This window comes from Bacillus sp. 1735sda2 (assembly GCF_024159245.1).
Taxonomy (GTDB): domain Bacteria; phylum Bacillota; class Bacilli; order Bacillales; family Bacillaceae; genus Bacillus; species Bacillus pumilus_O.
This window is the reverse complement of sequence record NZ_JAMYWZ010000001.1, coordinates 115344-346029: the sequence shown is the minus strand read 5'-3', so window position 1 is coordinate 346029 and position 230686 is coordinate 115344. Positions and strand designations below refer to the sequence as shown.

236 protein-coding genes, 7 tRNA genes, 3 rRNA genes, 6 pseudogenes, 1 riboswitch and 3 other annotated features (2 of these 256 only partly in view) are annotated in these 230686 nt (G+C 42.1%); of the genes and pseudogenes, 58 read left to right on the top strand and 194 right to left on the bottom strand.

The features are described from left to right. Positions 1-1187: the 5' portion of a hydantoinase/oxoprolinase family protein gene (locus NKR21_RS01860; RefSeq protein WP_144457991.1), read on the bottom strand. Its footprint begins 883 nt before the window's first position; 1187 of the gene's 2070 nt are visible here — the first part of the coding sequence; the start codon lies at positions 1185-1187; the stop codon falls past the left edge of the window. A gap of 367 nt (positions 1188-1554) precedes the next feature. Here NKR21_RS01860 and NKR21_RS01855 point away from each other — a divergent pair, with 367 nt between their 5' ends. From NKR21_RS01855 to NKR21_RS01845, 3 genes are all read left to right on the top strand, one after another. Then, on the top strand, positions 1555-1983 hold the full coding sequence (locus NKR21_RS01855) for a NucA/NucB deoxyribonuclease domain-containing protein (RefSeq protein WP_119124397.1): 429 nt from the start codon (positions 1555-1557) through the stop codon (positions 1981-1983). A gap of 127 nt (positions 1984-2110) precedes the next feature. Next, the gene (locus NKR21_RS01850) at positions 2111-3808 is read left to right on the top strand and encodes a methyl-accepting chemotaxis protein (RefSeq protein WP_144457989.1); all 1698 of its coding nucleotides are present in this window, start codon (positions 2111-2113) and stop codon (positions 3806-3808) included. A gap of 120 nt (positions 3809-3928) precedes the next feature. Next, the gene (locus NKR21_RS01845; RefSeq protein ID WP_119124395.1) at positions 3929-4315 is read left to right on the top strand and encodes a competence protein ComJ; all 387 of its coding nucleotides are present in this window, start codon (positions 3929-3931) and stop codon (positions 4313-4315) included. 1 nt (position 4316) lies between these two features. Here the strand turns inward: NKR21_RS01845 and NKR21_RS01840 are convergent, their stop codons facing one another. Together NKR21_RS01840 and NKR21_RS01835 are read right to left on the bottom strand one after the other, a co-directional pair. Continuing rightward, entirely contained in the window at positions 4317-5123 is an 807-nt protein-coding gene (locus tag NKR21_RS01840) for an AAC(3) family N-acetyltransferase (RefSeq protein ID WP_144457987.1), read from the bottom strand. A gap of 29 nt (positions 5124-5152) precedes the next feature. Next, positions 5153-5569, bottom strand: coding sequence for an Lrp/AsnC family transcriptional regulator (locus tag NKR21_RS01835; RefSeq protein WP_186299672.1), 417 nt, complete (start codon positions 5567-5569; stop codon positions 5153-5155). A 115-nt stretch (positions 5570-5684) separates the two neighbouring features. On the opposite strand from NKR21_RS01835, the gene NKR21_RS01830 reads away from it, so the two are divergent. Beyond that, positions 5685-6449, top strand: coding sequence for an MBL fold metallo-hydrolase (locus NKR21_RS01830; protein ID WP_144457983.1), 765 nt, complete (start codon positions 5685-5687; stop codon positions 6447-6449). Between the two features lie 46 nt (positions 6450-6495). Here NKR21_RS01830 and NKR21_RS01825 read toward each other — a convergent pair whose 3' ends face one another. Then, the gene (locus NKR21_RS01825; protein ID WP_119125670.1) at positions 6496-6825 is read right to left on the bottom strand and encodes a YckD family protein; all 330 of its coding nucleotides are present in this window, start codon (positions 6823-6825) and stop codon (positions 6496-6498) included. A 180-nt stretch (positions 6826-7005) separates the two neighbouring features. Here NKR21_RS01825 and NKR21_RS01820 point away from each other — a divergent pair, with 180 nt between their 5' ends. Together NKR21_RS01820 and NKR21_RS01815 are read left to right on the top strand one after the other, a co-directional pair. Further along, positions 7006-7878, top strand: coding sequence for a transporter substrate-binding domain-containing protein (locus NKR21_RS01820; protein WP_012008872.1), 873 nt, complete (start codon positions 7006-7008; stop codon positions 7876-7878). Positions 7879-7890: 12 nt separating this feature from the next. Continuing rightward, the gene (locus tag NKR21_RS01815) at positions 7891-8568 is read left to right on the top strand and encodes an amino acid ABC transporter permease (RefSeq protein WP_088000543.1); all 678 of its coding nucleotides are present in this window, start codon (positions 7891-7893) and stop codon (positions 8566-8568) included. A 47-nt stretch (positions 8569-8615) separates the two neighbouring features. Here the strand turns inward: NKR21_RS01815 and NKR21_RS01810 are convergent, their stop codons facing one another. From NKR21_RS01810 to NKR21_RS01790, 5 genes are all read right to left on the bottom strand, one after another. Continuing rightward, positions 8616-9914: an arsenic transporter gene (locus tag NKR21_RS01810; RefSeq protein WP_119124392.1), complete on the bottom strand. Its 1299-nt coding sequence runs from the start codon at positions 9912-9914 to the stop codon at positions 8616-8618. Between the two features lie 121 nt (positions 9915-10035). Then, positions 10036-11268 (bottom strand): PucR family transcriptional regulator, encoded by a 1233-nt coding sequence (locus NKR21_RS01805; protein ID WP_144457981.1) that lies wholly within the window; start codon positions 11266-11268, stop codon positions 10036-10038. Between the two features lie 126 nt (positions 11269-11394). Next, entirely contained in the window at positions 11395-12942 is a 1548-nt protein-coding gene (gene pruA, locus NKR21_RS01800; RefSeq protein WP_144457979.1) for an L-glutamate gamma-semialdehyde dehydrogenase, read from the bottom strand. Between the two features lie 23 nt (positions 12943-12965). Next, positions 12966-13883 carry a proline dehydrogenase family protein gene (locus NKR21_RS01795; RefSeq protein WP_012008867.1) on the bottom strand — a complete coding sequence of 306 codons (918 nt, stop codon included), beginning with the start codon at positions 13881-13883 and terminating at the stop codon, positions 12966-12968. A 160-nt stretch (positions 13884-14043) separates the two neighbouring features. Then, positions 14044-14847, bottom strand: coding sequence for a nucleotidyltransferase domain-containing protein (locus tag NKR21_RS01790; RefSeq protein ID WP_081112295.1), 804 nt, complete (start codon positions 14845-14847; stop codon positions 14044-14046). Between the two features lie 60 nt (positions 14848-14907). Between NKR21_RS01790 and NKR21_RS01785 the strand changes: the two genes are divergently transcribed. Further along, the gene (locus tag NKR21_RS01785; RefSeq protein WP_012008865.1) at positions 14908-15222 is read left to right on the top strand and encodes a hypothetical protein; all 315 of its coding nucleotides are present in this window, start codon (positions 14908-14910) and stop codon (positions 15220-15222) included. 238 nt (positions 15223-15460) lie between these two features. On the opposite strand, the gene NKR21_RS01780 is transcribed toward NKR21_RS01785, so the two are convergent. Beyond that, complete coding sequence (locus NKR21_RS01780) at positions 15461-16417, bottom strand: acetylxylan esterase (protein ID WP_144457977.1); 957 nt, start codon at positions 16415-16417, stop codon at positions 15461-15463. A gap of 236 nt (positions 16418-16653) precedes the next feature. Here NKR21_RS01780 and NKR21_RS01775 point away from each other — a divergent pair, with 236 nt between their 5' ends. Further along, positions 16654-17439 carry a carbon-nitrogen family hydrolase gene (locus NKR21_RS01775; RefSeq protein WP_144457975.1) on the top strand — a complete coding sequence of 262 codons (786 nt, stop codon included), beginning with the start codon at positions 16654-16656 and terminating at the stop codon, positions 17437-17439. 45 nt (positions 17440-17484) lie between these two features. Here NKR21_RS01775 and NKR21_RS01770 read toward each other — a convergent pair whose 3' ends face one another. Beyond that, positions 17485-18390, bottom strand: coding sequence for a LysR family transcriptional regulator (locus tag NKR21_RS01770; protein ID WP_144457973.1), 906 nt, complete (start codon positions 18388-18390; stop codon positions 17485-17487). A gap of 118 nt (positions 18391-18508) precedes the next feature. Here NKR21_RS01770 and NKR21_RS01765 point away from each other — a divergent pair, with 118 nt between their 5' ends. Next, complete coding sequence (locus NKR21_RS01765; protein ID WP_144457971.1) at positions 18509-19282, top strand: class I SAM-dependent methyltransferase; 774 nt, start codon at positions 18509-18511, stop codon at positions 19280-19282. 128 nt (positions 19283-19410) lie between these two features. Here the strand turns inward: NKR21_RS01765 and NKR21_RS01760 are convergent, their stop codons facing one another. The 3 genes and pseudogenes from NKR21_RS01760 to NKR21_RS01750 form a co-directional block, all read right to left on the bottom strand. After that, positions 19411-20763 (bottom strand): IS1182 family transposase, encoded by a 1353-nt coding sequence (locus NKR21_RS01760; protein ID WP_253602410.1) that lies wholly within the window; start codon positions 20761-20763, stop codon positions 19411-19413. Between the two features lie 126 nt (positions 20764-20889). Next, positions 20890-21447, bottom strand: a complete 558-nt coding sequence (locus NKR21_RS01755) for a shikimate kinase (protein WP_003214270.1) — start codon at positions 21445-21447, stop codon at positions 20890-20892. An 85-nt stretch (positions 21448-21532) separates the two neighbouring features. Then, positions 21533-21724 (bottom strand): annotated as a pseudogene (locus tag NKR21_RS01750) (IclR family transcriptional regulator domain-containing protein); the annotation flags it as partial. Here NKR21_RS01750 and NKR21_RS01745 point away from each other — a divergent pair. Further along, positions 21722-22002, top strand: a pseudogene (locus NKR21_RS01745) (NucA/NucB deoxyribonuclease domain-containing protein); the annotation flags it as partial. The pseudogenes NKR21_RS01750 and NKR21_RS01745 overlap by 3 nt on opposite strands. Positions 22003-22230: 228 nt before the next feature. Here the strand turns inward: NKR21_RS01745 and NKR21_RS01740 are convergent. Further along, the gene (locus NKR21_RS01740; RefSeq protein ID WP_253602409.1) at positions 22231-22902 is read right to left on the bottom strand and encodes a tetratricopeptide repeat protein; all 672 of its coding nucleotides are present in this window, start codon (positions 22900-22902) and stop codon (positions 22231-22233) included. Positions 22903-22977: 75 nt separating this feature from the next. Beyond that, on the bottom strand, positions 22978-23343 hold the full coding sequence (locus tag NKR21_RS01735) for a response regulator aspartate phosphatase (RefSeq protein ID WP_253602408.1): 366 nt from the start codon (positions 23341-23343) through the stop codon (positions 22978-22980). Between the two features lie 1230 nt (positions 23344-24573). Between NKR21_RS01735 and NKR21_RS01730 the strand changes: the two genes are divergently transcribed. Continuing rightward, positions 24574-25152 carry a hypothetical protein gene (locus NKR21_RS01730; protein ID WP_003217212.1) on the top strand — a complete coding sequence of 193 codons (579 nt, stop codon included), beginning with the start codon at positions 24574-24576 and terminating at the stop codon, positions 25150-25152. A gap of 45 nt (positions 25153-25197) precedes the next feature. Here the strand turns inward: NKR21_RS01730 and NKR21_RS01725 are convergent. From NKR21_RS01725 to NKR21_RS01715, 4 genes and pseudogenes are all read right to left on the bottom strand, one after another. Continuing rightward, positions 25198-25768, bottom strand: a pseudogene (locus NKR21_RS01725) (transposase); the annotation flags it as partial. After that, positions 25758-25928, bottom strand: a pseudogene (locus NKR21_RS21325) (transposase); the annotation flags it as partial. The pseudogenes NKR21_RS21325 and NKR21_RS01725, both read right to left, overlap by 11 nt. A 190-nt stretch (positions 25929-26118) precedes the next feature. After that, positions 26119-26940 carry an ammonia-dependent NAD(+) synthetase gene (gene nadE, locus NKR21_RS01720; RefSeq protein ID WP_012008859.1) on the bottom strand — a complete coding sequence of 274 codons (822 nt, stop codon included), beginning with the start codon at positions 26938-26940 and terminating at the stop codon, positions 26119-26121. Positions 26941-27138: 198 nt separating this feature from the next. Continuing rightward, complete coding sequence (locus NKR21_RS01715; RefSeq protein WP_012008858.1) at positions 27139-27735, bottom strand: DUF1989 domain-containing protein; 597 nt, start codon at positions 27733-27735, stop codon at positions 27139-27141. 79 nt (positions 27736-27814) lie between these two features. On the opposite strand from NKR21_RS01715, the gene NKR21_RS01710 reads away from it, so the two are divergent. Beyond that, entirely contained in the window at positions 27815-29167 is a 1353-nt protein-coding gene (locus NKR21_RS01710) for an amino acid permease (protein ID WP_012008857.1), read from the top strand. Here the strand turns inward: NKR21_RS01710 and NKR21_RS01705 are convergent. Next, on the bottom strand, positions 29162-29920 hold the full coding sequence (locus NKR21_RS01705) for a YqcI/YcgG family protein (protein ID WP_144458553.1): 759 nt from the start codon (positions 29918-29920) through the stop codon (positions 29162-29164). The two genes, NKR21_RS01710 and NKR21_RS01705, sit on opposite strands and share 6 nt — an antisense overlap. 180 nt (positions 29921-30100) lie before the next feature. Further along, complete coding sequence (locus NKR21_RS01700; protein WP_144458552.1) at positions 30101-30484, bottom strand: UPF0715 family protein; 384 nt, start codon at positions 30482-30484, stop codon at positions 30101-30103. A 172-nt stretch (positions 30485-30656) separates the two neighbouring features. Between NKR21_RS01700 and NKR21_RS01695 the strand changes: the two genes are divergently transcribed. Beyond that, on the top strand, positions 30657-32012 hold the full coding sequence (locus NKR21_RS01695; RefSeq protein ID WP_012008915.1) for an IS1182-like element ISBpu1 family transposase: 1356 nt from the start codon (positions 30657-30659) through the stop codon (positions 32010-32012). 105 nt (positions 32013-32117) lie between these two features. On the opposite strand, the gene NKR21_RS01690 is transcribed toward NKR21_RS01695, so the two are convergent. From NKR21_RS01690 to NKR21_RS01670, 5 genes are all read right to left on the bottom strand, one after another. Beyond that, the gene (locus NKR21_RS01690) at positions 32118-32747 is read right to left on the bottom strand and encodes a LysE family translocator (protein ID WP_012008854.1); all 630 of its coding nucleotides are present in this window, start codon (positions 32745-32747) and stop codon (positions 32118-32120) included. Positions 32748-32859: 112 nt separating this feature from the next. After that, entirely contained in the window at positions 32860-34047 is a 1188-nt protein-coding gene (locus NKR21_RS01685; RefSeq protein WP_144457163.1) for an MFS transporter, read from the bottom strand. A gap of 54 nt (positions 34048-34101) precedes the next feature. After that, complete coding sequence (locus tag NKR21_RS01680; RefSeq protein WP_012008852.1) at positions 34102-35148, bottom strand: Gfo/Idh/MocA family protein; 1047 nt, start codon at positions 35146-35148, stop codon at positions 34102-34104. Next, positions 35145-36011 (bottom strand): HAD-IIB family hydrolase, encoded by an 867-nt coding sequence (locus tag NKR21_RS01675; RefSeq protein WP_144457165.1) that lies wholly within the window; start codon positions 36009-36011, stop codon positions 35145-35147. The genes NKR21_RS01680 and NKR21_RS01675 overlap by 4 nt, the downstream gene beginning before the upstream one ends. Next, on the bottom strand, positions 35986-37311 hold the full coding sequence (locus tag NKR21_RS01670; RefSeq protein ID WP_144457168.1) for a DegT/DnrJ/EryC1/StrS family aminotransferase: 1326 nt from the start codon (positions 37309-37311) through the stop codon (positions 35986-35988). Before NKR21_RS01670 ends, NKR21_RS01675 begins: the two co-directional genes overlap by 26 nt. A 109-nt stretch (positions 37312-37420) precedes the next feature. Here NKR21_RS01670 and NKR21_RS01665 point away from each other — a divergent pair, with 109 nt between their 5' ends. After that, positions 37421-38410 (top strand): LacI family DNA-binding transcriptional regulator, encoded by a 990-nt coding sequence (locus NKR21_RS01665; RefSeq protein ID WP_119124378.1) that lies wholly within the window; start codon positions 37421-37423, stop codon positions 38408-38410. A 246-nt stretch (positions 38411-38656) separates the two neighbouring features. On the opposite strand, the gene NKR21_RS01660 is transcribed toward NKR21_RS01665, so the two are convergent. The 3 genes from NKR21_RS01660 to NKR21_RS01650 form a co-directional block, all read right to left on the bottom strand. Beyond that, positions 38657-40279 (bottom strand): L-lactate permease, encoded by a 1623-nt coding sequence (locus NKR21_RS01660; protein WP_144457170.1) that lies wholly within the window; start codon positions 40277-40279, stop codon positions 38657-38659. A gap of 39 nt (positions 40280-40318) precedes the next feature. Beyond that, positions 40319-41266: an L-lactate dehydrogenase gene (locus NKR21_RS01655; protein ID WP_012008847.1), complete on the bottom strand. Its 948-nt coding sequence runs from the start codon at positions 41264-41266 to the stop codon at positions 40319-40321. A 216-nt stretch (positions 41267-41482) separates the two neighbouring features. Further along, positions 41483-42913, bottom strand: coding sequence for a YfcC family protein (locus NKR21_RS01650; RefSeq protein WP_012008846.1), 1431 nt, complete (start codon positions 42911-42913; stop codon positions 41483-41485). Positions 42914-43066: 153 nt separating this feature from the next. On the opposite strand from NKR21_RS01650, the gene NKR21_RS01645 reads away from it, so the two are divergent. After that, positions 43067-44194: a M20 peptidase aminoacylase family protein gene (locus tag NKR21_RS01645; protein ID WP_144457172.1), complete on the top strand. Its 1128-nt coding sequence runs from the start codon at positions 43067-43069 to the stop codon at positions 44192-44194. A 244-nt stretch (positions 44195-44438) separates the two neighbouring features. On the opposite strand, the gene NKR21_RS01640 is transcribed toward NKR21_RS01645, so the two are convergent. From NKR21_RS01640 to NKR21_RS01570, 15 genes are all read right to left on the bottom strand, one after another. Continuing rightward, positions 44439-45161 (bottom strand): SDR family NAD(P)-dependent oxidoreductase, encoded by a 723-nt coding sequence (locus tag NKR21_RS01640; RefSeq protein WP_144457174.1) that lies wholly within the window; start codon positions 45159-45161, stop codon positions 44439-44441. 124 nt (positions 45162-45285) lie between these two features. Beyond that, on the bottom strand, positions 45286-46110 hold the full coding sequence (locus tag NKR21_RS01635; protein ID WP_144457176.1) for an alpha/beta fold hydrolase: 825 nt from the start codon (positions 46108-46110) through the stop codon (positions 45286-45288). Positions 46111-46149: 39 nt separating this feature from the next. Further along, the gene (locus NKR21_RS01630; RefSeq protein WP_144457178.1) at positions 46150-47031 is read right to left on the bottom strand and encodes a glycine betaine ABC transporter substrate-binding protein; all 882 of its coding nucleotides are present in this window, start codon (positions 47029-47031) and stop codon (positions 46150-46152) included. Beyond that, positions 47031-47876 (bottom strand): glycine/proline betaine ABC transporter permease subunit OpuAB, encoded by an 846-nt coding sequence (gene opuAB, locus NKR21_RS01625; protein ID WP_119125669.1) that lies wholly within the window; start codon positions 47874-47876, stop codon positions 47031-47033. The genes NKR21_RS01630 and opuAB overlap by 1 nt, the downstream gene beginning before the upstream one ends. Positions 47877-47886: 10 nt before the next feature. Next, positions 47887-49155: a glycine/proline betaine ABC transporter ATP-binding protein OpuAA gene (gene opuAA, locus NKR21_RS01620; RefSeq protein WP_144457180.1), complete on the bottom strand. Its 1269-nt coding sequence runs from the start codon at positions 49153-49155 to the stop codon at positions 47887-47889. 401 nt (positions 49156-49556) lie between these two features. Beyond that, positions 49557-50651: a toxic anion resistance protein gene (locus NKR21_RS01615; protein ID WP_003217200.1), complete on the bottom strand. Its 1095-nt coding sequence runs from the start codon at positions 50649-50651 to the stop codon at positions 49557-49559. Positions 50652-50665: 14 nt separating this feature from the next. Beyond that, positions 50666-52282, bottom strand: coding sequence for a YceG family protein (locus NKR21_RS01610; protein WP_144457182.1), 1617 nt, complete (start codon positions 52280-52282; stop codon positions 50666-50668). Positions 52283-52352: 70 nt separating this feature from the next. After that, complete coding sequence (locus NKR21_RS01605) at positions 52353-53168, bottom strand: HAD family hydrolase (RefSeq protein WP_144457184.1); 816 nt, start codon at positions 53166-53168, stop codon at positions 52353-52355. Next, the gene (locus NKR21_RS01600; RefSeq protein ID WP_144457186.1) at positions 53165-54274 is read right to left on the bottom strand and encodes a cysteine protease StiP family protein; all 1110 of its coding nucleotides are present in this window, start codon (positions 54272-54274) and stop codon (positions 53165-53167) included. The genes NKR21_RS01605 and NKR21_RS01600 overlap by 4 nt, the downstream gene beginning before the upstream one ends. Then, on the bottom strand, positions 54267-55598 hold the full coding sequence (locus NKR21_RS01595; protein ID WP_144457263.1) for a phosphoribosyltransferase family protein: 1332 nt from the start codon (positions 55596-55598) through the stop codon (positions 54267-54269). The genes NKR21_RS01600 and NKR21_RS01595 overlap by 8 nt, the downstream gene beginning before the upstream one ends. Next, a complete protein-coding gene (locus tag NKR21_RS01590) occupies positions 55588-56778 on the bottom strand; it encodes an HpcH/HpaI aldolase/citrate lyase family protein (protein ID WP_144457188.1) in 1191 nt (396 codons plus the stop codon). Before NKR21_RS01590 ends, NKR21_RS01595 begins: the two co-directional genes overlap by 11 nt. Before the next feature lie 94 nt (positions 56779-56872). Next, positions 56873-57652 (bottom strand): TerC family protein, encoded by a 780-nt coding sequence (locus NKR21_RS01585; RefSeq protein WP_012008834.1) that lies wholly within the window; start codon positions 57650-57652, stop codon positions 56873-56875. A 141-nt stretch (positions 57653-57793) separates the two neighbouring features. Further along, positions 57794-58372, bottom strand: coding sequence for a TerD family protein (locus NKR21_RS01580; protein WP_007498343.1), 579 nt, complete (start codon positions 58370-58372; stop codon positions 57794-57796). Positions 58373-58413: 41 nt separating this feature from the next. Then, the gene (locus NKR21_RS01575; protein WP_008342133.1) at positions 58414-58995 is read right to left on the bottom strand and encodes a TerD family protein; all 582 of its coding nucleotides are present in this window, start codon (positions 58993-58995) and stop codon (positions 58414-58416) included. A gap of 20 nt (positions 58996-59015) precedes the next feature. After that, positions 59016-59618, bottom strand: a complete 603-nt coding sequence (locus NKR21_RS01570) for a TerD family protein (RefSeq protein WP_008342134.1) — start codon at positions 59616-59618, stop codon at positions 59016-59018. Positions 59619-60030: 412 nt separating this feature from the next. Here NKR21_RS01570 and NKR21_RS01565 point away from each other — a divergent pair, with 412 nt between their 5' ends. Both NKR21_RS01565 and NKR21_RS01560 read left to right on the top strand, forming a co-directional pair. Continuing rightward, positions 60031-61023 (top strand): LLM class flavin-dependent oxidoreductase, encoded by a 993-nt coding sequence (locus NKR21_RS01565; protein WP_119124370.1) that lies wholly within the window; start codon positions 60031-60033, stop codon positions 61021-61023. Positions 61024-61232: 209 nt separating this feature from the next. After that, positions 61233-62273: an acyltransferase family protein gene (locus tag NKR21_RS01560; protein WP_144457190.1), complete on the top strand. Its 1041-nt coding sequence runs from the start codon at positions 61233-61235 to the stop codon at positions 62271-62273. A gap of 20 nt (positions 62274-62293) precedes the next feature. Here the strand turns inward: NKR21_RS01560 and NKR21_RS01555 are convergent, their stop codons facing one another. Together NKR21_RS01555 and NKR21_RS01550 are read right to left on the bottom strand one after the other, a co-directional pair. Further along, positions 62294-63073 carry a glucose 1-dehydrogenase gene (locus NKR21_RS01555; protein WP_144457192.1) on the bottom strand — a complete coding sequence of 260 codons (780 nt, stop codon included), beginning with the start codon at positions 63071-63073 and terminating at the stop codon, positions 62294-62296. Between the two features lie 119 nt (positions 63074-63192). Continuing rightward, positions 63193-63621, bottom strand: a complete 429-nt coding sequence (locus NKR21_RS01550) for a cell wall hydrolase (RefSeq protein ID WP_003217242.1) — start codon at positions 63619-63621, stop codon at positions 63193-63195. Between the two features lie 538 nt (positions 63622-64159). Between NKR21_RS01550 and NKR21_RS01545 the strand changes: the two genes are divergently transcribed. Continuing rightward, complete coding sequence (locus NKR21_RS01545) at positions 64160-65218, top strand: DUF4352 domain-containing protein (protein ID WP_012008829.1); 1059 nt, start codon at positions 64160-64162, stop codon at positions 65216-65218. A 45-nt stretch (positions 65219-65263) separates the two neighbouring features. Here the strand turns inward: NKR21_RS01545 and NKR21_RS01540 are convergent, their stop codons facing one another. From NKR21_RS01540 to NKR21_RS01530, 3 genes are all read right to left on the bottom strand, one after another. Beyond that, positions 65264-65602 (bottom strand): hypothetical protein, encoded by a 339-nt coding sequence (locus NKR21_RS01540; RefSeq protein ID WP_088000799.1) that lies wholly within the window; start codon positions 65600-65602, stop codon positions 65264-65266. Between the two features lie 147 nt (positions 65603-65749). Continuing rightward, complete coding sequence (locus NKR21_RS01535) at positions 65750-66925, bottom strand: ABC transporter permease (RefSeq protein WP_144457194.1); 1176 nt, start codon at positions 66923-66925, stop codon at positions 65750-65752. After that, entirely contained in the window at positions 66925-67665 is a 741-nt protein-coding gene (locus NKR21_RS01530) for an ATP-binding cassette domain-containing protein (protein ID WP_044139233.1), read from the bottom strand. Before NKR21_RS01530 ends, NKR21_RS01535 begins: the two co-directional genes overlap by 1 nt. 161 nt (positions 67666-67826) lie before the next feature. Between NKR21_RS01530 and NKR21_RS01525 the strand changes: the two genes are divergently transcribed. Both NKR21_RS01525 and NKR21_RS01520 read left to right on the top strand, forming a co-directional pair. After that, the gene (locus NKR21_RS01525) at positions 67827-68528 is read left to right on the top strand and encodes a LytR/AlgR family response regulator transcription factor (protein ID WP_012008825.1); all 702 of its coding nucleotides are present in this window, start codon (positions 67827-67829) and stop codon (positions 68526-68528) included. An 11-nt stretch (positions 68529-68539) separates the two neighbouring features. Then, positions 68540-69502, top strand: coding sequence for a sensor histidine kinase (locus NKR21_RS01520; protein WP_144457196.1), 963 nt, complete (start codon positions 68540-68542; stop codon positions 69500-69502). Positions 69503-69530: 28 nt separating this feature from the next. Here NKR21_RS01520 and NKR21_RS01515 read toward each other — a convergent pair whose 3' ends face one another. Next, the gene (locus tag NKR21_RS01515; protein WP_144457198.1) at positions 69531-70460 is read right to left on the bottom strand and encodes an aldo/keto reductase; all 930 of its coding nucleotides are present in this window, start codon (positions 70458-70460) and stop codon (positions 69531-69533) included. A 396-nt stretch (positions 70461-70856) separates the two neighbouring features. Between NKR21_RS01515 and NKR21_RS01510 the strand changes: the two genes are divergently transcribed. After that, a complete protein-coding gene (locus tag NKR21_RS01510) occupies positions 70857-71897 on the top strand; it encodes a DUF4352 domain-containing protein (protein WP_144457200.1) in 1041 nt (346 codons plus the stop codon). 54 nt (positions 71898-71951) lie between these two features. Here the strand turns inward: NKR21_RS01510 and NKR21_RS01505 are convergent, their stop codons facing one another. From NKR21_RS01505 to NKR21_RS01495, 3 genes are all read right to left on the bottom strand, one after another. Beyond that, complete coding sequence (locus NKR21_RS01505) at positions 71952-73037, bottom strand: SEC-C metal-binding domain-containing protein (RefSeq protein WP_119124362.1); 1086 nt, start codon at positions 73035-73037, stop codon at positions 71952-71954. 191 nt (positions 73038-73228) lie between these two features. Further along, complete coding sequence (locus NKR21_RS01500; RefSeq protein WP_119124361.1) at positions 73229-74170, bottom strand: response regulator; 942 nt, start codon at positions 74168-74170, stop codon at positions 73229-73231. 4 nt (positions 74171-74174) lie between these two features. Next, positions 74175-75461 carry an ATP-binding protein gene (locus tag NKR21_RS01495; RefSeq protein WP_012008819.1) on the bottom strand — a complete coding sequence of 429 codons (1287 nt, stop codon included), beginning with the start codon at positions 75459-75461 and terminating at the stop codon, positions 74175-74177. A 516-nt stretch (positions 75462-75977) separates the two neighbouring features. Between NKR21_RS01495 and NKR21_RS01490 the strand changes: the two genes are divergently transcribed. Both NKR21_RS01490 and NKR21_RS01485 read left to right on the top strand, forming a co-directional pair. Further along, a complete protein-coding gene (locus NKR21_RS01490) occupies positions 75978-76958 on the top strand; it encodes a glutaminase (protein WP_012008818.1) in 981 nt (326 codons plus the stop codon). Between the two features lie 30 nt (positions 76959-76988). Beyond that, on the top strand, positions 76989-78404 hold the full coding sequence (locus NKR21_RS01485) for an alanine/glycine:cation symporter family protein (RefSeq protein WP_088000781.1): 1416 nt from the start codon (positions 76989-76991) through the stop codon (positions 78402-78404). Between the two features lie 39 nt (positions 78405-78443). Here NKR21_RS01485 and NKR21_RS01480 read toward each other — a convergent pair whose 3' ends face one another. The 4 genes from NKR21_RS01480 to NKR21_RS01465 all read right to left on the bottom strand — a co-directional run bounded on the left by NKR21_RS01480 (position 78444) and on the right by NKR21_RS01465 (position 82840). Beyond that, entirely contained in the window at positions 78444-79304 is an 861-nt protein-coding gene (locus NKR21_RS01480; RefSeq protein ID WP_144457202.1) for an alpha/beta fold hydrolase, read from the bottom strand. 112 nt (positions 79305-79416) lie between these two features. Then, positions 79417-79782: a VOC family protein gene (locus NKR21_RS01475; RefSeq protein ID WP_058015219.1), complete on the bottom strand. Its 366-nt coding sequence runs from the start codon at positions 79780-79782 to the stop codon at positions 79417-79419. Positions 79783-79882: 100 nt separating this feature from the next. After that, a complete protein-coding gene (locus tag NKR21_RS01470; protein WP_012008814.1) occupies positions 79883-81265 on the bottom strand; it encodes an amino acid permease in 1383 nt (460 codons plus the stop codon). Between the two features lie 66 nt (positions 81266-81331). Then, on the bottom strand, positions 81332-82840 hold the full coding sequence (locus NKR21_RS01465; RefSeq protein ID WP_119124359.1) for a class I adenylate-forming enzyme family protein: 1509 nt from the start codon (positions 82838-82840) through the stop codon (positions 81332-81334). A gap of 255 nt (positions 82841-83095) precedes the next feature. On the opposite strand from NKR21_RS01465, the gene NKR21_RS01460 reads away from it, so the two are divergent. Then, positions 83096-83533, top strand: coding sequence for a MarR family winged helix-turn-helix transcriptional regulator (locus tag NKR21_RS01460; RefSeq protein WP_012008812.1), 438 nt, complete (start codon positions 83096-83098; stop codon positions 83531-83533). A 22-nt stretch (positions 83534-83555) separates the two neighbouring features. Here NKR21_RS01460 and NKR21_RS01455 read toward each other — a convergent pair whose 3' ends face one another. From NKR21_RS01455 to NKR21_RS01440, 4 genes are all read right to left on the bottom strand, one after another. Then, positions 83556-84689: a zinc-dependent alcohol dehydrogenase gene (locus NKR21_RS01455; protein WP_012008811.1), complete on the bottom strand. Its 1134-nt coding sequence runs from the start codon at positions 84687-84689 to the stop codon at positions 83556-83558. 149 nt (positions 84690-84838) lie between these two features. After that, the gene (locus NKR21_RS01450; RefSeq protein ID WP_012008810.1) at positions 84839-85861 is read right to left on the bottom strand and encodes a quercetin 2,3-dioxygenase; all 1023 of its coding nucleotides are present in this window, start codon (positions 85859-85861) and stop codon (positions 84839-84841) included. An 80-nt stretch (positions 85862-85941) separates the two neighbouring features. Further along, on the bottom strand, positions 85942-86505 hold the full coding sequence (locus NKR21_RS01445; protein WP_119125668.1) for a TetR/AcrR family transcriptional regulator: 564 nt from the start codon (positions 86503-86505) through the stop codon (positions 85942-85944). Between the two features lie 37 nt (positions 86506-86542). After that, complete coding sequence (locus tag NKR21_RS01440; protein ID WP_186299653.1) at positions 86543-88024, bottom strand: amidase; 1482 nt, start codon at positions 88022-88024, stop codon at positions 86543-86545. A 186-nt stretch (positions 88025-88210) separates the two neighbouring features. Here NKR21_RS01440 and NKR21_RS01435 point away from each other — a divergent pair, with 186 nt between their 5' ends. Further along, positions 88211-89824, top strand: coding sequence for a S8 family peptidase (locus NKR21_RS01435; RefSeq protein WP_224925924.1), 1614 nt, complete (start codon positions 88211-88213; stop codon positions 89822-89824). 39 nt (positions 89825-89863) lie between these two features. On the opposite strand, the gene NKR21_RS01430 is transcribed toward NKR21_RS01435, so the two are convergent. After that, positions 89864-90403: a ribonuclease FAU-1 family protein gene (locus NKR21_RS01430; protein WP_186299654.1), complete on the bottom strand. Its 540-nt coding sequence runs from the start codon at positions 90401-90403 to the stop codon at positions 89864-89866. 114 nt (positions 90404-90517) lie between these two features. On the opposite strand from NKR21_RS01430, the gene NKR21_RS01425 reads away from it, so the two are divergent. Continuing rightward, positions 90518-90721 (top strand): hypothetical protein, encoded by a 204-nt coding sequence (locus NKR21_RS01425; RefSeq protein ID WP_012008805.1) that lies wholly within the window; start codon positions 90518-90520, stop codon positions 90719-90721. A gap of 46 nt (positions 90722-90767) precedes the next feature. On the opposite strand, the gene NKR21_RS01420 is transcribed toward NKR21_RS01425, so the two are convergent. Next, positions 90768-91316, bottom strand: coding sequence for a GNAT family N-acetyltransferase (locus tag NKR21_RS01420; protein WP_012008804.1), 549 nt, complete (start codon positions 91314-91316; stop codon positions 90768-90770). A gap of 212 nt (positions 91317-91528) precedes the next feature. Between NKR21_RS01420 and NKR21_RS01415 the strand changes: the two genes are divergently transcribed. After that, the gene (locus NKR21_RS01415) at positions 91529-92746 is read left to right on the top strand and encodes a multidrug effflux MFS transporter (protein ID WP_144457204.1); all 1218 of its coding nucleotides are present in this window, start codon (positions 91529-91531) and stop codon (positions 92744-92746) included. A gap of 209 nt (positions 92747-92955) precedes the next feature. On the opposite strand, the gene NKR21_RS01410 is transcribed toward NKR21_RS01415, so the two are convergent. The 4 genes from NKR21_RS01410 to NKR21_RS01395 all read right to left on the bottom strand — a co-directional run bounded on the left by NKR21_RS01410 (position 92956) and on the right by NKR21_RS01395 (position 94948). Continuing rightward, positions 92956-93126, bottom strand: a complete 171-nt coding sequence (locus tag NKR21_RS01410; RefSeq protein ID WP_012008802.1) for a hypothetical protein — start codon at positions 93124-93126, stop codon at positions 92956-92958. Continuing rightward, positions 93123-93710, bottom strand: a complete 588-nt coding sequence (locus tag NKR21_RS01405) for a DUF1700 domain-containing protein (protein WP_012008801.1) — start codon at positions 93708-93710, stop codon at positions 93123-93125. Before NKR21_RS01405 ends, NKR21_RS01410 begins: the two co-directional genes overlap by 4 nt. Further along, entirely contained in the window at positions 93703-94020 is a 318-nt protein-coding gene (locus NKR21_RS01400) for a PadR family transcriptional regulator (protein ID WP_012008800.1), read from the bottom strand. Before NKR21_RS01400 ends, NKR21_RS01405 begins: the two co-directional genes overlap by 8 nt. Before the next feature lie 97 nt (positions 94021-94117). Next, entirely contained in the window at positions 94118-94948 is an 831-nt protein-coding gene (locus NKR21_RS01395) for a YitT family protein (RefSeq protein WP_034320763.1), read from the bottom strand. A gap of 334 nt (positions 94949-95282) precedes the next feature. Here NKR21_RS01395 and mmuM point away from each other — a divergent pair, with 334 nt between their 5' ends. From mmuM to NKR21_RS01380, 3 genes are all read left to right on the top strand, one after another. After that, positions 95283-96221, top strand: coding sequence for a homocysteine S-methyltransferase (gene mmuM, locus NKR21_RS01390; protein WP_012008799.1), 939 nt, complete (start codon positions 95283-95285; stop codon positions 96219-96221). Positions 96222-96267: 46 nt separating this feature from the next. Continuing rightward, positions 96268-97671 (top strand): S-methylmethionine permease, encoded by a 1404-nt coding sequence (mmuP, locus tag NKR21_RS01385; RefSeq protein ID WP_012008798.1) that lies wholly within the window; start codon positions 96268-96270, stop codon positions 97669-97671. A gap of 121 nt (positions 97672-97792) precedes the next feature. Beyond that, positions 97793-98413, top strand: a complete 621-nt coding sequence (locus tag NKR21_RS01380) for a hypothetical protein (protein ID WP_012008797.1) — start codon at positions 97793-97795, stop codon at positions 98411-98413. Between the two features lie 343 nt (positions 98414-98756). Here NKR21_RS01380 and NKR21_RS01375 read toward each other — a convergent pair whose 3' ends face one another. After that, entirely contained in the window at positions 98757-99239 is a 483-nt protein-coding gene (locus NKR21_RS01375) for an Ig-like domain-containing protein (RefSeq protein WP_012008796.1), read from the bottom strand. 106 nt (positions 99240-99345) lie between these two features. After that, positions 99346-102015: a S8 family peptidase gene (locus NKR21_RS01370; RefSeq protein ID WP_144457206.1), complete on the bottom strand. Its 2670-nt coding sequence runs from the start codon at positions 102013-102015 to the stop codon at positions 99346-99348. A 240-nt stretch (positions 102016-102255) separates the two neighbouring features. On the opposite strand from NKR21_RS01370, the gene NKR21_RS01365 reads away from it, so the two are divergent. From NKR21_RS01365 to NKR21_RS01340, 6 genes are read left to right on the top strand one after another with little or no spacing between them, the layout of a single operon-like run. Next, complete coding sequence (locus NKR21_RS01365; protein WP_012008794.1) at positions 102256-102714, top strand: PTS sugar transporter subunit IIA; 459 nt, start codon at positions 102256-102258, stop codon at positions 102712-102714. After that, on the top strand, positions 102711-103037 hold the full coding sequence (locus NKR21_RS01360) for a PTS fructose transporter subunit IIB (RefSeq protein ID WP_012008793.1): 327 nt from the start codon (positions 102711-102713) through the stop codon (positions 103035-103037). Before NKR21_RS01365 ends, NKR21_RS01360 begins: the two co-directional genes overlap by 4 nt. Positions 103038-103076: 39 nt before the next feature. Beyond that, a complete protein-coding gene (locus tag NKR21_RS01355) occupies positions 103077-104195 on the top strand; it encodes a PTS fructose transporter subunit IIC (protein WP_012008792.1) in 1119 nt (372 codons plus the stop codon). A gap of 28 nt (positions 104196-104223) precedes the next feature. Then, on the top strand, positions 104224-106887 hold the full coding sequence (gene mngB / locus NKR21_RS01350; RefSeq protein WP_144457208.1) for a mannosylglycerate hydrolase: 2664 nt from the start codon (positions 104224-104226) through the stop codon (positions 106885-106887). A gap of 57 nt (positions 106888-106944) precedes the next feature. After that, complete coding sequence (locus NKR21_RS01345; protein WP_012008790.1) at positions 106945-107829, top strand: ROK family protein; 885 nt, start codon at positions 106945-106947, stop codon at positions 107827-107829. Beyond that, complete coding sequence (locus NKR21_RS01340) at positions 107826-109745, top strand: BglG family transcription antiterminator (protein ID WP_119124353.1); 1920 nt, start codon at positions 107826-107828, stop codon at positions 109743-109745. The genes NKR21_RS01345 and NKR21_RS01340 overlap by 4 nt, the downstream gene beginning before the upstream one ends. A 58-nt stretch (positions 109746-109803) precedes the next feature. On the opposite strand, the gene arr is transcribed toward NKR21_RS01340, so the two are convergent. Continuing rightward, positions 109804-110220 carry an NAD(+)--rifampin ADP-ribosyltransferase gene (gene arr, locus NKR21_RS01335; RefSeq protein WP_144457211.1) on the bottom strand — a complete coding sequence of 139 codons (417 nt, stop codon included), beginning with the start codon at positions 110218-110220 and terminating at the stop codon, positions 109804-109806. Positions 110221-110378: 158 nt separating this feature from the next. Here arr and NKR21_RS21245 point away from each other — a divergent pair, with 158 nt between their 5' ends. Beyond that, on the top strand, positions 110379-110486 hold the full coding sequence (locus NKR21_RS21245; RefSeq protein ID WP_119125666.1) for a DUF3967 domain-containing protein: 108 nt from the start codon (positions 110379-110381) through the stop codon (positions 110484-110486). 32 nt (positions 110487-110518) lie between these two features. Further along, a complete protein-coding gene (locus tag NKR21_RS01330; protein WP_225970043.1) occupies positions 110519-110839 on the top strand; it encodes a hypothetical protein in 321 nt (106 codons plus the stop codon). 7 nt (positions 110840-110846) lie between these two features. On the opposite strand, the gene NKR21_RS01325 is transcribed toward NKR21_RS01330, so the two are convergent. The 4 genes from NKR21_RS01325 to licT all read right to left on the bottom strand — a co-directional run bounded on the left by NKR21_RS01325 (position 110847) and on the right by licT (position 116426). Beyond that, positions 110847-111584: a hypothetical protein gene (locus NKR21_RS01325; protein WP_119124351.1), complete on the bottom strand. Its 738-nt coding sequence runs from the start codon at positions 111582-111584 to the stop codon at positions 110847-110849. 470 nt (positions 111585-112054) lie between these two features. Beyond that, positions 112055-113476 carry a glycoside hydrolase family 1 protein gene (locus NKR21_RS01320; RefSeq protein WP_012008785.1) on the bottom strand — a complete coding sequence of 474 codons (1422 nt, stop codon included), beginning with the start codon at positions 113474-113476 and terminating at the stop codon, positions 112055-112057. Positions 113477-113494: 18 nt separating this feature from the next. Continuing rightward, on the bottom strand, positions 113495-115354 hold the full coding sequence (locus tag NKR21_RS01315) for a beta-glucoside-specific PTS transporter subunit IIABC (protein ID WP_144457213.1): 1860 nt from the start codon (positions 115352-115354) through the stop codon (positions 113495-113497). Positions 115355-115589: 235 nt separating this feature from the next. Then, a complete protein-coding gene (gene licT / locus NKR21_RS01310) occupies positions 115590-116426 on the bottom strand; it encodes a BglG family transcription antiterminator LicT (protein WP_088003787.1) in 837 nt (278 codons plus the stop codon). Between the two features lie 185 nt (positions 116427-116611). On the opposite strand from licT, the gene NKR21_RS01305 reads away from it, so the two are divergent. Beyond that, positions 116612-116812, top strand: a complete 201-nt coding sequence (locus NKR21_RS01305) for a hypothetical protein (RefSeq protein ID WP_012008782.1) — start codon at positions 116612-116614, stop codon at positions 116810-116812. A 34-nt stretch (positions 116813-116846) separates the two neighbouring features. On the opposite strand, the gene NKR21_RS01300 is transcribed toward NKR21_RS01305, so the two are convergent. Beyond that, complete coding sequence (locus NKR21_RS01300; RefSeq protein WP_119124350.1) at positions 116847-118466, bottom strand: glutamate/serine transporter AimA; 1620 nt, start codon at positions 118464-118466, stop codon at positions 116847-116849. 326 nt (positions 118467-118792) lie between these two features. Next, entirely contained in the window at positions 118793-119761 is a 969-nt protein-coding gene (trhO, locus tag NKR21_RS01295) for an oxygen-dependent tRNA uridine(34) hydroxylase TrhO (RefSeq protein WP_012008780.1), read from the bottom strand. A 189-nt stretch (positions 119762-119950) separates the two neighbouring features. Here trhO and NKR21_RS01290 point away from each other — a divergent pair, with 189 nt between their 5' ends. Beyond that, positions 119951-121033 (top strand): iron-containing alcohol dehydrogenase family protein, encoded by a 1083-nt coding sequence (locus NKR21_RS01290; protein WP_144457267.1) that lies wholly within the window; start codon positions 119951-119953, stop codon positions 121031-121033. A gap of 39 nt (positions 121034-121072) precedes the next feature. Here the strand turns inward: NKR21_RS01290 and NKR21_RS01285 are convergent, their stop codons facing one another. The 5 genes from NKR21_RS01285 to NKR21_RS01265 form a co-directional block, all read right to left on the bottom strand. Further along, positions 121073-121900 carry an aldo/keto reductase gene (locus NKR21_RS01285; protein WP_012008778.1) on the bottom strand — a complete coding sequence of 276 codons (828 nt, stop codon included), beginning with the start codon at positions 121898-121900 and terminating at the stop codon, positions 121073-121075. Positions 121901-121981: 81 nt separating this feature from the next. Then, positions 121982-122329 (bottom strand): DUF5301 domain-containing protein, encoded by a 348-nt coding sequence (locus NKR21_RS01280; RefSeq protein ID WP_238389135.1) that lies wholly within the window; start codon positions 122327-122329, stop codon positions 121982-121984. A gap of 16 nt (positions 122330-122345) precedes the next feature. Next, positions 122346-122807: a 2-thiouracil desulfurase family protein gene (locus NKR21_RS01275; protein ID WP_012008777.1), complete on the bottom strand. Its 462-nt coding sequence runs from the start codon at positions 122805-122807 to the stop codon at positions 122346-122348. Beyond that, positions 122804-123049, bottom strand: coding sequence for a hypothetical protein (locus NKR21_RS01270; RefSeq protein ID WP_041815128.1), 246 nt, complete (start codon positions 123047-123049; stop codon positions 122804-122806). Before NKR21_RS01270 ends, NKR21_RS01275 begins: the two co-directional genes overlap by 4 nt. Positions 123050-123159: 110 nt before the next feature. Further along, the gene (locus tag NKR21_RS01265; RefSeq protein ID WP_003216997.1) at positions 123160-123618 is read right to left on the bottom strand and encodes a MarR family transcriptional regulator; all 459 of its coding nucleotides are present in this window, start codon (positions 123616-123618) and stop codon (positions 123160-123162) included. Positions 123619-123833: 215 nt separating this feature from the next. Here NKR21_RS01265 and NKR21_RS01260 point away from each other — a divergent pair, with 215 nt between their 5' ends. Then, positions 123834-124601: a GNAT family N-acetyltransferase gene (locus NKR21_RS01260; RefSeq protein ID WP_144457215.1), complete on the top strand. Its 768-nt coding sequence runs from the start codon at positions 123834-123836 to the stop codon at positions 124599-124601. Between the two features lie 41 nt (positions 124602-124642). Here the strand turns inward: NKR21_RS01260 and NKR21_RS01255 are convergent, their stop codons facing one another. Further along, positions 124643-125815 (bottom strand): MFS transporter, encoded by a 1173-nt coding sequence (locus tag NKR21_RS01255; RefSeq protein WP_060595432.1) that lies wholly within the window; start codon positions 125813-125815, stop codon positions 124643-124645. Positions 125816-125893: 78 nt separating this feature from the next. After that, positions 125894-125993: riboswitch (purine riboswitch) on the bottom strand. Positions 125994-126149: 156 nt separating this feature from the next. Next, positions 126150-126345, top strand: a binding site (T-box leader). Between the two features lie 42 nt (positions 126346-126387). Between NKR21_RS01255 and proS the strand changes: the two genes are divergently transcribed. Next, entirely contained in the window at positions 126388-127821 is a 1434-nt protein-coding gene (gene proS, locus NKR21_RS01250) for a proline--tRNA ligase (RefSeq protein ID WP_144457217.1), read from the top strand. Between the two features lie 134 nt (positions 127822-127955). Further along, on the top strand, positions 127956-128132 hold the full coding sequence (locus NKR21_RS01245; protein ID WP_012008772.1) for a hypothetical protein: 177 nt from the start codon (positions 127956-127958) through the stop codon (positions 128130-128132). 35 nt (positions 128133-128167) lie between these two features. Here the strand turns inward: NKR21_RS01245 and NKR21_RS01240 are convergent, their stop codons facing one another. From NKR21_RS01240 to NKR21_RS01210, 7 genes are all read right to left on the bottom strand, one after another. Continuing rightward, the gene (locus NKR21_RS01240; protein ID WP_012008771.1) at positions 128168-128944 is read right to left on the bottom strand and encodes a sulfite exporter TauE/SafE family protein; all 777 of its coding nucleotides are present in this window, start codon (positions 128942-128944) and stop codon (positions 128168-128170) included. Between the two features lie 58 nt (positions 128945-129002). Next, a complete protein-coding gene (locus NKR21_RS01235) occupies positions 129003-129233 on the bottom strand; it encodes a sulfurtransferase TusA family protein (RefSeq protein ID WP_119124346.1) in 231 nt (76 codons plus the stop codon). Between the two features lie 33 nt (positions 129234-129266). Further along, positions 129267-130394, bottom strand: coding sequence for an MBL fold metallo-hydrolase (locus NKR21_RS01230; protein WP_012008769.1), 1128 nt, complete (start codon positions 130392-130394; stop codon positions 129267-129269). A 14-nt stretch (positions 130395-130408) separates the two neighbouring features. Then, positions 130409-130969 (bottom strand): sulfurtransferase TusA family protein, encoded by a 561-nt coding sequence (locus tag NKR21_RS01225; protein ID WP_119124345.1) that lies wholly within the window; start codon positions 130967-130969, stop codon positions 130409-130411. A 47-nt stretch (positions 130970-131016) separates the two neighbouring features. Next, entirely contained in the window at positions 131017-131370 is a 354-nt protein-coding gene (locus tag NKR21_RS01220) for a rhodanese-like domain-containing protein (protein ID WP_012008767.1), read from the bottom strand. A gap of 14 nt (positions 131371-131384) precedes the next feature. Then, complete coding sequence (locus tag NKR21_RS01215; protein ID WP_012008766.1) at positions 131385-131867, bottom strand: DsrE/DsrF/DrsH-like family protein; 483 nt, start codon at positions 131865-131867, stop codon at positions 131385-131387. Positions 131868-131991: 124 nt separating this feature from the next. Further along, on the bottom strand, positions 131992-132252 hold the full coding sequence (locus tag NKR21_RS01210) for a metal-sensitive transcriptional regulator (protein ID WP_003217059.1): 261 nt from the start codon (positions 132250-132252) through the stop codon (positions 131992-131994). A 173-nt stretch (positions 132253-132425) separates the two neighbouring features. Here NKR21_RS01210 and NKR21_RS01205 point away from each other — a divergent pair, with 173 nt between their 5' ends. The 6 genes and pseudogenes from NKR21_RS01205 (at position 132426) to NKR21_RS01180 (ending at position 138501) form a co-directional block, all read left to right on the top strand. Next, entirely contained in the window at positions 132426-132932 is a 507-nt protein-coding gene (locus NKR21_RS01205) for a hypothetical protein (RefSeq protein ID WP_144457219.1), read from the top strand. 58 nt (positions 132933-132990) lie between these two features. Then, positions 132991-133482, top strand: a pseudogene (locus NKR21_RS01200) (thioredoxin domain-containing protein); the annotation flags it as partial. Positions 133483-133566: 84 nt separating this feature from the next. After that, the gene (locus NKR21_RS21240) at positions 133567-135054 is read left to right on the top strand and encodes a thioredoxin domain-containing protein (RefSeq protein WP_313955726.1); all 1488 of its coding nucleotides are present in this window, start codon (positions 133567-133569) and stop codon (positions 135052-135054) included. A gap of 141 nt (positions 135055-135195) precedes the next feature. After that, positions 135196-135966, top strand: coding sequence for a SurA N-terminal domain-containing protein (locus tag NKR21_RS01190; protein ID WP_144457223.1), 771 nt, complete (start codon positions 135196-135198; stop codon positions 135964-135966). Between the two features lie 226 nt (positions 135967-136192). Next, positions 136193-137527 (top strand): glycerol-3-phosphate transporter, encoded by a 1335-nt coding sequence (gene glpT, locus NKR21_RS01185; protein ID WP_012008759.1) that lies wholly within the window; start codon positions 136193-136195, stop codon positions 137525-137527. A 92-nt stretch (positions 137528-137619) separates the two neighbouring features. Further along, a complete protein-coding gene (locus NKR21_RS01180; protein WP_144457227.1) occupies positions 137620-138501 on the top strand; it encodes a glycerophosphodiester phosphodiesterase in 882 nt (293 codons plus the stop codon). Positions 138502-138539: 38 nt separating this feature from the next. Here the strand turns inward: NKR21_RS01180 and NKR21_RS01175 are convergent, their stop codons facing one another. From NKR21_RS01175 to NKR21_RS01045, 27 genes are all read right to left on the bottom strand, one after another. Continuing rightward, positions 138540-139928: an amino acid permease gene (locus tag NKR21_RS01175; protein ID WP_144457229.1), complete on the bottom strand. Its 1389-nt coding sequence runs from the start codon at positions 139926-139928 to the stop codon at positions 138540-138542. Positions 139929-140157: 229 nt separating this feature from the next. Continuing rightward, positions 140158-141105, bottom strand: coding sequence for an alpha/beta fold hydrolase (locus NKR21_RS01170; RefSeq protein WP_144457231.1), 948 nt, complete (start codon positions 141103-141105; stop codon positions 140158-140160). Between the two features lie 55 nt (positions 141106-141160). Then, a complete protein-coding gene (locus tag NKR21_RS01165; protein WP_012008755.1) occupies positions 141161-141460 on the bottom strand; it encodes a hypothetical protein in 300 nt (99 codons plus the stop codon). Continuing rightward, positions 141457-141672, bottom strand: a complete 216-nt coding sequence (locus NKR21_RS01160) for a helix-turn-helix transcriptional regulator (protein ID WP_012008754.1) — start codon at positions 141670-141672, stop codon at positions 141457-141459. The genes NKR21_RS01165 and NKR21_RS01160 overlap by 4 nt, the downstream gene beginning before the upstream one ends. 187 nt (positions 141673-141859) lie before the next feature. Continuing rightward, positions 141860-142465, bottom strand: coding sequence for an ABC-2 transporter permease (locus NKR21_RS01155; RefSeq protein ID WP_012008753.1), 606 nt, complete (start codon positions 142463-142465; stop codon positions 141860-141862). Continuing rightward, on the bottom strand, positions 142449-143324 hold the full coding sequence (locus tag NKR21_RS01150; RefSeq protein WP_012008752.1) for an ABC transporter ATP-binding protein: 876 nt from the start codon (positions 143322-143324) through the stop codon (positions 142449-142451). Before NKR21_RS01150 ends, NKR21_RS01155 begins: the two co-directional genes overlap by 17 nt. A gap of 5 nt (positions 143325-143329) precedes the next feature. Beyond that, on the bottom strand, positions 143330-143701 hold the full coding sequence (locus tag NKR21_RS01145) for a GntR family transcriptional regulator (RefSeq protein WP_012008751.1): 372 nt from the start codon (positions 143699-143701) through the stop codon (positions 143330-143332). 161 nt (positions 143702-143862) lie between these two features. Then, a complete protein-coding gene (locus tag NKR21_RS01140; RefSeq protein ID WP_144457233.1) occupies positions 143863-144990 on the bottom strand; it encodes a DUF418 domain-containing protein in 1128 nt (375 codons plus the stop codon). A gap of 148 nt (positions 144991-145138) precedes the next feature. Further along, on the bottom strand, positions 145139-145339 hold the full coding sequence (locus NKR21_RS01135; protein ID WP_253602406.1) for a hypothetical protein: 201 nt from the start codon (positions 145337-145339) through the stop codon (positions 145139-145141). Positions 145340-145537: 198 nt separating this feature from the next. Further along, entirely contained in the window at positions 145538-145927 is a 390-nt protein-coding gene (locus tag NKR21_RS01130) for a RidA family protein (protein ID WP_012008748.1), read from the bottom strand. A gap of 116 nt (positions 145928-146043) precedes the next feature. Next, positions 146044-146808, bottom strand: a complete 765-nt coding sequence (locus NKR21_RS01125; protein WP_012008747.1) for an ABC transporter permease — start codon at positions 146806-146808, stop codon at positions 146044-146046. Continuing rightward, a complete protein-coding gene (locus tag NKR21_RS01120) occupies positions 146805-147722 on the bottom strand; it encodes an ABC transporter ATP-binding protein (protein WP_144457237.1) in 918 nt (305 codons plus the stop codon). Before NKR21_RS01120 ends, NKR21_RS01125 begins: the two co-directional genes overlap by 4 nt. 18 nt (positions 147723-147740) lie before the next feature. Continuing rightward, positions 147741-147932 carry a PLD nuclease N-terminal domain-containing protein gene (locus NKR21_RS01115; protein WP_003217265.1) on the bottom strand — a complete coding sequence of 64 codons (192 nt, stop codon included), beginning with the start codon at positions 147930-147932 and terminating at the stop codon, positions 147741-147743. A gap of 223 nt (positions 147933-148155) precedes the next feature. Next, positions 148156-149007: a DNA adenine methylase gene (locus tag NKR21_RS01110; RefSeq protein WP_144457239.1), complete on the bottom strand. Its 852-nt coding sequence runs from the start codon at positions 149005-149007 to the stop codon at positions 148156-148158. A gap of 36 nt (positions 149008-149043) precedes the next feature. Then, positions 149044-150768: an ATP-dependent nuclease gene (locus NKR21_RS01105; protein ID WP_144457241.1), complete on the bottom strand. Its 1725-nt coding sequence runs from the start codon at positions 150766-150768 to the stop codon at positions 149044-149046. A gap of 112 nt (positions 150769-150880) precedes the next feature. Continuing rightward, positions 150881-152683, bottom strand: a complete 1803-nt coding sequence (glmS, locus tag NKR21_RS01100; protein WP_144457243.1) for a glutamine--fructose-6-phosphate transaminase (isomerizing) — start codon at positions 152681-152683, stop codon at positions 150881-150883. Between the two features lie 575 nt (positions 152684-153258). Continuing rightward, a complete protein-coding gene (glmM, locus tag NKR21_RS01095) occupies positions 153259-154605 on the bottom strand; it encodes a phosphoglucosamine mutase (protein ID WP_012008743.1) in 1347 nt (448 codons plus the stop codon). 25 nt (positions 154606-154630) lie between these two features. After that, entirely contained in the window at positions 154631-156040 is a 1410-nt protein-coding gene (locus tag NKR21_RS01090) for a CdaR family protein (RefSeq protein ID WP_012008742.1), read from the bottom strand. Next, positions 156033-156854 carry a diadenylate cyclase CdaA gene (gene cdaA, locus NKR21_RS01085; RefSeq protein ID WP_012008741.1) on the bottom strand — a complete coding sequence of 274 codons (822 nt, stop codon included), beginning with the start codon at positions 156852-156854 and terminating at the stop codon, positions 156033-156035. The genes NKR21_RS01090 and cdaA overlap by 8 nt, the downstream gene beginning before the upstream one ends. Before the next feature lie 218 nt (positions 156855-157072). Then, on the bottom strand, positions 157073-157699 hold the full coding sequence (gene rsiW / locus NKR21_RS01080) for an anti-sigma-W factor RsiW (protein WP_044139276.1): 627 nt from the start codon (positions 157697-157699) through the stop codon (positions 157073-157075). A 14-nt stretch (positions 157700-157713) separates the two neighbouring features. Continuing rightward, positions 157714-158277 (bottom strand): RNA polymerase sigma factor SigW, encoded by a 564-nt coding sequence (sigW, locus tag NKR21_RS01075; protein WP_003217112.1) that lies wholly within the window; start codon positions 158275-158277, stop codon positions 157714-157716. 183 nt (positions 158278-158460) lie between these two features. Then, positions 158461-159372, bottom strand: a complete 912-nt coding sequence (gene rocF / locus NKR21_RS01070; protein WP_144457245.1) for an arginase — start codon at positions 159370-159372, stop codon at positions 158461-158463. Positions 159373-159507: 135 nt separating this feature from the next. Beyond that, positions 159508-159579 (bottom strand) — tRNA-Gln (locus NKR21_RS01065). A 4-nt stretch (positions 159580-159583) separates the two neighbouring features. Beyond that, positions 159584-159668 (bottom strand) — tRNA-Tyr (locus NKR21_RS01060). A 27-nt stretch (positions 159669-159695) separates the two neighbouring features. Further along, a tRNA-Thr gene (locus NKR21_RS01055) sits at positions 159696-159768 on the bottom strand. Positions 159769-159771: 3 nt separating this feature from the next. After that, positions 159772-159847: transfer RNA gene (locus NKR21_RS01050), tRNA-Val, on the bottom strand. A gap of 7 nt (positions 159848-159854) precedes the next feature. Then, positions 159855-159929: transfer RNA gene (locus tag NKR21_RS01045), tRNA-Glu, on the bottom strand. A 221-nt stretch (positions 159930-160150) separates the two neighbouring features. Here NKR21_RS01045 and murQ point away from each other — a divergent pair. Genes murQ through NKR21_RS01015 form a run of 6 tightly spaced genes read left to right on the top strand, consistent with a single transcriptional unit; the run spans position 160151 to position 167883 of the window. Beyond that, positions 160151-161062 carry an N-acetylmuramic acid 6-phosphate etherase gene (murQ, locus tag NKR21_RS01040; RefSeq protein ID WP_144457247.1) on the top strand — a complete coding sequence of 304 codons (912 nt, stop codon included), beginning with the start codon at positions 160151-160153 and terminating at the stop codon, positions 161060-161062. 14 nt (positions 161063-161076) lie between these two features. Further along, positions 161077-161946, top strand: a complete 870-nt coding sequence (locus NKR21_RS01035; RefSeq protein ID WP_144457249.1) for a MurR/RpiR family transcriptional regulator — start codon at positions 161077-161079, stop codon at positions 161944-161946. Beyond that, a complete protein-coding gene (locus NKR21_RS01030) occupies positions 161943-163316 on the top strand; it encodes a PTS transporter subunit EIIC (RefSeq protein ID WP_144457251.1) in 1374 nt (457 codons plus the stop codon). Before NKR21_RS01035 ends, NKR21_RS01030 begins: the two co-directional genes overlap by 4 nt. Positions 163317-163335: 19 nt before the next feature. Then, positions 163336-164691: a penicillin binding protein PBP4B gene (gene pbp4b, locus NKR21_RS01025; protein ID WP_144457253.1), complete on the top strand. Its 1356-nt coding sequence runs from the start codon at positions 163336-163338 to the stop codon at positions 164689-164691. Positions 164692-164704: 13 nt separating this feature from the next. Then, on the top strand, positions 164705-166624 hold the full coding sequence (locus NKR21_RS01020) for a glycoside hydrolase family 3 protein (RefSeq protein ID WP_144457255.1): 1920 nt from the start codon (positions 164705-164707) through the stop codon (positions 166622-166624). 11 nt (positions 166625-166635) lie between these two features. Continuing rightward, positions 166636-167883, top strand: a complete 1248-nt coding sequence (locus tag NKR21_RS01015) for an exo-beta-N-acetylmuramidase NamZ family protein (RefSeq protein ID WP_144457257.1) — start codon at positions 166636-166638, stop codon at positions 167881-167883. Between the two features lie 39 nt (positions 167884-167922). On the opposite strand, the gene NKR21_RS01010 is transcribed toward NKR21_RS01015, so the two are convergent. The 8 genes from NKR21_RS01010 to NKR21_RS00975 form a co-directional block, all read right to left on the bottom strand. Next, positions 167923-168888 carry a bile acid:sodium symporter family protein gene (locus NKR21_RS01010; protein ID WP_224926011.1) on the bottom strand — a complete coding sequence of 322 codons (966 nt, stop codon included), beginning with the start codon at positions 168886-168888 and terminating at the stop codon, positions 167923-167925. 58 nt (positions 168889-168946) lie between these two features. Next, a complete protein-coding gene (locus tag NKR21_RS01005) occupies positions 168947-170389 on the bottom strand; it encodes a SulP family inorganic anion transporter (protein WP_144457259.1) in 1443 nt (480 codons plus the stop codon). Positions 170390-170719: 330 nt separating this feature from the next. After that, positions 170720-171706, bottom strand: a complete 987-nt coding sequence (gene hag / locus NKR21_RS01000; RefSeq protein ID WP_144457261.1) for a flagellin Hag — start codon at positions 171704-171706, stop codon at positions 170720-170722. 952 nt (positions 171707-172658) lie between these two features. Then, positions 172659-172731: transfer RNA gene (locus NKR21_RS00995), tRNA-Thr, on the bottom strand. Between the two features lies 1 nt (position 172732). Further along, positions 172733-172807, bottom strand: a tRNA-Asn gene (locus tag NKR21_RS00990). Between the two features lie 42 nt (positions 172808-172849). Further along, positions 172850-172965, bottom strand: a 5S ribosomal RNA gene (gene rrf, locus NKR21_RS00985). Positions 172966-173026: 61 nt separating this feature from the next. Further along, positions 173027-175957: ribosomal RNA gene (locus tag NKR21_RS00980) — 23S ribosomal RNA — on the bottom strand. A gap of 182 nt (positions 175958-176139) precedes the next feature. Continuing rightward, positions 176140-177688 (bottom strand): 16S ribosomal RNA (locus NKR21_RS00975). The 16S, 23S and 5S rRNA genes sit together here with 2 tRNA genes alongside, the layout of an rRNA operon. A 423-nt stretch (positions 177689-178111) precedes the next feature. On the opposite strand from NKR21_RS00975, the gene pdaB reads away from it, so the two are divergent. Next, the gene (gene pdaB / locus NKR21_RS00970) at positions 178112-178876 is read left to right on the top strand and encodes a polysaccharide deacetylase family sporulation protein PdaB (protein ID WP_012008727.1); all 765 of its coding nucleotides are present in this window, start codon (positions 178112-178114) and stop codon (positions 178874-178876) included. Here the strand turns inward: pdaB and kbaA are convergent. Beyond that, entirely contained in the window at positions 178869-179471 is a 603-nt protein-coding gene (gene kbaA, locus NKR21_RS00965; RefSeq protein WP_012008726.1) for a KinB-signaling pathway activation protein, read from the bottom strand. The genes pdaB and kbaA overlap by 8 nt on opposite strands. Before the next feature lie 90 nt (positions 179472-179561). Here kbaA and gerD point away from each other — a divergent pair, with 90 nt between their 5' ends. Beyond that, positions 179562-180137 (top strand): spore germination lipoprotein GerD, encoded by a 576-nt coding sequence (gene gerD / locus NKR21_RS00960; protein ID WP_012008725.1) that lies wholly within the window; start codon positions 179562-179564, stop codon positions 180135-180137. 38 nt (positions 180138-180175) lie between these two features. Here the strand turns inward: gerD and NKR21_RS00955 are convergent, their stop codons facing one another. The 3 genes from NKR21_RS00955 to NKR21_RS00945 form a co-directional block, all read right to left on the bottom strand. Further along, positions 180176-181234, bottom strand: coding sequence for an Mrp/NBP35 family ATP-binding protein (locus NKR21_RS00955; RefSeq protein ID WP_012008724.1), 1059 nt, complete (start codon positions 181232-181234; stop codon positions 180176-180178). A gap of 103 nt (positions 181235-181337) precedes the next feature. Then, positions 181338-182051 carry an N-acetylmuramoyl-L-alanine amidase CwlD gene (gene cwlD, locus NKR21_RS00950; RefSeq protein WP_012008723.1) on the bottom strand — a complete coding sequence of 238 codons (714 nt, stop codon included), beginning with the start codon at positions 182049-182051 and terminating at the stop codon, positions 181338-181340. Positions 182052-182109: 58 nt separating this feature from the next. Beyond that, positions 182110-182553 (bottom strand): YbaK family protein, encoded by a 444-nt coding sequence (locus tag NKR21_RS00945; RefSeq protein WP_012008722.1) that lies wholly within the window; start codon positions 182551-182553, stop codon positions 182110-182112. A 146-nt stretch (positions 182554-182699) separates the two neighbouring features. Here NKR21_RS00945 and NKR21_RS00940 point away from each other — a divergent pair, with 146 nt between their 5' ends. Continuing rightward, positions 182700-183269: a DUF4825 domain-containing protein gene (locus tag NKR21_RS00940; RefSeq protein ID WP_144458015.1), complete on the top strand. Its 570-nt coding sequence runs from the start codon at positions 182700-182702 to the stop codon at positions 183267-183269. 37 nt (positions 183270-183306) lie between these two features. On the opposite strand, the gene NKR21_RS00935 is transcribed toward NKR21_RS00940, so the two are convergent. The 65 genes and pseudogenes from NKR21_RS00935 to ispF all read right to left on the bottom strand — a co-directional run. Beyond that, entirely contained in the window at positions 183307-184305 is a 999-nt protein-coding gene (locus NKR21_RS00935; RefSeq protein WP_144458017.1) for a serine hydrolase, read from the bottom strand. Between the two features lie 108 nt (positions 184306-184413). Then, positions 184414-184887, bottom strand: a complete 474-nt coding sequence (locus NKR21_RS00930) for a GNAT family N-acetyltransferase (RefSeq protein WP_144458019.1) — start codon at positions 184885-184887, stop codon at positions 184414-184416. Positions 184888-184906: 19 nt separating this feature from the next. Beyond that, complete coding sequence (locus NKR21_RS00925; protein WP_144458021.1) at positions 184907-185653, bottom strand: amidohydrolase family protein; 747 nt, start codon at positions 185651-185653, stop codon at positions 184907-184909. 97 nt (positions 185654-185750) lie between these two features. Then, positions 185751-186266: a GNAT family N-acetyltransferase gene (locus NKR21_RS00920; RefSeq protein WP_088002425.1), complete on the bottom strand. Its 516-nt coding sequence runs from the start codon at positions 186264-186266 to the stop codon at positions 185751-185753. 191 nt (positions 186267-186457) lie between these two features. Continuing rightward, a complete protein-coding gene (gene rpsI, locus NKR21_RS00915; protein ID WP_003217273.1) occupies positions 186458-186850 on the bottom strand; it encodes a 30S ribosomal protein S9 in 393 nt (130 codons plus the stop codon). 20 nt (positions 186851-186870) lie between these two features. Then, the gene (rplM, locus tag NKR21_RS00910) at positions 186871-187308 is read right to left on the bottom strand and encodes a 50S ribosomal protein L13 (protein ID WP_003217042.1); all 438 of its coding nucleotides are present in this window, start codon (positions 187306-187308) and stop codon (positions 186871-186873) included. A gap of 166 nt (positions 187309-187474) precedes the next feature. Then, a complete protein-coding gene (gene truA, locus NKR21_RS00905) occupies positions 187475-188218 on the bottom strand; it encodes a tRNA pseudouridine(38-40) synthase TruA (protein WP_144458024.1) in 744 nt (247 codons plus the stop codon). A gap of 11 nt (positions 188219-188229) precedes the next feature. Further along, a complete protein-coding gene (locus NKR21_RS00900; protein WP_144458025.1) occupies positions 188230-189027 on the bottom strand; it encodes an energy-coupling factor transporter transmembrane component T family protein in 798 nt (265 codons plus the stop codon). Next, positions 189024-189893 carry an energy-coupling factor ABC transporter ATP-binding protein gene (locus tag NKR21_RS00895; protein ID WP_119124328.1) on the bottom strand — a complete coding sequence of 290 codons (870 nt, stop codon included), beginning with the start codon at positions 189891-189893 and terminating at the stop codon, positions 189024-189026. Before NKR21_RS00895 ends, NKR21_RS00900 begins: the two co-directional genes overlap by 4 nt. Continuing rightward, positions 189869-190711, bottom strand: a complete 843-nt coding sequence (locus NKR21_RS00890; RefSeq protein WP_012008713.1) for an energy-coupling factor ABC transporter ATP-binding protein — start codon at positions 190709-190711, stop codon at positions 189869-189871. The genes NKR21_RS00895 and NKR21_RS00890 overlap by 25 nt, the downstream gene beginning before the upstream one ends. 124 nt (positions 190712-190835) lie before the next feature. Next, on the bottom strand, positions 190836-191198 hold the full coding sequence (gene rplQ / locus NKR21_RS00885; protein WP_003216944.1) for a 50S ribosomal protein L17: 363 nt from the start codon (positions 191196-191198) through the stop codon (positions 190836-190838). A gap of 76 nt (positions 191199-191274) precedes the next feature. Then, positions 191275-192219, bottom strand: a complete 945-nt coding sequence (locus NKR21_RS00880) for a DNA-directed RNA polymerase subunit alpha (protein ID WP_003217009.1) — start codon at positions 192217-192219, stop codon at positions 191275-191277. A gap of 175 nt (positions 192220-192394) precedes the next feature. After that, positions 192395-192790, bottom strand: coding sequence for a 30S ribosomal protein S11 (rpsK, locus tag NKR21_RS00875; RefSeq protein ID WP_003217231.1), 396 nt, complete (start codon positions 192788-192790; stop codon positions 192395-192397). 20 nt (positions 192791-192810) lie between these two features. After that, positions 192811-193176 (bottom strand): 30S ribosomal protein S13, encoded by a 366-nt coding sequence (rpsM, locus tag NKR21_RS00870; RefSeq protein ID WP_003217023.1) that lies wholly within the window; start codon positions 193174-193176, stop codon positions 192811-192813. 21 nt (positions 193177-193197) lie between these two features. Continuing rightward, entirely contained in the window at positions 193198-193311 is a 114-nt protein-coding gene (gene rpmJ, locus NKR21_RS00865) for a 50S ribosomal protein L36 (RefSeq protein ID WP_003156543.1), read from the bottom strand. A 31-nt stretch (positions 193312-193342) separates the two neighbouring features. Next, positions 193343-193561 (bottom strand): translation initiation factor IF-1, encoded by a 219-nt coding sequence (infA, locus tag NKR21_RS00860; protein WP_003217190.1) that lies wholly within the window; start codon positions 193559-193561, stop codon positions 193343-193345. Further along, positions 193539-193846, bottom strand: a pseudogene (locus NKR21_RS00855) (KOW domain-containing RNA-binding protein). The gene infA and the pseudogene NKR21_RS00855 overlap by 23 nt, the downstream one beginning before the upstream one ends. Positions 193847-193873: 27 nt before the next feature. After that, positions 193874-194620: a type I methionyl aminopeptidase gene (gene map, locus NKR21_RS00850; RefSeq protein ID WP_144458027.1), complete on the bottom strand. Its 747-nt coding sequence runs from the start codon at positions 194618-194620 to the stop codon at positions 193874-193876. After that, positions 194617-195270 (bottom strand): adenylate kinase, encoded by a 654-nt coding sequence (locus tag NKR21_RS00845; protein WP_076839358.1) that lies wholly within the window; start codon positions 195268-195270, stop codon positions 194617-194619. Before NKR21_RS00845 ends, map begins: the two co-directional genes overlap by 4 nt. A 55-nt stretch (positions 195271-195325) precedes the next feature. Then, positions 195326-196618 carry a preprotein translocase subunit SecY gene (gene secY / locus NKR21_RS00840; RefSeq protein WP_012008710.1) on the bottom strand — a complete coding sequence of 431 codons (1293 nt, stop codon included), beginning with the start codon at positions 196616-196618 and terminating at the stop codon, positions 195326-195328. A 1-nt stretch (position 196619) separates the two neighbouring features. Next, entirely contained in the window at positions 196620-197060 is a 441-nt protein-coding gene (rplO, locus tag NKR21_RS00835) for a 50S ribosomal protein L15 (RefSeq protein ID WP_012008709.1), read from the bottom strand. A 30-nt stretch (positions 197061-197090) separates the two neighbouring features. Beyond that, positions 197091-197273, bottom strand: coding sequence for a 50S ribosomal protein L30 (rpmD, locus tag NKR21_RS00830; RefSeq protein ID WP_003217067.1), 183 nt, complete (start codon positions 197271-197273; stop codon positions 197091-197093). A 13-nt stretch (positions 197274-197286) separates the two neighbouring features. Further along, a complete protein-coding gene (gene rpsE, locus NKR21_RS00825; RefSeq protein WP_003217179.1) occupies positions 197287-197787 on the bottom strand; it encodes a 30S ribosomal protein S5 in 501 nt (166 codons plus the stop codon). A gap of 24 nt (positions 197788-197811) precedes the next feature. Continuing rightward, positions 197812-198174 (bottom strand): 50S ribosomal protein L18, encoded by a 363-nt coding sequence (gene rplR, locus NKR21_RS00820; protein ID WP_012008708.1) that lies wholly within the window; start codon positions 198172-198174, stop codon positions 197812-197814. Positions 198175-198206: 32 nt separating this feature from the next. Further along, entirely contained in the window at positions 198207-198743 is a 537-nt protein-coding gene (gene rplF, locus NKR21_RS00815) for a 50S ribosomal protein L6 (protein ID WP_003217186.1), read from the bottom strand. A gap of 31 nt (positions 198744-198774) precedes the next feature. Next, positions 198775-199173: a 30S ribosomal protein S8 gene (gene rpsH, locus NKR21_RS00810; protein ID WP_003217040.1), complete on the bottom strand. Its 399-nt coding sequence runs from the start codon at positions 199171-199173 to the stop codon at positions 198775-198777. Positions 199174-199204: 31 nt separating this feature from the next. Then, positions 199205-199390 (bottom strand): 30S ribosomal protein S14, encoded by a 186-nt coding sequence (gene rpsN / locus NKR21_RS00805; protein WP_008356542.1) that lies wholly within the window; start codon positions 199388-199390, stop codon positions 199205-199207. A gap of 22 nt (positions 199391-199412) precedes the next feature. Further along, positions 199413-199952: a 50S ribosomal protein L5 gene (rplE, locus tag NKR21_RS00800; protein WP_003217159.1), complete on the bottom strand. Its 540-nt coding sequence runs from the start codon at positions 199950-199952 to the stop codon at positions 199413-199415. Positions 199953-199977: 25 nt separating this feature from the next. Then, positions 199978-200289, bottom strand: coding sequence for a 50S ribosomal protein L24 (gene rplX, locus NKR21_RS00795; protein WP_003217151.1), 312 nt, complete (start codon positions 200287-200289; stop codon positions 199978-199980). A gap of 35 nt (positions 200290-200324) precedes the next feature. Then, the gene (rplN, locus tag NKR21_RS00790) at positions 200325-200693 is read right to left on the bottom strand and encodes a 50S ribosomal protein L14 (protein WP_012008706.1); all 369 of its coding nucleotides are present in this window, start codon (positions 200691-200693) and stop codon (positions 200325-200327) included. A gap of 39 nt (positions 200694-200732) precedes the next feature. Next, the gene (gene rpsQ, locus NKR21_RS00785; protein WP_012008705.1) at positions 200733-200996 is read right to left on the bottom strand and encodes a 30S ribosomal protein S17; all 264 of its coding nucleotides are present in this window, start codon (positions 200994-200996) and stop codon (positions 200733-200735) included. Positions 200997-201021: 25 nt separating this feature from the next. Next, on the bottom strand, positions 201022-201222 hold the full coding sequence (gene rpmC, locus NKR21_RS00780) for a 50S ribosomal protein L29 (RefSeq protein WP_003217155.1): 201 nt from the start codon (positions 201220-201222) through the stop codon (positions 201022-201024). Further along, positions 201212-201646, bottom strand: coding sequence for a 50S ribosomal protein L16 (gene rplP, locus NKR21_RS00775; RefSeq protein ID WP_003156478.1), 435 nt, complete (start codon positions 201644-201646; stop codon positions 201212-201214). Before rplP ends, rpmC begins: the two co-directional genes overlap by 11 nt. A gap of 1 nt (position 201647) precedes the next feature. Next, positions 201648-202304 (bottom strand): 30S ribosomal protein S3, encoded by a 657-nt coding sequence (gene rpsC / locus NKR21_RS00770; RefSeq protein WP_003217241.1) that lies wholly within the window; start codon positions 202302-202304, stop codon positions 201648-201650. A gap of 3 nt (positions 202305-202307) precedes the next feature. Continuing rightward, positions 202308-202649, bottom strand: coding sequence for a 50S ribosomal protein L22 (gene rplV / locus NKR21_RS00765; protein WP_007496316.1), 342 nt, complete (start codon positions 202647-202649; stop codon positions 202308-202310). Positions 202650-202666: 17 nt separating this feature from the next. After that, entirely contained in the window at positions 202667-202945 is a 279-nt protein-coding gene (gene rpsS / locus NKR21_RS00760; RefSeq protein ID WP_003216920.1) for a 30S ribosomal protein S19, read from the bottom strand. A gap of 57 nt (positions 202946-203002) precedes the next feature. After that, positions 203003-203836 (bottom strand): 50S ribosomal protein L2, encoded by an 834-nt coding sequence (rplB, locus tag NKR21_RS00755; RefSeq protein ID WP_007496314.1) that lies wholly within the window; start codon positions 203834-203836, stop codon positions 203003-203005. Between the two features lie 28 nt (positions 203837-203864). Next, positions 203865-204152, bottom strand: a complete 288-nt coding sequence (gene rplW / locus NKR21_RS00750) for a 50S ribosomal protein L23 (RefSeq protein WP_003217016.1) — start codon at positions 204150-204152, stop codon at positions 203865-203867. Continuing rightward, positions 204152-204775, bottom strand: a complete 624-nt coding sequence (gene rplD / locus NKR21_RS00745; protein WP_003217216.1) for a 50S ribosomal protein L4 — start codon at positions 204773-204775, stop codon at positions 204152-204154. The genes rplW and rplD overlap by 1 nt, the downstream gene beginning before the upstream one ends. A gap of 27 nt (positions 204776-204802) precedes the next feature. After that, complete coding sequence (rplC, locus tag NKR21_RS00740; RefSeq protein WP_012008703.1) at positions 204803-205432, bottom strand: 50S ribosomal protein L3; 630 nt, start codon at positions 205430-205432, stop codon at positions 204803-204805. Positions 205433-205469: 37 nt separating this feature from the next. Then, positions 205470-205778 carry a 30S ribosomal protein S10 gene (rpsJ, locus tag NKR21_RS00735; protein WP_003156464.1) on the bottom strand — a complete coding sequence of 103 codons (309 nt, stop codon included), beginning with the start codon at positions 205776-205778 and terminating at the stop codon, positions 205470-205472. Positions 205779-205996: 218 nt separating this feature from the next. Continuing rightward, entirely contained in the window at positions 205997-206956 is a 960-nt protein-coding gene (locus NKR21_RS00730; protein ID WP_144458029.1) for an alpha/beta fold hydrolase, read from the bottom strand. A 110-nt stretch (positions 206957-207066) separates the two neighbouring features. After that, complete coding sequence (tuf, locus tag NKR21_RS00725) at positions 207067-208257, bottom strand: elongation factor Tu (protein WP_012008701.1); 1191 nt, start codon at positions 208255-208257, stop codon at positions 207067-207069. Positions 208258-208375: 118 nt separating this feature from the next. Beyond that, complete coding sequence (fusA, locus tag NKR21_RS00720) at positions 208376-210454, bottom strand: elongation factor G (protein WP_012008700.1); 2079 nt, start codon at positions 210452-210454, stop codon at positions 208376-208378. A 54-nt stretch (positions 210455-210508) separates the two neighbouring features. Beyond that, positions 210509-210979, bottom strand: a complete 471-nt coding sequence (gene rpsG / locus NKR21_RS00715) for a 30S ribosomal protein S7 (RefSeq protein ID WP_003216884.1) — start codon at positions 210977-210979, stop codon at positions 210509-210511. Positions 210980-211099: 120 nt separating this feature from the next. Beyond that, positions 211100-211519: a 30S ribosomal protein S12 gene (gene rpsL, locus NKR21_RS00710; protein ID WP_003216962.1), complete on the bottom strand. Its 420-nt coding sequence runs from the start codon at positions 211517-211519 to the stop codon at positions 211100-211102. 112 nt (positions 211520-211631) lie between these two features. Next, on the bottom strand, positions 211632-211880 hold the full coding sequence (locus NKR21_RS00705) for a 50S ribosomal protein L7ae-like protein (protein ID WP_003216985.1): 249 nt from the start codon (positions 211878-211880) through the stop codon (positions 211632-211634). A 145-nt stretch (positions 211881-212025) separates the two neighbouring features. Continuing rightward, on the bottom strand, positions 212026-215625 hold the full coding sequence (rpoC, locus tag NKR21_RS00700) for a DNA-directed RNA polymerase subunit beta' (protein ID WP_012008699.1): 3600 nt from the start codon (positions 215623-215625) through the stop codon (positions 212026-212028). Positions 215626-215686: 61 nt separating this feature from the next. Then, complete coding sequence (gene rpoB / locus NKR21_RS00695; protein WP_144458031.1) at positions 215687-219268, bottom strand: DNA-directed RNA polymerase subunit beta; 3582 nt, start codon at positions 219266-219268, stop codon at positions 215687-215689. Between the two features lie 255 nt (positions 219269-219523). Next, entirely contained in the window at positions 219524-220129 is a 606-nt protein-coding gene (locus tag NKR21_RS00690; RefSeq protein ID WP_044139657.1) for a class I SAM-dependent methyltransferase, read from the bottom strand. A gap of 97 nt (positions 220130-220226) precedes the next feature. Next, positions 220227-220592, bottom strand: a complete 366-nt coding sequence (gene rplL, locus NKR21_RS00685) for a 50S ribosomal protein L7/L12 (protein WP_003216952.1) — start codon at positions 220590-220592, stop codon at positions 220227-220229. Between the two features lie 42 nt (positions 220593-220634). Beyond that, entirely contained in the window at positions 220635-221135 is a 501-nt protein-coding gene (gene rplJ, locus NKR21_RS00680; protein ID WP_003217048.1) for a 50S ribosomal protein L10, read from the bottom strand. A 69-nt stretch (positions 221136-221204) separates the two neighbouring features. Next, positions 221205-221345 (bottom strand) — a sequence feature (ribosomal protein L10 leader region). 48 nt (positions 221346-221393) lie between these two features. After that, the gene (gene rplA, locus NKR21_RS00675; RefSeq protein ID WP_007496292.1) at positions 221394-222092 is read right to left on the bottom strand and encodes a 50S ribosomal protein L1; all 699 of its coding nucleotides are present in this window, start codon (positions 222090-222092) and stop codon (positions 221394-221396) included. Between the two features lie 99 nt (positions 222093-222191). After that, positions 222192-222617 (bottom strand): 50S ribosomal protein L11, encoded by a 426-nt coding sequence (gene rplK / locus NKR21_RS00670; protein WP_003216956.1) that lies wholly within the window; start codon positions 222615-222617, stop codon positions 222192-222194. 171 nt (positions 222618-222788) lie between these two features. Continuing rightward, positions 222789-223322 (bottom strand): transcription termination/antitermination protein NusG, encoded by a 534-nt coding sequence (gene nusG, locus NKR21_RS00665; RefSeq protein ID WP_003217197.1) that lies wholly within the window; start codon positions 223320-223322, stop codon positions 222789-222791. Positions 223323-223492: 170 nt separating this feature from the next. Next, positions 223493-223669 carry a preprotein translocase subunit SecE gene (gene secE / locus NKR21_RS00660; RefSeq protein ID WP_003216942.1) on the bottom strand — a complete coding sequence of 59 codons (177 nt, stop codon included), beginning with the start codon at positions 223667-223669 and terminating at the stop codon, positions 223493-223495. A 35-nt stretch (positions 223670-223704) separates the two neighbouring features. Then, positions 223705-223854 carry a 50S ribosomal protein L33 gene (gene rpmG / locus NKR21_RS00655; RefSeq protein WP_012008694.1) on the bottom strand — a complete coding sequence of 50 codons (150 nt, stop codon included), beginning with the start codon at positions 223852-223854 and terminating at the stop codon, positions 223705-223707. Between the two features lie 76 nt (positions 223855-223930). Then, the gene (sigH, locus tag NKR21_RS00650; RefSeq protein WP_003217132.1) at positions 223931-224587 is read right to left on the bottom strand and encodes an RNA polymerase sporulation sigma factor SigH; all 657 of its coding nucleotides are present in this window, start codon (positions 224585-224587) and stop codon (positions 223931-223933) included. 63 nt (positions 224588-224650) lie between these two features. Next, on the bottom strand, positions 224651-225163 hold the full coding sequence (rae1, locus tag NKR21_RS00645) for a ribosome-dependent mRNA decay endonuclease Rae1/YacP (protein ID WP_003216949.1): 513 nt from the start codon (positions 225161-225163) through the stop codon (positions 224651-224653). Between the two features lie 2 nt (positions 225164-225165). Beyond that, complete coding sequence (rlmB, locus tag NKR21_RS00640; RefSeq protein WP_003217141.1) at positions 225166-225915, bottom strand: 23S rRNA (guanosine(2251)-2'-O)-methyltransferase RlmB; 750 nt, start codon at positions 225913-225915, stop codon at positions 225166-225168. Continuing rightward, positions 225899-226330, bottom strand: a complete 432-nt coding sequence (locus tag NKR21_RS00635) for a Mini-ribonuclease 3 (RefSeq protein ID WP_012008693.1) — start codon at positions 226328-226330, stop codon at positions 225899-225901. The genes rlmB and NKR21_RS00635 overlap by 17 nt, the downstream gene beginning before the upstream one ends. A 3-nt stretch (positions 226331-226333) precedes the next feature. After that, positions 226334-227734, bottom strand: coding sequence for a cysteine--tRNA ligase (cysS, locus tag NKR21_RS00630; RefSeq protein WP_144458033.1), 1401 nt, complete (start codon positions 227732-227734; stop codon positions 226334-226336). Beyond that, positions 227731-228384: a serine O-acetyltransferase gene (gene cysE / locus NKR21_RS00625; RefSeq protein ID WP_012008691.1), complete on the bottom strand. Its 654-nt coding sequence runs from the start codon at positions 228382-228384 to the stop codon at positions 227731-227733. Before cysE ends, cysS begins: the two co-directional genes overlap by 4 nt. Positions 228385-228464: 80 nt before the next feature. Then, positions 228465-228696, bottom strand: a binding site (T-box leader). Continuing rightward, positions 228696-230147, bottom strand: a complete 1452-nt coding sequence (gene gltX / locus NKR21_RS00620; protein WP_012008690.1) for a glutamate--tRNA ligase — start codon at positions 230145-230147, stop codon at positions 228696-228698. It overlaps the preceding feature by 1 nt. Positions 230148-230241: 94 nt before the next feature. Continuing rightward, positions 230242-230686: the 3' portion of a 2-C-methyl-D-erythritol 2,4-cyclodiphosphate synthase gene (gene ispF, locus NKR21_RS00615; RefSeq protein ID WP_012008689.1), read on the bottom strand. It continues 32 nt past the right edge of the window; the window shows 445 of its 477 coding nt (coding positions 33-477); its start codon lies off the right edge, out of view; it ends in the stop codon at positions 230242-230244.

The window sequence follows — 230686 nt, the reverse complement described above, 5'->3', positions numbered from 1 at the left end:
TCCGCCGCGGACAGCTGTAGTTGTAAATGTCCTCCGGCAAAACGCTCTTGATTAAGATAACCACATATGAGGAACGCGTCAGTTAAGGCGGCTTTCGTCCCCTTACCATACGAAGCTGGTCCCGGCTGTGAGCCAACTGATTCTGGTCCTGCTTTGAGAAGCCCGCCCTGATCAATCCATGCAACAGAACCCCCACCTGCCCCTATTGAATACATTGCAACAGATGGAAGAATGATAGGAAAACCTGAAAGCTGATTTGACTGAGCCATCGTCGGCTGTCCATTTTGAATAATGGATATATCTGCACTCGTCCCCCCAACATCAAACGTGATCAGATTGGATTCGTTTGCAGAAGCCGCAATTCTTGCGGCACCAATGACACCAGCTGCTGGACCAGAAAAAAGTGTTTTAACAGGTGAATCTGCTGCACTTTCTGCATCCATTAAACCACCATTTGATTGTGTAATGTATGGAGAAATTGGTACACCTTCTTCTTTCAATCGGCTTTTCAATGTTTGTAAATACTGTTTCACCTTTGGTTGGATGTACAAATTGACAACAGACATCACGGTACGCTCGTATTCTCTCATTTGGGGCCATAATTCAGATGAAGTAAGGACTTCTAATTGTGGATAATGGTGTTTGATATAGGCTTTTGCCTGTAATTCATGAACTGGATTTTGATAGCTATGTAAAAAAGAAATGGCAATACCTGCTAGCCCTTTAGATATGACCTGCTGAACAGCATGATCTAATTGCTGCAGATGGAGAGGTTTTTTGATCGTACCATCGTGTATCAACCTTTCAGAGATTGGATATACATGCTTTCGTGGTATCAATGGTTCTGGCAAACGAGAATTGAAGTCATAAGGAATGGGTAATCTTAAACGTTGAAGTGACAATATGTCTTGAAAGCCTTCCGTCACAAAAAGAGCCAAATCTGCTCCTTTCCTCTGCAACAATGTATTAAGACCGATTGTCATTCCATGTACGAGATATTGGATTTTAGATAAATCAACACCTCTGTCTTTTAGAAGTTTTAGCCCATTGATAATTCCCTGAGCTGGGTCATCAGTCACTGTGGGTGTTTTGAGTTCAGTCAGCGCCCCTGTTGCTTCATTCATCAACGATAAGTCAGTAAATGTTCCGCCTATATCTATGCCGAGCCGATAAGAGACATCCGCCATTTGTACTTCCCTCCTACAATGTAAATAGAATGATATTTTGATAAATTACGACATTTTTTGATATTTGACTCCATATTATTAAAGCATATCGGTCTAGTCAATTTTATTTTTTTGAAATTTCTGCGTGTTAAATTCTTGAAATTAGCCCAAAAAGCAGTGATAAAGCCATTTTGATAAAGGATAATCTTTTTATGAACTGAAAAATTAAAATTTTTATGAATTTTTACACATGTGAAGAGCATGAAAATGGATAAAAAACGTTTTTCGAACTTTAAAAGGCGTTTTTTCAAAACCAGGAGAAATTGGTAAGTAATTCTGCTATACTTCTGTTTACAAAATACGCAAACAAGAAAGAGAGCTAGCATCTATGAAACTTCTTAAAATTATTCTCTTGCTTTTACTGATCGTCATTGGTGTAGCAACAGGTTATATTCAACTGGAGCAAAGTAAACAAGAGACGACGAATTCATCTTATGACAAAACGATTCACTTCCCATCAGATCGTTATCCCGAAACCGCGAAGCACATAGAGGAGGCAATTGATGAAGGCCATTCATCCGTATGTACGATTGACCGTATACATAGCGATGAACAAAGAGAACAATCACTTCATGGCATTCCAACAAAGCGCGGATATGATCGGGATGAATGGCCTATGGCGATGTGTAAGGAAGGAGGAACAGGGGCTTCAGTCAAGTATATTAGTCCTTCAGATAATAGAGGAGCAGGCTCATGGGTCGGTCATCAATTATCTGATGATCCCGATGGCACAAGAATACAATTTATCATCGATTAACGCCATTTCCCTTTTCTATCTTAAAAAAATTTCCTCGTAACTGCATACAGGTATTTCAAACATTTTTTTCATGCCGATAATCCTTAAGGAGGTTTATCCTACCTTATACCTAAAGGAGTCAAAAAGCATGAAGAAAAAAGGAAAACTGAGGCTTGGTGCCAAAATTTTGCTGATCTTTTTAAGTGTCATCATCATCTTTTCCGCAATTGTTGGTTATGTGGTGAATCGTGAGATGACAGAAAACATCAAGCACATGGCCACTGAAAAAGCAAAAGGGGATTTAAAGCTAGGCTATGCCTACCTAGATGAAAAAGTAGCAGGCTCGTGGCAGATAAAAGATGGAAAGCTTTACAAAGGGAATACCCAAATCAATGATCATGATACATTGGTCGACCATTTAGCAGAATACACCGATGATACGATCACAATTTTCCAAGGAAATACCCGTGTCGCAACGAATGTCATGTTAAACGGCAAACGAGCTGTCGGTACACAAGTTTCACCAGAAGTGAAGGCCACTGTATTAGATAAAGGCGAAAACTATTATGGCACAGCAAATGTAGCCGGGAAAGATTATCAAACGGCTTATATGCCAATCAAAAATGATGCAGGTGAAACGATCGGCATTTTTTATACGGGCGCCAACCAAAGCATGATTTCACAAATGCTTCAGTCATTCTACATTCAATTTTTCTTTGTTCTGTTATTAAGCTTAATTGTTGCTGTAATCATTATTTCTATTTTCACGAAGCGGATTCAAACCCGTCTCAAGCGCATGGCTTCTGCCATTAAGAGTGCAGGAGAAGGCAATTTAACCATCAATGTGACAGATACAACAGGCGATGAACTGTCTGATTTGGCTGATCATTTCAATAAGATGCGGGAAAAATTAAATCACACCATTCTTAATGTGATGAACACGTCTGAATTAGTGGCAACCTCATCTGAACAGCTGTCAGCTAGTGCAGAAGAAACAAGTGCAGCATCAGAAAAAATCACCCATAGTATTCAAGAAGTCGCTCATTCATCAGAAGAACAGTCTGCTCAAATGACAACAAGTGAGCACACAATGATTCAAGTATCTAACGAATTGGCAAAAATCACGGAAAATGCAGGGCAAATGGCTTCAAGAAGTCAATATGCACAAGAAATGGCCCTAAAAGGTGTACAGAATATTGGGGAAGTAAACTCACAAATGACATCTATTGCAAAATCAATAGAGGAAAATGGGACAGCCATTCAAGCTTTAGAGACACGTTCGGCTGAAATTGATCATATTTCTCACGTTATTACAGACATCGCTAACCAGACCAACCTACTTGCTCTTAACGCAGCAATTGAAGCAGCACGAGCCGGTGAGCATGGGAAAGGATTTGCGGTTGTTGCAGACGAAGTGAGAAAGCTCGCTGAAGAATCTCAAGCATCATCAAATATGATTTCCCATCTCATTTCAGAAATCCAAAAAGAGATGACTCATTCAACAAGTGCGATCAAACGAGTAAGAGAGGAAGCGGCTCAAGGGACTGTACTTATTTCTCATGCAGAAGAATCATTTATTGATATTCAGCAGTCAATGAGAGAAATGGCAGATGGTATTAAGCATTTATCTAGTGCATCTCAAAAAATCGCAGCTTATACAAACGATGCGAAACAATCCTTTGCCACTATTACAGAAGGGGTTAAATTAACAAGTGAACATTCACAGCAAGTAGCCGGTTTAACAGAAGAACAATTTGCTGCAATGGAAGAAGTAACTGCTTCATCAGAAGCTCTTGCCCATTTAGCAGGAGATTTAAAAACAATGGTTTCACAATTTCACATCTAGATTCCTCATATAGAAGCGCAAGACGGCGACAATCGTCTTGCTGCCTAACATTCTCTTCAAGAATCACTCTTTCAACCATTCACATTCCAACAAAAATCTATGAATAAAGGAGTTTTTTAAATGAATAACTTAAACCAAGCCTATTCCCTATCTATCTCCTATCACCAAATCACCGTATACACCGGAAGCAAAACGCCACCTGTGATTGACTGGTCAGATGATGACATTCTTCAAGGATTCGCCATGGGAGATCAAGGTGTGTCCTTTGAAGGGATCAACAACGGAAAAGCCTCTGTTACTGTAACTTTAAATAACGATATCTCCCCAGCCTCGGCTGACAGAACGGTCACAGTACCTTTTACGCATGCAAGTGACCAAGTTTATATCACAAGCGTCATGGCTCAGGTGCTGTCTTTCCCTATACCACAGGGAGACTATCAGCTCACCTGCTACACTACACAGCAGCCTGATGAAGACCTTTATCATATCCATTTCCAAACGGTGTAGATCACGACTGATCGTACAAATCAAGCCACTTTTCTGCAAAGTCTACCGACTCTCTCACTGGCAATAAATATGAACTGGCAAGCCCGATTTGACCGTGATGATGAGTGCCTCCTGATTTCAGAAAGTCACAGCCGATCTGCTCAAATAGTTCTTCTCTAGTGATGATATCTTTGTATTCTTTCCATACCCTCCATCCATTTTCTAAGATGGGAGCTCCTCTTGTCATAAGGTCTTGTTGAGGAATGCGATATTCAGCCAAATGGAAAGCGGTCAGACTCTCAAAAGACGTACCAATCAGTAGCACCTGAGCCTGAACATCATACATGCGGGCTAGAGGAGAATGCTCCCCTAATCCAAAAGAAAGTGCGTGGTGTTTCAGAAGCTCATGTTTCTTTTTTCCCCAGGCCGTGAATGAAAAATGAGGATGATTGCTTCTCGCCACGCCTGGGTATTTCCAAAACGCTTCCGCTACCTTTCCCATTGCAGTTGGTATCGAGTAAGCTGGATCAAATGCAGGCATTGTGTCTTTGATCGATTTCCACCATGAAAAAGGAACAGGCGGATCGATCCAATCGGCGGGATCAGAAAGCTCTAACGTTTGTGCCGGCATGATCAGTGTCCCCTCTTCTGTTACGGTTTCCATCAATGCTTGGATGAGGGCAACAGCGCCTCCGTTTATCCAGCCTATAGATGATAAAGATGAGTGAACACATAAAATCATGCCTTTTTTCACACCAAGTTGAACCAAGTCAGCTTTGATTGTTTCCTTTGTCACCGGTTCAGCTTGATTTTTGATTAATTTTTTCATCGTTTCCTTTTCCTCCTGCATCTCTTCTCTTAATGATGAATGAGACGCTTAACCGCAATAGACAGTTTATAATTTGCGTAATTTGTCAGCTCCGTTAAAAACAGATCGAGTTCATCATGACTTGAGAAATGACCTTCAGCCATATAGCAGCCCTCACCACTTATTTTAAATAAATTCTTGATCTCTTCCTGTCGATCGAGAAATGACAGAAGTGGTTCGTGATGATGACTTCGGGTATAGAGCTGCATAAATGTTTGGATGGTCTTTTGCGTCCGCCAGTCAATCGAAATGGTATATGCTTCAATCACACCCTCTTCTTCAAGTTTTAACACACGATTCGCAACAGCTTGACCGGTTAAATGAACTTTTTCACCTAACGCTTTCATGGTCAACCGACTGTTTTTAGAGAGCTCTTTTAATATATCCATATCGGTTTGGTCTAACATTGGCTCACCTCTTTCAAAAATCAAGTCCTGCTGATGAAAGACTTTCATTCCCCTCTGTCACAAGGAACTCTTTTAATATACTGTAAACTTAATCAGAAAAAAAGGAGGCCTTTTCATGAAAATCACGCTCATTCGGAATGCTACTTTATACCTTGAATATGGTCAGACAACTTTCTTCATTGATCCCTTTTTAGCAGCAAAAGGAACATACCCACCGTTCCCTCATACAGCCAATCAACATTTGAATAATCCAATTGTTGATCTGCCTGTAAACATTGACTTAGACAACATGCTACACCCAGATGCTGTCTTACTCACTCATTTGCACGTAGATCACTTTGATGACGAGGCAAAACAAAAAATAGCTCAAGATCAGCCCATTTATACCCAATCGGAGAATGACAAAAAAGAAGTTGAAGAAGCCGGTTTCGAGCATGTCACATGTATTGAAGATGAAATAGACATTGGTGGTGTTCATATCCTGCGAACAGGTGGACAGCATGGGACGGGAGAAATTGCAAAGAGGATGGGACAGGTCAGCGGTTTTGTTTTCTCTCACCCTGATGAACCTACCCTTTATATTGCAGGTGATACCATTTGGTGTGATGAGCCGAAGGATGTTATCAATACTTGCAAGCCAGATGTCATTGTGGTCAATAGCGGAGCTGCTCAATTTTTAGAAGGCGATCCGATTACGATGACGAAGGAAGACATTTTAGATGTTCACCATTCTCATCCAACTGCACAAATTGTCGCTTGTCACCTTGAGGCAGTGAATCATTGCTTGCTTACAAGAGCTTCTTTACAAACTTACATTCAAGAGCATCAAGCAGAAAAAGCCATTTTTGTTCCTAAAGATGGTGAAAGTCTCACCTTCTGAAAAGAATCTTAAACAAAAAACCGGCACCTCGCTGCCGGTTTCATCCTTATGGTCGATGGTGCTGTGGTTTTTTCAGCAATGGAACAAATCCGTTGTTTTTCAAATGATTGTAATGCTCATCCATTCGTTTCGTAATATGTGTACCTTGTTCTTTTGTTAACACACCATATTGGACGTACTTCTCAATCACTTCTTTTCGTTTAGAAAGAATTTGCTGCTCAAGTGTTTCAATTTGTTTTTGTTGTTCTGTCGTTAGTTTTACTTGATGCGTTACTGGACGCTTTTCCATTTGGGGTGTTTCTCCATGAGCTGTTTCCATATAAAAACCAGACAACAGTATCACCGATAATATGATCAAGCCATTTATTCTTTTCATCATGTTCTTCCCTCCTTTATTCGCATTTATTTTGCACTCACTTTCCTTTTTTATACATTATTTCATCACGCAAATTGCACATAATATTCTTACTTTTTCGCTTTTCTTCTGAAAACGTTGTCCTAACAGAAAAAGCGTGCTATGTTTTGTTTTGTATAAAAAATAGAGGAGGATTCTTAAATGAGTCGTTTTTATCATAGAAAATCGATTTGGGTAATGCTTGTTGTGTCTGCTTTCATACTTGTCTTGTCTGCTTGCAGTCAATCAGGCTCTTCTCAGTCTGGAGATTCAAAGTGGGATAAGATTCAAAAGAAAGGGAAAATTGTTGTTGCTACTTCAGGCACCCTTTATCCAACGTCATATCACGATACCGCTAATGGCAAGGATCAATTGACTGGTTATGAAGTGGAAGTAGTCAAAGAAGCATTTAAACGCCTTGATGTAAAAGTAGAATTTAAAGAAATGGGCTATGATGGCATGCTGAGCGCCATTAATTCTGGTCAAGTGGATGCCGCTGCAAATGACATCGACATCACAGATGACAGAAAAGATAAGTTCGCCTTTTCAACTCCTTATAAATATTCTTATGGCACGGCGATCGTAAGAAAAGACGATTTGTCTGGCATTAAAACGTTAAAAGATTTAAAAGGAAAGAAAGCAGCTGGTGCTGCCACAACGATTTACATGGATGTCGCTCGCAAGTACGGTGCGAAGGAAGTCATTTATGACAATGCGACAAACGAGCAATACTTAAAGGATGTTGCTAACGGTCGTACAGATGTCATTCTAAATGATTATTACTTGCAGACACTAGCGCTAGCTGCATTCCCGAAATTAAATATTACGATTCACCCTGACTTAAAATACATGCCAAACGAACAAGGTTTTGTGATGAAGAAAGACAACACAGAGCTTCAAAAAGAATTAAATGGTGTCTTAAAGGACATGAAAAAAGACGGAACTATGAAAAAGATTTCCGAAAAATTCTTTAATCATGCAGACGTCTCAAAGAAAATAGATGCTGATGTCGAAGATGTCGACATTTCGAAATAAGGAGCCGAAAGCGTGGGAGATATTCATTTAGAATATATATTTAATCCTGCACTGGCAAAGGCGTCATTTCCATTTGTCATGAAAGGCATTTGGCTGACGCTGCTCATTTCCTTTGTGAGCATGTTTTTTGGTACCATTCTTGGCTTTTTTATTGCGCTTGCCAGAATGGCGAATACGTGGATGCTTTGGCTGCCTGCACGGCTGTATATCTCATTCATGCGCGGCGTGCCCATTCTAGTAATTTTGTTTATTCTTTATTTTGGATTCCCCTATATCGGGATTGAGTTTACAGCGGTCACTGCTGCCATTATTGGATTTAGCTTCAATAGCGCTGCCTATATTGCAGAAATCAATCGAGCGGCTCTCTCCTCTGTGCCGAGTGGACAGGTAGAAGCTGCCAAGTCACTAGGTCTCAGCTATTGGCAAACGATGCGTGGTGTCATTTTGCCTCAATCCGTTCGCATCGCACTACCGCCACTAGCCAATGTCATGCTCGATTTAATCAAAGCCTCCTCACTGGCTGCAATGATTACTGTACCCGAGCTGTTCCAGCAAGCAAAAATCGTAGGTGGGCGCGAATTCGATTATATGACGATGTATATTTTGGTCGCCCTCATTTACTGGGGCATTTGTAGTGTAGTCTCATTGCTTCAGGACTTTTTAGAAAAACGCTATGCCAAATATCTGTAACAAAAAAAGAGCAGATCCAAGCGACCTGCTCTTTTTTATATTCAGCTTTAATGTATCAGCCATAACCACACATATAACCCCAATAAAGTAAGGATCAAGGTCGGGATGGTGAGGATGATTCCGGCTTTCATGTATGCCCCCCAAGAGATATGGACGCCTTTTTTCTTAAGAACATGAAGCCACAGCAATGTCGCCAATGAGCCGATTGGGGTCATTTTCGGACCAAGGTTTGAGCCGATGACATTGGCATAAATCAGCCCGTCTCTCATGACGCCTGCTGTGTCTGTATGTCCGATTGCAATCGCATCAATTAACACAGTAGGCAGATTGTTCATGACAGAGGACAGCACTGCGGCAAGCACGCCCATAAACATCGTTCCCGCAAGCAAGCCATGCGTTGCTCCTTGTTCGATCCATGCCGCCAATATTTCTGTGAGACCGACATTCTTCAGTCCATATACGACGACATACATGCCAATTGAGAAAAAGACAATCGACCACGGTGCTTCTTTTATGACACGTTTTGTCGCCACTTGCGGACTTCTTCTTGCCAGCCACAAGAAAACAAGGGCAATACCGCCCACAATGATGGATACTGGAATCCCAATGAGTTCCCCTCCAAAATAACCGACAAGCAGACAGCCAAGCACATACCAAGACAAGCGGAACATGCGGATGTCCCGGATCGCTGAAGCCGGTTCCTTCGCTTGTGACAGATCGTATGTTTTTGGAATAAGCTTTCGGTAAAACACATAAAGCACTAGCATGCTCGCTCCAAGCGACACAAGGTTTGGTACGAACATGTTTGCTGTATATTCTAGAAACCCAATATGAAAATAGTCGGCTGATACGATATTGACCAAGTTACTAATGACAAATGGCAAAGAGGTTGTATCTGCAATAAAGCCGCTCGCCATCACAAAAGGCAGGATCATCCGCTCATCTAGGTTTAACGCTCTCACTACAGACAAGACGATCGGGGTCAAAATCAGTGCTGCTCCATCATTCGCAAAAAAAGCAGCCACGACAGCGCCAAGCAATGTTAAATAAATAAACATGCGGACACCGTTCCCTTTTGCGGCTTTTGCCATATGCAGTGCAGCCCATTCAAAAAAGCCGATTTCATCTAAAATTAACGAAATCATAATAATGCCAATAAACGCAAATGTTGCGTTCCATACTATTTGCGTCACTTCCCACACATCGCCCAGATGAACGACACCAAAGGCAAGTGCAAGAATGGCGCCTCCACATGCTGACCATCCAATGGTTAAACGTCCGGGCTGCCAAATGACGAGGACGAGGGTCAGGATGAAAATCAAAATGGCCAAGGTGACTGCTCCCAAAGGTGGTCCCCCTTTCACTCTCTCATAAAATCCTTATCTATCATACAACGAAACAAGGCCGTTGTATGCCATTTTCACATGAAAACCCGCAGGTGATCCCAGGCACCTGCGGATTAGATGACTATTGGTCTTTTTTCATTAGCATTAATTCAATAAATAACTCACATCGCTGGCTGAAGTGACTTAAATCGATTGAGGTCATCTCAAAGATTTGTTTCATTCGATAGTTTAATGTATTTTGATGAATAAACAACTGCTCTGCGGCTGGCTTTAGCTTGCAGTTATTCAATAAGTAGACTTCCAGCGTTTTTAAAAATGAGGTTTGGCTGTCACGGTCTTTTTCTTTCAAACGTAACAAATCTGGATTGAAATCATTTTTCTTTTTTTGATGGCTGTAAATCGAGTCTAAGAACCGGAAAACCCCTAGATTTTCGTAATCATATGGAATCAGCTCTTGTCCTCCCACAATTTTCACAGCCTTCACGACCTCTATCGCTTCAAATCGACTTGTGCTCATTTTCATGACATCCCGATACTCTCTTCCCATCCCAATATACAAGGGAGAAGGATGGGCATGCGCTTTCGATTGCAGATGAGCGATGACGTCAGCCGCAGTCGCTTTCGGTGAGTGTCGGTCTGACAAGCTGCCCAATATCACCACAATGTCGGCTTGAACGGAGTATACGTGATTCACCTTGTCTTCTAGCTGCAAATACGTCCGAATGACGTCCTTCACATCTACTGCCGTCTCACTTTTGTTATCGGCAGCGTGTACGACCATGACAGTAAATACAGCTGGCAGCGGGATGCTTAAATTCTCAGCCTCCCACTTCAGTTCTTCTTCTGTATAAAAATGATCATCCATGACCTTTTTGAAAAACTCTTCAATCTTGCCTTCCTTTTTCTCCAGCTGTTTCTTATTTTTATAAATCACTTTCCCCACTTGAAAGGAAGCTTCGTGCAAAAATTGCAGCTCCTCTTGAGAGAGAGAATCCTCAATGTCCTGCACCCAAATAAAGCCGACAACTTCTTGTTTATGCTTGGCGCTCACAGCTACCCGCCGATTAAACCCGAGCTCGTCATGACCGCTCACATAAAAAGGCTTTGACTCCTTGTGAAGCCGCTCGATGACCCCTGTTTTCTTTAACCAATCGACAACAGACCCTGGACATTCTTTTGAGAAAATCGTTTGCTGATTGACTGGGTCAAACTGCTGAATGCTGTAAGAATTATAAGCAAGGAGCTGGCACTCTGTGCTTTCTAAAATGACTGGTTTTTTTAAATACCCACTAATAAATGCAATTAACTTATCGACATCAAAAAATGTGTGAAGCTTTTCTAATATCTCTTCCATCCCGATTGCTCCCTGATTAAGTAATACATTCATCATACTTCTTTCCGGACAGATTTGCATAGAAACAAAGTCGTAGACAAGCAAAAAAAGCATGAACCCGTGTATACAGGTTCATGCTTTTCCAACTTAGAACATTTCACTAATCGTTTTTGCCTGCATGTGTAGAGCTAGGTAATCTGGACCGCCTGCTTTTGAATCGGTTCCTGACATTTTGAATCCGCCGAATGGGTGGTATCCCACGATGGCTCCTGTGCAGTTACGGTTAAAGTAGAGGTTCCCTACATGGAACTCCTGCTTCGCACGGTTGATGTGATCCCGATTATTCGTAATGACAGCACCTGTCAAACCATATTCCGTGTTGTTGGCTACTTCAAGTGCCTCATCAAAGCTAGACACTTTCGAGAAGGCCAAGACAGGTCCAAAGATTTCTTCTTGCATCAAGCGAGACGTTGGCTCAAGATCTGCAAAAACAGTTGGGTGAATGAAGTATCCTTCCGAATCATCACTCGTTCCGCCAGTGACTAATCGGCCTTCCTGCTTGCCCACTTCGATATAATCTGTGATCTTGTCAAAGGACGCTTGATCAATGACAGGACCCATGTAGACATCCGCAGAAAGAGGGTTCGCTGTTGTTTTCGTTTCTGTGATTTCCTTCACTCGCTCAATCACTTGATCATACAGCTTTTCGTGAACGACAGCCCGAGATCCAGCTGAACATTTCTGACCTGAAAAACCGAAGGCTGATGTGAAAATAGCATTAGCCGCTAATTCGACGTCTGCATCCTCATCTACAACCACTGTATCCTTACCGCCCATTTCAGCAATGACACGCTTTAAATGCTGCTGACCTGGCTGTACTTTTGCTGCGCGTTCAAAGATACGTGTCCCTACTTCTCTTGATCCAGTGAATGTAATTAGGCTTGTTTTCGGGTGATCGACTAAGTAATCTCCAACTTCAGCTCCGCTTCCTGGTACAAAGTTCACCACACCCTTTGGAAGACCTGCCTGCTCAAGCTCTTCCACAAAACGTGCCGCAATGACAGGAGTTGCACTTGCAGGTTTTAAGACAACTGTGTTCCCTGTAACGATTGGTGCTACTGTTGTTCCTGCCATAATAGCAAACAAGAAGTTCCACGGCGGAATGACGAGTGTCACGCCAGTTGGGGTGTATACGTATTGATTGTGTTCTCCTTCACGGCTGTTCACTGGTTTGCCTTTCGCCAGCTCCAGCATTTGACGAGCATAATATTCAAGAAAGTCGATCGCTTCTGCTGTATCTGCGTCCGCTTCATTCCAAGGCTTACCTGCTTCTTTAACAAGAAGGGCTGAATACTCATGCTTTTTACGGCGAATATTTGCCGCAGCACGGAAAATAACGCTGGCTCTTTCTTCTGGAGAAGTATAGCGCCAAGTTTCAAATGCTTTCGCCGCAGCCTGAACCGCTTGTTCTGCCTCTTCTTTTCCGGCCTTTGATACGGTTCCAACGACTTCATCCTTTTTCGCAGGATTGATCGAGACAATTTGGTCTTTCGTTTCGATTCTTTCTCCATTAATCACGAGCGGATAGGTTTGACCCAGTGTTTCTGTTACCTTTGCTAATGCTTGTTCAAACGCTTTGCGGTTTTCTTCCTGGCTAAAATCCGTGAATGGTTCATGTTTGTAAGGTGTTGTCATCTTTGTCACGCTCCCGTTTCAAATTATTTTTTCGTCATTCCTTTTAAAGCAAAGGCAATGTTTGCCGGCCGTTCTGCAAGACGTCTCATGTAGTAGCCATACCACTCTCGTCCATACGGTGTGTAGACCCTCATTTGATAGCCTTCCTTCACAAGTGCCTGCTGCGTTTCTGATCTCATGCCATACAGCATTTGAAATTCGAACTGACTTGTTGGTATATTGTGTTTTTTCACAATATTTTTCGTGAACTCGATCATTTGATCGTCATGTGTCGCAATGGCTGTATAGTTCCCTGTGAGTAATTGCTTTTCGATCAGTTTCTTGTAATTCTGATCAACGTCTTTTTTGTTTGGATACGCCACTTCGGCGGATTCCTTATAGGCACCCTTTACAAGTCGTAAAAATGGTTGCAGCTCATTGAGGTCATCAAGATCCTTTTCTGTTCTGTACAAATACGCCTGCAGGACCGTACTGACATACTCATATTGAGATTTCATCTCTTTAAAAATGTCCAGCGTTTTTTGACAGCGCTGTTCATCCTCCATATCGATTGTCACCATGATACGGTGTTTTTCTGCCGTATCTAAAATACGTTTCATATTGCGATACACAAGGTCATCGTCAATATCCAGGCCGAGTGATGTCATTTTGAGTGACACGTGGGAATTGAGCTTGGCCTCTGCAATCCGCTGAATGGTTTGAATACACTCATCCGTCCGCTCATTTGCAATCTCTGCCTTTGTGACAAACTCACCAAGGTGATCGACTGTAACAGCCATTCCTTGATCATTTAATCGTTTAATGACAGAGATAGCGCTCTCAAAATCTTTCCCACCGATGATTTTCTTAGATGCAACAGCACTTCCCCAATTACGAGCTATATGGTTCAAGAGACTGCTCTTTGACAAAAACAAGAAGAAATTTCTTGTGACCGACTCCATAAAGGGCACCTCCCACTCTTTGTAAGCTATGTCTTTATTGTAAGGCTCATAAGCTGTCCGCTACAATATTTGAAGATGACAAAAATTCTGACTTTTTTTGTGGTTTTATCACAATAAGAGATAAAAAAGAGCCTGCCGCTATCCGGCTGGCTCTTTCCTCCTACGTCCACACCTCATCAAGGGTAGACTGCAAAAGCTCATTTAATTCTTGCATCAGATTGTCTTTCGGCTGATTGTAGCTTTTCACCAATTCATCAAAACGCACTAGTTCTTTGTCGATAAATGGATGGACATGAGCGAGACGGTTCTCTACATCCATTTCTTCTCCGTCCATTTTACGTTTGAGCAGTTCGTGAATTTCTGTTAAAAGCGGGCCTTCCTCCACTAGATCCTTGAGCAATTCATGAAAGTCCATTGGTGGAACTGTTCGGTAACGTTCAATCCACTCGCAGGCAAGAAGCGGACGAAGCACATAGAAATACTTCTTGATTCGCACCTGCTCTCCTCGTAAATGCCGGCTCTCATTCCGCCTCGCCATATTGAGGTAATGATACATCAAAGCCGCAGGGTAAAACGCTCGATCCTTTAATTCTCTTAGCTTCTTTGCCAAAGAGAAAGATTCAGCATAGATGATATCAGAAGACAGCCATTCCATAATGGATGGATTTGATTTATTGAATAAACGAAGCGCCTTTCTCAGCTCCCAGCCGCTGATATCAAGCACGTCATCAATCGGTCGTTCAATGACATCACGATGCTCTTCCATCGCCCAATACCATTCTTTCCGGGGAACATATAAAAAACGAACATCATAATCACTATCGGTCGAGGGAAATCCCCATGCCCTACTGCCTGATTCGACGGCAAGACAAATCTTGACGTCATACGTTTCTTCGATGATTTTCAGCTCTTCCTTAATTCTCTCTCTCAAGCGTCCATCAACTCTTTCTATAGAATTCTGCATGACTTCTTCACGTTTTGGGAAAATACGAATAAGACATATATGAAAAAGGAGTTGGATCTGATGTCTATATCTCGCATTATGAAATGGATCACTGGGATTTTTGAAGCTTGCCTTGCCATCCCTGTGATCGGAGGTCTATTCGTTATTAGCAATGGCTATTCACCGCTTATGGTCATGCTTATTCTGCATATTATCACACTCGTCTTATCGAAGCGAGACCAGGGACCAATGATTGGAAGTATCATCGGAATTGTCACGTCCTGCCTTGCATGGATTCCGATTCTCGGATTCATTCTTCATATCATCACTGCCCTTGCTCTCATTATCACCGCGTTAGTGCCTGATGAAAAAACGAGACAGAATACGAGCTATTAAAAAAGAGGCCCTCCTAGAGCAGCCTCTTTCAGCGTGTAGACAAACCCTCGCATTCGTTGTCAGGTCTGCGCTTCGGTGCTCACGAATGTCAAATTCGCTCCGCTCCGATGCTCGTCCTTCCTAGACTTCAAAGGTTTTCTATCACGCTGAAAAGAAGACAAAGGGCTAAAATAAAGATCATTATAGCCCTTTGTCAACAACCTGAAAGAAGCGCTCGTAGCGAGCGGCCTCTTTTCTTTTATTTCGTTAAATGCTTTTGTAAGAAGGCAAGCTTCTCTGTTTGAAAAGCCGGGATGTACTCGTGTCCAAAGTAGCGATACACTTTTAAATCTTTATCTGTTTCTAAATGGTTGTATACTGCAAACACAGTAGATGGCGGGGTGATTTGATCGATCAAACCGATGGCCATTAATGTGGGCTGGTTCACCCATCCGGCTAAATTGATCAAATCAAAATAACTTAACGTTTCAAATGCTTTTTCTTCCACTGCTGGATCGCTGTTTCTGCGAAAGTATGAATTGATTTCTAAATAAGGCTGCTCCAATGCCACATCTACTGCACGTTCGAAATTCGATAAGTACGGATAATCTGCCACGACGACCTTTGGAATGTCTGAAAGTGCTGCAGCTGCAACCGCTAGTGCACCACCCTGGCTTCCGCCCACCACGCCAATCCGGTGTTCATCCACTTCTGGGAAAGACTGAATCACGTCGAGTGCTCGAACCGCATCTAAATAAACACCTCGATAATAGTAGGTCTCTTTCGATAAAATGCCCTTTGTCATCCACCCCAGAGCCTGCCCGCCTGGTGTCACTGTCTTATCTTCACTGCCGCCTTGACCTCGGACGAGCATACCAAATGTCGCATAGCCATGCAGTGCCCAATTGACAATGTCATGAATGCCGCCGTCATAGCTGGCATTATAGCCATGAAAATGTACGAGTGCTGGGTGTGGACCTGCTTGATCTGGTACTGCATACCAACCTTCAATTCGAGAATGTCCAAAGCTTTGATACGTCAGGCGATACACCTTCACTCCCTTTACTGGATAATCATAAGGTTCAAATGCTGGCTCTGCCTCCACTTGGTTCAGTTCTTCAAGCGACGCCTTCCAAAAGTCTGAGAAATCAGGACGTGCTGTTTTCTTCGGTTTATACTTTTTGAGATCATCTAATGGTAAATCAAACAATTGCATATCCTACTATCCCCCTTTGTTTTATTAGTTGTGTGTATCATATCACTGTTTTCTTGACGAAGAAAGCCATTTTCACTTCAAAAGACAAAACCTTCTGACATTTCTATTGGCAAAGAAGATTGAAACCTTTATGATAAAGAAACTGGCTTGAAAACTAGAGTTTCTCACACAAAACAAATCGACAGATCCATTCATGGATTTCACATTCGCAATCATTGAATAAAGGAGGAAATTGTATGAAAATCGCCCTTGTCCAAATGGACGTACAAATCGGTGAACCTGATGTAAACTTTCAAAAAGCAGAAGCATTTTTAGAAGAAGCGATCCGCCAACAGCCTGATCTGATCATTTTACCCGAAATGTGGAATACCGGTTACGCTCTTGAACAAGCCGATCAGCTTGCGGATGTAAATGGTGAACGCACAAAACAACTTTTCTCTTCCTTTGCCCGTAAGCACCAAGTGGTTCTTATCGCCGGAAGTGTATTGAACAAACGCACAGAAGATGAGAAGATCACCAACACAATGTATATCTTTAACCGCCAAGGTGAGCTTTTAGTTGATTATGATAAAATTCACTTATTCCGCCTAATGGATGAGCACAACTATTTAACCGCTGGTGATCAGCTTTGTTTATTTGACTATGATGAGGATGTGAAGATCGGTGCGATGATCTGCTACGACCTTCGCTTTCCGCAGCTTTCTAGAACACTTGTCAACAAAGGGGCAAAGGTGCTTATCAATACGGCGCAATGGCCGTCAGCAAGAGTGGATCATTGGCGCAGCTTGCTCATCGCAAGAGCGATTGAAAATCAGTCCTTTATGATTGCTGTTAACAGAACAGGCACAAGCAGAGACACTGAATTCCCTGGTCATTCCATGGTGATTGATCCACTTGGCCGTATTTTACTTGAAACAAACCATGAGGAAGATATTTATTATGCGGACATTGATCTCCAGCTAGTGGATGAAGTGAGACAGCAGATTCCTGTGATGACAGATCAGCGTCTGGATATTTATTAGAAAGCAGGGTGCCCCCCTGCTTTTTGCATTTAATTAAACGTTTGTTTAAGTATTTTCCTGATTTTGATAAAGGTCCATTAGTGCTTGAGCGGCTTTCGTTAAATACCTTTCTTCCACATATGCAAACACAAGTGTGCGGGTTGGACTTGAATCAATTTTCAAATAAGTGACTTCGTTCCTTTCCTCTTGTGCCACCATTTTCGGCACAACTGTCACACCTAGCCCATTTTTGACCAATGCCTGCGCTGTTTGAATATGACTTGTTTCAAAGGTTATCTTCGGCTGAAAGCCATGATGATGACAGAGTTCTGTGACCACTTGCCGGAAGCCATATCCCTCTTTCAGCATAATAAATGAGGCGTCTTCCAAAAGGCGAAACGGAACAGTCCCTTTCTGATCTCTTTGATGGATGATATCGTTCAGTTCCGCCTGTAACCAAGGTTGAGCAGATGGCGGAACTGCAAGAAGAAGCGGCTCTGTCAGCATGTGTTTCGTTTTCAATGATTCATGCTCGACCGGCATAGATAAAATAGCCAAATCCAACTGACCAGCCAATAGAAGTTTTTCTAGCTCACGAGGTGATTCTTCTATTAGTCGAACGTGAACATGAGGATACGTTTGACAAAAGGTTTTTAATAGACCAGGCAAGACATATCCCCCTGTGACGGCTGGCGCTCCAATGTTCAGCTCTTTCCCCACCTCATAAGCTGCTTCTCCCATCTCTCGCAACAAATCATCTTTTTCCTTCAAAATGCTCTCAGCCCTTTTAATGAACCGACTCCCTTGAGGTGTGGGTGTGACTTGTCCATACTTTCGAATAAATAGGGGTGTGTCTAATTCCTCTTCTAGCTTCTTTATTTGTTGGCTTAAAGAAGGCTGTGCAATGTGAAGCTCTTCTGCTGCTTTTGTAAAACTTTTCTGCCGGTACACTTCCATAACATATTCCATCATTCGTATATCCACTTTCATCACCTCATAGGTTTTAACTATTCAAGTCATATCTTTTAGGTCTTAGACAAATACCAAAAGGAATTTTACGATAAAGAGACAACATAAGGGGGAGAAAAAAATGAATCCATATGCTAAAGCCGAAAACCAATTCTCACAAAATGCTGAGAACTATCGCGATTCACCTATATTTGCAGCCGGAGAAGAGTTGGAATGGATAAAAGCGGCAGCAAACACGAAGGGGCACGAGCATTTACTTGATATCGGTTGCGGAGCTGGACATACCGTTTTTTCCTTTTCAGACATCATTTCTAAAGGAATCGGCATTGATGTCACGCAAAAAATGATCGAGGTTGCATCAGCACTTGCGGAAGAACGCCTGCTGAAACATATTACTTTTGAACGGGCAGCCGCAGAAGCATTGCCATTCGCTGATGAATCATTTGACATCGTGACGTGCCGGTTTGCCGCTCACCACTTTCCAAACCTTCCCGCAGCCATGTCTGAAATCAGCCGAGTCTTAAAAAAAGGCGGTGCATTTCTGCTCGTCGATCATTATGCACCTGAGAATGCGGTACAGGATTCATTCATTAATCATCTAAATAGACTCAGAGATCCTTCTCATGTGCGAGAAAGCTCTTTATCAGAATGGGAAGAGCTTTTCGCTTCCAACCAACTGACTCAAAAAAAGATTCGTTACTGGGATCTACAAATTGATTATCAGGACTGGATCACACGCGGACGCACACCAGAGAATGTTCAACAGGAGATCGTTACCCATCTTCAAGCCGCAGCCCCTGATACAAAGCAGCTCTTTCAGCTTCAATTCGATGCACAGCAGCACCCTATTTCTTTCTGCTTAAAAGCTGCACTCATTCGAGGAATCAAGAATTAAACTGATAGAAAAAGTCTACCTTCATCGGTAGACTCAGCTTGTAGAGAAACTCATGTTTTTCTACAGGCTTTTTTATTTTCATCGTAATTATGATGGATGAGATTTAATGAAAAAGGCCTCCCACACACCTAGCCTAGCTTCGCTAGGTGTGTGGCAATCTTTTTCATGTTCTGGCACGCAGCTGTGAGGAGAACTTGCTCACTCACATTTTGTTTCCCCCTTAACCGGCAGTAGCGAAGCCCATGCAGTTGTTTTGAATCTGCAAAGCTTCGCTCTATTTTTTCTTTTCTTTTTTTATATAGCTCTTTTCCAGAGACAGTTAGACGATTCTGTCTGATCTTTTCTTTATGTTCTTCCCATATGTGTCTTGAGATGACTCTTTGATGATTTTTCGATCTTGTGCATCTTTCAAGGAAAGGACACGATGCACATTTTTTAGGATCTGATTTGTAGAATCGATAACCTTTTCGATCTGTTGTCGTATATAAAAGCTTCTCACCTTTTGGGCATATGTAATGATCATTTTCAGAATCATACTGAAATTTCCACTTCTCAAATAATCCTCTTGTTGGATGAAAACGTCTATGGGCAATGACACCAAAAATATGGCGATCAGATAAACCTTTACAAATTGGTGTTGTCAAATAACCTGAGTCAAGCGCAACAGCTTCTACTTGAAAACCAAATCGTGCGATTTGGTGATCTAACCGATCAAGATATGGAACAGAATCATGGACATTTCCAGGCGTGACATGAGCATCGGTGATGATATTATACTTCATATCTGTTGTCCGGTGGTCTAGGTAGAAAAAGCCTTCAGGCTTGTTTTCGCGATATAGATAGCCACTTTCAGGATCAGTCATACTTTGACGAATGTCTTTTTCTGTTTTCACCTCCTCTTTTACCTTTAAGAGCTTTTTTCCATGTGCCACCCGATCTTCTTGGACTGCTTCTTCTAAATCATTGATATAGTTCTGGGTATCTTGTTCAATCGTTTTTCTCGTATATTTATGTTTATTAGCATTGGCTTTAAGATGAGTTGAATCAGTAAAAAGAACGCGACCTCCTACCATATCATGATTGATAGCTTGAAGCACAATCTCATCGAAAATGTCTTGAAAAATCGTTGTATTTTTAAATCGAGTACGACGATTCCAACTAATAGTGGAGTGATGGGGAACGGGATCATTGATGTTCAAACCTAAAAACCATCTATACGCCATGTTATAGTAAATTTCTTTTTCGAGTTGTCTTTCAGAACGGATACCGTAAAGGTATCCGATAAACATCATTTTGAACAAAATAAGCGGATCAAGGGAAGGACGACCTTTATTTTCACTATAATAGGGTTTTACTTTATCTACGATAAATGAAAAATCAATGTACTGATCAATTTTACGAAGCAGGTGATCCTCTTCGACCAGTTGATCTAGCAATACAAATTCGGCTTCGTGCTGAGAAGAATTTCTAGTGTGGAACATGAGAAAAACACCTTCCTTTAGAATGCTTTTCTCTATTATAAAATGGAGTGGTGGAAAATTTAAGGGAAAAAATAAAGCTGCCGAGATTTTCTCGACAGCCTGAGTCTACCTTCATCGGTAGACTTTTTATTTCGAATATAAATCCCAGCCAAGCTTGAGTGTGTCCACAATATAATTGGCAACTTCCTCAGCCTCTAAATGATCTGTTTCCACTCTGGAGTTATGAAGAGAATAAATCTCCCGGCGTTCTTCAAACAGCTCTTTCATTTCATCAAGCGTCCGGTTGTGAAGAACAGGACGATTTTCAATTAAAATATCAAGCCGCTGCTTCCAATTCTCCCAAGATAGGTCAAGGAAAAGAACCGTACAATGTTTCAAGCAGGCGCGTTTGATTTCTTCCTGTTTGAATGCACCGCCTCCAAGTGAGACGATCTTTAGCTGTGTATGTTCACATAAATCGACGATATAATCCTTTTCAGCCTGTCTGAAGAATGCTTCTCCTTTTTGCTGAAACATCTCTGGAATCGTCATGTTGTATTTTTTCTCAATCTCCTGATCGACATCAATAAAATCTCGATATAGCTTTTTAGCAACCAGCTGCCCAATGGTTGTTTTCCCAACTCCCATAAAGCCAATGAGAACAATATTCCGTTGTCTTACAGGGATTTCTCTATTGATTTTCATGATCGTGACACGTCCTCCTTACGACAAGGAATGCTACATAATGTTTCTATTATATGATAAATGGAGCGCGAAAAGATAGACAATCTTAAAAATTGTGTTTGCCGACGTAGCCGAGTTGTTCAGAAAGCCTCTGAGCTTGTTCTTTCACTTTTTGCTGGAGCTGGGGAATGACTTCTTCAGTAAACCGTTGGGTTGGACCAGATATGGATAAACAAGCCTTCACTTCCCCATGAATGTTAAAGACTGGTGCCGCTACTGCCGCAGATCCTACCTCGCGTTAAAAAAGGGCGCTTCTGCCGTCTGCACGATTGAAAAGAAGGTGCCGATAAAAATAGAGAAGAATCATTGAAAAACATACCAACAAAAAGGGGATATGATCGAGATGAATTCCCTATGGCTATGTGTGAAGAAGGCGGTACAGGAGCCGACATAGAATAAATATCTCCTTCAGACAATCGAGGTGCGGGATCTTGGGTGTCCCATCAACTAAATGAATACGAAGATGGAACGGCCGTACTGTTTGTTGTTGATTGGGGTTATGCAACTTTGAATTAGATCGTAGCTTATTCAAAAAATCCCTATCCAATTGGAAGGGATTTTTTCTGAGTGTCTGTTAGTGCATTGGTGTTGCTCCAGAAGAATTTCCAAATAGACAGACCCAAAAGGTCTGCCATTTTTCATGTACCTAATCGAATAGCCAAATCCATAGCAGTCTCGGTATGATTTAGATATGAACCACCAACCAACATCATGATCGCAAGACCAGCTAAAACAAAGCTTTTTCTAATGTTCATACAAACAGTCGCCCCTTCGAATTTGTTTTTGAGCGTATACCATTTGCTGATACAAATATACAGATTCCTCCATACGCTCACATTTAGTATAAAATTCTGCGGACTCTAATGCCAGTTCTTCTAAATATGGATAACCCCTAATGTTATCAAATCGTTTCAAAATATCCTTGAGATCATCAAGATTAAGTGGCTTTATATATAGGTTTACAAGAAAATCGTACAAAGATTCGAATAATTGATCAGGGTTTGATTTTAGATAATCTATGCCACGCTGCAAATATTCCTTGGCCAATTCATAGTTACCCAATTTAAAATGGATCAGAGCCTGCTGATAAAGGATTGCTCGTATGTGAGAATGACGTTTCAAATAAATTTCAGCTTCCTCCAAATGATCTAATGCCAACTGATATTTTTCCAAACTAGAATAACAGTGACCCAAGTTCATCAAACTTATACCAATCATTAATACATCCTTAATCGCATGTGATTTTTCTAATGCTTTGTCTAAATGTGGGAGAGACTTTTCAGAACTGTTAAGATCAATATAATTTCCTGAAACAACAAAACGAGACTGAATTTCTCGGACAAGATAAGTCGGGTGCGCCTTATATGTATCAAGGGCTAGCATGATGTAATACATAGACATTTGAGTTTGCTTCATGTGATAGAAAATCTCTGCCATCTTGAAGTAAAACTCTGCTCTTTCAACTTCATCCGCAACCCGATCTAACCGCTTTTAAGCTTGTCTATAAAAAGTAATCGCAGTTATATAGTCACCTTGAGAGAACTCAAACATCCCTCTGAAAAAATTAAAGTAGTATTCAAGGATTCCAGTAAACTTGCGTCCCTGCCCTTCCACTGAACGCAGGTACTCCGCTTTGTTCATTTTCCTTGCTCCTAGATCCATGTATTCAAGCATTTGTTCGTGGCGGAATTCCATAAGCTGAAAATAAAGAACAGCTTGCTCATCTTCCTCCATGACATCTAAATCCCTTCTGATCTCGCTCCGAAGTATTTCCGCATCTGTTACATTCAGCCTTTTGATATTCTGATACCATTCATTAATCTTCTGACCGATTTTCGCTGAAGATACAGCTGCCATTTATTCATCCCCCTCAATTTTTGCCGTTTTATGTTAAATCCTAGCACATGAAATACGTCCAAAAACCCGTTTTAGTTCCAATTTTGAAAATTTTCGGTATCTCGCAAACAGATTTTCAAACTGATTTCAGTAGCCAAAACGAAAAAACATATTTAAAGCCCTTATAAGCGTTTTTGACACACCACCCCTACTTTTTAATACCTAAACAAAAAAAGCGATCAGAATCAAATCTGAGCGATCTCAACTGAAATTTTTAAGTAAACCTCTATGCGAGTGTTAAAATCTCTTGATTTCCGTCAAGCGCCTTTCAAGAAGCAGCATAGCTCTTTCTTTTTCGTTTTCGTTCCTCATTAGCTTTGATTAAAAACAAAACTGAAACACCTAGAATGAGTAATCAAACAGGTTTATTCCTACTTCTACCTTCACATGATTCACCTCCGCAGTGACTGGATTTTATCACAAAAAAAATCCGTCAAAATGAAGCACTGAAAAATAAAAAAAAAGCTTGCGGACACCGCAAGCAAAATGGAATTTTTCAATAAAAACATAATATTAAGAAAACAAAAAAACAGGCTCTCCAGCCTGTTCATTAGCGATAATTGACAATCTAATTCTTCTCTATTCGAAATTTCTCCTCCCAATTAAAAGAACCTTAATTGCGGACACCGCAACTGAAAAATAAAATTCCCACCATATTACCAATTATAAAGAAATAAATGGTAGCATTGAAATATATCAAAGAAAGTGAGTGATTTTTATAAGCCCATGTCTCTTATGACTCTTTATGCAACCATTTTTTAGACTCTCTTATGATCCCCCAAAATAGGAACCTGTACAGAACTACAAGCAAGAAAAAAGTATAAACAAACTCAAAGGGAGAGAATGGTTCATAATCAATTATGTATGCATTAATAAACACTATTACCAAAGAAAACAATTCCATCAAAGAATCTATAAATCTGTTTTCTTTAAACACGTCCCTTGTCTTTTTGAAATTAAAGATGTCTTTAATTTCCCCACTGGAAAGTCCTTTGATTAAAGCTAAACCTATCAAGTACACACCAAAAGACATCTCAAAGGAAAAACTCAACATCTGTGTGATTACACAATAAATCAAAGTGAATATGAATAAATACATTTTATTACTCTCCTTAACCTCTAAGTATTCCACCCCAATAGAAGGAAATATCATGTATGCGTTATCCCAAAAAACAAATAGGAGTGGTACGTATGTTTAAAAAATTTCTAGTAGTGTTATGTGTGCTCACTATTACATTTGGTTTCTCTTCTCCAATGATTAGTCATGCCAGTCAAGGTAATAATGAGACCCCTCCAGTCAGTGTAGATAAAAAACAATTGGAATTAGCAGAGAAACTATCTAATTACTTCGAATTAGACAAGGATGGAAATATTCATTTTACAGCTGATAAAGAAACCCTTATGGAAATGGGAATTTCAGAACACGACAGTCTACTAATGACTTCAATGAAATCAGAAGAATTTAGCTTTGAAGAGAATGAGAAAAAAGGTGACATGCAGACATTAGGTTTTGTAGGTTTACACCTCAAATTAGGACCGAAAGTTAGAAGCATGAATGCCATAGTAGCAGGTGGATTTGCAGCCGGATATATCGGTTGGTACACAAGTCGAATTGCTGCTGCTGGACCATGGGGTGCTGGAGCCGCTGCGGCTATTACTGCTGGAACTTCTGGTGCTGTTGCATGGGCAGTTAAAAACAAATATAAGAAAGTTGATGTAGGCGTAAATATTATGTTTGTTGATTTAGCATATACTGTAAAAATACCTTAAAAATTACTGTTAAGCAACAATAAATAAAAAAGGCCTCCCACAGACCTAGCCTAGCTTGGCTAGGTCTGTGGCAATCTTTTTCATGTTCAGGCACGCAGCTGTGAGAAGAACTTGCACACTCACATTCTGTTTTCCCCTCAACCAACAGTAGCGAAGCCCATGCAGTTGTTTTGAATCTGCAAAGCTTCGCTCTATTTTTTCTTTTCTCTTTTTATATAAATTTTTTCCAGAGATAGACAGACGATTTTGTCTAATCTTTTCTTTTTGTTCCTCCCATACATGTCTTGAGATCACTTTTTGATGATTTTTCGATCTTGTACGGACAAGAAACGCATTTTTTAGGGTCTGATTTATAGTACCTATAACCTTTTCGGTCAGTTGTCGTATATGATAGCTTTTCACCATTTGGGCATATGTAATGATCCTGTTCAAAATGATACTGGAATTTCCTCTTGTTCGATGAAAGCGTCTATGTGCGATGACACCAAAAATGCGGCGATCGGATAAATCCTTTACAGATTGATGTTGTCAAATAACCAGAATCAATGGCAAACGCTTCTACTTGAAAATCAAATCGGGTGATTTGGTGATCCAATCGATCAAGATACGGAACGGATACCGTACAGGTATGCGATAAATATCATTTTAAACAAAATAAGTTGATCAAGAGAAGGACGACCTTTATTCTCACTATAATAAGGTTTGACTTTGTCTATGATAAATGAAAAATCAATGTACTGATCAATTTTACAAAGCAGGTGATCCTCTTTGACCAGTTGATCTAGTAATACAAATTCGGCTCGTGCTGAGAAGAATTTCTAGTGTGGAACATAAGAAAAAACACCTCCTTTAGTGGACTTATCTCTATTATAAAATTTGGAGATGGAAACTTTAAGGAAAAAAATAAAGCTGTCGAGATTTTCTCGACAGCCTGAAACCTCTCCATCTTCTGGAGAGGCCTCTTTCTTATTTCCACCAGTCATCAAACATAGAAGCGGGTACTTGACGTTTATGCTCTGATTGAACATAGCGCTTTTCAATCGCTTCTACTGCTTGTTCTGACACGGGCTTACCTTCTAAGTAATCATCAATTTCATTATACGTAATGCCGAGTTCTGTTTCATCCGTTTGCTGAGGTTTGTCGTCCAGCAGATCGGCTGTTGGTTTCTTTAAGTATAGACGCTCTGGTGCTTGCAGCGCTTCTAGCAGCGTCCGTCCTTGGCGTTTCGTCAGACCTGTGAGCGGGAGAACGTCTGCACCGCCGTCACCATACTTCGTGAAGAACCCAGTGACTGCTTCGGCTGCATGATCTGTACCAATGACAAGTAATCCTTCTTCTCCCCCGACAGCATATTGCGCGATCATTCTCATGCGTGCTTTGACATTCCCTTTATTAAAGTCAGACAACGGTCCGCCTGTGTCTTTTTGATATTGTTCACTGAATGCCGTCACGGCAGGCGCAATATCATATTTCCACGACTTGTCCGGCTGAATAAATGATAAAGCGAGCTGTGCATCACCTTCATCCTGCTGCACGCCATGCGGGAGACGCACCGCAATAAAGACGGCATCTTCTTTTCCTTCTTGACGCAGTTCAGATGCAGCGAGCTGTGCAAGACGGCCAGCGAGCGTTGAATCCTGCCCGCCGCTAATGCCGAGGACGAATCCTTTCGCACCGGTTTTTTTCAAGTAGTCCTTTAAAAATCCAACCCGTTTTTCGATCTCCTGCTTCGGGTCAATTGAGGGCTGCACATGCAACTCTTGGCTGATTTTTTTCTGCAAACTCATACACTTTTCCTCCTAAGCATCCTCTACATGAAGAGAACAGGTTTTACTCTGAATTCATTGATTTGACAACGTTTTTTGAATCTCCATTATATCATGTTTTCAGGAAGAACATTTTGTTAAACGTTCCCCTATTTCATTCATGATCAAACATTCACAAATGAAAAAGACCATGTCTATACGGACTGGCCCTTTTCTTTTTCAATCAATTTCAACCCGTATCGATGTACAGCTTGCGCCATTACACTTTCCAATATCAGCAGGACATGCGGATACGGCCACAATGAGGTCCATTTCGGCTCGCAGACGAATGTAATCACCGGGAAGAGATTTTGGCAGCTCCACAGACAGCTTTCCTTTTTCATCAATGACTGTATTCATAAAGGCATTAAAAGGATAGTACATATCCTCCTTCGGAATCCCAAATGGTTCAAAGGCATTCCGCAAATTATCGTAGCATGTATGCATGACCTCTAAATGCGTCCGTCCATATAAAAGCTGATACATTTCTTGCCGGCAGGCGGGCATGTATAAATCATGGCATTCGACTGTGTCTTCAATGACCGTAAACATCGGTTTGTATAAGTTAGAATAAAGCTTATCGCCTTTTTTTACCTTTGACGAAAATAGGCTGTCCATTGTCGCACCTTGGTCAAATTTTTCATAAAAATCCTTTTCATGATAGGCCATTACATCTGCTACTTGCTGTCCTTCAACATCAACCACCCGCATACATTGGCCTTTTCCTAAACGAAAGCCGAGTCTGCCCTTTGGTAAAATGACATATTCTCCGTTCATCACATGCACTCCTTTCCTTGACAGTATGCCCAAAACGTCCTTTTGATCATGTATAAAAAAAAGAGGCGGTCACAAGCTAATGTCATTGAAACAGAAAGGTGTTGCACATGCATTGAAAGAAGAACAAACTTTATCTTGGTGGCAGCTTTCTCTCATCGGAGTCGGCTGTACGATTGGCACTGGTTTCTTCCTTGGTTCCAGCATTGCCATTACGAAGTCCGGTTTTTCCGTCTGCATCTCTTTTTTACTTGCTGCGGTTGGGACTTATCTCGTCTTTAAACATTTGGCTGCGATGACAGCTGATAACCCTGATAAAGGGTCGTTTTGCTCTTATGCTCGTAAAGCATATGGACGCTGGGCAGGGTTTAGCAATGGCTGGGTGTATTGGTTCGCAGAAATGCTCATTACAGGAAGTCAGTTAACAGCGATTTCCCTTTTTACACGACACTGGTTTCCATCTGTGCCGCTCTGGGTGTTTTCTGCCATTTATTCTGCTCTTGCCCTGCTCGTGATTATCATAGGGCTCTCTTCTTTTCAAAAGACAGAAAATGTCCTTGCGGTACTCAAGACAGCGGCGATTTTTCTGTTTATGATTCTTGCAGTGCTGGTGTTATTCGGCATTCTGACAGATCATAAACCGACCCTGCATCTGCCAAACAAAGATCACGAATGGATGCCGCTCGGTGCACTTGGTCTTTGGAATGGATTGATTTATGCGTTTTATGCATTTGGGGGAATTGAGGTCATGGGGCTGATGGCGGTTCATTTAAAAGACCCGAAGGATGCAGCAAAATCTGGACGTGTCATGCTGATCATTCTAGCGGTCATCTATATCGTCTCAATTGGTCTTGCTCTCCTCCTTGTCCCGGTGACAGCCTTTAACGAGAACAGCAGTCCATTTATTACATCATTAGATCCATTTCATTTATCGATCTTTCTTCATATCTTTAATGGCATTTTCATAATTGCCGGCTTTTCAACATTGGTTGCCTCTCTCTATGCAGTCACGACGTTACTTGGCACGATGTCGGAGCATCAAGATGCACCTGCTTGTTTTAAACAAAAAGACCCATCTCATGTCGGTTGGCCTTCGATTATTTTAACGGCTGCTGGATTAATTGTGTCGATTTTGCTTGCACTCTTTTTGTCCAAACACATCTACGAGCATCTCACAACAGCAGCCGGTCTTACCCTTCTGTATACATGGGTCTTCATTCTGTTCTCAAGTAAAAAACTATCAAAGCCATCCACTCGCCAAACGTGCGAAATGTTTCTTGCGCTTCTCTTGATTGGAGCCGCCATTTCAGGCACTTTAACAGAGGCAAGCGGACGACCCGGCTTTTTTATCAGCCTTGGGATCATTGCAGTGATTGCCGTCATGGTGCTATTTATGAGGAAAAAGTGGAAGCAGCAGGATCAGACCGCATCATAATTTCATCATGTTTTTTAATGCAGTAAAAGGACATTTGGCGGAGGCAGGTTTCTCCGCCTCTTCATCTGGGAGAAAGTATTGCTTCCATTCATGATTGGTCGGATCACCGTACCATTTTAATGATGGGTGAACCCCGACCTCATCATACGCTTTGAGCCGCTTGCGAACGAGCTGACTCATTTTTTGACCAAACTTGGTCGATCCATTCAATTTCTCAAACACCCATCTAGGCTGAAATGCCATTAAGACATAAGGAAAGTGGCGGCTTTTTCTCAGCTTATGAGCCGGTGTGGAGCATAAAATAAAATACGCTTCCCCATGAAAGCAATACTCCCACTCATGATGATGAGTATCTAGTGGAATATCCTCAGGCCACGCCACTTCATCTTTCTGATGCAGTCGTTGAAGCAGTGACCAAAACTGCTGCTCAAACTCATCAATTGAACTTTCCTTTAAATCCTGCGGTGTTTCAAAAAAGCATATAAATGAAGCATATTGACCCGTTTCTTTCGCACAGCTTTGATATTCTCTCAGCAGCTGCGCTAATTCTTCAACAGCTTCCTCTTTTCTTGGATCACCCACAAACCCATAGCGTAAATGATCGAGAAAAAATCCCTGTCTTCCTGGGACACAAGGGAATGTATCTGCCTCATCTCCTACCATCTCTCCAAATAGCGTAAAAGCATCCTGCTTCCATTCTTCTAGTGATCGTAGATTTTGATCAAGGCAACTTTTTGCATACAACTGGGCCATTTCCTTCCACCTCGTTTTAGCGTCTTCTCCATAGCCTATGAGAAAAAAAGGCTGTGGTGACTGTCCCTAAGCGACTTTCCATGCGCATTCAAGAGGTGGAAGTTCTCATTCAAATGGAGCATGTATGTGTGTCTTTCACGCCATGCCGCTTCTTTTAATAGGGCGTTTTTTGTATCTTCCCTATGATCGGTTCTTCATCAAAAAGACAGAATCGAGCACCCAATAAATGAGGGCTGAGCAAAAGCTAAACAGATAGACTTTGTAGCTAATGAACACAACCAGTCCATAATCAATCCACAGTGCTAACGCAGAACAAACCATCCAAGCCGCAAGAAAATAAACAAGTAAGTCGCGCCCTCGAAACCTTTTAGGATGCCGGTGTAAAACAAGCTGAATCGGAGTAGCAAATACCACATAAGCGATCAAAATGAGTAGACTCGTCATCTCCACATAACCAAAGCCTGCTTCAGCCGGGATAAATAGCAGGGTATATACGAATGTTGCTGAGATCACTGATAAGATCAGCATGCACACATAGTTGAATACTGGAAGAAACATACGCATTTGCAAAGCTCCTTGCATTTCTTTTATATCTCACCATTATTCAAGAATGTGTTATGTCTGTCAATCATTACAAAAAAGCAGACTGACATGTCAGTCTGCTTCAGCTTGTAGACAAAGTCTACAAGCTTTTTTGTATAATAAGGGTAATAACAATAATCTGTGGGGGATAAACATGTTATCGAAACGTGAAGAAGAAAGAAGAAATCAATTAGAAGTAGTGGCTTTAGATGAATTAGTGCCTGAAGATCATCTTGTGCGGAAAATTGAACAAGCAATCGATTTCGATTTCATTTATGATCTTGTCAAAGATCATTATAGTTCTGATAATGGTAGACCAAGTGTTGATCCTGTTGTTCTCATTAAGATGGTCTTAATCCAATATCTATTTGGCATTCGCTCCATGCGTCAAACCATTAAAGAAATTGAAACCAATGTGGCTTATCGTTGGTTTATTGGGTATGGATTTTCGGAGAAAATTCCGCACTTTTCTACCTTCGGTAAAAACTACGTGAGACGCTTCCACGATACAGATTTATTCGAACAAATTTTTTATCGAATCTTAAGAGAAGCGATGAAAAAAGGGCTCGTTGACCCGTCTATCGCCTTCATTGATTCGACTCATGTCAAAGCGAACGCCAATAAGAAAAAACTTGAAAAGAAAATCGTTCGAGTTGAGACAAGAAGTTATCAAAATCAGCTTCATGAAGAGATCAATATTGATCGTGAAGAACATGGAAAAAAGCCCTTACCCCTACAGAATAAAGAAGAAACAAAAGAAATCAAGGTCAGTACAACTGACCCAGAGAGTGGCTATTATGTAAAGGATGAACGTGAAAAGTCATTTGCTTATTCATTTCATACAGCGTGTGATTCAAAAGGATTTATTTTAGGCTCGCTGGTCACAGGCGGAAATGTTCATGATAGTCGTATGTTGGATTCACTCGTATCAAAAGTGACAGAGAAAGTCGGAAAACCAAATGTAGTCGCAGTAGATGCGGGATATAAAACACCTTACATCGCTAAGTTCTTAATGGATCAAGAGATAAGACCTGTCATGCCCTACACTCGTCCAAGAACAAAAGCTGGTTATTTGAAAAAGAATGAATACGTATATGATGCATATTTTGATTGTTACATTTGCCCCAACGGGCAAATTCTCTCTTATCGTACAACGACTAGAGAAGGCTATAAGCAATATGTATCCGATTCAGAAGTATGTGAGTCCTGCTCGTTTTTAGATAACTGTACCCAAAGTCAAAACCACACCAAACAAATTCATCGGCATATTTGGCAGGATTATCTAGATGAAGCAGACAATCTGAGACTCACTGAAATAAATAAGAGCATCTACGCAAAACGGAAAGAAACGATTGAACGCGTTTTTGCGGATGCAAAAGAAAAGCATGGTATGCGTTGGACGAAACTTCGTGGACTAAAAAAAGTTTCAATGCAAGCGATGCTTACTTTCGCTGCCATGAACCTTAAAAAACTAGCAAACTGGACATGGAAAGTACCATGTCCAGCGTAAAACACATGATGTTTTTCAAAAAAAATGTGAAAACCCCACTTTTACTTGAAGTAAAGGTAGGGTTTGTCTACGGTCTGAAGCAGACTGACATGTCAGTCTGCTTTTCTACCCAATCAATGCCATGATCCCTTGATACCCAAAATAAACGCCGAAACCAAGTAAAGATAAGCCTGCAAGCACGGATAAGCCATGTAAGACACGTTCACTTAAATAGCGCCTAAACGAACTCGCCAGTAGCGCCATGCTGAAATCCCAGATCAACATGCCGATAAAAATAGCCATGCTGTACATCAGCATTTGAGATGCCCCATACTTTTCGATCGTATTGGCTAAAATACTGCCGTAGATGCCCAGCCAAAATAAAATACTGAGCGGATTGGAAAGAGAAATGAAAAACCCCGTCATGAACGACTGACCAATCGACGTGTTTCCACCATCCTTTTTTGGGCTCTCCTGCAAATTGATTTTACGCAGACTTTCAATCCCCGTATAAGTTAGAACGAAAAAGCCGAACAGCCACAAAAAGGTTTTCACAAGAGGTGCAGTCAAAAGCTGGGCGACACCAAAATAGATGAGGAGCATATAGACAATATCCGCAGCCATTGCCCCCACACCAAAAATCCACGCATGCCAAAAGCCACTTTTAATCCCTCTATCGATTTGGGCTGCATTGACTGGCCCAACAGGCGCTGAAAGTGACAACCCTAAAAAGATATAACCAAAAAACACCGCCACATAGACGTCCTCCTTTTGATGCTGACTTGTACATATTATTCAAACGCTTAGTGGTTTAGTACAAGTCCTTGTCATCTTTTCAGGCGGACTTAGGGGAAAGAGTGGATATCGCTTACTGATCTGCTTTCAGTGCCGACTGCTTGGGGAGAACGGTTTCTTTTTTCTTCACACGATTCATTTGAATCGCAGCTGCAAATAAAAGAACAGCTAAGAAGGCGAAAACAAAGATGGCACTTGCTGCTCCTGCCCATTCAAGACTAAAGCCGATCAAGAAGGACAAGCAGGCTCCGCCTAAACTTGCGGCTGCAATAAAGTAACTCGTGGCCTCGTCGATGGCATTTTCAATCATTAATGCAGATGCAGTCAGTGCGATTGGGAACATACCAGCTGCACACAGGCCGATGAAAAAGATGAGAAGCAGCTGAGCGGTGATGTGTGTTGTCAGCGCAAAGATCACGAGCAGCAGAATCATGAGTGCTGCACTTAGCTTTAAAAAACGCAGCGGGTGCAAATGATCTGCTTTTCTCGCAATCACTGTTCTGCCGATGACAATGGCTGTCCAGAAAGTGGAGACTGCAAAGAGTCCCCAATTGTCTCCTCCCTTCTCCAGCATAATCGACGGCAAAAAGTTCGCAAAGTTCGTTTCAATCCCTGCGTAGAAAAAGGCAAAGCAAATCATGATCACCACAATGATTCGATTGTTTCGATCAACAAGTAAGGACGGTTTTTTCACCCCATTGGAAGGAGAAATCATCTGTCCACGAGGCAATTTGTTCATAAAAGCAATCCAAAGCATAAGGAAGAAAGTTAGTGCACCGACTTGAAATAAAAACACATAGTGCCACGTCTGTTCGTTGACAGTCAGTAAAATCACAAGTGGAGATAATAGCGCTCCTAACCCAAAGAAGACCTCCATGATGCTGATTCGCTTCGCACTGTTTGCCATCGAAATCACATACGCTCCTGCTGTTGTCTCAAGACTGCCTGCTCCACTGCCAAGAAAAAAACCTGCCAGCACAAGAGTTGACCAGCCCGGCACCAAAAGCCCAAGCAGAAGTGATCCAATCATCAGCAAAAGCCCCATAGTCAGAACAGCGCCATAGCCTTTTTTCCTCACAAGGATGGGGGATAACAGAACTCCTGTCAAAAAACCAATAAACTGAAAAAAGATTAAAGAAGATAATTCCCCGGGACCCTTATCGTAACTAGCCAGTAAATAAGGAGTTAAGCTGCCAAAAAACACATGAATGGTCCCAATAAAAAAATAAAAGACACAGCCAAAATAAAATACTTTTTTCATCTTTTCACTTCCTCTAAAAAGGAGCGGAGTTTTGATATCCTCCGCTCCACCTCTTTAATATGCCCGAGCAGACTCGACCGCCTCTTCCCTCTCGAAGCATGTATTAAGCGCAGCCTGTGCGCGATACCCGTCTACAAAATCAGCGACTTTCATATGAGATGGATATGGATCTGTATTCACCCAGTGCATCAACTGGTCACGGAACGTATCAGACCATCCATAAAATTCATTTGGCGGATCTGTCAGCAAGGTTTGCGGCATTTGATGGCGCTCCACACACAAGCCATCGCTGATCTCATATTCGTTTTTCATGTTCGTATGGTATTTGAATACCTTGTCATGACCAACGACTTCTACACTGAATCCGCATTCCTCAGGCTGCGTGCTTTTGGATGTGACCAAGTGAAAGAACACTTGATTCTCCATCTGACCGAAAATTTCGGTGTGATCATCCACCTGTACCTTTTTCTCTTCTTTTTCCTTTACATGCGTGAGCATCTTGGTATTAAGTGATTCTTTCTTCATCTCACTGCCAAATAAGTACCACAACATATCAATTAAATGAATGCCAAGATCCCCTAATGCACCGCTCGTACGCAGACTCTCACTGCTGTCTCTCCATGAAAATGTCTTTCTTCTGAGGGCACTGTTTTTCTTAAAATGCGTCCTGACCGTTAAAATCCTGCCTAATTCACCATTCGCAATCAAGTTCTTCAAAATATTCACAAAGGATAAGTAACGATAGTTAAAGCCCATACTGGCTTGAACCTGGAACTGTTTGGCTGTCTCCACCATTTCCTTCGCTTCCTTAAGCGACACAGCCATCGGCTTTTCACATAAAATGGGCTGTCCTGCTCTTAGTGCCTGAAGGGCATGGTCTTTGTGACAAAAATTCGGGGATGCAATGATCAACCCATCGGATGCATCTGCTAAAGTTTCGATACTTGAATACACACGTCCGCCGTACTGTTTTATGAATCCCTGTGCAACTGACTCGTGTAAATCATAGACACCTGATAACTCTGCACCTTTGATCGTTGATAATGCTCTTGCATGTGCTTTTGCAATATTCCCTGCTCCAACAATTCCAATTTTCTTCATGAATGTGCCTCCTCATGTTTATACATCACTGTTTTCAGTGTTTCATAGATTCCTTTTGCATACCCATGATGACAAATTTGATGATGATGCCGCTTGGCTTCGGCCGTCGCATTTTGGACAAGGAAACCGTGCTTGACGGATTGAAGCATCCGCAAATCGTTTCCACTATCTCCAAAGGCAAAGCCCTGATCTTTCGATAAATCATATTGGTTCAGCATAAAGCGGACAATTTCATCCTTCCCTGTGCCGACTGGTAAAAAATCGACATCATAGCAATCCGCAGGGTCTCCTGCAAGCGGATTGCATTTGTTGATGTTGACCGCCACCCCGCGCTCTTTGGCTAATGTTTGGATGAATGATAGATGATGAAGATCTGTCCGTTCATCCTGCTCCTGATAATAGAAATTCTTCTTATACCCTGAGCTGCCCAGCTGCGTTTGCGGCCTGAGATGAATTCCCTTTTCACGTATGGTTTCGAGGATGTCTTCAATTTTTTCATCTGAGAATCCTTGCGCATCCAGACGCTTCATCCACTCCGCATCTGGCTGTCCAAAATGAGCATCTGATGTATACACAATCTCAGTCCCTAAGTTCGATGCAATGAAATGCGGGAATTGATGAAAACCGCCTTTTTCCATTTTGCTCGTCACAGAATCAAGGCTGCTTCCCGTCACCCAGCCAAGCATGAGCTGTCCTGCTTCGCTCTTTTCTGCCACAAAAGCCTCCAGCCGCTTGACATCCTCTCGCTGCTCCTCTGTCATTTCGTGAGAATAATAGGTTTCATCAAAATCACAGAAGACGATCCACTTCGGATTTTTAGGCTGATTTAGCAGTTTTTTATTGAATGGAAGACTTGATAACATGATGAACCCCCTCGATGACCTTCTCCTGATCTTGCAGTGGCATGCCTGGATACAGCGGCAGGTGAAGTAATTGCTGTGCTGCTTTTTCCGTGTGCGGCAGTGTCGTCCGTTTATACTTTTGAGAAACGAGATTTGTTTGATGCTGATGCGATAGGATTGGGTAATAAACATCTGTCTCTATGCCCATTTCCAGCAATTTCGCGGCAAGCTCATCTCGTTCTCCCTTCAGCACCCTGATCGGGAACAAATGCCATACATGATCATCTGTCAGCTTCGGAAGCTTCAAGTATCCTTCATCCTCTAGCGTTTGCAGCTGGTCAATGTAGCGCTTTGCTAAGTAGAAACGTTTAAAGTTTTGTAATCCTAAATACTTCATGCGTTCGAGTCCAATCGCCGCCTGCAAATTATCAATTTTCGAATTAAAGCCATAGTCACTGCGTTTGACATTTTTCTTTCCTACTTCAAAGCCGTGATAGCTGATTTCCATACATTTTTCTGCTAAGGCTTCATCATTTGTCGCGATGGCTCCCGCCTTGCCGCAAACACCAAGGTTTTTGTATGGATTAAAGCTAAGAACAAGCCCATCTCCATATGCGCCAAGGCCGGTGCTGCCGATCGCCTGACAGCCATCTTCAATGATTTTCAGCCCATGCTTTTTCGCAATCGCCGAGATCGCCTTCATATCCGCTTGTTTTCCATATAAATGAACCGGAAGAATGCATGCCGTTTGATCTGTGATATGCTTCTCTATTTCACTCGGTGCCATGCAGTAAGTATCTGGATCAATATCGGCATAGACCGGAACAGCCCCAATTGCAAGCACTGCATTTTCTGTTGCAGCAAAGCTATTCGCTGGCAAAATGACCTCATCTCCTGGATGGACGCCTGCTGATATGAGGCTGATCATTAGGGCATCAGTTCCACTTGACGTGGCAATAACATATTTCTTCCCTAAATACTCAGCGAGCTGCTTTTCAAACGCCGGAATATATGGTCCTGAAGTAAAACGGCCAGAGCTCAATACTTCTTTCAGCACCTGCATAATGTCATCGATCTCATCCTCTGAAATCAGTTTATCGACTGGTAGAAACGGTATCTTTTTTTCCTTATTTTGTTTATAATGGAAGAGAATTTTTTCCAAGCCAGTGCGTCCTATATCTTGCTCAAGGAACGTCACCAGCTTTTCATTTGCTAGGTGCTTCTCAACTGAATCAGACTTTACTTGAACACCTTGATTGATCATATCCAGCAAAGGAAGATAATCCTTGCTTTTACCTGATATCTTCGTCAATATTTGCATTCCATTCCCTCCAATTAATCAATTCCATTAGTTAATATTTAACTTGTTTCACATTGTAAATGATGTTATCGATTTCAGAACAATAACTTTGTGTAAAGGATTTGTTAATATGTGTACAATTTATGAAATTGCCAAACGCTGCGGGGTTTCAACGACCACCGTTTCCAGAGTGCTGAATCATCATCCTTATGTATCAGAGGAAAAGCGCCAGCTCATATTACAGGTGATGAAGGAAATGGAATATACACCGAGTTCAGCAGCTCGCACTCTACGTTCACATCAGACAAAAACTATTGCTGTGTCTGTCCCAGCTGTGGACCATCCTTTTTTTGCACAATTAATTAAAGGCATTTCAAAAGAAGCATTGGACCAAGGCTATAAAGCCATCGTGCTTCAGACGTTTTATCAGGAATCTTTAGAGCTTGAAGGGCTTCAATTATTAAAAAGAAGAGAAGTAGATGGAGTCATTTTAGGGGCATTAGAAAATCCGTGGGAAAAGATTGAGCCATTTTTAACGAACGGCCCCATTGTCATGGCGAATGAATATCATCAAACAGCAGACATTCCGATTATTGGATACGATGAGCGTGAAGCTGCCTATAAAGCAGTTGACTACTTGATTCAGTCGGGGCGGAAATCGATCGGGTTTTGCTTTGATACAGAAAGCAGTGAAGCGCAGAAACAAAGGAAACAGGGCTATCTCGACGCTCTTTCCGCCCACGGCTTGCCGCTGCATGACGATTGGTTGTTCGGTGAGGCCTTCACCATTGAAGACGGCTTTCGATTAATGGATATCATCCACGACATGAAAAATGCACCTGATGCTATTTTCACCGGTAATGATCAAGTCGCTGCTGGGCTCATTAAACAAGCCATTTCATATGGTTATCACATTCCTAAGGATCTAGCGGTGATCGGCTATGACAATCAAGACATTTGCGAGGTGACAGCTCCAACGATCACCACAATTGACATCCCGATCGTAGAGCTAGGCCAGCGATCTGTGCAGCAAATGATCGAGCTCCTGCAAGACCAAAAACCATTACAGCGTGAACATATCCAGCTACCTACCCGGCTCGTGACAAGGGAATCGACATAAAGAAAAAGACTGAGGAAATCTCAGTCTTTTCAGATTGTTGACAAAGGGCTAAAATGGAGTTCATTTTAGCTCTTTGTCTTCTTTTCAGCGTGATAGAAAACCTTTGAATTCTAGGAAGGACGAGTACTGGCGCGGAGCGAATTTGACATTCGTGAGCACCAGCACGCAGGACTGACAACGAATGCGAGGGTTTGTCTACACGCTAAAAAGACTGAGAGCTGTCCCAGTCTTTTTTAGTCTATCAACCTATACAAATTGAGCAAGAATGAATGTCCATACACACACTATGCCGAGCAGGATAAAGCTGTACTTCACAGTCTTTTGGAAGAGTTCAGATTCTTTACCTGTTTCTCCAACTGCTGCTGTAGCAATGGCGATAGATTGTGGAGAAATTAATTTCGCCATGACCCCGCCCGTTGTATTTGCTCCGATTAACAAACCAGCCTGTGAGCCGATTTGAGAAGCAGTAACTGCTTGAAGGTTGCCGAATAATGCGTTGTTACTCACGACAGATCCTGTAATAAACACCCCGATCCAGCCAAGCACTGGGCTGACAAGCGGGAACAAATCGCCTGTTTTGGCAAGTGCAAGCCCAATGGCTGAACTTAGACCAGCGAAGTTCGCCAAGTTGGCAAAGCCCATGACAAAACAAATGGTGAGAACTGGTACCCAAAGCTCTTTCACTGATGCTTTTAAGCAGGCAGCGCCTTCTTTTAATGTAATATGTCTGCTAAACAAACCTGTCAGCATCACTGCAATCAGAATGGCCGTACCCGTTGCACTGATCACATCAATTTTAAAGATCGCATCAATAGGTGTTGCTGTTTGCGCAATTGGTGGTAATTTCACAATTTGCTGATGTAAAAATGGCATTTTCACTAAAATGGTTGTCCAGTTGAGCGGGCCTCCTACAGCAAACAATGCTTTAAATGCTGGCAGACTCCATACCGTAATCACAGCAGTTAAAATATAGAACGGAGACCATGCTTTCAGCACTTCAACGCCGCGATACGTTTGTTTCTGTTCAATAGCTGGTGCTCCTTCTTCACGATAAATGTGTTTCGGCTGCCATTTTCGAAGGAATAAAGCCAAAATCCCCATACTTGCTAAAGCTGAAATAATATTGGCAAGCTCAGGACCCATTGTCACCATTGTGACAGCTTGTAAAATGGCATAGCTTCCACTCACAACAAGCAAGGCAGGGAGCGTTTCTTTAATCCCTTTGAATCCGTCCACAATGAGAATAAGGAGGAACGGAATACAGAATGAAATAAACGGAATCGTAAACACAAGGGTTTGAGACAACGCAAGCGGCGTCATATTGCCCATTTGCGCTCCTGTAATGACTGGGATACCCACAGCACCAAATGCGCCAGACGCAGCATTGGCGATTAAGCAAAGCATCGCAGCTTTCAGCGGTTTAAACCCAAGCTCTGTTAAAAGAGCGGCACTAATCGCAATCGGTACACCGAACCCAGCGGCTCCCTCTAAAAATGCGTTAAAACTAAAACCAATTAATAAGAGCTGAAGACGTTGATCTTGAGAGATTCCTGCAATACTAGAACGAATAACATCGAATTTACCAGATTTTACAGCTATTTTATAGAGCCACACCGCCATGATGACGATATATCCAATCGGCCACAGCCCATTAGATATACCGAGCAGCACAGCAGATAACGCTTTTTCAATTGGCATATGAAAGAAGAAAACCGCTGTGACAAAACTGACAATTAAGGTAAAACAAGCGGCTAAAACACCTTTTAACTTAAAAACGGTTAATGCAAGTAGGAAAAACAAAATTGGAAGCATGGCTACCAATGCACTCACGAAATCATTACCAAACGGATTATATATTTGCTGCCACATAGTGATTCATCCTTTTCTGCTCAGATAGGTTGCTTTTGATTAAAAATGAGGAGCCAAAATCTCTTTTAACACATTCACACTGTGCGCGAATTGTTCTTTTTCTGTATCATTCAGTGCAAGCTCTATCACTTCTGTTGCGCCATTTCGATTCACAAGGGCAGGTACACCAATGTAGACATCATCTGCTCCGTACTCTCCATCTAAGTAAGTGCTGACAGTCAAAATACTGTTTTCATTGTGCAGAATCGCTCTTGTTATGCGGGCCAAACTCATCGCTACACCGTAGTAAGTAGCGCCTTTTTTCTCAATAATTTGATAAGCGGCATGACGAACATTTTCCATCATCTCATCTAAATCTTCTTGTTTGTATTGATCATTTTTCTTCATTAATTCTGTAATCGGTACACTTCCGATATTCGCATGACTCCAAACAGCAAGCTCTGTATCGCCATGCTCTCCAATGATATACGCATGCACATTGTGTGCCGCTGCGTCAAAGTACTCGCTGAGCATGTATCTAAATCTTGCGGTATCAAGTGTAGTTCCACTGCCGATCACTCGTTCTTTTGGAAGTCCACTGAATTTCCAAGTCGCATATGTTAAAATATCAACAGGGTTTGTGGCGACTAAGAAAATACCATCGAATCCACTTTTCATCACATTATCTACAATGCCTTTAAATATATTTAAGTTTTTCTCCACAAGGTCAAGTCTCGTTTCACCTGGCTTTTGGTTTGCTCCAGCACAGATACATACAATGTCTGCATCCTTACAATCCTCATAATCTCCATACCATGTGTTCACCGGATGCGGAGCAAATGCTTTCCCGTGATTTAAATCCATCACGTCACCCATTGCTTTATCTTGATTCAAATCGATGACAACCAATTCATCTGTGATCACTTGATTTATTAATGTAAAGGCATAACTGCTACCTACAAAACCTGCTCCAATAAGTGCTACTTTGTTTACTTTTTCGTTTGTCATTTATCTCATCCTCCTGAGTAAAACTAGGTTGTTTTTTGTATGTGAAGTATTTCACATTCTTATTGTGCAACACTTCACAAACTTTTGCAAGGGGGTTGCTCAAAAAAAATATGTAGCGAATTTGTGAACACACTTATTATATTTTCAAAGCGCTGTCCCCATGCATATTTCCACAAGAAAAAAGCTGCCAAACCATAGTCAGCAGCTTTATATATATTAATAAGGTCCCCAGTTGATCATCACGCCGATACAAATAAAGACAAGGCCAATGACAAACCAAATGAGTGCAAGCGGCACCATAAAACGCAGCCACTTCACATAAGGAATACCACTTGCAGCAAGCACAGCCATCAACACACCTGACGTCGGATTGATACAGTTAACCACCCCTTCGCCAAGCATGACCGCTTCTACAGCGACCTGTCTTGTGATGCCCATTAAATCAGCCAGTGGCGCAAGAATTGGAATAAAGACAACCGCTTCTCCTGATCCTGATGAAATCAAAAAGTGAAGAAGTGCACTCGCAATGTACATCCCAATCGCACCAGCAATTGGACTAAATCCTGTCAGCATACTTGCCAAGCCATTGACCACGGTATCAAGCAGCTTACCGTTTTCCAAAATGACAGAAATGCAGCGTGCCATTCCAACAATGAGTGCGCCGTAAACAAGGCTTTGACAGCCGACGATAAACGTTTTCGCAATATCATTGGCTGCTAATCCACCAAGCAATCCAGCCGCAATCGCCATGAAAATGAAGACTCCTGCCATTTCCTTATCAGTCCAGCCAAGCTGAAGCGCGCCATATAAGAAGCCCCCAAGAGACAATCCACACACTGCTAAAATCAATTTATGTCTGCCCGTAAATGCAGGCTTGTCCACAGATTCTGCATCAGATCCGCCAAGCCCCTTCGCAGGAAACCATTGATCACCCAGAAGGCTTCCCTTCTCTTTATTCTTGAGGCGTCTTGTATATAAATAGATGTACACAATACTAGATATAAGAAAGCAAAGATATATAATGACACGCAGGCCAATGCCAGAAAAAATCGGTAGCTCTGCAATCGTCTGAGATAACCCGAGTGGGGATGGAGACAAAATGGTTGCGTTAAACCCGGCATAACAGCCGATGTAAATGACCGCCGCTCCTGCTACAGCATCCCATTTCAAGGATCTTGCCACAATGATCCCGATTGGAATAAATCCGATAACAGAGTTCACGACAATCCCGGTCGTTCCCAGTACTGAAAATAATCCTCCAACAATACAAATAAACAATAATTGCTTTGTTTGAAATCTGCTGATGACATGATGAATCATTCCGTTAATGGCACCTGTTTTCTCCAAAATGGCAATGGTTCCGCCAGTAAATAAAATGAGAAAAATAATAGAAGAAGACCCTACCATCCCTTCCTGAATAGCTGTAAAAAAGCCCACTGGACTTACGGGTGATTGATCAATGCGGTGATAGCTGCCAGGAACAGCTGTTGTAATCTCCCCTGATGTTTTTCGGTCAAATTCACCTGCTGGCACAAAATACGTGGCAATGGTACAAATGAGCGCAATGATAAATAAGAGAACATACGCATCCGGCATTTGAAGTTTTCTTTTTTGTTTCTCTGGTGGTGATACTGCTGCTGTTTTCATGTGTCAAAACCCCTTTGTCCCGATCGGAATTTCACTTAATTTTCAGAATAATCAAATGATGTGTTATATTATAAACACTGATGATATTTAAGATCAATATTATTTCACTAAAAGAATATTTTGACAGATTTTCTGTCAGCAAGGAGGCTATTCATGACAACTTTGACAAACGACATGCAGCAAACGGTGAAAGACATCTTTGAACACCTGCACGCTCACCCTGAAATCAGCTGGGAAGAAACGAATACGACGGCTTATCTTGAGGACTTATTGAAGAAAATAGGCTGTCAAACTCGAACATTTGACGACTGTACAGGAGTGATCGGTGAAATTGGAGAAGGTTCACCAGTGGTCGCGGTGAGAGCCGATATTGATGCACTTTGGCAGGAAGTAGATGGTGAGTTTCAAGCCAATCATTCATGTGGTCACGATGCACATATGACAATGGCTCTCGGCACCTTCATGGCATTAAAAGAAAAAGAGCTCCCAAACGGCACCATCCGGTTCATTTTTCAGCCTGCTGAGGAAAAAGGCGGCGGTGCGTTGAAAATGATTGAAGAAGGTGTGCTAGCAGACGTAGATTACTTATACGGAGTACATGTGCGCCCAATTCAAGAAACATTAAACGGACGCTGCGCACCTGCGATTTTGCATGGATCGAGTAATCATTACATCGGCACAATTATTGGTGAGGAAGCCCACGGTGCACGCCCGCATCTAGGGGTCAACGTCATTGAAGTGGCTTCTACCCTCGTGCAAAGACTCGCGCATATCCATGTCGACCCAAGAGTTGCACATTCTGTAAAAATGACCAACCTACATGCTGGCGGAGGCAGTTCAAACATCATCCCTGGCAAAGCTTCTTTTACATTAGATGTCAGAGCACAAACAAATGAAGTGATGGATGAACTAGAAAAAGAAATTGAAAGAGCCGTACATTCTGTAGCAGATGCCTTTGGCGCTTCCATTTCACTTTCAACAGATCATCGTCTACCTGCCGCAACTTTGAATGAGGAAGCCGTCCAGATGATGTCTCAAGCCATTGAAAAGGTTTTAGGCAAAGAGCAGCTCGATCCGCCGCTCGTAACGACAGGTGGAGAGGATTTTCACTTTTATGCTGCAAAGCTTCCGCATATCAAATCCACGATGCTTGGTTTAGGCTGTGATCTAAAGCCTGGTCTACATCATCCATATATGACATTCGACCGTTCTGCTATTTTTACTGGCATTGAGATTTTGACTGAAGCTGTTTATCAAACCCTTCAGCAGCATTCATCATAAAATAAAAAACCACCCGTTTTTAGGGGTGGTCTCAGATTGTGGACAAAGGGTTAAAACGATCTTGATTTTAGCCCTTTGTCTCCTTTTCAGCGTGATAGAAAACCTTTGAATTCTAGGAAGGACGAGTACTGGCGCGGAGCGAATTTGTCATTCGTGAGCACCAGCATGCAGGACTGACAACGAATGCGAGAGTTTGTCTACACGCTGAAACCACCCGTTTTTTTAGCGGGTGGTCTATTTGATATTATGCATTCAAATCTGACATGGCTGGGACGTTGATTTCTTTTACACAAGATACCCTTGATAAATGAATCACACATCTCGCAAGCTCCACAATATCCTGTACAGGAATTCTCGTTTCATCGTACAGAGCGATCGCTTTCTCGGCTCCATCTTCATATGGTACCTCCGCTGCCAATTCACCCGGATTGATACAGGTAACGGATATTTTATCTTTTCTCACATGCTCTCTTAGTGCATTCACAATTCCGCGCAGACCAAACTTAGATGCGACAAAAGAAACTTGTGGCAGGTTTGTATGATCAAGCCCCGCAGTTGAGCCAACCACGATGATTTTTCCATTCTTCGATTTTCTGACGTTCGGAAGCAGTGCTTGGATGTATGTAATCGTTGAGGTGACATTCACATTGATTAAATGAGCAATATCCTCTGGCTGATCATGATCAAATGAATAATCATCTTCAAAGCCTCGTTTTTCCCATAAGCCGACGTTGTAGATGAGGACATCAATGGTTTTGTTCCCCAATGCTTCGATCATCTGTGGAATATGAGATTGGCTTGATAAATCAACTTTCAGCCAAATTCTATGTACACCGTCATCTAATTTCAAACTGCTCGGTTCACTTCGTGACACAATCCACACTGTATCTCCGCTTGAAGGAAGACCCTTCACAAAAGCATCCCCTAATCCTTGACTTGCACCGAATATGATATAGTTTTTACTCATAGCTCCTCCTTCTATATCTCATGAGCTATCAGTCAGACAGCAGCTCATCTGTAAGCGTTTTATACCTCTATCATATAGATTCTAAGATCTGGCTGCCTCTTTTATGCCTGTCTTTATTTTTCGCTTATTTGATTTCCTTTAACTCCACTGGTAACGCACGTTCTTCTATAAAGCATTGAACCATATCCATAAACAGTTCTTTCTTTTCAAACGTAAATGTATGCCCAATAGCGGGAACAATGACACCTGCTGCCTGCGGATGGGAATTCGTTATTTTCTTTGCTGACCGTTTCATAATGCCTTTCTCCTTTTCTCCCACTGTGACAAGAATTCGTGCCTTTGCTTGTTGAAACGTGTCTGGGAGCTTGTAATGGAGATTTTCTTGAAACATCGTCAGAAGGGTTTTCTTCTGCAAACTTTTTGAATCCGCCATATAGTGATTGAGTACATCCTTTGGGAGCCCCATCTTTTCAGCTTGGAGCTCGATAAACCAATCTTTCTTTAATAATGGATACGTAAGAGGTAAAAGAGGTCTCACCATCAAGTAAAGCCATGGCAGCGGCTTCACAAGAGCGCTGTTAATGACGGCTATGTCTACGATGTCAGGTTCTTTTGATAACACCTCAACGGCAATCTGTGCTCCTAGAGAGAAGCCAACGAGTATCACTTGACGGCCTTGCGCATGCTGCTTGATCAACGAGACGACTTCAAGAGCACTTTCTCGCATAGAAAATGACTGTTCATCTGCTCTTGTCCCGTGACCAATAAGATCAGGCGTATAGCATTCATACGCTTCCTTGAATGTTTGTATCTGTTCCTGCCACATCCAGCTGCTTACTCCTCCGCCATGCAGGAAAATCATAATCGGCTTAACCCTCATCGACAACTCGTTCACCTTCCTTATATATAAGAAAAAAGCAGCCGCTTTTTGAGCAGACTGCTTTTTCATATGCTCCCTTCTATTATAAGGGAACTTCATCATAATTGGCTATTTTTTCAAATCCTCAATCGAGTTGACGTTCTTCATATATGTCGGAACAACTAGACCCATGCGAAGACCTTTCATACTTGTGCCTAGATCATCATATTTCCCTTTAAACTTCGCTGCATACGTTTTATGCGTATTTGGCAGCCAAGCAGATAACGAGGCATCCGCACTTCCAGTTGCAATTGCTGTCCACATTGGACCTGCTTCCACCTGAGTCAAGGTCACTTTAAATCCGAGCTCACGCAGTACTTCTGCAGCAACATTGGTACTTGCAATCTCACTATCCCACGCAACGTAGGCAAGATTGACTTTTTCACCATTCGACTTTTTCACGCCTTTTGTCCATTTCGCTACTTGGTCTTTATGTTTTTTCACATATTTAACGGCGGCATCCTTTGGATTGATACCATCTTGGATATCGATCATGACTTCGCCCATGTCATCTTGAGACCATTTAAACTGACCAAGCATTTTGGCTGCATCCGGCTGATCCTTTGCAAACCCTTTACGTGAAATCGTATGAATCTCTTCCGCTTCACCGTAAGATTTCTTTGGATCATCTAAATATTTTAAATCATAACGAGAAAACATCCAGTGTGGATTCCAGCCAGTAATGATGATTGGCTTTTTACGGTCGTAAGATTTTTTGAGCGTTGCAGTCATGGCTGCACTTGATGCAGACACAACCGTCCAATCCTCTAAGCCGTAATCCTTTTTCGCTTGATCCGTGAGCGCCATAATCCCTGAACCCGGATCAATGCCGATAATGGTTTTATTCACCTGCTGTGCCGCACTCGCATTTGAGTCCGACTTTGCACCACAAGCTGCTAGTAAAAAGACAAGCAGGGCGGTCATCCCAATGTAGAGAGACTTTTTCCACATTAAGCATTCCCCCTGGTTTTTTTCGTTTTAATGTTTTGTGTAATACGGTCAAGTGTAATTGCCACAATAACAATGGCAATACCTGCTTCAAATCCAATTCCTGTTTTCAGCTGCGTTACCGCACTATATACTTCTGAACCAAGTCCTGGTGCACCTACCATTGCCGCAATGACGACCATTGATAGAGCAAGCATGATACTTTGGTTAATACCAGCTAGGATGGTTTTTGTTGCAAGTGGAAGCTGAACTTTGAACAAACGCTGGAATGTGGTTGAACCAAAGGCTTCTGTTGCTTCAATTAAATCAGAAGGTACTTGTTTAATACCGAGAATCGTCATACGAATCGTTGGTGGCATAGAGAAAATAACGGATGCCACAACGCCAGGCACAACCCCAATGTTAAAGAAGAAGATGGCTGGTAATAGATAAACGAATGCAGGCATTGTCTGCATTAAATCTAAAATAGGTGTTACAATTTTACGCACAGTTTCCTTCTGTGATGCCCAAATACCGATCGGAACTCCGATCACGATGGATATGACCACAGCAGTTAAAACGAGCGCAAGTGTTTGAAGCATTGGATGCCAGTAGCCTAAATAGTCGATCAGTAAAAATCCGATAAGTGTGAAAAGAGCAACTCCTCTTGTACTGATCCACCAAGCAATACCGGCAAAAATAAGGGTTAAAATAATGGATGGAATCACACCAAGTGCTGCCACAATTCCATTTACTGTGCCTGCTAATCCATTTGTAATGCCATCAAAGAAACCACCAAACGTTAATGTTAACCAGTCAACAAATCGATCGATATAATCCGCGAACGGAATTCTAGGTAAATCACTCATACTAAACATCTTATTCTACCTCCTGTGCAGAAGGCTCTTGTGTTTTAATTTCCTCAAGCTTGTTAGAAGACATGTTGATATACTCATCATTACCTGATAACGCACCAATTAATGCACCTCTGACCACAATGCCCTTCATTCTGTTTTTCTCATCGACAACGGCAATTGGAATGTTTGCCGCATCAGACACCGCATCAAAGATTTCTGTCAAATACGTAGATTCCAATACAGTTGTAAATTCTTTATCAAGAACAGTTTCTAGCGACGTATTCGTTTCTGCCGCCTTTTTCGCTGCTTGTGCAGAAATAACACCTAATAAATGCTTTTTCTTATCGACTGCATAGATTGACGAAATCCCAAGGTTTTTCATGAGCGTAAGTGCAACACGAGCCCCTTTGTCGATCTGAACTGTTTCTGCACGTTTCATAATATGACCAGCGGTTAATACTTTAGAAAGGTCAACATCTTCAACGAAACGTTCAACATATTCATTCGATGGGTTCATCAAAATTTCTTCTGGTGTTCCGATTTGAACGATATTTCCGTCCTTCATGAGCACAATGCGGTCGCCAATCCGAAGCGCCTCATCTAGATCATGGGTAATGAAAATGATCGTTTTCCCTACAGATGTATGAAGCTCAAGCAATTCATCCTGCATGTCTTTACGAATTAATGGATCGAGTGCGCTGAATGCTTCATCCATTAATAAAATGTCAGGGTCATTTGCTAATGCACGTGCCAATCCAACACGCTGCTGCATCCCACCACTTAATTGGTTTGGATATTGCTCTTCAAAGCCTTCTAGTCCAACAAGCTTTAAAGATTCAAGCGCTTTTGAGCGGCGCTCTTCTTTGTCTACACCTTGTAATTCAAGACCATACTCTGTGTTTTCAAGAATGGTGCGGTGCGGGAACAATGCGAAGTTTTGGAAGACCATGCTGATCTTTTTACGTCTGACTTCACGCAATTGATCCTTTGACATATTTGTTATCATATCCCCATCAATATATATTTCGCCGGAGGTTGGTTCGATTAACCTATTTAGCAGCCGCACAAGTGTGGACTTTCCGCTCCCTGATAGCCCCATGATGACAAATATCTCGCCGTCATACACATCAAAATTTGCTCGATTGACACCAACTGTTGCGCCGGTCTCTTTAAGGATCTCTCTTTTTGTTTTCCCTTTTTCAAGCATTTGAGATGCTTTTTTAGCATTTTTACCGAAAATTTTAGATACATTATTTATCTTGATTTTGATATTTCTCTCTTCAGAATTCATATTTTCCCTCCAAATTAGCATCTTAATAACCGTAACATAAGCGTTATGATGCGAACAATCTTTAGAATTCGCTTATTTCTGCACAATATGTATGAATTCCATATAAGAGGTCAGGTGATTAGAGTTTATACGCCGTATTACTCGTAAATCCTATAGAATGCTTCATAAACTACATATTTTACGGGGTATTTCCTCTCACCAGACAATATTTTACTGGAAATTCCTAATTGTGCTAAAAAATGACTCGAATCCTTACCATAGCAGACTTTTGCAAACATGGGTGAACCATTCCCCTGAACAGGATTTACCCGAAAATGGTCACGTAGAAACCTTTTTCGTTCAAATTTTAATTAAAATATTAAAAAACTGCCTGCAACCTTAGTTACAGACAGTTTATTTTTTTAGGACTCTAGTGCAGCTCGCTTAATATTATCTTGCAGCTCAAGCATACGTTTTGTTCCATCTTCGCGTAATCGTTTGTTTTCTTCTTCGATCTGTTTTGTCTCTTTCATCCCTTGTACAATCGTATTAAAGGAAGATTCAATTGTTTCAATGTCGATACTTGGACGTCCAGACAATTTGGCAATCTCCACGCTTTGGCTTGAAATGTTTTCAGCATTTCGTTTCAGCATTTCATTTGTTCTTCTATCCAGCTCACTCATTGAATCAGCCACAAGCTTTTGTCTTTTCGCTGTCACAGCTTGAATGATGCCATTTTTAAAGATAGGTATCGTGATGATGAACGCTGAGTTGATTTTACCGATGAGTTTCGTATTCCCACGCTGCAATAAACGAATTTGCGGTGCCGTTTGAAGAGCTACCATCCGTGCCATATCAAGGTCATATACACGCTCTTCCAATGCTTGAATACCGTTACGAAGTGTATCAAGCTCCATTTGTGCTAGTTGGTTTCCACTAGCCGCTTTTTCTTCATAAGAAGGAACCAATTGCTTTAATTCCTCGATTTTCATTTGACCGGCAACGACATACTTTTCAAGCTCCATATAGTATTGAATGTTATGTTCATACATTTCTTCAAGCGTCACAGTCGATTTGGTCATTTCGTCTTTATATTTACTGATTTCCACATTAATTTTTTCAATTTCTGCACCGAGCGTTTGATATTTACTGAAAATCTTTTCAATCATGCTGCCGCCGCGCTTAAAGATTTTTGACAGTAAACCACCCTTTGGCTCGTCAAAATCATTTTTATCAAAACGATCCATAATTTTTCCAAGCTGTGTCAGCATCGTCCCTGAATCAGTCACGCTTGTTGAACGCATCATTGAAAGAATACGATCTGAGAACTTAGAAATTTCGACAGCCGGCTGTTTTCCGTATTCAAGTAGCTCCAGCTGATTTTTCGCATCGATCTGTCTAGCAATATTTTGCACTTCTGGTTCATTTCGAAGCTGAACGCGAATATCGTCTGCCTTCTCAATGGAGATTTCCTCTTTATCAATTGAAATGATGTCATTTCCGTTTGTATTTGTCATAAGTTTTGATCTCCTTATCGGTTTTTAATGGATTGAAATAATTTTCTAACGATGGACGGCTCTTTAAACTCCTGGTTCATGACCATCTCATCAAGCCAATGGGTATCAAATAATTGGTCATCTATATACCGCTCGATACACTGGTATCCCGCCGGATGATACACGAAGAGATCCACACCCATTTCATTTAGAAAAATGAGGGCAGCCGCATCAGAACGAGTCAGCTCACCATTATATTCCGTATGATATAAAATCACTTTCGGTACGGTTTGCGCATAATCAAAAGTTTGAATGAGTTCAATAAGCTCCTGACCAATATGCAGTACCTGTTTGAATAAATAAATACGGACATCTAATTCAGTCTCATTGCCTTCTTTTAATAGCTTCGGATGCTGACAGATTCGAGATATTGCCTCTGCTATCGCACGCTGCGTCCCCTCATATAGATGAGAAAATTGCCACACATTGCTTTTCATTAATAATTCAGGATCAATCTCTCCAGCAGATGAAAGGGCGTGCTGATAATGAAATTGATAATTCGATGTCACTTCTTTCGTAAAAGGGAAATGGCGAATGGTCTTCGTCTCTTTCCATTCCATTAACGTGTGGATACGATCCCAGTATTCACGTTTGTCTCGTGTGACTCCCATCATTTTCGCAAAGAGATTTGGAATCTGTATCGTGTCGCGGTCTGCTTGAAAATTAGGGCGAATAAAGGATCGTTCCTTTGCAATCAAAAACAACTCATCATACGTTGTCTTCAGCGTAATAGAATGAGGGGTATGATCTCTGAATTGCCACGGCTTATACAGCATTGAATCTTCCGTATGGAGCACCTCTTCAAGCTCTCTTGTCGAGCGGTACGCCACCGTTGATTTCCTCTCCGGCTTTTCAGTAGGGAACGGTTCCAGCTTCGTAGTCCCCGGATACTGATCAATAAAAGTCAGCTTTTCTTCTGGATCTAGTTCGCGGAACGAATCCTCGCCCTCTGGATGAAATAGTACAACATCACAGCCAATCAGCATGACATAGTAAAGAAAATAAAGCTGACTTTTATTCGCCTCTCCATACCAAATGACAGCCGGCATTTTTTCTTCTATATTGACTTCCTTCAGCCATGGACCTAGATGATTATTTGAGAACTTTACAACATCCAGCAAAACACGGCGGAAATCGGGATGCTGAAATCCGCCTTCATGCAGCTGCTTGAAATGCTCAAACACCTTGATCAATGAAAGACGGATATGCCGGTTCATCACTGGGTTTGGATGGCGTACAATCAGCTGTTCACCATCTAAGAAAGCCACAAAGCGATTCACGGACAGTCCCTTTTCTTCTTGGTTAATCAAATGAATGCGTTGAAGCGCTTGAAAATGCTCCGGCTCAATATGACGATTGAGCGTTTCACTTAAAATATGAATGCCATCTGTTTCATATAATTCATGTAAATAAATAAAATAATCGGTTGCATCATGCGGAGTTCCAAGGACCCGGGCGGCGAGACGCGGCAAGGACAATGTATGCTCATCCTTTACATAACCATCTCTTTCAGGGAGCGGCTTTTTCAGCACGTTTTTCCAGGCTTCCTGCTCCGCCCGTGTTTGGTTAACAATGATTTCTCTATAACTCACGCCGCTCCTTCCTTTCTCCTATATTTTCTCGAAAGCTACTACTATCATATCATTCACCCTTCTACTTCTGCTATCGAATCGAGGGCTTTTTTGCGGTCGTCATCTGCTTTTTGACACAAGCGGTGATTTCATCTGCTGCTGCCATGCCAGATGCTACTGTCGGCTCAAGTAACGGATCAAAGTCGAGCACTTCTCCATGCCTTGGGGCAAAGCCCATATCCGCCTGTCGAATAAGTCCTGCATCTAAGAGGGAATCACCCGCTCCATATACATATTCAAGCGCCAGCCGTTCCTTTAGAAAAGCAACAGCATCCCACTTATTGAGCGGTGCCGGAATAAAATAAAGCTTCCGCCCTTGTAGAGACACCTGCCAGCCTCTCTCCTCGCCCCACTGCTTCAATTCAGCAAGTGGAATACGAGAAAGATACTCATCTTTCATAATCAAATAAAGAAATCTTCCCTCTGCTGTCCGGGTACGCTTCACCCATGCCGCAACTGGCAGTTCGGAGATGGCTCTTAGCATCTCTCTGACTGACATACACGCTTTGAGCCTCTCATCAACAATAACCTGCCAATCCTCAAGCGGCTTGCCGTGATGAAGGATACAGCCCCCATTTGTTGTGACGGCATACTCCGGTTTGAGCTCTTGCTGAAAGAAGGTGATCCGTTCATACTGAGCGGTCGTTCTTGTCGTCACTGGAATGAACCAGCCTAACTGATGAATCATCTTCAAAGACTTCTTCGTTTCAACCGACATATAGGAAAGCGGACGCTCATCCAGCATCTCAACTAAATCATAATCTCCATCATACTCATACTGATCTAGCACTCGGTGTGAATAAATCAGCGTCCGGTCTAAATCACTGGCAAACGCACTTGTCTTCATGATGTCTGCTCCAACGGACGAATAAGTCCACAGCACATATAGGACATATTGGCATATTCAATGACAGGAACGCCTCTGTCCTCTGCCAGAAGCAAAATATGCTTTAGCTTTTCCTGAGACCCAGGCTGAATTAAGATTTTCCAAGGAATTCTTCTCAGCAGCACACGGGTCGTCTCACCAACACCCGGTTTAATCAAATGAGTGTTTTCAATTTGAAACTCCTGACCGATCGCTTCAATCGACGCCATCCCCCGCCAATCCGCAGGTATTCCTTGCGTGAGGATGGTCTCTGCTTTCTCTTCTAGATTTGGTTCGAGGCTAGAAAAGGCTTCTTCAATTGTATCCACATACAGATTGGACACATCCTCATCAAGCAACTCTTCATAATATTTTGCCCCATGGAAATCATCGGCATTGATCCAGCGGTTGTTTAGTACCGTCCGACTAACAAGTCCAGATACAGTCGAATTCAGACAAGCACTAGGAATGAGAAAGTCCTCTCTCGTTCCGTAGACTTGTGTACAATAGCCTGGATCAGCGAGTACAGCCAGTTCACTAGAAAGACGAATACCGTACTTTCTTTCAAAATCAATCACCGCTTGTTGGAGCTCTCTCGAAATCGCACCTTTTCCGGTCCATCCATCAACAAAGGCAATCTCATAGCCCGGATGTTCCTTGAGCATATAATGCAGCGCATTCTCATCAATTCCTCGATCACGAATAATTGAGATGCTGTAATGAGGCAGTTCAAGACCATATGTCTTTCGAATATATCGTTTGATGAGCACCCCGATCGGCGTTCCCGCTCTAGCCAAACTGCAAAGCACCGTTTGGAAGCCTCGCCTTTTCACAATCTGTTCTGCTACAACAGCTACTGCTTCTGCTACCTTCTCCTTACTTTCTTTCAGAGATTCATAGAATAAATCCATATAAGATTCCGTTGGTTTATATTCAATCGGCAGCATTTCTGAATAATGCGCACCACTCTGAATCGAACGCTCCCGCTCCTCTGTACTTTTTTCCATCTCAATGGATGATAAATCTTTGAGTAAGAAGGTTACATCCTGCTCTGGATAGCTTCCCATCTTTGTATACACATTAGCCATTCACCTTCACCTCGTCTGATAAAGTCACAATATGCACATGCTTCACATGCCGCTCAGCAAATAAATGAACAAGCGGAAGTAATGCCTCCTGAGAGACCTTTTTCTCAAAGAAGAGAAATACATCATCGTATTGACCTTTTGGTATGTTGTACACGTAGTGCTGAATTCGATCATCCTCTGGACTCACAAAGGTGAACCCATTTTGAACAGCATATCCATCCTTTTCAACGGGATGAATTGGACTTCTCGTCGTTGAATGAAAGAAAACGCCCTCTCCCATATGGGCAGCCACTCTCATCGGTATATACATCAGCTCACCTGTTCCTAAACAAAGTGTCTGCTTTCCTTTGCGTTCCTTCTGCAGTTTCAACCCAGCCTCTCCAGCTACTTGATCGATGGCTGCCGTATTTGCTGCGTTTAAACCAAAACGACCTGTTTCATGTATATATGGCGAATGACCTGCCGAATTGGTTGCATGAGATCGTGCATACGGCACTTGCTGAAAGAAAGATTGAAGAGAGTGAAAAGAGAGATTTGGCAGATCCTTTTGCTCAGCAATCTCATACGAATAAGCTGGTTCATCTAGCGTTTTGCCTCGAAAGACCATTTGTCCTTTTAATAAAGACAATGAGGTGATGTGAATACCAAGCTCCTTTTCAAGCTCACACATGGCTTTTTCGTGCTCCTCTGTTCGCCAGTCTAAAATAGAAAGAATCGTGTAAGAATGTCGCGGATGCTTTGCATGAAGATCCCGAATGATATTGATATTCGTACGGCCTGTCGTGACTTCATCATCTACTAGCACGATGGGACGGTCTGTACAAAGTAATGCTTCATCTGCATAGCAAAGCTGATCCGTTGCATGTGAATGCTCTTCTTCAAAGACCAATGAAGGATCAAGATCCAGCAACTGCTCACGTGTCGTATGAATGTAAGATGCTCCTTCTAATACGTCATACACACCGTGTCCAAGAGCGGTTGCTGTTTCTGCAAAGCCGATCACGATCGGCTGTTTTCCTACTGAAAGCTTCTCTTTTTTGAGCGCTTCGTAGGCTTTAGATAATACCGTGTGGTCATCTGTCTTGAGTGCTTCTACTAAAAGGTCTTGATGCGGAGACGTCTTGCCTGTTTGCTCTTTGGCATACGCCATGGCTAAAAGACCCGAGACAAGGAGCGGTTTGACTGGATGAACAGGAATATGTTTGCCAAGCACCTTACTAACGAATAAAAAGGCTCTTTTTTTGTTCACCCTTGCCGCCATGTCAAAAAGGTGCTCTTTTTCTAGGTGAAGCACACCTTCTTTGAGATCAAGCTCAACTTCCATATGTTCCAAGATGCTCAGCGTATGCGGCTTCTGCTTCTGTGAGTATGTCGATATAGCTTCTGTTTTCATGAAACACCCCGTAAATATCTGACTTCATTAAAATGTGCTCTGCCCATCTGTAATGGGGCTTCGTTTCATTCATTTTATTAGAGAAGGTACTCTTCATTACGCCAACTGTGCCGTCTGCATGTTCAAGAATGCTTAATGCATCCATATACTCTTCCTTCGTCACAACGTACATGCTTTGAACCGGCTTGAGATGTGTTGGATGAATAACCGTCTTCCCATGAATGCCGTTAGCCACATCGAGTTTTGTCTCCTTCAGTAAACCTTGTACGTCATCAAATTCAGATGAAGACGATTCACCACTCTTATGAGAAAGTGCCCGAATGAATGGCTTTTGTTCCTTTCGCGCAGGACCAAAATGCTCCCACACAGCCCCAGATATCACAAAAGAACGGCCAAAATAATTGATGATATCTGTGATCAAGTCAGCAATCAAATGAATTTCATATATGGTCGTGTCACGATCACGGCGAATCCCGTACAAACCACAAAGATCCGTTGCCCCAATGCGAATATTCAAAATATATTCCTCGTCATTCAGCAAAATCTGCTTTAACTCTGACAACACCGTATATCTTGTTTCTTTTTCTAGTAAATCGGGTGTTTCCAAAATGGGCATCCCATAAAGGGTTGTCTGCGTTTTGGCCGATGCCTGTTTCAGACTGTCCAAATATTCCTTCGCATTATGAACGGAGCACTTCGGGAACACAAAACCGGTAAGTAATTGAAGAGAGGAACCGAGCAAGTCTGCCATTTTGAGCAGCTGTTTCGGCGAACGAACGCGAATAAATATAAGAGGCACATGTTCAGCCGTTTCAGGAGCATGCGTGACTTTCTCTTTGAGACTGGTCAGTTGTGCCACTAGATTCTGTTCGGCCATATCCACTTCTTGATCACCGATGGCATCCTCCAAGCAAAAGACAACAGAGCAAAGCGCTTCATATTTCTGCGACAGCAGCATATCTGCTATATCTTGTCTTGTCGCAGGCATATACAAAGTAGCACCTAATGCATGCGCAAGTACGTGCCTCGGTGTCAGTGAATGCATCGCCCCCGGCCGCTTGAAAAAAAGATCGTGCTGCCTCGCCTCTGATAAAAATCGAAAATACCGCATGCTGTGCCACCTCCTGTTGTTTAGAGAAAATCAATAACCTGATGATTCAAAAAAGGATGGAGCCGCTAGTCAACTCCATTCCTTTTTGATCATCCTATTCTTCTTTTGAAGCCGCAGCTTCGTTTGTCACATCTTGATGTTTCTTCTTATTGATTTTATGAACAATAAACGTCCCGATAAACGCTAGAATAATAATCGCAAAGAATGCAAGATGCGGGATTTCAATATGTGCAGCACTTAAGCCCATTTTGATGGCAATAATCCCGATGAGAATAAACGCGGTATTCTCAAGCTCAGGAATACGGTCAATGAGGACAAGGAATAACTGTGCCACTGTACGCATCATGAGAATACCAAGCATTCCGCCTAAAAGCAGAATCCATACTTCCTCAGACACAGCGAATGCCGCAAGAATACTGTCCACCGAGAAGGCAAGGTCCATAATCTCTACAGAAATAACGGTTGCCCAGAACACGCCAAATACGCGAATCATCCAGCCTTCTTTTTTCAATTCCTTCGCTTCGTCATCACCGTCACCTAACCAGAAGTGCTTAATGACAAGCCATGCTAAATATGCAGCTCCGAGAACCTTAATCCACCAGAACTTAATCAGCAGCATCCCTACGCCAATGAATAGAAAACGGAAGAAATAAGCGCCAATTAATCCGTAGGTTAATGCCTTTTTACGCTGCTTTTCTGGTAAGTGTTTCACCATGACAGCTAATACAAGTGCGTTATCTGCTGATAACAATCCTTCAAGCACAACAAGGGTCCCAATGAGTCCCCAAGAGACAGGGTTTGTTAATACCTCTGCCCACATATGCCAATCAAAAAACGAGGCATAGGTGTCCAACATATGTTTCAAAATGTCCAACTGGTTTTCCTCCTATAAGTGTAGAAGCATCAGCAGGCTTTCGCCTGCTGTTATTCTTGATCGCTGTTTCTTTCTCACTTTGGAAAAGGCCCTCATATGAGTCATTGGCAGCGCCTCTTGAATCGATTGATGTCTCGTCGTTTATACTTCTAACCCATAATTTTGACAAAGAGCTGCAAGTCCGCCAGAGAATCCGCTTCCGATCGCGTTAAACTTCCAATCGCTTCCGTGGCGGTATAGTTCACATACCACAACAGCTGTTTCGATTGAGAAGTCTTCCCCTAAATCAAAGCGAATCAATTCTTCCCCGCCCTCTTCATTTACAACACGAACAAACGCATTTGAGACTTGTCCAAAATTCTGGCTGCGCGCCTCTGCATCATGAATCGTTACTGTAATTCCGATACGATCAATGTTAGCAGGAATTTTTGAGAAATCAACGAGAATTTGCTCGTCATCTCCATCTCCTTCACCCGTCCGGTTATCACCTGTATGAGTGACACTGCCGCTTGGATGCTGAAGGTTATTATAGAAAACAAAGTCTGTGTCTTGCTGACAACGATTGTTTGCATCCACTAAGAATGCTGAAGCGTCCAAATCAAATTCGGCTCCACCTGAATATTTATTCGTATCCCACCCAAGACCGATCATCACTTTCGTCAGTCCTGGGTTGGTTTTTGTTAAATCGACACGTTGTCCTTTTGATAGCTGAATCGCCATATTCGAATCTCTCCTGTCCGTTGAAAATATAAAACGAGCTGTTACCCGATATCTAATCCGAAGTCCGTTGCAATGCGGGCAAGTCCGCCTTGATAGCCCGATCCGACAGCTGAGAATTTCCATTCTCCGCCGTGACGGTATAATTCACCTACAATAATCGCTGTCTCAATAGAGAAGTCCTCTGCCAAATCGTAGCGAATCAGTTCTTCATTTGATGCTGCATTTAAAATACGGACGTAAGCGTTAGAAACCTGTCCAAAGTTTTGGCTGCGTGCTTCTGCGTCATGGATTGTAATGACGAAGGAGATTTTCTCAATACTCGCTGGTACAGTTGAAAGATCAACATTGACCTGCTCGTCATCTCCGTCTCCTTCACCTGTACGGTTATCGCCTGTATGTACGATACTTCCGCCACCGCCAGTCGTTTGATTGTAGAAAACAAAGTCAGATGGAGAGTTTGCTTTCCCTGCTGCATCTAAAAGGAATACGCTTGCGTCTAGATCAAAGTCATGTCCGCCATCATACTTGTTTACATCCCAGCCAAGACCTACGACTACTTTTGTTAAACCTGGATTCGTTTTTGTTAAATCAATTTTTTGACCTTTCGCTAAAGAAATTCCCACTAGGAATCTCTCCCTTCTGATTAAATGTAGTTTCTCGTAATATCGGCAAGCTTCGCATCGTTTGTACCATTTCCTACAGCAACAAACTTCCATTCATTTTCGTGGCGATAAAGCTCTCCAACGATTAATGATGTTTTCCCTGCATATTCATCTTTTAAATTATATTTCACTAGTTCTTGATTGTTTGAACGATCGACAATGCGAATGTACGCATTTTGAATCATACCAAAATGTTGATTTCTTCTAAGTGCATCATAGATGTTCACTACAAACACCAATTTATTCACATTGCCTGGCACCTTGCTTAAGTTGACGAGGACTTGTTCATCATCTCCGTCTCCTTCACCTGTCAGGTTGTCACCTGTATGCTCAACACTGCCGCACTTGCTTTTCAAGTTACCAAAGTAAATCAAATCTTTATTTTCAACAAACTTATCATTTTTCAGCATGAGCACTGAAGCGTCACAATCAATATCAGCGCCGCCTCCGCCACCAAACAGCTTTCCTAAAAATCCGCCGCCTTGTGATACAGGATCCCAGCCAAGTCCAACAAGAATATTCGTTAGCCCTGCTTTGCCTTTTGTTAAATCAATACGTTGACCTTTTTCTAATGTAATCGCCAAATCAATCACTCCTCCAGCATAATAAAAATCTATTTATTAAGCGATGGACCCTATTAAAATCATCATACATGAAAATTCGACAAAATTCATGAAATGACCTTGGAGCCTCTTACTCTTTTTTCTATTTACTAGTATATACGATCTACGTTCAAGATAGGTTTCAAACAGATGATATTTTTTTAACGAAAGATCCATGTTGAAAATGATTCATGTCGTAAATGAAGTGTTTCATGTGAAACATTGTCGAAAATTCTTGTCCATAGCTCTTACTGATAAATAACGTATTAATGTGGTTTCATATGTTGAAATAGAAAAGATAAAGCATAAGCTCAAAGAATAAACCCTTTCGTTTCCTTCCATCCGTTGATTTCTTTATACTTGTATCCAACGTATTATCGAAAGGATGTTGATGATGCCATCACTTCATATATTAGATCAAGTCGCCATTCCTAAAGGTCAGACAGCACAAGAGACATTGATTCACACAACGCAGCTGGCTCAGCTTGCAGAAACCCTTGGGTATGAGCGTTATTGGTTTGCTGAACACCACAGCACAAGAGGGCTCGCTAGTACAGCACCTGAAATATTAATGGCACATATTGCCGCTCATACATCGACCTTACGTACCGGGTCTGGCGGCATTTTACTTCCGCAGTACAGCCCCTTTAAAGTAGCAGAGGTCACGCGGCAGCTTGAAGCTCTGTATCCAGGACGAATTGAAATCGGTGTCGGTAAATCTCCGGGCGGAATTGAAAGGACGAGACTGGCTTTGACAGACGGCGTGCATAAAGACCTATCTCAGTTTGACCGCCAGCTGAAGGATCTTCTCTTTTACTTATCAGACAGCCTGCCTTCTGGACACCCGCATGCAGGAGTCAAAGCTTCTCCGCTTGTTGATGCTCATCCGCCGGTTTGGCTGCTTGGTTTAGGAGAAAATAGCGCCATGCAAGCAGCAGAGCTTGGAATCAACTATATTTTTGGTCACTTTATCCACCCTGCACGCGGTAAACAAGCATTCGAGACGTATCGATCTCACTTTTCTCCATCTGTCTTTTCCACTCAGCCGCACGCTATGTTTGCCGTGTTTGTCATTTGTGGTGAAACTGATGAAGAGGCCGAACGGATCGCCAGTAGTACAGATTTATGGCTGCTGCGTGTTGAAAAAGGACTGGACAGCCGCGTCCCCTCTATAGAAGAGGCTAGTACCTATCACTACACCTCGCAGGAAAAGAAAAAAGTGTTACAAAACCGCCAGCGGATGATCGTCGGCTCAAAGGCAACGGTAAAAGAGCAATTACTTCGCTTGATGGACCGCTATCAAACGGATGACATCATGATTCTCAACAATTCATTTGATCCGATAGAAAAACAGCGTTCCTTCAAACGAATCGCAGAACTATTTTGAAGCCAATCCCCTTGGCTTCTTTTTTACATTGTCATAAAAAATGGGAAATGTAACATAGAGATGTCAAAATCCTTCCGCCTGTCATCTGATCGCAAATGTGTCTTGTAATCGTTAGCGAACTGTAAACGCATAAAGGGTGTACCTTTTATATAGTAGAGGTACATATAAAAGAACCGTTTACGACGCTAGAAGGAAGGAGATGACAGGCCATGAATAAGAGACTCGACTGGGTCGATGCGGCTAAAGGAATCGGTATTCTGCTCGTGGTCATGGCGCATGTGCCCATTCCAGATTCGTTCAAGCAATTCATTTACTCTTTTCATATGCCTCTTTTCTTTTTACTATCCGGCATGATGTTTCGATCATCCTCACGCCCTGCTCTGTCATTTATTCAGAAGAAAGCCAAAAGCTTACTCTTGCCCTATCTCTATTTCTCTATCATTACGTATGTTTTCTGGTTCACCGTTACTCGTTTTTTTGCCGTTAAGGGACAAACGGATATTGACCCCTTCGTTCCGTTTACAGGTATTTTTATATCCAATGCAGATGAAGCTAGACTCACACATAACCCAGCCATCTGGTTTTTAACAACGCTCTTTTTAGTGGAATTGATCTTTTTCTTTATGCACCGTCTGACAAAAGGGAAACCTGCCGTTTTGATTTTACTAACCGTCCTTTGCGGAGGCGCTGGATTTGCCTCTACCTTGCTTTTAAACCAAAGTCTGCCGTGGAATGCCAATGTCGCCTTGACGGCTGTTGTGTTTTATTCAATCGGATTTTTGGCAAAGCAATGGTTTGTGGAATTAAAAACAGACCCAACCCTTCTTCTTTGTACAGGTCTGCTTGTACTGACGGCTTACATGCAAAGCTTTAATTCGCGGATCGATATGCGCGTGAATGAATATGGTGATCTTTTTCTTTTCTATGTATGTGCACTGCTCGGTTCAGCTGCTGTGATTTATTTAAGTTTCAAATTCAAAACGTCCCCTATTTTGACGTATCTCGGACGAAATTCCATTGTCATTCTTGTCTTGCAGTTTGCCGGCATCGATATCATGAAAGCATTTGTTTATTATGGACTTGGTATCGATATTGCAGATACAGCGCAGCTCTCTTGGACTCTCTTTTACACGATTGGGACATTGCTGCTCATGGTGCCATGTATCTCCTTCCTAAGCAGGTACCCGATGCTGCTCGGCAAACCAGCCAAAGCCTCACACCGCTACGAACAAAAAACATCCGCCGGCTGATTGGGCGGATGTTTTTTGGATTAATCATTGATTTGAGAAGGGTAAAGCGTCATTCCTCCATCCACAAATAAAGTGGTGCCTGTGATATACGAAGCTTCCTTAGATACGAGAAATGCAGTAGCGGACCCAATCTCCTTCGGTTCACCAAATGCTCTCATCGGAATCTTTTCAAGCTGCTTTTGTTTTTTCTGTTCATCCTGCAAATCATCATTCGATTCGGTCGCCATTGTACCTGGTGCAATCGCATTGATCCGAATACCTGCTTCCGCATAATCAAGAGCCAGCGTTTTTGTCATCATGTTCATTCCGCCTTTGGAAGTGGAGTAGTGAACATTGAACGGGCGCGGTATTTCCTGATGGACACTGGATATATTTAAAATAGACCCTTTGATGTCATGCTCCATCATATAGGCGATTGCAGCCTTTGCCCCTAAAAAGGCGCCTGTGATATTCACATCAATAACTTTTTGCCATTGCTCGAGCGTCATCTCATGCGGCATCGCTTCTTCACCATTAAATCCTGAATTATTGACGAACACATCGACTGTACCAAAATGCTCCAGAGCTGTATCCATGATGGCTTGAATGCCATCCTCTTTGGAGACATCCGCGTGTACTTTCACCGCCCTACCTCCATTCTGCTGAATGGCTTGTACCGTTTCTTCAGCACCCTCTTCATCACCTTTATAGTTCACAACCACATTCATCTGCTCTTGTCCAAATCGTAATGCGATGGCTTGTCCGATTCCTTTTGAAGAACCTGTGACAATGGCTGTTTTTCCTTTTAAATCTTGATACATCATTATTTCCTCCTATCACGTGCTTCATCTAGTTGATACACAATGGTTACCCATTTTGAAAAAAAGAAAAACACAACCCTCTGCCATCGTTGACTACGAGGATTGTGCTGTTCATCAAGCTAAAAAGTGTTATAGACATTTTCACATGTTTCAGCAGTTGGCTGATAAAAGCAATGCGACTTATACCTTGCCACAAACGGCTGATTGTACCATGTCGGTGGACAATTACCAGGCGGTTTAAAATACCAAAGACTGAATTTTGCTGGCCAAAATCGTTCTCCGTTAATATTCCTCCGCGCAAGTGTTTTTTCCGTTTCTCGTGCTCGTTGATAAAAATAACCGTGCGTGACTGCTTCAAATGCATGCTCTTGATAAATCATTTGTGGAATCGTACGCAGCCCTTTAAAGTCAGAGCAGTTGGCACGCAACCGGTTGATGCCCACATTTCCTACGAGCAGCATCCCTTGCTTCCCTTCACCTTCTGCCTCTGCTCTCAGCAGTCTGGCCATAAGATCAATATCAGAGCTTGTCGCTCTCACCACTGCCATACATCCACCTCCATTCGTTTCTCTATTATTTTATGTAGGGTTTCTGTGTAGATGACTGCCATTTTGAAGGGAAAAGACACTTTCCGTGTCGGGAGCCTGTCTAAATACCTCAATATTTTGCTGGACATGTGTCTCTCTGGCAACAACACACAAACCAAGTAATCATGCGCATAACAGGAAAAAATATTCATTACTATAGACTCATTTACAAGTCATAAAAATCCTTCTAATTGCTACACCATCATCAAAAACAGTCATTTGAACCTATTCAACAATCCGACTCAAAACCTTAAAATATAAAATGTTGAGTTTTTACAGGAGATATCAAATCATAATTTACAAGTTTCTCCTCTCAACTTAGTGTCATTTTTACTATTTGAAGCTGTGCAAACTTAGAAACGCACTGAAGTATTGACAGTACTTTCGCTTCATTCTACAGTAAAAAACATACTGTATTTTTCTTTTTGTGCAAAAAGAATGATATGAACTAAAGCTTTCCAATGAAATTCACCATAAAACCCGAGGAGGAAAACACGTCATGTTTAAAAAGAAATTATCCCTGTTTCTTCTAATCTTGTGTGTCACTGTTGTCGCTGCTGCTTGTAGTGGTGGAAAAGAAAAGTCAGCTGCAAAGGAAAAAGATACAAAATCCCTTGATTCAGCAGAGGTAAAGGTAGAAAGTGCTGAGTACACATTACCACCTCAATACGATACATCTGTACAGGATGATCAGTATGTACTAAAAGTGAACGTATCTGTAAAAAATATCAGCAAAGAGCCTCTAAATGTTGATAAAAGCAACTTCACGCTTTACCAAGATGACTCACAAGTGTCTACGATCTCACCAGATGATTACAACGAAGTATTATCTTCTAGCTCTCTAAATGCAGGAAAAGTATCAAAAGGCGGTCTTTTCTTTGTTGTTGATAAAGAAAAAGACTATCAGCTTGTGTACAATGAGCCAGGTAGTGGTTCTAAAAAAGATGACAAAACACTAGAATTCGATATTAAAGGTAAAGACTTAATGAAAAAAGCAGATACACTTCAAGCATCTGCAAAAGCCCTTTCTTCTTATATTGATGTCATGATTTTTGGTAAGAATAACGACGAGTTCGAAAAACTAACAGGTGATAACAAATCAACTGTTGTAAACCAATTTGATAAATCATTCAAACAAGGCTACATCACGTCATCAGGTATTTCTTCTAGCTCAGCAAAGGACGAAAACCTTGATAAGCTTCTAAAAGCTGTAAAAGAAACATTAGCTGAAAAATCAAAAGTCTCAACAAAAACAAAAGCCATCAGTGGTGATAAAGCTGTTGTGACTGTAACTCTTACACCAATTGATGCAAGCCCGCTTGTCGATCGTCTAAAAGAGAAAGCGACTGAGTTCTACAGCAAAAACCGTTCAGCTTCTTACGATGAAGCTCAAAAATACTTACTTTCAATCTACCCAGAAGAGTTCAAAAAATTAGGACCTTCATCTTCTGAAGAAACAGTAGAAGTCAACATGAAGAAAAATGACATCGACCAATGGAAACTTGATTTGAACGATTACAAAACAAGCTCATTAGTTGAAAAGTTCATCAAGAACTAATGAAAAACCCCCGATGGCGGGGGTTTTTTCTTATCGTTTACGGGTCTATGATGAAGGATTTCCTTTTACAGCTTCATACTCTTTTATCACCTCAACCGGATCAACCGCATCCTCCTCTTGTGCATATTCCTCTACATAAGGATCCATTAATTTCTCAAACTTTTGCTCATCGTCTACTAAAGCAACATACGTTTCATATCCTTCAAAATCAGATGGATATAAATGTGCAACGGAACTACCCGTTTCTAATGCCTCATCTATCGCTTTTCTTAATTCCAATAATCCTTTCCTGTTTCCCAAAATAAACGCTTCAAAATGGTGTGTTTGTTGAGCATATATATTACATAGCTCTAGCACATCATCGTCTTCTGTTTGATCAAACATACACGAATCACCTCTTTAAATAAATTAGGATAATAATGTAATTTGTCCCTTCCATTATGACATTCCTTTCACCCGATCGTGAATCTCTTTTATATAAATCTCTGGATAAAAAAACTTGCAGATAAAATCTACAAGTTTGTACTTTCTTTATTTGGCAAGCATCCACTTTTCTTTCATAAACAAGCTTCTCACGATGACAAACAAGATGACGACTGCGAGGGCTGAGGAGCCTAGTGTCAGAGTGACGGCCATCGGATCGATGATGCCAAACATCAATTGCTTACAAAGCGCATGAATATTAAGGAATGGGACAGCAAAGTAATACGTATCTAGCTGCGTTGCACCTGCTCTCATGGTAAAGAACATTGGGAGCACACCTAGTGTAATGATCATGGACATGTACGATTGTGCTTCTTTTACTGAGCTTGAAACGACACTGAGTAGCAGTTCAATCATCGATACCATGAAGGAGAAGATGATGAGCGCCGCAAACATGACGGCGATAATGCTCCACATTTGATCACCAAAGTTCAGTGCTTGTTTTAGCTTTTCTGTAAAGAGCAGTGTGGATAAAAGCAGCATGCCGATCGCTACAATTCCACTTAAAATCCCGAACATGGAGACAGCCAGCCATTTTCCGATGAGAATTTGGAGTCTGCTTGCAGGTGTCAGGAACAACGCTTCAATGGATTTTCGGTCTTTTTCACCCGCTACAATATCAAGCGCAGCTGGCAAAGCACCTGAGATGACGGAGGTCACCAAAATCATTGGAAGAAGAATCGACAACAGCATAGAGGTCATGCCATTTTCTCCTTCATCGCCTTCTTCTACATCAACGGACTGCACCTCAAATGGATGAATAACTGATGTGTTGATTTGATCAGCCGCTAAACGCTTTTCTACGACTTGGTTTTGATACTGCTCCAATAAGGATTGCAGCATTTGAACCGTGATGACCGAATCATCATCTGTTGTATACCCATGAATTTTAATTGCAAATGACTTTTGATGCTGAAGCATGTCGTCTGCCTCTTTCGGCATTTCCAGGTAAGCATTCGCCTTTCCATCTTTGACAGCTTGCTGCGGATCATCAAAAGTTTCAAGTGTGAGGTTTTTGACCTCTTTGATCATTTGATTCATTTCAGTTGGAAGCTGTTCATTTACTGCGACCGTATAGGTTTCATCTCCTGGATCTGCAATCATGCTTTCATAAAAGAACACCAGTCCAAGCATCGTCAAAAGAGGAATCAGCACTGTTAAGAGTAACGTTTTTCGGTCTCTTAGCGCATCTGTCATTTCTTTTTTAAATACGGTTTTCCACATTATGAAATCCCCCTAGCGAGCTTCGACATAAAGATATAGTTCAAGTCATCACTTTGTTCCTGTGTATATAATTCTGGAAGTGTCCCTTTATACACAAGCTCTCCTTGATGAATCATCATCACACTGTCACAAAGCTGGCTGACTTCTTCCATGATGTGACTTGAAAAAAGGATGGTTTTATTTTGCTGCTTGAGCTGATGAATAAAATCTCTGAAAATATTACTTGATGTGATATCCAAGCCTGTTGTCGGCTCATCAAATAAAATAATGTCAGGATCATGAATCAAGGTTCTGGCAATCGCCACCTTTTGTTTCATTCCTCTTGAGAATCCTTTCACCTTGCGATCCATGTATTGTCTCATCCCAAAACGCTTTGCCAAATCCTCTATTCTTGCTTTGATTTCATGCTGATCTAAGCCATACAATTTGCCAAAGTATTCAAGGTTTTCTCGTGCCGTCAAACGATCGTAAAGCCCCGTCTCACCGCCAAACAAGACACCAATTCGCTTTTTCACTTCCGTTGATTCTTTCACCGTATCAAAGCCTGCGACGGTGACTGTTCCGTGTGTAGGTTCTAATAATGTGGCGACGGCGCGTAATAAAGTGGTTTTCCCTGCTCCATTTTCTCCTAGGATGCCAACGACTTCCCCTTCCTTCACGGAGAACGTCATATGCTTCATCGCTTTTACGACCTTTTTCTTATCTTTAAACCAGCAACTGCAATCGCTGAGAGTAATCATGTGGTTCGCCCCTTTCAACTTTCTAAGTCTATGATAGAAAAAATGACGCTTGCTTGACATAAAGATGTCGCGAAACGTCCTTTTTCTGTCTTGAAATGATCTATTTTTAAAAAACAAATGGTAAAATAGACAAATAATAAGAAGAGTCATAGGTGATTTTTATGATAAAAGTAGGTCTCGTTGACGATTACCGAGTAGATTTAGAAAAGCTGCATGCCATTGTAGGCAGAATGGAGGCTGTGGAGATTGTCTTTGTCACGCAGTCAGCAGAGGATGCATACGAGAAGGTCAAAAAAGGAGATATTGATCTGTTGTTCGCAGACATTGAAATGCCCGGAATGTCTGGTTATGAATTAGCGGATCTCATTCACTCTCATGCACTGAATGTCGATGTTGTCTTTGTGACAGGAAACAGCGGATATGCGGTCCATGCGTTTGATTTAAATGTTCATGATTATATTATGAAGCCCTACCAAGCTGATCGAATTGCCAAATCCTTAGAGCGCTACATGTCCACCAAGCAGGAGAAAAGCATACATGGACGGCTTCTCATTAAGCAGCAGTCAGATATTCACGTGCTGCAAAAGAAGGATGTCATTTTTGTTGAGCGAACAGGCAGGTCAACCACCATTGTCACAACAACAGGAGATATCCAGACATATCAGACACTAAACGAGTTAAAGGGCGATCTAGCTGAAAAAGATTTTATCCGCTCTCACCGATCGTTTATCATCAATATACATTACATTAAGAACTTCTCGGCGTATGCCAAAAATTCATTTATCGTGTCTTTTGAAGGTACAGATAAAAAAGCCATGATGACCAAGCAACAATTAGAATACTTTAAGAAATATTATTTTTAAGGAGAACGATCGTGAACGCTTTCTATCTTGGATTCCGCATATATGCTCTCATATGGCTAGGTCTCGCGTTTCATGCAGTAGCTGAAATTTTTCTGCCGCTATCATTAGGAGCGCTGTGGCTGCTCACTTTTTGTCTCATTGGTCTTTATACATTTTTCATATACAAAAAGTTTTTGCCTCATGTAAGTCGTTATGTAATGTTGGGTGCTTTTGTGCTCTTTACCTGTGCAGGTCTTTCCCTTTTTCTGACGCAAGGAAATGGATGGAGCTCTCTTTTGGTTTTTGTGATCATCATGACAGCAGATATCCTTTCATTGAAGATGATGCAGACGGAGAGACGGTTAAATGGGCGGCTTCAAGAGCTGATCAACGCAGAATCAAGAACCAATGAATTGTTGCTTGAGCTGCGCAGTAAACATCATGAAACAGCTAGACATTTAAATGCCTTTTCTGCGTCGAACGAAGAGCATGAGATCAAGGATTTGATTCAGCAATACGTCAAACATTTCCCTTGGATGAAAGGAGAAAATGCTTATTTGGCCTCAACTCTGCATTCCTTTTTTCAACGGGCTGAAAAAGAGGACATCGACCTTTCTCTAGACCTTCAAGCGCCTTTTTCATCGCTTCCTTTTTCTAAGGCGGATCAGGTTAGCTTTACTGGAAACTTGCTTGATAATGCTCTAGACGCAGCGATTGAAGCGAAGCAAGCCGGAAAAGAGGGTAGCATCTCGATTACGACCTCTATTCGGAGCGGGCTCTTTTTAATCCATTGTGAGAACAGCACAAAAGGAATGGAAAAACATGTGTTAGACCATTTGTTCAAAAACTTTGGACGCTCGACAAAAGGCGGTAATCATCAAGGAATGGGGACGTATATCATTCATCAGCTTGTTAAAAAGGCAGACGGTACTCTTGATTTCACTTACCGTTCTCCATATTTGCGACTTGTCATCAAAATCCCCCTCACGACATAAAAAAGGTGCAGCTAAGCACCTTTTTTTATTAAGAGAAAATCTGGTCAATTTGATTGATTTCTTCTTTTGTTAATTGAACGTCGTTTGTTTTGAGGTTTTGCTGAACTTGCTCAGCTCGTTTTGCACCTGGAATAATGGCATCAATGCCGTCCTGTGCTAAAAGCCAAGCGAGTGCGACGTGTGCCGTTTCGGCGTTCTTAGATTGTGCAATTGCCTTTAGCTTGTCTACTTTTTCGAGATTTTGAAGGAACGCCTCACCTTGGAAAAGCGGATCTTTTGCTCGAATATCATCAAATGTCGCATCCTTCGTAAATTTACCAGTCAACAAACCTGACGCCAACGGGAAATAAGGAATAAAGGAAATACGATGCTCGACGCAGTAAGGGAGAAGATCCTTTTCTGCCTCACGTTTCAGCAAAGAATATTCCGACTGAAGCACATCTAAGTAGCCATCTCGATTAAAGGCTTGAAGCTGTTCAAAATCAAGGTTAGATGCACCAATCGCCCTGATTTTCCCTTCATCCTTCAATTCCTTTAATGTGCCTGCTACTTCTTCCAGCGGCGTCCGGCCGTCCGGGAAATGCATATAGTATAAATCAATATAATCTGTTTTCAGTCGTTTCAGGCTATTTTCGACCTGCTCTCTTAAGAAATCACGGCTGTTATCCAATTCAATTTGTCCGTTTACTTCTTTATGAGCCCCTTTTGTCGCAAGGACAAGGTTTTCTCTACCGCCTCTTTTGGCAATAATCTCACCAATCAATTCCTCTGAACGGCCTAGCCCATAAATAAAAGCAGAATCTAAGAAATTGACACCTTGATCAAGAGCTGTCTCCACAAGCTCTCTTCCGGCATCTTCACTCAGGTTCGGGAACAAATTATGTCCACCCACCGCATTCGTACCAAGCCCTATCGGATTCACCTGTAAATTAGTTCGTCCAAGCGTTGCCTTTTTCAAAAGCTCATCTCCCTTATCTGCTTAATCATCCTTATTTTCCCACGATTCCTTTTCAACATTCAAGTATCCTGCTCTCTGAAGCAGTAACACCCTCATCTCAAGATTTTTACCTAAAAAACATTTAAAACAGATAATAAATCTACAAATTAATTCTTATTGACCGGTATTTTAGACTTACAATTTTCCTTTTATTATTGATTTTCGTATCAATTTCTTTCAAAGATAGGGACTAAAACCTATTCCTCAGCATGATTAAATTTCGATAGAATGAAAAGTGCAAATCGTCATAAGGAGATTTTCCCCTGTAACACCCGAATATACCATCCTATCTGTTTCTTTTCTCATAGTCAGATAGCGGGAATGAAATGACGAAAGAAAAGCAAAGGAGCATTAACTGTGAATCTTAAAAAAATAAGCGCACTCCTCATGATTTCATTCGTGATGATCATCTCTGCAGCTTGCCAGAGCTCAGCAAAATCAAGCAACGCTGATCAAAAATCAACAAAAAAAGCAGAGGTAAAAGTCGATAGCTACGAATATACGTTACCAGAAGACTCATCAACTACGCTAAGAGACAATGAATTGGTACTAAAAGTCAACCTGACGATTACAAACAAAGGCGACAAAGCTCTCTCATTATATAGCTCTGACTTCTCCCTTTATCAGGACGATGCCAAAGTATCTGATTTAAAATTTTACGGCAGTAAAGACCGTCTTGACCTTGGTTCATTGAACAAAGGAAAATCACAATCAGGTGCTCTTTATTTCCTAGTAGACAAAGGGAAGAAATATCAGTTCGTGTACCAAGACAGCATCAAGAAAAACAGTGATTCGATCGAAATCAGCCTAGATGGAAACAAAATATTGGATACAGCAAAAAAGCTGGATAACCCTGCAAAAGCGCTATCCGCTTATACGGATATCATTGTGTTTGACAAAAAGAACGATCAATTTGCAGATTTAACGGGCGACAATCAATCCGATGTCGTGAATAAATACCACGATATGTTCGTAAAAGACTTCAAAAGAACCGCCGGAATGTACGGCAATGAAGTAAGTGACCGTGATATTCTGTCGATGTACAAACGGATTCAAGACACCATGAAGGATAAAACCAAAGTAGAAACAAGTGTACAAACCATCTCTAATGACGAGGCGAAGGTTGTCGCTCAAGTAACAGGCATTGATGCTACTAACTTAAAAGACAAACTAGACAAGCAAAGAGACGAGTTTTACAACGGCAAGATCGGCTCTAAAGAAGAATTGTATAAGAAAAGCTTAAACTTGTACGCATCTGAATTCGAGATGCTTCCCCCAGTCTCCAGCCCGACTGAATACGAAGTGAAAATGAAACGTAATGGGGATGGTCAGTGGAAAATTGACCTCAACGATTACAATACATCCCAGTACATGAGTGGTTTTATTAAAACAAGATAATCATGAACTAAAAAAAGACGCTGGCCCAATGAAGGTGCCGCGTCTTTTCTTATACTATACCGTCGCCTCTTGTTCTTCTTTCACCGCTTTTTCGATATCTTTAAAACGGCTTGATACAGTAGACGCACTAATGCCATACTTTTTCGCTATTTGCGCTTGAGAAAGCGGGGCATCGCTTGCAAGTGAATGAATGTAATATTCGATTCCCGCAGCAAATGATGCTGCTTTACGGATCACAGGTGATTTCTGATCACAATAGGCTTTCCACACAGTTAACGCGCCATCAGTCAGGCTTTGGTCCCCGTGTTCCTTCATTCCGTCTTCAATCAGCTTAGCTGTTTCCAGTTGAACGTCACTTGCCCAGTCCATGCGTTCTGCTGTTAGGCCCGTATCGCCTTCTGTTTGAGCAGATGTTTCTGATTCTTCTACTTCTTGCTTTGCAAACATGCACTCCAACACGTCAGGGAATGATTCTCTCATAAATGTGTTGCGCGTTCCTCCATTTGCCTCATATGCTTCAACAAGCTGACGAACTTGAAGAAGAAGCGTATCTGTAAACTCTTTCGCAAACATTGTATATTGAATGAAAAACTCTGCTTTTTCTTCAAATTGAACAGGGAATCCAAGCACGAGACTTCCCTTTTCAGGCAGCACTGTTTGATCCGGTTTTACATCTACTTCAACCTTTTCAGCTGTCACCATATTCTCAAAGTAAAGAGACTCGTCCGTTTTTTCATTTAATAAAAGCAAAGATGGTTCCATGTCTGTCCATGATTGAACCACTTGTTTTGTTTTCGGACGGGTAATATCTTCCGCTTTCTTTGTCAGGAATTCTTGGAAGATGGTTTCTTTCTGGTCCGTTAATGGACGGAAAAAGATGCCCCATACACTCAAATGAAAGACCGAGATTTGTTGCGTTTCTTTATCCATATCTGCAAGAAAAGAAAACTCATTAATGAATTGATTGATGGCTCTCTGATGTTTAGAGAATGCATAATTCATTAAATCCTTTTGAACTTGTACAGCTTCCTTAAACACAAGCTCAGACGTTTGTTCTCCGCCTGACTTTTGACCACAGCAATGTTTATATTTTTTTCCGCTTCCGCATGGGCAGAGCGCATTTCGTTTAATTTTTCCCAAAATAAAACCTCCGACATTCTAGTCTAACCTCACTATTTTAACAAACGTTTGCACAAGAGAGTTTTATTTTCAAGAAAAAAGAAAAATCAGAATCATCAGTTAAATGATAAAGATACATAAACATCACGAAAGATCATAGAAATAGCGGTCTTTTTCTGTTTATTTTCTCCAATCATTCCAATAGATTTTCTTCAGCTCATTCCCTCAAATAACTGCTTTGCTTCAAAATAAAAAATTTGAACAAACTTCTTCGTATTGACTCTGCCCGTTGATCCTGCGGATGGAGAGGTCTTCTGCATTTCTTTCATTCTTTGACTGACATCTGTAAAGTCAAAAAACTTTGACGCATAGTGCTCAAACTTAGGATTCGAGAAATCTGTTAATCCTAGTGAAGCAAAATGATTCAAGGAATGATGAATAGCGCGTCTAATCCGCTGCTCTGCCGCTTTCACTTCTCTCATCACTTCGACATCGGTTGCCCCGTGATCTAGCTTCCTCTCCGCCGTTTTGATAAAGAGCTGCTTTAATGGCGGGAAATTGACCTCATGAGAATTGGCTGACTGTGTTTCATGTAGGTAGATCAGGATCTCTAGTAAATCCTTAGATCCACTCTCTCCAACAATTCCTAGTTCAGATAAAAGAAATTCCCCCGCCTCTTTCATCGTCCTTTTCTTCAAACCAGTACCCGTCGTATGATGAGAAATAACAGGCTCTAGCGGTAGCACATGGCGAAGGGACGCTTGAATATCATAAATCGATTTCTCCAGCTTGATCCGCTCGATGACTTTCCGGATCACACTGACGATCTCAATCCGATTGACAGGTTTATGAATATAATATTCGATCCCTAATTCATAGGCTTCTGCCATCATCTCTTTCGCCTCTACTTGGGAAATCATCATGATTTTGCCTTTGAATTCAGGGTGAATATGACGTATGGTTTGAATGCCATCTCTAGCAGGCATCAAAAGGTCAATCATAAGGATGTCTATTTTTTTTAGGTTCAATGAATGTGCCTCTAATCCAACTCCGTCATCGGCTTCATCCACGACCTCACCCAAATCTTCATCCTCAATGATTTGGCCTAAAATCGAGCGTATTGCACGATCATCATCTGCAATGAAAAATCGCATACACTCACCCTCTCTGTATTAAATTTTGTATAGGAAGGATTAGCTGAAAAGCTGTTCCTTTAGTTTCTCTTTGTTCGATTTTAATTTGACCGCCAAGCTCTTTAACCAGCTCTTTCACATAGGATAATCCAATCCCAGTTGATGGTGTTCCATATGCATCAAATTTGGAAGTATAGCCTGGATCAAATACTATGTCTCTCATTTTTTCTGGAATCCCCGGGCCATCATCTTCAATCCGAATCTCTATTTTATCATGACTTCCTTTCAATACGAGTGAGATCATTCCGTTACCCTCTATGGCTTCAACCGCATTTGCCATTAAATTATTAATGAGCGATAAGAAAATGAATACATGATAATCATGCAAATGAATGCCTCTTATATCAGATGTAAAGGAGATGTTTTTCCCTAGAGAGAGCGCATACTTTTCTTGAATGCGGAGGACAATTTGAACAAGCTCTTCCGCCTTCATATAGTCTTGCATATTTTCCTTAGAAATCAGCTTAGAAAGCCCAGCATAAATACGCTGATTGTCCTTTTTCACTTCATGGATTTCTCCTGCGAGCTTCAACAGTTCTTGACTCACTTCCTTACCTGCTTCGTGTTCATAAAGAAGACGATACAGCCTGTATGATTCTTGCGTAATATGCTCTGTATGTTTTAACGTTTTCTTTAAATGAACCGTTTCTTCATATAAATTAGAAATGACCATCATCATATGCTCATTTTGTTTCATGATTTGCTTCTCTCTAGATTGTGCCTCATACAGCTTCATCATATTAAAAAAGCTGATCACCACAAAACTGTGAGCAAATGCAATGAGAAACATATCACTCAGCTTTGATAACGTCATCGTCGTATCAAATACTAAATATTGTACAAATAGCTCAACAAAATCAGCCAATAATTCAATTATTAGACCAATGATGCCAATAAAAATAGAGCGCTGTTTAAAACGTCCCGTACGGACGGCAAAGAACAGGAATGCATATGTAAAATAGAAAAAGAAACTTGGGAATTGCTGATAAAATGATGCGGCGAAACCAGCATGATGCTGAATTAAATCTAAACCTACTCGAAAAAGCACGATGGCTGCGCCTGTTAAAAATCCGGGCAAGAACGGTCTTGATTTTCTTAAGAGTAATAAACAAAAGAAAAACGCAGGTGCGCCAAAGCTGATCCGGAACGTTTCATTCACAGGATAAAACTTCAGTTCTCCTGCAAGTGGCACAATCACCACCATGAAAATTAATATGAATGCGTCTTTTTTAACAAGCTGGTTTAAACTCAAATGACTGACATCCCTTCCCCTTTTTGCATAGCCACAGTATACAAGGAGACTCTTTTCTTCACAATGTACAAAAAATAATTTTCACAGCTGCGTATTTCCCCAAAATCCTTTTTTATGACTATTCACCGAGATGGCATGGTGACCTTTCAGCTATTCAGCATGTTGGTGATTGTCTACAATAATGGGAATTGTTTAGACAATCATCGACAAATCGATTTTTATTTGTAAGTTTTTCTGTAGATTTTCGTCAGATTGTGTAGTTTCCAAGATAAATTGAATAAATAATTTTAGTGAAACTATATGTAAGCGTTTTCTTCATTTTCACTAAAAACCCTTTTTGTTTTCTCGCCGCCAAAGCCTTCATTTGAACATATATTTAGGTGTAAAGGAGTGGTACAAGCAGCGCATGACAAGTTCTTTGAAGATGTGTAACATGTTTTCGTGCCTATTTGATCGCATTTTTTGTCATCCGCCAATTCAATAGGGTACTTTTTGATTTTTGATTGGAGGAATCGTATGAAAACAGCAATTTCTAATAATACACAACACGCATGCCAGTCTTCTGTTGATCAATGGGCAGAAGAAATTCGTCCGTATTACAAAAATGGACAAAACGCTGGCTACATTCCAGCACTCGGAAAAGTGAATTCCTCTCAACTTGGTATCAGCGTGATAGGCCCAGATGGATCATCTGTACGATATGGTGATTGGGACGTTCCCTTTACCCTGCAAAGTATCTCAAAAGTCATCAGCTTTATAGCTGCCTGTTTAGGAAGAGGCGTTCCTTACGTCTTGGATCGGGTAGATGTAGAGCCAACTGGTGATGCATTTAATTCCATCTATCGTCTTGAGATGCATAAACCAGGGAAGCCCTTTAATCCAATGATTAATGCTGGAGCTATTACCGTATCCTCCATCCTTCCCGGAAAGACTTCTACAGAAAAGCTAGCATATATTTTCGATTTAATCGAAAACTTAATAGGAAAGCGTCCATCTGTTAATGAAGAGGTTTATCAATCAGAATGGGCAACTGCGCACCGTAACCGTGCTCTTGCTTATTACTTAAAAGAAACCAATTATTTAGAATCAGATGTCGAAGAGACATTAGAAGTGTACCTAAAGCAATGTTCCATCGAGGTCACAACAGAGGACATCGCCTTGATTGGACTCATTATTTCAAGTGATGGGTACCATCCCTTTAAACAAGTCCAAGTCATCCCAAAAGATATCGCAAGACTAACAAAGGCATTGATGCTGACATGCGGCATGTATAATGCATCTGGTAATTTTGCTGCTTTCGTAGGCGTACCAGCCAAAAGTGGCGTGTCTGGAGGAATTATGGCTTGCGTTCCGCCAAGCGCAAGAAGAGAATTCCCATTTCAGACAGGCTGTGGAATCGGTATTTATGGTCCCGCCATTGACGATTGTGGTAATAGTATTACCGGTGTTATGATGCTGAAAAAGCTCGCCAAAGAGTGGGATCTCAGTATTTTTTAAGAAATAGGATGAATTAGAAGAGGTGATGTTATGAATGGTTTATTAACAACAACAAATGGTTTTCTATGGTCATATATTATTGTTGCACTATTAATTATTGTCGGCCTTTATTTCACATTCAGGTCTCGTTTCCTTCAAGTGCGTATGCTTAAGGAAATGGTGATTGTTCTGAAAGAAGGAACAAATAAACAAAAATCTGGCGTATCACCGTTCCAAGCCTTTGCTATTAGTATGGCGGCTCGGGTTGGAACTGGGAACATTACTGGGATTGCGATCGCAATTGCCATGGGTGGTCCTGGCGCTATTTTTTGGATGTGGATCCTAGCCATTATTGGTTCTGCGTCAAGCTTTGTTGAAAGCACGCTTGCCCAAGTATATAAAGTAAAGGATGCATCAGGCTTTCGCGGTGGTCCGGCCTACTATATTGAAAAAGGCTTAAAGAAACGCTGGATGGGGATTTTGTTTGCTGTATTAATCACCATTTCTTTCGGTATTGTCTTTAATGCTGTACAGTCAAACACCATTACCATTGCTTTTGAAAATTCATTTGGCACAAATCGTTTGCTCGTAGGCGTCATTATGGCAATTGGATTTAGTATCATCATTTTCGGTGGGGTCAAAACGATTGCCAAGATGGCAGAATACATTGTGGTCTTCTTAGCTGTCGCTTATATTGGTATTGCTCTTTTTGTTATGATTACAAACATTACTGAACTGCCTGGTGTTATCCAAACGATTATTTCACACGCATTCGGTATTGAGCAGTTTGCAGGTGGTACCATGGGTGCCGTCATTATGGAAGGGATCAAACGGGGTCTATTCTCAAACGAAGCTGGGATGGGTAGCGCACCAAACGCTGCTGCAGCTGCCGTGACGAGCCACCCTGTAAAGCAAGGATTGATCCAAGCATTTGGTGTCTTAATTGATACACTGATTATTTGTACAAGTACTGCCTTTATCGTTCTTTTCTCAAGTGCATATAAAACGACAAAATTAACAGGTATTGAGCTTACTCAAGCATCTTTGAGTGAACACATCGGTCCTTGGGCTTCTGGTGTTCTTGCCATTATGGTTTTCTTATTTGCGTTTAGTACGCTGATCGGGAATTATTACTATGGTGAAACGAACATTGAGTTCCTTAAATCAAGCAAAGCCTGGTTGATTGGATACCGTATTGCGGTCATTGCCATGGTTTTATTCGGTGCTGTAGCAAGTGTTCCTTTTGTTTGGAATCTTGCCGATCTGTTTATGGGCTTAATGGTCATCGTTAACCTTATTGCCATTACCATGCTGTCCAAAGTCGCCTTTGCAGCATTAAAGGATTATTCACGGCAGAAAAAAGAGGGGAAAGATCCAGTCTTTTATAAAAATGCCGTTCCAAACAATGAGAACATTGAATGCTGGGACGATGAACCTGCTTCGTTGAAAAAGAATCATATTGGGTAAATCACAAAAGCTCTGGTCCTCTGACCAGAGCTTTTTTCTTTAGTTCAAAAATTCGAGGATGAGTTTGTTTACTACTTCTGGCTTTTCATGATTGATCCAATGAGAAGCATCATCGACAAAAATCAGTTGACCATTAGGGCATATCTTCATCGTTTCCTTCGCTAGCTTTCTACTTAAATACTTGTCTTCCATCCCCCAGATCATGCGTACAGGTACTAAAATGCGCTTTGATATCGGCTTTTCAAAGCCTCCCTTTTTGATCGCACGATACCAATTCAGCATTGAGGTCATGGCACCTGGCTGCGTCCAAGCCAGTTTATAGCTTGATACATCTTCCTTCGTGAACAAATGGGGTCTTGCAGTCAGTCCAATGGCTTCATCCAGCTTTTGAAAGTGATTTTCTTGGAGTGCTGCCTCTGGCACATTCGGAAGCTGAAAGAAAGCAATGTAGGAGCTTTTCTTCCACTGTGGTGGATAAAACGGAAGAACCTTCATCATCACCCGCGGATGCGGCATGTTGACAATGATGAGCTTCTCTACATATTGAGAACGTGTAGATGCTAAATGCCAAGCAACTGCTCCGCCCCAATCATGACCACCTACAATCGCCTTTTGATTCCCACTAAGCGTCTTAATCAGCCCTACGATATCATCTCTCAATTGATCTAATACGTAGGATTCGATTCCTTCTGGCTTATCACTTAGATGGTAGCCCCTTTGATCAGGAACGACGACACGATAGCCTGCCTCGGCCAGGGGCATGATTTGGTTCTTCCAGCCGTACCAGAACTCAGGAAATCCGTGCAGCAGTATGAGCAGCGGTCCATCCTCAGGTCCAGCCATTGCTGTGTGAAGTGTTACACCGTTTGTTTGGATTGATTGAAATTCAATTTGCTCCATCCCTTTGCCACCTTTCTCCTTGTTCTTTTATTCTTCCAACATAGCATATTTTCCATTTTTCAGAAAATAAAAGCACTCCCAAAAAAACCTTCACGAAGGTGAAGGTCTTAGTTTATTTCATATAATTCAGCACCCAGATCAACCCATTTTTGCGGTCCTGTACTTGTCCGTGAAGTGCCCCAAAGAACGTATCCTGTAATTCAACCAGTACATCTCCATCAGCTTCTAGCGCTTCATATACAGCCTTTAGTTCTTCTTCATTGTCAAACTGCATAATCAATCTGAGATGTTCGGGCTTTGGTGTGCGGCCAAACGTATCTGAAAAGTGAAGCAATGATTCTCCAAGGTGCAGTTCCGCATGTAGCACACGATCTTGATGTTCATTTAGAATATGAATATCACCACCAAAAATCCCTTGATAATATTGAAGAGATTCCTTCACATCGTCTACCACAATATAAGGACTAACACTAATCATATCCCTCATCCTCCTCTTGTTCCGTCCATCTTCTCTTTTATAGCTTATCCCAAATCGTATGAAAAAAGGCACAAATCGTCAACGGATTTGCACCTTTTTCTCATGAAGATTTCGCTAATTCACTATGTTTGTTTGAATACGCTGCGTACATGACGACACCGATTAACAGCCAAACTCCAAAATAAAGCCACGTGCGGCCTGGTAAATTGAGCATAAGGAACAAGCAGCAGCCCATTGAAATAATCGGCAGGACTGGCACAAAAGGAACCCTGAATCCCCTCTCAAGCTGTTGATGGGTCTTTCTCAAAATAAGCACAGATAAACTCACCATGGCAAACGTCAATAAAGCACCGATATTCGCTAAATTAGACAAGTCCTTTAAATCAATAAACCCTGAAATAACAGCTGTCATGCCGCCAATCATCCATATACTTGCAACCGGCGTATCGCTTTTGTTTGTCTTCGAAAACACTTTAGGCAAAAGGCCGTCTCGTCCCATCGCATAGGCAATTCGAGTTGCTGCATAATTATTGGCGAAAATCACAGCCATCAATCCAATAACCGCACCGACAGAAATAATACCGGCTACACTATTTTGATGTACACTTTGCAGGACATAGGACATAGCCTCTGTGACATTCAGTTTTGTATAGTGCACCATACCTGTCATAATCAAACAAACGACAATGTAAATGATCGTGCAAATGAGTAACGAGCCAATAATGCCAATTGGCAGGTTCCGCTGCGGATTTTTCACCTCTTCCGCAGAAGCAGAAATCGCATCAAATCCTAAGAAGGCAAAAAATACAGCAGCAGCACCGGCAATGACGCCTTCTGCACCAAACGGCATGAACGGCTGCCAATTGGCTGGCTGTACATAAAATCCGCCTACTACAATGAAAAGAACAATAATACCGAGTTTCACAAACACCATGATATTATTGAATTTTTTACTTTCCTTCGTTCCTCTTGATAAGATCCACGCAATCAGTAAGGCAATGATAATGGCTGGCAGATTCATATATCCGCCTTGTTCGGGCCCCGCTAAAAATTGATGGGGAATCGAAATTCCAAACCCCTCAAGCAAGCTGTTGAAATAGCTCGACCAGCCACTGGCGACAGCCGAAGCAGTCAACATATAGACGGACAATAACGTCCATCCCATTAGATGCCCGATCAGCTCCCCCATCGTTGTATATGAATAAATGTACGCACTGCCGAATACAGGAAGCGCTGAAGCCATTTCTGCATAGCAAAGTGCTGCCAAACTACACACAATCGCTGCGATGGCAAAGGAGAAAATGACAGCTGGTCCTGCATCCTTAGCCGCTGTAATTCCAGTTAACACCATGACCCCCGTGCCGATCACTGCTCCTATACCAAGGAGCGTGAGATCGAGCCCGCCCAGCGTTTTCTTTACCTTTTGCTGCCTGCTCTGTTCTAACAAGTCGTGAATGTGTTTCTTACGAAGAATATGTCGCAAACCCTTTCCCTCCAAAACGTTAGAAAAACAAAAAATCACTCAAATTTCATTATAGCAGAATAGGTACTACGCATTCACAACCAATTCACGTAAATCTTTCTTCATGATTTTACCAAGCTTGTTTTTTGGCAGCTCCTGTGTGAAATGAATGGAGGGCACTTTGTAATCTGCCAAACGTTCCTGGCAATAGTTCACCACATCTTCTTCGCAAAAATCGACGGAATCGTCTTTTACGATATACGCACTTGGCACTTCACCATATAATTCGTCCGGTACCCCAATAACAGCTGATTCAATCACACCTGGAATTTGATCAATGACTTCTTCTACTTGGTCAGGATAGATATTATCCCCGCCGTAAAGAATCACATCTTTGTATCTACCTGTGATGAAAAGAAAACCGTCTTCATCTAAATATCCTGCATCTCCCATATGGAACCAGCCATCTTTGAGTACCTTCTCTGTAGCGTCAGGCTGATGATAGTAGCCTAAGAAATAAAATGGGCTTCTCATGACGACTTCACCAATTTCTCCAGCTGGCAATGTCTCGTCTGTCTCAGGGTGCACGATTTTCACTTCTACATCTGGATCCACTTTACCCGCAGAGCCCATTTTATCCTCGCCCATCGCTGGATGCCACGCACTCACAACCCATGCTTCCGTACTTCCATAGCCATGCATCATCTGAATGCCTACTTCTTTGTAATCTTTAATTAAGCGTACCGGCACCTTCGTACCGCCAGAAATTGCAATTTCAAAAGATGAGAGATCGTACGAACCGCGTTTCATTTCTTCTAGCATGTACGTGTAAGCTGATGGGAAAGCCATCATGAACGTAATTCTTTCTTTCTCAATCGTTTCTAAAATGCGTTTCGGTGTAGCATCATGTAAAAAGACAAGTGTATACCCTTCAATCGCGGCTGCAATCAGGTGATTAATTGAACTCATATGATACAACGGATGACTCGCCAAGTATCGTTTTCCTTTCAGATCGAATCCTCGATTCCCACGTCTTGTTAAAAATTGATAGATTCGCCCATGTCCGACCATACATCCTTTTGGATTGCCTGTTGTTCCAGAGGTGAATAAAATCATCGCTAGATCCTCTTCTGATACCTCTACAGCAAGGTTACTGCCATCATTTGATGCCAAAATGTCTTCAAACAGCTGTGTTGTTTTCGCATTGACACCGGATTCCACCATCAGGCAATCTTCTAAAGATACATTCACTGCCGCAATGATGTCACGGAATTCACGGTCAAAAAATAAAGCCTTTGGTTCTGCTTTTTTCAAAATACCTTCCAACTCAAAGGAAGTAAGCTGCCAGCTAAGCGGAACTGCTACTGCACCTGCTTTGATGGCTGCCAGCATAATCGTTGAAAAGTGGTGATGGTTTTGGCAAATAAAGCAAACACGGTCCCCTTTTCGAATCCCCTTTTGATTCAGGTAGTGAGCAAGCTGGTCAATGCGCTTTGCATATTCTTCAAATGTATAAGACACACCCCCGCCAGTTACCGCTTCAATTTGTGAAGAGCGTTCCATTCTGTCGTTAAGTAATGCCTGTAATGTATTCAATATCTTCATCTCCAAACGTTTGATTTACAATAGCCAATTTCCAGTGAATGGGTTGGCAGATTTTATCTCATTCACATTCTAAAATAAAACCAGCTGAAAGTAAAATCATTTCATTTTGGAATTGTTCTTTATATTAATTGATAATACAGGTAATTTTATAGCCGTTTTCCATGTTGGTTTAAATGATGATAACTATTATGATAAGATAGACCTAGTAATTGATCGGGAAATGCAATAGGAAAAGAGGTATGGAGAATGCAACATTTCGAGCTAGAGGCAAGTTTATTAGACCATGCGCTGACAAAGTATTTAAAAGCGACGAAACAAATAGATGAAGAGAACATCCCGAAAAACGTCACGAATGTGAAAGGGTTTATTTTACGCATCATTTATCGTCATCAATCATGTACTGTGAAAAATATTCTACAGGAAGTTTCATTATCTCCCTCTGCAACAACAACCGCTCTCAATCACTTAGAAGATGAAGGGCTCATTATCCGCTCTCGAAATAATAATGACCGTCGTACTGTATGGATTGAACTCTCTGAATCTGGTGAACAAATTGCAAAACAAATGATCGACAACCGCCAATTGCTTGTCAATCAGCTGTTCAACCACCTTTCAGAAGAAGATAAAAAAACATTTTTTGAATTAATTGAAAAAATGATGGACGAGCATACATTAAAGGCTTAGGGAGAAACCTAAGCCTTCTTTTTTATGGCTTTAAAATGACCTTTATACAATCATCCTTCTTATCATTAAATATGTGATACGCATGAGCGGCATCATCTAACGGCAATTGATGTGTGATGATCGCTCTAGGATCAATTTCGCCAGTTGTCACTTTTTGATAGAGCTTTGACATGTAGCCTCTCGCCGGAGCCTGTCCCATTTTCAGGGTGACGTTTCTTGCGAAAAAGGCGCCTAATGGGAACATGTTATATAGGCCACCGTACACACCCGTCATCTGCACCGTTCCACATTTGCGGACGGCTTTTGTGGCAATTTGAATGGGTCCGATTGTTCCACCTTGCAGTTTGAGCTTCTGCTCAATTTTTTCAAGCGGTGACTTCTTCCCGTCCATTCCCACACAGTCGATTACAACATCGGCTCCGCCCTTGGTCAGCTCCTTTAACGTTTCTCCCATGTCGGGATCTTCTGTAAAATCAAATACTTCTACACCGCTCATCTGTTTTGCATGTCGCAGACGGTAATCAATGTAATCGACCGCAATCACACGTTCTGCCCCTTTTTGCCATGCAAATTGCTGCGCCATTAGTCCAACAGGTCCACAGCCTAACACAATGACCGTATCACCTTTTTTCACACCAGCATGCTCAACACTCCAGTAGGCAGTTGGAAGAACATCCGATAAGAACAACAATTGTTCATCCTCCAGCTCACAATCATCTGGGATCTTAAACGGAGTGTAATTGCCAAAAGGCACGCGTAAATATTCTGCCTGTCCTCCAGGATAATTGCCATATTTCTCACTATATCCAAAAAGTCCACCCGAATCGTAGTGCGGGTTTGAGTTGTCGCATTGACTTTCTAAGTGGTGATGACAATATTGGCATTGCCCACATGCAACGGTAAATGGAATAACGACACGGTCTCCCTTTTTTACTGCCGTAACATCCGGGCCAACTTCCTCCACAATCCCCATTGGCTCATGCCCAATCACATAGCCGATTGGAAGCGGGAAATTCCCCTGATACAAATGTAAATCAGATCCACAAATGGCTGTTGATGTTATTCGGATGATCACATCTTCCCGATCTTGAATCGATGGCGCATCTACTTTCTTCACTGCAATGCTATTTTTCCCTTGGTACGTAACAGCTCTCACACGCATTTCCTCCTTTAGCGAAATCATCTGTACATAGCTTCACCTTAAATGGACGGTTCATGCATCAGATCAGGAATCCTTGAAAAACAAAAAAGCCCGTCGATCGGTTCGACAGGCGTTTATTCAATCATGTGTAACGCGTTACATATTTATCCTTTTTCAATAAAGACCAAATCATATTGAGAAGAAGTCTCTCGATCGATCATCAAGTTCCCTTCTTGAATAAAATAAGGACATATACTCGGGCTTTGCGCTTCTTCAAACTGCTCATACAACTGCTCAATCTTTCCCGGGAGCAGCAAAAGTAAAAATTTATTAGAATGAGACACAAATTCATAAGAGTGAACCGTATACGGCGGTATATAGGCAAAGTCACCTGGCATCAGGCATATATCCTCTCCGTTCAACTGAAGATTCATTTTTCCCTCAACGCAATAGAGTGCTTCTGTATGTACTTGATGATAATGCGGGGGAAAATATTTTCCTTTCGCGCCTTCGATTACAAAATGAGTGAACCCGCCTCCAGTTGTTTCTGTTGTTGCGATCAACTCATGTAGCTGACCATCCACAATATATTGCTTCCCTTCACCAGCCTCTAATACGTAAGGCTGCACCGCCTGAGGGAGCAGACTATGAAATAAAACGGAGGGCTTTGTTGTATTGGACAGCTGCCGGATACCATGCATCAATATGAGATCGCTTTCTTTTTCAGCTTGTTCAAAGCTAGCTGCATCGAAAGCAAGATCGGTCATCGGCCATTCGTTCCGCTTAAGCTTTTTCCCAATTTGCTGATAGACATCTGTCATTTTTCCGCCCAACGTATATGAAATAAATCGTGTTTTGTGACTATGCATTCTGTAGCCATGGATTGTTTTGGGCGGGATATGAATATAATCGAAGGCTGTGACCATATATTTTTTACCGTCCAAGATCACCTCAAGCTTTCCTTCCAGCACAAATATGGTTTCAAATAAGTGCTCATGACAGTGAAGTGGAAAATAAGCTCCTTTCCCACCTGTGATTAAGACAAGCTCAAACAGCTGATTCGTTTGATTTGCTTCTGCCAGCACATGAACAAGCTGATTTTCCAGCCCATACAGTTTCCCTGAACCAGACACGGTATAAAAAGAGGTACCTTCGGATTGCTTGATCGATTGCGGTTGCTCCGACATCCCATCACTCCTCATGACGAATTGACTATCTTTATTATATAGACCAATTGATATAATAGATAGACAATATGCGAGAGATTTTACTCATCTCGCATAAATAAGTGTCTAAGGTAACATTTCACATGTTCTAACGGGGTCGTTTGTTTGAGTGTTGTGGTCATCGATAGACCCCCAATCACCATTGAATGAAGGAGAGAAGCCAACTCATCCGCTTTGTTTTCTTCATATCCGCTGTTCATGAGCTTTTCTTTCACAAGCTTTTGCCAGCGGATCATCTCTTGTTTACATGCAGTATGAAGCTGCGTATGTTCTGGCTTGGATTCTGCCGCCAGTAAGACAATCGGAATCCCTCTTTCATTTTCCTGCTCCGTAAATCCTCGGATGATGTTTGTCATAAAACACTCGATGGCGAGATAAGGATCGTCCGAATAGGCAAAGCTTTCTTCAATTCGATTGATGACCTTTTGACTAATATATTCAACGGCTGCTATGGCTAGCTCTTCTTTTCCGTTTGGAAAATAATAATAAAGAGATCCTTTAGGCGTGCCGCTCTCTCTAATGATTTGATTCAATCCTGTCGCATGATACCCCTGTTTGCGCAAAAGAAGTGCGGCCGTTTGAATAATTCTATCCTTCGTACTCACGTGTGACACTCCTTTCCCTCCATAGACAAATGTCGTTTCAACGTATAAGTTGATTTGTTCCTTTCCAAATCGAGGATGTTTCCATTTCTGCTGCAAGTCGAAGCAGCCAATCCTCTTTCCCCTTAGGTGCTGTGACCTGTACACCTAAGGGCATGCCCGCCTCAGTAAGATGAACAGGGACGCTCATAGAAGGCTGACCCGTTAAGTTGGCAAGCTGTGTAAATGGTGTGTAGGTCAAACTCTTTAAGAACATGTCATAAATGAGATCCTGCTGCGCTTGCATTGAGAGAGATGACACACGTAAAAGTTGAGTGATTTCTTCTTTCGAATGCATCAACTCACCAACCTTAGGAGCTGAATAGGCAGTCGCTGGTGTCACAAAGAGATCATAGGTTTGATGAAATGACGCCATTTGTGCAGCCGCCATATCCCATGCATCAAGGCTTTCTGTGTAAGCAGCAGCGGTTACGTTCTTGCCAGCCTCCGCCAACACCCAAGCCACGATGTCTGTTTCTTCTGGATTGACTGGACGTCCTAATGAACGATTCAAGGACATGAATAGTGCAGACATTTCTCCGCTGTTCATGACATAGTATTGCTGCATCAGATGAATCCCATCGATTGCCGGTTTGGCTTCTTCTACTTGGTGCCCTTGATCACTCAGCCATTTCACTGTTTGCTGCACCGCCTGCTTCGCTTCCTCGCTGACCTTCGTACCTACTGGAGATTCTACACTGTAAGCAATTCGCATAGAAGATGTCCGTTTCACTAGATCTTCTTGATAGCTGCCGGCGTATAATGGCGTTTGGAAAGCAGCTTCAGGCTGAATGACTTGAAGCAGATCAAGAAGGGCTGCACTGTCCCTCACTGTTTTTGTAAGTGTAAAGTCAATGGATGCCCCTTGCCACTGCCTTCCTGCACCTGGTCCTACCGGCGTTCTTCCTCTTGTTGGCTTGAGACCGAACAACCCTGTAAAGGATGCTGGAATCCGGATGGACCCACCGCCATCACTCGCTCCACCAGCAGGTACGATGCCGCTTGCAACAGCTGCTGCCGTCCCGCCACTTGAACCGCCAGGGGAATAGTCAGGATGCCAAGGGTTTCTCGTTGGACCATGTAAAGCAGGTTCTGTAACATTCCTTAATCCGAATTCTGGTGTGTTTGTATGACCCACCATAAGAAATCCAGCCTGCTTCAATCGCTGGACAAAATGGGAGTCCGTTTTTGCCTTTACATCCTTTAACAATGCAGCACCAGCTGTCAGCGGTTCATTTTCCAGCCCTTGCGATATATTTTTCAGTACAAAAGGAACACCCGCAAACGGCTGATCCGTATGTAATGTCTTCATTTCTTTTACTACTTGATCTTGTCTTGTCTGAGTCAACGCATTTAGTTCAGGATTGACCTCATTCAATCTAGCAAATGCAGCTTGTACAAGCTCGTCTGGCGTTACCTGCTTATTCCGTACAAGTGCTGCCAAGCCTGTCGCATCGTACGTCATATACTCTTTTACGTTCATCAGCATATCCTACTTTCTCTTATTATGATCTCTCTATTGTCTACTAGTTTTATATGAATTTCAATTTCAGGTTACTTGTAAAAAAACTTTCTGACAAACATTATGATTCTTCTAACCATCCTTCCCATTTCTCCGATATAATAGAGAAAAAAAGACGGAGGTCATCGTATGCAAGGGGCTATCGCCTTGAAAAAGAAAATCGTCGTAGTCATCGCGTTTCTTCTTGCGTTGTCAACTGCTTTGCCTTACCATTCGCAGGCAGCTGCACCGCCAAAAGAAACAGATGTCATCATCGTCTATAAAAACCAAAAAGGAAAACAAACAGCTATTGAAGAAAGTGAAAAGGTGAACGCACAGTACATACATCTTCCCGCTGTCGCTGTGACAGCAGATGAACAAGCGGTCACGTCACTCAAACAAGACCCCAACATCGCGTATGTCTCAAAAAACATAAAGGTCAAACTCGCTTCTTCTACGATGAAGCAAACCGCTGCCGCTACTGGTCAGAATTTTTTGGTTCAACAATCTTACAATCTGCAAAAGCTGAATGTAAAGCAAGCGATAAAAGAAGGCGTGACAGGGAAAAATGTGAAAGTTGCCGTTTTAGATACTGGCATTTCTCCACATGAGGATCTAAAGGTATCCGGCGGTAAATCATTTGTGAAGTACACAACTTCCTATAAAGATGATCAAGGGCATGGTACACATGTCGCAGGTACAATCGGTGCGCTCAATAACGATTACGGCACAGTCGGCGTCGCTTCTGGCGCGAAGCTGTATGCTGTAAAAGTGTTAGATAAAAAGGGAGAAGGCGACTTGTACAGCCTGCTTCGAGGAATCGATTGGGCCATTAGCAACAAGATGGATATTATGAATTTAAGTCTAGGTTTTGAAGACAATATCCCTATTTTGCGTTCAGCAGTGGATGAAGCATACAAAAAAGGACTGCTTGTGGTCGCTGCAAGCGGGAATGATGGGAAGAAGAATTTTATTAGCTACCCTGCCGCTTACAATAGTGTCATTGCCGTTTCTGCAACGAATGAAAAGGATAAGCTCGTTTCTCTCTCAAATACAGGGAAAGGCATTGAATTTTCTGCCCCAGGAGAGAAAGTCATTAGCACTTATTTAAAGAATGAATATTGGTATGCAACAGGTACATCGCAAGCTGCACCTCATGTCACAGGCATGCTGGCACTGTTGAAACAGCTTCATCCGAAGAAAACAAATGTACAGCTTCGCACTTTATTGCGCAGCTATACAGTGGATCTTGGCGCAAAAGGAAAGGATCCACAATTCGGCTATGGCCGCGTGCAATATATTCCCCAGTCTAGCTTTTTGAAGACTGCGACTAGCGCTGTCAAAACAGCCGAAACGTCTAAAAAGCAGGCAGATGTCAATCAAGCCAAAACGAGAATTGGCCGACTCACTGCAAGTAAACAAAAAACAGCACTCACCGAACGGGTGAAAAAGGTACAAGGAACCATTGATATCCGCTCCGCACGTGCAAAGGTTCAAACAGCCGAAAAAAGCAAAACACAAGGTGCCATTAAAAGCGCCCAAACGGCTATCAAAAAGCTAAACAAAGGCAAAGAAAAAACAAGCCTGCAAAACCGGCTCGACAAAGTTAAAAAACAGTTGGCCTATCAAAAGAAAGTAACAGACGCCAAACAAAAGGTGAAAAAAGCAGAAGCCAAACGAACAAAGAAAACAAAAGCAGCAGCGCAAACCGCTGTGAAACAGCTAAAAGCTTCTAAAACGAAAACAAGTTTACAAAAACGATTGAACCGGATTAAGGTGTAACAGAAAAAAACGATTCCTCGCTTTAAAGGAATCGTTTTTTTATTTCAACAGCGGCACAAACAAGCTGTGATGATATTTCCCATCGGCATCTGCCCTCACTTGATCCAGTATGCTTTCTAACGAAGCCATCACAGCCTCTAATGCTCGGCGCACCGAACCTTGTTCAAAATCCGCTAAACTCTCTGGCAGCTCATCTTCATCCAATACAAAAAAATCACCATTTGGAAGAACGAGAAGATCAATAATGAGGTCTTCAAACATGACCAGCTGGCCATTGAACCATGTATGCCCCACCATATTAAAATAAGAACCTAGTTCCTCCCCTTGATCATCTCTCCAGAAATACATATTGTAAGGACGATCCTTCCAATAGTAGGCGGTCGTATAGCTTCCTTTTGGAATCGTCAGCGTATCATCATCTGCACTCATCGTAAACGTCTCTTCAATTTTGTGAAAAAGTACCATTTTCTGTCCCTGTGCGTCTAACAGCTGACACGTATGTTCCACAACCTTCTGATCGTATTTGATTTTTCTCTCGATTACTTCATTCCACCGATCCACATGTAGCGAAATCAACATGTTACAACTCCCTCTTGCACCTAGTTTCTCTCTTTCCAGTATACACCGTTTTTTTATGAAAAAATAAAGGGTTGCTACATTCACACATGGAAGACCTATGATGAGGTGAAATAAATGAACGGAATCACGATTCTTGAAAACCTGACACAGCTTGGACAAATCATCCTCATTTTTTGCGGCTATGCCCTATATAGGCAGCTGGTGAAAACGAAGAGAGAACGAAAGCTTTCTCCTTATGAACGCATGTTAAAGTTCTTTGTAATGTTCGGTTTAATCTCATGGGGAGTATCCTATTGGGCGCTTGTACTGTGGGCGTAAATTGAAAAAGGAAGAGCTGTCCATTGAGGACATGCTCTTCCTTTTATTATGAGTGATGTGATGAACGTGCCGGCTGTTCTTTCTGGATGACATATTGATAGCTCTTGACATGCGTCCCATTTTGATTCACAAATTCTTTATCTAGTGCACGCTCAAAGCCCATTCTTTCATAAAGGCGAATGGCAGCCTGCATTTTATCAGATGTATGAAGGTACAGGACATTTTCGCCCCATGATTGCGTGAGTTCAATGCTTTTACGTAACAATGACTCTGCGATTCCTTTTCCTCTGACATCGGGATCTACCCCTAAAAACCGGACGATGGCTGATGTAATGCCCATTTCGGGTTTGTCATACGCTTGCTCTGATGATCGGAACATTTGAAGCGTTCCTACGATCTGACCTTCAAGCTCCGCCACAAGCATCAGCTCCATGTTGGGATTATCTACGGCTGCTGCAAGCGCAGCAGAATAATTTTGCCAGCCTTCCTCTGTAAATTGAGGCTCATACTGTGAATAGGATTTGATGAGTACGTGTCTAATGGCCTCATGATCTTCTTTGACTGCTTGACGAATGATCAGCTCTTGCTGCTCCATGTCAGCACCTCCTGCTCTCTATTGCTAGATATACGTATCATGCAAATACTGCATGTCGATGACCTTGTTCTTTTCTCTACTCATTCAATGTAAAGAGTCTGATTCGAAAGATCAATTATTTTGCACGAAATCATCTTTGAAAATTTCCATTGAAAAGGAACGCTTGATTCATTATGCTGTTTTGAGGAAGTATACGAGGAGTGTAATGTCATATGAGTTCTTTATCTTATCCCCAAGAATCGAAAAAAAACCGATTTCTCCTTGCCGCATTGCTTGGTTCTTTAACAGCCCTTGCACCGCTTGCAATGGATATGTATTTACCTGCATTGCCTCATATTGCGCGCGATTTTGAAGCAAGCACTGCTTTGTCCCAATTAAGTCTGATGGCTTGTCTTATTGGACTGGCGCTTGGACAACTGATTGCAGGCCCTATTAGTGATACGGTCGGCAGAAGAAAGCCGCTGATGATCGGCTTAATCATTTTTATCGCTGCATCTCTTTTATGTACAGTGGTTTCGTCGATTTGGATGTTCATCCTCTTAAGACTGATTCAAGGACTCGCTGGTTCAGCAGGCATTGTCATTGCACGAGCCATTGTGCGTGATCATTATGAAGGATCAGAAATGACGAAATTCTTTGCACTGCTCATGTTGGTCAACGGGGTTGCTCCTGCAGCGGCACCTATTGTGGGCGGACAGATGTTACGCTTTACCACATGGCAGGGTGTGTTTGTTCTTTTAGGAATTCTCGGAACCTTGATGCTGCTGAGATCCATTTTTTCACTTCAAGAAAGCTTACCTGCGGAGCGCAGACAGACAGGAGGCTTTCAACAGATTGTAAGTGCCATGAAAATTTTAGCGAGTGATCGTCTCTTTGTTGGGTATGCTCTCTCGCAAGGTCTTGTATTCGCAGCGATGTTTGCTTATATTTCTGGCTCACCTTTTGTGCTTCAGGAACTTTTTCACCTATCTCCACAAGGATTCAGTGCTGCCTTTGCGGTGAACAGTCTTGGGATCATCACATTTGGACAAGTATTTGCCAGGGTCGCTGCGAAAATTGGCGAAGAGAAGGTTCTTCGCATTGGATTGCTGATAGCTGCTTTAGGCGGTGTCACCTTATTTTTGATGATCTCCATTGATGCAGGGTTGTATGGCATTCTTATTCCGCTCTTTTTCGTAGTCTCAAGCGTTGGAATTGTTGGCACCTCTGCCCCGTCTCTTGCGATGCAGCATCACGGCGCACATGCAGGAAGTGCAGCCGCACTCATCGGTGTGGCACAAATGCTGCTAGGCGCCTGCGTGACACCTCTTGTCGGATTAGCCGGAAGCCAAACAGCCTTTCCAATGGGCCTGATTATTATGCTTTGTGAACTAGGTGCACTTTGCTGTTACTTCTTCTTTGTAGTTCGAGCGAAAAAAAGACCCGCATAAGTGGGTCTCAGATTGTTGACAAAGGGCTAAAATGAACTTGATTTTAGCCCTTTGTCTTCTTTTTAGCGTGATAGAAAACCTTTGCAGCCCTAGGAAGGTCGAGTACTGGCGCGGAGCAAATTTGTCATTCGTGAGCACCAGCACGCAGGACTGACAAAGAATGCGAGGGTTTGTTGACACGCTAAGACCCGCATAAGCGGGTCTTTCATTTATGGCTTGCTCCAATTAATCGTGCGGAACACATTGTTCTGGTCATTGTTGTCATATGCATCTAGATCAAAGCCTGATAGTGCTAAACCAATTGTCATGACAATTCCTCCGGCAACGGTGAAGATGATCCCCCATTTGATGCATTGTTTTTTTAAATCATTCACGTTCATACTCTCACAACCTTCTTTTTAAACATTCCCATGAATGCCTTAGTGGTTTGAAAAGTCATTTGAACAAATAGCTTTGTCAAATACACCGTAGCCATGCCGCATAATAATCCAACACCTAATAGAAAAATACCAACACCAATTTGCGTCACCACCACATGCAAACCGTCCTGAAAGATAAACGGAGAACCAATGATGCTCCAAAAACCGCCGAGCAGACCAACTAGCGTCATTGTACCTGTCACGAGTGGGATGCACCAAATTACCATATACATAGAAAGAATTAGCAGGAAAACTGCGGCCAGAATACTACCCCATAATGGAAAGCCTAAGATGAGGATGGAGAGCCTTGTGGCTTTTTCTCCAAACGTGGGCACCTGAACGGTTTTAATTCCTTGTTCCTTCAAAATCCCTTCAGCAATCATCGCAGGCTGGCCCACTTGATGAACTGCCTCTTGTTCACTGTAGCCATCTTCCTGATAATCCTCGATCATTTCATCGTAATACTCGATGAACCGATCACTTTCTTTTTCGCCTAGACGATGCAGGTGCTTCTCTAGGCTAGCTAAAAATTCCTTTTTATTCATTGCCCTGTCCTCCAGAAATAAAGTCGTAAATCGCCATCACTTGATCCCATTCCGCTAAAAACTGCGCCATATGCTCACGGCCGCTTTGTGTCATCCGGTAGTATTTTCTTAATCGACTATTATGTTCCTGGGAATAGGTCTCCACATAATTGTTTTGCTCTAACCGCTTTAATATCGGATATAATGTCGATTCTGAAATCTCAATACAATGGGACATATCTTTAATCATTTGATAACCATAGGAATCGCCTTTCTTTAATACCGCCAGTACACAGAATTCCAGTAAACCTTTTTTTAATTGTGCATTCATGATTACAACTCCTAACCATTTATACTATACATTACATAGTATCATGTGACAAGAGGTATAAATATAAAAAAAAGAACCTTTTGAGGTCCTTTCGCTTTTATATATTCACAAATCCTTCTCCGAACACATCACGCACGTCATGGACAACAACGAATGCGTCTCGATCAATTTTCTTAATGATTTTCTTTAGACGCATAAGCTCCTGCTTTTGAATGACTGCATAGAGAATTTCCTTCGATTCCTTTGAATAATGACCGCGTCCGTTTAAAATCGTCACGCCTCGATCCAAGGTGTGATTGATTTCTTCGGCAATATCATCTTTGCATGAAGATATGATCGTCACTGCCTTTTTCGTGTTAAGTCCTTCTATCACGAAGTCCATCACCTTTGTTGCCACGTACAGCATGACAATCGTGAACATTAATTTTTCCGCACCAATAATAAAGTAGGAAGCAAATACGACGATCAGATCAAAGAACAAGATGGCGTAGCTCACGTTCCAGTCTAAATACTTGTTGGCAATTCTTCCAAGTATGGCAGAGCCCGCCGTAGTACCGCCTGCTCTTAGCACAAGACCAATCCCAATTCCAATGATGATTCCCGCGAAAATGGCTCCAATGATCAATTCGTGAACATTCACGACCCATGTTGTGGTCAGGTGTAAGAATAGGGAGTTACTTGCGACGGCAACCACAGTATAAATCGTCGTCTTCTTGTCCAAATATTTATACCCTACAAGCAGCAGAATGGCATTAAACACTAGGTTCGTCAGCCATGGTGCAATTTCAAACAAATAATAGAAAATAATGGACAGCCCCGTTACACCGCCTTCACCAAATTCAAGCGGAATGACAAACATGTTCACTGCGGCGGCAAATAAAAAAGAACCAATTAGAATCATTGCGATATCTTTTACACATTTTTTCAATTTCTTCTTTCCTCCTTTTTTAAGCATATAAAAAACCCTCTTTCTGCACGAAAGAAGACAGTCGTTGAACAAAATAAAAATCAAAAGACAGCGCCTTTTGATGAAGCTTTCTGAAATGAACCTTTCCATAATATATATCTCTTTTTAGAGGCTGTCAATGACTTGGTTTTCTATTATTTTGACTGCATGTTTATGCATGAAAACCCGCATGTTTTCAGGGTTTTTCAGCGGTCATATGCTTTTTCCTCTCCTTGACAAAAACACTTTAGTCATTTAAACTACTGCCTCATATCATATCCATCATTTCCGACTAAAAAGGAGGGTGTTCCATTCGATGAATCCTATTCAAAGCCGTTTACAGGCTCACGCACCTTTAATTTTAGACGGTGCACTTGCAACAGAGCTTGAACGAAAGGGCTGCAATTTAAATGACAGTTTATGGTCAGCCAAAATACTGATTGAACAGCCAGAATTGATTCAGCAAGTACACTTGGATTACTTCCAAGCCGGAGCTGACTGTGCCACAACAGCGAGTTACCAAACGACGATTGATGGCTTCGCTGAAAAAGGCTATTCAAAAGAAGAAGCCATTGAACTAATGAAACGATCCGTCACTTTAGCAAAAGAGGCACGCGATCTTTTTTGGCAGGATGAAGCCAGTCGTAATGGGCGGACAAAACCATTTGTCGCAGGATCTGTAGGGCCATTCGGCGCTTATTTATCTGATGGTTCAGAATATAAAGGAAATTACGGACTCACAGAGCAGGCACTCATTGATTTTCATAGACCAAGGATTCAGGCATTAGTAGAAGCAGGTGCAGATATTCTTGCGTGTGAAACGATTCCTTGCCTCATTGAAGCAATAGCCATCGCAAAGCTATTGCAAGATGAATTCAGCGGTGTATCTGCTTGGATTACATTCAGCGCGAAGGACGATCTTCATATTAGTGAAGGAGATTTGCTCAGAGAATGTGTACAAGCACTGGAACCTTATGAACAGATCGCTGCTGTCGGCGTTAACTGTACGCCGCCGCAATATATCTCTTCTCTCATTCAAGAGATGAAAAAGGGGACAAGCAAGCCGATTGTCGTATATCCAAACTCTGGGGAATTATATGATCCTGAAGACAAGGTATGGAGCGGGGATACGCCTCAGCATACATTCGGTGAATGTGCGCATCAATGGTATCAAGACGGCGCGCATATCATCGGCGGCTGCTGCCGGACGACGCCAGAAGATATCACGGACATCTTAAAACTTACCACATCATAACACCATGATTCATCACACATACTTCTAAGCAAAAGGGCGGGAAGACATGGAACAAGCAAAAGATCAGTCACAACAATATCAACGAAAAATGACGAGCCGCCACCTGTTCATGCTTTCTCTAGGCGGCGTGATTGGCACAGGGCTCTTTTTAAGCTCTGGGTATACCATCAATCAAGCAGGACCCGCAGGAACAATCCTTGCCTATCTTGTCGGGGCATTAATTGTGTACCTCGTGATGCTTTGTTTAGGCGAACTGTCTGTTGCCATGCCGGTTACAGGGGCATTTCATACGTATGCAACAAAGTACATTGGACCCGGCACAGGCTACACAGTTGCTTGGCTGTACTGGCTGACATGGACAGTCGCACTCGGGTCGGAATTTACAGCGGCAGGGCTTTTAATGCAGCGCTGGTTCCCAGACACATCGGTTTGGATGTGGAGCGGCGTCTTCGCTCTTCTTATCTTTTTACTCAATGCGTTTACAGTTAAGTTTTTTGCAGAATCAGAGTTTTGGTTTTCCAGCATTAAAGTAATGGCTATTATTCTCTTTATTATTCTTGGCGGAGCTGCGATGTTTGGCTTGATTCCATTAAAAGGCGGTGAAGCCGCTCCGTTCTTTTCTAACTTCACTGGGGAAGGCGGTCTTTTCCCAAACGGCTTTTTACCAATTTTAATGACGATGCTTGCCGTCAATTTCGCTTTTTCAGGTACGGAGTTAATTGGGATTGCTGCGGGTGAAAGCGTCAATCCTGACGAGACCATTCCAAGAGCGATCCGCACAACCGTACTGCGTCTTGTTTTGTTTTTCGTTGGAACAATCGTGGTCTTAGCTGGCTTGATCCCAGTAGAAGAAGCTGGGGTGATCAAAAGTCCATTTGTTGTGGTGTTTGATCGCATTGGGATTCCATATGCCGCAGATTTCATGAATTTTGTCATTTTGACAGCGATCTTATCTGCCGCAAACTCTGGACTATATGCGTCTTCCCGTATGCTTTGGTCACTTTCTGAGGAACGGACACTGCCTAAAAAATTGGCGAAGCTGACATCAAAAGGAATTCCTTTGAATGCACTGATTTTAAGTATGATCGGCGGGATTCTTTCTTTGTTATCAAGTGTCATCGCACCAGAAACGGTCTACCTTGTCCTTGTTTCGATCTCAGGACTTGCCGTTGTGATCGTGTGGATGGGGATTGCTGCCTCACAATTTATGTTTCGGAAACGTTTTTTACAGGAAGGCGGAAAGCTTCATGATCTTTCCTTTCGAACCCCGCTCTATCCAGTGGTTCCGATTGCAGCCTTCTTCCTGTGTCTTGCCTCTGTGATCGGCATTGCCTTTGATCCAAATCAGCGGATTGCCCTTATCTGCGGCATCCCTTTCATCGCGATCTGCTATGCTGCCTATTATGTGACAGCTTGGATTCAGAAAAAACGTGAAGAACCTGGTGTATAACGCCAGGTTTTTTCTATGAAATTAGTCTGACAAAAAAGGATATCACTAGTAAAAGAAGCACACTTTGGTATATGATAGGAATCTATGATTTTCAGGATGAATCAAGGGAGTTGTCACTAATATGGAAATGACTATTACAAGAGCATTAAGTGAACTGAAAATGTTAGATAAGAGAATCAACCGAACCGTTGATGAAGCCGTACTTGGTGGATTGATGATCGGGAAACATATACAGCACGGGTTTCAACATCAAGAAGAAATCGAAAAGAAAGCGAAGGCTGATGACCAATCGATTCAAGCATTAATCAAGCGCAGGAATGCCATCAAATCAGCCATCGTTGTGTCGAATGCGACCACAACGATTGATGTAGCGGGTGTCAGCATGACAGTGGCGGAAGCGATTGAACGGAAGACATCGATAGAATACGATATTCGTTATTTACGGAAATTGAAAAAGGTGTACACAGAGCTAGTAGACAAAGCAGAACAAACCAATGCAGATGTAAAGAAGAGGCTCGACCAGCATTTAGAAACCTTGTTTGGAAAAGATGGAAAAACACAAGCGGCTGCCAATCAAGAGATCGTCAAGTCGTTTCTCGCTGAAAATGAGGCCACGATCATCGATCCGCTTCATCTTCGAGTGAAGATTGAAAAGCTTTCGACCGAAATTGAGGATTTCCAAATGGAAGTTGATTTTTCCTTGTCAGAAAGCAATACGCTGACGAAAATACAGGTCGATTAATCAATTTTGTTAGTGAGCCGAAAATCGATAGAACTAAACACCTCCGAGGGAAAGGTTATTCCCTCCTCATCTGATCATCTCTGGATGATCCTTGATAAAAGCTCAAAGCTGAAAGTTCAAGGATCAACGTTCAAGTGTGAAAGTTCTTATCCATCAAAGCTCAGAATTAAAAGTTAAACGCTCGATCAAATCTGGGAGTCACGGCTCATGAGTGTTTGTTTATCGACTCTTTCGGTTGCCGCCCAGCAGGTTTGCTAACAAAAAGAAAAGGATGTCACTTGATGACATCCTTTTTTCTATGAAAAAACGACAAGGCTTCAGCTAGGTCGTCTCTCCCAGCAGATTAGTAACGTGATGTATATGCCAAATGGTACACACTTGTGACATTTGAAGATAGCTTGATGTCTTTTGACGTGAATGTCACTGGAACGACATCGTAGTAATGTGTAGACCAGCCTGCATTATTGTATGATTGGTAGCCTGCACCGGCAGGAACTTGAAACGTCAGTGAAAATTGTCCGTTCCCGTCTGTTGTGCCTGTCGCTGTTTGAGCATATGATTTGATGGCTGCTTCAAAATAAAGCTGGACCGGCTGATTGGGCATGAGATTTCCACTTGCATCTTTTAGTGTTCCTTTAAACGTAGCTGGATAATAAGAACCCACGCGATATTTACTGCCATAGCCGTAATTCACTAAACCACTATCGGCTGCTGTGACACTTGTTACTTGAACGGATGCTGGTACTGCTCCTGTTTCCTCTGCATGTGCAAATGTTGGGAATACGAGAAGCAAAGATAGAAAGAAAGCAAACATGATTTTTTTCATCGATAAATCCTCCTTTTTTTCCTACTATATTACTATCGACATTAATTGGTATTTTTCCAGTAACAAACAAAAAAACTTCCCTTTTTTTGAAAGGGAAGCTCTTCTCTTACTTTTTCACAACAACAACTTTCACCGCTTTGCTTTCTCTTTTTCTCACATCTGAAGCCGTCACATACAAGACTGTTTTGGCTTTTTGCGGTTTTATTTGGGCAGTAAATGCGCCCTTGTTATTTGTTTTTACTGTTTTGATGACTTTCTTTGATTTATTTTTCACTTTAATGGTCAATCCTGCACCCGCAGTCCCTTTGACCGTTTTACTTTTGACCGTTACTTTGCCCACTTTCGGCTTGGCTGGTGCTTTGCCTTTTTTGACGACTGTTTTGAGCGTCGTTGCTGCCTTTCCTTTTGAAATCTTAATGTGAAGAACTTTGTTTTTGTTCTGATGCTTAATCTTCACACTAAAGGTTCCATTTTTGCCCGCTGTGCCTGTTCCAAGCAGGGTTTTACCTCTATACACAGAAATAGCAGCGCCAGCCTTTGCTTTACCTGTCACCTTTTGATGCTGATCCTCCACTTTGCTCACAGATGCATTTAGTTCGACAGCACTTAAAGCAGCAAATGCATTCAGTCTGCCATGTCCTGTCATCCAATCGACGCCTGGAATTTTCGGATCGACAATAGGCTCTTCATTTTCATCATAGAAAACGTCATCTGTGCCATCAACAGATGTAAAGGAGATATTATCGGCTGTGCTTTGCAAAATATTCCTTACTTGATTCGGCTTCAAGGTTGGATTTTTAGAAAGCAGTAATCCTGCTGCCGCTGCCACATATGGTGTCGCCATTGATGTCCCGCTCAGATATGAGACATTCCCATCTGGCATTAAGCTTGGAATATCAGATCCTGGTGCAGACATGCTCAGTCCTTTACCAAAGCTTGAGAATTCAGCAGCAATATCCATACGGTTGCTTGCACCAATGGCCATTGCGTACTTTGATGTCGCAGGATAGCCCATTTCTGGAACGCCATCATTTCCACTCGCCACGACCACTAGTACATTTCTTTGGGCCGCGTAGTTCATTGCATATTCGATCACCCGGCTGTAGTAGCCGCCAAGACTCATGTTGATGACCTTTGCGCCTTTATCCACTGCATGCTTGATTCCAAGTGCAATATGCTCTGTATCTCCAAAACCATAAGCATCCAGCACCTTCACCGGAATGATGCCCGTATGTTGATTGAGACCTGCCATTGAGTAATGATTATCAGCTTTTGCGGCAATGATGCCCGCCACATGCGTACCGTGTCCATTGTCATCAATCGCATCTTTGTTTCGTCCAATGAGATTCGCACCTAAGTCCGTACGAACAGTCCCGCTTAGATCAGTGAAACGACTGTCTACACCTGTATCCACAACAGCAATCAATGTTTGCTTCATTTTGCTTGTGCCAATCAATGTATTCATTTGATCAAACTTCACATCAGCGCCTTTTTTCCCGCTGTTTTGCCCGCTGTTTTTCAGAGGCCATTGGTATCCATACTGCACATCATTGCTCAATGCACGATAGGTTTGAACAGGCTCTGCAAATTCAACATTCGGCATACTGGACAGCTTTCTCGCAGTGCTTTTGATCACAGCTTTGCCTGCTTTTAAAGTCTTTCCAGCTGATTCTTGCCCTGCTGGCACATCATAGACATACATTCCTTTAAACAAAGGACTTACTGACTGCGATGTCACGCGGTTTTCTTGGATTCCATAGCTTTTCATCTTCTTTTTCGCAGATTGAAGTGTTTGGCCATCCTTTAGTTTAAAAATAATCTTATTCGTCTTCACATTCTCTTCTTTTACAAGCTTTTGCTTTTCTAATACATAACCGATCGATTTTCCTTCAAGCTGATCGATTCCAAGCTGTTGACTTACTGCTTCTAATTCTTTTTTTAAATAGGCAGGACTTGCTTCTTTGAGCATATCAAAAAGGGAACGGATCGCCTGTTGTTCTTTCTCTGTCACAATATGACCGCTAAATGCACCATTTTTCTCTACGTCATTTAGCAGTGACTTTAATGTCAGCAAATGATTGTATACCTTTTGTTGCTCATTTTTTTGTTTGATGAGCTTCGATTTGAGAAACGGCTTTGTTTTTTGAAGCACTCGGCTCAGCTTCTGACCATTTGGTGTTTCATTAAAACGTTTATCTTCAATTGTGCGAATCGATTGGAGAATTTCGCGCCCGTATTTTTTCTCTATAATAATGATGTCAAACTCATCATCTTCTGGGAAAACAGGTTCAGAAGGCGGAAGGTTAGCTCCTTTATACCCGATTGTATATGCTGCATCCTCCTCCTCGTCACGGCTGTCTTCCTCTGACCCTAAGTAGAGCACTTTGACATAATAAGGACCTGACCATGCATGCGGGAAGTCTACCTCTGTCTCTCCACTGGCAGTGTCCACACGATATCTTGAATAAGTATCATCCTTCATCGCCCTGTCTTTACTTGGATAGACCGATACGGATAACACTTGTTTACTTTTGACAGAAATTTTCATATGTGTATCTTTTACCACCTCTTGTGCAGATGGCGTGATTTGGTACCATGACTCTTCCATTTCATTTTGTAATGTCCCTGAGATGACTTCACCATTTTTTAACCCAATGGCTTCATTGACATTTGTACCTTTACTGGCAGCTGCTGCCTCGTATCCAGGTAATGCCGCCATACAGAGAATGATGGCCATGAGTACGATCACACAGGATTTGACCTGCTTTTTGAACATGAAAAGACCCCCTTATCTTTTGTCACACCTTGGAAGAATATCACAGAAATGCAATTAGTAGAATCTGTTTTTTTATAATTAAACTCGTTTTAAGCTAGGATTTGAGATAACAGAGTACAAGACAAATAGCTTCATAAACTTTTTGCCATTTCAAACGGAAAATGATGCTATTTAACCTTGCAGAAAAGTACATTACAATCAACTTGTAAGCGCTTAACAAACAAGAGAGAAGGGATCAGCTTGTTCCAAAAAGATCATGTTTTCACACAAGTAAACGGACGATCAAAGAATGAGATTTTACAATACATTGCCGAGAAAGCTGAAGACCTTCAGATTACAAACGATCAGGCGGGGTTACTATCAGATTTGTTGACTCGCGAAGACGAAGTTTCAACAGGACTTCAGCAAGGCTTCGCCATTCCTCATACAAAAAGCTCCGCTGTACAAACGGCATCACTTCTTTTTTTAGAGCTAGAACAACCGATTGAATGGGGCAGCTTTGACGATTTGCCCACAAGCTATTTATTTACATTGCTCGTTCCATTAGAAGAAGCAAATGTCACACACCTGAAATTACTGTCAGGGATTGCGACAAGCCTCATGGAACCGGCTTTCATCGAAAAAATACAACCAGGTCAAACCGCTAACTATTATTACGAAGTCATTGAACAACAATTGAAAGAGGGGATTACACAATGAAAATTGTCGGTGTCACTTCATGTCCAGCAGGGTTAGCTCATACACCAATGGCAGCAAAGGCATTAGAGAATGCGGGTAAACAGCTCGGTCACGAGATCAAAATCGAGCAGCAAGGGATTATGGGACAGGTAAATGGCATTACAGCAGAAGAAGCAAAGCAGGCAGACCTCTGCATCATCGCCTCCAATCAGCATATCAACGATGCGGAACGTTTCTCAGGCATTCCCACAGTACGTGTCGAGATTGGACGCGCTTTAAAAAATGCCGAGCAAATCATCACAAAAGCTGTAGCACTTGTTGAAAAGAAAAAATCTGAATCTTAATAAACGTGAGCAATGCCATATAGAAAGGAGCAAAGCAAAATGAAAGCAAAATTAAAAGTCATTGAAGGCCATCTCATGACCGGTATCTCTTATATTCTTCCTGTGATCATCGGTGCCTCCCTTATCGTTGGTTTAGCAAAACTAGTCGGTTTAGGATTTGGTGTTTCAGATTTAAACGCCTATAAGGATGCTGGCGGCATATTGCACGGTGCTTATTTAATGGAGCAGGTTGGCTGGACAGGCATTGGCTTAATGAACGTCCTACTCGCTGGATTTATCGCCTATTCGATTGCGGATAAATCAGGGCTTGCAGCTGGGTTCATCGGCGGTGCCCTTGCCAGCTCAACGAATGCTGGATTTATCGGTGCCGTTATTGCAGGCTTCTTCGCAGGATATGTCGCTCTTTTTGTGAAACGAAAAATTCAAATTCAAGGCTCCGCAGCCGGACTTGTTCCTCTGCTCATCTTACCGCTTATTACCGTTGGCTTAACTGGACTTCTCATGTCCGTTCTGCTGGGCGGGCCATTAGGCGCTTTGAACACGGCATTAATTGAATGGATCAAAGGTATGGTCGCTGACGGGACAAGCACACTTGCACTCGCTCTCATTTTAGGTGCGATGATTGGCTTTGACCTTGGGGGACCAGTGAATAAATCGGCTTGGATGGCCGGTAACGCGCTCTTCCTATCAGGCATCTACCTCCCTGCCATTCTCGTCAATATTGCAATTGTCATTCCGCCGCTTGGATACGGGCTTGCAACACTGATTCGAAAACGCAATTTCTCTCCAACCTTTAGAGAAGCTGGACGTGGCAGTCTTGTCATGGGCATTATCGGTATTACAGAAGGGGCAATTCCTTTTACCCTTGTCAATCCTTTGAAATTGATTCCGCTCAATGTTGTCGCATGTGCTGCTGGAAGCGGAGTTGCTGCATTATTAGGTGTTCATGACATCATGCCGCCAATTGGCGGGCTATACGGCTTTTTCTCAGTCGGAAACTGGTGGGCCTATTTAATCGGAGCCCTCACTGGTGCACTCGTCATCGGTATTGGTGCCAACCTGCTTGTCAATTTCTCTGAGAAAAAAGAACCAAAAACACCGGAGCATGATCAGAAGCAGAAAGAAGAAGACGATTTTGACCTTGTACTAGAAGGATAATTTGCACATAGAAAGGTGTCGTTGATCAATGACTGTCAATGTACATGTGATTCCACATACTCACTGGGACCGGGAATGGTATTTCACCACCTCCCGCTCCCGTATCTACTTAATGAAAAGCGTAATGGACATTTTAGACACCCTTGAAACAGATGACAGGTTCCATTATTTCATGCTCGATGCCCAAGCATCCTTATTGGATGATTACTTGAAATGGCGCCCTGAGGATGAGAATCGAATCAAAAAGCTCGTCACAGCCAAACGTCTCATCATCGGCCCATGGTATACCCAAACCGACCAACTCGTCATTTCGGGTGAATCCATTGTACGGAACCTGCAATATGGAATTGAACGCTGTCAGCAGTTCGGTCATGTGATGAAAGTCGGCTATGTCCCTGACTCTTTCGGTCAATCCGCACAAATGCCTCAAATTTACCGCGGATTTGGTATTGTGGATACGGCTTTTTGGCGCGGCGTTTCAGATCATATGACGAATCACACCGAATTCAATTGGCAAGGTGCTGACGGAAGTGAAGTCTTTGCGGTGAACCTGCCATTTGGCTACTACTACGGTGGAAATATTCCTGAAAAGGATGAGGACTTACAAGCCTTTTTATCTGAAAAAATCGGTGCGTTGCAAGCAAAGGCCACCACAAAGAATGTCTATTTCCCAAATGGCTTTGACCAGGCACCCATCCGCAAAAATCTGCCTGACTTATTAGAAAAAGCCAATGAACTGGACGAGCATCACTATCAAATCAGCAGTTTAGAAGATTACATTGCAGCAGTGAAAAAAGAGCGGACATCTTTTGAAACATTACAAGGAGAGCTCATTCATGCGAAGCACATGCGAATTCACAAATCTATTTTTTCAACACGAGCTGATTTAAAAATCTTAAACAACCAAATTGAAAACTATCTTGTCAATGTGATGGAGCCGATCCTCACGATCAGCTATTCACTCGGACACGACTACCCGCATGACACGGTTCGTGATATTTGGTACCTCATGTTTGAAAATGCAGCGCATGACAGCATTGGCGGATGTAATAGTGATACAACGAATCAAGACGTCTTTTTCCGCTACAAGCAGGCAAAGGAAATCGCCGAGAACCTTGTGGACCTACACATGCGCCTCATTGCCATTCGACTGCAAACTGAGCAAGAAATTACACTCACATTATTTAATACCTTGCCTTCAAAACGTTCTGAAGTCATTGAAGTCGAAACCTTTATCACGGAACGTCCATTTACACTAAAGGATGCACATGGGAGAACACTTGCGTACACAGTGAAAAGCAAAACCAATGTCACAGATTATGTGCTGGCACAGCAAATTTCCCTTAACCCAAGTAAAGAAGTGTACATGCCAAAGCAGGTATGGAAAGCCGTTTTACTGATCGAAGCCACCAGCTTACCATCCGTTGGTTATACACAAGTCAGCATGGTTTTCGATGAATCGAGCGAATCTGTATGGGAACAAACAGACGGACATGCGATTGAAAATACGTACTACCGCATTACGGCAAACGACAATGGGTCACTGGACATCACAGATAAACAAACTGGCCGGACATTCTCTGAGCAAATGATCTTTGAAGACAATGGAGACGATGGGGATTCCTACAACTATTCCCCGCCGCGCGAGGATCTGTATGTGTCATCCAAGGATCTTTCTTCGGCTGACATCAAAGTGTCTAAAAGCGGCTTGCAAGAAGAGCTCACCATCCAACTGACTCTTACTGTCCCATATGATTTAAAAGAGCGCTCTCAGCAATCGGTTACGACTTCACTTCCGATTACAGCGAAGGTGGCATTAAACAAAGATGAGCCTGTCATCCGTTTTCATGTCGATGTCGACAATCATGCGTTAGACCATCGTCTGCGTGTCCTCTTTGATACAGGCATCGCATCAAAAGTATCACTGAGCGATCAGCAGTTTGGAACCATCGAACGCCCAACTGAGCTCACGCAAGAGCTTGAATGGTGGAACAATGAACATTGGGAAGAAAAACCGATCACCATTGAACCGATGCAATCCTTTACTGCACTTCGTGATGAAGCATACGGTGTCGCTCTATTGACGGACTGCGTGAGAGAATACCAGATCACAGGAGAAGACTATACAACGATTGCATATACGCTCTTCCGCTGTTTCGGAAAAATGGGGAAAGAAAACCTCCTTTACCGTCCAGGTCGCGCATCTGGTGAAAAAATTGTGGAGACACCTGACGCTCAGCTGCAAGGGGCACTGTCGTTCTCATTTGGCATGCACTATAGCAAGGACGCTGTCAGCGAGGGGCACTTAGCACAGCTCGCCAAGCGGTATACCACACCAGTTCAATGCTACGAACGGGCAGATTTTTTAAACGGGCGTTTAATTTTCTCTTTCCGAGATGAAAAAGAAGACTTACAATCTACTTATAGCCTGCTTGACATCGAAACAGACGGAGCCATTCTTAGTGCTCTGAAAAAAGAAGAGCATGGAACAGGCATTGTCATCCGTCTGTTCAATCCATTTTTGACGCGTCAAACAGCCGCTTCAATCAATAGTTCATCTCTACAACACGGAGAAACAGCGAATTTAGGCGAAACACCTGAAGGACATATACTCAAAGCACAACATGGATCATTACACATTGAACCGCTCACACCTTGTCAGGTACAAACCTACATTGTAAAGAAAAAATGAACATGTAGGGGCGGGATCCATTTGGATTCCGCCCCTCTTTAATGGAGGGCATTGATCATGCGAATTGGAGGCATTGAAGCAGGCGGAACAAAATTTGTCTGCGGCTACGGAACAACAGACGGAACGATTGAACACATGACTTCCTTTGCAACAGGAAATCCAATTGAAACATGCCAGCAAGTGATCGATTACTTTACAAAGCATCCAGTCGATGCCATTGGCATTGGGGCGTTTGGGCCCGTCGATGTAAAAGAGCACAGCCCAAGCTATGGGACGATTTTAGAGACACCCAAAACAGCTTGGCGCCAATTCCCTTTCCTCTCTACCTTAAAACAAGCCCTTGGGCTCCCGATGAAGCTTGATACCGATGTGAACTGTGCAGCACTCGGGGAAGCCCGCTTTTCGCTTGAAGCAGAAAAGCCTGCTTCTTTGGTCTATATCACTGTAGGAACTGGGATAGGTGGCGGTGCCTATATTGAACATCGCCTCATTCACGGGTTGCTGCATCCAGAAATGGGTCATATCACAGTACAGCGGCACCCTCATGATTCCTACGGTGGCTGCTGCCCTATACATCATGATTGTTTAGAGGGACTGGCATCTGGACCTGCCATAGAAGGACGTTACCATACACTGGCCCCCATGCTGCCAGAGGACCATCCTACTTGGTCACTTCACGCCTACTATCTCGGGCAGATGACCGCCAATCTATTACTCACCCTTTCACCAGAACGCATCATTCTAGGCGGAGGTGTCATGAAACAGCCCGCTATGCTGCCGCTCATTCTTGAGGAAACAGAAAAGCGGCTTCATGGGTATTTACAACTACCAAAGCCTTTAAATAAAATTATCACCAAGCCATCCTTTGATGGATTATCAGGTTTAATGGGCGCTATCGCTCTTGGTACTGATGCCTTACAGGCAAAAGGAGCCGCGCAATGATGATGACGGCAGATCCTCGAACCTATCAGCTGATCCAGCGGCTATTCGAAACGAAGGGGTTCGTGAAGCTAGAGGAGCTCACTGCCTCTTTTCGCTTATCTGACCGATCCATCCGTCATTTAATCAAAGAAGCAAATGAGCAATTAAAGGAAGCTGGAGCCAAGATTAAAACGATCCGCGGAAAGGGATACACCCTATTAACGAGTGATCAAGATGCCTTCCTGCTTTGGCTTCATCAGCAGAAACTTCCTGCCCGCTCACTCGTCCCCGTCATGCCAGAAGAGCGTGTACGATTCATCATGAGGAAGCTATTGCTTCAACAGGATTACTTAAAAATTGACCAGCTAGCCGAAGAATTGTTTATCAGTCGCATGACAGTCAGCAGTGATTTAAAAAAAGGACGAGAGCTGTTAGCCCGTTACGGTATGGCTCTTGTGTCAAAGCCCGGATTTGGCTTGAAAATCGAAGGAGACGAGCTACAAAAAAGAACATGCTATGCAGACTTACTCCTTGAAGAAGAGCCTGCGCTTTCTCATATCACCGAGCGGGAGCAGCTCCATTTTCCTGATATTTCTCTTGAAACCATTCGATCTATTGTTTTGACGAACCTGCATCAAGAGTCATTGCTCATTAAAGACATTGCCTTAAAAAACTTAGTCATTCACTTAGCGATTGCGATTCAGCAAACACGAAAAAACCAGCGGATACCCGCCAGTACCGCTCGTACACAACGATCACCTGTTTTGGTGAGAATTGCTCAAAAGATCATACATCAAGTGAGTGATACCTTTCATGTCACCTTGTCAGAGGATGAAACAGATTACTTAGTCATGCATCTATTGGCAAATCAAACGTGGAAAGAAGCCGCCCAGCATCAGACGACAGTGGAGGTTCAGCAGGCGGTTGCGGTCTTTCTACAGCACATTGAGAAAATGAGCGGCCATCGATTTGCAGATGACAACATCCTGCAGCAAGACTTGATGCTTCATATGAAACCATTATTAAATCGAATCCAATATGGCGTATCCTTACAAAATCCGCTGTTGCATGAAATCAAAACATCCTATCCATACCCGTTTGATTTGGCTGTCAGCGGGCTGAATGCCTTACAACTGGTGCGGACGCCAAATGAAGATGAGGCGGCATATGTTGCCCTGCATATCGCTGCTTCATTTGAAAGAAGTCAGCTCGACACCTCGCAAAAAAAGAAAGCGATTATCGTGTGCGGGTCTGGATTAGGGACGGCAAGACTGCTTGAAATTAAGTTGAAGACAGCCTTTCAGCATGAACTGGACATCGTCGAGCTTTATTCCTATCAGGATTATCTCATGAGCACCACCCTTCCCTGTGATGTCATCATTACAACGGTCCCACTCGCATCAAAGGGAAAACCAGTGATACAGGTCAGCGCCTTTTTTGAACAACATGATGTACAGCAAGTGAATGAGGTCATTCATTTATTAAATGGACACGGGACTCCCTCGCAAGAACTGATGGCGTTTTTTCAAGAACGATTGACCATATTGAATGCTGACCTATCCGGTAAGGAAGAGGTATTAGACGCATTATGCAGCCGTTTAGAAACGTATCACCTAGTATCGCCTTCTTTTCGATCCTCGGTGCTTGAGCGGGAGCAAATGTCATCTACCTATCTTGGAAAAGGAATTGCCATGCCGCACCCGCTCATCACAAATGAAGGCACATCCTGCGTAGCCATTGCACACTTAAAACAGCCGATTGATTGGCAGGGAAACCAAGTATCACTTGTCTTTTTATTAGCCATTCATAAAGATGACGCAGCCTACATGAATCAATTCTTTGAACAGGCCGTCGATTTACTGGACAATCCAAACCGCATTCACTCCCTGAATCAATCAAAAACATTTGATGAGCTAATGAATGCGTTGTTTCAATAAGATCAAACAAAAGGCCGCCCAGTTGTTGATGAGGCGGCCTTCGTGTGATTGAGAATCATCAATCGTATATGACATTTTTTCCTTCTTCACTTAATTTCTTTAAAGAGCTCAGCATATGTTCAATTTCTTCATCGGAATGTCTTTCCCATGAACCTAATTCTGCGACAATTTTCAAAGGGGATTTCGACCGATAAGAACGTGTTGGGTTGCCGGGAAATCTTTTGTCTGTCAAATTCGGATCATGTTCAAACTCGCCTAACGGTTCTACAAGATAAATTCTCTCTTTCGCATCAGATCTTGCTAATTCAGCACCCCATTTGGCTGCGTTTAATGTTCCGGTGAAATAAATATGGTTTGATTTTTTCTCCTGAAAATTGGATAAATACTGCGGTTCAAGCAGATCCCCAATCTTCAATTCTGCTTTCGTCCCATGAAAAAATGGACCAGGGTCTAAAACTTGTTGCTTGTCATTCATACAGCCACGCCCCTTATCGTTTTTGACTTGCGTATAACAGTATACGGCTTCATATGGGCGAGAAACAGTCTATAAATGAGATGATATTCGGGGTATAATGGAAGTAGAGAGTAAGATGGGATTTGTCACCTCCAGAAAGTTAAAAACAGCAAGAATACATACAAAGAAGTCTTATTAAAATAGATAAAAAGCTATTTCAAGCTATAAGAGAAACTCAAGAAACTAAAAAAATAATTGCGGCAACGAAGCAGGTTGAAAAAACATAATCATTTAAATTTTTCAGGAAAGGTGTAATGAGATGATGAAAGATAGGGATAAGATTTGTCATATTTATGCTCAAAAAAGTTGGCATATGGATTCTTATATTATTGGTAATCGTGAGGGTTTAATAGAATTAAAGAGTGCTATTGACCAAGCATTGAAAAGTAATGTTGGTCAAGCTGAATTGTTTCCATCAGATTTAGAGGATTATACAACTTACGTTGCTTTAGTCGATGACAAGGAAGAGTTGGATTCACTTATTATGCCTTACATTGATGAGGATAATGATGATGAAAACTTGATACATCCAGTTGATATAGTTACAAGTCATGAAGAGAAAAAAACCCCTAAAAATTAGGGGTTTTTTAGTGTAATATTGTTTCTCCTGGACTTGCTTTGTATTTCTTTGGTACTGATGCTCTGAGAGCATGGTGTATTTTATCTTTTGGGGCTACATGGAAATGCCAATACCAAGTTGAAGTTTTTGGTATTAAAGGGATTTTTCCATTGTCTACAGCAAATACTCTTGTTGTTTTTTTCTTTCCTTTGTGTAGGACGACAACTAAACTTCTAAGTTGTCCTTTATCATTTCTTACATCCCATTTAATTTTGTAATTTTTACCGAATCCTTTTATTCGATTTTTTAGATATTTAAGTGCTGTTCTTGCGCCTTTTGATCTGATGGCCATTAAAGCTACTCTTCCTACGGTCATTGCGATTGGTACGAAGAATATTGGTAGTGCTTGTGTTGTGATTTCACTCTGACTACTTTTGGAGTCAAGTTGTTTCATTCGGTTTTCTAAAGCTAAAAATTCTTCATTGTTGAAATATTGATCGATCACTTTATTTTGTTCTGACTCTGTCATGTTTTCAAATTCTTTTTCTGTAAATGGAAGGCTTTCTATGTATTCCCCCATTTTCATTTCAAGTTCGTCTAATTCTTTGTTAGCTTGTTCATTTTGTAGAACCGTCGGTGTTACTAACGCTTCTAATTCTTGTGAATGGATAGAGTGTGTTTCTGCTGATGCTTCTGATGAAAATGGAGACCCTATTGATATGACAAGCGCTAGGGTAATTAGGACTAAGAGTGTTTTTTTGAACATTTTGTTTATATTCCTCCTTTTGTATTAAATTCCAAAATCAAGGTTATCAAATCAAAATGAGTGTATCAATATATTTAAGATAGATTTAAGAAAATTACTTTTTTGGTTGCGGTGTCCGCAATCATTTTTTTATTTTTTAGAACTTCGTTTTGATGAAAATTTCTGTGGTAGACAAATGATACAAGCCGAAATGCATATGGTCCTTAACAATGGCGCAAGATATTCTCAACACAATAGCAAAGAAAGCTATATCAGTTTTTTTACAAAGTAGCGCAATGTTTATACAGGCAGGCCTTCCACCTGATGTAGCATTCGAAACAGCAAAATTTCTTCGGATTATAAAAGAAAGTAGTTTATTAGGCTGTTAAAATCAGGCTATCTTTTTAAAACAACTCAAATAATATGATCTTGCCAATAAAGTGAAATCAAAAAAGCCAACCACCTCATAAGGTGATTGGCTTTTTCATATGTTATTCCCCGATGTTCTCTCCATTTTGCTGAATTAATGTTTCATACCAGTAAGAGCTCTTTTTACGAATTCTCTTCAGGTCTTTTAGGTCAAATTCATCACGGTTGACGTAGATGAATCCGTAGCGCTTGGAGCATCCTTGGTGTGTGCTGATTAGATCGATTGCAGACCACGGGCAGTATCCGAAGACCTCAACGCCGTCTGTGATCGCCCATTTGATTTGTTCGATATGTTTTTCTAAATAATCAATTCGATAGTCATCTTGAATCGATCCATCTTCTTCTAATTTGTCGAAAGCACCCAATCCGTTTTCCGTGATAATAAGAGGTAACTGATAACGGTCATAAATCTCTCGCATCGTTGATCGGAAGCCGACAGGGTCAATCTCCCAGCCAAACGCATTTTTACTTAGGTACGGGTTGTTGCCGCCTTTATATACGCCATCTTCACCAGATTTCAAATGCTGATCTCCGCCGCGAGCAAATTCATCGTTGCCATCTCCTTTACTCGCTTCAACCGTTTGAGATGTGTAGTAGTTAAAGGCAATGAAGTCTGGCTTCGCACTTTTCAAAATATCCATATCTCCCTCTTCAATGACAGGAAGAATGTCTTTTTCTTTCATGTATGCCCAAGCAAGGTTGTTATAGCGGCCGTAGACAGCCATATCAAGATACAGCCAGTTGCGGATCGCATTGTAATTCGCCGCAGCAAGTACATCCTCAGGCTTTGGAGAAGCCGGATAAATGAGCGCAATGTTTGGCGCTGGTCCAATTTTCGCTTCAGGCAGCATTTGATGACAAAGCGTCATGGCTTTCGCTTGAGCGACGAGCATATGATGGTTCTGCTGATACAGTTCTTTTTTCGGATTTTCTAAATTTGGATCAAGTGTACCGAGCGCTGATCCATGTAAGATCATCATGTTTTGTTCATTAATGGTCAGCCAATATTTCACCTTCTGACCATACTCCTGAAATAGAACCTTTGCATACCGTTCAAACGCATCGACTGTCGCACGATTTGACCAACCGCCTTTTACTTGAAGTGCATGAGGCAGATCAAAATGATACATTGTCACGATTGGTTCAATATCATAACGGCGCAACTCATCGATGAGAGAATGGTAGAATTCAATCCCCTTTTGATTGATCTCCCCATCTCCATTTGGAATGATCCGTGTCCATGCAATAGAGAAACGATAAGCCTTCAAACCCATTTCTGCAAACATCTTCACATCCTCTTTATAGCGGTGATAGTGATCGCTTGCGACTTTAAAATCTGTTGTTCCTTCAGGATAACTTGCTCTCATATCAATGACAGATGGCCCTTTGCCATCCTCGTTCCATGCACCTTCTACTTGATAGGCGGAAGTAGATCCGCCCCAGAAAAAGTCCTTTGGAAATGGTGCTAGTGTTGAATATCTCATATTTTTTCCTCCTTTTGATTAAACGAGATGTAAAAATGATTGTCCTGGTGTGATTTGTTTTTCTTCTGTTTCTATGATATCGCTAAACTCACCTGAATTGGTAATAATCACTGGTGTTGTGACGGACAGGCCGGAAGCTTGGATGGCTTCAATATCGAACTCCGCAAGCAACTCGCCCTCAGTGATGGTTTGCCCCTGTACGACTTTCGGGGTAAAATGCTGCCCGCCTAATTGTACGGTATCAAGTCCAATGTGAATGAGCACTTCTGCTCCGCTTTCAGAAGTAAGACCGTACGCATGACCTGTTGGGAACACCGTTGTCACAACTCCTGATACTGGTGCAAACAGCTTGCCTTCTGATGGAATGATGGCTGCACCCTTTCCTAGTGCACCGGATGAGAATGCCTTATCCTGCACTTCCTCCAGCTTGATCACCTCACCCTTTAAAGGACTTTTCACATGAGCTGCTTTGACCCCATGTTCGTTTTCCAATGTTGGCGCGGCAGCCGGTGCTGGCGTTTCATCTTCATCTACTGGATCCTTAAATCCAATCAAGTAAGTCAAGACGATGGATAGAACAAACGAGACCGAGATTCCCATGATGAATCCTGTAAACCCTTGTCCGTAGAAAATCGGAAGTGTCAGTAAACTTGGAAGTCCTGACGCAATCGCAATACTTTGTGAATAACCGATGATCGCACCGCCGACCCCAGCAGAGATAACGGCTGCAATAAATGGTTTTTTCAAACGAAGCGTGACCCCGTATACAGCTGGCTCTGTGATCCCAAACACGGCAGAAACCGCTGTCGATCCAGCCAATGATTTCAGCTTTTTATTTTTTGTTTTCAGCATAACACCGATAGAAGCACCGGCTTGTGAAAATACAGCTGGCGCAGTCGCCGGCTTAATATGGTCTTTTCCATGGACAGCGATATTATTTAAAATGACTGGCACTAGACCCCAGTGGATACCGAAGATCACAAGAACCTGCCATGCCATCGCAATTAAAGCACCTGCAAGTGTAGGACTAAAGGAGAATACTTTCAGCAAGACAGCGGCAATGCCGTTCCCTGCATACACACCAAATGGTCCGAATACAATGAGTGTCAACGGAACAACCGTGACAAGTAAGATCAGTGGTGTAATAAAGTTTTTGACACTTTCATGAATGACTTTGTTAAAGAAACGTTCGATATATCCCATGACAAACACTGCCAAAATGATTGGAATAACCGTTGATGTATAAGACATTAAGACGACTGGAATACCGAAGAAGGTCACATCTCCGCCGCCTTTTGACAATTCTTGAATGGTAGGGTAAATAAGTGCACCAGCAATCGTCACAGCGACAAATGGATTCGCTTTAAACTTCCTCGCCGAAGTGAATGCGAGCAGTAATGGCAAGAAGTAGAACAAGCTGTCAGACGCAGCAAATAAAATTTGATACGACGTATCTTCAGGTGTTAACCATTTCGCATTGATACATATACCTAATAGACCTTTTAAAATACCAGCACCCGCCATAACACCGAGAAGTGGTGTGAAAATACCAGAGACAATGTCGACGAATTTTCCGAAAAGGCTCGTGCTCTCTCCACCAGATTTTGCAGATGAAGAAGTGGACTCCTCTAATAGATTCGTAAACTCCCCAATCTTTCGATAAACCTCTGGTACAGTATTCCCAATGACGACTTGAAATTGACCACCGCTTTCCATAACGGTCACAACACCATTTAATTTTTCAATGGCTGCTTTGTCTGCTTTTGATCGGTCATTTAATGTGAAGCGAAGTCTCGTAGCGCAATGGACCAGTGAATGAACGTTTTTCTCTGTGCCAATGTGTTTCATAATGTCTTCTGCTAATTGACGATAACTCATACAAAAACCCCCTTTTTTTCAAAAAAATACGTTTTTAGGCAAAATAAAAACCTAAACGGGCACCAAAAATAGTCGCAACTTGCTATTGCGCTTTTTCAGTGAACGTTTAGGTTTTGCCTGCCGAACAGTCACAATCCTCTAAGACGATCATTGTGAAACCGTATTTTTTTATGTTTATGAGCAAATAGTACCACTCAACTTTTCTCATGTCAACGCTTTCTTTTCAAAACTACCTTTAATTTTCTCGTTTGATCAATCGATTCAAATGAATAGAAAGATACAGCATCTCCTCTGATGTAAGGTCTCGGTGATAGGTTTGATAGACGTATTCTGCGATTTTCTTTGCACATTCGTATGCCTTTGGATATTTTACCTTGATCAGCTGATACAAGTCCTGATCTTCGCTGACAAGCATTGTTTCGTTAATCAGACGCTGGACGAAAAAGCGTAAATGCGTGAGAAAACGATAAAAGTTGAGTGAGTCTTCATCAAATTCCATATTGAGGTGATATTTCACAATGGTGAGAATGGCATTTACTTCTTTTGTGATATTGACCGTTGTATTCATGTCCTCATTGAGCTCTGCATTAATGATATGCATAGCAATAAAGCCTGCTTCATCCTCAGGCAATTCAATATGTAGACGCTCTTCAATCATCTCAAGGCAGTCCTTTGCGACAAGAAATTCATCTTTGTATAAGCGTTTAATCTCCCAAATGAGCGAATTCTCAATGAGATGATTTTTCTTCAATCGTTCGATGGCGTAATGAATATGGTCTGCGAGTGATACATGCAGACTTTCGTTTAATCTTCGGTTCAGTTTTGTATGTGCATATTGAATCATTTCTTCGGTCACCTTGACCACATCATACGGAACCTCCAGAAGCAGCATTTTCATCCGCTCATGAACGGAATGATCCTCTAGGCGGAAGACTTTATCGATTAATGATTCGTCTACCGGATCCCCAGGTCGCCGCTGGAACGCGATACCTCTCCCCATGACGACGATTTCTTTTCCTTGTTCATCTATTACACTAATGACATTATTGTTTAGAACTTTTTGTATTTGCAACCCCAAACACCTCCGTCTATGAACCACAATCTTCACTCAAAATATGCTCTCATCTTAACACAACTGTCAAATCACTTGGTGTTTTTATCTGACTTTGGCAATAGATTTCACCATGATTATACCCTTTCATAGCTGGTCTGATCCTTCAATTGACTGCATACAATACTCCAAGGAGGTGACCTTCAGTGAAGGCTTTTTTCTGGTCAGCATCATTTTTATTCATGCTTCTATTCACACTCGTTTTTCTAGGAATCGTGTTTTTGCTTAGTGGACAAGGTATGAATCTACTTTGGAAGTATGTGCTCATCTCATTTGTCACAGCAGCTGTTTTGCGCGGTGTGACCACTTGGCTCAGGCAGCGTGTGATGCATCATTTATCAAAATAAAACGGCTGCCCATGATATTCAGGCAGCCGTTCCTTTATTCTTTAGATGATGCGGCTTCTTGCGAAGAAGTGCGCAGCTCATCATTGATTTTTTTCGCATCCTCTAGAAATTCTGTTTCAAATCCACTTTTGAGTGCCCACATATAAAACAGCAAGGAAACCACTGTAATAAGAGCCATATCCCAACCATAATGAATGACATTATAACCGCCGAACTTGTCACTACCAAGGCAGGAAATGGTCATCATCACAAGTAAGTATACGACCATCCAAGCACCCGCTTTGACATTACGGCCGAAGCCTTTCCACTTCGATTTTGCTTGATAGTAAAAATAGATCGGAAGACCGATGAGAATAATGAATAGCACCTGACCTGTTAACGGCCATCTCGCCCAATAAAGCGTCAATGACGCAAAGACAAAACCGAGAGGAGCGATGATGCTGAGTCCTTTTATTCGAAGCGGACGATATAAATCTGTCCCTGTCTTTCTCAGCGTCATGACCGTTACTGGTCCTGTCAGATAAGAAATAAGTGTCGCAACTGATATGATTTCCGCTAGTACACCCCAGCCTCTAAATAAAAACAGAAAGATAAACGAGACAGCTAAGTTAAAAAACATCGCTGGACGAGGCACGCCATAAATAGGGTGCAGACGACCAAGTACACTTGGCATATACTTATTTTTTTCCATTCCATAAATCATGCGAGACGTCGTCGCTGTATACGTTATTCCTGTACCAGAAGGGGATACAAACGCATCTGCATATAAAATCAGAACCAGCCAGTTAATCCCAAGCGCAATGGCAAGGTCAGCAAATGGTGAGTTAAAATTCAAATGGCCCCATCCATTCACAATCATGGATGGATCGACAGCACCGATAAAGGAAATTTGTAAAAGTACATAAATAACAGTCGCAATCAAAATGGATCCAACAATCGCAATCGGAATGGATCGCCCTGGATTTTTCGCCTCACCCGCCATATTAATCGGGCTTTGGAAGCCATTGAAGGCAAACACAATTCCTGATGTCGCAACAGCTGTCAGCACACTCGCCCAGCCGTTAGGAGCAATACTTGTTCCAGAAGTAAAATTCTCACTATGAAAACCTACGAATAAGAGCGCACCAATGGTTAACCCTGGAATGACAATTTTAAACACAGTAATGAATGTATTCGCTTTTGAAAATAATCCTACTGTCCAGTAATTAAGTAGAAAGTAAATCACAAGCAGCACACTGGCGACCATGAGTCCTTCTGTCGTCAACACCCCTTTTGTGACCAAATGGGTTGTCCACTTTGCCCATTCCCAAGGCCAAGAACTCATATACTGGACAGAAGCCACCGCCTCAACCGGAATGACGGAGACAATAGCGATCCAGTTTGCCCAAGCCGCAATAAATCCTATAAAAGAGCCGTGTGAATATTGCGTATATTTCACCATTCCGCCTGCCTCTGGAAACATCGATCCGAGTTCACTATAAGACAAAGCGATAAATAAAATCACAACCATCCCAATCAACCAGGATAAAATAGCCGCAGGGCCGGCAATTTGAGCGGCACGCCAAGCACCGAATAGCCATCCTGAACCAATGATTGAGCCAAGACCTACCATCATTAAAGCGAAAGTTCCCATTCTACGATGTAAATGATTCATGTTCATAACACCTTTCGATTAAAATACAAAGCATGTGCCCAAATAAGCGCCTTTCTTTCATTGCAGTTCAACTTTTATTCAATTAACAAATATTTCTTTAACTAAATCTTTACCCTTGTTCATTTTTTCGCCTGCTTTATTATCTCTCAATTCTCCATTTTCTGAAATAGTCGAACATGCTTATTTCTCAAGAAAGCGTTTTTCCAATGATCAATCTAGTAGACTGAATAACTACCTTTACCCTTATTTTGAAAAAAACAAAACAAAAAAGAAAGAGGAAATGAATCCCTCTTTCTTCTGTATAGAAAAAAGGATAGAGGAGTCCTCTATCCTTGTGAGATCGCTTGTTCTTGTTCAATCACAGCTAATCTTTCTTGCACTTCTTCTTCAGACAGATTATGCTGTTTCACATATAGGTTACGTTCACTTGTACGACATTCATGGCTGCAGCTTCGCATATATTTATGCTCGCTTTCTTCTGTTGCAATCATTTTGCGGTTACATGCAGGGTTTGCACAGTTCACATAACGCTCGCAAGGCTCACCAGTGAAGAAATCTTTTCCGACAACCACATGCTCTGTTTGATTCACAGGCACTGTTAAGCGAGTATCAAACACGTAGCATTGACCATCCCAAAGCTTCCCTTGAACTTCCGGGTCTTTTCCGTACGTGACAATTCCGCCGTCAAGCTGAGATACATCTTCAAAGCCTTCACGCTTTAACCAGCCTGAGAATTTTTCACAACGTACACCACCTGTGCAATACGTCAGAATTTTTTTCCCTTCAAGAATCTCTTTATTGTCACGAATCCACTCCGGTAATTCACGGAACGTCTCAATATCAGGACGAACAGCCCCTCTAAAGTGACCAACATCAAACTCGTAATCATTACGTGCATCAATCACAACGGTATCAGGTGATTGCATTTGCTCGTAAAATTCAACCGGGCTAAGATGTTTACCTGTTAATTCTAACGGGTTCACATCATCTTCAAGGCTCAGATTCACTAGTTCATTTCGATGGCGGACGTGCATTTTTTTAAACGCATGACCGTCTGCTTCATCAATTTTGATCGGCATAGACGCAAAGCGCGGATCTTCTTTTAATGCTTCCATGTACTTGTCCGTTTGCTCAATGGTACCAGAAACCGTTCCGTTGATGCCTTCTGATGAGATAAGGATACGGCCTAATAATCCAAGTTCCTTACAGAATGCTAAATGCTCTGCTGTAAACGTCTCTGGGTCCTCGATGGGGACATATTGATAGTAAAGTAAGACTCGATATTGCTTTTCCATATATATAAACACCTCTTAAATTTAATCAAAACATACCGTTCTTTATCATACAGGAAATACATACCTAAAGGCAATGACAGCGACTCAATTCCATAAAACGGTAGGGTCTTTCTTCTCATATTTGACAGAACTTTCTGTAAAATGAGATGATCTATAAAATATGATGTTGTAAAGGAGTAGAACGCAATGATCCAGCCAGAAGATATCGTCAGAAGCGGTCCAAACCAATTTATTTCTCAAAAAGGCATTTATCATGAACTCGATTCACTTATTTCTTCATCCTTCCAGTCGCCCGCTGTCGTGACCGGATACGATTCATTTCATGCTTTTTCACAGTACACAAAGCTTCCGTCTCATTGGCCTGTTGTCCAGCACAAAGGATACAGTTCACCCAATGCCATCACTCGAATTGCAGAAGAACTGCAAGAGGCAGATGTGATCATTGGGATTGGAGGTGGCACAATTTTAGACACCGCCAAGTCAGTAGCTGAGGCTCTTCAAATTGAAGTCATCATGGTTCCAACCATCCCGGGTACATGTGCTGCATCTACACCGCTTAGCGTTATTTATGATGACAAGGGGAATTTCATGAGAGTTGATTACCATAAACGGTCCAGCTACCTCACCCTCATTGATCATACTTTTTTGCTCTCTTCTCCTCTTCCCTACCTTCAAAGTGGGATTGGGGATACGCTGGCTAAATGGTATGAAGCAGAAGCCATTATTCGAAATGCTAAGGATTCCTTGCCGCTCATGGTGCATGCTGCACTAAAACAGGCGGTATACGTGAGGGATATTCTTGTTTCCCATAGCAAAGAAGCTGTCCACAGCTTGCAAACGGGTCAGCTTTCGCAAGCATTTGCAGATGTAACGGATACCATTATTACATTAGCCGGCACGGTCGGCGGGTACGGGGGACGCTACGGCAGAATGGCAGGAGCTCACGCCATCCATAACGGATTGACATTTATTGAAGAAACACATCACGTATTGCATGGTCAAAAAGTGGCCTATGGCATTCTTGTTCAGCTTGCCGCAGAAAATCGAATGAGTGAAGTAGAAGAATTACTTGAACTTTATGAAACACTCGGGTTACCTAGAAATATGCGTGAGCTTGGCATCACAGCTCAGCTGGAAGAAGCCGCAAAAACAGTGGCAAACCATGCTGCACGAGCAGACGAAACCTTTTGCCTGATTGGTGACTATTCCAAAGAGCAAATTGTCGACGCCATTCAAGTCATTGAAAACGTATCAGCCTCAAAAAATCGTTAAATAAAAAGCACAGGCATGCCACCTGTGCTTTTCTTTCGATTAAAAATCAAAGTTATCTGGATCTGGACCTGTGCGCTCATCTTCATTCAGTTGATCGATGACGCCCATCTCATGTGCGGACAGCTCGAAATCGAAGACTTGTGTGTTTTCGATGATTCGGCTCTTCGTCACAGATTTTGGAATGGTGATAATACCATGCTGCAAGTCCCAGCGAAGAATAACTTGTGCCACGGATTTATCATGTTTTTTCGCAATATCCTGAAGAACAGGATGGTTCAGCAACTTCCCGCTGCCTAATGGTGACCATGCTTCTACATGAATCCCTTTCTCTTTGCAGTAGTCTCGTAAAGGCTCCTGCGTTAGCTTAGGGTGCAGCTCGATTTGGTTAACCATTGGCACAACTTCTGCTTCTTCTAATAGATCGTCTAGATGATGTTGATGGAAGTTACACACACCGATGGCCCGAACGCGTCCATCCTTATACAGCTTCTCTAGTGCTTTCCAAGTTTCTTTATATTTACCTTCAACCGGCCAATGAATTAAATAAAGATCTAATACATCTAGCCCAAGCTTGTTCATACTTGTTTCAAAGGCTTCAAGTGTTGATTCATAACCTTGATCACGATTCCACACCTTTGTTGTAATAAACAGATCATCGCGAGAGATGCCTGATTGCTGAATGGCTTTGCCTACCCCTTCTTCATTTTGATAGGCTGCTGCTGTATCGATGCTACGGTAGCCCGCTTCAAGAGCGTCTGTGACTGCATTTACAGCCTCATCCCCATCTTTTACCTGCCATACTCCGAAGCCTAGCTTCGGCATTTTTACTCCGTTTGCTAATGTGACTGTATCTGTTAATCCACTCATCAAACAAACCTCCGCTTCATTTTTGCTTACCAAGCACTATACCCGAATTTTCTATTGATCATGCATGAATGTGCGTTGGTGTTATTTGATATATTGTCCTATATCGACCTGATTGGCGTCAACGATTTGGTATTCGCTGGTTTGATCTTTCTTTTTAGAAAAATCATATGTGTCTAAATATGCCTGATCATAGAATGTCAGACCGTATGTTTCCTTCTTATTCTTATACACCCTGATCCAATAAGACTCTTTTGTGGCTTTTGTGGCTTCATTGGTTTTCTTTAATGTTACATCTGAAAGTTCCTTCAACAGCTTTTGAATGTCTTCTTTCTTGTCCAAAACAACACGTTCATGATCGTGCTCAATTTGAATCTTAGTCACCTTATTTTGCTCAATCGAGACCACATCATCGAATGTAGCATTGATCATAAAATAAATACAATTCCTATTGAAACAACGAAATCCAATCATCCTCTTCAGAGAACACTTGAATCCCGTGCTGTTTCAGCAAAGCGGACGTCACACCATCTCCCGCTTTTGTCTTCCCATTAAACTCTCCCTGATAAATCATCCGGCTCCCGCATGAAGGGCTATACTCTTTTAGCACAACCGCTGTTGCTTTCAGAGACTGAACCTGTTCCAGCGTGGCTTTTGCACCTTTTACATACATCTCTGTGACATCAGTTCCATGAACATCGACAACAGTAGCCTGTCCCCGCAAAACATCATGTCCATCTCCGCCAATGATCTCTGCCGGTGGTCTAGGCGTAGAGAAGCCGCCTAGCAGTTCAGGACAAACTGTCACAGCCTTTCCTTCCTGCACAAACTCTTCAATTCGCTGATCTAATCGATGGCTGCCATTATACCGAACTTTCAATCCAGCAAGACAAGCGCTGACCACAATCACGTCTGTTCCTCATTTTTATGGATTGAGCGTTTTTTACTGACTTTAAAATAAATATATACAGGCAGATAGAAGATCGTGTACCCTAAAAAGGGCAGGGCACAATACAAAACAGCCGCCCAAACAGGTTCTTCAACTCCTGTGATGCCAAAAAAGTAAACAAATAATAGCAAGCTGACAAACAATCCCACGAACGGCATGATGGTTGCTGACTTTCTAAAATTCTCCATCATTTCTTTCCCCAAAGAAGCTCCCTCCCTTTTTACATGATCACAAATAACGTCATTATATGTTAATTTTACCATATAAAAACCGAAACCATCTCCTTTTCTACGATGGTTTCGGTTTTTTCAATCTATATTTTTTCTTTCCATGCCTTTAAAAAGCGCTCAATGACTTGTAATTCATCTTCATGAAACTGCTGGAGAAATTCTAAGTAGGACGCGACAGCTTTCTCATGTAATTCATCATGCAGTGCCGCCAATTGCGTGCCTTTTTCTGTCAATGAATAGTAGACCGACTTCTTATCCCCTTGCCGGTGGCAATAGTCCACCATGCCTTTATCAATTAGTTTTTTCACAGCCTTTGTAATAGCAGGCTTTGATAGTTTCAGTTGTTGAGAAAGAAATGTATTATTTGATTCGTTTGGATTGGCTTGAATCATCGATAAAATGTGTAGCTGTGTGAGTGTCCAATCTTGCTTGAGTGTATCAGTCGTGGTAATCAGTGGATCTGTTGGATCATTCCTTCTCTTTTCCCTATGAATTATCAGATCTTGAATCGCTTTTAATACAATCTGCTCTTTAGTCTCCATCTGATACCTCCACTCTTAACTGGTTAATAAAATGGTACTAATAATTAAGATAGGAGTCAAAAGAAATGTCAGTGTGATAAAAAGAACAGGCCATCAGACCTGAAAATGATGTATGTACTTTTCTACTAGATCCTATAATGTCACAGCTCCTCTTTCTTTTATTTGCTATAATTCATGGGGGATATCATCCAATTTTTGATGAAAAAGGTGAGCTAATGAAAATCGAACAACAAATCGCCATTCGTCAGTTAGAAGAAAAGATCGACCTGTTTTCTTCAACTGTAAACGGAACGTTCCTCACAACGGACGATTTCGTTCTATCTAATACTCATATATCGACAGACACATTCAATTTGCTATTACCGACATCAGCGCACATTCAAGATCCGCAAAAAGTGAAAACAACCATCGAACACTTGCAGTCTCAGAAACAATCATTCAGTACGTGGGTGGATCATCGTTTGCTTCATCCTGATTGGACCAATTTACTACAGGAATACCAGCTTGAAGAGGTTGAACGCAATACGATCATGATGCTTGAGCAGACAGAGGGCATTGACCCAGCTATATCTTCACCGCTTACAATCAAAGAAGTACTTGATGAGCGGACACTGCTTGATTACAAAAATATCTTTATCGAACTATTCAAAGAGTCACCGGAGGCCATCGCCTTAGAGATCTATTTCCAGCGTTTTTCGCTTGAAGCTATACAATCACGTGCTCGCATGTTCGTCGGATATGTAGACCACAAACCGGTCACAACAGGCTTATTACTTGAAGCAACCGATAGCTACGGAATTTATGATGTCATCACAAGGGCAGAGCATCGCGGAAAGGGACTTGGCAGTGACATGTTTCATTATCTTCTGATCCAGACAGAAAACAAACAAAAGTGCGTCATGTTACAAGCATCAGCTGACGGCAAAAATATTTACCAACGTGCCGGCTTCCAACCAATCGGCGAAATGGTTGTTTTTGAATAGAATAAAGTAGAACAAAAAAAAAGCTGCCTATCATTAGGCAGCTATTCAGCACGATGCTGACGATCCATATAAAGTGGTGGTCTCTTCAACGAAATTACCGCACAGCTAAAGGCAATCAGCACAAACACTGCACCGAATTTCGCCAGATCAACAGATGAACCGGTCATCGTAAATAGGACACCACCAACCGCTGATCCAATCGAGATACCAATTTGCAAGGCCGATGTATTTAAGCTTTGCTGAATATCAGACGTGACAGGATCGGTTTGAATCAAATAACTCTGCAAGGCAGGCGTTAATGCCCAGCTAAGCGCTCCCCATAGGACAACCATGATCATAAAGAGAACAAACACACCCGCTGTATAAGGAATGATAAACATCACAACAGCAAACGCGATTGTCACCAGCAAGATGGCTTTCCCTGAACCTAGCTTGTCACTGAGCCAGCCGCCAAATCCATTCCCGCCAATAGAGGCAAGCCCGAAGACCAAATAACAAATACTAATCCAGAACGGGGTCATATGCAGAACTTCCATTAAAAACGGAGTGAAATAAGAATAAAGCATATAATGACCTGCAAGCATAAACAAACTAATCAAGTGTGCACTAAAAATTTTCGGATGCCCTAAAGAGCGAATTTGCTCTCTTAGAGGTGTCACTTTTTCAACAGGCATTTTCTCTAATAGGAAATAGATCAGCACCATCGATATCGCTGATAAAATACTGATTCCTAAAAACATCACTCTCCATCCAAAGCTCTCTGTAATAAAAATACCGATCGGTACACCGAGAACAAGTGAAGAACTAATCCCAATAAAAATCAGCCCTAATGCCTTCGCACGATGCGCTGGTTCCACTAATTTAGCAGTGATCGTCAGTGACAACACCACCACTAGCGCTGTACTCATCGCGATCAATACCCTAGAGATCATGACAAGGGCAAAGGTCGAACTAAAATATGTGAAGACATTCCCTATTGTAAACACCAATAAAGCGATTAAATAAAGACGCTTTCGTTCAATTTTAGCTGTGGCAGTCAACAGCACAGGTGCTGAAATGGCATACACAATGGCAAATACGGTGATAAGCTGCCCAGCTGTCGCAAGCGATACATTCAAATCCTCTGCAAGGCTTGGCAAAATGCCCCCGACGACAAGCTCAACTAATCCTACTGCAAATGTAGAAACGGCTAATAAATATACTCTCCAGTTCATGTCTAACATCCCTTCTCTATATCATCGCTTTCACTTTTGATACAGGGTGAAGACAAACAAAAAAACCCTGATTACAAAAAAAGGAAAGCACGCTTTTGTAATCAGGATTTATCGGATCCTGGTAGAAACCCTCAAACCATATTATTGAGGTTATACAAGTCTATTTTTTTCTTCAAACATAGTAGCATATGCTTACATAACTGGCAAGCTGTAAAAATAGGAAATGACTGCAAATTCACGATCAACAAACCACTCAGAACAGCATGAAAAGAAACCCAGTCCAACTTGCTTTCTCCTGCATTTACAGGTAAACTGATGAAAAATCAACGAACATTCATCAACGTAGATCTGGAATAGTAGCTTGAATTGACCTTTAACAGAGAGGGAACGGTGCTGAGAAGTTCCTACTGACATCTTCAAGTGAACCTGCCGATTTAGTTCTGTTTCATACAGCGGTTCATACCGTTATCATGATCAAGTGTAAAGCTGTGCTTTAAATTAGGGTGGTACCACCAGGAATGGTCCCTAACTTAAAGCACAGCTTTTTTGTTTTTTAAAAGGAGGAATATGCAATGTCAAAGAAACAATTTGTTGAAAAAATCACAAGCATGGAAGACGACTTTGCCCAGTGGTATACAGATGTTGTCACAAAGGCGCGTCTCGTCGATTATTCAAGCGTTAGAGGCAGTATGATCATTCAGCCATACGGCTTTAAAATCTGGGAGAATATTCGCGACGAACTTGACCGCCAAATTAAAGAAACAGGGCATGAGAATGTGTATATGCCGCTCTTTATCCCAGAAAGCCTGCTTCAGCAGGAAAAAGACCATATCGAAGGCTTCGCTCCTGAAGTGGCGTGGGTCACACATGGCGGTGAATCCGAATTACAGGAAAGGCTCTGCGTCAGACCAACCTCTGAAGTACTATTCGCAGAGCATTACAAAAACATCATTCATTCTTACCGTGATTTACCGAAGCTTTATAACCAATGGGCGAATGTCGTCCGCTGGGAAAAGACCACACGTCCATTCCTTAGAACACTTGAATTCCTATGGCAAGAAGGACACACATGTCATGAGACAGAGCAAGAAGCGATTGAGGAAACAGAAAGAATGCTTCACATCTACGCTTCTCTTTGCGAAGAGCTCCTTGCCATTCCTGTCATTAAAGGGAGAAAAACAGAGAAGGAAAAATTCGCTGGTGCCCGCTTCACCTATACGGTTGAAAGCTTGATGCATGATGGAAAAGCGCTGCAAACAGCCACTTCTCACTTCTTCGGAAACGGATTTGCCAAAGCATTTGGCATCGAATTCTTAAACCGCGAAGGAAAGCTAGAGCATGTCCAGCAAACCTCTTGGGGCTTTACGACAAGAATCATCGGTGCCATGATCATGGTGCACGGCGATGACAGAGGACTCGTCCTTCCGCCAAACATTGCACCAACCCAAGTACGAATTGTGCCAATCGCCTCTCACAAGGAAGGTGTGCTCGATCATGCCTACGAATTAAAAGATCGACTCACCCGCATCGCACGTGCTGATATCGATGCAAGTGATAAACAGCCTGGCTGGAAATTCAACGAATGTGAAATGCAGGGCATTCCTCTACGTGTCGAAGTAGGACCTAAAGACATCGAAAAAGGACAGGTGATGCTCGCAAGACGAGACACTGGAGAAAAGCAAGCTGTCACCTTAGATGCACTTGAACAAACCATTACATCCACGCTTGAAGATATTCAACGGACGATGTACGAAAAGGCGAAAGAACGATTACATGAAAAAACATCAACAGCTCACACCATCGAAGACATTGAGCACATTCTTTCAGAAGAAAATCGATTGATTAAAGCCATGTGGTGTGGTGACGAAGTCTGTGAGAACGACATCAAAGAAAGAACAGGGGCGACCTCACGCTGTATCCCATTTAAACAGGAAACCATTTCGGAAACATGTGTCTGCTGCGGAAAGCCTGCATCTGATATGGTCTTTTGGGCAAAATCTTATTGAGAAAGAGAAGCATCCTTTACGATGCTTCTTTTTTTGTTAAAAAGACCCAAAACCCCATTGACCTCATCAGCACGATCCCCTATAATTCGTATTAATATAATCGGTTTTTAAGACTTTAAATGGAGTGGTGATATATGAAGCGCTGGCCCTCACTGTTTGCTGAACGCTGTCCTAAATGTAAAACAGCATTAGAAGTCTCTAAGTCCAATGCCCTGCAAGGCAAAGTCGTGAAAACATGCCCCAACCTTCATTATCAAAAAGAGTATCACCCAGCCCTTGAAACATATATCGAGCACGATGACATCAAATAAAAAAGACCAACACGTTTGCTTTGTTGGTCTCTTCTTTATAATAAATCCAGCCAAATTTTGACCGCTGTCGCCGTAATCATCGCAGCAAGTGCCCATTGTAAGTAGACGGCGTTGATTTTCTGACCGACCTTAGCACCAATCGGAGCGGCGATTAAACTTGCCAGCATCAGCACAACCGCAGGAAGAAGCATGACTTGACCCGTCAATACCTTTCCAGCCGATGCACCGATCGCAGAAAGAAACGTAATCGCAAGGGACGACGCAATCGTCATCCTGACAGGAATTTTTAAAATAGACAGCATCACCGGTACCAATATAAATGCTCCGCCCGCACCTAGTACCCCGGAAACACTACCAATCACAAAGGCAATACCTGCCGCAAGTCCTTTATGAAAAGTGACTTCTTCCTCTGCATCTGCACGCTGTCCCTTTTTTGGAATCAGCATGAGAACCACAGCCACAATCGCAAGCAATCCATAGACGAGATTCATCCCATTCTCTGGCATGAAGTGAGATACATAACTGCCTAGTAAGCTGCCCGCCAATATACTGCTCCCCATATATAAAATCAACGACCGATGTAAAAATCCGCTTTTACGATAGGCCAATACACCACCGAGCGTCGAAAAAAGCACTTGAATGGCGCCAATGCCTGATACTTCGTGTGCCGAGAGTGCCATCACACCGACAAGTGGCGGGATATAAAGAAGCATAGGATAGTTAATCACAGATCCCCCGATCCCCACCATTCCTGATAAGAAGGAACCAATACATCCGATGATAAAAAGTGTAATCAAAAACGCAAAATCCACGCTGGTCTCCTCCTTTGCAAAAGGAAAAGGGGATCTTCAGCAGATACCCCTACATCCTTTAGGACCCTTTTTTCACCCAGAACTTCAGCACATGTCCTTCTTCCGTCTGCGTGATCAATTCATGTCCGCTTGACTTCGCCCATGCTGCTAAGTCAGCTTTAGCTCCTTTATCTGTTGCATGTATTTCTAAAACTTGACCTTCCGCCAAGTCGTTCATTTTTTTCTTTGTTCGAATAATCGGCATTGGGCATGCAAGCCCTGTGACGTCTAACATTTGATCTGATGTCATTTCGTTGTTCCTCTCCTCTTATTTTATTGGACATTACCGAATCGCACAACGATTTGGACCAATTTCCATTTCACGCTGCGCTTCATCGTCTGGGCTCAGCTTCCCCATATTGGTTTGACGAATGTCTTGATAGGCGTTTGGCTGTGCTGGTAGATTCTTCGTGACCATTTCTCTAAATACGGCTTCATCTTCAATATTCAGTCCATGATTTTCTTCAAATAGAACGCCTAGCTCCTTCCAAACGCTTCCGTCTTCATTGACTTCATCCATGATCATGAAATGCGCTGGCAACACAATCAATTCTTTCGAAAGTGCGCCATATCGGTCATATAGGGTTTCTCTCAAATCACCTGCCCAGTCCTCCGCCATTCCAGCGAGGTCGGGTCTTCCAATCGAATCCACGAACAAAATATCACCTGAAAGAAGATATTGATCATCCACGATAAAAGATGTTGACCCTATCGTATGCCCCGGTGAGTAAAGGGGATGAATATCAATGGTAGCCGCTCCTATCGCGATACGCTCTCCTTCTTCAAGACGGTTATATTCAAAGATCACTTCTTCTGCATCTTTTGGCGGCAGCCAGTAGCTAGCACCCGTCTGTTCAGCCAGTTTCTTCCCGCCAGAAATATGATCTGCATGAAGATGAGTATCCAACACTTGTGTTATAGAGACATGATGCTTTTTAGCAAAACGGATATAGACATCTGTCATTCTAGCGGCATCTACAATTGCGGACTCTCCATTCGACATGATCATATAAGACAGGCATCCTTTGCCCATCCGTACAAATTGATAGAGCTCTCCACCGCCGCTTAAATCACCAATCTTCACTGGCTCTAGATGCTCACTCCACGCCTTCATGCCGCCTTCTAAATAATGGACCGTTCTGCCTGCCTCTGACAGCATCTCTGCGACCATGATAGAGGAGCCTTCCTTGGCACAAACCACCAACACTTCACGATCATGAGGAATGTCATGTAAAATGCCCTCTACTCCTTCAAGGAGATCAAAATAAGGCACATTCATATGAACGATTGCTTCCCCTTCGATCTTCCAGTCCTGTACATCCGCTTGATTTCGCACATCTAGCAAAAAGAGCGGTTCCTTGTTCACAATCTTTTTTGTTAACTGCTCTGCAGTCATCGCTTTTACCGTCATATTTCATTCAGCTCCTATTTTTCAATCGCTCCTGTCCAGCTATTCATGCCTGGCACAATATTCGTCAATTGATGAAATCCTTTTTCTTTTAACTTTTGCGCAGCTAATTCACTTCTTCTGCCTGAATGACAGATCAGGTAAATGTCCGTCTCCCGGCTCAATTCCTCCGCACGTTGATCCACCTCACCAAGAGGAATATGAACAGCTCCTGGAATATGTCCCGCCTCGTATTCATCTAGCTCTCTCACATCTAAAATCATCAAAGATGGATCTTCTTTTACTTTCTGTTGAAAAGTCTCCAAAGACATTTCCGAAATCATGGACTTCCCTTCTTTCTGTTGTTCTCCGCCTTTACGAATCAAATGATGGAGCACCTGGCCTTCTACTGTTGTTCCTAAAAATTCGTGGCCGGCACTTTTTGACCATGCCGCCAGATCCGCTGTTGATCCTTTATCGGTAGCTTGCACCTCCAGTACATCTCCTGGTAAAAGCTCATTCATTTGTTTTTTTGTTTTTACAATCGGCATTGGGCATGCCAGTCCTTTTGCATCTAAAATGACAGTTGGTTGCTGCATGTCATGTCCTCCTCAATATAGGGGTGGGGGTATATTTTGTTGCGTATTTAATGCCAAGCATTCATGCCACCCTTGATGTTGGTAATCTGAGTAAATCCCTGCTTCTTCAATATTTTCGCTGCCTGCATACTTCTCATTCCGCTTTGACATATGACATAGACCTCTTCATTTTTCTCAAGCTGAGAAGCTCGTTTCTTCAAATGAGACAACGGGATGTTTTGAAAGCCTTTGATATGATTTGTTTGAAATTCAGTAGGAGATCGCACATCAATGAGCTGTTGACCTTTGCTTTTCAGCTTCTTTTTCATATGAGCTGCATCCATTTGCTTCACACCTCGTACCGGCAGAAAGCGGCTCACGAGTAATCCAATTACGATGATGAGTAAAATCGTTTGCACCATCCTGCTTCACCTCACTAGATAAATAAATTCACACGCCCGATTTCAGCCTCTGCTAAATATGCAGCTACACCAGCATATTGAATGTCATCCAATAATTCTTTCTCCTGTAAACCTAAAAGATCCATCGTCATTGTACATGCCACGAGGTTAATATCCTGCTCCTTCGCCATCTCAATGAGCTGCGGCAAGGTCATAGCATTGTGCTTTTTGATTACATGCTTGATCATTTTCGGCCCCATTCCTGCAAAATTCATCTTGGAAATCCCCATGCGATCAGCCCCGCGCGGCATCATCTTGCCGAACATTTTTTCTAAAAATCCTTTTTTCATCGGTACCATTTCATCCTTACGCAAGGCATTCAACCCCCAAAATGTATGGAAAATGGTCACCTCGTGATCATAGGCTGCTGCACCATTGGCAATAATGTAAGCTGCCATCGCTTTATCATAATCTCCACTAAATAACACAATCGTCGTGCGTTTTTTCTGTTCTTCCATTCTGCTCCTCCTCCAACAATTACCTATGGGGGTATATATAAATCAAAAAATATATACATATACCGGTAAGGGTATATTACATCAAGTAAAAAAATCCGTCAACCTCCAAAGGCTGAGGAATTTCTTACCGGCTTTTCACCAATAGCTCAACTGCCTCTTTCACAAGACCTTCCGTATCCTTGCCTTGTTCAAGACTTTCACGAACACATTGCTCAAGATTTGTACTCACAATCACACCCATTGCCCGATCTATGGCATTACGTGATGCAGATAGCTGCGTGACTACCTCGCGGCAATCCTTGCCTTGCTCCATCATCGCAAGAACTCCTTTAATCTGCCCCTCAATCCGGCGAAGACGGTTCTTCATCTGCTGATTATATTCCATGAATAAGCACTCCTTTCTATGACAGATAGTATACCCTAAGCGGTATTTAGTCAAACGACTTGCCCTTTTCTTTTGTAGAAAACGTATGTGAAAAGAATTGCACATTCCACCATTTATTGATAAAAAGTAAATAACCAACGAATGAGAAATCATTGAAGAAAAGAGGGCAACCTATGACTTTACAGCATTATATTGGATCAAACAAAGAACTGCCGCTTGGGACCATTGGTCAAAATCCTACCTATAAACCACTCTCTGAACTCAATATCAAATTGTTTGATCAAAAACAAAAAAAGCACAAAACCTATCAAAAAGAAGATCCTTTGATAGAAGTATTCGAAACAGAAGAGGATTTCGAAGGCATTCACATTGATTATTTAGATCCTTTCTATGAAACGGTAAGAAACAAATTCACACATCCTTTTGTTTATGAATTGGACATCATTCATTCTCTTCGTGCACTTTTTCAATTCATTGAAAAAGAGCTGTCAACAGGAGAAACCATCGAAATCTATTCTTGTCTAAATGAACTCGAAACGAAAGAAAAGGATGATCAATTGGATGTAGAAATTGACCTAAGCAAAAAACGGTTTGGAAAACATATCTATTTTAAAGACATCAATGAACTGATTGATATGTTTGAATTAGAAAACTTACAATATGTATTGGTGAAGAAGTAAAGATGATAAATTCCTTCCAAATGAGGGATCATATAAAAAAGAAAAAAGCAGGTGACCCATGCCAAACAACCAAACACCCAACCCACTCATCACGGAAAAATCACCATACCTCCTTCAACACGCCCACAACCCAGTTCACTGGTACCCGTGGGGGCAAGAAGCCTTTGACAAAGCCAAACGTGAAAATAAACCTGTGCTTGTCAGCATTGGTTACGCCACATGCCACTGGTGCCACGTCATGGCACACGAAAGCTTCGAAGATCAACAAGTCGCTGACATCTTAAATGAGCATTTTATTTCGATTAAAGTCGATCGTGAGGAGCGTCCAGACATCGACTCTATGTATATGTCTGTTTGTCAGATGATGACGGGGCAAGGCGGCTGGCCGTTGAACGTGTTTGTCACGCCGGATCAAAAGCCTTTTTATGCTGGGACATATTTTCCAAAAAGAAGTGCATACGGGCGTCCTGGCTTCATTGAGGCACTGACACAATTGCTGGATGCGTACCATAACGACCGAGATCATATTGAATCATTGGCTGAGAAAGCGACAAATAATCTGCGGATTAAAGCAGCAGGGCAGACAGAAAACACACTGTCTCAAGAGGCAATTCACAAAGCCTATTACCAGCTCATGAGCAGCTTTGATACGCTATATGGCGGATTCGGCTCCGCACCGAAATTTCCTGCACCTCATATGCTCTCATTTCTGATGCGCTATTACGAATGGACAGGACAGGAGAATGCGCTGTATACAGTCACGAAAACGTTAGGTGGAATGGCAAATGGCGGTATATACGACCATATTGGGTCGGGCTTTTCTCGTTATTCGACGGATGAAAAATGGCTTGTGCCGCATTTTGAAAAAATGCTGTATGATAATGCCTTGCTGATGGAAGCTTACACAGAAGCGTATCAGCTCGCCTCAAAACCTGAGTATGAAAAACTTGTCCAACGCCTGATCCAATTTATTAAACAAGATATGATGAATCCGGGCGGCTCATTTTATTCAGCGATAGATGCAGATTCTGAAGGGAAAGAAGGGCAATATTACGTCTGGTCAAAAGATGAGATCATCACCCATTTAGGGGAGGAGCTTGGCGCTTTATTTTGCGAAGTCTATCACATCACAGAAGAGGGGAACTTTGAAGGGGAGAACATCCCTCATACCATTTCTACCTCTTTTGAGGACATCAAAGCCTCTTTTTCGATCGATGATAAAACCCTTCAGTCTAAGCTGCAAGAAGCCCGGCATATTTTACAATCAGTCAGACAGCAGAGACAAGCGCCGCTTGTCGATGACAAGGTGCTCACATCTTGGAATGCGCTGATGATCGCAGCTCTCGCCAAAGCAGGAAGGGTCTTTGATGCAGAGGAAGCGATCCATATGGCGAAGCAGGCGATGTCTTTTCTAGAAACACATCTTGTTCAACATGAGCGGCTCATGGTCCGCTACAGAGAAGGTGACGTGAAGCATCTCGGCTTTATCGAGGATTATGCGCATATGCTAAAAGCCTATATGTCTTTATACGAAGCGACCTTTGAATTAGATTGGCTGGAAAAAGCCTCAGCCATTGCTGAGAACATGTTTGAGCTGTTTTGGGACAAGGAAAAAGGGGGCTTTTTCTTCTCGGGATCAGATGCGGAATCGCTCCTCGTTCGAGAAAAAGAAGTGTACGACGGTGCTATGCCTTCTGGCAACAGCACCGCACTCAAGCACCTTCTCATGCTAAGCAGACTGACCGGACGTCAGGATTGGCTAGACACATTAGATCAGATGTTCCAAGCCTTTTATGTCGATGTCTCTTCATATCCAAGCGGTCATACAGCGTTTCTGCAAGGGCTCTTAAGTCAATATGCAACGAAAAGAGAAATCATCATTCTCGGAAAAAATGGCGACCCTCAAAAAGAACAGCTTTTACAGGCGCTTCAAAAACGCTTCATGCCATTTGATATCATATTGACTGCCGAAACAGGCCAGGAATTAGCAAAACTCGCGCCCTTTACAAAAGATTACAAAACAATCGATGGCAAAACCACCGTGTATATTTGTGAAAACTACAGCTGCCGCCAGCCAATCACCGATATCGACGAAGCAATGGCACAATTGAGTTTGTCATGAGATGACTATGAGAAGACAAAATGAGGACAAACAGATAAAAAACATGTCAATCCGCTAACAAATTGTCTGTACGGTTTTATTTTTCCTAAAAAACGGTTAGAATGCGCACTAGATGTTCTCATACCGAAGGGAGAGAAAATGATGAAAAAGGTATCATACACACTCATCGCTTGTTTGTTATCTGTTGGACTTGCAGCCTGCTCGTCAAACGATGCCCAACAAGATAAGCAAAACGATTCAGCCAAAAACAAGGAAACTACACAGGCTGACCAAAAAAAGCAGCAAAAGCAAATGGAAGAGATGCAAAAGAAATTAGACGCACAAAAAATCGATGATCAAAAGGTCGTTGCGACCGTCAACCAAGACAAAATCACAGGTAATGAATATAATAGCGCTTTATCAACCATTCAAGGACAGCTTCAGCAATCTGGGCAAGACCCAACATCTAAAGAAGGCGCAAAAGCAGTTAAGAAACAAACCATTGATGCGCTCGTAGGTCAAGAGCTCATCCTGCAAGATGCTGAGAAGAAGGGCATCAAAGCCTCTGACAAAGAGGTAGATAAACAGTTAAAAGAAGAAAAGAAACAATTTAAAGACAACGCTCAATTTGAAGAAGCCCTTAAGAAAAGCGGACTCACCATGGATCAGCTGAAAAGTGACATTGCCGACAGCATCAAATACAGCCAGTATGTCGACAAAGAAATCAAATCAGCATCCGTCTCTGAAAAGGATGTCAAAACGTACTATGATCAATACGCTGATGAAATGAAAAAACAAAAGCAAAAAGCACCAGAGTACAAAGAGGTTAAATCACAAATTAAAAAACAGCTAGAATCTCAAGAAAAGCAGAAAGAAGTTCAAAAAGAAATTGAAAAACTAAAAAAATCTGCGAAAATTAATGTGTCTCTATAACAGCTAATGAAAAATCCGCCATTGTGCGGATTTTTTTTCGTTACTTGATGAACTGTTTTTCCAAAATAATGACAAAAGCCTCATCATAAACATCTTTTCCTTCCGATATGATGGGAGTACAAAAGAAAGCGTTATCAATTCTTTTGTCTCTTAAAAAGTACAAGATCAAACGCTGATCTCGTACTTTTGCTTCAGTCAATTGGACAACGAAAAGAGGAGGATCTTTATGTTCAAATGGTTTAAACCCGCTCCGCATATCGACAGGCTCGATGATGCCAAAACAGATGAGACCTATAAGAAACTGCGGCTGCAAGTCTTTTTAGGCATCTTTATCGGGTATGCTGGCTATTATTTGCTGCGGAAAAATTTCGCTTTTGCTATTCCATATCTACAAGAAGAAGGGTTCACGAAAAGTGAATTAGGCTTTGTACTCGCGGCTGTCTCCATCGCTTATGGCTTTAGTAAATTCATCATGGGGATGATCTCAGACCGCTGTAATCCAAGATATTTTTTAGCCACCGGACTCTTTTTATCAGCCCTTATCAATATCCTATTTGTCTCATTTCCATGGGTGACGTCAAGTGTATGGATCATGTTCTTATTCATGTTTTTAAACGGCTGGTTCCAAGGCATGGGGTGGCCGCCATGTGGACGGACGATGGCGCATTGGTTTTCGGTTAGTGAACGTGGAACGAAAATGTCCATTTGGAACGTCGCTCACAATATCGGCGGGGGAATTCTTGCACCACTCATCACCTTAGGAATCGTACTGTTTGCAACATGGAAAAGTATCTTCTTCTTCCCTGCCATCATTGCCATTATCGTCTCCTTCGTGATCATTCTTCTCGTCCGAGATACACCGCAATCTACTGGTCTTCCGCCAATCGAGGAATATCGCAATGACTATCCGGCACAGCAGTATGAAGATCAAGAAAAAGAATTAACAGTGAAAGAGATCTTATTTAAGTATGTGCTCAACAATAAATTCCTTTGGTATATCGCCATTGCCAACGTCTTTGTGTACTTCGTCCGTTACGGTGTCGTAGACTGGGCGCCGACCTACTTAACAGAAGCTAAAGGCTTTTCACCAGAGCATTCCCGCTGGTCATATTTTCTTTATGAATATGCAGGCATTCCTGGCACATTATTGTGCGGGTGGATTAGTGACCGATTCTTTAGAAGCCGCCGCGCACCAGCAGGCGTCCTCTTTATGGCTGGGGTGTTAATTGCGGTGCTTGTTTACTGGTTAAACCCTGCTGGCAATCCAATGGTCGATAACATCGCCCTTATCAGCATCGGCTTTTTAATTTACGGACCTGTCATGCTCATTGGACTTCAAGCCATTGACCTCGCTCCTAAAAAAGCGGCTGGCACTGCGGCCGGACTCACTGGCTTTTTCGGCTATATTGGCGGCTCTGCCTTCGCCAATGCGATGATGGGCGTTGTCGTAGATCATTACGACTGGACAGGAGGATTTATTTTACTGGTTGGTTCTTGTGTGCTTGCGATTGTTTTCCTCGCGATGACATGGAATACAGGAAAACGCGTAGAGCAAGCTTAATGAAAATCACATAAAAGATTCATATCCGCCCAACATGCTCTTTACATCTATTTCTTATGATGAAGGCAGTTACCGTAAAAGGAGGATAAAATATGAAGAAAAGTAGATTACTTGCTTTCGTGTTGCTCTCTTTTGCTTTACTGTCTATTGCGTGGGTGCCGGCCACCGTATCGGCACATGAACATCTTTTATCTCCAGATCGTATTCTAACCGTTGCACATCGCGGAGCATCAGGGTATGCACCAGAGCATACCCTGGCTTCTTACAAACTCGCCACAAAGATGAATGCCGATTACCTCGAACTCGACCTTCAAATGACAAAGGATGGCCATCTCATCGTCATGCACGATGAAACCGTTGACCGCACCACAAACGGAACGGGCTCGGTCAAAGACCTGACACTTGCTGAAATCAAACAGCTGGATGCTGGTACTTGGTTTAACGAAGCCAATCCTGACAGACAAAATGCCAACTATATCGGACAGCGAGTCCTCACATTAGATGAAGTACTGCGCTATTTTGGCAAACGAGAAAATTATTATATTGAAACAAAAAAACCAGACATCTATCCGCAAATGGAAGAAAAGCTATTGGCGACCCTAAAAAAACATCATCTTCTCGGGAAACACACAAGAAAAGGGCAGGTCATCATTCAATCCTTTAGCCAAGACAGCCTGCTAAAGCTACAGAAATTAGCCCCGCACCTTCCAAAAGTACAGCTTTTAGACAGAACCCAAATGACGTCCATCACAGATGACCAGCTCGACTTCATCAAATCCTATGCAGTGGGGGTCGGACCGAATTTTAGAGCATTGACACTTGAAAACGTGCAACAGGTCAGAAGCCATGGACTCCTCCTCCACCCATATACGGTCAACACCGAAGCAGACATGACCCGATTACTGCAATACGGCGTCACCGGTCTTTTCACCAACTTTCCAGATGTCTTCAACCGTGTAAAAGCTTCGCTCTAAACAAAAAAAGCCTTGCGGTCCATCCCGCAAGGCTTTGGTTATTTTACCGTTTGATCAGAAGAAGCTGTTTCAATCGGTTTCCGTTTCCCGATCCCAAAGACATAGAAGCTAAGCGCTACTACAATTAAGAACCCAATTGCCACAATCAGAGAAATACGCGTATCCTGATTAATGAGCATAAATACAAGCACCATCAGTAAGAAACCGATTGTCAGATAATTAGAAAACGGAGCTAGTGGCATCTTGAATGGATGCTGATCAAGCGCAGCTCCCTTCGCCTTTCTAAAACTGATATGACTAATCAAAATCACAAACCATGGCACCATACCCGGAAGTACACTCGCACTATACACATAGACGAAAATGTTTGGTGGCGCAACGTAATTGAGAACAACTCCTATCGCTAAACCAATCAGCACAGCCAATGTTCCAAAATACGGCACACCATTCTTCGAAATTTTGGTGAAGAAAGCAGGCGCCTGCCCGTTCACACCTAATGTATAAAGCATACGTCCCGCACTGAAAATCCCACTATTACAGCCGGACATCGCTGCTGTAATGACAACAAAGTTAATAATACCAGCGGCGGCTGTAATTCCAATTTTCGCAAACGTCGCCACAAATGGACTGCCAAGGGTATTCAGCTGATCCCAAGGGTACACTGTCACAATGACAAAGATCGCGCCGATATAGAAAATCAAAATACGCCAGATGATACTTTTGATGGCATTGGTCAGCGTCTTTTCTGGATTTTGCGCTTCACCTGCTGTAATCCCAATCAGCTCTACACCCTGATAGGCAGCAATGACGAGCGACAATGCAAACAAGAATCCGGTAAATCCACCTGTAAAGAATCCGCCGTGTGCCCACAGATTAGACAATCCAATAGGCGTTCCGCCATTTCCAAATCCGAAGAAAATAATGCCTAGACCTGCAATGATCATTAAAATAATCGTCACAATCTTGATCATGGCAAACCAAAATTCGAACTCACCGAACGATTTAACCGAAATCAAATTGGCCGCTCCCAAAATAATCATCGCAATTAATCCTGGAATCCACGCTGGCAGCTCTGGGAACCAATATTTCATATAAGCGCCTACGGCAATAATTTCCGACATCCCGACAATGACCCACTGGAACCAGTTACTCCAAGCTGTCATATACCCCGCAAGCGGATGAATATATTGATGACCGAATGTAGCAAATGAACCTGTACTCGGTTCAACGTATAACATTTCTCCCATCGCACGCATAATAAAAAAGATAAAGATACCACATACTGCGTACGCGAGAAGAACCGATGGACCTGTCCATTGAATGGCCTTGGCTGACCCCATAAATAAGCCAACACCAATCGTGCCGCCGAGTGCGATCATTTGAATATGGCGCGCACTTAACCCTCTTTTTAATTCCTTTTGAGCCACATTTCTTCCCCCTCATCAACAAACAACATAAAAAATAAAAATCAGAATATTCATTCTGATTGAGAAACATCAATCTTTCGATGTATATTATCATAATAAATCTACCCTTAAAAAACAATTGTTTTTTTGAGAAAAACACTATTATCGAAATATTTCGACATAAGAAGGTGCTCAAATTGTTTTATATTGATATATTGAATTCAAGAGTGGAACTTAGAAACTGACCGCTCTACCGGTTACTTTCAATTTCAGAAAGAAACTCTCTAAAATCAGCTGCAATTTCCTTTGATTTCGTATGATGCAAATAATGGCCGCCTTTGAAAGTAACTACTTTTCCGTGATCTACATTTTTCAGTAGCTCTTCATGCATTGGTTTCCAGTTTGGTGTTTCTTTCTCCGTTTGATCTGCTAGATAGAAAACTACAGGGAGCTTTTTAGGAAAATGTAGGCGCTGAGCATTTTTAAAATTGTTTCTAAAATTATCTGCCTCACTAGCTTGGCTTTCATCCATGAAATTTCGGAAGGTCAGCATTTTAATTTGAGCTTTCGTTTGATCACCTACTTTAGGCATCACCAGTTGATCTGGATTCATTTTCACTATCAATCTGTAAAAGCCGGATTGATGAAGCAGCTGTAAGCTGGAGACTGGCAATTCATCTGCATCCTCCTGCTTAGGAAAACTACTATCAATTCCAACAAAAGCTTGGACTTCTTTTTCATATTGATTCACATATTCTAATCCATAAATGCCAGAGATCGAATGACCCATCACCGTATATTTATTAATGTTGAGCTTTTGCAAACATTCATGAATCTCATTCACAATGTTTTGACTTGTCCGTACTTTATCTGTATCGTCACTTAAACCATATCCAAATGGTTCAATCACTACGACTCTATAATAAGGTGATAATTCTTTTACTAGAGGCTTAAAATCTAGCACTGGTGAAGCAGTTCCATAGCCTGGGAGAAGGACAATCGTTTCTTTCCCATCGCCTTGAATGAGCACATTCATTTGCTTCCCATCCACCATGACCTTTTGCCCATAAGCTTCTATTTTCCCCTTCTCCCTTTCATTACTAAATAGATTTACAAAGTAAACACTAGCTAGAAAAACAACCATGACCGTGATAATGGTGCCTATGGAGATCAGCATGATTCTCAATATTTTATTCATTGGTTTTCTCTTCCCTTCTTGATGAAGAACTCTAGCTTACATCCATCGATGAAAATTAATATTTTCTTTCACAATAGATGATGCCAATGGTATTTGCGCAAACACTTGATACATACATAAAAGTAATCGCTATATAAAACCATTCTCTTGGAGAAGAGAATTGATGGACCGAAGCTTGGATAACGGCAACCAATATATAGGCTAAGGCAATACCTATAATGGAAAAACTCCCTGCTTTCGCTAAAATAAATTGACCTCGTTCATCATGTTTATATTCACGACTTTTCTTCAATTGAAAGGCCGTGCTTAAAATAGAAAGGATAATCAAAGAATACAGTATGATCGTCGTTATCATTGTTGTTCCTCCTTGTCGACCTCTTGAAATACATCATACAAATCAACTTCAAATGTCCTAGCAATTTGAAAGGCTAATTTTAAAGACAAAGAATATTTACCATTTTCAATCGCTGCCACAGTTTGACGAGTCACACCTAACTTCTCTGCCAAATCCTTTTGTGTCCAGTCTCTTTCTGCTCGTAATACTTTAATTCTATTTTTAATCTCCATTTCAAATCCCTTTCTTAAAGGAAGATTTATTTAACAATATGTTAAATATAATTAACATTTTGTTAAGTAATAATAACCTCTTTTCTTCTGTATGTCAATTTCACCGGATACAAAAAAAATAAGAATCATCCATTTTGAAAGTCCTACCTCAAAATGAATGATTCTCTAAAAATTGTGATCATCTGAATTAAAACACTTTTCTCTGGTAAATCGCAGTAGAAAGTCCCCAAGACAGCAAGTAGAGGAGCATAATCAGTACAGTTGACCCGGTATATACAATCGGGATCGATAAATTCATAATAAAATCAGTGATCCCACTGAATTGCTCTGCTAAATAGAGGACAACAGGCGGTCCCATAGCAGATAATACGATAAAGCCAATGATCACTGCCGTTGTGATATAACCAGGCTTTAAGATATAAAACAATGGAAACGTACATGCTGCGAACAATAAAAACAAGCCGCTGCCAATCGCAATATCTGACAGCGAAAACAGCTTCCCAAACACAAATAATGCAGCACTTGTCAGCACGATCGCAATACTCATATAGAAAATGGCGCCAAGATAACGTGATGCGATAATTTCTTTACGTGTATAGGGCAAGGAATTTAATAGAATATTCGTTTCTGCCTTCTCATCATAAGCATATGTGTTAAATGGAATGAAGACACTAGCGACTAGAAACGTCAATACTGGATGGACATCCATGAAAATAAAAAATAAAATAAACGGAATAAAAATAAGTAACTGCTTCTTTTGCAAAATCACATCACGCTTAATTAAATGAAACATGCGCAACCCCGCCTTTCAAATAAAACATGATATCCTCAAGCGACGCCGGTTCAATCACAACAGCATCCCCAAAAATAAGTTTCACCTCATCAATCCGATCAGTTAATGCTTCAAATCCGGCTGCCGTGCGCTGAATATGGATAAATGACTTTTCTGTGTCTCGATCCAACAAATCTAGGCTCCCCTTCACCAGCGCATAATTCTCCGCTACCTCGTGAATCGACTGTTGAAAGACCAATCTTCCATTTTGTATAAACGCAATATAATCCGCGATCCGGTCTAAATCAGTCGTCACATGCGTCGAAAAAAAGATCGTTCGATTTCCATCAATCATCAATTCTTGTAACGTGCCGAGTAGCTCTCTTCTAAAGACCGGATCCAACCCAGCAGTTGGTTCATCCATGATAATCAGCTCAGCATGATGCGACAGTGCAATCGCAAGTGACGCCTTCATCTGCATCCCTTTTGAAAATGTTTTGATCGCTTTATTCAGCGGTAGACCAAACTGTTCAATATATTGATAAAAAAGCTGGTCATCCCAGCGTTTATAGGCAGGTGCCACAATTCGTTTGATGTCTTTTAAATTCAATCCTGGAAAAAAAACGTTGGCATCGTAAACAAAGCCGATTCGTTCCTTAATCTCTTTTTCATGGGTGCGATAATCCAATCCGAAAATTTTAACCTCACCCGAATCTGGTTTTAATAAATTCATGATCATTTTAATCGTCGTCGACTTACCGGCGCCATTTTCTCCAATAAACCCAGTTACAAAGCCTTTTTTGACCTGTAAATCAAGATTCTGAACAGAAAATTCCTTGAACCGTTTTGATACTCCTTTGAATTCAATTACATGCTCCACTCATCTCACTCCTCATACAAGAACTTTAATAACTGCTGCAATTCATCAAAAGATAAGCCTAATTCCTTGCCGTTTGTGACAACCGCTCCAAGCTGTTCCTCAATCACCTTCAATTTTTTCTCTCTCATGACCTCTAGGTTTTGCTCGGCAACAAATGATCCCTTACCGACAATCGAATAAATAAATCCTGCCTTCTCTAACTCTTCATATGTTCGCTTTGTTGTGATGACGCTGATTTGTAAATCCTTCGCCAGCTTTCGAATAGACGGCAGCGCAGCGCCTTCCGCCAGCTCACCCGTTAAAATCATCGATTTGATTTGATTCGTAATTTGCTCATAGATGGGCTCCTTAGAGTGGTTTGAAATCGTAATTTGCATATAAAAACCTCTTTTTTCTGTACTGGTGTTTGAAACAAAATATTGTATATATACTATATATACATTATATACAAACTAAAAGAATAATCAACCATTTTTTTATTGCAACTCAACTAAAAAAACCACACAGCTCTTCAGCTATGCGGCCTTCCCAAAAAAATTTATCTCCAATACACCCATTTTCCCATCATCCACTCCACCGGACCTCTTCTCCATTTTTTCAAATAGAGATAGCTGATGAACAGCTGTGCAGTATACAGTCCGAGAGCGAGTAGCAGTCCAAACATTGACCCCATCTGTCCAAATAGACCAAGTCCATAAGAATAGAAAATTGTTGTACAAATGATCGACTGCGCCAAATAGTTTGATAGGGACAAACGACCAAGCCCTGCAAGCAGACGTTTAAGGCCTTGGGCTGCTTTCGAATAGTAGAATACAATAAAAGCTTGAATATACCCGATCGCCAGCACATATCCACCGAGAATCATAACAAATTCACTCCAAGGTGCATCAATAAACGTCGCACATTTTAGTGCAAGTCCAACGACAATCATCCAGACCCAGCCTCTTCGATAGGCCATTCCTCGATCTTCTTCTGTCAGATGACCTTTTTTCCCAATGGCCATGCCAAGCAGTGCAAACGGACCAACCGAGATCGTACCGAAAAGAAAACCTAATATTGGCATAAGCGTAATGCTCACGATCGCCAGAATAATGGTCACAATCAACATATCGTCTTCAACCGTAATCCGGCTGAGCAAAATATCCCCATAAGCACCTTTCGCATACACATCAGTTAATAATTCATCAGTCCCATACACAAGTTTCATCATGTAGGGCACAATAACTAAAGACAACGCCCCTAACACACCCGACCAAATCAGCATTGTTTTGATCCGGCTACTCAAAAACATCATCAAGAAAAACGTACATGCTCCATAATAAAGAAGAATGTCGCCATTCCAAATAAAGATATAATGCAGCATTCCAAGCACAATCAGACCAAAGCCTCGGCGAACGACAATGGCATTCGTATTGAGCCCCCTAGCTTTTGTAGATTCAATCAGCTTGATAAAAGAATACCCAAACAAAAAGGAGAAAATCGGATAAAACGACCCCTGGAACAAAATTTCCGTTACATAAACGCCAAATTCCTGCCCCCAAAAGCTCGAATCAAACATTTTCTCAAAATCATAATCATATTGAAAATTAAGCATATTCACAATCAAAATACCTAATAAACTAAAACCACGCAAACTATCAATTAACTCAACCCTAGATCCCTTCAACACGACAGCTCCTTCGGAAAATATAAAAGCATATTTATCCTACCATACTTTCAAAAAATTGGTCTCCAAACCCATGTAAAAACATACGTTTTAAGGTAAATTTAATAAAAAAACCTAGAATATACATTCTAGGTATCTTACTGATAAATTATGAATGATGATTTCCTTCTTCTTTCCGCATCACACGTTTCAAATAAAACAAAATCACTAACCCGAAAAAAATCAACGGCAACTCCCAGTCTGCAGAAATCGGCAGCCATTTCAGCATCATGAGAATGAGCAAAACAGCCCCCACACCTGCGAAAAAAATGGCGTTTCTTTTTAATCTTTTATTTGATAAAAACAACACGCTCTCCTCCCTGATACTTACTAACTAATTGAATGTTTTTTACGATAACATGTAAATGTAATAAGATCGGCTCGATGCATGCCCTGATATTACCATATAAAGAAGTTCAAGTTAAAGATAATTTATTCAACAAGAAACCCTAACATCTCACAAAACAAAAAAGATTGAGCATTAACCAACCACTCAATCTTTTACCCATTAAATCTCCCGACAAGCCCAAGCATCCACCTCGACCTTTAAAGCTGGTGAAGCCAAAGCCACCACATAAATCATCGTCATACAAGGCAGATGATCGCCCAAGAACTGACCCATGATTCGTTTTCTGCTCTCAGCATCGAACTCTCCTACGAGATAAAATACTAGTTTCGTGATGTCCTCCACTGCCATATCTGCCGCTTCTACATTTCGTTTCACATTCTCTAATGCTAATTCGAGCTGCTCAAGCGGGCTCTCCGGAATTGTCCCGTCTACCTCCATTCCCACTTGACCTGATAGGGTTAACCACCGTTGTGGTCCTGTTGTTTCTATTTGATGAGCATAGGGTGCTACTGGCGGGTGAATGGTCTCAGGATTACGTGATGTTCTCATGAATAAAAACCCCTTTTCTGAAAATACAATCAATTTTTACCCATCATATCAAACTATCTACCGTATTCAGAGTTTTATGCTCATAGTAAACCTAAAGAAACCATCGCAAATGCAAGCTATAATTCTTGTCTTCTAAAAAAAAACCATCCAATGAGAAAAAAGAAACCAATCAATACTAATACACCTAGAACGCTTGTAAGCAACTGATCCGAATAAGTCCCTCTATGAATCATCTCCTCAGCCGCACTTGTGACGCCTTTAGGTGCAAACTTCCCTAATGTGTCCTCATAAAACGAAGGAACGGTAAACAGGATGAGATTGATCAACAGGGAAACGCCGCCCGCAGTCACTGAACGCTTAAAGAACGCCGATGAACAAATGGTCGACACCACAATGAGCAGTAGGTTTGGATAATACAAAAGCGTTCCTTTTAACACATCGCCCCAATCCACATGCCCAAATTGGATGTCCACATAATAAACGGAAGCAAGCACTGCCACTATCAAACTAAACAAGGTTAAACAGGCATAGGCGCATATTTTTGAGACATAATAACTCATTCGACTGATTGGTTTCACCATAATCATCGCCGTCACCCCAGAGGCACGCTCTCCAGCAATCGTCCCCATCACAATCATAATCAGGATAAACACGCCTAGCGAATCAAATTTACTCAATGCACTTGCTAAAGCCTCTCCTGCACTAGGCTCTGGTATATAAAATGTAGATCCTTCAGGTAAATTAGCTGATTTCGACAAAAGATCTGGCAGCATTTTGAGTGTAATAGGTTGTGTGATCATTAAAATCGTAAAAATGATTGGTACAAACAACATTTTATAACTAGTGAATAACTCCCTAAATTCCTTTTTCAACATCATCATGCCGTCACAACCTTCATGAAAATATCTTCAAGCGTCAGCTTAGATAGTCGATAATGGAGGAGAACACCGTCAGTTTCAGTGATGAGAGCCGGCAGTTCCTTCAATGCCGTTTGTTGATTGTTGACTCGCACCTGATAAGCGTCTCCTGTCTCCATGCATTCCTCCACCCAATCCCGTTCTTTTAACAAAGCCATTAGTTTCGTATTCTGTTGTTCTAATTGAAATTCAATCACGGGCTGGATATAGTCTTCTTTGATCTGTTTCATCGAAGAGGACATTTCAATTTTGCCGCTGTTGATCATGATAATATGATCAGCCACACGTTCAATGTCATCTAAAATATGGGTCGACATAAAGATCAGCATCTCATGCTTTAGACGCTCAATCAAAGTCAGGATGTCTTTTCTCCCCATGGGATCAAGTGCAGACACAGGTTCATCCAAGATCAGAACCTTCGGACTGTTGATCAGTGCCTGCGCAATGGCAAGTCTTTGCTTCATGCCTCCACTATAGCTGCCAATGGCACGATCCTTCGCCTCATACACACGGCAAAGCTTCAACAGCTCCTCTGTTTTGGAACGAATGGTGTTTTTCTCCAAATGAAATAACCCGCCAACCCAATGCATCCACTCCTGCCCCGTCATATCCTGATAAAATGCAGGATGCTGCGGACAGTACCCAATCACCTGACTGATTTGATCCATATCCTTTGTAACATCAAAACCCGCCACCTTCACAACGCCAGACGTAGGACGAGCAAGCCCCGTCAAAATTCGGATCGTCGTTGTCTTCCCCGCTCCATTTGCTCCTAAAAAACCAACACATCCAACCTCCCCTACAGAAAACGAAACATCTTTTAACACTTCATGCCGTCCATACGATTTCGTCAGCCCGTAACACTCCAACATATTCAAGCGACTCCCTCCCCTTTTTTAAGATTGTTTACGACCAAAAATGAAATACGCAATAGGGCCGGCACTCGCCACAAACACAATCACTAAAGCCCAAACCCACTTCACTTCTCCTCTGATCCTCGATGGATCTCTTTTCAACAAATCAAACAAACCAATCACCATTAAAATCGCTTGTAGCAAAATAAGAGGTAAAATCATCTTCATATCCATCCACGCCACTCCTTTTTCAAACGTCAATTTGTTTTGGTATTACTTCTTTTGACGACATGAAGAGAGAATTCGTTCAAATGGATTTTATTTTTATTGGTCGAATGGTCTATAAATATAAAAAAGCCCAGTGAGGGTTATTCACTGGGCTTACTGGTTTATAGATGCTGATGATAGCATACACAAAAAATTCTTTGTGCAAATTTCTTACAAAGCTTAAATAGGCTCAATCAATAAATTTAAGCGCCTTTGATTCAGGTATATTAGTTTTATTAGAAAAAAACATATACTCCGATGCTTGTCTCTTTCTGTCAGCACTATAATTCAATATATAAGTTTTATATGATAATGAAGAATACATCTTTTTTATTTCTTCATTATAATCATAAGTAACTATCCACTTTTGATCGTTTAAAGCTTCCTGAATTACTTTAGATAATTTATAGTGATCTTCATGTTTAAAGAAATTTGTATAAAGACCTGGACCCTTTTGATAATAAGGAGGGTCGAAGAAAGTAAACGCGCCCTTTGTATCGACAATCACATCGCTAATAAATTCTGTTGCATCCACATTAAATATTTTAAATTTATCTCTATTATCACCTATAATTTTAACTTTTTCTATAAGCTTTTCTTTAGAATATCTGCAATCAAGTTTATAATTACCGCTTTGAGTTATGCCACCTATAACTCCTGCCTTTATAATACCAGACCTGTTTGTTCTATTTAAAAAGAATGTAGAGAAACCTAAGCTTAATAAAGATTCTTGATGCTTATTTTTTTGTATCTCTTTTTGTTTAAACCAATTATCCATATTAATAGGTGTTTCTCTTATTAAGTCTATAAATTCTTGATTTTTATACAGCACACAATACCAAAAGGCATATATTGATCTATCATAGTCATTTAAATACACTTTTTTAACTTTATCATTAATTAACAACTGTAAAGAAACTGCAGATCCACCTGCAAATGGTTCTATATATATATTACTATCATTAATCTCTATTAATTGTTCTACGTATTTATATGTCTTAAATTTTCCACCCGGATACCTTAAAGGGGAGGGATTTGTCATTTTTTCACTTCCTATAGTACAACTTACATTTTAAGGTCAAACAGGCATTTCTTCGCCTTTTTTATTAAGATTATTTTCTTTGTACTCTATAAGTCTACTCTCATTAGATGTCACTAACAAATTGTTTTTCTTAGCCGCATTATTAAAAGTTCGTGAAAATTGAATTAAGAATTCTACAACGATATTAAAATTGTCTTTCATCCAATGCTCTATGATAACTTCTAGTATAATTTTATTATCTTTAAACCACTCTTTATATTTCTCTCTATCTTTTTTAAAACGAGAATATTTTTCTGATTTTGGGCCGTTATTTACTAATGAACGTTTAGAGTATCCATACTGAAAGAAATCATTAAATATATTAGTATCATCATCTAATTTTTCAATATAATCATATAAAATTGCTTCGGGTGACTCTGAACAAGGTAATTTAACAATTACTTGATTATTTTCGGCATGATCATTATATCCAAAAGGCAATTCCCTTATTTTGTTATTTATAACCTTACTATCAACATCTCCATCTAATAAAAATATACATTGACTGAAATAATCAAAGTCCTGTGTTAATAATGTAAGTAGTTGATTTGAACCGATTTTTGTTTTTAACATCTTTAAATAGGGTGATATCAAACTGTATCTATAGATATCTTTTATTTCTGCATACTCCATTATTTTATTAAAGAACCAACGTGTCTCTTCATCCTCAGAATATATTAATATTTGTTTACTAGATTCTAAACCTTGATATGTGTTGGTCAAAACATAATATATTCCACTCATTTTGGGATTTCTATGAATTTCGAGAATCGAATTAGCTACTGTTAAATAACACAGTTCAATGTTATTGTTTACTTCAATTTTATTATGCTGAATTTTTTTATTTATATGTTCCAGTAGGCTTAAACTATGAGTTGTAAAAACCACTTGAATACCTATAGTTTTTGCTTCTTTATATAAGAAGTCTATTAACTTATTTTGTGCAGCTGGATGAAGAGTAGCATCTATTTCATCTATTAAAAGCAATCCACCATTCCATTTCTCTTCATCCTCTTCTTTTAATTTTCTAAAAGATAATACACTCATTAAAATTTGTCCTAAATTATCTTGTCCAGCAGAGTTAGTCAAGTAGTCATAATGTTCAGTAGAAACTCCTATTGATTTCTTTTTATCCACTTCTGATATACTTAGAGAAGTTAAATTTGTGTATTTTTCTTCACTTGATAAGATCATTTTATAATGATTAAATAAATAACTCTTATCTGATTCATCTAGTTTTTTTGTGTTTTTTATTTCATTTACCTCACTAGACTCTCCAATAGGATACAAACGGCTTAACCCCAAATAGTACGTTGGCCACTTTATTTTCTTTTCAGTTTGTCTTTTATCTGTTTTCATTGGTACTAACTTATACCTTTTTTTCTTCTCAGCCCAGTACGCTCTAAAAGATAATTCTTCAGTAAAATCGAAATCATTAATACTTTCGGGCAGTTCTTTAAAATGAACTTCGTATAGATTATTACCTGACAAATCAAATTCAGGAGAAAACTTCACTATTTCATTTAAATGAGCTCTGAAATTTTGTCCAAAAACCGTAATTGCATCACTTTTTTTATATTCTCCACAATGTCCCAGTAGTCCAAGTAATGTAGATTTACCCACGGCATTATGACCAGCTAAACATGTGAGATATTTACCTAATTTAATCTCAGTATCTTTAAAACGACGATACTTATTAATGTAAATATTGTCTATATACATTCCTAATATCTCCTTAAACTAAAATAATAGATAAAAAAACCTTCAATTACTTATTATTGTAAATGAAGGTTTAAAAATTTGGTAGTTTTATTTTTTAGTGCAAAGATATCCCTTACTCCACCGTCACACTCTTCGCAAGGTTACGTGGTTTATCCACATCACACCCGCGGTGAAGGGCTGCGTAGTAAGCGATTAGCTGTAATGGAACAACAGATTCAAGTGGTGCAAGTGCTGGATGTACAGCTGGAAGGACGAAACGGTCGCCTTCGTCTTCTAGGCCTTTTAGTGAGATGACACATGGGTTTGCACCACGTGCAACGACTTCTTTGACGTTCCCGCGAATGCTGAGGTTCACGTGCTCTTGTGTTGCAAGGGCAATGACCGGTGTGCCTTCTTCAATTAAAGCAATGGTGCCGTGTTTGAGTTCTCCGCCAGCAAAGCCTTCTGCTTGGATGTAAGAGATCTCTTTTAGTTTTAATGAACCTTCAAGGCACACATAGTAGTCAAGTCCTCTTCCGATAAAGAATGCGTTACGTGTCACTGTGAAGAAGTCACGAGCGATTTGTTCCATTTCATCCTTTTGATCCACAAGGGCTTCCATTGCGTTTGCTACAATTCCAAGCTCTTTCACAAGGTCGAAGTCAAGAGATTGACCATTTAATTCAGCTGCAACAGATGCAAGGATCGCAAGAACAGCGATTTGCGCTGTGTAAGCTTTTGTTGAAGCCACTGCGATTTCTGGCCCTGCATGAAGAAGCAATGTGAAGTCCGCTTCACGAGAAAGCGTAGATCCTGGTACGTTTGTGATCGTTAATGCTTTATGACCAAGCTCTTTGACTTGAACAAGTACAGCACGGCTGTCCGCAGTCTCCCCAGATTGAGAAAGGAAGATGAACAACGGCTTTTTCGATAGAAGCGGCATGTTGTAAGAGAATTCACTTGCTACATGGACTTCTACAGGTACTTTTGCCCAGTCTTCAATATATTGTTTACCAACAAGTCCTGCATGGTAGCTCGTTCCACAAGCCACGATGTAAATGCGGTCTGCTTCTGCTACTGCGCTTGCGATATCGCCAGCGACTGACAGTTTGCCGTTTTCGTCTTGATATTCTTGGATGATTTTGCGCATAACAAGCGGCTGCTCATCCGTTTCTTTTAACATGTAGTGAGGATATGTGCCTTTCTCGATGTCGCTTGCATCTAGCTCAGCGATATAAGAAGGACGTGTCATGATATCACCGTCAAGGTTTTTGATGATCACCTCGTCTTTTGTGACAATGACCATTTCTTTATCCATTAATTCCGCATATTCGTTTGTTACTTGAAGCATCGCCATTGCGTCAGAAGCTACAACGTTGAAATCTTCTCCGAAACCAACCAATAATGGGCTTTTGTTTTTCGCCACATAGATTGTTTCTTTGTTTTCGTTATCGAAAAGAGCAATTGCGTAAGAGCCTTTTAGTTGAAGAAGCGTTTGACGGAAAGCTTCCTCTGTATCAAGACCTCTGCTGACAAATTGTTCGATGACTTGAACAACAACCTCTGTATCTGTGTCGCTTTTTAGTGTGACGTCTTGTAAATATTCGCGTGTCAATTGTACATAGTTCTCGATGACACCGTTATGAACAAGCGTAAAACGGCCAGAAGCACTTTGATGCGGATGCGCATTTAGATGGCTTGGTACACCGTGTGTTGCCCAGCGTGTATGTCCGATTCCAGCTGAAGATGCTACGTTTGCATCAACAACTTCACGAAGCTCAGCGATACGTCCTTTTTCTTTGAACACATGCACGCCTTCTTCGTTTGCCACAGCGATACCTGCTGAGTCATACCCACGGTACTCAAGCTTCTCTAAACCTTTTAATAAGATTTCCTTCGCATCATTCTGACCAATATAACCTACGATTCCACACATAAATATTCTTCCTCCCGATCATGTGAAAGGGACAAAGAAAGCCTACTACAATAGAAGGGACATTTCTTCGTCCCTCTCTACATGTTTAATTTGGGAGATCATGTGTATTCCCTTTGTACAAAGAGTCACCTCTTTGCTTTAAAGAAACACTTACGGCTGTGATCTCTTTTTGATCAGCCGGGAGGCATCCGCCGAAATTTCGATAACCTCCATCCTCGTCAACTAAGCATCTTTCGTCCGATCGCTTAGTTCGGGCGCTATAATTATAAGAGAGTTGCTGAACGAACATCTACCCTGCCTTTCCTGATAGAATAAAAATCCAGTAACACAAGGATGATTGTACTATAAGGTCTGACCTCCGTCAATCACAATGTAGCGGGTGATCCCTTTCAAGAAAGTAAGACCTCCATACACTATATGCGATGAGGCTTGTCACGTTCTACCTTTGATGTGCTCTCCTATGTATGAAGACAACAGTTAATTGCCCTCGCGTATAAGATTCGTACAAATCCATCCATTTATGACGTTTATTCGAAAAAAAGCAAACCGCTACTAGCGATTTGCTTTGATATCGATTACTCAATACCCATTTCCTCTTTCACAACAGCGGTAATTCGAGTCACATATTCATCACATAGCTCTTTTGTTTTCGCCTCTGCCATGACACGTACAAGTGGCTCTGTTCCAGATGGACGAACAAGAATACGGCCGTCACCGTTCATCTCTTTTTCAACCTCTTGAATGACTGCTTTTACTTTTTCATTTTCTTCTACTTTATATTTATCAGACACTTTCACATTCACTAGAAGCTGCGGGAATTTCTCCATTTCAGCTGCAAGCTCTGACAATGTTTTCCCTGTTGCTTTGAGTGTGTTGACAAGCATAATTGCAGAAAGCATGCCATCACCTGTCGTATTGTAATCAAGGAAAATCAAGTGGCCTGACTGCTCACCGCCGACATTATATCCATCCTTTTTCATCGCTTCAACCACATAGCGGTCACCAACAGCTGTTTGGATGCTCTTAATGCCTTGTTTTTCGAGCGCTTTATAAAAACCTAGGTTACTCATGACCGTGGATACGACAGTGTTATCCTTTAATCGGCCTTCGCCCTTCAAATAACGTGCACATATGTACATAATTTGATCGCCGTCTACAATATCACCTTTTTCATCGACAGCAATCAGACGGTCACCGTCACCATCAAACGCAAGACCAATATCTGCACCCTTCTCCTTTACAAAAACAGAAAGCGCCTCTGGATGAGTTGAGCCTACACCATCATTGATATTCAATCCGTTTGGTGATGTTCCCATTGTGGATACATCCGCATCTAAATCCGCAAATAAATGTGTCGCTAGAGAAGAGGTTGCGCCGTGTGCACAGTCAAGTGCCACATGAATACCTGTGAAATCCTCATCTGCTGTCTGCTTCAAGAATTGCAAGTATTTCTGGCCGCCTTCAAAGTAGTCATTTACTGTTCCAAGATCCGCTCCAACTGGACGTGGCAATTGATCGACCGGCTGATCCATCAGCTGCTCAATTTCATTCTCCTGTTCATCTGACAGCTTAAAGCCGTCACCGCCAAAGAATTTAATTCCATTGTCTTGAACTGGGTTGTGAGAAGCAGAGATCATGACACCCGCTTCTGCGTCCATTGCTTTCGTTAAATATGACACTCCAGGTGTTGAAATCACACCTAGACGCATCACTTCAGCCCCAATTGAAAGTAAGCCAGCAACGAGCGCTCCTTCTAGCATATGGCCGGATACACGTGTGTCTCGCCCAACGAGTACCTTTGGACGTTCTTTATCCTTCGTGAGCACATAGCCGCCAAATCTCCCAATTTTAAATGCGAGCTCTGGCGTTAATTCGCTATTCGCCACACCCCTTACACCATCAGTTCCAAAGTACTTGCCCATGTTTCAATCGCTCCTTTTTCACCATTCAAGAGGACGCTTCGTCCTCTTTTTTATCTTCTTTGATCCGCTGTCTTTGACTTGATTCTTTCTTTGCTTTATCTTGCGTGGATTCTTCTTTACTCTTCTCTTTCTGATCATCGTCATCAGAAGATGGCTTCTTCTGATCATTTGTAGACGCTGGCTGATCTTCTGTCTCAGTAGAGGTCAGTTTCACTTTGACCTTTGATCTCGATAATGTCCACGTCACATTTTGAGGACCATTCACTTGAACTGTGACTTCATGTGTTCCTTCATTCAAGTCCCCGACATTGATATAGGCTTCAACATCTGAAGCCTTTAGTTTATCAATCGCACTCTTTGATCCTTTTGCTGTTAACGTGAGCCGTCCAGAAGATGGGCTCACAAATTCAGAGGTGAGATCCTTGCTCAGACCTACGATAGAAATTGGGACATTATCGATCTTTTTTTCTTGCGCTGTTGCAACCTTCACTTTGATCTTCACCGTTTCGGGCGATACCTTTTTCACACCATCTGGTATGGGAATATCGGCATCAATCTCCGTATCATCTTTGATCTTACTTAAGTCCAGCTTGACGCCATCAATAAAATCAAGAGAATCAAGCACTTTTTGAGAGCCGTACACTGTGACCTCACTCGGGCTTGTCTCAATACTTGAGATACTGATCCCATCCGGCAAACTGCCAGTCCTCTCTATTTTAAACGGAACCTTTTTGCTTGGACTTGAGATAGGAACTGTAATATTTACCACAGACGGACTTAATTCGACTGGCAGCTCATTCCCGCTGCTATCATACACAGTGAGTTTCGCTTCCTTTTCAATTTGCTGATCGACATCCTCTAGGTTCACAAATGCTTTAATGACAGAAATTTTGTCGATCACGTCCTTAGAACCTGTAACTGTGACTTTTTTTGGATTCACAATAGGTTGTTCAGGCGAATAGCCATCTTTGATTTTATTTTGATTATAAAATTCAGTTTCAACAGGAAATTCTGCTGTTGTTTTTTCTTGTATCGTCACCGTCGTCACAGATGGATTGATCGATAGTGTGAGTCCTTTTGATACATCTCTTGCTTTCAGCTCCACTTTATGAGTACCTGTGGATAAATTCTGCATATCTGCATATATTTCAAAGTTTTTTGTTTGTCTTGCTGTTTTCACTGCACTCGTTGACCCTTTAATCGTCACATTGACTGTTTGTGGCACACCAGTAACGACGTACTTCTCGTCATCATAATACGCTTTAACAGGAATGTCTGTTAGGGTTGCTTCATCTGTCGTCGATGTTGGGAAAAAGGATTCACCGATTTTTTTCGGCGTGGGCGCTTGCGCTGAATTGACTGCACCATACAGCAATAAAGCGAAGACCAATGCAAGAAGCTTTACGGCCCAGCGATTATTCAAAATCTTATCCATTTTTCTTGCCCCTCCAATACCATTTGGTCGAGGAAGCATCTTTGCTGTTCTTACTAAATTCAGCAATCAGCATTTCTTGAAGCGCTTCTTCTGTCAATTCTCGGTGGAGATCACCATTTCTTGCGACAGAAATGCCGCCTGTCTCCTCAGAAACGATGACGGTCAAGCTGTCTGTCACTTCGCTAATTCCGACTGCCGCCCTGTGACGCGTCCCAAGTTCCTTTGAGATAAAAGGACTTTCTGACAGCGGTAAATAACAAGCCGCAGCTGCAATCTCATCACGCTTCATAATGACAGCACCATCATGAAGCGGGGTATTTGGAATGAAAATATTAATGAGCAGCTCTGAACTCACCTTTGCATTTAAAGGAATTCCAGTCTCTATGTAATCATTCATCCCAGTATCACGCTCTATTGTCAGCAGCGCGCCGATTCTACGTTTTGCCATATAGTTAATTGCTTTTGTAATTGCCTCGATCGTTTTCTGCTGCTGTTCCTCTACAGGTGTCCCGCTTCTTGAGAAGAAACGGCCGCGCCCAAGCTGCTCAAGCGCTCTCCTTAGCTCTGGCTGAAAAATAATAATGATCGCAAGGAATCCCCACGTAATCGCTTGATCCATCAGCCATTGAAGTGTGTTAAGACCGAGATACGCACTTCCCATCCTGACGAGAACAATGACCACAATTCCCTTTAAAAGCTGAACCGCTTTTGTTCCGCGGATGACCATCATTAATTTATATATCACATACCAAACAACGAGAATATCAACAGCATTACCGAGGTACTGCAAAAAAGGAATATCCCCTAAAGCCATTTCCTCGCCCTCCAGAATTTTCAGTTATTCTTCGTTTGATGCATTTTTAATAAAAAAAGAACCTATGTGTAAATACATAGCGTGGCTATTATACCACATTTTGTTTCAGCAAGGAAAACAGTTGCCATATATGGCTGGCGTGCTATTTCGGGGATACATTCAGACCTATGATATAGAAAAAGAGCAGCCCCTAAAGAGACTGCTCTCGACCCGTATGATTACTTTTGCTCCTCTGGTCCAATGACCCGCATCACATTTTGTGCTGTAGATTTCATTTTGTACCAAATCCAATCAAACACTTCATTAATTTCATTAATTTGACCAGTGACTTGTCCGGCAGAAGCAGTCAGCTGTTCCCCATTGACGACGGTGACATTTCCATCAACCTTGCCTTCTACAATCAGCTTGCCATTTTTGACAGTGACATCACCTTTTACGGTTTCCCCTTTAGGTACGGTCACTGTATCATTTACAACGACGAGATTCGGCTGTTTTGACACACTGAAATTATGATCCGTATTCCAGCTTGTAAACAGACTACCTCCCATCAAAATGAGAAAGAGGGCAGCGGCCACCATCAGCGGATGAGCTTTGATCCATCTTTGAATCGACACACGCTTTTTTTCCTTAGGAAGACCTGCCATCACCTTTGCAGTGAAATCAGTTGGTGCTTCTATATGAGATGTACTCTGCACCAGCGCGATGGATTTCTCAATTTGTTGAAAATGAGTACGGCACTCCTCACACGATTGCAGATGGCTTTTTAATTCTTTTTCGTCTTGGGGCTCAATGTCCCCGTCTAAATACTGATGCATAAGCAGGACGATTTTTTCCTGACAGCTCATCAAAATCACCTCACTCAAAGGTCTCTCAACTGTTTCCGGAGAGCCTCTCTACCCCTGTGTATTCTCGTTTTCACCGTACCAACTGGTATATTTAGAATCTCACTAATTTCTTTTAACGAGAGTTCATCAATATACTTTAATACGATGACCGAACGATACTTATCGGGTAATCTTAGAATTTTTTGCTGAATGGTACTCGATAATTCAAGAGACACCACCTCTTCCTCTGGCAAAATGCCATCAGCAGCAATTTGAGAATACATATTCAATCCTTCTGTTCCTGCCACCTCTGCATCTAAATAATAATCCGGCTTTTTTTTGCGAATACGATCGATGGTCAGGTTGGTTGCAATGCGGTACAGCCACGTAGAAAACTTACGATTCACATCAAAGCTTTCAATATTCACATAGGCACGAATAAACGCCTCCTGTGCAATATCCTCTGCTTCGTGTGCATTCCCAAGCATACGGTAGCACAGCTGATAAATTTTGTCTTTATACAGGTCTACGATGTCTGCAAATGCGTTCTGGTCGCCTTTTTTCAATTGCTTAATTCTCTTTTTAATCATTGTGTCCATAGTATATTCAACCTCTGCCTTCACCGGTCTTTATGTATACGAACCTCTTTCCAAAAGGTTTCATTCTCCTCTAAAAAATAGTGTAACAAATTTTTGACAGCGTGTTACGTATATCCACCAGTAAAAACCTTAATATATCCTTAAATTTATCCAAAACAAAAAAGAACGGGAACAAGTCCCGCTCTACAATAGCTTTTCGCCCATTAATGATCCAATCAGCGCAACAGCTGCCTCGGCTGTTTTATTTTTTTCATCCAAAACCGGATTCACCTCAACAAATTCAGCTGAAGTCAAAATACCCGCTTCCTCTAAAAGCTCCATGGCTAGATGACTCTCCCGGTAACTGATGCCGCCTGCCACAGGAGTTCCTACACCTGGACACTCGGCTGGATCTAATCCATCTAAATCAAGTGACAGGTGGACACCATCCGTTCTTTCCTTTAAATATGAAATGGCCTCCTCCATCACCCTTGTCATCCCTAAACGATCTATTTCATGCATCGTATACACTTTAATACCTTTCTCTCTAATCAATGCCCGTTCTCCTTCATCTAAGGATCTAGCACCAATTAAAACAACATTCTCAGGCTTCAATTTTGGAGAATAACCATCAATGTTCGTCAAATCAGCATGACCAAGGCCAAGACTGACTGCAAGCGGCATACCATGTATATTTCCAGAAGGAGAGGTCTCCTCTGTATTTAAATCACCGTGTGCATCATACCAAATGACACCTAAGTTTTCATAGTGCTTGGATACTCCCGCAAGTGTGCCAATGGCAATGCTGTGATCACCGCCTAAAATGAGCGGGAATGAGCCTGATTGCACAATACTGTCAACCTTCTCAGCCAGCAGCTGATTCGCACCAGCATTCTCCGTTAAATTTTTTAGCTTTTCACTTGTATATAAACCCTTTTCATCATCTCTTTGTTCAACCGGAATATCTCCGAGATCTTCCACTTCAAATGAAAGCGATTCCAATTTTTCTTTTACGCCTGCACACCGAATCGCACTCGGTCCCATGTCGACACCCCTTCTCATCTGACCCAAATCCATTGGAACCCCGACAAGTGTGACTTTCTTTTGCTCTCCCATATGTACATCCCCTTTCCGTTCCTGCTTATATTTTACTTTCTCGATGCCTTATGACTCAACTCAACAATATTTTGAATAGTTATACATTCCGCTACCAACATAAAAAAAGACACCTTTTTCAAAAAGGTGTCTTAACTGGGCTAGCTGGATTCGAACCAACGCATGACGGAGTCAAAGTCCGTTGCCTTACCGCTTGGCTATAGCCCAAAAATGGTGGAGGGGGGCGGATTCGAACCGCCGAACCCGGAGGGAGCGGATTTACAGTCCGCCGCGTTTAGCCACTTCGCTACCCCTCCACATATGAAATTGATAAAGAAAAACAGTGCCGGCAAGAGGACTTGAACCCCCAACCTACTGATTACAAGTCAGTTGCTCTACCAGTTGAGCTACACCGGCATATGGTGGAGGATGACGGGCTCGAACCGCCGACCCTCTGCTTGTAAGGCAGATGCTCTCCCAGCTGAGCTAATCCTCCACATCAATGGTGACCCGTACGGGATTCGAACCCGTGTTACCGCCGTGAAAGGGCGGTGTCTTAACCGCTTGACCAACGGGCCAATTTGTCAAGTTTGACTGTTTCCTTGAAGCTGACAAAAGTTATTATATACAGGTTGTCCCCCTTTTGTAAAGGGGATTTTTATTTTTTTTATTTTCTAACTATTTACCTTTGATTAGCACCACTTTTTGACTGAAATATAATTTCAGTATTTAAATATAATGTTGAAATTTCATATCATACTGAATATACTGAAAATGAAGAAATAAGGAGGAATGTCGCATGCAGCCATCTCAATTGCGTTCTTTGACAACAGAATCAAGAAATCCTAACACAATGGGAATATCACAAGCAGATCCGCTTGAAATACTCCAGATGATCAACGAAGAAGATATGAAGGTCGCTCAAGCAGTGAACCTTGTCCTACCACATGTCAAAACAGCAAGTGACTTTGCCTATGATTCCATTTCAAATGGGGGCAGACTCATTTATTTAGGGGCCGGGACAAGTGGCAGACTAGGTGTGATGGATGCTGTCGAATGTCCCCCTACCTATAGCGTCTCACCTGATGTGATTGTCGGCATCATGGCAGGCGGAGACTCTGCTTTTTCACATGCTGCCGAAGATGTGGAAGACAGTGAAGAAGCCGGCAAACAGAATTTAGTACACATTCACCTGACATCAAAAGATACAGTCGTCGGTATCGCTGCCAGCGGCAGGACACCCTACATCATCGGTGCTTTAAACTACGCTAAATCCATCGGCGCAAAAACAGTAGCCCTCAGCTGTAATGAACAATCAAAAATCAGCGAACTGGCAGACTGCGCCATTGAAGTCATTGTAGGACCAGAAGCCATTACTGGGTCAACACGAATGAAAGCCGCATCCGCTCATAAAATGATTTTAAATATGCTTTCCACCTCTGTCATGATCAGACAAGGAAAAGTATATGAAAACTTGATGGTTGATGTGAAAGTCAGCAATCATAAATTAAAAGAACGCGCCATCACCATCATTCAACATGTGACAAACGCTTCCTATGAACAAGCCTTGAAAACACTTGAAGCGGCAGACTTAGAAGTCAAAACCGCCATCGTCATGCTTCAAACAAACACAGACAAGAAAACAGCCAAGGATTTACTCAACAAAGCAAATGGTCATATCGACAAAGCCATCTCACATCATCAATCCTAAAGGAGGCAGAGCTCATGTCAGCAGGTGGACTCACCCTACTTCACACAATGAAAGCAAAGCTCCCCCAATCTGAAAAAATCATTGCAGACTATATCCTTGCCCATCCTGACAAAGTCATTAAAAGCACAGTACACGAGATTAGTCAGGCAGCCGGTGCAAGCAGCTCTGCAGTCATTCGCCTTTGTAAATCTCTCGGTCTAGATGGCTACCACGATTTAAAAATGCGAATCGCTGGAGACTTGATGCACAGCGATAAACAGGGCTACCGTGATATCGAACAAGATGAACCAATTCAATCCATTATTCAAAAAACAGCAGGAAACTCGATTCAATCGATTAAGGATACTGCTTCTATCTTAAATGCAGATGCATTAGAAAAAGCTGTTCAATTACTGCTTCATGCAAACCAAATCCACTTTATCGGCGTCGGTGCATCTGGCATCGTCGCAGCGGATGCCCAGCAGAAATTTCTTAGAATCAATTATGCAGCGACTGCCTTTACTGACATGCACATCGCATCAACGGTCATCGCAAATGCAGGAGAGAATGACATCGTGTTCGGTATATCTTTTTCAGGAGAAACGTTAGACATCATTCAAGCCCTACAGCTCGCAAAAGACAATGGAGTGAAAACCATTGCCTTGACGCACCCAGGCCATACAAGCGTTTCTGCCTTATGTGATGTTCACCTCTCGACGTCCGGTTCCAATGAAGCACCTTTTCGCAGTGCAGCCACTTCCTCTAGAATGGCACAGCTCTACTTAATTGATGTCTTGTTCCTCAGCGTAGCTTCCCGTCAATATGAAGAGACAGCGCAATATATTGATAAGACAAGACATGCCATCCGCTCCATGAAACGAAAATCAAAGGGGGATTCAACATGAGTCATCAAACGAAATATCAGCAGTTGGCGAAAGACATCCTTTCTCTCTGTGGTGGTTCTGAAAACATCTATTCCCATACACATTGTATGACGCGTCTCCGAATTACACCGATTGACAATGAACAAGTTGACATCAATGCAATCAAAGAACTCGATGGCGTTATTGGAGTCGTTGAGGCAGAAACGCTGCAAATCATCTTAGGTACTGGTGTTGTCAACCAAGTATCAAGTGCATTTGAACAACTGCTAAATGCCTCTGGCTCTTATGATTTAAACAACGAAGCACAAAAAAACAAGCAAGCCATTTCACAAAAGAACCGCACACCGTTCAAGCTGTTCTTACGACGAATTGCCAGCATTTTCATTCCTATTATTCCAGCACTCGTTGCATCAGGTCTTATTACAGGGATTACAAAAGCAATCGTGCAAGCAGGCTGGCTTGATGAAAAATCTCAAGCAGCGATCATTTTAACCGTTATTGGTTCAGGTCTGTTCGCTTATCTCGGTATATTAGTCGGAACAAACGCCGCAAAGGAGTTCGGGGGCTCTCCTGCATTAGGCGCATTAGCTGGGATCCTCATTATTAACCCAGCCTCCGCAGACATTATGCTATTTGGCACAAATATTCTACCAGGCAGAGGCGGACTTATCGGTGTTCTCCTAGCTGCTATCTTCATGGCACTTGTGGAAACAAGAATCAGACGCTTTGTCCCGCAATCACTTGATATCATCGTCACACCAACCATCACACTACTTATTACAGGCATTGTTACGTACGTTGTCTTCATGCCAGTCGGCGGATTTATATCGGATGCCATTACCTCAGGATTAACTTATCTATTAAATATGGGCGGCATCTTCGCTGGATTTGTTCTTGGTGCGACCTTCCTTCCGCTTGTTGTAACAGGACTTCACCAAGGGCTGACACCGATTCATATGGAACTCATCAATTCCATAGGAGATGACCCGCTTTTACCGATTCTCGCTATGGGCGGTGCAGGACAGGTAGGTGCAGCATTCGCCATTTATATGAAAACAAAAAAGAAAAAACTCAAAAGAGCCATCGCAGGTGGACTTCCTTCGGGGATGCTTGGCATTGGTGAACCACTCATTTTCGGTGTCACACTCCCGCTGGGACGACCATTTCTCACCGCTTGTCTTGGTGCTGGAATTGGCGGTGCATTTCAAGCCTACTTCCAAATTGCAACGAAGGCGATTGGTGTATCAGGTCTCCCATTAACCTTTATTGTTCACACACATCAAATGCTTCTTTACTTAATCGGACTCTTTATTGCTTATGTCGCTGGATTTATTTTCACATACTTATTCGGTTTCCATGATGATATGGCTGTTGAATTTGAGGAAAAATAAGCAATAGGAGGGCTAACTCTTGAAGAAATACTTTCTATTAATAACAAGTCTGCTCATGCTCCTTGGATTACCAGCACAAACATTTGCAACTAGCTCCCATCCTGTATCGTCTTTGTCTAAAACAGCACCTGAAGAATACCCCGTCTTAAAAAAGGCAAAACGACCGGAACAAGTTGGTTTTTCTTCCAGGCAGCTTAGGAAGGTTGATCACATGATTCAAAAGGACATCAAAGAAGGATTTCCTGGAGCCGCACTCATCATTATCAAAGACGGAAAAATCGTCCATCAAAAAGCCTATGGCTACAGGCAAAAATACAACGGTACAACAGAACTCAAATCCTATAAGAAAATGAAAAAAAATACAATGTTCGACTTAGCATCCAACACCAAAATGTATGCGACAAACTATGCCCTGCAAAAACTTGTCTATGAGAAAAAACTAGATGTGAACGAAAAAATACAAGCCATCCTGCCAGATTTTAAAGATGAACCAGATGCAAAGGTAACCGGCAAAGTTCAGCTCCGTGTAAAAGATCTTCTGACCCACTCTGCCGGACTCCCTTCCAGTGTCTTATTTTATAGCAAAGAAGCAGCCGGCACCTTTTACTCTCAAGATAGAAAGACAACGATGAAATGGCTGCCGAAGGTTCCTTTGCAATACAAACCAGGCACCCAGCACATTTATAGTGACATTGATTACATGCTGTTAGGCATGATCATTGAGAAAAAAACAGGGATGCCTCTTGATCAATATGTAGAGTCGACAATCTACCAACCGCTAGGTCTCAAACACACCATGTTCAATCCGCTGCAAAAAGGTTTTAAACCGAAGCATTTTGCAGCAACCGAACGTTTAGGTAATTCGCGAGATGGTGTCATTGATTTTGAAAACATTCGCAGATACACCCTGCTAGGCGAAGTACACGATGAAAAAGCATTTTACTCAATGGCAGGAGTCTCTGGTCATGCTGGACTTTTCTCTAATATTTCAGACATGGCCGTGCTGCTTCAGCTCATGCTGAACAAAGGAGGCTATGGAAAAACCACCATCTTTGATCAAGCTTCTATTGATCTCTTTACAGCCTCTTCTGATACAAACCCAACATACGGGCTAGGCTGGCGTAAAAACGGTCATACTGACATGGAATGGATGTTTGGAAAATACGCAAGTAACGAAGCCTATGGACATACTGGGTGGACTGGAACCATGACATTGATTGATCCAAAACATAATCTAGGCATCGTCTTGCTGACAAATAAGAAACATTCGCCTGTCGTTTCACCTGAAACCAACCCAAATCAATTTGAAGGTGACCTTTTCCCAACTGGCACTTATGGAGGCATCATGACCGCCATCTACGAATCTTTTAAGTAAAAGGAGGAATTCGATGTTAAAAGCACTGTTCCCCGCTGCTTTGGTTTTAGCTCTGCTCACCTCTTCTATTCCAACGGAAAAGGTGAGTTCTGCCCCTCTTCCAACCGCAAAACAAATGGTACAAAACATGTCTTTGGATGAAAAGATAGGCCAAATGCTCATGCCAGACTTTCGTAATTGGCAAACAAAAGATGAATCCACACCTGCAGGCTTTACTAAGATGAATAATGAAGTGTCACACCTTGTAGAAAAATATCATCTAGGCGGTGTCATTTTATTTGCTGAGAATGTCGTTGATACGAAACAAACCGTCAAACTAACCCATGAATTTCAAAAAGCATCACCAAAGATTCCATTACTCATTTCAATTGATCAAGAAGGTGGAATCGTCACAAGATTACAAAAGGGAACACATTTCCCAGGAAATATGTCGATTGGTGCCTCTAGAAGCAAGAAAAATGCATACGACACAGGGAAAATCATTGGTAAAGAATTAAACGCACTAGGGATCAATACAAACTTCTCTCCTGTGCTAGATGTGAATAATAACCCAAACAACCCCGTCATTGGTGTCCGTTCCTTTAGCTCTGATCCTGCTCTTGTCACAAGGCTTGGTCTTCAAACCATGAAGGGACTTCAAAAGGAGAAGACGATTTCGACACTCAAGCATTTCCCGGGACATGGTGATACAGCAGTCGATAGTCACTATGGCTTGCCGCTCGTAGAACATGATCTAGATCGTCTAAAAAAAGTGGAGCTGTATCCGTTTCAACAAGCGATCAACGCTGGTGCGGATATGGTCATGACCGCTCATGTTCAATTTCCTGCTATTGATGATACAACGTATAAAAGCAAAAAAGATGGCGAGGACATTATGGTTCCAGCAACCTTATCGAAAAAAGTTATCACAAATTTATTAAAAGAAGAGATGGGCTTTCAAGGAGTTGTCGTAACAGACGCCCTAAACATGAAAGCGATTGCAGATAACTTCGGACAGGAGGAAGCTGTAGTGATGGCCATTAAGGCTGGCGTCGACATCGCCCTCATGCCAGCACCAGTCACCTCTCTTAAAACAGAGAAAAATCTTGAGAATGTGTTCAATGCGGTAAAACAGGCAATTGTAAAAAAAGAAATCCCGATGTCTCAAATCAACGAATCTGTTGAAAAAATTCTTCAATTGAAGATCAAACGTGGCATCATCTCTTCAAAAAAACCTATGACCCTTGAGAAAAAAATCAAAAAAGCCACTCAAGTCGTTGGGAAAAAATCGCACCGGAAAGCAGAACAAAAAATGGCACGTGAAGGGATCACCCTGCTTAAAAACAACAATAAGACCCTACCCTTCAAACCTAAAAAGAATGACAAGATCTTGGTTATGGCACCTTACGAAGATCAGACAAAAGCCATGTCTGTCACAATTGACTCTCTGATTAAACAAAAAAAGATCAAGCCTGTACGTATCCAATCATATGCTTTTGCGGATAAGTCCTTCAACAAAGAAACAGCCAAACTCATACAAGACGCTGACTATGTGATTACAGGATCTTACGTTGTCCAAAATGACCCAGCTGTGAATGATGGTGTCATTGATGATAATGTACAGGACCCGAAAAAATGGGCGACTGCTTTCCCACGTGCTGTCATGAAAGAAGCTGCCGCACAAAACAAAAAAATGGTCGTCATGAGCCTAAGAAACCCTTACGATGCGGCAAATTTTGAGGAGGCGGATGCCTTACTAGCTGTTTACGGTTTTAAAGGCTATTCAAACGGACAATTCAACCAGCCAAATATTCCTGCTGGATTAGAAGTCATATTTGGCACTGCATTACCTAAAGGCAAACTGCCTGTAGATATCCCATCTGTCACTCATCAAAATCAAATCCTATATCCATTCGGCTATGGACTTAACTTGAAAGGGAAGCAGATCAAATAGGAGGGATTCTCTTGAAAAAAACAGCAAGCTTGATACTCGCAAGCATTCTTATGATGAGCACATTGACCGCCGCCTCCCCCGCAAACCAAGAACGAACAGATACAAAAGGAAAAAAAGCGACAGTCAAAACAGGGATTGAAACACTACTCTCAGGCAACCTTTCATGGCTAAAAGGGAAAAAGGTAGGCCTCATTACGAATCCAACTGGTATTGATGCAAATATGAAAAGTAGTGTCGATCTTCTATTTGAGCATCCAAATATCAAGCTTACTGCTCTTTATGGGCCTGAACATGGTGTGCGCGGCGATGCACAAGCAGGAGAAGGCGTCGAATCCTATACCGATGAAAAAACAGGTCTTCCTGTTTACTCTCTCTATGGAAAAACAAGAAAACCAACGCCTGACATGCTCAAAAATGTAGACGTCTTGCTGTTTGATATTCAAGATGTTGGTTCTCGTTATTACACCTATATTTACACGATGGCCTATGCAATGGAGGCCGCGAAAGAAAACAACATTCCCTTTGTTGTCCTAGACCGTCCAAATCCTATTGGCGGATTAAAAGTAGAAGGCCCTGTCTTAGATCCTGAGCACGCTTCATTTGTAGGGCTCTATCCAATACCATTAAGACATGGGATGACCACTGGTGAACTAGCCACATTCTTTAACAAAGAATTTCGTATTAATGCTGATGTCACAGTCATCAAAATGAAACATTGGAAGCGGTCCATGACGTTTGATGACACGAAGCTGCCGTTCGTCCTTCCTTCACCTAATATGCCGACAGTGGATAGTACCTTTGTATATCCCGCCACAGGATTAATTGAAGGGACAAATGTCTCTGAAGGCAGAGGAACAACAAAACCATTCGAGCTCATTGGCGCTCCATATATCAATAGCAATGAGCTAGCAGATCATTTAAATCAATTAAAACTAAAGGGTGTGAAATTTAGACCCGTATCATTCACCCCCACTTTTTCTAAACATGCAGGGAAGCTATCACACGGTGTGCAGCTATACGTCACAGACCGCTCTTCATTCGAAGCGGTAAAAACAGGTTTATCCATCATCAAAGCCATACATGATTTATATCCAAAAGACTTTGAATTCCTTCAAACAGGAAGCTTTGATAAACTCATCGGGAATGGTTGGATCAAAGAAGAAATCAATCAAGGAACTTCCGTCAAACACATCATGAAACGCTATCATCACGACCTCAAATCGTTCGAAAAGAAACGGAAGAAATATCTCATCTATTAATTCGCAAAAAGACCTCCATCTCATCGGATGGAGGTCTTTTCATGTTAAAGATTTAGTCACAGCAGGTGCTTTCAGCTCAAAACGATTGAGTAAGTAACCAAACAAGGCAGCAAGTACTTGCTGAAACAGCATACCAATCACAACAGGAACAGCCACAGCAGGCGGGAAAAAGCTAATCGCAAGCACAGCTCCGGCACTAATATTTCTCATGCCGCCCGTATACACAATGGCAACAATCTCCCCTTGAGTACATTTCATCACCTTTCCAATCAACCACGCAAATGCATAACCACTCATCGCAATGAAAAAGACAGTCGCTGCTTTGCTAAAAAAGGCAGCATCCAATTCACGCAAATATGGGGCGACAACAGAACTGTTAATCGATACGACAACAAACAAGCCTAATTTTGAAAAAGGTGCCAAGGTCTGACTCATTGCTTTTGTCACAGATGGCTTTGCATACTGACGAACGAGCATCCCTAAAATAGAGGGCAGCACCACCATACCGAAAAGCCCTTTCATGATTGCCACCATGTCCATATGGACCTGTGTACCGACGAAGAGTGACAAACTTACTGGCACAATCAATGGCGAAAGCAATGTATCTATTAAAATGATAGATAACGTTAATCCGACATTCCCTTTATACATTGACGCCCATATTAAACTAGACACACCTGTCGGAATCACCATCGCAAGCGTCAAACCGGTGATCGTCATAGAATCACCCGCAAATATCAAATGCCCCGCTGACCAAGCATACAGAGGCATCAACACATGCAAAATCATGAACGATAAAATCAAAGGCAATGGATGCATCACCGTATGTTTTAAAGCTGAAAAAGTAGACGACAAGCTCCCTGAAAATGTCATAATGGCAAATACCCAAGGCACCATAAACGTAAAATCCTTTAAATAAGCCGCCAATAAAACACCAAGTAATACACTAATAGGCGTAATAAATGGCATCATACGGCCGAGCACTTGGTTCAAACGCACAAGCATGCCGGCCACCTCCATCCTTCACTTTCTTACCTTTTCTATTGTAACAAACAGAAAGAACTTATGAAGAACCATTCACCTGTTTCACAAGATTTCGACTTTGTGTATCCATTCCAACTATGTCTACTTGTACGCCAGCTGCATGATACTTTTCCTTTACACGTTCTATCGCTGCCACACCCGATTCATCCCATATACGCGCTTCAGATAGATCAATCACAACGGTTTGGAGATCATTCCCCTGATGGAACGCTTGGATGAAATCAGTGACAGAAGCAAAGAAAATTTGACCTTTAATTCGATAAACCCAAGTCCCTGCTTGCTTTTCAGTAGAGGTAATATGAAGCTTCGATATTTTTGCCACAAAGAATACAGCGCTAAGTAGCACACCTGCAAAAACACCTTTTGATAAATCATGAGTTAACACCACCGTCACGACCGTAACAATCATCACAATAGAATCTGTTTTCGGATTCTTTTTTAGCTGCTGAAAGGAACTCCAATCAAATGTCCCAACGGAGACCATAATCATCACAGCCACAAGAGCAGCCATCGGAATCTGAACCACAACATCACCAAGTACAAAAATGAGAACCATTAAAAAGGCACCCGCTACAAAGGTAGAAAGTCGGCCACGCCCGCCTGCCTTCGTATTGATCACTGATTGACCAATCATCGCACAACCAGCCATACCACCAAAGAATCCTGCAACCACATTGGCAATCCCTTGACCTCTCGCTTCCTTGTTCTTTCGACTAGACGTCTCCGTCATATCATCAACAATCTGTGCAGTTAAAAGAGACTCAAGTAAACCAACCATAGCTAGCGCTAAAGAATAAGGAAAAATGATAGCAAGAGTCTCCCAGCTAAACGGAACTTGAGGAATCAGAAAAGCAGGTAAAGTACTAGGAAGCTCTCCCATATCTCCAACTGTTCTCACATCAATATGTCCAAATACAGCAATGATCGTCATGACAATAATCGCAATGAGGGGGGACGGTATCACCTTTACCACCATCGGCAATAAATAAATGATCAGCAAAGCACCGCCTGTCATGATATACATGGCCAATGATTCCCCAACAAAATGCGGAAGCTGAGCCATAAAGATCATAATAGCCAACGCATTCACAAAACCAACCATTACGGATCTCGGAATAAACTTCATCAGACGAGACACTCGGCAAAGTCCAAACACTATTTGAATCAGTCCTGTTAAAATCGTAGCCGCAAACAAGTATTGCAATCCATGATCAGCTACCAAATTAACCATAACCAGAGCCATAGCCCCTGTAGCAGCTGAAATCATACCTGGCCGTCCACCAACAAACGAAATGACAATGGCAATACAAAACGAAGCATACAACCCAATCTTTGGATCAACGCCCGCAATAATCGAAAACGCAATCGCCTCAGGAATTAAAGCCAGAGCCACTAAAATACCCGCCAGCACATCCTGACGCACATATCCAAACCATTCTTGCTTTACAAATAAATCTTTCAAACCATCTACTCCTTTTTATATACATACCGTACACGGAAAAGAAGATCATTCAAACCTGGAGATGAGGAAAGGAAAATAAACAATGCTTCACTTTCGGGGAAAATGAGGAACGTACAGAGTCTTTTGTTAGAGAGGATAATCATCACTTTAGTAAGAATATAAGAAAGGAACGAAGGAATCAAGCACAAAAAGAAGGAAAGTGTAGAAAATTGATACAAAGCTTCCTTACCAATCGATTTATTCCATCTTCATGAGTCTATTTGTCACTGAGCGAGTCCAACATTTTAAAACAAACAAAAAAGCCCCTATATCAAAGGGGCTTTTGGTTTATTAACGTAATAATTGAAGTACGTTTTGCGGCTGTTGGTTCGCTTGCGCAAGCATCGCTTGAGACGCTTGAGAAAGAATGTTGTTCTTCGTGAACTCACTCATTTCTTTCGCCATGTCAACGTCACGAATACGAGACTCAGCAGCCGTTAAGTTTTCAGAAGAAGCACCAAGGTTGTTGATTGTATGCTCTAGACGGTTTTGAACTGCACCAAGTTTAGAACGTTGTGCAGAAACTTGTTTAATAGCTCCATCAACGATTGCTAACTGATCATCAAATCCACCATCTTCATCAGCTGCAATTGTTTCAAATTTAGATACATCGATATCTTTAACAGATTTACCTGTCTCAGTTTTACCATCAGTGCCTGCAACGCCTAAAGCAGCAGCGCTCATATCTTGAATGTTTACCTTAATTTGTTGTGTAGCATTTGCACCAATTTGGAATACTAAAGCCTCACCATCAGTTTCTGGGGTTGCTGGGATTTCTGGTGTTCCAGCATCTGGATCTGCAGGTGTGCCAGGTGTACCAGGTGTACCAGGTGTACCAGGTGTACCTGTCCCATTAAACGTACCATTTAATAATTTTTTTCCGTTAAACTCAGTACGATTAGAAATACCATCGACCTCATCAACAAGCGCTGTGATCTCATCTTTAATTGCAGTTAAGTCTTCACCTTGCTGTGTACCAGTATTTCCAGCTTGAACAACTAGTTCACGAACACGTTGAAGGATTGAGTGAGTTTCAGTCAATGCACCCTCAGCTGTTTGAATAAGAGAGATACCGTCCTGTGCGTTTTTAGAAGCCATTTCTAATCCGCGGATTTGCCCACGCATTTTCTCAGAGATTGCTAGACCTGCAGCGTCATCTCCTGCACGGTTGATCTTAAGACCAGAAGAAAGCTTTTCCATGTTCTTTTGGCTCGCACCGTTGTTTGCAGACAAACGGTTCAATGTGTTAAGTGCTGCGATATTGTGGTTAATTCTCATTTCCTATTACCTCCATGTAATTTTTTCGAGCTTGTCTGTAAAGTCCATTTAGATGAGAAGCTCTTCCTTAGAATTTCCGATTTCTAAGGCATATGTTAGTAGTAATGCAGAGCACCTTTGGCTCTCTAACTTTACTACCATATGTAACACCAGTTATGGCAATAATCATGAAATCTCCTTCTTTCAATGCTCACCATAACAAAGAGTATTGTGTTACCTATTATAGACAGACTTACCACATATTTTAGTTTGTGGAAATCGTCAATTTCACAAATTAGACACATTTAACAAGCATATAGGGATGACGAAATTTAATGAACTGCTTTTTATTGAATATTAAGTAAAACAAAAAGCACATATTACGAAAACAGGAGCAGAAACATGATTAGTGTAAAATCGTGTGGAAGCAATACTTTTTCGTATACCCTAGAATCACTCGATAAAGTAACAGAGAAAAGACAAAGGTTTTTGAGAGAAGGATTCACTTCAAAAGAAAAACAATGAAAGTTGCGACTGCAAAAGAATTGCAGCTTCACAGATTTTCAAACGATGAAAAATAAACATCAAAAAAGCCCCTATTCTCTATGGCTAGGGGCTTTACTTTTTTCATTTTTCCAATGTTTTTTGAAGAGCTGCTTTTGTCTTCGGTCCGTTCCATTTCTTATGTGGCAAAACGTTGGCCAATGGAGTTCCTTGCTAATTCAGCAATTAACGAATTAGCATTGTACGTTCTCAACTGCCTTTTCAACTTTAAATAAAATGGTGGAATCGATATAAAGAAAATTCATTTGCATGTAATGCCTCTTACTCATGCTACTAAATCAAATCGGCATATACCTGGTAGTCTCTCAGCGTTTAGGTCATGCGGATTGGTCCCCAAACAAATAAAAAAAGACATAAAAAAAAGCCTTCTCATCATCGAGAAACCCTGTCAGATCAACATTTAGAGGAAAGCTTCCAAGCGGGCTCGAACCGCTGACCTCTTCCTTACCATGGAAGTGCTCTACCTACTGAGCTATGGAAGCATGGCTCCGCAGGTAGGACTCGAACCTACGACCGATCGGTTAACAGCCGATAGCTCTACCACTGAGCTACTGCGGAATGATAAAGTAACTTCTTCCATTGGAAGGATATAAACAAAAAGCTTGGCGGCGTCCTACTCTCACAGGGGGAGACCCCCAACTACCATCGGCGCTGAAGAGCTTAACTTCCGTGTTCGGTATGGGAACGGGTGTGACCTCTTCGCTATCGCCACCAAACCTGATGGAGAGAATGTTCTCTCAAAACTAGATAACAATGTTCAAACTTCACAATAGAATATAGGTTAAGTCCTCGATCTATTAGTATCTGTCAGCTCCACGTGTCACCACGCTTCCACCTCAGACCTATCAACCTGATCATCTTTCAGGGATCTTACTTCCTTGCGGAATGGGAAATCTCATCTTGAGGGGGGCTTCATGCTTAGATGCTTTCAGCACTTATCCCGTCCGCACATAGCTACCCAGCGATGCCCTTGGCAGAACAACTGGTACACCAGCGGTGCGTCCATCCCGGTCCTCTCGTACTAAGGACAGCTCCTCTCAAATTTCCTGCGCCCGCGACGGATAGGGACCGAACTGTCTCACGACGTTCTGAACCCAGCTCGCGTACCGCTTTAATGGGCGAACAGCCCAACCCTTGGGACCGACTACAGCCCCAGGATGCGATGAGCCGACATCGAGGTGCCAAACCTCCCCGTCGATGTGGACTCTTGGGGGAGATAAGCCTGTTATCCCCGGGGTAGCTTTTATCCGTTGAGCGATGGCCCTTCCATGCGGAACCACCGGATCACTAAGCCCGACTTTCGTCCCTGCTCGACTTGTAGGTCTCGCAGTCAAGCTCCCTTGTGCCTTTACACTCTGCGAATGATTTCCAACCATTCTGAGGGAACCTTTGGGCGCCTCCGTTACATTTTAGGAGGCGACCGCCCCAGTCAAACTGCCCACCTGACACTGTCTCCCTGCCCGATAAGGGCAGCGGGTTAGAAGGTCAATACAGCCAGGGTAGTATCCCACCGATGCCTCCACCGAAGCTAGCGCTCCGGTTTCCAAGGCTCCTACCTATCCTGTACAAGCTGTACCAACATTCAATATCAGGCTGCAGTAAAGCTCCACGGGGTCTTTCCGTCCTGTCGCGGGTAACCTGCATCTTCACAGGTACTATAATTTCACCGAGTCTCTCGTTGAGACAGTGCCCAGATCGTTGCGCCTTTCGTGCGGGTCGGAACTTACCCGACAAGGAATTTCGCTACCTTAGGACCGTTATAGTTACGGCCGCCGTTTACTGGGGCTTCAATTCGCACCTTCGCTTACGCTAAGCGCTCCTCTTAACCTTCCAGCACCGGGCAGGCGTCAGCCCCTATACTTCGCCTTACGGCTTCGCAGAGACCTGTGTTTTTGCTAAACAGTCGCCTGGGCCTATTCACTGCGGCTTCTCGGGGCTTTAACACCCTAAGAAGCACCCCTTCTCCCGAAGTTACGGGGTCATTTTGCCGAGTTCCTTAACGAGAGTTCTCTCGATCACCTTAGGATTCTCTCCTCGCCTACCTGTGTCGGTTTGCGGTACGGGCACCTCTCACCTCGCTAGAGGCTTTTCTTGGCAGTGTGGAATCAGGAACTTCGCTACTAAATTTCGCTCGCCATCACAGCTCAGCCTTCACGGGAAACGGATTTGCCTATTTCCCAGCCTAACTGCTTGGACGCGGATATCCAATACCGCGCTTACCCTATCCTCCTGCGTCCCCCCATTGCTCAAATGGTGAGGAGGTGGTACAGGAATATCAACCTGTTGTCCATCGCCTACGCCTTTCGGCCTCGGCTTAGGTCCCGACTAACCCTGAGCGGACGAGCCTTCCTCAGGAAACCTTAGGCATTCGGTGGACGGGATTCTCACCCGTCTTTCGCTACTCATACCGGCATTCTCACTTCTAAGCGCTCCACCAGTCCTTCCGGTCTGACTTCACAGCACTTAGAACGCTCTCCTACCACTGTTCGTTAGAACAGTCCGCAGCTTCGGTGATACGTTTAGCCCCGGTACATTTTCGGCGCAGAGTCACTCGACCAGTGAGCTATTACGCACTCTTTAAATGGTGGCTGCTTCTAAGCCAACATCCTGGTTGTCTAAGCAACTCCACATCCTTTTCCACTTAACGTATACTTTGGGACCTTAGCTGGCGGTCTGGGCTGTTTCCCTTTCGACTACGGATCTTATCACTCGCAGTCTGACTCCCAAGGATAAGTCATCGGCATTCGGAGTTTGACTGAATTCGGTAACCCGGTAGGGGCCCCTAGTCCAATCAGTGCTCTACCTCCGAGACTCTTACCTTGAGGCTAGCCCTAAAGCTATTTCGGAGAGAACCAGCTATCTCCAGGTTCGATTGGCATTTCACCCCTACCCACACCTCATCCCCGCACTTTTCAACGTGCGTGGGTTCGGGCCTCCATTCAGTGTTACCTGAACTTCACCCTGGACATGGGTAGATCACCTGGTTTCGGGTCTACGACCACGTACTCATGCGCCCTATTCAGACTCGCTTTCGCTGCGGCTCCGCATCTTCTGCTTAACCTTGCACGGGATCGTAACTCGCCGGTTCATTCTACAAAAGGCACGCCATCACCCTTTAACGGGCTCTGACTACTTGTAGGCACACGGTTTCAGGATCTATTTCACTCCCCTTCCGGGGTGCTTTTCACCTTTCCCTCACGGTACTGGTTCACTATCGGTCACTAGGGAGTATTTAGCCTTGGGAGATGGTCCTCCCGGATTCCGACGGAATTTCACGTGTTCCGCCGTACTCAGGATCCACTCTGGAGAGAACAACATTTCAGTTACAGGGCTGTTACCTTCTTTGGCGGGCCTTTCCAGACCTCTTCGCTTATATCGTTCCTTTGTAACTCCGTATAGAGTGTCCTACAACCCCAAGAGGCAAGCCTCTTGGTTTGGGCTGTTCCCGTTTCGCTCGCCGCTACTCAGGGAATCGCATTTGCTTTCTCTTCCTCCGGGTACTTAGATGTTTCAGTTCCCCGGGTATGCCTTCTCATACTCTATGTATTCAAGTATGGATACTACTCCATTACGAGCAGTGGGTTTCCCCATTCGGAAATCTCCGGATCAAAGCTTGCTTACAGCTCCCCGAAGCATATCGGTGTTCGTCCCGTCCTTCATCGGCTCCTAGTGCCAAGGCATCCACCGTGCGCCCTTTCTAACTTAACCATTTCTTACTTTAGAAAGAATCACTATGTGTGATGAACTTTGCATTGCATTCAATGTGAATGTATTACTTATTGTTATCTAGTTTTCAAAGAACAATCCTGTCTCGCTAGAGACATGTTTTGAAGGAATGATCCTTCAAAACTAAACAAGACGAAAACGCACGCTGCTCCATATATCCTTAGAAAGGAGGTGATCCAGCCGCACCTTCCGATACGGCTACCTTGTTACGACTTCACCCCAATCATCTGTCCCACCTTCGGCGGCTGGCTCCATAAAGGTTACCTCACCGACTTCGGGTGTTACAAACTCTCGTGGTGTGACGGGCGGTGTGTACAAGGCCCGGGAACGTATTCACCGCGGCATGCTGATCCGCGATTACTAGCGATTCCAGCTTCACGCAGTCGAGTTGCAGACTGCGATCCGAACTGAGAACAGATTTATGGGATTGGCTAAACCTTGCGGTCTCGCAGCCCTTTGTTCTGTCCATTGTAGCACGTGTGTAGCCCAGGTCATAAGGGGCATGATGATTTGACGTCATCCCCACCTTCCTCCGGTTTGTCACCGGCAGTCACCTTAGAGTGCCCAACTAAATGCTGGCAACTAAGATCAAGGGTTGCGCTCGTTGCGGGACTTAACCCAACATCTCACGACACGAGCTGACGACAACCATGCACCACCTGTCACTCTGTCCCCGAAGGGAAAGCCCTATCTCTAGGGTTGTCAGAGGATGTCAAGACCTGGTAAGGTTCTTCGCGTTGCTTCGAATTAAACCACATGCTCCACCGCTTGTGCGGGCCCCCGTCAATTCCTTTGAGTTTCAGTCTTGCGACCGTACTCCCCAGGCGGAGTGCTTAATGCGTTAGCTGCAGCACTAAGGGGCGGAAACCCCCTAACACTTAGCACTCATCGTTTACGGCGTGGACTACCAGGGTATCTAATCCTGTTCGCTCCCCACGCTTTCGCTCCTCAGCGTCAGTTACAGACCAGAGAGTCGCCTTCGCCACTGGTGTTCCTCCACATCTCTACGCATTTCACCGCTACACGTGGAATTCCACTCTCCTCTTCTGCACTCAAGTTTCCCAGTTTCCAATGACCCTCCCCGGTTGAGCCGGGGGCTTTCACATCAGACTTAAGAAACCGCCTGCGAGCCCTTTACGCCCAATAATTCCGGACAACGCTTGCCACCTACGTATTACCGCGGCTGCTGGCACGTAGTTAGCCGTGGCTTTCTGGTTAGGTACCGTCAAGGTGCGAGCAGTTACTCTCGCACTTGTTCTTCCCTAACAACAGAGCTTTACGATCCGAAAACCTTCATCACTCACGCGGCGTTGCTCCGTCAGACTTTCGTCCATTGCGGAAGATTCCCTACTGCTGCCTCCCGTAGGAGTCTGGGCCGTGTCTCAGTCCCAGTGTGGCCGATCACCCTCTCAGGTCGGCTACGCATCGTCGCCTTGGTGAGCCATTACCCCACCAACTAGCTAATGCGCCGCGGGTCCATCTGTAAGTGACAGCCGAAACCGTCTTTCATCCTTGAACCATGCGGTTCAAGGAACTATCCGGTATTAGCTCCGGTTTCCCGGAGTTATCCCAGTCTTACAGGCAGGTTACCCACGTGTTACTCACCCGTCCGCCGCTAACATCCGGGAGCAAGCTCCCTTCTGTTCGCTCGACTTGCATGTATTAGGCACGCCGCCAGCGTTCGTCCTGAGCCAGGATCAAACTCTCCGAGGTATGCAGGATGCATATCACACATGCGTTGCTACACGATGTAGCGAACTTAGCATGTGATCACATCCTGCCTCGTCAGCGTTTGACTGACTACCTATGAAACATCATAGGATTTTTTATAAAAACTCGAATTAACAGGTACGTTTTGTCTTGTTTAGTTTTCAAAGATCATCTTCGCCGTTCTTAGCGGCTTTAATAATATAACATTTCGCTTCATCTTATGTCAACAACTTTTTTCAAGTTTATTTCCCGAAGCGTTTTTGTGTTTGCCACTGTGTGTCAGCGACGATTAATAATATATCACGAAAATATTCTATTGGTCAACGCCTTTTCAAAATTTTTTTTGAAATAGTTTTATTGTGCATCTCAAACCCTTGTCCTGCATACAATCAAGTAACAATCTCGGACAAGGCAGGAGTGTTTGAATTGAGTCGATTATATGTGTTGCCTATTAAACGGCTGAAGCAAGTTGTCATTATTCTTGTAGCAGCCCTTGCAGCTGCAACCTTTTTTTATGTACAAAAGGCGCCGCCGCTGTCGGTATTTAAAACAGAACACGGACCCCGAGCTATTTATAAAGGCGAGACTTCCTCAAAACATGTCTCCCTCACTTTTAATATCGGCTGGGGAGATGAGAAGGCTGTGCCTATTTTAAATGTCCTTCGAGAGTACGATATAAAGAACGCTACTTTTTTTCTGTCTGCTTCTTGGGCTGAGCGTCATCCGGATATCGTCAAACAAATTAGAGAGGACGGCCACCAAATTGGCAGCCTTGGCTATGCTTATAAAAATTATAGCCAGCTTGAAGATAGTGAAATCAAGCAAGATCTTGTCCGGGCACAAAATTCATTTCAAAAGCTTGGACTAGATGACATTCAACTATTAAGACCGCCAACTGGGCAATTTAACGAAAAAGCATTAAAAATTGCCACACAGTACGGTTATACCGTTGTCCATTACAGCGTCAATTCACAGGATTGGCTGAATCCAGGCGTCGATCAGATTGTTCAAAATGTAAATGATCGAATGAAAAACGGAGACATTGTTCTCCTACATGCCTCAGATTCAGCAACCCAAACCGCTCAAGCCTTACCAGCTATTTTGAAACAAATCAAAGAGAAAAACCTTAAAAACGTGACGGTTGGCGAACTGATCTCCAATACCAAAACTAGATCATCTGAAGTTAAGTAGCTTTCGCCTTTGAAAACCGCGGCATAGCTAATAACTGAAACGCATTACAGCCTAATAGCGGGAATAGCATTAGATACAGCCAGTCCTCTTCATTGACTCTGAGCGCTGGGAACCATTCTAGCGCGGTGATGACAACCATGAGAAACATTGCGGAAACAAATGTTTTCTTAGAGGACTGCTGCTGTTTAAAGTAAGACACGATCAATGCGAACACACCGATAAAGACAGGCAGCCATAGGTATGGAAGAAATGATTCGTTCTCCCCGAAAAACAAAAATCGCAAGTAAGCTAAATCAAACAGCACAAAGATCACCAGAAACAGCTGAATGGTATTCCATAATGAATGTGATCGGAATATCTCTAGGGCAAATCGGTGCACCGTTAAAAAGACAACAAACCCCATCTGGCTAATGACACTAAAAATCATCCCCACACCAATGAACCAAAACAACACAGATGCGATTTCTAGTATTTCAAATGATATAAAAAGCTTCTGATATTTCCCCCACTCCAGCGCAAAGCCTACAACGCTTGTAATGACCGCTCCAACAGCTAGCACAGAGAAGAAAAAACGAACTAAATCCCGACTTTTCATTGAATTGATCCAACCCCTATTTTTGTTATGTATAAATTTACGTGAAACATTCATATTAAAAGTAAGACATGTAACGAAAGGAGCCACAGTATGTCAAAAGGCATCTTGCGTATAATGAGCTGTTTTCTCCTTTTATCTCTAACAGCTTGTGCTCCCAAAACCCAATCCTCATCTAATATGGACTATGACGAAACTAAGAAAATGGTCGTCGATATATTGAAGACAGATGACGGTAAAAAGGCCATTCAACAGTTATTAAATGACGAGGCAATGAATGAAGCTTTGGTAATGGATGAACAAACTGTGAAACAAACGATAGAGAAAACACTGACTTCTGATAAAGGCAAAGAGTTCTGGAAGAAGGTCTTTGAGGATTCTAAATTTGCCGAGACTTTCGCAAAATCCATGCAGCAACAGCATGAAAAGATGTTAAAACAGTTAATGAAAGACCCTGACTATCAGCAATTGATGATGGATATTCTCAAGGATCCTGAAATGGAAAAGAAATACGGTGAACTGGTAAAAAGCAAAGAGTTCAGAAAGCATTTAGAAAAAGTGATTACGGAAACATTAAGCAGTCCTCTCTATAAGAAGAAATTCGAAGATGAGCTTAAAAAAGCAGCATCTGAAAGTAGTGATTCTGGATCAAAAGAAAGCGGCAGTTAAACATCACCCGAGTGGACTTACATCCACTCGGGCTTTCATTATGCTTTTACTGCTAATTGTTCAATGACTTTATTCGCAATGTGTTGATACACTTCTCCGGTCGGATGACTCGCATCATAGACAGATGGAGCAAAATCATCTTCATTCCAGTCAGGCTGTCTTAAAGGTATTTGACCAAGGACCGATACTCGTAGTTCTTCCGCTAGCTTGTCCCCGCCCCCTTTTCCAAAGACATATTCTTTTTCACCTGTTTTTTTGCTTTCATAATAGCTCATATTCTCAACGACCCCTAGCACATCGTGATCTGTTTGAAGTGCCATTGCGCCTGCTCTAGCAGCAACGAAGGCAGCTGTAGGATGCGGTGTTGTGACAATGATTTCTTTACAGCTTGGAAGCATTGTATGAATATCAAGCGCCACATCTCCAGTTCCAGGCGGAAGGTCTAATAGTAAGTAATCTAATTCTCCCCACTCTACTTCGTGGAAGAAGTTATTTAGCATTTTACCAAGCATCGGTCCTCTCCAAATGACCGGTGCATTTTCTTCAACAAAAAAGCCCATTGAAATCACTTTGACACCAAAGCGTTCCACAGGAATAATTTTTTCCCCTTTAACCGTTGGTCTGACGGTGATTCCCATCATATCCGGTACACTAAAGCCATAAATATCTGCATCAATCAGTCCAACTTTTTTTCCTAGACGAGCCAGTGCTACAGCAAGGTTGACAGACACGGTGGATTTCCCAACGCCTCCCTTTCCACTCGCAATCGCAAGGAATTCAGGAGGATTTTTAGAATTGAGTAGGTTTTCTTCCTCATCTTGTGACGGCATAAACCTTTCAAGAGTTTCCTGAGGCAGTTCTTCAAAACGAAGTCCTACTGTGTTAGCACCCTCTGCTTTCAAGGCTTGTACGATGTCTTGCTGCAGTTTCATTTGCTCAGCAGTACCCGTTTTAGCAATAGCCACCTTTAAGCTCACATGTTCTTTTTCAGGCTTTAGGCTGATTTCCTTGATGGCATCCAGCTCACCAAGCGGTATATGAAGGAAAGGTTCGTCCATCTTCCCAACTAGTTTTCTCACATCATCTTGTCCGATCATAGCAGAACCTCACCCTTTATTGAATTCGTTTACAATCCAAGTATATCATACATATCCTTACAATGTCTGTCCTGTTTGCCTTCGTTCAAAAGGAAAAAGCCCCTTATTCAGGCGGCTCTTTTTGCTCTGTCAAATATCTTAAAATGCCTTTATAAATGGAGGCAGCAATTTGATCTTGATATTTAGGTGTTGCCAGCTGACTGGCCTCTTTCGGATTGGAGAGAAATCCAATCTCCACAAGAGCTCCTGGCTTCGTCACATTTTGCATTAAATAAATGCCATTGATCCGCTTCGCCTTTCGATCTGTGTTTTCAAGATTATTGCGTAATTCATCTTGAATGAACTTCGCTGCCTTTTCATTCTCTTCATATTTCCCGTAAAAAAACGTCTGTGCGCCGCTCCATTTGTTTGATGGGATCGCATTTAAATGAATACTTAAATAGAAATCCGCTTCAGACTCATTGATGGCTTTTACACGGTTTCTTAAATCCTCCGCTTTCTTCCGAGCATATCCCTTTGTGTTCTTTGATGATAAATCAGAATCATCCTCGCGGGTCATAAGAACAAGGGCACCCTGCTCCTGTAAATAGTCACGTATCTTCATGGATACATCTAGTGCAATCTCTTTTTCAAGCAACTCTCCTCCTACAGCCCCGCCATCTGGACCGCCATGACCCGGATCTAAATAGATGATCTTGCCGCTCAAAGGCAAGTTCCACGATTTCCACGAATCATCATTTAGAAACTGAAACCTGAATAAGAATAAGAGGACGATAAACCCGATTAAAAACCCTGTCCATTTCAGCTTTCTTTTCATCCCTGTCCCTCCCATACACCATTATTTTATAGATATGGGACAAGGGCTGGAAATATGCTTAGTGCAATCGAAGCTTATGCCTTTTTTCTGATTCTCGAAAGCCTTCCTGCCACCACATGCTTAAAAAATCCTTCGCAAATGGATACAGGCACGACATCTTCCGCTCCATTCGGAACATATTCCCCCACGATTGCAAACACCCCGCTAGCTCCTCAACCAGCTCATTTTCTTCATGAACTGACCGCTTCTTTATATCATCGAATGATTCACCGTACTTACTCGACTCACCGTATCTCCCACCTGCTAAAAAGGCCTCAATGGCGAAATCAATACAGCCATCACTCATAATCCCAGCTGGATCATCTGCAAAAGGGAACAGCTTCTTCGTGAATTTCTCAGAAGCATCCGTCACCTGTTGAAGAGACAATGTACGCAACAGCTTCTTTTCAAGCGTGACATCTCGTTTTGTTTTCAATTGATAAAATGAAAGAACCTCTGCCATAGACTGAACTCCTTTTTTCTTTGTATTGTTCGTTGGTTTGAACAAAACATGCAGTTCAGTAAATGGAAATCAATGAGCTAACGGATTGGAAAATTGTGATAAAATGAACATTTATATATAGAAAGAATAGAAAAGGGGCAAAATTCATGAAGAAGTGGATATATATCCTATTGCTACTAACAGTCGTCTTATCTGGATGCGGCAGTCAAGCGACCGAGCAGAAAAGCGACATAAAAGGAATAGAAGACATATCATTAAAACAGCTCTCCAAACACAAAAGTTCTTATATTGGAGACAACGGAGCAATTGGCGCTATTTTATCAGATCTTCCAGGTAACGTGATTCGTGAATATGAAATCGTAGATGAAAAAGAGCTAAAAGTGACGTATGGCGTGAAAGAAAATGCCAATGACACAGAAGAACAATTTGACGCATACTGGTTTGATCAAAAGAACACGATTGAGAAAACGTATTTATACAACGCATTCGCATTTTTTATCCTTGTCGATAATGTTGAGCAGGTAACCCTCAAGATGAGCTCAAACAATGAACCAGCTGTCACGTTTAATAGACAGCAACTAGAAAAAAAGCTCCCTCACTCCTTTAAAGAATACCAAGACAATGTAGAACTTTGGCAGAAGGAACTGGTTGATGGAGTTGTGAAGTCAAAAGAGAAACGGCAAGATGTATATAAAGTGTTTCCCATGCAGGAATAATAAAACAGAGGGGTGTCTCCCTCTGTTTTTTTGATGATTATTTAGTAAAAGCTTGAATCAATCGTTGTCGAAAGTTTTGATCCCCTGCTGCAGTAAGCATAAATTCGTTGAATACTTCCTCAATCCAGTGAGAATTGTTCGCTTTTGGATCATTGATAAAAAGAGAAATGGATATAGAGGATGTATCTGTTCTTCGATATAAAGCAGCTGTGAAAACAAACAACGTCGCTCCGCTTTTATACCAAATATATTGATCTTTTTCCGTCTTCAATGTTTCTCCCAGCACAATTTGGCTAAAAAGACTCTTTTCTTCTGTTGTTAACAGCTCGTCATGAAGGCGTTTCATAAATTGTGCATATTGATTGGTTGTAGACTTTGTCATCTTTTGTGTCAGTAATGATTGAATATGAAAGCTTAATAAGTCCTTTTCCATCGTTTTTTCTTCTAATATCTTTTTATGCTCTGGGTCATTTTTCATGATATTAAAAATCTCACTCATTAGAGATTTATATTGCTCATGAGATACACCGCTCATTTGCTTTAATGCATCCTGCTCATGATCAGATACATAAGCGGACCACAAAATCATTGGCGTCAGCGGCATGAGTTCATCATGTTCTATAAGACCAGCTTGTTTCATCTGATCATTGATCTTTTCTAAGCCCAGCCGGTCAATCAAATAATCAGTACAAGCATTCGAACTGAATTGCATCATCCCTTTGGCAACATCTAATAAAGTTGCATGTTCAGAAAAATCATTGACCTCCAGCCAGTATGTGTGAGCACCACCGTCTGTTCTATCAATATAAAACCGCTCTATATCAGAAAATGCCACTTTTTCATCTAGCTTGGTGTCACCGCTAGAGACGGTTTTAACAAAATGAAACAAAACCATTAATTTCACCGTACTTGCAAGTGGTGTTTCTTGATCACCATTCCAATCTAATACTACATCTTCATTTTCAATCATTGTCGCTGATATGTCCTTTTTGTTTTTCATGACAAATGTCAAAAGATCTTCTTTTGTTTTATTCAAATGTATCTCCTTTCCCAACCACTATAGATTATCATCTTCAATATAACAAATATTTGAAATAAAGACACAAAAAAGAAGGGGTTTATGAATCCCCTTCGTTTGATGATTTTATTCATGAGGCAGTTGCAGCTTCATCCCCTCATGCGTAGCTTCAAAGCCCAACTTTTCGTAAAAACGGCGTGCTTTTGGTCTCTGTTTGTCTGTTGTTAGCTGAATCATATGACAGCCGCGGTCGCTTGCATGTTGAATAGCCTTTTTTATCAACATCGTGCCAATTCCTTTTCCTCTATGAGTCGAGGCTGTACGAACTCCTTCTATTGAAGCTCTCCATCCTCCTAGATGTGTAAGAAATGGCGTCATGGTTAATTGGAGAACACCGACAGCTTCTTCCTGATCACACGCAACAATGAGTTCAATATTTGGATCACTATCTATTGAATGAAAGGCTTCGATATAGCTTTCTAATAATGGTTGAGTGTAACGCTCTCTTTTTTCACCTAACATGTCATCTGCGAGCATGAAGACGATTTTGTCGAGATCATCCAGCTTGGCTTCTCTGAACGTCAGTTGACTGAATCCCATTGAACACACCTCCTATGAATTATTGACCAAAATACCATTGATGAGCGTTCTTATATAAGATGTGATCAGCTGCTTTTTCATCAAAGAGCTGTTGAATCAACTCAACATCACCGTATTCAAATGGACGCTTTGCTCTTGTCGATGGAAGGTCGGTACCAAACATCAATGCATCAGGATTCGTTTGATAAATGGACGTCAATGCATGTTCCACGTTTAAATCAACTCGCCCAAAGCCAGTTGCTTTTACCCGAACCCCTTTATCAACCAGCTTGAGCAAATGCGGCAAGCCTTCTTCCGATAAGCCTAAATGATCAATTGAAATAGCAGGCAGTTTTTCAAGCATTGATGATATTTCAGGGAGGTGCTTAGCATCTATGTAAAGCTCACTATGCCACCCAGCCAGCTCATACACTCTTCTCGCAAAATAATCGAGCTTCGAAATATCCTCCGAACCGCCCCGCTTCACATTAAAACGTAAAGCCTTTATCCCATGTTGATCCAAATGAACAATTTCATCATCTGTTGCTGTAAAAGGTAATTGAGTCACGCCGCAATAAGCGGGACCCAGTTCATCTAGCGCTTTCAACAAATAGCCTTGATCAAAGCCTTGAAATGACCCAGAGACGATGGCTCCACCTACAATCCCTAGATCAGCCGTCTCTCTCTCATAATCATTCACATCATAACTAGGCGGTGTATACCCTTGGTTTTCTTGAATGGGAAAATTAAAATCAATGATATGAAAATGTGCATCAAAGATCTTCATGCACGCGCCCCTCTTCTGCTTATTTGATCTGATTATATCAATAGAGAAAGTCGAGGGATATTTGGAATGACGAATTACTTCATATCATGAATACTTATCAAGCTTTCCATTCCTCTCGTAAGATGGCATAGTAAAACTCATCCCACCACTCATTTTCCTGTGGTATACACTTTTTAAAATAACCCTCTCTTCTCATCCCCATTTTCTCCATCACTCTCCACGATGGCACATTTTCAGGCTGACAAGTGGCAATGATTCGATGCAAATTCATTGTGCAAAAACCATGATGTAGGACAGCATTCGCCGATTCAGAAGCATAGCCTTTGTTTTGATATGCAGGATGGAAGACCCAGCCAATTTCATACGTGTGATCACCAAAGTAAGGATGAAACACGATATGCCCGATGCATGTATGATCTTTTTTTAATAGGACTGCGACATACTTAGCATCTTCACGACGATTATCTTTGACAAATTTCTGCGCATCTTCTTTAGAAAATACATCTTCTGGAATATACTTCATCACGACCGGATCAGATGTATAGGCATAGACGTCCTGCCAATCATCCTCAGTAAATGGTCGAATGAGACATCTTTCTGTCGTTAGATTCATAGGACAACCTCCATCTTTTTTAACAGAAAACTTCTATACTCATATTTTATACGTATTCAAGAGGAAGAGACCAGTCATGATTTATCTACATAAAAAGGCACAAAAAAAAGCACCAGCACGAAGCTGATGCTTTTTTTATAAGGTTTGTTTGTAACAAACCTTTGTAAAACGTCCATACAATATAAAATTGATTAACGTTTTGAGAACTGAGGTGCGCGACGTGCGCCTTTAAGACCGTATTTCTTACGCTCTTTCATACGTGGGTCACGAGTAAGAAGTCCAGCACGTTTAAGTGATGTACGGTACTCAGGATCTACTTCTAGAAGAGCACGAGAGATACCGTGACGAATTGCTCCAGCTTGACCAGAGAATCCACCACCGTGAACAGTTACAAGAACATCGTAGCTGTTAGCTGTTTCTGTGATGTTCAAAGGTTGTTTCACGTCTTCGATTAAAGCAGCGAATGGAATGTATTCAGTAATTTCACGATTATTAACGACGATACGGCCTTCACCTGGAACTAAGCGAACGCGCGCTACAGAACTTTTACGACGACCTGTACCGTAATATTGAACCTGTGCCAAATTGTTAACCTCCCTTATAATTAACCGCGAAGTTCGTAAACTTCAGGTTGTTGTGCTTGATGTGGATGCTCAGAACCACGGTACACATTTAATTTTTTAAACATTTGACGGCCTAATGGACCCTTTGGAAGCATACCTTTGATAGCAAGCTCCAACATTTTTTCAGGGTAGTTTGTACGCATCTCAAGAGCAGTTCTTTGTTTCAAACCACCTGGATGCATTGTGTGACGGTAGTAAATTTTGTCCGTCAATTTCTTACCTGTTAGTTCGATTTTCTCAGCATTGATGATGATCACATGATCACCTGTATCAACGTGTGGTGTATAAGTTGGTTTGTGCTTACCGCGCAAAAGTGATGCTACTTCAGTAGAAAGACGACCTAGAGTCTTGCCTGCCGCATCAACAACTAGCCATTTGCGCTCAATTGTGCTTGCGTTCGCCATTGGTGTTGTACGCATGAGTTTCCCTCCTAAATAAATCAATAATTTTTCCTTGAATCAAATGCTACGTTCTATTTCAAAACACAAGATAAGTCTTCCGGGGCTTATTTGTGGGGTTGAAATACATACCATATGATATCTTATAACTTTCTGCTTCCTGTGTCAAGAACATGTTACACCTGGTTTAGTTGTCATAGAAAACTTCCCATAAATACAGTCCGTGACTAGGCGCAGTCTTACCTGCCGCTTCGCGATTTCGGGCGGCAAGCATGGCTTTTATCTCATCAGGGTGGAATTTACCAGATCCGACTTCAAGTAAAGTTCCAGCGATAATTCGGACCATGTTGTATAAAAAGCCATTTCCTCTCACGCGCATTTCAAGCCCATCTGAGACGTTTTTCCACTCGAGGGTGTAAATCTCCCTCACCTTGTCCTGAACCTCTGTATTGGCTGCACAAAAGCTTGTGAAATCGTGTGTGCCAATAAGGTATCCAGCAGCTTCTCTCATTTTGTCTGCATCCAACCGGTAAGGAAAGTGGCAGGCATACTGTCTCGTGAACACATTTTGGTGCGTTTCCGTTGAGACCTTATAACGGTACTCCTTCGAAACGACACTAAAACGTGCATGAAACGACTCATCCACTTCCTCAGCCTTTAGAACCGTGATGTCATCCGGCAGGAGACTATTGAGGGCAAAAGGCCATCTTTCCATCGGAATCGAGAGCGGCGTGTCGAAATGAATGACCTGCCCCTTCGCATGGACGCCGCTGTCCGTCCGGCCAGAAGCCACAATCGGAACCAGTTCATCCTGTTTGTGCATTTTTGCAAGAGCAGACTCGATCTCCGTCTGAACTGTCCGCTGCCCAGGCTGCACCTGATAGCCTTTAAAATGTGTCCCATCATAGGATACGGTACATTTGACCTTCATCTAGGAATCACCTAATTTCTCAGAAGCACAAGGAGTGCTGTTAACAGGATGAACAGGAGCAATGTGAACGTGTCTTTCATGCCCCAGACAAGCTGACGGTATTTCGTCCGTCCTTCTCCTCCGCGATAGCCTCTCGCTTCCATAGCAGTCGCTAGTTCCTCTGCACGCTTAAACGCACTGACGAAAAGCGGGACAAGTAAGGGAACGATGGCTTTCATGCGATCTTTAAGAGGTCCGCTTGTAAAATCAACACCTCTTGCCATTTGTGCCTTCATGATTTTGTCTGTCTCTTCTAGTAAGGTTGGAATAAACCGAAGAGAGATGGACATCATGAGAGCAAGCTCATGAACGGGCAGTTTGATTTTACGGAATGGGTGAAGCAGCTTTTCCATACCGTCTGTCACTTCTATAGGCGTTGTGGTTAACGTCAGAAGTGTCGTCATCATGATGAGATAGACAAAACGGAGTGAAATGAAAATTCCCTGCTTTAGACCTTCTTCATAAATATTTAAAAAACCAAAGTGAAATAGCAAGGCGCCATCCTTTGTCATAAAAATATGCAGAATGAAGGTAAACAGGACAATCCATAGGATCGGTTTCATTCCTTTAAGAATAAAGTATAGCTGCACCTGAGACACCATCACCACAAGAAGGGTAAAGATCCCTAAAAGTCCGTAGGTGATGTAATTATTAGCAAAAAAGACAATAAAGACAAAAAAGAAAATTGATAACAGCTTTGTCCTTGGATCAAGACGATGGACAAAGGATGTACCTGGCACATATTTGCCGATAATCATACTATCCATCATGATGTCGTGTCCTCCTGATAAAGAGCTGTTAAGGCTTCTGCCATTTCATCCATGGTCAGAAGCGGCCTCGGAAACGTAATGCCCAGTTTTTCTTCTACAGTCTGCTGGAATTTAATCGTTTCTGGGAGATCGAGACCAAATGAAGACATGTCTGTACGATTGGCAAACAATTCTCTCGGCGTGCCTGTCGCCTTCACCGTTCCTTTATGCATCACAATCATTTGATCTGCATAATGAGCGGCATCCTCCATACTGTGTGTAACCAGAATCGTGGTGAGATTAGCCTTTTGATGAAGCTCATAGAACATGTCCATGATTTCCTTCCGTCCGCGTGGATCTAACCCTGCAGTCGGCTCATCCAGCACAAGCACTTCTGGCTCCATCGCTAGAACACCTGCAATCGCCACACGTCTCATTTGACCGCCGCTTAGTTCAAAAGGAGATCGAGATAATAAGGATTCAGGAAGACCAACTAGTTTCAGCATTTCTTTCGCCTTTGCTTCTGCCTTCTGCTGAGGAACACCGAAATTCATCGGACCAAAGCAGATATCCTTAAGGATCGTTTCTTCAAAAAGCTGATGCTCAGGAAATTGAAACACGATGCCTACTTTTTTCCGAAGGGACTTTAAATCCTTCTGCTTTTTATTGGCTTGTAAGACGGTATCCCCAAGCGCAATGCTCCCCTTCGTTGGTTTGAGCAAGCCATTTAAATGCTGCAGCAACGTGGACTTTCCAGAGCCTGTATGACCAATGACAGCGACATAGCTGCCCTCTTGGATGGAAGCATTGACATCATACAAAGCGAGACGCTCAAACGGCGTTTTCATTTGATAACGATGCTCTAATTCTTTGATCGTAATGTCCATAGCTCTTTCACCAATCCTTCTTGTGTCAAATGGGCATTTGCAAGCGGTACACCTTGTTGCTTCAATTGTTTGCTCAACCGATAGGAGAATGGCAGATCAAGTCCAATTTGAACTAGCTGCTCGTCTAATTCAAAAACTTCCTCTGGGGTTCCTTCGGCAAATTTTTTCCCGCCATTCATGACAATGACCCGGTCTGCCTTGGCGGCCTCGTCTAAATCATGTGTGATGGAAATGACTGTGACCGTTCCTTGTTCCTTCAGTAGTCTAACAGTCTCTAACACTTCTTCACGGCCAATCGGATCAAGCATTGATGTTGCTTCATCCAAGATCATGATGTCAGGGCTTGCGGCAAGTACACCTGCAATGGCGACTCTCTGCTTTTGCCCGCCTGATAGATGGTGCGGCTCTTGATCAAGAAACTCCTGCATATTGACCTGTTTCACAGCCCAATCTACACGTTCTATCATCAATTCCCGCTCAACCCCGTTATTTTCTAAACCAAAAGCCACATCATCACGAACAGTTGAGCCAACGAATTGGTTATCTGGGTTTTGAAAGACCATTCCGACTTTTTTGCGAATATCCCAGACACTCTCTTCTTTCAGCTCAATCTCTCCAACCTTGACCGTTCCAGCATCCGGTAAAATGAGCCCATTCAGTACACGGGCAAGTGTGGATTTACCTGAACCGTTATGACCAACAATGGCGAGCCATTCATTTTGATTCACATGCAATGACACTTGATCTAAAGCGGGCTTCTCCGCATCCTTGTGATAACGAAATACAATGTCCTTTACGTCAATTAATGTCTTCCCCATCTCTACCGGACCTCCTCTCAGCTCAACCTCTTCTTTGCTTTTTGCTAAAAAGCCGTAGTATCTAAAAAAGGGCATAGATCCAGTTATGAACTGTCCCGCCCTTTCTTAGATACACGCTATGTGATTAAACTAATTCAATGACAGCCATTGGTGCGCCATCGCCGCGACGAGGTCCAAGCTTCATGATACGAGTGTATCCACCTTGGCGATCTTCGTAGCGAGTTGCAACGTCAGCGAATAATTTTTGAAGTGCATCTTGGTTTGTTTCAGCGTTAGCTACTTCATTACGAATGTAAGCTGCAGCTTGACGGCGAGCATGAAGATCTCCGCGTTTGCCAAGAGTGATCATTTTTTCAACTACAGAGCGAAGTTCTTTCGCACGTGTTTCAGTTGTTTCGATGCGTTCGTTGATGATCAAATCAGTCGTTAGGTCACGAAGCATTGCTTTACGTTGTGCACTAGTGCGTCCTAGCTTTCTGTATGCCATGTGATGTCCCCTCCTTAGTTAGAGAATGCTGTATGAATAAAAAACACACGAAAATCCTAGTTCACAATGAAACTAGTCAATCGTCTTTACGAAGACCCAGTCCAAGTTCTTCTAGTTTCGCTTTCACTTCTTCAAGAGATTTACGTCCAAGGTTACGAACTTTCATCATATCCTCTTCTGTCTTGTTAGCAAGCTCTTGAACAGTATTAATACCCGCACGCTTCAAACAGTTGTAAGAACGAACAGAAAGATCAAGCTCTTCAATTGTCATTTCAAGCACTTTTTCTTTTTGGTCTTCTTCTTTCTCAACCATAATTTCAGCATGCTGAGCTTCGTCAGTTAACCCAACGAAAATGTTCAGGTGTTCAGTTAAAATCTTAGAACCTAGAGCGATCGCTTCTTTCGGTCCTGTGCTTCCATCAGTCCATACATCTAGTGTTAATTTATCATAGTTTGTGATTTGCCCAACACGGGTGTTCTCCACTTGATAAGTCACACGAGATACAGGTGTATAGATTGAGTCGATCGGAATCACACCGATTGGCTGATCGTCTCTTTTGTTTGCATCAGCAGGATTATACCCGCGACCTCTTTGTGCAGTTAAGCGAACACGGAAGCTCGCATTCTTGCCAAGAGTTGCGATGTGAAGATCTGGATTTAAGATTTCAATATCGCTGTCGTGTGTAATATCAGCAGCTGTTACAGTACCTTCATCTTGTACATCAATTTCAAGCGTCTTCTCTTCTTCAGAGTAGATTTTGAGTGCAAGCTTTTTAATGTTTAAGATAATCGTTGTAACATCTTCAACCACGCCTTCGATCGTTGAGAATTCGTGTAAGACACCATCTATCTGGATCGATGTTACAGCTGCACCAGGAAGTGAGGATAAAAGGATACGACGAAGGGAGTTCCCTAAAGTGGTACCATATCCACGCTCAAGTGGCTCTACGACAAACTTGCCATACTTGGCATCGTCGCTGATTTCAACCGTTTCGATTTTTGGTTTTTCAATTTCGATCATCTAATAAAACCCTCCTTCAAAACGTCGAAACCTCGAATAGAATCATATGAGATTCCATCCGAAATTCCTCATTGTTTAGTCCCGTATGTGCTCAGGCAACGAGTCGTGTATTCGTCTCATAAATAACTGTATCATAACCCATTATTGACAGGGACACAAAATCTATACAAACAAATTACACGCGGCGACGTTTTGGTGGACGGCATCCGTTATGAGGAACTGGAGTTACGTCTCTGATTGCAGTAACTTCAAGACCTGCAGCTTGAAGTGCACGAATTGCAGCTTCACGACCAGAACCAGGACCTTTAACAGTTACTTCAAGTGTTTTAAGACCATGTTCGATAGAACCTTTAGCAGCAGTTTCAGCAGCCATTTGTGCAGCGAAAGGAGTAGATTTACGAGAACCTCTGAATCCTAATGCACCAGCACTTGACCAAGAAATTGCGTTTCCATGAACATCAGTAATCGTTACAATCGTGTTGTTGAAAGTGGAACGGATATGAGCGATTCCAGCTTCAATATTCTTTTTCACGCGACGTTTACGCGTATTTTGTTTACGAGCAGCAGCCATTCTTTAACTACCTCCTTTACTTATTTTTTCTTGTTAGCTACAGTACGACGCGGACCTTTACGAGTACGCGCGTTGTTTTTTGTGTTTTGTCCACGAACAGGAAGTCCTCTACGATGACGGATTCCGCGGTAGCTTCCGATTTCAATTAGACGCTTAATGTTAAGTGAAACTTCACGACGAAGGTCACCTTCTACTTTAAGTTTGTCAATGATATCACGGATTTTACCAAGTTCGTCTTCAGTTAGATCGCGAACGCGAGTGTCTTCAGAAACACCTGCTTCTTTAAGGACTTGTTGCGCAGTCGTACGACCAATTCCAAAAACATATGTTAAAGAAATGACAACACGTTTATCACGTGGAATATCTACACCAGCAATACGAGCCATGATTTGGGCACCTCCTTGTTATTAGCCTTGTTTTTGTTTATGTTTTGGGTTTTCACAGATCACCATTACTTTTCCTTTTCTGCGAATAACTTTACATTTTTCACAGATAGGTTTAACAGATGGTCTCACTTTCATGTGTTTCCAACCTCCTTCTTCCGGAGTTGCTTTATTTGTAACGGTACGTAATTCTACCACGAGTTAAGTCATATGGAGATAATTCTACCGTAACTTTGTCTCCAGGTAAAATGCGAATGAAGTGCATACGGATTTTTCCTGATACATGAGCCAAAACTGTATGACCATTCTCTAGTTCAACTTTGAACATTGCATTTGGCAAAGTTTCTGCTACAGTACCTTCCACTTCAATTACATCGTCTTTCGCCATTCAAGTGTTCTCCCTTCTTCAAATCAGTAACTTGCTCTCTGACAAATGTCCAAATGAGTTCATCTCAATTGTCCATCCATCACCCGACCTGTTTTGAATATACTGTTCTGAACTTCCGGAGATACGCAACCATAAAAGGTTATATGATTGATATTTTTTCTTAGGAGAATGAAATTTACGCTTTTCTCCGTCTGCGATTAGTACATGGCAGCCACCGAACATGCCGATGACACCTGTATACTGATCTTGTTCTTTCCTTTGGACTATACAGACAACCTGCCCGATTTGGGTCTGAAAGGCTTCAGTGAAGACCTAAATCTTAGTCAGTATATCAAAACCTGTATCTGTAATCGCAATCGTATGCTCAAAGTGAGCACACTTTTTCCCATCAACCGTTACAACCGTCCAGTTATCAGCCAATGTTTTCACATATCGGCTGCCTGCGTTCACCATCGGTTCGATGGCCAACACCATTCCAGGTTTTAGCCGCGGGCCTTTGTTGGGCGGACCATAATGAGGAATTTGAGGGTCCTCATGAAGATCCTGTCCGACCCCATGTCCAACATATTCTCTAACAACTGAGAAATTCTCGTTTTCTACATACGTTTGTATAGCATGGGAAATGTTCGACAGACGTTCGCCTGGCTTTGCTTCCTGTAAGCCTTTATATAGAGATTCCTTTGTGACTTCCAGTAGTTTGCGGTCTTCATCACTGATTACCCCAACTGGATAAGTCCAGGCAGAGTCACCATGATAGCCATTTAACTTTGCGCCAATATCGATACTAATGATGTCACCATCACGTAAAACCCGTTTACCAGGAATACCGTGAACGAGTTCTTCATTCACCGAAACGCAAATGCTCCCGCGAAAACCATTATACCCTTTAAAAGATGGGATTGCACCCTGCTTTGTAATAAAACGTTCGGCAATTTGATCCAATTCTTTTGTCGAAATACCTGGTTTTATATGTTTCTTCAGCTCTTCATGAGTCAGTGCGACAATGCGTCCAGCTTCTCTCATAATCTCAAGCTCGCGAGGAGTTTTACAGATAATCATTTATTTAATCCCCCAAGCAGGTCTTTGATATCTGCATATACATCGTTAATGTGTTTTGCACCATCAATGTTTGCAAGATATCCTTTTTCTGAATAGAAGTTCAGTAAAGGTTCAGTCTGCTTTAAGTTTACTTCAAGTCTAGTCGAAACGGTTTCTGCATTATCATCTGCACGTTGATAAAGCTCGCCTCCACACTTATCGCAAACATTTTCTTTCGCAGGTGGATTGAATACTAAATGATATGTTGCTCCGCAATTTTTGCAAATTCTTCGGCCAGTCAGACGCTCCATCAAAGCATCTTTATCGACTTTAATATTAATGACATAATCAATCGTTCTGCCAAGGTCCTTTAGAATGCCTTCTAAAGCTTCAGCCTGAGCGACTGTTCGCGGAAATCCGTCCAGAAGAAAACCTTGTTCACAATCATTTTTGCCAAGTCTTTCTCTAACAATACCGATTGTGACCTCATCAGGAACAAGCTCTCCTTTATCGATAAAGGATTTTGCTTCGAGCCCAAGTTGTGTCTCCTCTTTCATAGCAGCGCGGAACATATCTCCTGTTGAGATATGAGGGATCCCATAATCATCAACAATTCGTTCTGCCTGAGTGCCTTTACCAGCACCCGGAAGCCCCATTAAGACTAAGTTCATTTCGGATTTCCCCTTCCTTACTTAGAGAGGTTGGGCAGGAGCCCAGCCCTCTTTTTTATTTCATAAATCCACGGTAGTTTCGTTTCACTAATTGGCTTTCAAGCTGTTTCATTGTTTCAAGTGCAACACCTACAACAATGAGAAGACTTGTGCCGCCAATTTGTGCAGCGGAAGGTAATCCAGCGAATTGAATGAAAAAGATAGGAAGTATTGAAATCACGGCTAAGAAAATGGCGCCCACAAACGTGAGTCGGTACAAAATGCTCGTAATTCTATCTTGAGTCATTTTCCCTGGACGAACTCCCGGGATATAGCCACCCTGCTTTTGCAGATTTTCAGCCATTTGTTCAGGATTCACTTGGACAAAGGCATAAAAATATGTGAAAGCAACAATCAGTGCTACATAAATCGTCATACCGATTGGCTTAGTATAGTCAAAGTTGTTGGTTATCCAAGTTGTCACATTATTGGTTCCGAAGAACGATGCGACCGTCTGCGGAGTAATAATGAAAGAAACGGCAAAGATGACTGGAATCACCCCTGCTGGATTCACTTTCAATGGAAGGTGCGTTGCTTGACTAGCAGACATTTGTGCACGGCCAGTTCCTTTTGAATATTGAATCGCAATCTTTCTCACTGCCATTTGAATGTAAATAACACCAATAACAATGACAAGAATAGCAATAACAATAAGGGCAATTTTCAGGATTTGCATGAACAACTGTCCATCTCCACCTACAAATTGTTGAGCGTACACTTGTTTTAATGTTTGAGGGATACCTGCGATGATACCAGCAAAGATAATAATCGAAATGCCGTTACCAACACCGTGAGCAGTAATCTGCTCTCCCAGCCACATTAAAAATGCTGTTCCCGCAGTGAGTACGACCGCAATTAAGAGGTACGTTGAAACACCTGGGTTTTCAATCAGCATGCCTCCTGCCATATTGTTGAATCCATATGACATTCCTAACGCCTGGATAAAACCTAGAACAATTGTAAAATACCTTGTGAATTGTGCTAATTTTCGGCGGCCAACCTCTCCTTGCTTTGACCACTCAGTGAACTTCGGAACAACATCCATCTGCAAGAGCTGAATGATGATCGAAGCAGTGATATACGGCATAATCCCCATTGCAAGAATGGAGAATTGGAAAAGTGCCCCGCCCCCAAACGTGTTGAGGATACCGAAAACACTCATTTGATCCTGTGCCTGGAGAACTTCGGCGTTCACATTAGGCACAGGGATGAAAGCACCTATACGAAAGACGATTAACATTAAAAGAGTGAATATAATCTTATTCCGTATATCTTTCACGCGCATAAAATTGGAGATTGTCTTAAACAAGTTAGATCACCTCGGCTGTACCGCCAGCAGCTTCAATCGCTTCTTTAGCAGAAGCAGAGAATTTATTGGCTTTTACAGTTAATTTTTTTTCTAATTTACCGTTGCCAAGAATTTTTACTCCTGCTTTTAACTTGCTTATTGCACCAGTCTCTAGAAGAAGTTCAGGAGTTACTTCCGTTCCTTCGTCAAAACTGTTTAATCTGTCTAAGTTGATAACCGCATAATCTTTACGGTTGATGTTTGTAAAACCACGTTTTGGAAGACGTTGGAATAAAGGCATCTGACCACCTTCGAAACCAGGGCGTACACCGCCGCCAGAACGAGCGTTTTGACCTTTATGACCTTTACCAGAAGTTTTACCGTTACCTGATCCAATACCACGACCAACACGGTTGCGTTCTTTACGTGAACCTTCTGAAGGCTTCAATTCATGAAGTTTCATTTGGGCACCTCCTTATCGATTAAAAATGTTTTATTGTTCTTTAACAGAAACTAAATGAGACACCTTGTTAATCATGCCGCGGATCGCTGCATTGTCTTCATGTACGACTGTTTGGTTTGTTTTCTTTAGACCAAGAGTACGAACAGTGACACGCTGATCTTCTGGGCGACCGATTACACTGCGTTTGAGGGTAATTTCTAATTTATTTGCCATTATTGTTCCCTCCTTATCCTAACAGGTCTTCTACAGATTTTCCACGAAGCTTCGCAACGTCTTCAGCACGTTTAAGTTCACTTAAACCTTGAAGTGTTGCGCGGATCATGTTGATCGGTGTATTAGAACCTAGAGATTTAGAAAGGATATCAGCTAGACCAGCAAGCTCAAGAACCGCACGCACTGGGCCTCCAGCGATAACTCCTGTACCTTCTGAAGCAGGCTTCAATAGAACGTTTCCTGCACCGAATCGACCGATGATTTCATGTGGAATTGTAGTTCCAACCATTGGTACTTCAATTAAATTCTTTTTCGCATCTTCAACAGCTTTGCGGATCGCTTCTGGTACTTCTTGTGCTTTACCAGTACCGAAACCTACATGACCGTTTTTGTCACCGACAACAACTAAAGCTGCAAAACGGAAACGACGTCCACCTTTAACAACTTTCGCTACGCGGTTAACCGTAACTAAGCGTTCTTCTAACTCTAATTTGCTTTGGTCAATACGACTCATTCGGATGTGTCCCTCCTTCTTTTATTAAAATTTAAGTCCAGCCTCACGAGCAGCTTCAGCTAGAGCTTTTACACGTCCATGATATAAGTATCCTCCGCGGTCAAATACCACGTTAGAGATTCCTTTTTCAACAGCACGTTTTGCAACAAGTTCGCCAACTTTAGTAGCAGCTGCAGCGTCAGAACTATTCTCGATCTTTAAATCTTTATCAAGAGTAGAAGCACTTACAAGTGTTACACCGTTAACATCATCAATTACTTGAGCATAGATGTTCTTGTTAGAACGGAAAACGTTAAGGCGAGGTCTTTCAGCAGTACCTGAAAGTTTCGCACGAACACGAGCGTGTCTTTTAAGACGAGTAGCGTTTTTGCTAGTTTTCGTAATCATCCGAGTCACTCCTTTCTTCACATTAAGCGATCTTACTTACCAGTTTTTCCTTCTTTACGGCGAACGAATTCACCTTCGTAACGAATTCCTTTACCTTTGTAAGGCTCTGGAGAACGGACAGCGCGGATGTTAGAAGCTAGAGCTCCCACACGCTCTTTATCGATACCTTTAATAACTACTTTCGTTTGAGATGGAACTTCAACTTCTACTCCAGCCTCAGGAACGATTTCAACTGGATGAGAGTATCCAACGTTAAGAACAAGTTTGTTTCCAGATTTAGCTGCACGGTAACCGACACCGATAAGTTCTAAACCTCTTTCGAAACCTTTAGATACACCTTCAACCATGTTTGCAATTAAGCTACGTGTTGTACCATGTAAAGCACGGTGTTCTTTATGATCAGACGGGCGGCTTACAGTTAAGACGCTGTCCTCAATTTTAATTTCCATATCAGGGTGAAATGTACGAGTTAGTTCACCTTTTGGTCCCTTTACTGTCACTGTGTTATCGTTGTTTGTCACAGTAACTCCTGAAGGGATCTCGATTAGTTTTTTACCTATACGAGACATACCAAGCACCTCCATTCATCTTAAACTTTTTTTACCATACGTAAGCAAGTACTTCTCCACCAGCTTGTTTAGCACGGGCTTCTTTGTCCGATAAAACACCTTGTGATGTAGAAATAATTGCGATTCCAAGTCCGTTAAGTACACGTGGTACTTCATTTGATTTCGCATATACACGTAAACCAGGTTTACTGATTCTTTTTAGACCAGTGATAACACGTTCGTTGTTTTGGCCATATTTAAGGAACATACGGATAATTCCTTGTTTGCTGTCTTCAACATATTCAACGTCACGGATAAAACCTTCACGCTTTAAGATTTCAGCAATTTCTCTTTTGATTTTTGAAGCCGGTACTTCTAGCTTCTCATGACGTACCATGTTCGCATTGCGAATACGAGTCAGCAAATCTGCAATCGGATCTGTCATAACCATTATTTAATAACCTCCTTCCCATTTATGGGGATTACCAGCTGGCTTTTTTAACGCCAGGAATTTGTCCTTTATATGCAAGTTCGCGGAAACAAATACGGCAAAGTTTAAACTTGCGAATTACTGAATGTGGACGTCCACAACGTTCGCAGCGCGTATACTCTTGAACTTTAAACTTTTGTTTGCGTTGTTGTTTCGCAATCATAGACTTTTTAGCCACGATTTCGCCTCCCTTTCATTGATTATTTCTGGAACGGCATACCTACTTGAGTTAATAACTCACGTGCTTCTTCGTCCGTATTGGCAGTCGTAACGATAACGATATCCATACCGCGGACTTTTGTTACTTTATCGTAATCAATTTCTGGGAAGATTAACTGTTCTTTAATACCAAGCGTGTAGTTTCCACGACCGTCGAAAGATTTCTTAGAAATCCCGCGGAAGTCACGTACACGTGGTAAAGATACAGAAATAAGTTTATCAAGGAAATCGTACATGCGCTCTCCGCGAAGTGTTACTTTCGCACCGATTGGCATTCCTTCACGTAGACGGAATCCAGCAATAGACTTCTTCGCACGAGTAACGACAGGTTTTTGACCAGCGATAAACGTTAATTCTTCAACAGCAGTATCGATTGCTTTAGCGTTTTGAACGGCGTCACCAACACCCATGTTGATCACGATTTTTTCGATTTTTGGCACTTGCATTACTGATTTGTATTCAAACTTAGAAACTAATGCAGGTGTAATTTCTTTTACATACTTTTCTTTAAGGCGGTTCATGAGAAAGACCTCCCTTCCTTATTTACTATTTATCTAGAACTTGCCCAGATTTTTTCGCTACACGGACTTTCTTTCCGTCCTCAACTTTATACCCAACACGTGTCACTTCACCCGTTTTAGGATCAAGCGGCATTACGTTTGATACGTGGATCGGCGCTTCTTGTTCAGAAATTCCGCCCTGAGGGTTAGCTTGGGTTGGTTTAGAGTGTTTTTTCACAAGGTTAATACCTTCTACTAAAACACGGTCATTCTTAGGGAAAGCAGCAAGGATGACTCCTTGTTTACCTTTATCTTTACCAGAGATAACCACTACTTTATCGCCCTTTTTAACATGCATTTAATCGCACCTCCTTGAGTCGCGGATTGTATTCATTAAAGTACTTCTGGTGCTAGAGAAACAATTTTCATATAGTTGTTGTCACGAAGTTCACGTGCTACTGGTCCGAAGATACGAGTTCCACGTGGGCTCTTGTCGTCACGGATAATGACACATGCATTTTCATCGAAACTGATGTAAGATCCATCGTTTCTGCGAGCTCCGCTCTTTGTACGAACGATAACTGCTTTCACAACTTCACCTTTTTTGACAACGCCTCCTGGTGTTGCTTGTTTAACCGTACAAACAATGACATCACCGATGTTAGCCGTCTTACGTCCAGAGCCACCAAGAACTTTAATCGTTAGTACTTCGCGTGCGCCAGAGTTGTCAGCTACTTTTAAACGAGTCTCCTGTTGAATCATTAATGTTACCTCCTTTCGGAAAAAGAAATCCGAACTTTATTAGATAATAACGGCTTCTTCGACAACTTCAACTAGACGAAAGCGTTTAGTCGCAGATAAAGGACGAGTTTCCATCACCTTTACGATGTCTCCGATTTTTGCTTGGTTGTTTTCATCATGTGCTTTTAACTTTTTAGAGTATCTTACACGTTTGCCATAAAGTGAATGCTTTTTGTATGTTTCAACTACAACAGTGATGGTTTTATCCATTTTGTCAGAAACAACACGACCTTGATACACTTTACGTTGGTTACGTTCGCTCATGTTTGCGGGGCCTCCCCTCTAATTATTATTTATTAGCAGCGATTTCTCTTTGACGAATCACAGTTTTCATGCGTGCGATTGATTTACGCACTTCACGAATGCGAGCAGTGTTTTCAAGCTGCCCAGTCGCTAATTGGAAACGAAGATTGAAAAGTTCTTCTTTAAGAGACTTTACTTTTTGTTCAATTTCAGCAGTGGTAAGGTCACGAATTTCATTAGCTTTCATTTGATTCACCACCAATTTCTTCACGTTTTACGAACTTCGTTTTAATTGGCAATTTGTGAGATGCAAGACGAAGAGCTTCACGAGCAACTTCTTCAGACACACCAGAAATTTCAAATAAAACTTTGCCCGGTTTTACTACAGCTACCCATCCTTCTGGAGCACCTTTACCGGAACCCATGCGGACCTCTAGAGGTTTTGCTGTGTATGGCTTAGAAGGGAAAATTTTAATCCAAACTTTACCGCCACGTTTCATGTAACGAGTCATAGCAATACGAGCAGCTTCGATTTGACGGTTTGTAATCCATGAAGCTTCTAGAGCTTGGATACCGTACTCACCGAAATGTACTTCAGTACCACCTTTTGCACGACCACGCATTTTTCCACGATGTTCTCTGCGATACTTCACGCGTTTTGGCAATAACATATTATTTTCCTCCTTCCGCAGTATTCTTCTTAGTTGGAAGGACTTCTCCACGATAGATCCATACTTTTACGCCAAGCTTACCATAAGTAGTGTCAGCTTCAGCAGTAGCATAGTCGATGTCAGCACGAAGTGTGTGCAACGGAACAGTACCTTCACTGTAATATTCAGAACGAGCAATATCTGCACCGCCAAGACGACCAGAAACCATTGTTTTGATTCCTTGTGCTCCAGCACGCATTGTGCGTTGGATTGTTTGTTTTTGTGCACGACGGAATGAAATACGATTTTCAAGTTGACGAGCGATGTTTTCAGCAACTAGCTGAGCATCAAGATCTGCTCTTTTGATTTCAAGGATGTTGATGTGTACACGTTTGCCAGTTAGGCTGTTAAGAGCTTTACGAAGTGCTTCAACTTCAGATCCGCCTTTACCAATTACCATACCTGGTTTAGCCGTGTGGATTGTGATATTTACGCGGTTTGCAGCACGTTCGATTTCTACTTTAGAAACAGACGCGTCAGACAAACGCTTGCTGATGAATTCACGGATTTTCAAGTCTTCATGTAAGAAGTCAGCGTAATCTTTTCCTGCGAACCATTTAGATTCCCAATCACGAATGACGCCAATACGAAGACCTACTGGATTTACCTTTTGACCCACGGATTATCCCTCCTTCTTTTCTGATACAACGATTGTAATGTGGCTAGTACGTTTGTTAATTGCGCTCGCACGACCCATAGCACGTGGACGGAATCTCTTAAGTGTTGGACCTTCGTCAACGAATGCTTGAGTAATCACTAGGCTGTTAGCGTCCAACTCGTAGTTGTGCTCAGCGTTTGCGATAGCAGATTTTAATACTTTTTCAATAATTGGTGAAGCAGCCTTAGGTGTAAGGTTTAAGATAGAAACTGCTTCTCCTACTTGCTTACCTCGGATCAGGTCCATTACTAGACGTGCTTTACGAGGAGCAATACGGACTGTTCTTGCGACAGCTTTAGCTTGCATTTAAAAGCCTCCTCTCATTAGCGTCTTGTTTTTTTATCGTCACTAGCATGACCTTTGTAAGTACGGCTTGGTGCGAATTCGCCCAATTTGTGACCTACCATATCTTCAGAAATGAAAACAGGTACATGTTTGCGTCCGTCATAGACAGCGATTGTGTGACCGATGAATTGTGGGAAAATTGTAGAACGACGAGACCAAGTTTTTACGACTTGCTTTTTGTCAGTTTCATTCAATTTCTCGACTTTAGCCATCAAATGATCATCAACAAATGGTCCTTTTTTTAAGCTGCGAGCCATTGTGGAACCTCCCTTCGTGATTGAACTACGGTCCTAAATGAACCGTAGACAACCCCGTTACTTGTTTTTACGACGACGTACAATGAATTTATCAGACTTGTTGGTTTTCTTACGAGTCTTGAATCCAAGAGTCGGTTTGCCCCATGGAGACATTGGTGATTTACGTCCGATTGGAGCGCGTCCTTCACCACCACCGTGTGGGTGATCGTTAGGGTTCATTACAGAACCACGAACTGTTGGGCGTACGCCTTTCCAGCGTGAACGTCCAGCTTTACCGATGTTAATTAATTCGTGTTGCTCGTTTCCAACTTGACCGATAGTCGCACGGCAAGCAGAAAGAATCATACGAACTTCTCCTGAGTTCAAACGTACAAGAACGTATTTACCTTCTTTACCAAGAACTTGAGCAGAAGTACCAGCAGAACGAACTAATTGTCCACCTTTACCTGGTTTTAATTCAATGTTATGCACAACTGTACCAACTGGGATGTTGATAAGTGGAAGTGCGTTACCTGGCTTGATATCAGCTTCTGGTCCAGAAGTAACTTCAGTACCAACTTGGATTCCTTTCGGAGCAAGAATGTAACGTTTCTCACCATCTGCATAGTTTACAAGAGCGATGTTCGCTGAACGGTTTGGATCATACTCGATTGTAGCAACGCGTCCAGGTATACCGTCTTTATCACGCTTAAAGTCGATGATACGGTATTGACGTTTATGACCGCCACCTTGATGACGAACAGTCAATCTACCTTGGTTGTTACGTCCGCCTTTTCTGTGAAGCGGTGCAAGCAACGATTTTTCTGGTTTGTCAGTCGTGATTTCAGCAAAATCTGAAGTAGTCATGCCACGACGACCATTACTGGTTGGTTTATACTTTTTAATCGCCATTTTGAATTTCCCTCCTTCTTTTTAAGATTTACGCTTCAAAAATTTCGATTTCTTTGCTGTCAGCAGTTAATTTCACGATCGCTTTTCTGCGACGGCTAGTCATACCAGTGTAGCGTCCAACGCGTTTAGATTTCCCTTTGTAGTTTTGAACGTTGACTTTCTCAACTTTCACTCCAAAGATTTCTTCAACAGCATCTTTCACTTCTGTTTTGTTAGCTCTGACATCAACTTCGAACGTGTACTTCTTCTCTGTCATTAGATCAGCAGAACGTTCAGTAATGATAGGGCGCTTTAGAACATCACGAGGATCTTTCATTATGCAAGTCCCTCCTCTACTTTTTCAACCGCTGCTTTAGTGATCAGAAGTTTCTCGTGGTTGACAACGTCAAGAACGTTGATACCGTTAGCTTCAACAACTGTTACTCCAGGGATGTTACGAGCAGATAAAGCAACTGTTTCGTTTGCATCCGCAGTGACGATCAACGCTTTCTTCTCGACAGATAATCCTTTAAGGATGCCTGCGAATTCTTTCGTTTTCACTGCATCAAGAGTCAGATCTTCAAGAACGATGATGTTGTTGTCGATTACTTTAGAAGACAATACTGACTTGATAGCCAAGCGGCGAACTTTTTTAGGTAATTTATAAGAATAGCTGCGTGGTGTTGGACCGAATACGATACCGCCTCCGCGCCATTGTGGTGAACGGATAGAACCTTGACGAGCACGACCAGTACCCTTCTGTCTCCAAGGCTTACGACCTCCGCCACGTACTTCAGAACGAGTTTTTACTTTGTGAGTTCCTTGACGTAAGGAAGCTCTTTGCATAAGAATAGCATCGAATACTACGCTTTCGTTCGGCTCAATTCCAAACACAGAAGCGTTTAATTCGATTTCACCGTTAGTAGAACCGTTTTGGTTAAATAATGCTACTTTTGGCATGACTTGTTTCCTCCTTTCCTAAGAGAGTTATTTAGATTTAACTGCACTCTTTACAGTTACTAGAGATTTTTTAGCTCCTGGTACATTTCCTTTGATCAATAGAAGATTGCGTTCTGCATCAACTTTAACGATCTCAAGGTTTTGGACAGTGATTTGCTCTCCGCCCATACGACCTGGAAGAAGTTTGCCTTTGAATACTCGGTTTGGATCAACAGGTCCCATTGAACCAGGACGACGGTGATAACGTGAACCGTGAGTCATTGGTCCGCGTGATTGTCCGTGGCGCTTGATAGCCCCTTGGAATCCTTTACCTTTTGATGTTCCTGTTACATCTACGATATCTCCATTTGCGAAAATATCAACTTTGACTTCCTGACCAACTTCATACGCATCTAACTCCGCACCGCGTAATTCTTTTACGAAGCGCTTAGGAGCAGTTTCCGCTTTAGCAACGTGGCCCTTTTCTGGTTTGTTAGAAAGCTTTTCACGTTTGTCGTCAAAACCGATTTGGATTGCTTCATAGCCATCCGTGTCAGTAGTCTTCTTTTGAAGGACAACGTTAGCAGCAGCCTCAACAACAGTTACAGGGATAAGATCACCGTTTTCTGCGAATACTTGCGTCATACCAATTTTTCTACCTAAGATTCCTTTGGTCATTAGTCACACCTCCTATAATATGTGTTTTCTATTTGAATTAAAGTTTGATTTCGATATCTACACCAGATGGTAAATCTAAACGCATAAGTGCATCAACTGTTTGTGGAGTTGGATTCACGATGTCGATTAGACGTTTGTGAGTACGCATCTCAAATTGCTCACGAGAATCTTTGTACTTATGCACCGCACGAAGGATTGTGTAAACTGATTTTTCAGTTGGAAGCGGGATTGGACCAGATACACTAGCACCAGAACGCTTAGCCGTTTCAACAATCTTCTCAGCAGATTGATCAAGAATTCTATGATCATATGCTTTTAAACGAATACGAATTTTTTGTTTTGCCATTATTTTCCCTCCTTTTCGCCTACTTACGTTAGACAGTTCTCCGTGAGAAAAACCTGATCACCTTGCCATGGCAAAGCGGCCGGGTGTGTCAGCAACCTCTCACTTCATCGCAGTCAAAGACCAACATGCACTATTGTACCAAATTGGCCTGCGTGTTGCAATAATAAATCGGATAAATTTATGATTTGCACACTTTTCATATTATACAGGGGTTCAGCCTATAAATCAAGCTTTCCCTGAAGATGATGTACAGCAGTCTTTTTGATGGTGCGAATAAATTCTTCTGGTTCTTCTAGATGCGGGGAATGTGCAGATTCTTTAAAGGTGAACCATTCTTTGATTGGCGCTTTTAATTGCTCAACATATGGTTTTGATACAGCAGCTGGTGTAATCATGTCATATTCACCAATGATAAAGTAACAAGGTATTAATATAGTAGAAACTCGGTATTCAATGCTCTCATTCATCAATTCATCCCATAGCATGTCCTGGCTAAATTTCTGTCCTTTCAGGAACTTCCACTTATCTTTGAGCTGATATTCTTTACTAAAAAGAAAACTGTGTAGCATTTGAAGGAACGGCTTCCACTTATGTGTGAGACCTACGCTCCCAAGCTCTTTATATAGAGAGAATAGAGCATGAGCCGATAATCGTTTCCACGGAGGAGGCGTCAGTAATCGCAGACACCAAGCAAACAACCGATTTCGATCGTATTTCTTCAAAAGAAGCTCGTACGACACAATATCTTCTTTTAATACATCTACTACCTGACTAATTCCATAATATGCATGATATAGATCTGGGCGCTTATGTACAGCTTGTATGGCGATTAATGACCCCCATGAATATCCGGCGATGTACAATTTTGATTGACCTAGATATGAAAGGATTTTCTCTGTCAGTTCAATCGTATCTTCAATAAATTGCTTAATGGTCATGGACGTATTGGGGAGAATGTTTTGATAGGAAAGTCCTGCTCCTCGTTGATCCCAATGAACCACTGTAAAATCTCGATTAAGCTCCTCATGAAACGAATTAATATAACTGATTTGAGCAGAACCTGGCCCACCGTGTACAAATAATAGAACAGGCTTCGCTTCACTAGTTTGATCTTCTTTGATCATAATCCATTGGTCAACTCCACCGATTAACCATTTCTTCAAATATGTCTTCGCCATTCCAGTGATCCTCTCGGTTCCATTTAGATTCTATAGCTAATAGTAGCCGTTCTGATCTGGAAAAGCAAAAAAAGAGACCCTTTTGCAAGGAGTCTCTTTTATATGTTTTATTACTTAATGATAGATGAAACGACGCCAGAACCTACAGTACGTCCACCCTCACGGATAGAGAAACGAGTTCCTTCTTCGATAGCGATAGTAGAGATAAGTTCAACTTCCATCTCAGTGTTATCGCCAGGCATAACCATTTCAGTACCTTCTGGAAGATGTACGATACCAGTTACGTCAGTTGTACGGAAGTAGAACTGCGGACGGTAGTTAGCGAAGAATGGAGTATGACGTCCACCCTCTTCTTTAGAAAGTACATAAACTTCAGCTTTGAAACGGCTATGTGGAGTGATTGTACCTGGTTTAGCAAGTACTTGACCACGTTGGATATCTTCACGAGATACACCACGAAGTAGTGCACCGATGTTGTCACCAGCTTCAGCATAGTCAAGAAGCTTACGGAACATTTCAACACCTGTAACAGTTGTTTTACCGTTTTCTTCTTGAAGACCGATGATTTCAACTTCGTCACCGACTTTAACTTGTCCACGCTCAACACGACCAGTAGCAACTGTTCCACGACCAGTGATTGAGAATACGTCCTCAACTGGCATCATGAATGGCTTCTCAGTGTCACGTTCTGGAGTTGGGATGTACTCATCAACCGCGTCCATAAGTTCAAAGATTTTTGCTTCGTAATCAGCATCTCCTTCAAGAGCTTTAAGAGCAGAACCTTTGATAACTGGAACATCGTCACCAGGGAAGTCATAGTCAGAAAGAAGGTCACGAACTTCCATTTCAACAAGTTCAAGTAACTCTTCATCGTCAACCATGTCACATTTGTTAAGGAATACTACGATGTAAGGTACACCTACGTTACGAGAAAGTAGGATGTGCTCACGTGTTTGTGGCATTGGACCATCAGCAGCAGATACTACTAAGATCGCGCCGTCCATTTGAGCAGCACCAGTGATCATGTTTTTAACATAGTCAGCGTGTCCTGGGCAGTCTACGTGTGCATAGTGACGAGTTTCAGTTTCATACTCAACGTGTGCAGTTGAGATTGTTATTCCACGCTCGCGCTCTTCTGGAGCACCATCGATTTGGTCATAAGCCATAGCCGTACCTTTACCAGATTTCTTATGAAGAACTGTTGAGATAGCAGCAGTTAGAGTTGTTTTACCATGGTCAACGTGTCCAATTGTACCAATGTTAGCATGCGATTTGGAACGGTCGAATTTTTCTTTAGCCATTCTAAAAATCCTCCTTAAAGGTTCATTGTATTTGGTATAGAGTGATAGAAAGTGAAGAGTTACCTGTCACTTTCTGATCTTCAATAGTAGTTATACTTTAGTTTAAAGGCAAAATCAATTATTCACCTTTATTTTTTTTGATGATTTCTTCACTGATGCTCTTAGGCACTTCTTCGTAGTGATCCATGTGCATAGTGAAAGTACCGCGTCCTTGTGTGTTAGAACGGAGTGAAGTTGCATATCCGAACATTTCAGAAAGTGGAACCATTGCGCGAACAACTTGAGCGTTACCGCGAGCTTCCATTCCTTCTACACGTCCACGACGAGATGTGATATCACCCATGATGTCTCCCATGTATTCTTCAGGGATAACGACTTCCACTTTCATCATTGGCTCAAGTAGAACTGGGTTACATTTGCTGACAGCATTTTTCAATGCCATAGATGCAGCAATTTTAAACGCCATTTCGTTCGAGTCAACATCGTGGTAAGATCCATCAAATAATTTTGCTTTGATGTCGATTAATGGGAATCCAGCTAATACACCATTTTCAAGTGAATCTTCAAGACCTGCTTGAATTGCTGGAATGTATTCACGTGGAACAACCCCACCGACGATTGCATTTTCAAATTCGAAGCCTGCGCCTTCTTCGTTTGGTTCGAATTCGATCCAAACGTGTCCGAACTGACCACGTCCACCAGACTGACGTACGAATTTACCTTCAACTTTTGCACCAGAACGGAATGTTTCACGGTACGCAACTTGAGGAGCTCCTACGTTAGCTTCAACCTTGAACTCACGCTTCATACGGTCAACAATGATATCAAGGTGAAGCTCACCCATACCAGAGATGATCGTTTGACCAGTTTCAGGGTTTGTTTGTGTACGGAATGTTGGATCCTCTTCAGCTAGTTTAGCTAAAGCGATACCCATTTTATCTTGGTCAGCCTTTGATTTAGGCTCGATAGCTACATCGATAACTGGCTCTGGGAATTCCATAGACTCAAGGATAACAGTATCTTTCTCATCACAAAGAGTGTCACCAGTAGATGTATCTTTAAGACCAACAGCTGCTGCGATATCCCCTGCATATACAGTAGAGATTTCTTCACGGCTGTTTGCGTGCATTTGAAGGATACGTCCAACACGCTCACGCTTGTTCTTAGAAGAGTTCTTCACGTATGAACCTGAAGCAAGTGTTCCAGAGTATACGCGGAAGAAAGTTAGTTTCCCAACATAAGGGTCAGTCATAACTTTAAATGCAAGAGCTGAGAATGGTGCGTCATCAGTAGACTCACGAACAACCTCTTCATTTGAATCTGGCAGGATACCTTTGATTGCAGCAACATCAGTTGGTGCAGGAAGGTAATCAAGCACAGCATCAAGTACAAGCTGAACACCTTTGTTTTTGAAAGCAGATCCAACAAGAACTGGGTAGAATTCAACATTCAACGTTCCTTTACGGATTGCAGCCTTCAATTCAGGAATTGTAATTTCTTCACCCTCAAGGTATTTTTCCATAAGCTCTTCATCAAGCTCAGCGACAGCTTCAATAAGGCTGTTACGAAGCTCTTCAGCTTTGTCTTTATACTCAGCAGGGATTTCTTGTGCATCAGAGCGAGTTCCAAGGTCATCTTCGTAGAAGTATGCTACGTTATCTACAAGGTCGATGATTCCTTCGAATTGATCTTCAGCGCCGATCGGCAATTGAATTGCATGAGCGTTCGCTTGAAGACGATCTCTTAATGTACTTACAGAGTAAAGGAAGTCCGCACCGGTTTTATCCATTTTGTTAACGAATACGATACGAGGTACTCCGTAAGTTGTTGCTTGGCGCCAAACTGTTTCAGTTTGAGGCTCTACACCTGATTGTGCATCAAGAACTGCTACCGCACCATCAAGTACACGTAAAGAACGTTCAACTTCAACAGTGAAGTCTACGTGTCCTGGTGTATCAATGATGTTTACACGGTAACCTTTCCATTGTGCTGTAGTAGCAGCAGAAGTGATTGTAATACCACGTTCTTGCTCCTGCTCCATCCAGTCCATTTGGGAAGCTCCTTCGTGAGTTTCACCAATTTTATGGATACGACCAGTGTAGTATAAGATACGCTCAGTCGTTGTCGTTTTACCGGCATCGATGTGAGCCATGATACCAATATTACGAGTTTTGTCTAAGGAGAACTCTCTTGCCATTGGGTAATTTCTCCTTCCTTATTAGGGAATAGTTTTTTTAGTTTGGTATAAATCCTACCAGCGGTAGTGAGCGAATGCTTTGTTCGCTTCTGCCATTTTGTGTGTATCTTCACGTTTCTTAACAGCAGCACCAGTGTTGTTAGCTGCGTCAAGGATTTCGTTAGCAAGACGCTCTTCCATCGTTTTTTCTCCACGAAGACGAGCGTAGTTTACTAACCAGCGAAGACCTAAAGTCGTACGACGGTCTGGGCGAACTTCTACAGGAACTTGGTAGTTAGCTCCACCTACACGACGTGCTTTAACTTCAAGAACTGGCATGATGTTTTTCAAGGCTTGTTCGAAAACCTCCATCGCTTCATTACCAGTACGTTCTTTGATGATATCAAATGACTTGTAGAGAATAGTTTGTGACTTTCCTCTTTTACCGTCGATCATCATTTTGTTGATCAAACGAGATACAAGTTTAGAATTGTAAATTGGATCTGGCAATACGTCTCTTTTTGCTACAGGACCTTTACGTGGCATCTGATAGCCTCCCTTCTCATTTAAAAGGATTTCTATCTGTCTCTCATCTCAATATCATTGTCAGTTGCCTGACTCCACTGATCTGAACTCAACTTCTAAAAACCCTTATGTTTGTTTGTATTATTTGCTTTGTTTAGGGCGTTTTGTTCCGTATTTAGAACGTCCTTGCATACGACCGTCAACTCCGGCAGTATCAAGCGCACCACGAACGATGTGGTAACGTACACCCGGTAAGTCTTTTACACGTCCGCCACGGATAAGTACTACACTGTGCTCTTGTAGATTATGTCCGATACCAGGAATGTAAGCTGTTACCTCAATCAGGTTAGACAAACGTACACGAGCATATTTACGTAGTGCTGAGTTTGGTTTTTTCGGTGTCATTGTGCCGACACGAGTACAAACCCCGCGCTTCTGTGGAGATGTTACGTTAGTGTGCTCTTTTTTGAAACTGTTGTATCCTTTGTTAAGTGCAGGAGACTTTGAGTTTTCAACTTTACTCACGCGTCCTTTGCGTATTAGCTGATTAATTGTAGGCATGTTGTTATTCCTCCCTTCGTTGCTTTTTTTATAACCCACATACCCAGGTGGTTCATTAAAAGGCAAAAAACAATGCTTTTGCATTTACACATGCAAAAACAAAACAAGTACGCTATAACATAATGGCAACAGCTGCTGCCCCAACTTCAATTCCGCAGGCTTTGCCGAGCTTTTTCATGGAATCTACCACTAAAATGTCTACACCCTTCTCTTGCGCTAGTTTTGTTACACTAGCTGTTAAAGCAGGATCAGCATCTTTCGCTACGACGATTTCCTTTACTGAATCTCGTTTCAGAGCTTTTACTGTTTGCTTCGTACCAATAATAATGGATTGAGCCTGTGATACTTTATCATAAGACATCGAATATCCTCCAAAGTAACAGGTTTTATTTTGAGCACCTTGGTTATATTATCATCATGGCAGAAGGATGTCAATATCATATGACAGATTATCTTGACATCCTTCACCATTTTTTGATGATTTTATTGAAATCTCACGAGAAAGATTACTCTACAGGCACCATATCGTCAGACGGCTGCACTTGTGAAACCGGCTTAACTTTACGGTAGTTTGGCATTCCTGTTCCAGCTGGAACAAGTTTACCAATGATCACATTCTCTTTCAAGCCAAGCAGTTCATCACGTTTTCCTTTGATCGCCGCATCTGTTAGGACACGAGTCGTTTCTTGGAAGGATGCCGCAGACAAGAATGAGTCTGTTTCAAGCGATGCTTTTGTAATACCAAGAAGAACTGGGCGGCCTGTTGCAGGGCGCTTGCCTTCGAATAGTACTTTTTTGTTCGCTTCAGTGAATTGATGTACATCAAGAAGTGTGCCTGGTAATACATCTGTATCCCCTGCATCAGCGACACGCACTTTACGAAGCATTTGGCGAACCATTACCTCAACGTGCTTATCTCCGATTTCTACCCCTTGCATACGGTATACTTTTTGTACTTCATGAAGCAGATATTCTTGAACAGCTGTCATGTCAGTCACTTTAAGAAGTTCTTTCGGATCGATCGAACCTTCTGTCAGTACTTGACCACGAGTGACTTTGTCACCTTCAACAACTTTCAGACGTGCATTATAAGGAGCTGTGTAAGAACGAGTTTCAACGTCGCCTTGAACCACAATTTCCTGCTGCTTGTCACGAACATCGTTAATTTCAGCAACGACACCATCAATTTCAGAAATGGTCGCTTGCCCTTTCGGATTACGCGCTTCAAATAGTTCTTGGATACGAGGTAAACCTTGTGTGATATCGTCTCCTGCTACCCCACCGGTGTGGAACGTACGCATTGTAAGCTGTGTTCCTGGCTCACCGATTGATTGAGCAGCGATGATTCCAACTGCTTCACCGACTTCAACGTCAGTACCAGTTGCAAGGTTACGGCCGTAGCATCGTTTACATACACCATGAGGCGTATTACATGTAAATGCAGAACGGATCCATACTTCCTCAATTCCTGCTTCAACTACTTCAAGTGCTTTATCTTCATCAATTAGTTCGTTTTCGCCAACAATGACTTCGCCCGTTTCAGGATGAACAATTGGTTTTCTTGCAAAACGTCCAATGAGACGTTCTTCAAGTTTCTCAATAATTTCATTGCCTTCTCTAATGGACTTCGCCAAGATACCACGGTCTGTACCGCAATCTGTTTCACGGATGATAACATCCTGTGCAACGTCGACGAGACGACGCGTGAGGTAACCTGAGTCAGCTGTTTTAAGGGCTGTATCGGCAAGACCTTTACGCGCTCCGTGAGTGGAAATAAAGTATTCCAATACAGTTAATCCTTCACGGAAACTAGATTTGATCGGAAGTTCAATGATACGTCCAGCCGGGTTGGCCATCAGACCACGCATACCAGCTAGCTGAGTGAAGTTAGATGCATTACCACGCGCTCCAGAGTCACTCATCATGTAGATTGGGTTGACTTCATCAAGGGACTTCATCAGTTTACCTTGGATGACATCTTTAGAAGAACTCCAGATCGAAATAACTCTCTCGTAACGCTCTTCTTCAGTAATCAAACCACGTCTGAATTGCTTCATGACGTTATCTACTTTTGCTTGCGCTTCTTCGAGGATCTTCTGCTTATCATCTAATACGACGATATCAGACACCCCAACCGTAATACCCGCTTTAGTAGAGTATTTGAAACCAAGATTTTTCATGCGGTCAAGCATTTTAGATGTCTCAGTGATATGGAATCTCTTAAAGATTTCCGCAATAATTTTACCTAAAATACCTTTTTTGAACGGCGCATTGATTTCTTGTTTCTCGATCGTAGCTTTGACATCTTCACCTTTTTCAAGGAAGAAGCGGTCAGGCGTTTTTTCTTCAATATTGCTCTTTGTCGGCTCATTCATGTAAGGGAATGATTCCGGTAAGATTTCGTTAAAGATCAGTTTTCCAACTGTTGTAATCAACAATTTAGAACGCTGTTCATCAGTAAATGTCACATTCTTCAACGAGTTAGCTGCAACAGCTACACGTGTATGAAGATGTACATACCCATTTTGATAAGCTAGAAGGGCTTCGTTAGTATCTTTGAAGACCATACCTTCTCCGATAGCACCTTTACGCTCAAGTGTAAGGTAGTAGTTACCAAGCACCATATCCTGAGATGGCGTAACAACAGGTTTTCCATCTTTCGGGTTCAAAATGTTTTGAGCAGCAAGCATTAAGATACGAGCTTCAGCTTGAGCCTCAGCAGATAATGGTACGTGAACCGCCATTTGGTCACCGTCAAAGTCAGCGTTGTAGGCTGTACATACAAGTGGATGCAGACGAATTGCGCGTCCTTCCACAAGTGTAGGTTCAAACGCTTGAATACCAAGTCTGTGAAGAGTCGGTGCACGGTTTAGTAAAACTGGATGCTCACGAATCACTGATTCTAAGACATCCCATACTTCCGGCTGCACGCGCTCAATTTTACGCTTCGCACTCTTGATGTTATGAGCTAAACCTTTTTCAACAAGCTCCTTCATCACGAATGGTTTGAATAGTTCAAGAGCCATTTCTTTCGGAAGTCCACACTGATACATTTTCAAATGTGGTCCTACGACGATAACGGAACGTCCAGAATAGTCAACACGTTTACCAAGCAAGTTTTGACGGAAACGTCCTTGTTTCCCTTTCAGCATATGAGAAAGAGATTTCAACGGTCTGTTTCCTGGTCCTGTTACTGGTCGGCCTCTACGTCCATTATCAATCAAGGCATCGACAGCTTCTTGAAGCATACGCTTCTCGTTCTGAACGATGATGCTTGGCGCGCCAAGATCTAATAAACGTTTCAGACGATTGTTACGGTTGATGACACGACGATAAAGGTCGTTTAAGTCAGAAGTAGCAAAACGTCCACCATCAAGCTGAACCATTGGACGTAATTCTGGCGGAATAACCGGAAGTACATCAAGAATCATCCATGATGGTTTGTTTCCTGAGTTACGGAAGGCTTCGAGCACTTCAAGGCGTTTAATCGCACGTGTACGACGCTGCCCTTGAGCCGTTTTCAGCTCTTCTTTCAGTGTATCTACTTCTTTTACAAGATCGATATCTTGAAGAAGTTTATTGATTGCTTCTGCACCCATAGCTGCTGAGAATGTATTACCGTATTTATCTAAATAAGCACGGAATTCCTTCTCAGAAAGAAGTTGTTTCTTCTCAAGCGGTGTGTTGCCCGGATCTGTCACAACGTAAGAAGCGAAATAAATCACTTCTTCTAACGCACGTGGTGACATATCAAGAACAAGACCCATACGGCTTGGGATACCTTTGAAATACCAAATGTGGGAAACTGGGGCAGCCAGTTCGATATGCCCCATTCTCTCACGACGGACTTTTGCCCGTGTTACTTCTACACCACAACGGTCACATACAACACCCTTATAACGAACGCGTTTATACTTTCCACAATGACATTCCCAGTCTTTTTGCGGTCCGAAGATACGTTCACAAAAGAGACCATCTTTTTCAGGTTTCAGTGTACGATAGTTAATCGTTTCAGGCTTTTTCACTTCACCAAAAGACCAAGAACGGATTTTATCAGGTGATGCGAGACCGATGTTCATATACTCAAAATTGTTCACATCTAGCAAGGGGCCTACCTCCCTTTTAATCTTCGGGTTATACCCTAGTCACTTGCTCTAATCGTTTCTGCTATTCTTTTGTGACTACGTCACGTTCAAGATCGACAGGTGCGAGGTCTGCAGCATCTTCGTCATTAGATAACGCTAATCCGTCTGCTTTCTTCGTTTCCTCATCGTCTTCTAAATCTCTCATTTCTATCTCTTCTTCATCGCCAGATAGGATTTTGACATCCATACCTAAACTTTGAAGTTCTTTAATTAACACTTTGAATGATTCAGGGACACCTGGTTCAGGGACGTTATCCCCTTTGACGATGGCTTCGTATGTTTTCACACGACCCACCACGTCATCCGATTTAACGGTTAAGATCTCTTGAAGTGTATATGCTGCACCGTAAGCTTCAAGTGCCCATACTTCCATCTCTCCGAAACGCTGACCACCAAACTGTGCTTTACCGCCAAGTGGCTGCTGCGTAACAAGTGAGTAAGGTCCAGTTGAACGAGCGTGAAGTTTATCGTCAACCATGTGAGCCAGTTTGATCATGTACATGATTCCGACTGATACACGGTTATCGAATGGTTCACCAGTTCGACCGTCATAAAGGACTGTTTTCGCATCACGAGACATACCTGCTTCTTCAAGCGTTTCCCAAACATCTTCCTCGCGCGCACCATCAAATACTGGTGATGCAATGTGGATGCCAAGGTAACGTGCAGCCATACCCATATGAAGCTCAAGTACCTGACCGATGTTCATACGAGATGGTACTCCTAGAGGGTTTAACATGATATCGATCGGTGTTCCATCTGGAAGATACGGCATATCTTCTTCTGGAAGGATTTTAGAGATAACCCCTTTGTTACCATGTCGTCCGGCCATTTTATCACCTTCAGAAATTTTACGCTTCTGAACGATGTATACGCGGACTAACTGGTTAACACCCGGAGGTAATTCATCTCCATCTTCACGGTTAAAGACTTTGACGTCGTGGATAATTCCGCCGCCGCCGTGTGGAACACGTAGAGACGTATCACGTACTTCACGAGCCTTTTCACCGAAGATTGCATGTAATAGACGTTCTTCAGCTGTTAGTTCTGTTACACCTTTAGGCGTTACTTTTCCTACAAGAAGGTCTCCGTCTTTTACTTCTGCACCGATACGGATGATCCCACGCTCGTCAAGGTTGCGTAAAGCATCTTCCCCAACGTTTGGAATATCACGAGTGATTTCTTCCGGTCCAAGCTTTGTATCACGAGCTTCTGATTCATATTCTTCAATATGAATAGACGTGTAGACGTCATCTTTTACAAGGCGCTCACTCATGATGATCGCATCCTCGTAGTTATAACCGTCCCAAGTCATGAAGCCAACCATGACGTTACGTCCTAGAGCTAATTCACCTTTTTCCATTGAAGGACCGTCTGCAAGGATTTCTCCTTTTACGACTTCATCTCCAACACTTACGATTGGACGTTGGTTGTAGCAAGTCCCTTGGTTAGAGCGGACAAATTTCAGCAAGCTGTATTTGTCTAGGTTTCCTTTGACTTGTTGTCCGTCAACATCTTCATAGCGGCGAACCCAAATATTTTTTGCTTCAACACGTTCTACAACACCTGGGTAGCGGCAGATGACAGCAGCACCAGAGTCTTTACCTGATACATACTCCATACCTGTACCAACAATCGGTGATTCCGGCTGCATCAAAGGCACAGCCTGACGTTGCATGTTCGCTCCCATTAGAGCACGGTTAGAGTCATCGTTCTCTAAGAATGGGATACATGCTGTCGCTGCAGAAACAACCTGCTTTGGCGAAACGTCCATGTAGTCAACGCGGTTTCGAGGAACAACGGTGTTTTCCCCTCTGAAACGAGCAATGATATTATCATCGATAAACGAACCATCATCAGCTAGAAGAGCGTTCGCTTGTGCTACTACGTAGTTATCTTCTTCATCAGCAGTTAAGTAGTCGATTCTCGGCGTCACTTTACCTGTTTCAGGATCAACCCGGCGGTAAGGTGTTTCAATAAAGCCGAAACGATTCACTTTTGCAAATGAAGATAGAGAGTTGATCAAACCAATGTTTGGACCCTCTGGTGTTTCAATCGGACACATACGACCATAGTGAGAGTAGTGAACGTCACGAACTTCCATTCCTGCACGCTCACGTGTCAAACCACCAGGCCCAAGCGCTGATAGACGACGTTTGTGCGTCAATTCAGCAAGCGGGTTTGTTTGATCCATGAACTGAGAAAGCTGAGAGCTACCAAAGAACTCTTTAATAGAAGCGATCACAGGACGGATGTTGATCAGTTGCTGAGGTGTGATCGTGTTTGTGTCTTGGATCGACATTCTTTCACGAACAACACGCTCCATTCTGCTTAATCCAATACGGAATTGGTTTTGCAGAAGCTCACCTACAGAACGCAGGCGACGGTTACCAAGGTGATCAATATCATCTGTATCACCTACACCATGAAGAAGGTTGAAGAAGTAACTGATCGATGCAATGATGTCAGAAGGCGTGATGTTTTTCACAGCTTCCTCTACGTATGCATTCCCGATCACGTTGATCACTTGCTCGCCTTCTTGATCAGACGGTGCATAAATCTTAATAGATTGAAGTTCTACTTCATCTTCTACTACGCCACCATTTGGATAAAGCTTTCTAAATCCGATGCCGTTTTCTAAGTATGGAAGAACTTTATCAAGAACTCTTCTGTCTAAAATTTGACCTTTTTCTGCTAGAATTTCACCTGTTTCAGGGTCAACTAACGTTTCAGCCAATTTTTGATTGAACAGTCTATTTTTAATATGAAGCTTTTTATTAATCTTGTAGCGTCCAACATTTGCTAGGTCATATCTCTTCGGATCGAAGAAGCGAGAGTCTAGCAAGCTTTTCGCATTTTCAACAGTTGGTGGCTCTCCAGGACGGAGGCGCTCGTAGATTTCGAGAAGTGCTTTATCCGCATTCTCTGTATTGTCTTTTTCCAGCGTGTTGCGTAAGTATTCATTCTCGCCAATGAGGTCAAGAATCTCTTGATCAGAGCTGAAGCCGAGAGCACGCAAAAGAACCGTAACCGGCAACTTACGTGTGCGATCGATGCGTACATAGACTACATCCTTCGCATCAGTTTCGTATTCTAACCATGCGCCACGGTTTGGAATGACAGTCGCAGTAAAACCTTTTTTACCGTTTTTGTCTACTTTACCACTGAAATATACACTTGGAGAACGTACTAACTGAGAAACGATTACACGTTCCGCACCGTTAATGATAAAAGTACCTGTGTCTGTCATGATTGGGAAATCTCCCATGAACACATCTTGGTCTTTTACTTCTCCAGTTTCTTTGTTAATTAAACGAACTTTTACTCTTAGTGGAGCAGAGTAAGTTACATCACGTTCTTTTGATTCTGCTACAGGATACTTAGGATCCCCTAGGCTGTAATCAATGAATTCAAGAGAAAGGTTACCAGTAAAATCCTCAATTGGGGATATATCTTGAAACATCTCTCTAAGACCCTCATCAAGAAACCACTGATAAGAAGAGGTTTGAATTTCAATGAGATTTGGTAATTCTAACACTTCGCTTATGCGTGCGTAGCTTCTGCGCTGGCGGTGTCGTCCATACTGAACTAGTTGACCTGTCAACTGATTCACCCCTCAAATCATGCGTATTATATGTGTAAAAAGTATTTCAGCCTTTCAAATGTCAGTAAAGAAATACTTTTACAAGACAAAAGAAAAAAGGGTTTCTAAAATAAGAAAACCACATCCAAAAACAAATACCGATTTTATTAGTTTTCCCAAGTATGCATAATTTATACAAAATAGTTGTTTTTTAAGCCTATCAAGCAAAATATACACATTGGCATTTTATAATGTTAACACAGCTAGGAAACTGCGTCAAACTTTTTTAGCTTTGATAATATAGTAGCCCTTTTTTTTCAGTACAACTTCGACTTCTCCAAAAAGCTGTTCTAATTTCTCAATCGCAGATGGTCCACCCTGCTTTTTCTGAATTACCACCCACAACTCACCTTCCGGCAATAAATGATCAGCGCTTTTTTCAAAGATCGCATGTACAACTTTCTTCCCTGCCCGTATTGGGGGATTGGTCAGTATAGAGGCAAAAGCAGCTGATGAATGAACATTCGAGAACAAATCACTTTGATAGATGCGGACATTATCAATGCGATTATGTTTAGCGTTTTCCTTTGAAAGTTCGACTGCTCTTTCGTTCACATCAATCATATGAATGGTGCGGCTCGTCATTTCGTTTGCTAACGATAAGCCAATCGGTCCATAACCGCAACCGACATCTAAGACATCGCCATCCACGTCAGGTTCTTCAAAAGCTTCAATTAAAAGTCTCGAACCAAAGTCGACTTCTTTCTTAGAAAACACTCCACTGTCACTTGTAAAAGTAAAGGTACGGTTTCTCAAGGTGAAGTCCCATGTCTGTTTATTGCTTTTCACTGATGGCTTTTCCGTATAATAGTGGTCACTCATGGTGAATTGGACCTCCTCTGGATTCAATCGTTTCAGGAGAATAGAAAAGAAAAAGCCCGCCAGTAAAAGCGAGCTTTCCCAAAAGATTAGGCGAAGATTACTTAACTTCTACAGAAGCGCCAACTTCTTCAAGCTTAGCTTTAAGTTCTTCAGCTTCTTCTTTAGCAATACCTTCTTTAAGTGGTTTTGGAGTGTTGTCAACAAGTTCTTTAGCTTCTTTCAAGCCAAGACCAGTGATTTCACGAACCACTTTGATAACTTTGATTTTTTGGTCTCCAGCACCAGCAAGTACTAGATCAAAATCAGTTTTTTCTTCAGCAGCAGCACCGCCAGCAGCAGCTACAGCTACAGGAGCAGCAGCAGTTACGCCAAATTCTTCTTCGATTGCTTTTACTAAGTCGTTTAACTCAAGTACAGTTGCTTCTTTAACTGAAGCAATGATTTCTTCGATATTTAAAGCCATTTGTAATTCCTCCATTTTAAGTTTTTTTACGTCAAGTACGCATTAAGCGCCTTGTTCTTCTTTTTGATCTGCAACTGCTTTAGTAGCAAGAGCAAGGTTACGAACTGGAGCTTGAAGAACGCTAAGCAACATAGATAGTAAGCCTTCGCGAGACGGAAGTTCCGCAAGAGCCTTCACTTCTTCTACAGTCGCTACGTTTCCTTCGATGACACCAGCTTTGATTTCTAAAGCTTCGTGGCTTTTCGCAAATTCGTTGATGATTTTCGCAGGTGCGATAACATCTTCGTTACTGAATGCGATAGCGTTTGGACCTGTTAAGAAATCGTTTAAACCTGTTAGTTCAACTTGTTCAACTGCACGGCGAGTCAAAGTGTTTTTGTAAACTTTGAATTCTACGCCAGCGTCACGAAGTTGTTTACGAAGTTCAGTCACTTCAGAAACTGAAAGACCGCGGTAATCTACAATGACAGTAGACATGCTATCTTTGAATTTAGAAGTAATTTCATCAACGACAACTTTTTTTGTATCGATTGCATTGCTCATGGTTACACCTCCTGTACATTGTTTGTGTAACACTTATACCGATCAGGCCATCACGTTCCTAACGAACGGTTCTCCATATAAAAAGCCTCCAATAAGACATGGAGGCTGTATATACAAGCATACGTTAACGTAAGACTGTGACATATACACCTCGGCGGGTTAATTAAGCCATAAGGCCCCTGCTGTCTACGGTATAAATGGACATATTCTATTTTACAACATTTTGATATTATCAAAATGATTGTGATAAGTCAAGATTTATTTTGCAGAGAAAGAAGATGGATCCACTTTAACGCCAGGGCCCATAGTAGATGTAACAGAAACATTTTTCACGTATACACCTTTAGCCGCTGCAGGTTTTGCTTTAAGGATTGTGTCATAGATTGTTGCAAAGTTCTCAACAAGCTTTTCGTCCTCGAAAGAAACCTTTCCGATTGGCGCGTGGATGTTACCAGCTTTATCAACGCGGTATTCTACTTTACCAGCCTTGATTTCATTGATTGCTTTTTCTACTTCGAATGTAACAGTTCCTGTTTTAGGGTTTGGCATAAGACCTTTTGGTCCAAGTACACGACCGATCTTACCAACTTCACCCATCATGTCAGGTGTTGCAACGATTACATCGAATTCGAACCAGCCTTGTTGGATTTTAGTGATGTAATCAGAATCTCCAACGTAGTCTGCTCCAGCAGCTTCTGCTTCTTTTGCTTTTTCGCCTTTAGCGAACACAAGAACGCGTTGAGTTTTACCAGTTCCGTTAGGAAGTACAACTGCACCGCGGATTTGTTGATCGTTTTTACGAGGGTCTACGCCCAAACGAAAAGCAACTTCTACAGTCGCATCAAATTTCGCTGTATTTGCTTTTTTTGTAAGAGAGACAGCTTCAGCTACATCATACGCTTTAGTACGTTCGATTAGCTTAGCAGCTTCTACATACTTTTTACCTTTTTTAGCCATTATAAAAATCCTCCTTATGTGGTTTTAGCGGAATAACCTCCCACGAATAAGGGTTGCGAACTTGTCAAAACCAAACTCGCAACCCAACAAGACAATAAATTAATCTTCGATGACAATACCCATACTGCGTGCAGTACCTTCAACCATGCGCATAGCTGATTCAACGCTAGCAGCGTTTAAGTCAGGCATTTTTGTTTCCGCGATTTCGCGTACTTTATCACGCTTAACAGTTGCCACTTTATTACGGTTAGGTTCACCAGAACCAGACTCAATACCAGCTGCTTTTTTAAGTAAAACTGCAGCAGGTGGAGTTTTAGTAATAAATGTAAATGAACGGTCTTCAAAAACCGAAATTTCAACAGGAATGATAAGACCAGCTTGGTCAGCTGTACGAGCATTAAACTCCTTACAGAATCCCATGATATTAACACCGGCTTGACCTAGTGCAGGTCCAACTGGTGGAGCTGGGTTAGCTTTTCCAGCAGGAATTTGCAATTTAACAACTTTAACTACTTTTTTAGCCACGAGACACACCTCCTTAAAGTCCGTGATGTGGTAATAGGGGAATCCCCCTCCCACTCAACAACTTCATTCTTTATATGAATGACGAAATAACTAGCTAGCGATCTTGAGCGAACTCAAGACGTACCTTTGCTATATTACCACTTCTATACACTCATTTCAAGCTCTTTTGAATTACAATTTATCGATCTGCGTGAACTCAAGTTCCACGGGTGTTTCTCTACCAAACATATTAACAAATACTTTGACTTTGCTTTTATCGTAATCAATCTCTTCGATAGAGCCTGTGAAGTTAGCAAATGGTCCGTCGATGACCTTGACTGTTTCTTTCAATTCAAAGTCGATTTCTGTTTTGCGTTCTTCAAGACCCATTCTCTTCAGAATGGTTTCAGCTTCGCCTGGTAGTAGGGCTGTCGGCTTTGAGCCTGATCCAGCTGATCCAACGAACCCTGTGACACCTGGTGTGTTACGAACTACATACCAAGAGTCGTCAGTCATCACGATTTCCACTAGGACATAGCCAGGGAATACTTTCTTTTTGACAACTTTTTTCTTACCATTTTTAATGTCTGTTTCTTCTTCTTCTGGTACGACAACGCGGAAGATCTTATCTTGCATGCCCATTGATTCAACACGCTTTTCCAAGTTCGCTTTTACTTTGTTTTCATAGCCAGAGTACGTATGCACAACATACCAATTCTTTTCCATTTCGTTCAGGACTATTCAGTCCTTCCCTCCCCACATTTCGTAATGTCTATTTGACGAATCTCGAGTACCGGTAAATATTTTCAAGCAATTGAAAAAACCCGTAAAACGGGTTTTTTGGCAAGTCATATTATGATCTATTATAGCACGTTCAGCAGACCATTATTCAAGTATTAATGAATTAATTCGATTAATTGTGAGATTCCTATATCAAGAAAAGAGAAAAAGATTGCAAAGAATACGACTGTTAAAATAACAGTGATTGTGTAACGAATCATTTCGTTTTTCTTTGGCCAGCTGACCTTCTTCATTTCTTTCCCGACACTTTTTAAGAAACTGATAATACGCATTGTAAAAGACCTCCACAGATTAAAGAACGCAAATCTTACTTCGTTTCTAAATGTGTTTTATGTGAATTACAAGTCTTGCAATATTTCTTAACTTCTAATCTTTCAGCTGCTGAAGCATCACTTTTCATTGTCGTATAATTGCGGCTTCCGCAGTCTTTACAGGCTAGAGTAATCTTTTTCCTCATATTTACACCTATTTTCTCGACATCATTTCCTTAGTACCTTATCACAGTGTCGAAAAAGCTGTCAATATAGGTTTGATTAGAGACTAATCTCGCGAAGCTCTAAATATTTCTCTAATTTTCTCTTTACTCTTTGGAGTGCGTTATCAATTGATTTCACATGACGGTTTAAATCTTCAGAAATCTCTTGATAGGATCTGCCATCAAGGTAAAGCACAAGAACCTTTCTTTCCAGCTCGCTTAGTAGTTCACCCATCTTCATTTCGATATCATCAAATTCTTCTTTGCTAATGATTAAATCTTCTGGGTTAAGCGCTTTAGCACCGGAAATGACATCCAACAATGTTCTGTCTGATTCTTCATCATATATTGGCTTATCTAATGATACATAGGAATTTAACGGGATATGTTTTTGGCGAGTAGCTGTTTTAATTGCGGTGATAATTTGGCGGGTAATACATAATTCTGCAAAAGCCTTAAATGAAGTAAGCTTGTCCTCTCTGAAATCGCGGATAGACTTATAAAGTCCGATCATCCCCTCTTGGACAATGTCCTCTCGATCCGCTCCAATCAAGAAATAAGATCTTGCTTTTGCACGTACAAAATTTCGGTATTTCGTTATTAAGTAATCTAGCGCATCACTATCTCCGACATGAACCCTTTCAATGACTTGTTCATCTTCCAACTGGCAAAATTGCTCTCTGATGGATTTATCCTTGCTGTTGTTTAGATTCACTTCGATCCCCCCGACCGCACCTAGATAGAAATATTATACATTAATGGTTGAAATATCGTCAAGCTATTCTAGATTCCCACGCCGCCATTTTTCAAACGTTTTCAATACATCTTCTGACAATTCTATCTTGGATGCTGGTTTATCAGAAGTAATCTTTTTGACTCTCGTTTCAATCTTTCGTTCGATCACTTCAATCTCTCTTAAAAGCTCTCGAGCCGACTTCCGAAGAGCTCCTTGTCCAAAGATTGCCCATTGTTCTGTAAAGTCTGAGGTCGCCACATGAATCTGCGTCCGAATATTATTCAGATCCTGGGCAAGCTTTTCAATCCGCTCATCAGCCGTTTCATTCTCTCTCGTAAAGATGACCTCTACTCGGTGATTGATTCGCTTTTTTTCGATTCCTTTGACCATATGGGCATCGAATACGACAATGACTCGATACCCTGTATAGGCTTGATATTCTGCTAAATTTTGAATCAGTATGTCTCTGGCTTCTTCAAAGCTGTTTTCCTTTAAGTGCTGCAGCCTTGGCCATGCACCTATCATGTTGTATCCATCGACTAAGAGGATGTCCATCTCTATTCTCCTAACGGATAACGTTTTCGATACACTTCATACATCAATAGACTAGCCGCAACTGACGCGTTTAACGAAGTGACCTTTCCGGCCATTGGCAGCTTAATTAGAAAATCACACTTTTCTTTGATCAATCGGCCAATCCCTTTTCCTTCACTGCCAATCACGAGAGCAAGCGGCATCGTGCCATCAAATTGTCTGTAATCCTGTTTGGCAGACGCATCTGTTCCCGCGACCCAGATTCCTCTTTCTTTCATCTCATCAAGAGCTCTTGAAAGATTGGTGACTTTGGCAACAGGAATATGTTCAATTGCTCCAGTAGATGCTTTGGCAACAGTTGTCGTTAAGCCGACCGCTCTCCTTTTCGGAATGACAATCCCGTGTGCACCTACAGCATCTGCTGTACGCATAATAGAACCTAAATTATGCGGGTCTTCAATTTCATCTAAGATAAGAAAAAATGGCTGTTCATTCCGCTGTTCAGCGATTTGATATAGATCGTCCAATTCTGCATATTCATATGCTGCTACTTGTGCAACGATTCCCTGGTGCTGACCTGTGACCATTTGATCAAGCTTTTTCCTCGGAACATACTGAATGGTGATATTTTGTTTTTTTGCGAGTTCAATGACCTGCTGGGCTTGTCCCTTAACAGTGTTTTCTGCCATCCAGAGCTTGTATAACTCTCGATCTGACTTCAGTGTTTCAATCACTGCATTTTTCCCAATCACATAATCATGTTGCTGACTCATTTGTCTTCCTCCCTGACGTTCCGATTTCAATCGCCTGACTAATCAGCTCTTCTAAGCGTTCGTCCTGCTTATCAATAAATAAATAACCCATGAGCGCTTCAAACGCCGTACTATAACGATACGTTTGAACGTCTGTGTTTTTAGGCACTGTGCCTGATTTTGCATTTCTTCCTCTTTTCAGCACCGCTTCTTCTGCTTCAGTGAAAAAGCCTTGCTGCTGAAGCGTAAATAAAATAGCTGCCTGAGATTTAGCTGAAACGATTTTGCTTGCTCGTTTGTGCAGCTCATTTGGTTTTGTCGCCCCCGTTTGGAGGAGGTGATGCCTCACGTAGACTTCAAAAATGGCATCACCCATATAAGCAAGCGCTAGTCCGTTCAATTGTTTACCGTCTTTCAGCTTTTCAAAATTCAACATGACCTATTCTCCTCTTTTCCAGCGAGTACCTTGAGGAGTGTCCTCCAATACAATATTCATGCTCTTTAACTGGTCACGAATTTGATCAGATAGCGCAAAATCACGATTTCTTCTAGCTTCATTGCGTTGTTCAATTAACGCTTCTACTTCTTTTTCAAGCGTATGCTTTTCTTCTAATGAGAAGCCAAGGACAGACGTGATTTCTTGGAACAAGCCGATAAATGCCTTGATCACTTCCTCCGAAGTATGATCATTTTCCATATAATAATTCGCCTGTTTCGCAAGTTCAAATAAAACAGAAATCGCATTTGCCGTATTGAAGTCATCATTCATTTCAGAAATAAATGTCGCTCTCTGCTCTTCAACCTTCGCCAACCATTCAGCATTGTCTTCTGTGATATTCGTGCTGCTTTCAAGGCGATGATGTAAATTAGCATAAGACGTTTTGAGTCGGTTAAACGCACTCTTTGTACTCTCTAGTAAATCCATTGAGTAGTTAATTGGATGACGGTAGTGAACCGACAACATAAAGAATCGAAGCACATCAGGATCTTGTTCCTTTACAATGTCATGCACAAGCACAAAGTTGCCAAGTGATTTTGACATTTTCTCATTCTCAATATTAATATATCCGTTATGCATCCAATATTTCGCAAATGGTTTGCCTGTCAAAGCCTCAGATTGAGCGATTTCATTTTCATGGTGAGGGAAGGTTAAATCCTGTCCTCCTGCATGAATATCGATTGTATCACCTAAATATTTTTTAACCATGGCCGAGCATTCAATGTGCCAGCCTGGACGTCCTTCGCCCCACGGGCTATCCCATGAGATTTCTTGGTCCTTTGCAGCCTTCCATAAAGCAAAGTCCAGCGCATCTTGTTTCTTCTCACCTACACGAATACGGGCACCTGTCTTCAGTTCATCAATCGACTGGTGAGAAAGCTTTCCGTAGCCTTCAAATGAGCGTGTGCTGTAATACACGTCACCATCTGCTTCATAGGCGTAGCCCTTTTCTATCAATGTCTCAATAAATGCAATGATATCATCCATATTTTCCGTCACGCGCGGGTGAAGATCAGCTTTTTTGCAGCCTAGTGCGCTGACGTCTTCAAAGTAGGCTTGGATAAAGCGGTCAGCAATCGTCGGAACATCTTCTCCGAGTTCATTGGCTGCTTTGATGAGTTTATCATCCACATCTGTAAAGTTTGAGACAAAGTTTACATCATAGCCGCTGTATTCTAAATACTTACGTACAGTGTCATAAACAATAGCAGGTCTTGCATTCCCGATATGAATGTAGTTATAAACGGTTGGTCCGCACACATACATCTTGACCTTTCCTGGCTCAAGCGGGACGAATTCCTCTTTCTTACGTGTCAATGTATTATAAATATTGATTGTCATGATTGTTCTTCCTTTCTGCTCAATGAAGCCAGCTCACCTTTTAGCTTTTCCATTTCTCGTTCCAATTCTTTGAAACGATCGGAAATTGGATCTGGCAAATCTTGATGATTGAGATCACGATTAATTTTCTTACCATTTTGAACGACGACTCGCCCAGGTATACCGACAACCGTTGAATGGTCAGGTACGTCCTTTAAGACGACCGATCCCGCTCCGATCTTGGCTCCTTTTCCGACTGTAATGGAACCAAGCACCTTTGCACCTGTCGCAATGAGCGCATCGTCTAAAATGGTCGGGTGCCGCTTTCCCTTTTCTTTCCCTGTTCCCCCTAATGTCACGCCTTGGAAAACAGTGACGTTGTCTCCGATTTCACATGTTTCCCCAATCACCACTCCCATACCGTGGTCAATGAAGAAGCGCCTGCCAATGGTGGCCGCAGGGTGAATTTCCACCCCTGTGAAAAACCGGCTGACCTGAGAAATGATCCGTGCAAGAAAGTACAGCTTCCGCTTATAAAATGCATGCGCGATACGATGAGCCCAAATCGCATGAAGCCCTGAATAGGTTAGCACTACTTCAATATAGCTTCTAGCAGCAGGATCTTGATCAAACACAGTATCAATATCTTCTTTCAGCATTTTGAAAAACACATGCTCCCCCCGTTCTCCCCATCAATCTCTCTTCGGACTTGCTCTCTTTTTTGGACAAATAAAAAACGCCTCTGCCATATGACAGAGACGTTTTGAAAACGCGGTTCCACTCTGTTTAGAAAGCCCTCATTTCGCAGCCTTCTCAACTTCATCCCATAACGGAGGGTACCGCCCTTGCATACTTACGTACTCGTGTTCCTCAAGGGTCTTGAGGGTGCATTTCCAACGTCTGCCCATAAGTCTCTTTCAGCCGGTGAAGACTCTTTCTGTGATGGACGAAAACATTGTACTTCTCCCTCGCAACGATTTCCTTATATTTGTTTAATGCGGTTTAATACCGTTTCTTTACCTAGTAGTTCAATACTTTGCGGAAGTTCTGGACCGTGCGTTTGTCCTGTGACAGCCACACGAATTGGCATGAATAGTTTCTTGCCTTTATGCCCTGTTTCTTTTTGGACCGCTTTAATAGCCGCCTTGATTTCATCAGGTGTGAAAGACTCAAGTCGTTCAAGCTGACCAGCAAATGATGCCATGACTTCTGGTACTTGCTCCTCTGCTAGAACTTCCTTTGCCTCTTGATTATACTCAATTTGCTCCTTAAAGAACAACTCTGTTAACTCAACAATTTCTGCTCCATAGCTTAATTGTTCATGATACAGAGCAATCAGCTTGCGCACCCACGTGTTTTTTTCATCTGACAGCTGCTCACTTACTTTGCCTGCTTTTTGAAGATGTGGAAGTGTTAGCGCAACAACCTGATCAAGATCAAGTGCTTTCACGTATTGGTTATTTACCCATTTTAGTTTATGCATATCGAATAGAGCTGGTGACTTAGAAAGTCGGTTCACATCGAAAATGTCGATGAATTGCTCTTTCGTAAACAGTTCTTCTTCGCCCACTGGAGACCATCCAAGTAGTGCAATGAAGTTGAACAGGGCTTCTGGTAAATAGCCCAAGTTTTTATATTGCTCGATGAATTGAATAATGGATTCATCACGCTTGCTTAATTTCTTGCGGTTCTCGTTCACAATCAGCGTCATATGTCCAAATAGCGGAACATCCCAGCCAAATGCATTGAAGATCATGATTTGTTTAGGCGTATTCGAAATGTGATCCTCTCCGCGGAGAATGTGAGTCATCTTCATCAAATGATCATCCACTGCTACAGCGAAGTTATAAGTCGGCGTACCATCTTTCTTCACAATGACAAAGTCACCGATGCCGTCTGTCTCAAATGAAATTTCGCCTTTGACCATGTCGTCAAATTTGATGATTTCTCCTTTTGGCACACGGAAGCGGATACTTGGCTCTCTTCCTTCAGCGATTAGCTTGTCCTCTTCTTCTTTCGATAAATGACTGCATTTACCAGAATATCGAGGCATTTCACTGCGGGCGATTTGTGCTTCACGCTCTTCCTCTAGCTCTTCAGCCGTACAATAGCACTTATACGCCAAGTCCTTCTCTAGCAGCTCATCATAATACTTTTTATAAATATCATTACGCTCTGATTGTCTGTAAGGACCGTAGCCACCATCTTTATCAATGCTCTCATCCCAATCAATACCGAGCCATTGCAGGTGGCGAAGCTGGCTTTCTTCTCCGCCTTCTACATTACGCTTTTGATCCGTATCTTCGATTCGAATAATAAATTTGCCGCCTTGACTGCGTGCGAACAAATAGTTGAAAAGAGCCGTTCTAGCATTCCCAATATGTAAATGACCAGTTGGACTCGGTGCATAACGAACACGCACTTCATTTCCCATGAGTTTAACTTCCTTTCATCTGCATCATGTTGTCTGACACCAATTTTTTATAAACGTATTTTATCATCAAATCTCATTCTCATCAAAATGAGTTTTACTTTTTCTGAAGAAGCACCGTTGCCTGAGAGGCAATTCCTTCGCCTCTTCCTGTAAATCCGAGTTTCTCCGTCGTCGTAGCTTTCACATTCACCTGTGTGACATCTGCCTCAAGCGCTTCTGCAATCTTCTCACACATCGGTTGAATATAAGGAGCCATTTTCGGCTTTTGCGCCATGATGGTGCAATCAATATTCACAAGTGTGTAGCCTTTTTCCTTTACTAGTGCCCACACATGCTGCAGTAATTGAAAAGAATCCGCATCCTTAAACTCAGGGTCTGTGTCCGGGAAATGTCTGCCGATATCTCCTTCAGCAATCGCACCTAGGCAGGCATCTGCCACTGTGTGGAGCAGTACATCAGCGTCTGAATGCCCAAGCAGCCCCTTTTCATATGGGATGGTGACCCCGCCGATAATCAAAGGTCTTCCCTCTGTTAATTGA

Bases quoted from the DNA above. Each gene is read 5' to 3' on its own strand.
- NKR21_RS01225 (WP_119124345.1), bottom strand. From the start codon at position 130,969: ATGCAGCAACCAACTGTCATTTTAGATGCAAAAGGACTGGCATGCCCA.
- rpsH (WP_003217040.1), bottom strand. From the start codon at position 199,173: ATGGTTATGACAGATCCGATTGCAGATTTGCTGACTCGTATTCGCAAT.
- NKR21_RS01830 (WP_144457983.1), top strand. From the start codon at position 5,685: ATGAAAATCACGCTCATTCGGAATGCTACTTTATACCTTGAATATGGT.
- NKR21_RS00940 (WP_144458015.1), top strand. From the start codon at position 182,700: ATGAAGAAGTGGATATATATCCTATTGCTACTAACAGTCGTCTTATCT.
- NKR21_RS01405 (WP_012008801.1), bottom strand. From the start codon at position 93,710: ATGAATAAAAAGGAATTTTTAGCTAGCCTAGAGAAGCACCTGCATCGT.
- rpsM (WP_003217023.1), bottom strand. From the start codon at position 193,176: ATGGCTCGTATTGCTGGTGTAGATATTCCACGTGATAAACGTGTTGTC.
- NKR21_RS01190 (WP_144457223.1), top strand. From the start codon at position 135,196: ATGAAAAAGGTATCATACACACTCATCGCTTGTTTGTTATCTGTTGGA.
- NKR21_RS01440 (WP_186299653.1), bottom strand. From the start codon at position 88,024: ATGAACGTAAAAGAGTATATGACGTACGATGCGACAGGCTTGGCAGCA.
- NKR21_RS01430 (WP_186299654.1), bottom strand. From the start codon at position 90,403: ATGTTGATTTCGCTACATGTGGATCGGTGGAATGAAGTAATCGAGAGA.
- cdaA (WP_012008741.1), bottom strand. From the start codon at position 156,854: ATGGCTTTAGGGGATATTCCTTTTTTGCAGTACCTCGGTAATGCTGTT.
- NKR21_RS01475 (WP_058015219.1), bottom strand. From the start codon at position 79,782: ATGATTAGTGTTAGTCCTTATATTGTGGTAGACGATGTGAAGGAATCT.
- rplR (WP_012008708.1), bottom strand. From the start codon at position 198,174: ATGATTACGAAAACTAGCAAAAACGCTACTCGTCTTAAAAGACACGCT.
- NKR21_RS01675 (WP_144457165.1), bottom strand. From the start codon at position 36,011: ATGTTATCAAGTCTTCCATTCAATAAAAAACTGCTAAATCAGCCTAAA.
- rplF (WP_003217186.1), bottom strand. From the start codon at position 198,743: ATGTCTCGTATAGGTAAAAAACTAATCGAGATCCCTTCAGGAGTTACT.
- NKR21_RS00690 (WP_044139657.1), bottom strand. From the start codon at position 220,129: ATGAGTGACCACTATTATACGGAAAAGCCATCAGTGAAAAGCAATAAA.
- NKR21_RS00930 (WP_144458019.1), bottom strand. From the start codon at position 184,887: ATGGGATTCAGTCAACTGACGTTCAGAGAAGCCAAGCTGGATGATCTC.
- NKR21_RS01835 (WP_186299672.1), bottom strand. From the start codon at position 5,569: ATGTTAGACCAAACCGATATGGATATATTAAAAGAGCTCTCTAAAAAC.
- NKR21_RS01115 (WP_003217265.1), bottom strand. From the start codon at position 147,932: ATGGATATGAAGATGATTTTACCTCTTATTTTGCTACAAGCGATTTTA.
- rpsG (WP_003216884.1), bottom strand. From the start codon at position 210,979: ATGCCACGTAAAGGTCCTGTAGCAAAAAGAGACGTATTGCCAGATCCA.
- NKR21_RS01840 (WP_144457987.1), bottom strand. From the start codon at position 5,123: ATGAAAAAATTAATCAAAAATCAAGCTGAACCGGTGACAAAGGAAACA.
- NKR21_RS01685 (WP_144457163.1), bottom strand. From the start codon at position 34,047: ATGAAAAAAGTATTTTATTTTGGCTGTGTCTTTTATTTTTTTATTGGG.
- NKR21_RS01700 (WP_144458552.1), bottom strand. From the start codon at position 30,484: ATGCGTATGTTTCTTCCAGTATTCAACTATGTGTGCATGCTGATCTTA.
- NKR21_RS01660 (WP_144457170.1), bottom strand. From the start codon at position 40,279: ATGTGGCAGCAAATATATAATCCGTTTGGTAATGATTTCGTGAGTGCA.
- rplW (WP_003217016.1), bottom strand. From the start codon at position 204,152: ATGAAAGATCCTCGTGATGTTCTAAAGCGCCCTATCATTACTGAACGT.
- NKR21_RS01420 (WP_012008804.1), bottom strand. From the start codon at position 91,316: ATGGAGCAGCAAGAGCTGATCATTCGTCAAGCAGTCAAAGAAGATCAT.
- NKR21_RS01145 (WP_012008751.1), bottom strand. From the start codon at position 143,701: ATGCAAATTACGATTTCAAACCACTCTAAGGAGCCCATCTATGAGCAA.
- NKR21_RS01540 (WP_088000799.1), bottom strand. From the start codon at position 65,602: ATGTTTGATCAAACAGAAGACGATGATGTGCTAGAGCTATGTAATATA.
- NKR21_RS01645 (WP_144457172.1), top strand. From the start codon at position 43,067: ATGACAACTTTGACAAACGACATGCAGCAAACGGTGAAAGACATCTTT.
- NKR21_RS01130 (WP_012008748.1), bottom strand. From the start codon at position 145,927: ATGAGAACATCACGTAATCCTGAGACCATTCACCCGCCAGTAGCACCC.
- murQ (WP_144457247.1), top strand. From the start codon at position 160,151: ATGCAGCCATCTCAATTGCGTTCTTTGACAACAGAATCAAGAAATCCT.
- NKR21_RS01205 (WP_144457219.1), top strand. From the start codon at position 132,426: ATGACTTTACAGCATTATATTGGATCAAACAAAGAACTGCCGCTTGGG.
- NKR21_RS01760 (WP_253602410.1), bottom strand. From the start codon at position 20,763: ATGTTCCACACTAGAAATTCTTCTCAGCACGAAGCCGAATTTGTATTG.
- NKR21_RS01105 (WP_144457241.1), bottom strand. From the start codon at position 150,768: ATGTATATAGACAATATTTACATTAATAAGTATCGTCGTTTTAAAGAT.
- nadE (WP_012008859.1), bottom strand. From the start codon at position 26,940: ATGAGTTTGCAGAAAAAAATCAGCCAAGAGTTGCATGTGCAGCCCTCA.
- NKR21_RS01425 (WP_012008805.1), top strand. From the start codon at position 90,518: ATGAACGGAATCACGATTCTTGAAAACCTGACACAGCTTGGACAAATC.
- NKR21_RS01795 (WP_012008867.1), bottom strand. From the start codon at position 13,883: ATGGAGTCGGTCACAAGAAATTTCTTCTTGTTTTTGTCAAAGAGCAGT.
- NKR21_RS00895 (WP_119124328.1), bottom strand. From the start codon at position 189,893: ATGGACATTACGATCAAAGAATTAGAGCATCGTTATCAAATGAAAACG.
- NKR21_RS01235 (WP_119124346.1), bottom strand. From the start codon at position 129,233: ATGACATCAGATCAAATGTTAGACGTCACAGGGCTTGCATGCCCAATG.
- NKR21_RS01595 (WP_144457263.1), bottom strand. From the start codon at position 55,598: ATGGAAGTTGAGCTTGATCTCAAAGAAGGTGTGCTTCACCTAGAAAAA.
- NKR21_RS01355 (WP_012008792.1), top strand. From the start codon at position 103,077: ATGAAAGCAAAATTAAAAGTCATTGAAGGCCATCTCATGACCGGTATC.
- NKR21_RS01450 (WP_012008810.1), bottom strand. From the start codon at position 85,861: ATGTCGGAGCAACCGCAATCGATCAAGCAATCCGAAGGTACCTCTTTT.
- rpmG (WP_012008694.1), bottom strand. From the start codon at position 223,854: ATGAGGAAAAAGATTACTCTAGCCTGTAAAGACTGCGGAAGCCGCAAT.
- NKR21_RS01030 (WP_144457251.1), top strand. From the start codon at position 161,943: ATGAGTCATCAAACGAAATATCAGCAGTTGGCGAAAGACATCCTTTCT.
- NKR21_RS01375 (WP_012008796.1), bottom strand. From the start codon at position 99,239: ATGAAAAAAATCATGTTTGCTTTCTTTCTATCTTTGCTTCTCGTATTC.
- rlmB (WP_003217141.1), bottom strand. From the start codon at position 225,915: ATGAGTCAGCAACATGATTATGTGATTGGGAAAAATGCAGTGATTGAA.
- NKR21_RS01680 (WP_012008852.1), bottom strand. From the start codon at position 35,148: ATGAAGAAAATTGGAATTGTTGGAGCAGGGAATATTGCAAAAGCACAT.
- NKR21_RS00900 (WP_144458025.1), bottom strand. From the start codon at position 189,027: ATGATGGATAGTATGATTATCGGCAAATATGTGCCAGGTACATCCTTT.
- NKR21_RS01650 (WP_012008846.1), bottom strand. From the start codon at position 42,913: ATGAAAACAGCAGCAGTATCACCACCAGAGAAACAAAAAAGAAAACTT.
- NKR21_RS01710 (WP_012008857.1), top strand. From the start codon at position 27,815: ATGTCATTGAAACAGAAAGGTGTTGCACATGCATTGAAAGAAGAACAA.
- NKR21_RS01855 (WP_119124397.1), top strand. From the start codon at position 1,555: ATGAAACTTCTTAAAATTATTCTCTTGCTTTTACTGATCGTCATTGGT.
- NKR21_RS01415 (WP_144457204.1), top strand. From the start codon at position 91,529: ATGAGTTCTTTATCTTATCCCCAAGAATCGAAAAAAAACCGATTTCTC.
- cwlD (WP_012008723.1), bottom strand. From the start codon at position 182,051: ATGAAAAGAAAGCTGAAATGGACAGGGTTTTTAATCGGGTTTATCGTC.
- rpsK (WP_003217231.1), bottom strand. From the start codon at position 192,790: ATGGCTGCTGCTCGTAAACAAAATACGCGTAAACGTCGCGTGAAAAAG.
- NKR21_RS01530 (WP_044139233.1), bottom strand. From the start codon at position 67,665: ATGATTACTCTCAGCGATTGCAGTTGCTGGTTTAAAGATAAGAAAAAG.
- NKR21_RS01500 (WP_119124361.1), bottom strand. From the start codon at position 74,170: ATGCGATTTTTCATTGCAGATGATGATCGTGCAATACGCTCGATTTTA.
- NKR21_RS00880 (WP_003217009.1), bottom strand. From the start codon at position 192,219: ATGATCGAAATTGAAAAACCAAAAATCGAAACGGTTGAAATCAGCGAC.
- NKR21_RS01705 (WP_144458553.1), bottom strand. From the start codon at position 29,920: ATGGCCCAGTTGTATGCAAAAAGTTGCCTTGATCAAAATCTACGATCA.
- rplC (WP_012008703.1), bottom strand. From the start codon at position 205,432: ATGACCAAAGGAATCTTAGGTAGAAAAATTGGTATGACGCAAGTATTC.
- NKR21_RS01665 (WP_119124378.1), top strand. From the start codon at position 37,421: ATGTGTACAATTTATGAAATTGCCAAACGCTGCGGGGTTTCAACGACC.
- NKR21_RS01580 (WP_007498343.1), bottom strand. From the start codon at position 58,372: ATGGCGATTCAGCTATCAAAAGGACAACGTGTCGATTTAACAAAAACC.
- NKR21_RS01360 (WP_012008793.1), top strand. From the start codon at position 102,711: ATGAAAATTGTCGGTGTCACTTCATGTCCAGCAGGGTTAGCTCATACA.
- NKR21_RS01635 (WP_144457176.1), bottom strand. From the start codon at position 46,110: ATGAAAAAGCAGTCTGCTCAAAAAGCGGCTGCTTTTTTCTTATATATA.
- NKR21_RS00925 (WP_144458021.1), bottom strand. From the start codon at position 185,653: ATGAAGATCTTTGATGCACATTTTCATATCATTGATTTTAATTTTCCC.
- NKR21_RS01735 (WP_253602408.1), bottom strand. From the start codon at position 23,343: ATGGCAGCTGTATCTTCAGCGAAAATCGGTCAGAAGATTAATGAATGG.
- rocF (WP_144457245.1), bottom strand. From the start codon at position 159,372: ATGGGAGAGCAAAAGAAAGTCACACTTGTCGGGGTTCCAATGGATTTG.
- gltX (WP_012008690.1), bottom strand. From the start codon at position 230,147: ATGGGAAATGAAGTGCGTGTTCGTTATGCACCGAGTCCAACTGGTCAT.
- NKR21_RS00945 (WP_012008722.1), bottom strand. From the start codon at position 182,553: ATGGCAGAGGTTCTTTCATTTTATCAATTGAAAACAAAACGAGATGTC.
- NKR21_RS01255 (WP_060595432.1), bottom strand. From the start codon at position 125,815: ATGAACTGGAGAGTATATTTATTAGCCGTTTCTACATTTGCAGTAGGA.
- NKR21_RS01020 (WP_144457255.1), top strand. From the start codon at position 164,705: ATGTTAAAAGCACTGTTCCCCGCTGCTTTGGTTTTAGCTCTGCTCACC.
- rpsJ (WP_003156464.1), bottom strand. From the start codon at position 205,778: ATGGCAAAACAAAAAATTCGTATTCGTTTAAAAGCATATGATCATAGA.
- NKR21_RS01825 (WP_119125670.1), bottom strand. From the start codon at position 6,825: ATGAAAAGAATAAATGGCTTGATCATATTATCGGTGATACTGTTGTCT.
- rplL (WP_003216952.1), bottom strand. From the start codon at position 220,592: ATGGCTTTAAATATCGAAGAAATCATTGCTTCAGTTAAAGAAGCAACT.
- rplD (WP_003217216.1), bottom strand. From the start codon at position 204,775: ATGCCAAAAGTAGCATTATTTAACCAAAACGGTTCTACTAACGGTGAA.
- NKR21_RS01215 (WP_012008766.1), bottom strand. From the start codon at position 131,867: ATGGAAGAACAGAAAAAACGCACGACGATTGTGTTATTTAGTGGAGAT.
- NKR21_RS01820 (WP_012008872.1), top strand. From the start codon at position 7,006: ATGAGTCGTTTTTATCATAGAAAATCGATTTGGGTAATGCTTGTTGTG.
- NKR21_RS01035 (WP_144457249.1), top strand. From the start codon at position 161,077: ATGTCAGCAGGTGGACTCACCCTACTTCACACAATGAAAGCAAAGCTC.
- glpT (WP_012008759.1), top strand. From the start codon at position 136,193: ATGTTCAAATGGTTTAAACCCGCTCCGCATATCGACAGGCTCGATGAT.
- NKR21_RS00635 (WP_012008693.1), bottom strand. From the start codon at position 226,330: ATGTTGAATTTTGAAAAGCTGAAAGACGGTAAACAATTGAACGGACTA.
- NKR21_RS01320 (WP_012008785.1), bottom strand. From the start codon at position 113,476: ATGAGATATTCAACACTAGCACCATTTCCAAAGGACTTTTTCTGGGGC.
- NKR21_RS01260 (WP_144457215.1), top strand. From the start codon at position 123,834: ATGAAAATCGAACAACAAATCGCCATTCGTCAGTTAGAAGAAAAGATC.
- rpmD (WP_003217067.1), bottom strand. From the start codon at position 197,273: ATGGCAAATAAATTAGAAATTACCCTCAAACGCAGTGTAATCGGTCGC.
- NKR21_RS00845 (WP_076839358.1), bottom strand. From the start codon at position 195,270: ATGAACTTAGTCTTAATGGGGCTTCCGGGTGCTGGTAAAGGCACTCAG.
- NKR21_RS01590 (WP_144457188.1), bottom strand. From the start codon at position 56,778: ATGCGGTATTTTCGATTTTTATCAGAGGCGAGGCAGCACGATCTTTTT.
- rplJ (WP_003217048.1), bottom strand. From the start codon at position 221,135: ATGAGCAATGCAATCGATACAAAAAAAGTTGTCGTTGATGAAATTACT.
- NKR21_RS01775 (WP_144457975.1), top strand. From the start codon at position 16,654: ATGAAAATCGCCCTTGTCCAAATGGACGTACAAATCGGTGAACCTGAT.
- NKR21_RS01265 (WP_003216997.1), bottom strand. From the start codon at position 123,618: ATGGAGACTAAAGAGCAGATTGTATTAAAAGCGATTCAAGATCTGATA.
- nusG (WP_003217197.1), bottom strand. From the start codon at position 223,322: ATGGAAAAGAATTGGTATGTTGTGCATACGTACTCTGGCTATGAAAAC.
- NKR21_RS01545 (WP_012008829.1), top strand. From the start codon at position 64,160: ATGTTTAAAAAGAAATTATCCCTGTTTCTTCTAATCTTGTGTGTCACT.
- NKR21_RS01410 (WP_012008802.1), bottom strand. From the start codon at position 93,126: ATGAACGTGAATGATTTAAAAAAACAATGCATCAAATGGGGGATCATC.
- rplM (WP_003217042.1), bottom strand. From the start codon at position 187,308: ATGCGTACAACACCAATGGCGAACGCAAGCACAATTGAGCGCAAATGG.
- NKR21_RS01670 (WP_144457168.1), bottom strand. From the start codon at position 37,311: ATGCAAATATTGACGAAGATATCAGGTAAAAGCAAGGATTATCTTCCT.
- NKR21_RS00705 (WP_003216985.1), bottom strand. From the start codon at position 211,880: ATGTCTTATGATAAAGTATCACAGGCTCAATCCATTATTATTGGTACG.
- rplO (WP_012008709.1), bottom strand. From the start codon at position 197,060: ATGAAACTTCATGAATTGAAGCCTTCAGAAGGTTCACGTAAAGAACGC.
- rplA (WP_007496292.1), bottom strand. From the start codon at position 222,092: ATGGCTAAAAAAGGTAAAAAGTATGTAGAAGCTGCTAAGCTAATCGAA.
- NKR21_RS00730 (WP_144458029.1), bottom strand. From the start codon at position 206,956: ATGGCGAAGACATATTTGAAGAAATGGTTAATCGGTGGAGTTGACCAA.
- NKR21_RS01170 (WP_144457231.1), bottom strand. From the start codon at position 141,105: ATGAATAAAATATTGAGAATCATGCTGATCTCCATAGGCACCATTATC.
- NKR21_RS01380 (WP_012008797.1), top strand. From the start codon at position 97,793: ATGGAAATGACTATTACAAGAGCATTAAGTGAACTGAAAATGTTAGAT.
- NKR21_RS01110 (WP_144457239.1), bottom strand. From the start codon at position 149,007: ATGACAAATCCCTCCCCTTTAAGGTATCCGGGTGGAAAATTTAAGACA.
- NKR21_RS00890 (WP_012008713.1), bottom strand. From the start codon at position 190,711: ATGGGGAAGACATTAATTGACGTAAAGGACATTGTATTTCGTTATCAC.
- mmuM (WP_012008799.1), top strand. From the start codon at position 95,283: ATGAATCCTATTCAAAGCCGTTTACAGGCTCACGCACCTTTAATTTTA.
- NKR21_RS01325 (WP_119124351.1), bottom strand. From the start codon at position 111,584: ATGTTCAAAAAAACACTCTTAGTCCTAATTACCCTAGCGCTTGTCATA.
- NKR21_RS01640 (WP_144457174.1), bottom strand. From the start codon at position 45,161: ATGAGTAAAAACTATATCATATTCGGTGCAAGTCAAGGATTAGGGGAT.
- glmM (WP_012008743.1), bottom strand. From the start codon at position 154,605: ATGGGCAAGTACTTTGGAACTGATGGTGTAAGGGGTGTGGCGAATAGC.
- NKR21_RS01730 (WP_003217212.1), top strand. From the start codon at position 24,574: ATGTTTAAAAAATTTCTAGTAGTGTTATGTGTGCTCACTATTACATTT.
- NKR21_RS01615 (WP_003217200.1), bottom strand. From the start codon at position 50,651: ATGACAAATACAAACGGAAATGACATCATTTCAATTGATAAAGAGGAA.
- rplB (WP_007496314.1), bottom strand. From the start codon at position 203,836: ATGGCGATTAAAAAGTATAAACCAACCAGTAATGGTCGTCGTGGCATG.
- NKR21_RS01785 (WP_012008865.1), top strand. From the start codon at position 14,908: ATGTCTATATCTCGCATTATGAAATGGATCACTGGGATTTTTGAAGCT.
- NKR21_RS00920 (WP_088002425.1), bottom strand. From the start codon at position 186,266: ATGAATCTAACGACAGAAAGATGTCTCATTCGACCATTTACTGAGGAT.
- NKR21_RS01490 (WP_012008818.1), top strand. From the start codon at position 75,978: ATGAAAACAGCAATTTCTAATAATACACAACACGCATGCCAGTCTTCT.
- NKR21_RS01165 (WP_012008755.1), bottom strand. From the start codon at position 141,460: ATGATAACGACGATCATACTGTATTCTTTGATTATCCTTTCTATTTTA.
- NKR21_RS01245 (WP_012008772.1), top strand. From the start codon at position 127,956: ATGAAGCGCTGGCCCTCACTGTTTGCTGAACGCTGTCCTAAATGTAAA.
- NKR21_RS01695 (WP_012008915.1), top strand. From the start codon at position 30,657: ATGTTATCGAAACGTGAAGAAGAAAGAAGAAATCAATTAGAAGTAGTG.
- NKR21_RS01550 (WP_003217242.1), bottom strand. From the start codon at position 63,621: ATGGCAGTGGTGAGAGCGACAAGCTCTGATATTGATCTTATGGCCAGA.
- NKR21_RS01485 (WP_088000781.1), top strand. From the start codon at position 76,989: ATGAATGGTTTATTAACAACAACAAATGGTTTTCTATGGTCATATATT.
- hag (WP_144457261.1), bottom strand. From the start codon at position 171,706: ATGAGAATTAACCACAATATCGCAGCACTTAACACATTGAACCGTTTG.
- NKR21_RS01480 (WP_144457202.1), bottom strand. From the start codon at position 79,304: ATGGAGCAAATTGAATTTCAATCAATCCAAACAAACGGTGTAACACTT.
- arr (WP_144457211.1), bottom strand. From the start codon at position 110,220: ATGAATGACAAGCAACAAGTTTTAGACCCTGGTCCATTTTTTCATGGG.
- NKR21_RS21240 (WP_313955726.1), top strand. From the start codon at position 133,567: ATGAGCAGCTTTGATACGCTATATGGCGGATTCGGCTCCGCACCGAAA.
- NKR21_RS01790 (WP_081112295.1), bottom strand. From the start codon at position 14,847: ATGCAGAATTCTATAGAAAGAGTTGATGGACGCTTGAGAGAGAGAATT.
- mngB (WP_144457208.1), top strand. From the start codon at position 104,224: ATGACTGTCAATGTACATGTGATTCCACATACTCACTGGGACCGGGAA.
- NKR21_RS01850 (WP_144457989.1), top strand. From the start codon at position 2,111: ATGAAGAAAAAAGGAAAACTGAGGCTTGGTGCCAAAATTTTGCTGATC.
- rpsE (WP_003217179.1), bottom strand. From the start codon at position 197,787: ATGAGTCGTATTGACCAAAGCAAATTAGAGTTAGAAGAACGCTTAGTT.
- NKR21_RS01400 (WP_012008800.1), bottom strand. From the start codon at position 94,020: ATGAATGCACAATTAAAAAAAGGTTTACTGGAATTCTGTGTACTGGCG.
- NKR21_RS01715 (WP_012008858.1), bottom strand. From the start codon at position 27,735: ATGAACGGAGAATATGTCATTTTACCAAAGGGCAGACTCGGCTTTCGT.
- rpsL (WP_003216962.1), bottom strand. From the start codon at position 211,519: ATGCCTACAATTAATCAGCTAATACGCAAAGGACGCGTGAGTAAAGTT.
- NKR21_RS01010 (WP_224926011.1), bottom strand. From the start codon at position 168,888: ATGCTTGTGCGTTTGAACCAAGTGCTCGGCCGTATGATGCCATTTATT.
- truA (WP_144458024.1), bottom strand. From the start codon at position 188,218: ATGAAGGTCAAATGTACCGTATCCTATGATGGGACACATTTTAAAGGC.
- NKR21_RS01370 (WP_144457206.1), bottom strand. From the start codon at position 102,015: ATGTTCAAAAAGCAGGTCAAATCCTGTGTGATCGTACTCATGGCCATC.
- rpsQ (WP_012008705.1), bottom strand. From the start codon at position 200,996: ATGAGCGAACGTAACCAACGTAAAGTGTATCAAGGTCGTGTTGTTTCT.
- NKR21_RS01600 (WP_144457186.1), bottom strand. From the start codon at position 54,274: ATGGCTAATGTGTATACAAAGATGGGAAGCTATCCAGAGCAGGATGTA.
- NKR21_RS01845 (WP_119124395.1), top strand. From the start codon at position 3,929: ATGAATAACTTAAACCAAGCCTATTCCCTATCTATCTCCTATCACCAA.
- glmS (WP_144457243.1), bottom strand. From the start codon at position 152,683: ATGTGTGGAATCGTAGGTTATATTGGTCAGAATGATGCGAAGGAAATC.
- pruA (WP_144457979.1), bottom strand. From the start codon at position 12,942: ATGACAACACCTTACAAACATGAACCATTCACGGATTTTAGCCAGGAA.
- NKR21_RS01300 (WP_119124350.1), bottom strand. From the start codon at position 118,466: ATGAATCATTTACATCGTAGAATGGGAACTTTCGCTTTAATGATGGTA.
- NKR21_RS01220 (WP_012008767.1), bottom strand. From the start codon at position 131,370: ATGGTGCAAACGATTTTACTCATCATCGTAATTGGATTACTCGTGAGC.
- NKR21_RS01340 (WP_119124353.1), top strand. From the start codon at position 107,826: ATGATGATGACGGCAGATCCTCGAACCTATCAGCTGATCCAGCGGCTA.
- NKR21_RS01565 (WP_119124370.1), top strand. From the start codon at position 60,031: ATGCCATCACTTCATATATTAGATCAAGTCGCCATTCCTAAAGGTCAG.
- NKR21_RS01090 (WP_012008742.1), bottom strand. From the start codon at position 156,040: ATGGATAAGATTTTGAATAATCGCTGGGCCGTAAAGCTTCTTGCATTG.
- rpmC (WP_003217155.1), bottom strand. From the start codon at position 201,222: ATGAAAGCTAATGAAATTCGTGACCTTACCACTGCTGAAATTGAACAA.
- rplX (WP_003217151.1), bottom strand. From the start codon at position 200,289: ATGCATGTTAAAAAGGGCGATAAAGTAGTGGTTATCTCTGGTAAAGAT.
- kbaA (WP_012008726.1), bottom strand. From the start codon at position 179,471: ATGAAAAGTCGGGATTTAGTTCGTTTTTTCTTCTCTGTGCTAGCTGTT.
- NKR21_RS01180 (WP_144457227.1), top strand. From the start codon at position 137,620: ATGAAGAAAAGTAGATTACTTGCTTTCGTGTTGCTCTCTTTTGCTTTA.
- rplP (WP_003156478.1), bottom strand. From the start codon at position 201,646: ATGTTATTGCCAAAACGCGTGAAGTATCGCAGAGAACATCGTGGAAAA.
- NKR21_RS01525 (WP_012008825.1), top strand. From the start codon at position 67,827: ATGATAAAAGTAGGTCTCGTTGACGATTACCGAGTAGATTTAGAAAAG.
- NKR21_RS01230 (WP_012008769.1), bottom strand. From the start codon at position 130,394: ATGACGGTAAAAGCGATGACTGCAGAGCAGTTAACAAAAAAGATTGTG.
- NKR21_RS01655 (WP_012008847.1), bottom strand. From the start codon at position 41,266: ATGACAAACGAAAAAGTAAACAAAGTAGCACTTATTGGAGCAGGTTTT.
- opuAB (WP_119125669.1), bottom strand. From the start codon at position 47,876: ATGAGTGATTTACCTAGAATTCCGTTCGCGGATTATATCGATCGATTT.
- NKR21_RS01755 (WP_003214270.1), bottom strand. From the start codon at position 21,447: ATGAAAATCAATAGAGAAATCCCTGTAAGACAACGGAATATTGTTCTC.
- NKR21_RS01155 (WP_012008753.1), bottom strand. From the start codon at position 142,465: ATGTTTCATTTAATTAAGCGTGATGTGATTTTGCAAAAGAAGCAGTTA.
- infA (WP_003217190.1), bottom strand. From the start codon at position 193,561: ATGGCGAAAGACGATGTAATTGAAGTGGAAGGTACTGTAGCAGAAACT.
- NKR21_RS01805 (WP_144457981.1), bottom strand. From the start codon at position 11,268: ATGGAAGAGATATTAGAAAAGCTTCACACATTTTTTGATGTCGATAAG.
- NKR21_RS01315 (WP_144457213.1), bottom strand. From the start codon at position 115,354: ATGAGTTATCGTCAATTAGCAGAAGACATTATGAAACACATTGGCACA.
- NKR21_RS01605 (WP_144457184.1), bottom strand. From the start codon at position 53,168: ATGAAGACAAGTGCGTTTGCCAGTGATTTAGACCGGACGCTGATTTAT.
- trhO (WP_012008780.1), bottom strand. From the start codon at position 119,761: ATGGAAAAGCAATATCGAGTCTTACTTTACTATCAATATGTCCCCATC.
- rpmJ (WP_003156543.1), bottom strand. From the start codon at position 193,311: ATGAAAGTGAGACCATCTGTTAAACCTATCTGTGAAAAATGTAAAGTT.
- NKR21_RS01280 (WP_238389135.1), bottom strand. From the start codon at position 122,329: ATGATCAATGCTACATTCGATGATGTGGTCTCGATTGAGCAAAATAAG.
- tuf (WP_012008701.1), bottom strand. From the start codon at position 208,257: ATGGCTAAAGAAAAATTCGACCGTTCCAAATCGCATGCTAACATTGGT.
- rplV (WP_007496316.1), bottom strand. From the start codon at position 202,649: ATGCAAGCTAAAGCTGTCGCAAGAACAGTCCGTATTGCTCCTCGTAAA.
- map (WP_144458027.1), bottom strand. From the start codon at position 194,620: ATGATTATCTGTAAAACTCCTCGCGAGCTTGAGATTATGAGAGAAGCT.
- NKR21_RS01160 (WP_012008754.1), bottom strand. From the start codon at position 141,672: ATGGAGATTAAAAATAGAATTAAAGTATTACGAGCAGAAAGAGACTGG.
- NKR21_RS01210 (WP_003217059.1), bottom strand. From the start codon at position 132,252: ATGGAATATAATCAGCAGATGAAGAACCGTCTTCGCCGGATTGAGGGG.
- rsiW (WP_044139276.1), bottom strand. From the start codon at position 157,699: ATGAGCTGTCAGGAAAAAATCGTCCTGCTTATGCATCAGTATTTAGAC.
- NKR21_RS01740 (WP_253602409.1), bottom strand. From the start codon at position 22,902: ATGAAGCAAACTCAAATGTCTATGTATTACATCATGCTAGCCCTTGAT.
- NKR21_RS01330 (WP_225970043.1), top strand. From the start codon at position 110,519: ATGATGAAAGATAGGGATAAGATTTGTCATATTTATGCTCAAAAAAGT.
- NKR21_RS01535 (WP_144457194.1), bottom strand. From the start codon at position 66,925: ATGTGGAAAACCGTATTTAAAAAAGAAATGACAGATGCGCTAAGAGAC.
- NKR21_RS01770 (WP_144457973.1), bottom strand. From the start codon at position 18,390: ATGATGGAATATGTTATGGAAGTGTACCGGCAGAAAAGTTTTACAAAA.
- NKR21_RS01125 (WP_012008747.1), bottom strand. From the start codon at position 146,808: ATGATGATGTTGAAAAAGGAATTTAGGGAGTTATTCACTAGTTATAAA.
- NKR21_RS01630 (WP_144457178.1), bottom strand. From the start codon at position 47,031: ATGTGGAAAAAGTCTCTCTACATTGGGATGACCGCCCTGCTTGTCTTT.
- sigW (WP_003217112.1), bottom strand. From the start codon at position 158,277: ATGGACACAATGATTAAAAAGAGAATTAAGCAATTGAAAAAAGGCGAC.
- rae1 (WP_003216949.1), bottom strand. From the start codon at position 225,163: ATGGACATCCTCTTAGTCGATGGATACAACATGATAGGTGCATGGCCA.
- gerD (WP_012008725.1), top strand. From the start codon at position 179,562: ATGTCAAAAGGCATCTTGCGTATAATGAGCTGTTTTCTCCTTTTATCT.
- rplN (WP_012008706.1), bottom strand. From the start codon at position 200,693: ATGATTCAACAGGAGACTCGTTTAAAAGTAGCTGACAACTCTGGCGCA.
- opuAA (WP_144457180.1), bottom strand. From the start codon at position 49,155: ATGAATTCTGAAGAGAGAAATATCAAAATCAAGATAAATAATGTATCT.
- NKR21_RS00955 (WP_012008724.1), bottom strand. From the start codon at position 181,234: ATGATCGGACAAGATGATGTGAGAAAACTAGTTGGGAAGATGGACGAA.
- NKR21_RS01780 (WP_144457977.1), bottom strand. From the start codon at position 16,417: ATGCAATTGTTTGATTTACCATTAGATGATCTCAAAAAGTATAAACCG.
- NKR21_RS01345 (WP_012008790.1), top strand. From the start codon at position 106,945: ATGCGAATTGGAGGCATTGAAGCAGGCGGAACAAAATTTGTCTGCGGC.
- fusA (WP_012008700.1), bottom strand. From the start codon at position 210,454: ATGGCAAGAGAGTTCTCCTTAGACAAAACTCGTAATATTGGTATCATG.
- secE (WP_003216942.1), bottom strand. From the start codon at position 223,669: ATGCGTATTATCAGTTTCTTAAAAAGTGTCGGGAAAGAAATGAAGAAG.
- rplQ (WP_003216944.1), bottom strand. From the start codon at position 191,198: ATGGCATACAGAAAGCTAGGACGCACTAGTGCACAACGTAAAGCAATG.
- proS (WP_144457217.1), top strand. From the start codon at position 126,388: ATGTCAAAGAAACAATTTGTTGAAAAAATCACAAGCATGGAAGACGAC.
- mmuP (WP_012008798.1), top strand. From the start codon at position 96,268: ATGGAACAAGCAAAAGATCAGTCACAACAATATCAACGAAAAATGACG.
- rpsS (WP_003216920.1), bottom strand. From the start codon at position 202,945: ATGGCTCGCAGCTTAAAAAAAGGACCATTTGTTGATGATCATTTGATG.
- NKR21_RS01560 (WP_144457190.1), top strand. From the start codon at position 61,233: ATGAATAAGAGACTCGACTGGGTCGATGCGGCTAAAGGAATCGGTATT.
- NKR21_RS01765 (WP_144457971.1), top strand. From the start codon at position 18,509: ATGAATCCATATGCTAAAGCCGAAAACCAATTCTCACAAAATGCTGAG.
- NKR21_RS01555 (WP_144457192.1), bottom strand. From the start codon at position 63,073: ATGTATCAAGATTTAAAAGGAAAAACAGCCATTGTCACAGGTTCTTCA.
- NKR21_RS01285 (WP_012008778.1), bottom strand. From the start codon at position 121,900: ATGAGTGGATTAACAGATACAGTCACATTAGCAAACGGAGTAAAAATG.
- NKR21_RS01460 (WP_012008812.1), top strand. From the start codon at position 83,096: ATGCAACATTTCGAGCTAGAGGCAAGTTTATTAGACCATGCGCTGACA.
- rplE (WP_003217159.1), bottom strand. From the start codon at position 199,952: ATGAACCGCCTTAAAGAAAAGTATGTAAAAGAAATTACACCTGCATTA.
- cysS (WP_144458033.1), bottom strand. From the start codon at position 227,734: ATGACAATCAATATTTATAATACATTGACACGTAAGAAAGAGGAATTC.